The 226,493-nt window shown below is 64.0% G+C and carries 202 protein-coding genes, 5 tRNA genes and 1 pseudogene; 93 read left to right on the plus strand and 115 right to left on the minus strand.

All coding sequences use genetic code 11. From position 1 onward, the window contains the following. Window positions 1-291: 291 nt before the first annotated feature. The 6 genes from RTH46_RS09365 to RTH46_RS09390 form a co-directional block, all read right to left on the minus strand. Entirely contained in the window at window positions 292-549 is a 258-nt protein-coding gene (locus RTH46_RS09365) for a hypothetical protein (RefSeq protein ID WP_316905517.1), read from the minus strand. 676 nt (window positions 550-1,225) lie between these two features. Beyond that, window positions 1,226-3,325, minus strand: coding sequence for an AAA family ATPase (locus RTH46_RS09370; RefSeq protein ID WP_316905518.1), 2,100 nt, complete (start codon window positions 3,323-3,325; stop codon window positions 1,226-1,228). A 561-nt stretch (window positions 3,326-3,886) separates the two neighbouring features. Then, complete coding sequence (locus RTH46_RS09375; RefSeq protein WP_316905519.1) at window positions 3,887-4,144, minus strand: hypothetical protein; 258 nt, start codon at window positions 4,142-4,144, stop codon at window positions 3,887-3,889. Between the two features lie 367 nt (window positions 4,145-4,511). Continuing rightward, window positions 4,512-5,312 (minus strand): aminoglycoside phosphotransferase family protein, encoded by an 801-nt coding sequence (locus RTH46_RS09380; RefSeq protein WP_316905520.1) that lies wholly within the window; start codon window positions 5,310-5,312, stop codon window positions 4,512-4,514. Between the two features lie 64 nt (window positions 5,313-5,376). Further along, window positions 5,377-5,706 carry a DHCW motif cupin fold protein gene (locus RTH46_RS09385; protein WP_178125892.1) on the minus strand — a complete coding sequence of 110 codons (330 nt, stop codon included), beginning with the start codon at window positions 5,704-5,706 and terminating at the stop codon, window positions 5,377-5,379. A 106-nt stretch (window positions 5,707-5,812) separates the two neighbouring features. Beyond that, window positions 5,813-6,718, minus strand: coding sequence for a LysR substrate-binding domain-containing protein (locus RTH46_RS09390; RefSeq protein ID WP_316905521.1), 906 nt, complete (start codon window positions 6,716-6,718; stop codon window positions 5,813-5,815). A 436-nt stretch (window positions 6,719-7,154) separates the two neighbouring features. Between RTH46_RS09390 and RTH46_RS09395 the strand changes: the two genes are divergently transcribed. From RTH46_RS09395 to RTH46_RS09420, 6 genes are all read left to right on the plus strand, one after another. After that, window positions 7,155-8,435, plus strand: coding sequence for a dicarboxylate/amino acid:cation symporter (locus RTH46_RS09395; RefSeq protein ID WP_316905522.1), 1,281 nt, complete (start codon window positions 7,155-7,157; stop codon window positions 8,433-8,435). 39 nt (window positions 8,436-8,474) lie between these two features. Further along, a complete protein-coding gene (locus tag RTH46_RS09400; RefSeq protein ID WP_316905523.1) occupies window positions 8,475-9,932 on the plus strand; it encodes an aspartate/glutamate racemase family protein in 1,458 nt (485 codons plus the stop codon). A 214-nt stretch (window positions 9,933-10,146) separates the two neighbouring features. Further along, the gene (locus tag RTH46_RS09405) at window positions 10,147-10,794 is read left to right on the plus strand and encodes a hypothetical protein (RefSeq protein WP_316905524.1); all 648 of its coding nucleotides are present in this window, start codon (window positions 10,147-10,149) and stop codon (window positions 10,792-10,794) included. Then, complete coding sequence (locus RTH46_RS09410) at window positions 10,791-11,267, plus strand: surface-adhesin E family protein (RefSeq protein WP_316905525.1); 477 nt, start codon at window positions 10,791-10,793, stop codon at window positions 11,265-11,267. Before RTH46_RS09405 ends, RTH46_RS09410 begins: the two co-directional genes overlap by 4 nt. Window positions 11,268-11,424: 157 nt before the next feature. Beyond that, a complete protein-coding gene (locus RTH46_RS09415) occupies window positions 11,425-12,696 on the plus strand; it encodes a diguanylate cyclase domain-containing protein (RefSeq protein WP_316905526.1) in 1,272 nt (423 codons plus the stop codon). 70 nt (window positions 12,697-12,766) lie between these two features. Continuing rightward, the gene (locus tag RTH46_RS09420) at window positions 12,767-13,258 is read left to right on the plus strand and encodes a GNAT family N-acetyltransferase (RefSeq protein ID WP_316905527.1); all 492 of its coding nucleotides are present in this window, start codon (window positions 12,767-12,769) and stop codon (window positions 13,256-13,258) included. A gap of 51 nt (window positions 13,259-13,309) precedes the next feature. Here RTH46_RS09420 and RTH46_RS09425 read toward each other — a convergent pair whose 3' ends face one another. After that, window positions 13,310-13,468 (minus strand): DUF2986 domain-containing protein, encoded by a 159-nt coding sequence (locus RTH46_RS09425; RefSeq protein WP_153789164.1) that lies wholly within the window; start codon window positions 13,466-13,468, stop codon window positions 13,310-13,312. Between the two features lie 152 nt (window positions 13,469-13,620). On the opposite strand from RTH46_RS09425, the gene RTH46_RS09430 reads away from it, so the two are divergent. Both RTH46_RS09430 and RTH46_RS09435 read left to right on the plus strand, forming a co-directional pair. Further along, window positions 13,621-13,800 (plus strand): hypothetical protein, encoded by a 180-nt coding sequence (locus RTH46_RS09430; RefSeq protein ID WP_153789163.1) that lies wholly within the window; start codon window positions 13,621-13,623, stop codon window positions 13,798-13,800. 152 nt (window positions 13,801-13,952) lie between these two features. Then, window positions 13,953-14,660: a tellurite resistance TerB family protein gene (locus RTH46_RS09435; protein ID WP_153789162.1), complete on the plus strand. Its 708-nt coding sequence runs from the start codon at window positions 13,953-13,955 to the stop codon at window positions 14,658-14,660. A 24-nt stretch (window positions 14,661-14,684) separates the two neighbouring features. Here the strand turns inward: RTH46_RS09435 and RTH46_RS09440 are convergent, their stop codons facing one another. Then, window positions 14,685-15,614 (minus strand): malate dehydrogenase, encoded by a 930-nt coding sequence (locus RTH46_RS09440; protein ID WP_316905528.1) that lies wholly within the window; start codon window positions 15,612-15,614, stop codon window positions 14,685-14,687. A 272-nt stretch (window positions 15,615-15,886) separates the two neighbouring features. On the opposite strand from RTH46_RS09440, the gene RTH46_RS09445 reads away from it, so the two are divergent. Genes RTH46_RS09445 through RTH46_RS09460 form a run of 4 tightly spaced genes read left to right on the plus strand, consistent with a single transcriptional unit; the run spans window position 15,887 to window position 19,414 of the window. Beyond that, window positions 15,887-16,873, plus strand: coding sequence for a DUF1852 domain-containing protein (locus tag RTH46_RS09445; RefSeq protein WP_153789160.1), 987 nt, complete (start codon window positions 15,887-15,889; stop codon window positions 16,871-16,873). A gap of 27 nt (window positions 16,874-16,900) precedes the next feature. After that, complete coding sequence (locus tag RTH46_RS09450; RefSeq protein ID WP_316905529.1) at window positions 16,901-17,932, plus strand: methionine synthase; 1,032 nt, start codon at window positions 16,901-16,903, stop codon at window positions 17,930-17,932. 25 nt (window positions 17,933-17,957) lie between these two features. Then, window positions 17,958-18,467 (plus strand): flavin reductase family protein, encoded by a 510-nt coding sequence (locus RTH46_RS09455; protein WP_153789158.1) that lies wholly within the window; start codon window positions 17,958-17,960, stop codon window positions 18,465-18,467. A gap of 17 nt (window positions 18,468-18,484) precedes the next feature. Beyond that, window positions 18,485-19,414, plus strand: coding sequence for a LysR family transcriptional regulator (locus tag RTH46_RS09460; protein WP_153789157.1), 930 nt, complete (start codon window positions 18,485-18,487; stop codon window positions 19,412-19,414). Between the two features lie 3 nt (window positions 19,415-19,417). Here the strand turns inward: RTH46_RS09460 and RTH46_RS09465 are convergent, their stop codons facing one another. From RTH46_RS09465 to RTH46_RS09480, 4 genes are all read right to left on the minus strand, one after another. After that, window positions 19,418-20,059 (minus strand): LysE family translocator, encoded by a 642-nt coding sequence (locus RTH46_RS09465; protein ID WP_153789156.1) that lies wholly within the window; start codon window positions 20,057-20,059, stop codon window positions 19,418-19,420. A 149-nt stretch (window positions 20,060-20,208) separates the two neighbouring features. Continuing rightward, window positions 20,209-21,159 carry a helix-turn-helix domain-containing GNAT family N-acetyltransferase gene (locus RTH46_RS09470; RefSeq protein ID WP_316905530.1) on the minus strand — a complete coding sequence of 317 codons (951 nt, stop codon included), beginning with the start codon at window positions 21,157-21,159 and terminating at the stop codon, window positions 20,209-20,211. Between the two features lie 70 nt (window positions 21,160-21,229). Beyond that, the gene (locus RTH46_RS09475) at window positions 21,230-22,729 is read right to left on the minus strand and encodes a sensor domain-containing diguanylate cyclase (protein ID WP_316905531.1); all 1,500 of its coding nucleotides are present in this window, start codon (window positions 22,727-22,729) and stop codon (window positions 21,230-21,232) included. A 220-nt stretch (window positions 22,730-22,949) separates the two neighbouring features. After that, window positions 22,950-24,179 carry a DUF1835 domain-containing protein gene (locus RTH46_RS09480; protein WP_316905532.1) on the minus strand — a complete coding sequence of 410 codons (1,230 nt, stop codon included), beginning with the start codon at window positions 24,177-24,179 and terminating at the stop codon, window positions 22,950-22,952. Window positions 24,180-24,404: 225 nt separating this feature from the next. Here RTH46_RS09480 and glsB point away from each other — a divergent pair, with 225 nt between their 5' ends. Beyond that, a complete protein-coding gene (gene glsB / locus RTH46_RS09485) occupies window positions 24,405-25,325 on the plus strand; it encodes a glutaminase B (RefSeq protein ID WP_153789152.1) in 921 nt (306 codons plus the stop codon). On the opposite strand, the gene RTH46_RS09490 is transcribed toward glsB, so the two are convergent. Continuing rightward, complete coding sequence (locus RTH46_RS09490) at window positions 25,294-25,788, minus strand: NUDIX hydrolase (protein ID WP_316905533.1); 495 nt, start codon at window positions 25,786-25,788, stop codon at window positions 25,294-25,296. The two genes, glsB and RTH46_RS09490, sit on opposite strands and share 32 nt — an antisense overlap. Before the next feature lie 135 nt (window positions 25,789-25,923). Here RTH46_RS09490 and RTH46_RS09495 point away from each other — a divergent pair, with 135 nt between their 5' ends. The 10 genes from RTH46_RS09495 (at window position 25,924) to RTH46_RS09540 (ending at window position 36,236) form a co-directional block, all read left to right on the plus strand. Next, the gene (locus tag RTH46_RS09495; protein WP_316905534.1) at window positions 25,924-26,385 is read left to right on the plus strand and encodes a GNAT family N-acetyltransferase; all 462 of its coding nucleotides are present in this window, start codon (window positions 25,924-25,926) and stop codon (window positions 26,383-26,385) included. Between the two features lie 205 nt (window positions 26,386-26,590). Next, window positions 26,591-28,555: a PAS domain-containing sensor histidine kinase gene (locus RTH46_RS09500; RefSeq protein WP_316905535.1), complete on the plus strand. Its 1,965-nt coding sequence runs from the start codon at window positions 26,591-26,593 to the stop codon at window positions 28,553-28,555. Window positions 28,556-28,791: 236 nt separating this feature from the next. Further along, on the plus strand, window positions 28,792-29,247 hold the full coding sequence (locus RTH46_RS09505) for a (2Fe-2S)-binding protein (protein ID WP_110993707.1): 456 nt from the start codon (window positions 28,792-28,794) through the stop codon (window positions 29,245-29,247). Continuing rightward, window positions 29,247-31,493, plus strand: coding sequence for a xanthine dehydrogenase family protein molybdopterin-binding subunit (locus RTH46_RS09510; RefSeq protein WP_316905536.1), 2,247 nt, complete (start codon window positions 29,247-29,249; stop codon window positions 31,491-31,493). Before RTH46_RS09505 ends, RTH46_RS09510 begins: the two co-directional genes overlap by 1 nt. A 16-nt stretch (window positions 31,494-31,509) precedes the next feature. Further along, window positions 31,510-32,850, plus strand: coding sequence for a cytochrome c (locus RTH46_RS09515; RefSeq protein WP_316905537.1), 1,341 nt, complete (start codon window positions 31,510-31,512; stop codon window positions 32,848-32,850). Window positions 32,851-32,952: 102 nt separating this feature from the next. Beyond that, complete coding sequence (locus RTH46_RS09520) at window positions 32,953-33,969, plus strand: XdhC family protein (protein ID WP_316905538.1); 1,017 nt, start codon at window positions 32,953-32,955, stop codon at window positions 33,967-33,969. Between the two features lie 100 nt (window positions 33,970-34,069). Next, window positions 34,070-34,648, plus strand: coding sequence for a hypothetical protein (locus tag RTH46_RS09525; RefSeq protein ID WP_153789145.1), 579 nt, complete (start codon window positions 34,070-34,072; stop codon window positions 34,646-34,648). 70 nt (window positions 34,649-34,718) lie between these two features. Then, window positions 34,719-35,276 (plus strand): lipocalin family protein, encoded by a 558-nt coding sequence (locus RTH46_RS09530; RefSeq protein ID WP_316905539.1) that lies wholly within the window; start codon window positions 34,719-34,721, stop codon window positions 35,274-35,276. A gap of 69 nt (window positions 35,277-35,345) precedes the next feature. Next, the gene (locus RTH46_RS09535; protein ID WP_316905540.1) at window positions 35,346-35,651 is read left to right on the plus strand and encodes an NIPSNAP family protein; all 306 of its coding nucleotides are present in this window, start codon (window positions 35,346-35,348) and stop codon (window positions 35,649-35,651) included. 39 nt (window positions 35,652-35,690) lie between these two features. Further along, window positions 35,691-36,236 carry a hypothetical protein gene (locus RTH46_RS09540; protein WP_256671433.1) on the plus strand — a complete coding sequence of 182 codons (546 nt, stop codon included), beginning with the start codon at window positions 35,691-35,693 and terminating at the stop codon, window positions 36,234-36,236. 14 nt (window positions 36,237-36,250) lie between these two features. On the opposite strand, the gene RTH46_RS09545 is transcribed toward RTH46_RS09540, so the two are convergent. The 13 genes from RTH46_RS09545 to RTH46_RS09605 form a co-directional block, all read right to left on the minus strand. Continuing rightward, window positions 36,251-36,529 (minus strand): hypothetical protein, encoded by a 279-nt coding sequence (locus tag RTH46_RS09545; RefSeq protein WP_153789142.1) that lies wholly within the window; start codon window positions 36,527-36,529, stop codon window positions 36,251-36,253. A gap of 65 nt (window positions 36,530-36,594) precedes the next feature. Then, window positions 36,595-37,137 (minus strand): EndoU domain-containing protein, encoded by a 543-nt coding sequence (locus tag RTH46_RS09550; RefSeq protein WP_178125891.1) that lies wholly within the window; start codon window positions 37,135-37,137, stop codon window positions 36,595-36,597. Window positions 37,138-37,219: 82 nt separating this feature from the next. Then, window positions 37,220-38,002 carry a glycoside hydrolase family 19 protein gene (locus RTH46_RS09555; protein WP_316905541.1) on the minus strand — a complete coding sequence of 261 codons (783 nt, stop codon included), beginning with the start codon at window positions 38,000-38,002 and terminating at the stop codon, window positions 37,220-37,222. Window positions 38,003-38,087: 85 nt separating this feature from the next. Continuing rightward, window positions 38,088-38,477 (minus strand): hypothetical protein, encoded by a 390-nt coding sequence (locus tag RTH46_RS09560; protein ID WP_153789139.1) that lies wholly within the window; start codon window positions 38,475-38,477, stop codon window positions 38,088-38,090. Between the two features lie 34 nt (window positions 38,478-38,511). Beyond that, window positions 38,512-38,745, minus strand: coding sequence for a hypothetical protein (locus tag RTH46_RS09565; RefSeq protein ID WP_153789138.1), 234 nt, complete (start codon window positions 38,743-38,745; stop codon window positions 38,512-38,514). Then, the gene (locus tag RTH46_RS09570) at window positions 38,729-39,034 is read right to left on the minus strand and encodes a hypothetical protein (RefSeq protein WP_153789137.1); all 306 of its coding nucleotides are present in this window, start codon (window positions 39,032-39,034) and stop codon (window positions 38,729-38,731) included. The genes RTH46_RS09565 and RTH46_RS09570 overlap by 17 nt, the downstream gene beginning before the upstream one ends. Continuing rightward, the gene (locus tag RTH46_RS09575; protein ID WP_110993618.1) at window positions 39,034-39,306 is read right to left on the minus strand and encodes a hypothetical protein; all 273 of its coding nucleotides are present in this window, start codon (window positions 39,304-39,306) and stop codon (window positions 39,034-39,036) included. Before RTH46_RS09575 ends, RTH46_RS09570 begins: the two co-directional genes overlap by 1 nt. An 86-nt stretch (window positions 39,307-39,392) precedes the next feature. Beyond that, on the minus strand, window positions 39,393-40,007 hold the full coding sequence (locus RTH46_RS09580) for a DUF2589 domain-containing protein (protein ID WP_110993617.1): 615 nt from the start codon (window positions 40,005-40,007) through the stop codon (window positions 39,393-39,395). Between the two features lie 20 nt (window positions 40,008-40,027). Then, window positions 40,028-40,504 carry a DUF2589 domain-containing protein gene (locus tag RTH46_RS09585; RefSeq protein WP_316905542.1) on the minus strand — a complete coding sequence of 159 codons (477 nt, stop codon included), beginning with the start codon at window positions 40,502-40,504 and terminating at the stop codon, window positions 40,028-40,030. 217 nt (window positions 40,505-40,721) lie between these two features. Next, window positions 40,722-41,792, minus strand: a complete 1,071-nt coding sequence (locus tag RTH46_RS09590; RefSeq protein WP_316905543.1) for a helix-turn-helix domain-containing protein — start codon at window positions 41,790-41,792, stop codon at window positions 40,722-40,724. Window positions 41,793-41,936: 144 nt separating this feature from the next. Next, window positions 41,937-42,224, minus strand: a complete 288-nt coding sequence (locus RTH46_RS09595) for a HigA family addiction module antitoxin (protein WP_125463548.1) — start codon at window positions 42,222-42,224, stop codon at window positions 41,937-41,939. A gap of 14 nt (window positions 42,225-42,238) precedes the next feature. Further along, window positions 42,239-42,517, minus strand: coding sequence for a type II toxin-antitoxin system RelE/ParE family toxin (locus RTH46_RS09600; protein ID WP_316905544.1), 279 nt, complete (start codon window positions 42,515-42,517; stop codon window positions 42,239-42,241). A gap of 102 nt (window positions 42,518-42,619) precedes the next feature. Then, window positions 42,620-43,111: an Lrp/AsnC family transcriptional regulator gene (locus RTH46_RS09605; protein ID WP_316905545.1), complete on the minus strand. Its 492-nt coding sequence runs from the start codon at window positions 43,109-43,111 to the stop codon at window positions 42,620-42,622. 107 nt (window positions 43,112-43,218) lie between these two features. Here RTH46_RS09605 and RTH46_RS09610 point away from each other — a divergent pair, with 107 nt between their 5' ends. Then, entirely contained in the window at window positions 43,219-44,064 is an 846-nt protein-coding gene (locus RTH46_RS09610; protein ID WP_316905546.1) for an EamA family transporter, read from the plus strand. A 188-nt stretch (window positions 44,065-44,252) separates the two neighbouring features. Here the strand turns inward: RTH46_RS09610 and RTH46_RS09615 are convergent, their stop codons facing one another. The 4 genes from RTH46_RS09615 to gnd form a co-directional block, all read right to left on the minus strand. After that, window positions 44,253-44,708: a GNAT family N-acetyltransferase gene (locus RTH46_RS09615; RefSeq protein ID WP_316905547.1), complete on the minus strand. Its 456-nt coding sequence runs from the start codon at window positions 44,706-44,708 to the stop codon at window positions 44,253-44,255. A 376-nt stretch (window positions 44,709-45,084) separates the two neighbouring features. Further along, entirely contained in the window at window positions 45,085-46,896 is a 1,812-nt protein-coding gene (locus RTH46_RS09620; RefSeq protein ID WP_316905548.1) for a glycoside hydrolase family 15 protein, read from the minus strand. Between the two features lie 203 nt (window positions 46,897-47,099). Beyond that, window positions 47,100-48,608 (minus strand): glucose-6-phosphate dehydrogenase, encoded by a 1,509-nt coding sequence (gene zwf / locus RTH46_RS09625; protein ID WP_316905549.1) that lies wholly within the window; start codon window positions 48,606-48,608, stop codon window positions 47,100-47,102. Beyond that, window positions 48,605-49,588: a phosphogluconate dehydrogenase (NAD(+)-dependent, decarboxylating) gene (gnd, locus tag RTH46_RS09630; protein WP_153786523.1), complete on the minus strand. Its 984-nt coding sequence runs from the start codon at window positions 49,586-49,588 to the stop codon at window positions 48,605-48,607. Before gnd ends, zwf begins: the two co-directional genes overlap by 4 nt. Before the next feature lie 201 nt (window positions 49,589-49,789). On the opposite strand from gnd, the gene RTH46_RS09635 reads away from it, so the two are divergent. The 10 genes from RTH46_RS09635 to RTH46_RS09680 all read left to right on the plus strand — a co-directional run bounded on the left by RTH46_RS09635 (window position 49,790) and on the right by RTH46_RS09680 (window position 63,960). Then, entirely contained in the window at window positions 49,790-49,957 is a 168-nt protein-coding gene (locus RTH46_RS09635; protein WP_178125800.1) for a DUF6026 family protein, read from the plus strand. Between the two features lie 92 nt (window positions 49,958-50,049). Further along, on the plus strand, window positions 50,050-50,508 hold the full coding sequence (locus RTH46_RS09640) for a DUF4440 domain-containing protein (RefSeq protein WP_153786524.1): 459 nt from the start codon (window positions 50,050-50,052) through the stop codon (window positions 50,506-50,508). A gap of 421 nt (window positions 50,509-50,929) precedes the next feature. Continuing rightward, window positions 50,930-52,489: a glycogen synthase GlgA gene (glgA, locus tag RTH46_RS09645; RefSeq protein ID WP_316905550.1), complete on the plus strand. Its 1,560-nt coding sequence runs from the start codon at window positions 50,930-50,932 to the stop codon at window positions 52,487-52,489. A gap of 14 nt (window positions 52,490-52,503) precedes the next feature. Then, entirely contained in the window at window positions 52,504-54,246 is a 1,743-nt protein-coding gene (gene treZ / locus RTH46_RS09650) for a malto-oligosyltrehalose trehalohydrolase (protein ID WP_316905551.1), read from the plus strand. Continuing rightward, window positions 54,243-56,312: a 4-alpha-glucanotransferase gene (malQ, locus tag RTH46_RS09655; RefSeq protein WP_316905552.1), complete on the plus strand. Its 2,070-nt coding sequence runs from the start codon at window positions 54,243-54,245 to the stop codon at window positions 56,310-56,312. Before treZ ends, malQ begins: the two co-directional genes overlap by 4 nt. Further along, window positions 56,309-59,083 (plus strand): malto-oligosyltrehalose synthase, encoded by a 2,775-nt coding sequence (locus tag RTH46_RS09660; RefSeq protein WP_316905553.1) that lies wholly within the window; start codon window positions 56,309-56,311, stop codon window positions 59,081-59,083. The genes malQ and RTH46_RS09660 overlap by 4 nt, the downstream gene beginning before the upstream one ends. Before the next feature lie 17 nt (window positions 59,084-59,100). Beyond that, on the plus strand, window positions 59,101-59,346 hold the full coding sequence (locus RTH46_RS09665) for a DUF2934 domain-containing protein (protein ID WP_316905554.1): 246 nt from the start codon (window positions 59,101-59,103) through the stop codon (window positions 59,344-59,346). A gap of 126 nt (window positions 59,347-59,472) precedes the next feature. Further along, window positions 59,473-61,626, plus strand: a complete 2,154-nt coding sequence (gene glgX / locus RTH46_RS09670) for a glycogen debranching protein GlgX (RefSeq protein ID WP_316905555.1) — start codon at window positions 59,473-59,475, stop codon at window positions 61,624-61,626. A gap of 133 nt (window positions 61,627-61,759) precedes the next feature. Next, window positions 61,760-62,554 (plus strand): endonuclease/exonuclease/phosphatase family protein, encoded by a 795-nt coding sequence (locus tag RTH46_RS09675; protein ID WP_153786531.1) that lies wholly within the window; start codon window positions 61,760-61,762, stop codon window positions 62,552-62,554. Window positions 62,555-62,883: 329 nt separating this feature from the next. Then, window positions 62,884-63,960: an autotransporter outer membrane beta-barrel domain-containing protein gene (locus tag RTH46_RS09680; RefSeq protein WP_279846977.1), complete on the plus strand. Its 1,077-nt coding sequence runs from the start codon at window positions 62,884-62,886 to the stop codon at window positions 63,958-63,960. 122 nt (window positions 63,961-64,082) lie between these two features. On the opposite strand, the gene glgB is transcribed toward RTH46_RS09680, so the two are convergent. From glgB to RTH46_RS09695, 3 genes are all read right to left on the minus strand, one after another. After that, the gene (gene glgB / locus RTH46_RS09685; protein WP_316905556.1) at window positions 64,083-66,293 is read right to left on the minus strand and encodes a 1,4-alpha-glucan branching protein GlgB; all 2,211 of its coding nucleotides are present in this window, start codon (window positions 66,291-66,293) and stop codon (window positions 64,083-64,085) included. Window positions 66,294-66,434: 141 nt separating this feature from the next. Further along, on the minus strand, window positions 66,435-69,752 hold the full coding sequence (treS, locus tag RTH46_RS09690; RefSeq protein ID WP_316905557.1) for a maltose alpha-D-glucosyltransferase: 3,318 nt from the start codon (window positions 69,750-69,752) through the stop codon (window positions 66,435-66,437). Window positions 69,753-69,852: 100 nt separating this feature from the next. Continuing rightward, window positions 69,853-71,871 (minus strand): alpha-1,4-glucan--maltose-1-phosphate maltosyltransferase, encoded by a 2,019-nt coding sequence (locus RTH46_RS09695; protein ID WP_316905558.1) that lies wholly within the window; start codon window positions 71,869-71,871, stop codon window positions 69,853-69,855. A gap of 140 nt (window positions 71,872-72,011) precedes the next feature. Here RTH46_RS09695 and RTH46_RS09700 point away from each other — a divergent pair, with 140 nt between their 5' ends. The 4 genes from RTH46_RS09700 (at window position 72,012) to RTH46_RS09715 (ending at window position 82,045) form a co-directional block, all read left to right on the plus strand. Further along, entirely contained in the window at window positions 72,012-72,173 is a 162-nt protein-coding gene (locus RTH46_RS09700; protein ID WP_279846973.1) for a hypothetical protein, read from the plus strand. Window positions 72,174-72,285: 112 nt separating this feature from the next. Next, window positions 72,286-72,543, plus strand: coding sequence for a phosphopantetheine-binding protein (locus RTH46_RS09705; RefSeq protein ID WP_316905559.1), 258 nt, complete (start codon window positions 72,286-72,288; stop codon window positions 72,541-72,543). 122 nt (window positions 72,544-72,665) lie between these two features. Continuing rightward, a complete protein-coding gene (locus RTH46_RS09710; RefSeq protein ID WP_316905560.1) occupies window positions 72,666-81,725 on the plus strand; it encodes a neuraminidase-like domain-containing protein in 9,060 nt (3,019 codons plus the stop codon). 113 nt (window positions 81,726-81,838) lie between these two features. After that, the gene (locus RTH46_RS09715; protein ID WP_316905561.1) at window positions 81,839-82,045 is read left to right on the plus strand and encodes a hypothetical protein; all 207 of its coding nucleotides are present in this window, start codon (window positions 81,839-81,841) and stop codon (window positions 82,043-82,045) included. Window positions 82,046-82,103: 58 nt separating this feature from the next. On the opposite strand, the gene RTH46_RS09720 is transcribed toward RTH46_RS09715, so the two are convergent. Continuing rightward, the gene (locus tag RTH46_RS09720) at window positions 82,104-83,777 is read right to left on the minus strand and encodes an AMP-binding protein (RefSeq protein WP_316905562.1); all 1,674 of its coding nucleotides are present in this window, start codon (window positions 83,775-83,777) and stop codon (window positions 82,104-82,106) included. Between the two features lie 310 nt (window positions 83,778-84,087). On the opposite strand from RTH46_RS09720, the gene RTH46_RS09725 reads away from it, so the two are divergent. The 4 genes from RTH46_RS09725 to RTH46_RS09740 are packed head-to-tail and all read left to right on the plus strand — an operon-like array spanning window position 84,088 to window position 89,646. Next, the gene (locus RTH46_RS09725; RefSeq protein ID WP_316905563.1) at window positions 84,088-85,251 is read left to right on the plus strand and encodes an isovaleryl-CoA dehydrogenase; all 1,164 of its coding nucleotides are present in this window, start codon (window positions 84,088-84,090) and stop codon (window positions 85,249-85,251) included. 19 nt (window positions 85,252-85,270) lie between these two features. Next, a complete protein-coding gene (locus RTH46_RS09730; RefSeq protein WP_316905564.1) occupies window positions 85,271-86,878 on the plus strand; it encodes a carboxyl transferase domain-containing protein in 1,608 nt (535 codons plus the stop codon). A 3-nt stretch (window positions 86,879-86,881) separates the two neighbouring features. Next, window positions 86,882-87,697 (plus strand): gamma-carboxygeranoyl-CoA hydratase, encoded by an 816-nt coding sequence (locus RTH46_RS09735; protein WP_316905565.1) that lies wholly within the window; start codon window positions 86,882-86,884, stop codon window positions 87,695-87,697. Then, on the plus strand, window positions 87,694-89,646 hold the full coding sequence (locus RTH46_RS09740; protein WP_153786542.1) for an acetyl/propionyl/methylcrotonyl-CoA carboxylase subunit alpha: 1,953 nt from the start codon (window positions 87,694-87,696) through the stop codon (window positions 89,644-89,646). The genes RTH46_RS09735 and RTH46_RS09740 overlap by 4 nt, the downstream gene beginning before the upstream one ends. Before the next feature lie 140 nt (window positions 89,647-89,786). Here RTH46_RS09740 and RTH46_RS09745 read toward each other — a convergent pair whose 3' ends face one another. Continuing rightward, on the minus strand, window positions 89,787-90,443 hold the full coding sequence (locus tag RTH46_RS09745) for a LexA family protein (RefSeq protein WP_279847036.1): 657 nt from the start codon (window positions 90,441-90,443) through the stop codon (window positions 89,787-89,789). 130 nt (window positions 90,444-90,573) lie between these two features. Here RTH46_RS09745 and RTH46_RS09750 point away from each other — a divergent pair, with 130 nt between their 5' ends. The 3 genes from RTH46_RS09750 to RTH46_RS09760 all read left to right on the plus strand — a co-directional run bounded on the left by RTH46_RS09750 (window position 90,574) and on the right by RTH46_RS09760 (window position 93,115). Then, a complete protein-coding gene (locus tag RTH46_RS09750) occupies window positions 90,574-90,888 on the plus strand; it encodes a DUF6124 family protein (RefSeq protein ID WP_153786543.1) in 315 nt (104 codons plus the stop codon). A 431-nt stretch (window positions 90,889-91,319) separates the two neighbouring features. Continuing rightward, entirely contained in the window at window positions 91,320-91,835 is a 516-nt protein-coding gene (locus RTH46_RS09755) for a DUF4880 domain-containing protein (RefSeq protein ID WP_316905567.1), read from the plus strand. Between the two features lie 131 nt (window positions 91,836-91,966). Continuing rightward, window positions 91,967-93,115 (plus strand): M14-type cytosolic carboxypeptidase, encoded by a 1,149-nt coding sequence (locus tag RTH46_RS09760; RefSeq protein ID WP_153786545.1) that lies wholly within the window; start codon window positions 91,967-91,969, stop codon window positions 93,113-93,115. Between the two features lie 127 nt (window positions 93,116-93,242). Here RTH46_RS09760 and RTH46_RS09765 read toward each other — a convergent pair whose 3' ends face one another. From RTH46_RS09765 to RTH46_RS09795, 7 genes are all read right to left on the minus strand, one after another. Next, window positions 93,243-94,217: a spore coat U domain-containing protein gene (locus RTH46_RS09765; RefSeq protein ID WP_316905568.1), complete on the minus strand. Its 975-nt coding sequence runs from the start codon at window positions 94,215-94,217 to the stop codon at window positions 93,243-93,245. Then, window positions 94,214-96,541, minus strand: a complete 2,328-nt coding sequence (locus RTH46_RS09770; RefSeq protein WP_371923684.1) for a fimbria/pilus outer membrane usher protein — start codon at window positions 96,539-96,541, stop codon at window positions 94,214-94,216. Before RTH46_RS09770 ends, RTH46_RS09765 begins: the two co-directional genes overlap by 4 nt. Before the next feature lie 74 nt (window positions 96,542-96,615). Beyond that, window positions 96,616-97,389 (minus strand): molecular chaperone, encoded by a 774-nt coding sequence (locus RTH46_RS09775; protein ID WP_316905569.1) that lies wholly within the window; start codon window positions 97,387-97,389, stop codon window positions 96,616-96,618. Between the two features lie 40 nt (window positions 97,390-97,429). Then, window positions 97,430-97,933: a spore coat U domain-containing protein gene (locus RTH46_RS09780; protein WP_316905570.1), complete on the minus strand. Its 504-nt coding sequence runs from the start codon at window positions 97,931-97,933 to the stop codon at window positions 97,430-97,432. 3 nt (window positions 97,934-97,936) lie between these two features. After that, on the minus strand, window positions 97,937-98,470 hold the full coding sequence (locus tag RTH46_RS09785; RefSeq protein ID WP_316905571.1) for a spore coat U domain-containing protein: 534 nt from the start codon (window positions 98,468-98,470) through the stop codon (window positions 97,937-97,939). 17 nt (window positions 98,471-98,487) lie between these two features. Continuing rightward, window positions 98,488-99,021 carry a spore coat U domain-containing protein gene (locus tag RTH46_RS09790; protein WP_316905662.1) on the minus strand — a complete coding sequence of 178 codons (534 nt, stop codon included), beginning with the start codon at window positions 99,019-99,021 and terminating at the stop codon, window positions 98,488-98,490. A 29-nt stretch (window positions 99,022-99,050) separates the two neighbouring features. Continuing rightward, window positions 99,051-99,575, minus strand: a complete 525-nt coding sequence (locus RTH46_RS09795) for a spore coat U domain-containing protein (protein WP_410478557.1) — start codon at window positions 99,573-99,575, stop codon at window positions 99,051-99,053. A gap of 269 nt (window positions 99,576-99,844) precedes the next feature. Here RTH46_RS09795 and RTH46_RS09800 point away from each other — a divergent pair, with 269 nt between their 5' ends. The 3 genes from RTH46_RS09800 to RTH46_RS09810 are packed head-to-tail and all read left to right on the plus strand — an operon-like array spanning window position 99,845 to window position 104,968. Further along, window positions 99,845-102,085: an ATP-binding protein gene (locus RTH46_RS09800; RefSeq protein ID WP_316905664.1), complete on the plus strand. Its 2,241-nt coding sequence runs from the start codon at window positions 99,845-99,847 to the stop codon at window positions 102,083-102,085. A 14-nt stretch (window positions 102,086-102,099) separates the two neighbouring features. Beyond that, window positions 102,100-102,549: a response regulator gene (locus tag RTH46_RS09805; RefSeq protein ID WP_279846964.1), complete on the plus strand. Its 450-nt coding sequence runs from the start codon at window positions 102,100-102,102 to the stop codon at window positions 102,547-102,549. 10 nt (window positions 102,550-102,559) lie between these two features. Beyond that, on the plus strand, window positions 102,560-104,968 hold the full coding sequence (locus tag RTH46_RS09810) for a response regulator (protein ID WP_316905572.1): 2,409 nt from the start codon (window positions 102,560-102,562) through the stop codon (window positions 104,966-104,968). A 35-nt stretch (window positions 104,969-105,003) separates the two neighbouring features. Here RTH46_RS09810 and RTH46_RS09815 read toward each other — a convergent pair. Beyond that, window positions 105,004-105,078 (minus strand) — tRNA-Gln (locus tag RTH46_RS09815). A gap of 431 nt (window positions 105,079-105,509) precedes the next feature. Between RTH46_RS09815 and zapE the strand changes: the two genes are divergently transcribed. Next, the gene (zapE, locus tag RTH46_RS09820; RefSeq protein WP_316905573.1) at window positions 105,510-106,595 is read left to right on the plus strand and encodes a cell division protein ZapE; all 1,086 of its coding nucleotides are present in this window, start codon (window positions 105,510-105,512) and stop codon (window positions 106,593-106,595) included. Window positions 106,596-106,681: 86 nt separating this feature from the next. Here the strand turns inward: zapE and RTH46_RS09825 are convergent, their stop codons facing one another. From RTH46_RS09825 to RTH46_RS09835, 3 genes are all read right to left on the minus strand, one after another. After that, on the minus strand, window positions 106,682-108,571 hold the full coding sequence (locus tag RTH46_RS09825) for a propionyl-CoA synthetase (protein WP_316905574.1): 1,890 nt from the start codon (window positions 108,569-108,571) through the stop codon (window positions 106,682-106,684). Between the two features lie 137 nt (window positions 108,572-108,708). Further along, window positions 108,709-110,118: an amino acid permease gene (locus RTH46_RS09830; RefSeq protein ID WP_153785925.1), complete on the minus strand. Its 1,410-nt coding sequence runs from the start codon at window positions 110,116-110,118 to the stop codon at window positions 108,709-108,711. Between the two features lie 134 nt (window positions 110,119-110,252). After that, window positions 110,253-111,287: a histone deacetylase family protein gene (locus RTH46_RS09835; RefSeq protein WP_316905575.1), complete on the minus strand. Its 1,035-nt coding sequence runs from the start codon at window positions 111,285-111,287 to the stop codon at window positions 110,253-110,255. A gap of 121 nt (window positions 111,288-111,408) precedes the next feature. On the opposite strand from RTH46_RS09835, the gene RTH46_RS09840 reads away from it, so the two are divergent. Both RTH46_RS09840 and RTH46_RS09845 read left to right on the plus strand, forming a co-directional pair. After that, a complete protein-coding gene (locus RTH46_RS09840; RefSeq protein WP_153785923.1) occupies window positions 111,409-111,900 on the plus strand; it encodes an Lrp/AsnC family transcriptional regulator in 492 nt (163 codons plus the stop codon). Between the two features lie 72 nt (window positions 111,901-111,972). Next, window positions 111,973-112,839 carry a LysR family transcriptional regulator gene (locus RTH46_RS09845; RefSeq protein WP_316905576.1) on the plus strand — a complete coding sequence of 289 codons (867 nt, stop codon included), beginning with the start codon at window positions 111,973-111,975 and terminating at the stop codon, window positions 112,837-112,839. On the opposite strand, the gene RTH46_RS09850 is transcribed toward RTH46_RS09845, so the two are convergent. The 5 genes from RTH46_RS09850 to RTH46_RS09870 all read right to left on the minus strand — a co-directional run bounded on the left by RTH46_RS09850 (window position 112,813) and on the right by RTH46_RS09870 (window position 116,863). Beyond that, window positions 112,813-113,970, minus strand: a complete 1,158-nt coding sequence (locus tag RTH46_RS09850; RefSeq protein WP_316905577.1) for an HPP family protein — start codon at window positions 113,968-113,970, stop codon at window positions 112,813-112,815. The genes RTH46_RS09845 and RTH46_RS09850 overlap by 27 nt on opposite strands. A 285-nt stretch (window positions 113,971-114,255) precedes the next feature. Next, window positions 114,256-115,575 carry a sensor histidine kinase gene (locus RTH46_RS09855; protein ID WP_316905578.1) on the minus strand — a complete coding sequence of 440 codons (1,320 nt, stop codon included), beginning with the start codon at window positions 115,573-115,575 and terminating at the stop codon, window positions 114,256-114,258. After that, window positions 115,572-116,240 carry a response regulator transcription factor gene (locus RTH46_RS09860; RefSeq protein WP_316905579.1) on the minus strand — a complete coding sequence of 223 codons (669 nt, stop codon included), beginning with the start codon at window positions 116,238-116,240 and terminating at the stop codon, window positions 115,572-115,574. The genes RTH46_RS09855 and RTH46_RS09860 overlap by 4 nt, the downstream gene beginning before the upstream one ends. Further along, window positions 116,241-116,555: a PepSY domain-containing protein gene (locus tag RTH46_RS09865; protein WP_316905580.1), complete on the minus strand. Its 315-nt coding sequence runs from the start codon at window positions 116,553-116,555 to the stop codon at window positions 116,241-116,243. Next, entirely contained in the window at window positions 116,555-116,863 is a 309-nt protein-coding gene (locus RTH46_RS09870; RefSeq protein ID WP_110994219.1) for a PepSY domain-containing protein, read from the minus strand. The genes RTH46_RS09865 and RTH46_RS09870 overlap by 1 nt, the downstream gene beginning before the upstream one ends. Before the next feature lie 223 nt (window positions 116,864-117,086). Between RTH46_RS09870 and RTH46_RS09875 the strand changes: the two genes are divergently transcribed. Together RTH46_RS09875 and queD are read left to right on the plus strand one after the other, a co-directional pair. Beyond that, window positions 117,087-118,166 carry a patatin-like phospholipase family protein gene (locus RTH46_RS09875; protein ID WP_316905581.1) on the plus strand — a complete coding sequence of 360 codons (1,080 nt, stop codon included), beginning with the start codon at window positions 117,087-117,089 and terminating at the stop codon, window positions 118,164-118,166. Window positions 118,167-118,219: 53 nt separating this feature from the next. Then, complete coding sequence (queD, locus tag RTH46_RS09880; RefSeq protein WP_011533154.1) at window positions 118,220-118,576, plus strand: 6-carboxytetrahydropterin synthase QueD; 357 nt, start codon at window positions 118,220-118,222, stop codon at window positions 118,574-118,576. Between the two features lie 84 nt (window positions 118,577-118,660). On the opposite strand, the gene RTH46_RS09885 is transcribed toward queD, so the two are convergent. Further along, window positions 118,661-119,128, minus strand: a complete 468-nt coding sequence (locus RTH46_RS09885) for a DUF1289 domain-containing protein (protein WP_316905582.1) — start codon at window positions 119,126-119,128, stop codon at window positions 118,661-118,663. A 406-nt stretch (window positions 119,129-119,534) separates the two neighbouring features. Here RTH46_RS09885 and acnB point away from each other — a divergent pair, with 406 nt between their 5' ends. Beyond that, window positions 119,535-122,144 (plus strand): bifunctional aconitate hydratase 2/2-methylisocitrate dehydratase, encoded by a 2,610-nt coding sequence (gene acnB, locus RTH46_RS09890; RefSeq protein ID WP_316905665.1) that lies wholly within the window; start codon window positions 119,535-119,537, stop codon window positions 122,142-122,144. A 182-nt stretch (window positions 122,145-122,326) separates the two neighbouring features. Here acnB and prpD read toward each other — a convergent pair whose 3' ends face one another. The 6 genes from prpD to RTH46_RS09920 form a co-directional block, all read right to left on the minus strand. Then, a complete protein-coding gene (gene prpD, locus RTH46_RS09895) occupies window positions 122,327-123,811 on the minus strand; it encodes a 2-methylcitrate dehydratase (protein ID WP_316905583.1) in 1,485 nt (494 codons plus the stop codon). Between the two features lie 132 nt (window positions 123,812-123,943). Continuing rightward, window positions 123,944-125,134: a 2-methylaconitate cis-trans isomerase PrpF gene (gene prpF, locus RTH46_RS09900; RefSeq protein WP_316905584.1), complete on the minus strand. Its 1,191-nt coding sequence runs from the start codon at window positions 125,132-125,134 to the stop codon at window positions 123,944-123,946. A gap of 132 nt (window positions 125,135-125,266) precedes the next feature. Then, window positions 125,267-127,855 carry a Fe/S-dependent 2-methylisocitrate dehydratase AcnD gene (gene acnD / locus RTH46_RS09905; protein ID WP_316905585.1) on the minus strand — a complete coding sequence of 863 codons (2,589 nt, stop codon included), beginning with the start codon at window positions 127,853-127,855 and terminating at the stop codon, window positions 125,267-125,269. 164 nt (window positions 127,856-128,019) lie between these two features. After that, the gene (prpC, locus tag RTH46_RS09910; RefSeq protein ID WP_153785913.1) at window positions 128,020-129,147 is read right to left on the minus strand and encodes a 2-methylcitrate synthase; all 1,128 of its coding nucleotides are present in this window, start codon (window positions 129,145-129,147) and stop codon (window positions 128,020-128,022) included. A 166-nt stretch (window positions 129,148-129,313) separates the two neighbouring features. Then, complete coding sequence (gene prpB, locus RTH46_RS09915) at window positions 129,314-130,204, minus strand: methylisocitrate lyase (RefSeq protein ID WP_153785912.1); 891 nt, start codon at window positions 130,202-130,204, stop codon at window positions 129,314-129,316. Then, complete coding sequence (locus tag RTH46_RS09920) at window positions 130,201-130,917, minus strand: GntR family transcriptional regulator (protein WP_153785911.1); 717 nt, start codon at window positions 130,915-130,917, stop codon at window positions 130,201-130,203. Before RTH46_RS09920 ends, prpB begins: the two co-directional genes overlap by 4 nt. A 285-nt stretch (window positions 130,918-131,202) precedes the next feature. Here RTH46_RS09920 and RTH46_RS09925 point away from each other — a divergent pair, with 285 nt between their 5' ends. The 5 genes from RTH46_RS09925 (at window position 131,203) to RTH46_RS09945 (ending at window position 136,642) form a co-directional block, all read left to right on the plus strand. Then, the gene (locus RTH46_RS09925) at window positions 131,203-131,739 is read left to right on the plus strand and encodes an ATP-dependent zinc protease (RefSeq protein ID WP_316905586.1); all 537 of its coding nucleotides are present in this window, start codon (window positions 131,203-131,205) and stop codon (window positions 131,737-131,739) included. Between the two features lie 5 nt (window positions 131,740-131,744). Beyond that, window positions 131,745-133,280 carry an inactive transglutaminase family protein gene (locus tag RTH46_RS09930; protein ID WP_153785909.1) on the plus strand — a complete coding sequence of 512 codons (1,536 nt, stop codon included), beginning with the start codon at window positions 131,745-131,747 and terminating at the stop codon, window positions 133,278-133,280. Then, window positions 133,280-134,260: an alpha-L-glutamate ligase-like protein gene (locus RTH46_RS09935; RefSeq protein WP_153785908.1), complete on the plus strand. Its 981-nt coding sequence runs from the start codon at window positions 133,280-133,282 to the stop codon at window positions 134,258-134,260. The genes RTH46_RS09930 and RTH46_RS09935 overlap by 1 nt, the downstream gene beginning before the upstream one ends. A 184-nt stretch (window positions 134,261-134,444) precedes the next feature. Further along, complete coding sequence (pabB, locus tag RTH46_RS09940; protein WP_316905587.1) at window positions 134,445-135,788, plus strand: aminodeoxychorismate synthase component I; 1,344 nt, start codon at window positions 134,445-134,447, stop codon at window positions 135,786-135,788. Window positions 135,789-135,907: 119 nt separating this feature from the next. Continuing rightward, window positions 135,908-136,642, plus strand: a complete 735-nt coding sequence (locus tag RTH46_RS09945; RefSeq protein ID WP_125463486.1) for a phosphoadenylyl-sulfate reductase — start codon at window positions 135,908-135,910, stop codon at window positions 136,640-136,642. 51 nt (window positions 136,643-136,693) lie between these two features. Here RTH46_RS09945 and cysB read toward each other — a convergent pair whose 3' ends face one another. The 3 genes from cysB to RTH46_RS09960 form a co-directional block, all read right to left on the minus strand. Next, complete coding sequence (cysB, locus tag RTH46_RS09950) at window positions 136,694-137,668, minus strand: HTH-type transcriptional regulator CysB (protein ID WP_011533140.1); 975 nt, start codon at window positions 137,666-137,668, stop codon at window positions 136,694-136,696. Between the two features lie 114 nt (window positions 137,669-137,782). Continuing rightward, entirely contained in the window at window positions 137,783-138,292 is a 510-nt protein-coding gene (locus RTH46_RS09955) for a universal stress protein (RefSeq protein ID WP_153785906.1), read from the minus strand. Window positions 138,293-138,386: 94 nt separating this feature from the next. After that, window positions 138,387-139,334, minus strand: a complete 948-nt coding sequence (locus tag RTH46_RS09960; protein WP_153785905.1) for a putative 2-dehydropantoate 2-reductase — start codon at window positions 139,332-139,334, stop codon at window positions 138,387-138,389. A 111-nt stretch (window positions 139,335-139,445) separates the two neighbouring features. Between RTH46_RS09960 and RTH46_RS09965 the strand changes: the two genes are divergently transcribed. After that, window positions 139,446-139,877: a PilZ domain-containing protein gene (locus RTH46_RS09965; RefSeq protein ID WP_153785904.1), complete on the plus strand. Its 432-nt coding sequence runs from the start codon at window positions 139,446-139,448 to the stop codon at window positions 139,875-139,877. Between the two features lie 160 nt (window positions 139,878-140,037). Next, window positions 140,038-141,114, plus strand: coding sequence for a 3-deoxy-7-phosphoheptulonate synthase (locus RTH46_RS09970; protein WP_125463482.1), 1,077 nt, complete (start codon window positions 140,038-140,040; stop codon window positions 141,112-141,114). A 60-nt stretch (window positions 141,115-141,174) separates the two neighbouring features. Here RTH46_RS09970 and RTH46_RS09975 read toward each other — a convergent pair whose 3' ends face one another. After that, window positions 141,175-141,456 (minus strand): GNAT family N-acetyltransferase, encoded by a 282-nt coding sequence (locus tag RTH46_RS09975; protein WP_110994199.1) that lies wholly within the window; start codon window positions 141,454-141,456, stop codon window positions 141,175-141,177. Window positions 141,457-142,101: 645 nt separating this feature from the next. Between RTH46_RS09975 and oprI the strand changes: the two genes are divergently transcribed. Beyond that, complete coding sequence (oprI, locus tag RTH46_RS09980; protein WP_003259780.1) at window positions 142,102-142,353, plus strand: outer membrane lipoprotei OprI; 252 nt, start codon at window positions 142,102-142,104, stop codon at window positions 142,351-142,353. A 128-nt stretch (window positions 142,354-142,481) separates the two neighbouring features. Here oprI and RTH46_RS09985 read toward each other — a convergent pair whose 3' ends face one another. From RTH46_RS09985 to RTH46_RS09995, 3 genes are all read right to left on the minus strand, one after another. Then, the gene (locus RTH46_RS09985) at window positions 142,482-143,456 is read right to left on the minus strand and encodes a L,D-transpeptidase family protein (RefSeq protein WP_153785903.1); all 975 of its coding nucleotides are present in this window, start codon (window positions 143,454-143,456) and stop codon (window positions 142,482-142,484) included. 106 nt (window positions 143,457-143,562) lie between these two features. After that, window positions 143,563-143,844, minus strand: coding sequence for a hypothetical protein (locus tag RTH46_RS09990; RefSeq protein WP_125463480.1), 282 nt, complete (start codon window positions 143,842-143,844; stop codon window positions 143,563-143,565). Between the two features lie 58 nt (window positions 143,845-143,902). Beyond that, entirely contained in the window at window positions 143,903-144,508 is a 606-nt protein-coding gene (locus RTH46_RS09995) for an arylesterase (protein ID WP_153785902.1), read from the minus strand. Window positions 144,509-144,518: 10 nt separating this feature from the next. On the opposite strand from RTH46_RS09995, the gene RTH46_RS10000 reads away from it, so the two are divergent. Together RTH46_RS10000 and RTH46_RS10005 are read left to right on the plus strand one after the other, a co-directional pair. After that, entirely contained in the window at window positions 144,519-145,202 is a 684-nt protein-coding gene (locus RTH46_RS10000; protein ID WP_153785901.1) for an ABC transporter ATP-binding protein, read from the plus strand. After that, the gene (locus tag RTH46_RS10005) at window positions 145,202-147,709 is read left to right on the plus strand and encodes an ABC transporter permease (RefSeq protein WP_316905588.1); all 2,508 of its coding nucleotides are present in this window, start codon (window positions 145,202-145,204) and stop codon (window positions 147,707-147,709) included. The genes RTH46_RS10000 and RTH46_RS10005 overlap by 1 nt, the downstream gene beginning before the upstream one ends. 54 nt (window positions 147,710-147,763) lie before the next feature. Here RTH46_RS10005 and greB read toward each other — a convergent pair whose 3' ends face one another. The 4 genes from greB to RTH46_RS10025 all read right to left on the minus strand — a co-directional run bounded on the left by greB (window position 147,764) and on the right by RTH46_RS10025 (window position 150,823). After that, window positions 147,764-148,237, minus strand: a complete 474-nt coding sequence (gene greB, locus RTH46_RS10010) for a transcription elongation factor GreB (RefSeq protein ID WP_153785899.1) — start codon at window positions 148,235-148,237, stop codon at window positions 147,764-147,766. Between the two features lie 90 nt (window positions 148,238-148,327). Continuing rightward, window positions 148,328-148,636: a hypothetical protein gene (locus RTH46_RS10015; RefSeq protein WP_110994342.1), complete on the minus strand. Its 309-nt coding sequence runs from the start codon at window positions 148,634-148,636 to the stop codon at window positions 148,328-148,330. Between the two features lie 233 nt (window positions 148,637-148,869). Further along, window positions 148,870-149,304, minus strand: coding sequence for a DoxX family protein (locus RTH46_RS10020; RefSeq protein ID WP_153785898.1), 435 nt, complete (start codon window positions 149,302-149,304; stop codon window positions 148,870-148,872). Window positions 149,305-149,416: 112 nt separating this feature from the next. Further along, complete coding sequence (locus tag RTH46_RS10025; protein ID WP_153785897.1) at window positions 149,417-150,823, minus strand: transglycosylase SLT domain-containing protein; 1,407 nt, start codon at window positions 150,821-150,823, stop codon at window positions 149,417-149,419. 158 nt (window positions 150,824-150,981) lie between these two features. On the opposite strand from RTH46_RS10025, the gene RTH46_RS10030 reads away from it, so the two are divergent. From RTH46_RS10030 to RTH46_RS10040, 3 genes are all read left to right on the plus strand, one after another. Next, window positions 150,982-151,788 (plus strand): TatD family hydrolase, encoded by an 807-nt coding sequence (locus RTH46_RS10030; protein ID WP_316905589.1) that lies wholly within the window; start codon window positions 150,982-150,984, stop codon window positions 151,786-151,788. Between the two features lie 86 nt (window positions 151,789-151,874). Then, window positions 151,875-153,353 carry a methyl-accepting chemotaxis protein gene (locus tag RTH46_RS10035; protein ID WP_153785895.1) on the plus strand — a complete coding sequence of 493 codons (1,479 nt, stop codon included), beginning with the start codon at window positions 151,875-151,877 and terminating at the stop codon, window positions 153,351-153,353. 91 nt (window positions 153,354-153,444) lie between these two features. Next, window positions 153,445-153,813: an Mpo1-like protein gene (locus RTH46_RS10040; protein WP_316905590.1), complete on the plus strand. Its 369-nt coding sequence runs from the start codon at window positions 153,445-153,447 to the stop codon at window positions 153,811-153,813. Between the two features lie 26 nt (window positions 153,814-153,839). Here the strand turns inward: RTH46_RS10040 and RTH46_RS10045 are convergent, their stop codons facing one another. The 3 genes from RTH46_RS10045 to RTH46_RS10055 all read right to left on the minus strand — a co-directional run bounded on the left by RTH46_RS10045 (window position 153,840) and on the right by RTH46_RS10055 (window position 155,779). Next, window positions 153,840-154,637 (minus strand): acyl-CoA thioesterase, encoded by a 798-nt coding sequence (locus RTH46_RS10045; protein WP_316905591.1) that lies wholly within the window; start codon window positions 154,635-154,637, stop codon window positions 153,840-153,842. 81 nt (window positions 154,638-154,718) lie between these two features. Next, on the minus strand, window positions 154,719-155,486 hold the full coding sequence (locus RTH46_RS10050; protein WP_316905592.1) for a CHAD domain-containing protein: 768 nt from the start codon (window positions 155,484-155,486) through the stop codon (window positions 154,719-154,721). Between the two features lie 14 nt (window positions 155,487-155,500). Further along, complete coding sequence (locus RTH46_RS10055) at window positions 155,501-155,779, minus strand: hypothetical protein (RefSeq protein ID WP_125463469.1); 279 nt, start codon at window positions 155,777-155,779, stop codon at window positions 155,501-155,503. Between the two features lie 152 nt (window positions 155,780-155,931). Between RTH46_RS10055 and RTH46_RS10060 the strand changes: the two genes are divergently transcribed. Further along, window positions 155,932-156,972 carry a patatin-like phospholipase family protein gene (locus RTH46_RS10060; protein WP_279845891.1) on the plus strand — a complete coding sequence of 347 codons (1,041 nt, stop codon included), beginning with the start codon at window positions 155,932-155,934 and terminating at the stop codon, window positions 156,970-156,972. Window positions 156,973-157,035: 63 nt separating this feature from the next. Here RTH46_RS10060 and RTH46_RS10065 read toward each other — a convergent pair whose 3' ends face one another. The 11 genes from RTH46_RS10065 to RTH46_RS10115 form a co-directional block, all read right to left on the minus strand. Then, complete coding sequence (locus RTH46_RS10065; protein WP_153785890.1) at window positions 157,036-158,895, minus strand: SurA N-terminal domain-containing protein; 1,860 nt, start codon at window positions 158,893-158,895, stop codon at window positions 157,036-157,038. A 186-nt stretch (window positions 158,896-159,081) separates the two neighbouring features. Continuing rightward, a complete protein-coding gene (gene hupB / locus RTH46_RS10070) occupies window positions 159,082-159,354 on the minus strand; it encodes a nucleoid-associated protein HU-beta (RefSeq protein ID WP_054892387.1) in 273 nt (90 codons plus the stop codon). Window positions 159,355-159,507: 153 nt separating this feature from the next. Continuing rightward, on the minus strand, window positions 159,508-161,904 hold the full coding sequence (gene lon, locus RTH46_RS10075; protein ID WP_153785889.1) for an endopeptidase La: 2,397 nt from the start codon (window positions 161,902-161,904) through the stop codon (window positions 159,508-159,510). A gap of 153 nt (window positions 161,905-162,057) precedes the next feature. Next, window positions 162,058-163,341 (minus strand): ATP-dependent Clp protease ATP-binding subunit ClpX, encoded by a 1,284-nt coding sequence (gene clpX / locus RTH46_RS10080; RefSeq protein WP_153785888.1) that lies wholly within the window; start codon window positions 163,339-163,341, stop codon window positions 162,058-162,060. A 108-nt stretch (window positions 163,342-163,449) separates the two neighbouring features. Then, window positions 163,450-164,091, minus strand: a complete 642-nt coding sequence (clpP, locus tag RTH46_RS10085) for an ATP-dependent Clp endopeptidase proteolytic subunit ClpP (RefSeq protein WP_153785887.1) — start codon at window positions 164,089-164,091, stop codon at window positions 163,450-163,452. A gap of 91 nt (window positions 164,092-164,182) precedes the next feature. Then, a complete protein-coding gene (gene tig, locus RTH46_RS10090) occupies window positions 164,183-165,496 on the minus strand; it encodes a trigger factor (RefSeq protein ID WP_153785886.1) in 1,314 nt (437 codons plus the stop codon). A gap of 248 nt (window positions 165,497-165,744) precedes the next feature. After that, window positions 165,745-166,044, minus strand: coding sequence for a DUF6388 family protein (locus tag RTH46_RS10095; protein WP_153785885.1), 300 nt, complete (start codon window positions 166,042-166,044; stop codon window positions 165,745-165,747). A gap of 222 nt (window positions 166,045-166,266) precedes the next feature. Beyond that, window positions 166,267-166,342 (minus strand) — tRNA-His (locus tag RTH46_RS10100). A gap of 36 nt (window positions 166,343-166,378) precedes the next feature. After that, window positions 166,379-166,463: transfer RNA gene (locus RTH46_RS10105), tRNA-Leu, on the minus strand. Between the two features lie 57 nt (window positions 166,464-166,520). After that, window positions 166,521-166,596, minus strand: a tRNA-His gene (locus tag RTH46_RS10110). A 34-nt stretch (window positions 166,597-166,630) separates the two neighbouring features. Further along, window positions 166,631-166,707, minus strand: a tRNA-Arg gene (locus RTH46_RS10115). A 256-nt stretch (window positions 166,708-166,963) separates the two neighbouring features. On the opposite strand from RTH46_RS10115, the gene folD reads away from it, so the two are divergent. After that, complete coding sequence (folD, locus tag RTH46_RS10120; RefSeq protein WP_110994358.1) at window positions 166,964-167,818, plus strand: bifunctional methylenetetrahydrofolate dehydrogenase/methenyltetrahydrofolate cyclohydrolase FolD; 855 nt, start codon at window positions 166,964-166,966, stop codon at window positions 167,816-167,818. 160 nt (window positions 167,819-167,978) lie between these two features. Here the strand turns inward: folD and RTH46_RS10125 are convergent, their stop codons facing one another. Genes RTH46_RS10125 through RTH46_RS10150 form a run of 6 tightly spaced genes read right to left on the minus strand, consistent with a single transcriptional unit; the run spans window position 167,979 to window position 173,898 of the window. Next, the gene (locus RTH46_RS10125) at window positions 167,979-169,718 is read right to left on the minus strand and encodes an ABC transporter substrate-binding protein (protein WP_153789124.1); all 1,740 of its coding nucleotides are present in this window, start codon (window positions 169,716-169,718) and stop codon (window positions 167,979-167,981) included. A gap of 39 nt (window positions 169,719-169,757) precedes the next feature. Further along, window positions 169,758-170,030 (minus strand): DUF2160 domain-containing protein, encoded by a 273-nt coding sequence (locus RTH46_RS10130; RefSeq protein ID WP_279845966.1) that lies wholly within the window; start codon window positions 170,028-170,030, stop codon window positions 169,758-169,760. A gap of 12 nt (window positions 170,031-170,042) precedes the next feature. Beyond that, entirely contained in the window at window positions 170,043-170,843 is an 801-nt protein-coding gene (locus RTH46_RS10135; protein WP_153789123.1) for a carbohydrate ABC transporter permease, read from the minus strand. Window positions 170,844-170,846: 3 nt separating this feature from the next. Further along, window positions 170,847-171,710: a sugar ABC transporter permease gene (locus tag RTH46_RS10140; RefSeq protein ID WP_316905593.1), complete on the minus strand. Its 864-nt coding sequence runs from the start codon at window positions 171,708-171,710 to the stop codon at window positions 170,847-170,849. Further along, a complete protein-coding gene (locus RTH46_RS10145; RefSeq protein WP_316905594.1) occupies window positions 171,707-172,804 on the minus strand; it encodes an ABC transporter ATP-binding protein in 1,098 nt (365 codons plus the stop codon). The genes RTH46_RS10140 and RTH46_RS10145 overlap by 4 nt, the downstream gene beginning before the upstream one ends. Continuing rightward, a complete protein-coding gene (locus RTH46_RS10150; RefSeq protein ID WP_153789120.1) occupies window positions 172,804-173,898 on the minus strand; it encodes an ABC transporter ATP-binding protein in 1,095 nt (364 codons plus the stop codon). Before RTH46_RS10150 ends, RTH46_RS10145 begins: the two co-directional genes overlap by 1 nt. A gap of 224 nt (window positions 173,899-174,122) precedes the next feature. Between RTH46_RS10150 and RTH46_RS10155 the strand changes: the two genes are divergently transcribed. The 9 genes from RTH46_RS10155 to RTH46_RS10195 all read left to right on the plus strand — a co-directional run bounded on the left by RTH46_RS10155 (window position 174,123) and on the right by RTH46_RS10195 (window position 186,916). Next, window positions 174,123-175,880: a sigma-54-dependent Fis family transcriptional regulator gene (locus RTH46_RS10155; protein ID WP_316905595.1), complete on the plus strand. Its 1,758-nt coding sequence runs from the start codon at window positions 174,123-174,125 to the stop codon at window positions 175,878-175,880. A gap of 209 nt (window positions 175,881-176,089) precedes the next feature. After that, entirely contained in the window at window positions 176,090-177,007 is a 918-nt protein-coding gene (ctlX, locus tag RTH46_RS10160; RefSeq protein ID WP_316905596.1) for a citrulline utilization hydrolase CtlX, read from the plus strand. Between the two features lie 18 nt (window positions 177,008-177,025). Continuing rightward, the gene (locus RTH46_RS10165; protein WP_316905597.1) at window positions 177,026-178,072 is read left to right on the plus strand and encodes an ornithine cyclodeaminase; all 1,047 of its coding nucleotides are present in this window, start codon (window positions 177,026-177,028) and stop codon (window positions 178,070-178,072) included. 301 nt (window positions 178,073-178,373) lie between these two features. Beyond that, window positions 178,374-179,156, plus strand: coding sequence for an ABC transporter substrate-binding protein (locus tag RTH46_RS10170; RefSeq protein WP_153787328.1), 783 nt, complete (start codon window positions 178,374-178,376; stop codon window positions 179,154-179,156). 94 nt (window positions 179,157-179,250) lie between these two features. Continuing rightward, on the plus strand, window positions 179,251-179,958 hold the full coding sequence (locus RTH46_RS10175; protein WP_316905598.1) for an ABC transporter permease: 708 nt from the start codon (window positions 179,251-179,253) through the stop codon (window positions 179,956-179,958). Next, window positions 179,955-180,668 carry a histidine ABC transporter permease HisM gene (gene hisM / locus RTH46_RS10180; protein WP_153787330.1) on the plus strand — a complete coding sequence of 238 codons (714 nt, stop codon included), beginning with the start codon at window positions 179,955-179,957 and terminating at the stop codon, window positions 180,666-180,668. Before RTH46_RS10175 ends, hisM begins: the two co-directional genes overlap by 4 nt. A 4-nt stretch (window positions 180,669-180,672) precedes the next feature. Further along, window positions 180,673-181,485 (plus strand): ABC transporter ATP-binding protein, encoded by an 813-nt coding sequence (locus RTH46_RS10185; protein WP_256671371.1) that lies wholly within the window; start codon window positions 180,673-180,675, stop codon window positions 181,483-181,485. A 13-nt stretch (window positions 181,486-181,498) separates the two neighbouring features. Further along, window positions 181,499-181,993: an Lrp/AsnC family transcriptional regulator gene (locus RTH46_RS10190; RefSeq protein WP_316905599.1), complete on the plus strand. Its 495-nt coding sequence runs from the start codon at window positions 181,499-181,501 to the stop codon at window positions 181,991-181,993. A gap of 93 nt (window positions 181,994-182,086) precedes the next feature. Beyond that, window positions 182,087-186,916, plus strand: coding sequence for a dermonecrotic toxin domain-containing protein (locus tag RTH46_RS10195; protein WP_316905600.1), 4,830 nt, complete (start codon window positions 182,087-182,089; stop codon window positions 186,914-186,916). Window positions 186,917-186,960: 44 nt separating this feature from the next. Here RTH46_RS10195 and RTH46_RS10200 read toward each other — a convergent pair whose 3' ends face one another. The 3 genes and pseudogenes from RTH46_RS10200 to RTH46_RS26255 form a co-directional block, all read right to left on the minus strand. Next, complete coding sequence (locus RTH46_RS10200) at window positions 186,961-188,643, minus strand: putative bifunctional diguanylate cyclase/phosphodiesterase (RefSeq protein WP_316905601.1); 1,683 nt, start codon at window positions 188,641-188,643, stop codon at window positions 186,961-186,963. A 12-nt stretch (window positions 188,644-188,655) separates the two neighbouring features. Continuing rightward, on the minus strand, window positions 188,656-189,765 hold the full coding sequence (locus RTH46_RS10205; RefSeq protein WP_410478559.1) for a methyl-accepting chemotaxis protein: 1,110 nt from the start codon (window positions 189,763-189,765) through the stop codon (window positions 188,656-188,658). 174 nt (window positions 189,766-189,939) lie between these two features. Then, window positions 189,940-190,290 (minus strand): annotated as a pseudogene (locus RTH46_RS26255) (PAS domain-containing protein); the annotation flags it as partial. Window positions 190,291-190,496: 206 nt separating this feature from the next. Between RTH46_RS26255 and RTH46_RS10210 the strand changes: the two are divergent. The 5 genes from RTH46_RS10210 (at window position 190,497) to RTH46_RS10230 (ending at window position 194,965) form a co-directional block, all read left to right on the plus strand. Next, window positions 190,497-190,811, plus strand: a complete 315-nt coding sequence (locus tag RTH46_RS10210; RefSeq protein ID WP_316905603.1) for a helix-turn-helix transcriptional regulator — start codon at window positions 190,497-190,499, stop codon at window positions 190,809-190,811. Between the two features lie 210 nt (window positions 190,812-191,021). Then, window positions 191,022-192,332: a C4-dicarboxylate transporter DctA gene (locus RTH46_RS10215; RefSeq protein ID WP_110994375.1), complete on the plus strand. Its 1,311-nt coding sequence runs from the start codon at window positions 191,022-191,024 to the stop codon at window positions 192,330-192,332. A 70-nt stretch (window positions 192,333-192,402) separates the two neighbouring features. Further along, window positions 192,403-193,104 carry a FadR/GntR family transcriptional regulator gene (locus tag RTH46_RS10220; protein ID WP_316905604.1) on the plus strand — a complete coding sequence of 234 codons (702 nt, stop codon included), beginning with the start codon at window positions 192,403-192,405 and terminating at the stop codon, window positions 193,102-193,104. Window positions 193,105-193,119: 15 nt separating this feature from the next. Continuing rightward, the gene (locus tag RTH46_RS10225) at window positions 193,120-193,809 is read left to right on the plus strand and encodes a GntR family transcriptional regulator (protein ID WP_316905605.1); all 690 of its coding nucleotides are present in this window, start codon (window positions 193,120-193,122) and stop codon (window positions 193,807-193,809) included. A gap of 121 nt (window positions 193,810-193,930) precedes the next feature. After that, on the plus strand, window positions 193,931-194,965 hold the full coding sequence (locus RTH46_RS10230) for a hypothetical protein (protein ID WP_316905606.1): 1,035 nt from the start codon (window positions 193,931-193,933) through the stop codon (window positions 194,963-194,965). Window positions 194,966-195,011: 46 nt separating this feature from the next. Here the strand turns inward: RTH46_RS10230 and RTH46_RS10235 are convergent, their stop codons facing one another. Beyond that, a complete protein-coding gene (locus RTH46_RS10235; RefSeq protein ID WP_153787338.1) occupies window positions 195,012-195,446 on the minus strand; it encodes a PACE efflux transporter in 435 nt (144 codons plus the stop codon). Between the two features lie 102 nt (window positions 195,447-195,548). Here RTH46_RS10235 and RTH46_RS10240 point away from each other — a divergent pair, with 102 nt between their 5' ends. Beyond that, on the plus strand, window positions 195,549-196,427 hold the full coding sequence (locus tag RTH46_RS10240) for a LysR family transcriptional regulator (RefSeq protein ID WP_316905607.1): 879 nt from the start codon (window positions 195,549-195,551) through the stop codon (window positions 196,425-196,427). A 149-nt stretch (window positions 196,428-196,576) separates the two neighbouring features. Then, on the plus strand, window positions 196,577-198,463 hold the full coding sequence (gene mcpA / locus RTH46_RS10245) for a methyl-accepting chemotaxis protein McpA (RefSeq protein WP_110994381.1): 1,887 nt from the start codon (window positions 196,577-196,579) through the stop codon (window positions 198,461-198,463). A 209-nt stretch (window positions 198,464-198,672) separates the two neighbouring features. Here mcpA and RTH46_RS10250 read toward each other — a convergent pair whose 3' ends face one another. From RTH46_RS10250 to RTH46_RS10280, 7 genes are all read right to left on the minus strand, one after another. Then, window positions 198,673-198,930 (minus strand): hypothetical protein, encoded by a 258-nt coding sequence (locus tag RTH46_RS10250; protein ID WP_316905608.1) that lies wholly within the window; start codon window positions 198,928-198,930, stop codon window positions 198,673-198,675. 70 nt (window positions 198,931-199,000) lie between these two features. Continuing rightward, window positions 199,001-199,288, minus strand: coding sequence for a hypothetical protein (locus tag RTH46_RS10255; RefSeq protein ID WP_153787340.1), 288 nt, complete (start codon window positions 199,286-199,288; stop codon window positions 199,001-199,003). Continuing rightward, complete coding sequence (locus tag RTH46_RS10260) at window positions 199,285-200,001, minus strand: DUF4225 domain-containing protein (RefSeq protein ID WP_316905609.1); 717 nt, start codon at window positions 199,999-200,001, stop codon at window positions 199,285-199,287. Before RTH46_RS10260 ends, RTH46_RS10255 begins: the two co-directional genes overlap by 4 nt. Next, window positions 199,998-200,483, minus strand: a complete 486-nt coding sequence (locus RTH46_RS10265; protein ID WP_316905610.1) for an Hcp family type VI secretion system effector — start codon at window positions 200,481-200,483, stop codon at window positions 199,998-200,000. Before RTH46_RS10265 ends, RTH46_RS10260 begins: the two co-directional genes overlap by 4 nt. A gap of 302 nt (window positions 200,484-200,785) precedes the next feature. Then, the gene (locus RTH46_RS10270; protein ID WP_316905611.1) at window positions 200,786-201,850 is read right to left on the minus strand and encodes a hypothetical protein; all 1,065 of its coding nucleotides are present in this window, start codon (window positions 201,848-201,850) and stop codon (window positions 200,786-200,788) included. Window positions 201,851-201,905: 55 nt separating this feature from the next. After that, window positions 201,906-202,277 (minus strand): RidA family protein, encoded by a 372-nt coding sequence (locus RTH46_RS10275; RefSeq protein ID WP_316905612.1) that lies wholly within the window; start codon window positions 202,275-202,277, stop codon window positions 201,906-201,908. Next, window positions 202,267-203,427 carry an FAD-dependent oxidoreductase gene (locus RTH46_RS10280; RefSeq protein ID WP_316905613.1) on the minus strand — a complete coding sequence of 387 codons (1,161 nt, stop codon included), beginning with the start codon at window positions 203,425-203,427 and terminating at the stop codon, window positions 202,267-202,269. Before RTH46_RS10280 ends, RTH46_RS10275 begins: the two co-directional genes overlap by 11 nt. A 113-nt stretch (window positions 203,428-203,540) precedes the next feature. Between RTH46_RS10280 and RTH46_RS10285 the strand changes: the two genes are divergently transcribed. After that, complete coding sequence (locus RTH46_RS10285; RefSeq protein WP_153787101.1) at window positions 203,541-204,143, plus strand: helix-turn-helix domain-containing protein; 603 nt, start codon at window positions 203,541-203,543, stop codon at window positions 204,141-204,143. A gap of 430 nt (window positions 204,144-204,573) precedes the next feature. Further along, a complete protein-coding gene (locus RTH46_RS10290; RefSeq protein ID WP_316905614.1) occupies window positions 204,574-205,359 on the plus strand; it encodes a sulfite exporter TauE/SafE family protein in 786 nt (261 codons plus the stop codon). Between the two features lie 13 nt (window positions 205,360-205,372). Here RTH46_RS10290 and RTH46_RS10295 read toward each other — a convergent pair whose 3' ends face one another. Next, a complete protein-coding gene (locus tag RTH46_RS10295) occupies window positions 205,373-206,377 on the minus strand; it encodes a DUF1176 domain-containing protein (RefSeq protein WP_316905615.1) in 1,005 nt (334 codons plus the stop codon). Between the two features lie 202 nt (window positions 206,378-206,579). Here RTH46_RS10295 and RTH46_RS10300 point away from each other — a divergent pair, with 202 nt between their 5' ends. Further along, the gene (locus RTH46_RS10300) at window positions 206,580-207,170 is read left to right on the plus strand and encodes a biliverdin-producing heme oxygenase (RefSeq protein WP_316905616.1); all 591 of its coding nucleotides are present in this window, start codon (window positions 206,580-206,582) and stop codon (window positions 207,168-207,170) included. Between the two features lie 96 nt (window positions 207,171-207,266). After that, window positions 207,267-207,926 (plus strand): hypothetical protein, encoded by a 660-nt coding sequence (locus tag RTH46_RS10305; protein WP_153787097.1) that lies wholly within the window; start codon window positions 207,267-207,269, stop codon window positions 207,924-207,926. A 52-nt stretch (window positions 207,927-207,978) separates the two neighbouring features. On the opposite strand, the gene RTH46_RS10310 is transcribed toward RTH46_RS10305, so the two are convergent. Next, window positions 207,979-208,182, minus strand: a complete 204-nt coding sequence (locus RTH46_RS10310; protein ID WP_316905617.1) for a hypothetical protein — start codon at window positions 208,180-208,182, stop codon at window positions 207,979-207,981. Window positions 208,183-208,877: 695 nt separating this feature from the next. Here RTH46_RS10310 and RTH46_RS10315 point away from each other — a divergent pair. From RTH46_RS10315 to RTH46_RS10330, 4 genes are all read left to right on the plus strand, one after another. Further along, window positions 208,878-209,162, plus strand: a complete 285-nt coding sequence (locus RTH46_RS10315; protein ID WP_316905618.1) for a hypothetical protein — start codon at window positions 208,878-208,880, stop codon at window positions 209,160-209,162. Window positions 209,163-209,165: 3 nt separating this feature from the next. Then, window positions 209,166-209,612: a hypothetical protein gene (locus RTH46_RS10320; RefSeq protein ID WP_153787094.1), complete on the plus strand. Its 447-nt coding sequence runs from the start codon at window positions 209,166-209,168 to the stop codon at window positions 209,610-209,612. 163 nt (window positions 209,613-209,775) lie between these two features. Further along, window positions 209,776-211,716 carry a methyl-accepting chemotaxis protein gene (locus RTH46_RS10325; RefSeq protein WP_153787093.1) on the plus strand — a complete coding sequence of 647 codons (1,941 nt, stop codon included), beginning with the start codon at window positions 209,776-209,778 and terminating at the stop codon, window positions 211,714-211,716. Window positions 211,717-211,809: 93 nt separating this feature from the next. After that, window positions 211,810-212,982, plus strand: coding sequence for an MFS transporter (locus tag RTH46_RS10330; protein ID WP_316905619.1), 1,173 nt, complete (start codon window positions 211,810-211,812; stop codon window positions 212,980-212,982). A 234-nt stretch (window positions 212,983-213,216) separates the two neighbouring features. Here the strand turns inward: RTH46_RS10330 and RTH46_RS10335 are convergent, their stop codons facing one another. From RTH46_RS10335 to RTH46_RS10395, 13 genes are all read right to left on the minus strand, one after another. After that, window positions 213,217-215,034 (minus strand): ABC transporter ATP-binding protein/permease, encoded by a 1,818-nt coding sequence (locus RTH46_RS10335; protein ID WP_153787091.1) that lies wholly within the window; start codon window positions 215,032-215,034, stop codon window positions 213,217-213,219. A 175-nt stretch (window positions 215,035-215,209) separates the two neighbouring features. After that, on the minus strand, window positions 215,210-215,413 hold the full coding sequence (locus tag RTH46_RS10340; RefSeq protein ID WP_110996091.1) for a formate dehydrogenase subunit delta: 204 nt from the start codon (window positions 215,411-215,413) through the stop codon (window positions 215,210-215,212). Then, window positions 215,410-218,295, minus strand: a complete 2,886-nt coding sequence (gene fdhF / locus RTH46_RS10345) for a formate dehydrogenase subunit alpha (RefSeq protein ID WP_316905620.1) — start codon at window positions 218,293-218,295, stop codon at window positions 215,410-215,412. Before fdhF ends, RTH46_RS10340 begins: the two co-directional genes overlap by 4 nt. Beyond that, the gene (locus RTH46_RS10350) at window positions 218,292-219,836 is read right to left on the minus strand and encodes a formate dehydrogenase beta subunit (protein WP_316905621.1); all 1,545 of its coding nucleotides are present in this window, start codon (window positions 219,834-219,836) and stop codon (window positions 218,292-218,294) included. Before RTH46_RS10350 ends, fdhF begins: the two co-directional genes overlap by 4 nt. Then, entirely contained in the window at window positions 219,830-220,315 is a 486-nt protein-coding gene (locus tag RTH46_RS10355; RefSeq protein ID WP_316905622.1) for a formate dehydrogenase subunit gamma, read from the minus strand. Before RTH46_RS10355 ends, RTH46_RS10350 begins: the two co-directional genes overlap by 7 nt. Before the next feature lie 322 nt (window positions 220,316-220,637). Then, window positions 220,638-221,795: a glutathionylspermidine synthase family protein gene (locus tag RTH46_RS10360; protein WP_316905623.1), complete on the minus strand. Its 1,158-nt coding sequence runs from the start codon at window positions 221,793-221,795 to the stop codon at window positions 220,638-220,640. Window positions 221,796-221,797: 2 nt separating this feature from the next. Further along, complete coding sequence (locus RTH46_RS10365) at window positions 221,798-222,550, minus strand: DUF1190 domain-containing protein (RefSeq protein WP_153787086.1); 753 nt, start codon at window positions 222,548-222,550, stop codon at window positions 221,798-221,800. Between the two features lie 25 nt (window positions 222,551-222,575). Further along, window positions 222,576-223,001, minus strand: a complete 426-nt coding sequence (locus RTH46_RS10370; protein WP_153787085.1) for a DUF350 domain-containing protein — start codon at window positions 222,999-223,001, stop codon at window positions 222,576-222,578. A 12-nt stretch (window positions 223,002-223,013) separates the two neighbouring features. Continuing rightward, window positions 223,014-223,670 carry a DUF2491 family protein gene (locus RTH46_RS10375; protein ID WP_178125818.1) on the minus strand — a complete coding sequence of 219 codons (657 nt, stop codon included), beginning with the start codon at window positions 223,668-223,670 and terminating at the stop codon, window positions 223,014-223,016. Between the two features lie 218 nt (window positions 223,671-223,888). Next, entirely contained in the window at window positions 223,889-224,590 is a 702-nt protein-coding gene (locus RTH46_RS10380) for a PspA/IM30 family protein (RefSeq protein ID WP_153787084.1), read from the minus strand. A gap of 16 nt (window positions 224,591-224,606) precedes the next feature. Continuing rightward, window positions 224,607-225,221, minus strand: a complete 615-nt coding sequence (locus RTH46_RS10385; RefSeq protein WP_316905624.1) for a YjfI family protein — start codon at window positions 225,219-225,221, stop codon at window positions 224,607-224,609. A gap of 107 nt (window positions 225,222-225,328) precedes the next feature. After that, window positions 225,329-225,961 (minus strand): hypothetical protein, encoded by a 633-nt coding sequence (locus RTH46_RS10390; protein ID WP_153787082.1) that lies wholly within the window; start codon window positions 225,959-225,961, stop codon window positions 225,329-225,331. A gap of 11 nt (window positions 225,962-225,972) precedes the next feature. Further along, the gene (locus RTH46_RS10395; RefSeq protein WP_153787081.1) at window positions 225,973-226,263 is read right to left on the minus strand and encodes a hypothetical protein; all 291 of its coding nucleotides are present in this window, start codon (window positions 226,261-226,263) and stop codon (window positions 225,973-225,975) included. Window positions 226,264-226,493 lie beyond the last annotated feature (230 nt).

Raw genomic sequence — 226,493 nt, forward strand, 5'->3', positions numbered from 1 at the left:
TACCAAAATGCTGCGCTACCTTCCTGAAGCCATTGTTGCCTTCTAGGTAGGCGCTGATGGCTATGAGCTTGAAGCGCTCGGTGTACTTGCCCATAAATCCCCCAAGGGTTGGATTGGTGTCCAACTTCTTGGGGGCAGTCCATTCTGTGGGAGCGGGTTTACCCGCGAAGCAGGCGCCGCGGTGGATGGCACCGGCTGTGCCGGTGTTCGCGGCGGTTCGACGCCTCGATAAACCCGCTCCCACAAAGATTGCTTTTGGGCTCAAGGACAACGGATCTCAAAGCCTTGCGCCTAGTGCCGCGTGTCCACCTGTGCTCGCGCACTTATCTGCACCTGCGCCAACGCCGACTCCAGCAGTGTCCGAGTAGCATCGAGCTCGTGCACCACGGTCAGCAGCATCATCGTGGCGGGTGACTTGGGCAGTGTGCTGAAGGCATGGAGGGCGACGGCCAGGGCGCACATGAGGTACTCGGTGGCGTTGACCAGGGTGTCTTCGAGGGCGTGAGGGGAATCGGTGGTATGGGGTGGATCGGGGACGATCTTGAGCATGGTGAATCCTCTTTTGCATCGGATTTAAGCCACCACGCCACCCTCGCAGTGAATGGGGTGGCGGCTACGTACGGGTCTGCAAGACCGGTGCAAAAGAGAAAACCGGCAGACCCTGAGGCCTCCCGTACGCAGCCGCCATAACGCATCGTTCAGCACAGGCTGATCTATCGGCAGTGGTTCAAATTTGCTGACGGACTTGCAGGTCCGGCCGTTGATTTGGCAACGGCCCGGCGAGAGTAGTCGCCACTGCCATGGTGCAAAAGCAGGCTAAGGATGCTTCGGAAATGGACTACTCGAAATAGGGAAATTCAGATTCATTCATGTAGGACTCAGTAGCTCGCGGATCGCTGAACGCAAGCCCTACTCCCCTCTACCCAACGCCGAAGCCGAAGCCGAAGCCGAAGCCGCCAGGGTGAACCCGCTCCCACAGGTTTCGCGGCAGGCTTTGATATTGATGCTCCCAGTGACCGATATGGGTCGAAAGCCGTCGGTCGTGATTGACCTCTTTCGACCCATAGCGTCCGGAAAAGTCAAGCAGATATCTGCCCTAACGGAAAACTCCCCCAAAACAAATCGTGGGCTTATGTTAGCGGCGCACATTCCAAAAAACAGGCGCCCTTCCCCTCGCACCAAATACAGTAGAACGACCCGGGATTTTATGGTTTATCTTTGTGCGTCAGTCATTCACTATTCTATTTATTATTCGACTCATCCCTTCAGGCTTATGATTTTTCTCTACCATTTTAGCGACGATTAGATTCCTAAAAATCTCGTAGCTTATGGAAATGTTTTCTATATTTACATACTGCTTCAAAATATCCCGCCCCGGAATAGTTTGCAGCCAAGTCCCATTAATAAAGCTCTCGTCAATTTCTGCACGAGTGCAATCTTCTAAGGTTTTTAGCTCAGACTCAAGAAGCGATGTACTGGCTTGTTTTTTGATTCTATCCATTGAGCGGGTTATGGCCTTGTGTAGATCCTCGGCGACATTTTGTGTCTCTGGAGAAAAACCCAGGTCTATGGACTGTACAATCTTTGAGTTAGCGTGCGAACGCATTTTCCGTATTATCATTTGCGGCACTACTCTGCGAGCAGCTTGATTCAACTTGTCTCGCACGGAATCGTTGCTGCAGCGCCTCCCACCCAAGTTAAGATTATTTATGACTTCAGCAATAATCTCTGGGTGCAGCAAATAGTTTTCGATATGATAAACATCCCACTCAAAGCGATTTACCCCTGCGCTTGAATCTATACTTACCTCTGAGTCGCGATCCACTATTGCGTAATATTTAGTGGGCTGATGGCCGTGCTCGTATGCGCGAGCAAGAATTTCATGTAACGCCTTGACTCTATTTTTGTTGGTCCCTGAAATCAGGTTTATTCCTCTTAGCTCTTCGGGAAACAGAGAGGCGGCGATAGACTTGTCAAAATCAGAGTCGCCTCCGCCTTCAAAAATCAACCCCTTCCCGCCTGGCCTGTATGCTGCTAAGTCCCCCACTAAATCCGCAGTGGCCATCTCGAGATCTTTGCCGACGGTTAAGGCTTTAAGCTGAGATGTTCCGGAATGCTCAGAGCCACATGGACTCATGTGGAAAACATTAAAGCCCGGTTTCCCTACGGCTTCTCTAATCAAAGCATCTGAATGCGTTACCAGCCACAGTTGATTTTTAAGTGCCTCGCCTAGGTGCTTTCTATAAAATTCAGGCAACCCTCTAATGAGTCTGGGGTTTAGGTGTAGCTCAGGTTCATCTAGAAGGATAATCGAGTCGCGTGGCGCAGAGCTTCTAATGCGAAGATAGCCGTATAGGATTTCTTTTTCTCCGGAACTTAGCTCATCTAAGTCATGTACGGTTCCGTTGGGGGTGACTACCGGAAAAGAAAGGCTGCCTTCTGGCGTAGGCTGCGGCCCAAGAAACTTTTTGTCTGGAAAAAAGGACTCGAAAAGCTCTTGAAGTGTGGAAGTCAAGGACGAAGGCTTTTCATTTCCGGAGGGTGATGCCTTCTCAGCAAGAAGCTCCTTGATGTAATTTCCAGCCATTTCACCCTTTACATTGCTGTACTTATTATTATAGTTATAGAGCGTATGCTGACTGTATTGCTGATTGGTTTGTTCTAGGTTGAGATTGATTCCTTGAACTGTCTCTCGACCATAATGCCTCTGCGCACCATGAAAGTCTATAACACCAATATCCCTAGGCTTGTAATTGGTAAACACAACCGTAAGGAGGCGAGAATCCTCTACGAAAATATTACCTTGAGGATCAACTGTCACAGTCCCAAATGTACTATTTTTTGATAACGCCTCCATTAGCGGAGGTAGTTCCTGGGAGACTCTGCTATTGACTTCAGGCTGCCGCTCTCTGAATTGAGTGGAAAAAAGCGCTTTGTGGTGGCCGCCGTACTGAAAGGCCTCTGGCAATAATGTTTGCCATATCGTTTGTTCTAAAAGAGTGGCAGCATTATTGGATATGAACACCTTTTCATTATCCCTGAGAATAAATTCACACTTTATCTTTAAAGGCTTAGATGCATCATTAAACAACCCATTAAGATTTCCTGACCCTCCATGAAGCTGAATGGCAAACTCTCCAAAAAAATGCTGCCACTCATTCTGCTGATACCCCCCATAGCAGCTTTTTAGAAGTCTTATTGCATCAAATATACAAGATTTTCCTGATCCGTTTTGACCTGCGATAATTATGGTATCACCAAGATTATCAATATCAACCTTGCTTATCCCTCGAAAATTTTCGATTGACAAAGACTTAATTTTCATCCCCGCATCCCTGTAAGCTTGGTCAAAGTAAAGGTAGTTGGTGCGCTTTGGAAGTTCATGGGCGCCACTACAGGCTTCTAACCATATAAGCATTTCGAATCGCTTGGCAAGCTACCGGGGACGCCCCTCGGGAAGCACAGGTGCTTACCAGTCGTGACTATGCTCGCCAAGGCAGCAGTTGATGGATAAGTAACCTTTTGCGTGAAACTCCCAGTTTGCGCTGAGGTATTGTGATTGCCGGCTCTATTCAATCATTGTCTTCGATGAAGGACAGCTTTGGATCCGAAGCAGCCAATTACCACTGGCCGCTATCGACCTGGAACAGCCGTTAGCCGGCGACTGCGCCGTACAGGCAAGTGGCCGAACCAAGCATCCGGCCGAATCTTCCAAGGCCTTCGGGGGGTTCGTTGTCCATGTGGAATCCTCTAGAGGTGCTTCACTTCTGGTCGCCGACAAACCAGCAGCCAGAATCATCAGGCAATGTTCGAATTCGGCACGGGCCTCCGGGAGCGGATAGCCCCCTAAGGCTGCATTACTAATGCAGATCGCAAAGCCTAGCGCCTAGTACCGCGTGTCCGCCTGTGCTCGCGCCCTCATCTGCACCTGCGCCAACGCCGACTCCAGCAGTGTCCGGGTAGCATCGAGCTCGTGCACCACGGTCAACAGCATCATCGTGGCGGGTGATTTGGGCAGTGTGCTGAAGGCATGGAGGGCGACGGCCAGGGCGCACATCAGGTACTCAGTGGCGTTGACCAGGGTATCTTCGAGAGCGTGAGAGGAATCGGTGGTTTGGGGTGGATCGGGGACGATCTTGAGCATAAACACCTCGTAATGCGGAAGTCAGGCCGCCTGCCCTTCACTTGCAGGTAAAGGGTGGCAGCTACGTACGGGCCTGCAAGACCGGGGCATTACGAGGCGAAAACCCGGCTGACCAAAGGTCACCCGCACGTAGCCACCATAAAACGAGACCCACGGCGAAGCGCCGAAGCTCATGGTGAGCACCATCGTAATACCGCGCAGGCTTGCAGACCCGGTCGTTGAATTTGCAACGACCGGGCGAGCCTAGTCGCCAGTGCGATGGTGCAAAAGCGGGCTAAGGGTGCTTCGGAAATGGACTACCTGATATAGGGAAATTCAGATTCATTCATGTAGGACTCAGTAGCTCGCGGATCGCTGAACGCAAGCCCTACTCCCCTCTACCCAATGCCAAAGCCGCCAGTTTCGCCACCTCAAGCCTACTGCCCGGCTCAATACCATCTTCAAGCATCCAGATAGCCGACAACCCTGCCCACGCAAGCACCCATTGCAGGAGCCTGCGCCGCTCGATACCGGCAGCCTGTACAACGATCTCGACCCGACGCGCAAACCGCCCGGGCGCCAGGGCTCTGTCACCATCGGGGTTGCAGAACAGGTTCGCGTAATCGAAGCCACGCTCGCCATACAGCCCCTTGGGGTCGATGGCGAGCCAACCGAGCGAGCCGAAATCCAGCACGTTGCCATGGTGGAGATCGCCGTGCAGCACCCTGACATCGCGCGGCGCCGACAGCAGTTCCCGCGCGGTGCTTGCGCAGTGTTCAAAAATGCCACCTTGGCTGGCCGCCCCGCTCAACAACGCCTCGAACCATTGCGCCAGCGGTACCAGCGCCGGGCTCGGCCTGGCTCGGGGCGCATGCAGTCGGCCAGCCACCGCACAGAGGATGCGCGTGGCCTCGTCGTCCTGGCCGCCCACGACCATCTGCAGCAACGAGGCCGAGCCCTGCGCACGCACCATCAGCAAGGCTTCTCCATCATGGGCCAGCACTGGCGCCGCCCCTGCCCCGCCCCACCAGGCCATGAGCTGGCTGCCGGCCTGTTCCTCGGGCTCCTGCGAGATTTTCAACATGGCGGGAACACCGCGCTGGCGAACCGGCAGGAGCTGGCCATTCAGCGAGGCAAACGCCTCGCCATCGACGGTCAGATCCCAGTGCTGCAAATAGTGGTCGAACATGGTTTCCCTGAATCCGGCGCATTCCGGCGTCAATGATACTGGCGCACCAACAGTCAACAACCCTTCAATCCACGATGAACAACTTGGCCCCGAACAAGGTGGATGAGCGATGCGCCTCGGCATTGTCGCCGACCTGATAGCTCATGCCGGCCTTCAGCGTGAAGCGCCGGCCATCGTCCAGTTCGGTGTCCAGCTGGCCCTCCAGGCACAGCAGGATATGGCCCTTGCTGCACCAATGATCGGCGATGTAGCCGGCGCTGTACTCCACCACTCGCACACGGATGCTGCCGAACTGGCAGGTACGCCAGTACGCAGTGCCCACCTCGCCGGGATGCGCGACAGGCTCGATCTGCGACCAGTCGGTAGTGCCGAAGGGGATGGCGGTCAGTTGCATGTTCGACTCCTTTTGATGAGGGCCTCGAACTTACCGCTGCGCAGCACACATCGATAGATACAGACCGGCTGCATTTGTTTCATACAGCGCCCCATGCGCCGGGCCTTCAGCGCGTGTCCATCTCCAGCGACTTCCACAAGTCCAGCATCGTCTGGTTGGTATTGCCGATGGCGCGAAACGACCAGATCTCCAGCTGCGCAGACCACTCAGGCCCGCCTGCGCGCACCAGCCTGCCCGCGGCAAGCTCCTCTTCCACCGCCGATTCGGGGACCCAGGTGATGCCGTAGCCCTCGCGCGCCATGCGCAACAAGTGCATGGCCATGTCGGCTTCGTAAAAACGGTTGAGCCCGGGCTGGCGTTGTTCAGCCTGGATGATCACGTCGACCACACGCCCGAGGAACGACGTTGCGGTGTATGCAAGATAGGGAATGGGTTGCTCGGGATTACCTGGCAGCTCGAACAACGGCCGGCCTTGGGCGTCGGGGGCAGAGACCGGAAAGAACGCATCAAGGCCCAGGCGCAAGCCGATGAACTTGTCCGGATCGAGCACGATCGGCGCGCGCGGGTGGCTGTAGCCGATCATCAGGTCGCAGCCACCCTCCGCCAGGGCAATCACCGCTTCCTGCACGTTGGCCGCCAGCACCCGGGCATTGAAATAGCCATAGCGCCGCTGAAACCCGGCGAACCATTTCGGCACGAAGGTCATCGACAGCGTATGGCCGGCGATCACCTGGATCGAGCGCCCAGGCATGCGCTCGCCGCGGCGCAAGGAGGAGCGCAGGTCCATGAAGGCCGACAGGGCTTCGCGCCCTTCGCTGCAGAAGATCTGGCCGGCCTTGGTCAACTGCACCGGATAGGTACCGCGATCGACGAGGTCGACACCCACCCACTCCTCGAGCGATTTGATCCGCCGTGACAACGCTGACTGGGTGATGCAGCGGATCTCGGCGGCACGGGAGAAGTTCTTGGTTTCGGCGACCGCTAGCAGGTCATCTATCCACTTGGTTTGCATGGCAGGCTCGGGCAAATGTTCGACGTTGACTCGATCGGCAACAGCATTTCCCTGAAAGCTTTGCACTGTTCAGAGCACCACTCCAGGCCAGCTTTAAATAGCGAGCCAAAACCAACCCTGGAAATAAAGAATCTTGACTGCCTGATGCAATGTTTTAGACGACATTGACCGCATTTCAACAACTATGAAATTAACGCATCAAACTATCGCGCTTCCTCATCAACTCATCAAGGCACTGGGCGTAATCTGAATGCGTTGGCTGCAACCAAGCAGCCATGAACACCCTTCGCAGCCCTTTGGATTGTCGGTTTCAGTATCCGCTGTCCGCCGTCAAAGCCTGCCCGATAGCCAATCGCTGACTCACCCGACACCTGGCCCGGCGCCGTAGCTACAGCGCCGGACGAACTTCGACGCGCCCAATAACAATGAGGTCGAGATGAACAACAAGAAACTACCCAAATACATCGCCGTGGCAATCCTGCTGGGCATCGTCGTCGGTTGGGGTTGCAACAGATTTGCGGCCAGCCCGGATTCGGCCAAAGAGATCGCCGGCTACTTCAGCCTGGTCACCGACATCTTCCTGCGCATGATCAAGATGATCATCGCACCCTTGGTGTTCGCCACCCTGGTTGCCGGCATCAGCAGCCTGGGCAACTCCGGCTCGGTAGGCCGCATCGGCCTGCGTTCGATGATCTGGTTCGTCTGTGCCTCGCTGTTCTCGCTGGCCCTGGGCATGTTGCTGGTGAATGTTTTCCAGCCCGGAGCTGACCTCAACCTGAGTATCCCGCAGGCCCAGGCGGCCAGCGCGGTGACCGTCAACGCCGGTGATTTCAGCCTCAAGACCTTCATCAGCCATGTCTTCCCGCGCAGCATTGCCGAAGCCATGGCCAACAACGAGATCCTTCAGATCGTGGTGTTCTCGCTGTTCTTCGGCCTGGCACTGGCCTACGTGAAAAAACAGGGCAACGAGAAAATCGGCGATCTGGTCGACGACCTGGCCAAGGTGATGTTCCGCATCACCGACTACGTAATGATGTTTGCCCCTGTCGGTGTATTCGCCGCCCTCGCCGCCGCGGTCACCACCCAAGGCATTGGCCTGCTGTTCGATTACGGCAAGCTGATCGGCCAGTTCTACATCGGCATCCTGCTGCTCTGGCTTGCGCTGTTCGCGGTCGGCTACAGCTTCCTCGGCCGCCCGGTGTTCAAGCTCGGCAAGCTGATCCGTGAACCGGTATTGCTGGCGTTTTCCACGGCCAGCAGTGAGTCGGCCTACCCCAAGACCATCGATGCGCTGGAGAAATTCGGCGCACCCAAGCGCGTCTCAAGCTTCGTCCTGCCGCTGGGTTATTCCTTCAACCTGGACGGTTCGATGATGTATCAGGCCTTCGCGATCATGTTCATCGCCCAGGCCTACAACGTCGAGCTGTCGTTTACCCAGCAACTGCTCATCCTGCTGACCCTGATGATCACCAGCAAAGGCATGGCCGGCGTTGCCCGTGCTTCGGTCGTGGTGGTCGCGGCTACCCTGCCCATGTTCCACCTGCCGGAAGCTGGGCTGCTGTTGATCCTGGCGATCGATCAGTTCCTGGACATGGGCCGCACCGCCACCAACGTTGTGGGTAACAGCATTGCCACGGCAGTGATTGCCAACCTGGAGAGCAAGCACGGCGACACCCCTCAAGCACACACCGCCGACATCCGCCCACAGAACGCCTGATCCATCCCCGCTCCCATTCACTGCCTGGTTGAACTGAACATGAAACCTTCAAGAAAACATCAATCCGCTCGTACGCTTGGCATCATTGGCGGCCTGGGTTCGCTGGCGGGAGGGGACTTGTTTCTCAAGTTGCTCAAAAGTGCGCCTGTGCTTGCCGATCAGGGCCGCTATCACTTGCTGTTCGAACAACACCCCTTCAAGGACCTGTCGCTGCCCCTGTGCACTGACGCCAACATGACCTCGCGCAAGCTGTACGTGTTCCAGGCCTGTCAGGGCTTTACCGACAGCGAGGCGGATGCAGTACTGGTTCCGTGCTTCGCCAGCCAGACGTTCATGGATGAGCTGAAAGCGGAACTGGACATCCCGATCGTCGACCTGATGACTGCACTGAAGCAGCACGTGGCCCAGGTGGCTGAACCGGGCGCCCGCCTCGGTGTGCTGGCCTCGGACTACGTCCGCGCTGCGGGCTTGTTCGAGCAGCACTTCGGTGCTGACTTCGAGCTGGTGTATCCATCGCCGGCTAACCAGGCAGCGCTGATGGAGGCTGTATACGGCCCCGCCGGCATCAAGGCCGGTCACTTCGATGGGGTTGCGCTGGAGCGGCTTCACCAGGCCTGCCTGGACCTGAACAACCAAGGGGCACACCTGCTGCTGCCGGGCATGACTGAAATTTCCCTGGTGGTGGCTGACCTGCACCGGCGCGGCCTGCGCTGTATCGATGTAAACCAGGTGTATGCCGACTACGCGACGTCCAGCGAATCGGCACGCGCCACCCTGGCGTTCAAACTGGGCATTGTCGGCGGGGTCGGCCCGGCGGCGACCGTGGACTTCATGGCCAAGGTGGTCAAGAACACGAAGGCCAGCAGGGACCAGGAGCACATCAAGATGGTGGTCGAGCAGAACCCCCAGATACCCGACCGAACGGCCAACCTGCTGCATCAGGAAACGGACCCGACAGTGGCCATGTACGCGACCTGCAAGCGCCTGGAATGCGAAGGCGCCAAGGCCATCGCCATTCCCTGCAACACCGCGCATGCCTATGTCGAACGTATCCAGGGGCATCTGCAGATCCCGATCATCAACATGCTGACGGAAACCATCACGTTCATTCAGCAGGCGTACGGGACCTCCAGGCAAGTCGGCCTGCTGGCGACTTCCGGCACCCTGCAAAGCCGGGTGTACCACGCCGCGGCAGGGCGGGCCGGCCTGGACCTGATGGTGCCTGATGAGCCTGCGCAGGCGCTGGTGATGCGCTCGATCTACGGCACGCAGGGCGTCAAAGCCGGGTACACCAGCGGCCAGTGCAAGGACGATTTGCTCATGGCCGCGGCGCACCTTGTGCAGCGAGGTGCCAGGGTATTGATCCTCGGCTGCACAGAGTTGCCGCTGATGCTTGCGCAGGCCGATGACTACCTGATCGGTACCACCCGTGTGGCCTTGGTCGACCCTACCGATGTACTCGCACGGCGCTGTGTCGCACTGGCCCAGACTGACTAAGGCGCCCATGCAGGCTGGCCGAAGAGGTGCTGCCGCTGTTTCCGGCATTGGCGGGGCCAGAGCCGCATGCGTAAGGCTGGTAGCTTCGATAACCAAGGCTGATTGTGCGTAAACACCCTTTACCTCTGCCTCCTTTCCCACTCCTTCGAATTTGTAACAACGCCCTGACGCTATTAAAATCGCGTCCTTTAACCTCACCAGGAATCTCCCAGCAATGGACATGCGTCGCCTTCTATCCTTCTCCTGCAGCAAAGCGGTCCTGCCCCTTTTCCTCGCAGTGTGTTCTGCTAATGCACTGGCCAGCGGCCTCAGCGAAAGCCTGCTCTCGTGTGAGCCGTCATTCTTCAAACAGCTGTATTCCCAGCGTGCCGACCTGGGCAAGACCGTCAAGCTGACCCGAGACGATCAGCGCGGCGTGGCCTGGCTGCCGGTGTCGGACCGCCGCGACTTCGACACCGCGTTCCAGCACTTCACCCCTGCTGTCGACGACCAGGGCCTGCGCCTGACCAGCTACTACGACCGGGTCATGGACCTGGGCGAGCAAGGCACTTACTACTTCTGGGGTTTCGAAATCGATGCCAGCCGCGAGCAAGTCATGGCCAAGTTGCCGCAGGCCAACTGGCAGGAGGCTGGTGAGTACTTCATTTCCAGACCACGGATCAAGCTGAACGCCAATTCCGCCTGGCAGGACAATACCTCCGCTGCCGAGGGCATCGCTCCGGCGGCAGGCTCTGCAGAAAAGCTCCTGATGCTCAGCGTCGAGGACGGCAAGACCCGCCTGCTCTGTTCGTTGCAGGGCAGCGTCGATCAGCGCCTGTTGCAGCAGGAACGCCCGGATATGGCGCAAGGCACTGCACGATGAAGCGCCTGCCATGCCTGGCCGCCGTATTGCTGCTGGGCGGATGCTCCCACAGCACCGTGCCGCAGAAAGCCGTGACCGAAGCACCGGCCACGCCCCCGAAAGGCATGTTCAAACTGCTGGCGGACGCCGAACTGGCAACCTACTTCGACGCCGATTCCATCGCCCTGTACAAGGGCAATCGGAATTTGCGCCAGTTCTACCTGATCAACAACTACCTCGCACCTGCCCCCAGCGATAAACCTCCAGTAATCCGCAGTTCGCGGGCGACCCGGGTGATCAACTGCGAGCGGGACGAAATGGCGCAGTTCGGCCGGGTATATTTCTCCCAGCCCTTTGCCCAGGGGCATGAAGTGGCACGCAAGAACGATATTGCGCAATGGGAACCGTTGCAGCGGCAGTCATTGATCGGGAAGTTGCGCGATGCGATGTGCAGTATCGATGCAGCGCAACTTCCGACGGGCAATGCGGGGTAGCTGGATATTTGCAGAAGCGAGCACTCGGCTTGGCTCGCCTTCTGGAGCATCCGTGGCAAGCGGCGAAAACAGGGTTCATGACATTTGTTGGCGAACTGCCATCATCAGATGGGCATAATGCAGCTATTTTTTAGCCTCTTGGATCAGCCGCTGCCCGATGATTACCCTGTTCGTCATCCTGCTCGCCACCCTGCCCAGCCTGGCGCTGCTGTGGGTGCTGCACCGCCAGCGCCAGCAGCACCGCACCCTGCTGACGGAGTTGGACGTGGGCATGGTGCAGCTGGCCCGTGATGGCCGGGTGCGCTGGCACAACCCCGCCGCGGCCGAACTGCTTGGCTGTTCCAGCACGCCGCTACTGGGCCTGCGCCTGCAAGAACGTCTACCGCAATTGGCCACGCCAGCCGGCTCGGTGCAGGTCACGGGCGACGATGGCCAACAGCGCGCGCTTTACATCAGCCAGCAAGGCACGGCCAATGCCAGTCAATGGCTGCTGATCCGTCCGATCCTGGCCGAGGCCGAACGTTTCCAGCGCAGCCAGTATTTCGCCCGTATCGGTACCTGGGACTGGGACATCGACACCAACCGCCTGTACTGGTCCGATGCCATCTACGGCATGTTCGGCTATTCGGTCGACGAAGTGAAACCGAGCTACGAACTGTTCTGCAACGCGGTTCATCCGGACGATCGCGCCCATGTGCGCGCCGGCGAATTGCGCTGCATCGAAACCGGCGAGAACCACGACGAGGAGTATCGGGTGGTCTGGCCGGACGGTACGCTGCACTGGCTGCGCGAGACCGGCAACGTGATCAAGGACGAGCTTGGCACGCCCATCAAGATGATGGGCGTGGTGCGTGATATCACCGAGGAGAAGGCCTGGGCCAACCAATTGCACCGCCTGGCACACCATGACCCGCTGACCGGCCTGCCCAACCGCCTGGTGTTCGAGGAGCGCCTGGAGGGCGCCCTGGCCTTGGCCCGACGCACCCACAGCCGTGTTGCGCTGGTGTTCATCGACCTCAACGGTTTCAAGGCAATCAACGACAGCCTTGGCCACGCGGCAGGCGATCAGGTACTACAGGCCACCGCAGCTCGCCTGCACGAAGCGCTGCGCAACTCGGACAGCGTGGCGCGCCTGGGTGGCGACGAGTTCGTCACTGTGCTGGAAGGCCTGTCGGCCGAGCGCGCCCCCGAGGACGAGGCTCGAGTGATCGCACAGAGGTTGCTGTCGCCGCTGGACGCCCCTATCCGCCTGGGCGACAGCTTGCAGCGGGTCGGCGTCAGCCTGGGCATCGCCCTCTTCCCCGATCATGGGCAGACCCGCGACCAACTGATCCATGTTGCCGACCTGGCGATGTACGAAGCCAAACGCAGCGGCGACAACCAGTACCGTCTGGGCCAGGCGCAGGCGCTGCATACCCGTAATGGCTGAAAAAACAATGCAGCACCCTCCCGCTGCATTTTCTATCATGGCGGCCTCCAACTCTTTACCTGAGATCGCCATGCCCCTCCCCGCCTTCCGCACCGCCACCCCTGCCGACGTCGACCGTTGCTTCGAGATCGAAATCAGCGCCTATGAAGGCGACGAAGCCGCGACGCACGAGAAGATCGCCACGCGCATCGCCCAGTACCCGCAAGGCTTCCTGATCATGGAACTGGCAGGTGAAGTGATCGGTTTCATCAACTGTGGCTGCGCCCATGAAGTGGTGATGTCCGACGAGGCGTTCAAGGAACTGGTCGGCCATGACAGCGCGGCACCCAACGCCGTGATCATGTCGGTGGTGATCGACCCGGCGCACCAGGGCAAAGGCTACGCCAGCCTGATGATGCGCACCTTCGTCGAGCGCATGCAGGGGATGGGCAAGCGCACCATTCACCTGATGTGCAAGGAGCGCCATGTCGAGCTGTATGCGCGCATGGGCTACCGCTACGTCAAGCCTTCGGCTTCCGACCATGGCGGCATGGCCTGGCACGAGATGGTGATGGAGCTCTGAGGCGTGAGCGTGGGAGCGGGCTTGCCCCGCGATGGGGTGCGCTAAACCGAGTCAGCTTTCGACGCTGGCATCTGCCACGGCACCGGCTTCGGCAGCCAGCTTCGCCCGGTCGGCCTTGCAGATGTATTTGGGCTTGCGCGGCGCCAGCTTGGCACTGGCTTTTTTCGCGTGAGCTTTGAGGAGTTGCTTGATCTTTTTCTGGCGGTTCATTGGCGGGTCCGGGTGTTTCGGGCTGATTACGCAGACGCCATCATACCTGGCCCAGGGCACCGTCGGCGACGGCAGTGCTGCTTGTTTGTCGGCAACGCGCTACCCTCGCCCGCCACACAGAAGTCTTGAAGGCTTGATGCCAGGAGTATGGGATGCAAAAGCTGTTGTTACCGATCGCCATTTTCGTCAGCGTGATTGCCGTGGGCAAAGTGTGCGAACACTACGCCATGGACCCGACGCTGAAAATTGGCCTGCTGTGTGTGGTGGCGGCAGTGATACAGATCGCCTTTAGCCGCTATCAACGTTCACGTCAGCGCAACAGCAACACTTGACCCGCGCGCCAAGCGACTTGCCCGTTATCCTGATTGCCTGCACCACGCCCTTCATTGCCCCGGGTTTCCCATCGGTCAGGCGGTCATGGCAGATCGCCTTGAGAGGGCTATCGTTGCTTTCTGGGTAACGACTACCAACCGAGGCCGGCGCCATGAACACCAGTGATCTGCTCGAACAGTTACTCCGGGCCGGGCAAAGCTCGCAAGCGCAACAACGAAGCGGCGGCACTTCATCGCAAGACAGCCTGGGTGGCTTGGGTGGCTTGCTTGGCGGCCTGCTTGGCGGCGGTGGCAGTTCGGCCGGCGGCGGCCTTGGTGGTTTGCTGGGCGGTCTGTTGGGTGGCGGCGGCAGCGCTGGCCAGGGGCGCTCCGCAGGTGGCCCCAATTACGCGGCCCTGGCGTCGTTGGGCATGATGGCGTACCAGGCTTATCAAAGCTGGCAGCGCAGCCAGGCGGCAGCCCCGCAACAGGCGCTGCGTACCGTCGATCAATTGTCCGGCCCCGAGGTCGAGGATCACAGCCATGCCATCCTGCGCGCACTGATTGCCGCCGCCAAGGCTGACGGTCGCATAGACGAACAGGAAGAACAGTTGATCTACGCCGAAATCAAACGTCAGACCAGCGACCCGCAACTTCAGCAATGGCTGGATGAAGAAGTCAGCAGGCCGCTCGATGCCGTGCAGGTGGCTCAATCCGCTCGGGACCCGGCCATGGCTGCAGAGATGTACCTGGCCAGCGTGATGCTGGTGGATGACCAGCAGGACGCAGAGCGGGCCTACCTCGACGAGCTGGCCAGCGCACTGCAACTCGATCCGACCTTGCAGTTGCACCTGGAGCAGCAGGCCAAGGGAGGCGCCTGACCGGGCGGCGATGCGTTCACCTGCCTACATCGCTTTCATTTCTGCGATGTCACGCGCCACCTGGTCGGCAGAATGATCGAACATCGCCTGCTCCTGCGCATCCAGGGGCAGCTCGATTACGCGCTTGATCCCTGCTTCTGCCAGCACACAGGGCACACCCATCGCGATATCCTTTCGACCGTACTCGCCGTCGAGGATCGCCACCGTCGGCAAAATGCGGTTACGCCCATGGGCGATGGCATCGACCATCTGCGCGATGGCCACACCGGGTGCATCGCAGGCGCTGCCCAGCTTCTTCAAGCCCAGAATCTCGCCGCCGCCCTGGCGGGTGCGCTGCACGATCCGCTCGATCTGCTCGGCTGACAGGAACTGCGACAAAGGCACCGAACCGACCGCGCAGTAGCGCATCAACGGCACCATGCTATCGCCATGGCCGCCGAGCACCAGCGCCGTGATGTCGCGAGCACAAAACCCGGTTTCCTCGGCAATGAAACACTTCATGCGCGCGGTATCCAGCACTCCCGCCTGCCCGAACACCTTGTCGCGCCCCAGCCCACTGCGCGACCAGGCTCGATAGGTCAGCACATCGACCGGGTTCGACACCACCAGCAAGGTCGCCGCCGGTGCGTGGCGCCGGATATCCAGCAGGATACTGTCGAGAATGGGCAAATTGATGCTCAGCACATCCTGACGCGATTGGCCTGGCTTGCGCGGCACGCCCGCGGTAATCACCACCAGGTCGGAACCTTGCAGCATCTGGGCATCGGACCCGCCAAGCACTCGGGTATCGGACCCTGACTCGATGGCCGCCTGCCAGACATCCAGCGCCTTGCCCTGTGCCAGCTCGCCCTGCACATCGATCAACATCAACTCGCGGCACAATTCTGCCCGGGCAATGACCTGGGCCGCCGCCTCGCCCACCATGCCGGCACCTACAATCGATAACTTGTTCATCTACCACCTCCCGCAGTGCGCGGAACCCGCAGCGCGCACGTCTGTACAGAGAAGTATCGACCCCTGGCGCCAGAAGGCCACTCCAAGCTGCGTTATCGCCCCAAAGCCGCCTTTCATTCCATCGCCCCATGCTGCGGTCGCATTGAGCAGCACAGCGGTCATGAGCATGACTAAAGGGCTTGTGAAATCAATTCAGTTCCACTCGCTTAGTACCGCCACATAAAATACCTATCAATTGCAGTATTTATGAATATTTGAGTGGGACCCCGATCATGGTAACCGCGGACTTTGAATTTTCCATCAAGCGCATTCGCTTCGACGAAAATTATCAGCCCTCCGAAAACACCCGTATCACGACCAATTTCGCCAACTTGGCGAGAGGTGCGAGTCGTCAGCAGAACTTGCGCAACACCCTGCGGATGATTGACAACCGCTTCAACGCCTTGGCGCACTGGGACAATCCATATGGGGATCGTTACAGCGTCGAGCTTGAAATCATTTCCGTCGAAATGACCATCGATGCTGAAAGCGCCGAGAACGGCCTGCCGCTGATCGAACTGTTGAAAACACAGATAATCGACCGAAAGACCGGCGAGCGCATGGCCGGCATGGTCGGGAACAACTTCTCGTCTTACGTGCGCGACTACGATTTTAGCGTGCTGCTCTTGGGGCACAATAAAAACCAGCCGGCGTTCAGCACGCCAGAGCACTTTGGCGAACTGCACGGGAAGTTGTTCAAGCACTTCGTCAGCTCAACAACTTATAAAGAGCACTTTGCCAAGCAGCCGGTCATCTGCCTGAGCGTTTCCAGCAGCAAGACTTACCATCGCACTGAAAACCAGCACCCGGTACTGGGTTCTGAATATCAGCAAGATGAATACTCCTTGACCGATGAGTACTTCGCCAAAATGGGCATGAAGGTGCGTTACTTCATGCCGCCGAACAGTGTGGCGCCTTTGGCTTTCTACTTCTCAGGCGACTTGCTCGGTGACTACAGCAACCTTGAGCTGATCAGCACCATCAGCACGATGGATACCTTCCAGAAGATCTACCGCCCCGAAATCTACAATGCCAATTCTGCGGCAGGGAAATCCTACCAACCCAGCCTGAAGCATGAAGACTATTCGCTGACGCGCATTGTCTACGACCGCGAGGAACGTAGCCGGCTGGCTATCGAACAGGGACGCTTTGTCGAGGAACACTTCATCAAACCCTACCACTCGATACTCGAGCAGTGGTCCGCCAACTACGCTGCCTGACGCATTGGAAATACAAGGTCATCCTTCATGAAAAAGCTGTTACCCACCTCGACGGCAGGTAGTTTGCCCAAGCCCTCCTGGCTGGCACAACCCGAGACACTCTGGTCACCCTGGAAACTGCAAGATCAGGCATTGATCGAAGGCAAACAGGATGCCTTGCGCTTGTCATTGCAAGAGCAGCAGCACGCCGACATCGATATCGTCAGTGACGGCGAACAAACCCGCCAGCACTTTGTAACCACCTTCATCGAGCACCTGAGCGGCGTCGATTTCGAGAAGCGTGAAACCGTGCGCATCCGTGATCGCTATGACGCGAGCGTACCTACGGTGGTGGGTGCCGTTGCTCGGCAAAAGCCAGTGTTTGTCGAAGATGCCAGGTTCTTGCGCCAGCAAACCGGGCAGCCGATCAAATGGGCGCTGCCAGGGCCCATGACCATGATCGATACGCTGTACGACAACCACTATAAAAGCCGCGAAAAACTGGCCTGGGAATTCGCCAAGATTCTCAACCAGGAAGCCAGGGAGCTGGAAGCTGCCGGTGTCGACATCATCCAGTTCGATGAACCGGCATTCAATGTGTTCTTCGACGAAGTGAATGACTGGGGGGTCGCCACCCTGGAAAGGGCCATTGAAGGCCTTAAATGTGAAACCGCCGTGCACATCTGCTACGGCTATGGCATCAAGGCCAACACCGACTGGAAAAAGACCCTGGGGTCGGAGTGGCGGCAATATGAAGAGGCCTTCCCCAAACTGCAAAAATCCAGCATCGATATCGTCTCGCTGGAATGCCACAACTCGCATGTCCCCATGGACCTGATCGAGCTCATCCGCGGCAAGAAAGTGATGGTAGGCGCCATCGACGTGGCGAACCACGCCATCGAAACACCCGAGGAAGTGGCCGATACCCTGCGCAAGGCACTTCAGTTCGTCGATGCCGACAAGCTCTATCCGTGCACCAACTGTGGCATGGCCCCCCTGCCTCGCCAGGTCGCCCGCGGTAAGCTGAGTGCCTTGAGCGCAGGTGCAGAAATCGTCCGCAGAGAACTCCTGGCCAACTGAGGGCAGGTGAACGTCAGGTCATACCATGTCACTTTCCACCACAGCCATCGAGCCTTCGCGCTTTCGCGAAGCGCTCGGGCACTACGCCTCCGGTATCACGGTCATCACCTCACTCAGCGATGGCGAGCCGCTCGGCTTCACCTGCCAGTCGTTCTACAGCGTGTCGATGAGCCCGCCGCTGGTGTCATTCAGCGTGATGGCCAGTTCGGCCAGTTATCCCGGTATTCGCCAGGCGGGCCGCTTCGCGGTGAACATTCTGTCGGGTGAGCAGGTCGGGATTTCCAACCAGTTCGCCCGCAAAGGCACGGACAAGTGGCATGGCGTGCAATGGCAGGCTTCGCCTTTGGGCAACCCGGTCATCGCCGGCAGCCTGCACTGGCTCGATTGCCAGATTCACGCCGAACACCCGGCCGGGGATCACCTGATCGTCATCGGTGAAGTGAAAGCGTTGAAGCTGCATGAGGCCTCGGCTACGCAACCCCTGCTGTATTTCAAAGGAAACTATTGCAACCTCGCCGCGCCTGGCGCGGCTTGAGGCTTTGCCTTCTGCTCATGATCGACTTGAGACACCTTCGTACACTGCATGCCTTGCGCGAAACGGACAGCCTGCCCGACGCCGCCGAGCGCCTGCACCTCACGCAGTCGGCGCTGTCGCACCAGTTCCGCGAGCTGGAAAACCGCCTCGGCATGCCCGTGTTCGTGCGCAAGTCCAAGCCGGTGCGCTTTACCACCGCCGGCCTCAAGCTGCTGCAACTGGCCGACCAGGTACTGCCGCTGATCCGCACGACGGAACGCAACCTGGGCAAACTGGCCGGCGGCACGGCCGACCGGCTGCATATCGCGATCGAGTGCCACAGCTGCTACCAATGGCTGATGCCTTCGCTGGACGAATTCCGCAGCGCCTGGCCAGAAGTCGAACTGGACCTGGCATCGGGGTTGTCGTTCGCGCCACTGCCGGCACTGGAGCGGGGCGACCTCGACCTCGTGGTGACCTCCGACCCCCTACCCCTGCCAGGCATCACCTACGTGCCGCTGTTCGGCTACGAGGCCATGCTGGCCATCGACAAGCATCATGCCCTGCGTGAAAAGCCCTATGTGGAACCTGCCGACATCGCCAGCCAGACCTTGATCACCTACCCGATCGAGCGCAACCGCCTGGACATCTTCACCCGTTTCATCGAACCGGCCGAGGTGGAGCCGGCCCAGGTGCGCACCGCAGAAATGACCATCATGATGATGCAGCTGGTGGCCAGCGGCCGTGGGGTTTGCTGCCTGCCGAACTGGGCGGTGCACGAGTACACCTTGCGCGGTTACGTGATTGCCAAGCGCCTGGGCGAGCAAGGCCTGCACGCCACGCTGTACGCGGCGGTTCGCAGCGACATGCTCGAAGTGCCCTACATGAGTGATTTCCTGCTCACGGCAAAGGACATTTCCTTTGCCACGCTGGAGGGCGTCAATACAGCGCCGCAGCCCCCGGTCTGAGCCTCACACCCCCTGCCGGCGCATGGTCAAGATCGCCGCACCAAAACCAATGAAGGTCGTCCCCACCACCCGGCTCACCCAGCGCGACAGCGCCGGCCGGGTCAGCACGCCCTTGGCCCGGGTGGCGAGCGCGGCATACAGGCTCAGCGACGTCAGCGACAATGCCATGAAGATGCTGGTAAGGATCAGGAACTGCGGCAGCAGCGCGGCGCCCTGGTCGATGAACTGCGGGAACAGCGCAGTGAAGAACATGGTCGCCTTGGGGTTGGTCACCGCCGTGAGGAAGGCCGACTTGAACAGCTTGCGAGGCGTGGGGCTGGCCTTCTTCGCGCCCTCCTCGAGGCCGTCCACCAGCATCGGGCTTTTCTTCAGCAACTGCTTGGCGCCCAGGTAGAACAGGTAACCGGCACCGAGGATCTTCACCGCGTTGAACAGCCATTCGGAGCTGGCCAGCAATGCGCCGAGGCCCAGCATCGCCGCCGCCGACAGGCAGAACAGTCCGCTGGCGTTGCCCAGCGACGACCACACCGCGCTGCGTTGCCCGTGGGCCAGGCTGTTGTTGATCGCCATCAGCGTGGCGGGGCCTGGGCTGGCAATGGCGATCGCGGCAACCAGGGTGAAGGCAAGAATCGAGTGAGCATCCATTTTCAAGGACTCTGCGGGAGGGGAGCCAGCAGCTTACAGAAGCTTGCTGATAAACGCTCGCCCCCGTACTAGAGCGGGCCAGTGCATTGTGCGCATGGGCTTGAGCACTGGGATGGTCAGCGGCAAGTGAGCGCAATGGCAGGTAACCGCTACCCCACCCGCCGCACGAACTGCTGCTCGATGACCGTCGCCCCCCATTGATCGCCGGGTGCCTCGTGGGTGAGTTCGAAGCCGAACGACTCATACAGGCGCCGCGCCGCGTCCAGTCCCTTGAATGTCCAGAGCTCGATGGCCGAGAACCCCTGCTGGTCGCAGAACGTCATGGCCTCGTGGAGCAAGCGCCGGCCCACGCCAGCACCTCGGCAGCCGTCGTCCAGAATGAACCAGCGCAGGTGGGCGGTGTTGTCGCCATGGCCCTGCCCATCGATGGCCACCGAGCCGACGATGCGCTGGCCTTGGCTGGCCACCCAGATACCATTGCGCGGATCATCCAGACGCCCGATGAACTCGGCCGCGCCAGTGGCGACCTTGCGCTCGAAATACGACCCGAAGCCTGAGTGTCGGGCGTAGTACACCCCATGCATTTCGGCAATGCGACCGATCAGGCCGGGGCGATAACCGCAACTGATCTGGATCGCGCTGGCTGGCGTTGTCTCGGTGCCCAGGCGATGAGCCTGCAGCGCCTGGGCATAGGCTTGCAGCCCTTGCGCCACGCCCTGCTGTTGCGCTGTATCAAGCGCGGCAAGCGCGCTGCTGACCTGGGCCTGGCCAAAGGCATGGATCGCCTCGACCGTGCGCTGGCCCTTGGCGGTCAGGGTGAGGCGTTTGGTGCGGCCGTCTGCTTCGCCAGCGGCTTCTTCGACCTCGTCGGCATCGATCAACCTGGCGACCATGCGGCTGACGCTGGACTTCTCCAGGCCCAGCAGCTGCACCAACTGCGCCGCCGTCAACGCGCCACTGTTGCCCAGCTCCAGCAGCGCATGCACCGCCGAGGGCGAATGGGCAGTGCCCGCCAGGGTGTTGCCCATGAAGCCCAGCTCGCGAACCATGGTGCGTGAAGCGCTACGGATCTGCTCCACCAATGAAGGGTCGATATTCATCTGTCAGCCTCGCCAGTAATTAGTTGCAACATACAACCATATACCGAAAATGCTGTCCAGCTCGCCTGCGTCAGGCACAGGCCTGCTGGTTGCGCCCGGCGCCCTTGGCGCCATACAGCGCCTGGTCAGCCGCGTCGATCAAGGCCTGGCCGCTTTGCAGTTGCGCCCCCGGCACCGAGGCAATGCCGATGCTCACGGTAACTTGGCCAAAGGGACTGGTACGGTGCACGATGTTTCGCTGGCTCAACCGCTCGAGCACATGCCGGGCCACCGCCGCCGCCCCCTCGCGCTCGGTGTTGGCCAGGATGACGCCGATTTCCTCACCGCCATAGCGCGCCACCAGGTCACCAGCGCGCCGCACGCAGGCCTGCAGCACATGGCTGACCTCGCGCAGGCAGGCGTCGCCGGCAACATGCCCGTAGGTGTCGTTGTACAACTTGAAGTAATCGATATCGATCATCAGCAGCGCAAGGCTGGTGCCCTGGCGCTGGGCGCGCTGCACTTCCAGCGCGAGGGTTTCATCGAAACAGCGGCGGTTGGCAAGGCCGGTCAGGGCATCGTTCATCGCCAGGCGTTCGAGCTGCTGGTTGGAGTCCAGCAACTGTTGCTGGGTGACCCGCAGTTCGCCCTCCACGGCGGTCCTGCGGCGAATATCGCGGATCAGCATCCAGCCGATGGCGCCCGTCAGGCCCAGCAGGCCGGCTACCACCAGCAGCGACACCAGCGCCTCGAGCTTCCATGCCGCCAGCACTTCGTGCTTGCCCACCGCGACCGTGGTCACCAGCCCCAGCCGGTCATTCTTGCGAAAGGCATACAACCGCTCGACGCCATCGAGGCTTGAGGTGAACGATGCAGTGCCGACGGATTGCTCCACCAGGTACTTGGCATAGATCGGCGACTTGGCGAAGTTGCGCCCCATGTCCTGCTCACGGAAGGGATAGCGCACCAGCATCGAGCCGTCGGTATAGGACAGGCCGATTGCGCCCTCCTGCCCGACATCGATCTGGCCGAACAGGCGCAGGAAGTTCTGTACCCCGAGCGTCACGGCCACCACCCCGGCAAAGGCGCCATCGGCGTCATTGAAACGGCGGCTGATGGTAATCACCCACTCCTGGTTGGAGCGGCTGCGGATCGGCAGGCCGATGAAGGGCTCGCGCGAAGGATCATCGCGGTGATGGATGAAATAAGCCCGGTCACTGCTGTTGGCACCTGACGGGATCGGCCGGTTGGACGACATCAGCCAGCGGCCCTGCTTGTCGTAGATGGTGACACCGCTGAGCTGCGGCATCAGCGGCTGCTGACGGCTCACCAGGGTTCGCAGCCGCTCGACTTGCGCCGGGCCGCTGCCTTCGGTCTCCAGGCGCTCGACCAGGCCCAGCAACAGTAACGAGCTCTGGCGCACGATGCCTTCGGAATAGGTCGACAGGGCCTGGGTCAGGTTCAGCCCGTGGACGTTCACCTCCTCCAGCGCACGCTCGCGGGAAGCCATGACTTTCCACAGGGTCAGCGATGCCAGCGAACAACCAATTACCAGTAGCAAGAGCACAACGAGGTGGATGTCACGCTTCACGTCAGTACCTGATGGAGATTCCGGATTCTCAAGCTGGCGGCCATTGCCTGCAGGCAACGGCACAAGGCGCATTCCTGGCCGCCGGCAAGGATACAAGGAGTCGCGTAGCGGCGCAGTAACCACAATCGATGCAAGGGGAAAACGTTTGCTGCTCGCGACGCATTTTGCCGCGCGTCGACGCTTGCAAAGCGACGACGCGCGGCGCTGCGCACTCAAATGCTCATCGCTGCCACACCTGCCCCGCCTCGCTGACCACCCAGGGCGCGTGGTTGGCAGCGATCCGCACCCCGCCCACCCAGCGCTCGGCCGGCTGCTGGTCGAGCCAGTTGGCCTGCCTGCCCAGCACCTGCTCACCCAGCGCGGTAAGACGTAACGGACGTTGTTGCCAGCTGTCGCCCTCGCCTTCGAGCAATAACGGCCGTGGGCTGTCGATCAACGGGCGCAGCAGCACGCCGAACATCATGTCGCCCAGGTACGGCAGAGGTTCCTCGTGCGCCATAAGCTCGGCGAACACCCGCGCCGCCGGCTGCTCGCCCAGGCGCGCGAGGATGCGCAGGGTCAAGCGCTCGGTCAGGCTCAGGCCATCCTCGGCGCCGGGCAGTTCCTGCAGCTGGCGCGCCAACGCACCTTGCAGCAACGGCAGCGCCGTATGCGGGCGGCTGGCGAGCTGCGCCCAGGCGCGCGGGTCCGGTGCGGTGTAGGCGGCCCAGGCCTGCCGCGCCAGGGCCAGGGCTGGCTCGCCGAGGGCACGGCGTTGTGGCCACAGCCATGCCAGTACATCAGGGGCCAGTTGGCCGATACCGATGAAACGCTGCACGCCGGGAACCTGGCAGGTTTCGATCAGTTCCAGGCGGCGCGGCAGGCACGGCAGGCTGGCCAGTACGCGAATCAGGAACAACTGGTCGTAGGCGTCCGCTTCGCACCAGAGCACCATTTCGCTGTCGCCGTTCAACTGCGCCAATGCAGCGCGCTGCCTGGCCTGGCGCTGTTCGATGTCCTGCGCCGGGAGTTTGAACGCCTGCAGTACATACTCGGTACGTATCTGCCAGTACGCCGCTTCCGGCAACGTCGGCACCGGCCCCATGACCATGGGGTCGTCGAACATGTGGAAAGCACCAGTAAACCCGGCGATGCGCAGGCTGTGCTCGATATCGTTGCCGCAGCGCCAATGCTGCACCTGGGCCTCGCCATCGCTGGCAAAACCGGGGTGACGGGCGGCGAAATCGACTGCATCGGCATGGGCCTTGAGCTTTGGCCAGCTGGGGAAGCCGGCTTCGCGGGCGACCAGCCACTGGGTGTCGGCCAGGCGGTACTCGGGCCCGGGCAGGCCAAGGGCGCGCAGTTGGGCGCGGGTTTCGTCGTCGAGGGTTTTCAGCAGGCGCTTGGCGCGCTTGCGCAAGGCGGGCAGGTCGATCAGGCCGTGATGGCGGGATGCATGAATGGCGGGCATGCCAACTCCTTGTGGGGCTCGGTCCGCCGACAAGCCGGGAGCTGGAATGTAAAGAAAGCGTGCAGTGCCTGGGCAACCCCTTCGCGCGGACCGCAGGCGCAGCGAACGCCTGGGGCGAGACTCTAGCGACTGGCAGCGTTTGATGCAATCGATGTGCTCCGACGCCTCTGGCCTGCGTCTATCAGGACTTCCCGCAAGCGCTGCCCTTTCGCCCCAGGTGCCCCGATGCAAGCACTTCTGCAAGAGATCCTTGACCACGTCCGCCCCCTGCTCGAACAAGGCCAGGTGGCGCAATACATCCCCGCCCTCGCCCAGGTCGAACCGCGCCAGCTGGGCATCGCCGTGCAGGGCCTCGACGGCCAGCTGCACTGCGCGGGTGACGCGCACACGCCGTTCTCGATCCAGAGCATCTCCAAGGTGTTCAGCCTGGTCCAGGCGATCAACCACAGCGGCGAAGGCATCTGGTCGCGGCTGGGTTACGAGCCCTCGGGGCAGGCGTTCAATTCGCTGGTGCAGCTGGAGGTGGAAAAGGGCCGCCCGCGCAACCCGTTCATCAACGCCGGCGCCCTGGTGATCTGCGACATCAACCAGTCACGCTACGCCACCCCGACCCTGTCGATGCGCGACTTCGTCCGCCGCCTGGCCGCCAACCCGAAGATCGTCAGCGACAGCGTGGTGGCCGAGTCGGAATACCAGCACCGCGCGCGCAACGCGGCCATGGCCTACCTGATGCAGGCCTTCGGCAACTTCCACAACGATGTCGACGCGGTGCTGCGCAGTTACTTCCACCACTGCGCGCTGTCGATGAGCTGCGTCGACGTGGCACGCGGTTTCGCCTTCCTGGCCAACAACGGCCTTTGCCCCAACAGCGGCGAGCAGGTGCTGAGCGCACGCCAGGCGCAGCAGGTGAACGCGATCATGGCCACCAGCGGGCTGTATGACGAGGCCGGCAACTTTGCCTACCGGGTGGGTTTGCCTGGCAAGAGCGGCGTGGGCGGCGGCATCGTCGCGGTGGTGCCGGGGCGCTACAGCATCTGCGTATGGTCACCGGCGCTCAATGCCGCGGGCAACTCGCTGGCGGGGCTGCGGGCGCTGGAGCTGTTGAGCGAGCGGATTACCGGGTCGGTGTTTGCGGCGCTGGCATAAGTTCCGGCGCCGAAGCAAACACGCCCTCTTCCTCCAGTTTGCCAACCAGCCATTGCGGCCATACGGTGTCGGTGGTCGCCCGCAGTTCCTCGGCCGACCACCAGCGATGGTCAGCGATCACTTCGCACTCGTTTGCAGTCCACTCGGCGTTGGACAGCGCGCGTTGTGCCACCTGTACGATGAAATAGCGCTCCACCGACAGCACTTCTTCGCCGCTGGGCAACACCAGCGGGAAGCGACGCTCGGCGATGGATGCATCCACCGCCTCGATGACGATGCCGGTTTCTTCACGCAACTCGCGAATGGCCGCTGCCTCGAAGCTCTCGCCCGCCTCCAGCCCGCCGCCCGGTGTCGCCCAGTAATCGTCGCCGGCCAACGCGCCCTGGGTGTGCACGAACCTGAACAACAACACCCGTCGCGCTGGGTTGATGACCAGCAGTCGTGCCGATTTGCGCTCGCGCATGTACCTATCCTTGTTCGCGTGGGGTAACAGGCCTGGGATTGGCGCCCGGGCCAAAAAGTGCGCCATCATACGCGAGCGCCCCGGCGCCGCTACTCCTGGCCTGCAACAAGGCCTCACTTGATGAAAGGAATGCCCATGCTCCGCCTGGATTGGCTCGAAAACCACATGCAGCACAGCGACACCCTGGCGCTATGGCTGCACCAGCAGTTCCACTACGAATTCGCCGACCTGCCCCTGCTCGACTGGCAAAAGGCATTCAGCGAAGGCCAGCGCAATGGCCAGTGGCGCTGCCTGATCGCCCTCGACGGCGACCAGTTGCTGGGCAGCGCTGCGCTGGCCACTGACGACCTGCCCGAGCGCCCCGAACTCGGCCCTTGGCTGGCCTGCGTGTTCGTCACTGCGCAGGCGCGTGGCCAGGGCCTGGCCGAGCGCCTGATCGACGGCGTCTGTGAACAGGCGCGCAAAACCGGCATCTCGACCCTTTACCTGCATACCCACGATCAGCAGGCGTATTACCAAAAGCGCGGCTGGCGCCTGCTGGAGCGCTTCGAGGCCTGGGGCGAGGAACACGGGTTGATGTCACGCGAGCTGAGTTGAAACACCAAGGCACTGGCCCCGTGATGCCACAGGGAATTTTTTGCCGCAGCAGGAGATCGGATATCGCAGACACCTTTTGTTGCAGGCGTATGTGTTGCGCTGGGCGCGGCAAGGCCGGGGCGCAGCGACTAATCTGAACATTCGATCACCGGGCGCGCACACCTGAGGAGCCCGCCAGACGCACTCGACTTCAGGACGTTTAAAGATGCCCAACAGCCGACCAGAACCCCCGGCAGTCCCTACCTTGGGCCGCGCGCTGTTGGACAGCGAGTTGCGCTTGCGCTTGCTGGCGACCGCCAGCAGCACGGCGATCTATCGCATGAGCCCGGACTGGCAGGCCATGTATCAACTCAACGGCGAGGGGTTTCTGCAAGACGCCACACAACCCGACCCACAGTGGATCGAAACCTATATCCCCCCGCAAGACCGGCCCAAAGTGCTGGCAGCCATCGCCAAGGCGATAGCCGAGCGGGCCATCTTCGAACTGGAACACCGCGTATGGTTGCCAGACGGCGGCTTCGGCTGGACCCTGTCGCGGGCCGTGCCGATTTTCGACGACCACGGCGAGATCATCGAATGGTTCGGCGCTGCGGTGGACGTGACCCAGCAGCACGACATGATGGCCCGCTTGCGCGAGAGCGAAGCGGCGTTCAAGACCATCGCCGACACCGTGCCGCAGTTGGTCTGGGTGACCGACCAGAACGGGCGCTTCGAATTTTTCAACCAGCGCTGGCACGACTATTTCGGCGAAGCCGGCCAGCAAGAGGCCTTCCACTGGTATGCCGAAACCTGCGTGCACCCCGACGACATCGCCGCCGTCGAGCAAGCTTTTGCCCAGGCCCGCGCCAGCGGCCAGGTGCTCGAGAGCGAGCACCGCCTGCGCTACCACGATGGCAGCTACCGCTGGTTCATGGTGCGCGCCCAGCCCTACCGCGACCCTGAGAGCGGCGCCCTGCTGCGCTGGTACGGCACCGCGGTGGACGTGCACGACCGCCATGGCGCCGAGCAGCAACTGCGCAGCTTCAACGAAGCACTGGAAGTACAGGTGCAAACCGGCTCTCGCGACCTGCAGGCGGCCGAAGCGCAGATGCGCCAGATGCAGAAGCTCGAAGCCATCGGCCTGCTCACCGGCGGGGTGGCCCACGACTTCAACAACCTGCTGACGGTGATCCGCAACGCCGCTGAGCTGATGCGCCGCAAGCCACTGCCGGCAGAGCGCCAGCAGCGTTACCTGGACGCCATCCTCGACACCACCGACCGCGCCGCCAAGCTCACCAGTCAACTGCTGGCCTTCGCCCGCCGCCAGGCACTGCGCCCGGAAGTGTTCCCGGTGCTGCACCAGGTCGAACAGATCGCCGAAATGCTGCGCAGCATCGTCGGCGCGCACATGCAGGTCCTGGTGCAGGGCCCCGCCCAGCCCTGCTACATCGAGGCGGACCTGAACCAGTTCGAAACCGCCCTGGTCAACCTGGTGGTCAATGCCCGCGATGCCATGCAGGGGCAAGGCACCATTACCCTCACCATCGAAACCACCGATGAGCAGGTCACCATCGCCGTGGCCGACGACGGCCATGGCATCGCCGCCGCCGACCTGGAGCGGATCTTCGACCCCTTCTACACCACCAAGGAAGTCGGCAAGGGCACTGGGCTGGGGCTGTCCCAGGTGTACGGCTTCGTCCATCAGTCCGGCGGTGCGATCAGCGTGCAGAGTACCCCCGGCCAAGGCACGACCTTCACCGTATCGTTGCCGGCGGTGGCCGCCCCCGCCCCCGACCTGGCAGCGGCGCCCGAAGCTACCCTGGCCAAGCCCAAGGGCCGCATCCTGGTGGTCGAGGACAACCTGCAGGTGCGTGAATTCACCGCCACCCTGCTGGCCGACATGGGTTACGCCACCTGCCTGGCCCACGACAGCATCAGCGCCCTGGCGCTGCTGGAAGCCGGCCAGCCGCGCATCGACCTGGTGCTGTCGGATGTGGTCATGCCTGGGGTCAGCGGCATCGAACTGGCGCGCACCATCAAGCGCCGCTGGCCCGACATCCCGCTGGTACTGACCAGCGGCTACAGCCAGGTGCTGGCCGACGATGCGCAGCCTGGCGTGGAGCTGTTGAACAAGCCGTACTCGGCCGAGCAGTTGTTGCGCGCGTTCGAGGCCGCGATCAAGCCGTCCTGAACAGGTGCTGCATGCACCGGCCTCATCGCCCTGACGCACTAGCGCAATCCGCTGGAATGCTTGCCTGATCCTCTGAACCTGCAGGCCCATGGATGGGCAACCCGGCACCCCAGGACTAAAGTTCGCTGAGGTTCGACAACTGTTGCCAACAGAGGCGGCGCCTCGCTGCGCCACCCTGCCCATAACGATCCGCCATCAACCGATGATCAGCACGATGAGCCATGGAGCCCACCATCATGGAACTACGAATCAACCAGAAGACCTACCAGGTTGACGCCGAAGCCGACACCCCGTTGCTGTGGGTGATCCGTGACGATCTCGGCCTGACCGGCACCAAGTACGGCTGCGGCCTGGCCCAGTGCGGCGCCTGTTCGGTGCTGGTGGACGGCAACGTGGTGCGTGCCTGCGTCACCCCAGTGGCCGGGGTGGTGGGCCGCGAGGTGACCACCATCGAGGCGATCGAGGCCGACGCCATCGGCAAGCGAGTGGTCGCGGCCTGGGTCGAGCATCAGGTGGCACAGTGCGGTTACTGCCAGTCCGGCCAGGTGATGGCCGCCACCGCGCTGCTCAAGCACACCGCCAAGCCCAGCGATGCGCAGATCGACGCGGCGATGGTCAACCTGTGCCGCTGCGGCACCTACAACGCCATCCATGCTGCCGTGCATGCGCTGGCCCAAGGGGAGAACGCCTGATGAGCACGCACATCGACACCCCCGAGGACCTGCTCAAGCTGCCCGTGGGCGAAACCGTCAACCTGTCGCGCCGACGCTTCCTCGCCGGCACCGCCGTGGGCGCCCTGGTGCTCGGCTTTGGCCTGCCACTGGGCGCGCCACGGGTACAGGCTGCGGCGGCAACCGCCGAGCGCGGCACCCAGGTGCCGGCGTTCCTGGAAATTCGCCCGGACGGCACCATCCGCCTGCTCAGCCCGTTCATGGAAGGCGGCCAGGGCACCTTCACGGCCATGGCGCAGATCGTCGGCGAAGAGCTGGACGCCGACCCCGCCAGCTTCGTGGTCGACAGCGCCCCGCCCGGCGAGGCCTACGTGGTGATGGAAAACGGCATGCGCATTACTGGTGGCAGCATGTCGGTGCGCATGAGCTACCCGACCATGCGCCGCCTAGGGGCGCTGGCCCGGGCCATGCTGCTGCAAGCCGCCGCCGAGCAGTTGGGCGTGCCGGTGAGCGAACTGGGCACCGAGCCGGGCAAGGTGATCCACGCCGCCTCGGGCCGGTCGCTGGCCTACGGTGAACTGGCCAGCCGCGCCATGGACCTGCCGGTGCCTGACCCGGCCGGCATCACCCTGCGCGACCCCAGCCAGTTCCGCTGGATCGGCAAGCCGGTGCGGCGCCTGGATGCCTACGACAAGTCCACCGGCAAGGCCGTCTACAGCATCGACGTAAAACTCGACGGCATGCTCCACGCCGCCGTGCAACATGCGCCGCGCTTGGGGCTGACGGTGGGCAGCCTGCGCAACGAAGACCAGGTCAAGGCCATGAAGGGCGTGCACTCGGTGCATCAGCTGCCCGGTGCGGTGGCGGTGGTCGCCGAACGCTGGTGGCACGCCAAACGGGCGGTCGAAGCCCTGCAGGTGGACTGGAAGGCGCCCGGCGCCGACAGCAAGGTGCGGCCGATGCCGGCGGACTTTTCCAGCGCCGCCTGGCTTGAACACCTGGCCAGCCAGCCCGGCACGCCCCGCGACGACGAACATGAAGGCGATGTGGCCGCCGCCCTGGCCAGCGCCAAGAGCACGGTCGAGGCCAGTTACCACAACCAGTACCTCAACCACGCCCAGCTCGAGCCGCCGTCCGCCACCGCGCGGTTCAACCCCGACGGCACCCTGGAGGTGTGGCTGCCCAACCAGGCGCCGGACATGTTCCGCGACGATATCGCCAAACGTACCGGCCTGGACGCTGCGCAGATCACCCTGCACTCGCCGTTGCTGGGCGGTTTCTTCGGCCGCCACTTCCTCTACGACTCGGCCAACCCCTACCCCCAGGCCATTGCCCTGGCCAAGGCGGTCGGGCGCCCGGTGAAGCTGATCTGGACCCGTGAGGAAGAATTCCTGCGCGACGTGCTGCGCCCGGTGGCTGCGGTCAAGTTCCGCGCCGGGCTGGACGCCGAAGGCTTGCCGATTGCCATCGAGGCCGTCAGCGCCACCGAAGGCCCCACCGAAGCCCTGGCCGGCCAGCAGGGTGAGAAACTCGACCCCACCGCCCTCGAAGGGTTGTCTGGCAAGGCCTACGCCATCGCCAACAAGCGCATTGCCCAGGTGTATGTGAAAGGCCCGGCCATGCTCGGTTACTGGCGCTCGGTGGGCAATTCGCTGAACGACTTCTTCTATGAAGCCTTCCTCGACGAATTGGCCGACAAGGGCGGCCACGACCCGTTCGAGCTGCGCCTGCACCTGCTGCGCGACAACCCGCGCCTGACCCAGCTGCTGCAAGCGGTGGGCGAACTGTCCGGCGGCTGGAAACGTGGGCCGTTCACCGCCGAGGACGGCAGCAAGCGCGCCCGGGGCGTGGCCATGGCCTCGCCGTTCGGCTCGGAGGCGGCGGTGATCGCCGAGGTGTCGATCGAAGGGGGCCAGGTGAAGGTGCACGACATCTGGCAGGCCATCGACCCGGGCAGCATCGTCAACCCGGCGATCATCGAGGCCCAGGTCAATGGCGCGGTGGCCTTGGGGCTGTCCCAGGCGCTGGTGGAGGAAGCGGTATGGCTCGACGGCATGCCGAGGGCGCGCAATTACGACCTGTACCCGATCCTGCCGCCTTCGCGCATGGCCCGGGTGCATGTGCGCATTGTCGAGAGCGGCGCGAAGATGGGCGGCATAGGCGAACCCCCACTGCCGGCGGTGGCGCCTGCGGTGGCCAACGCGGTGGCGCGGTTGACCGGCCAGCGCATCCGCAGCCTGCCCCTTAGCCGCTACAGCTTCAGCTGACTCGACAGGACCGCCCATGAACAACCGTCGCTTCGCAACAACCGCGGGCTGGCTGGCCCTGCCGTGCCTGGTCGCGGCAGGCCTGCTGGCCTGGTACGTCACCCGCGAGCCTGCCTCGCCCTTCACCGCCGACACGCCAGTGAACGCCGCGCTGGTCAGCCGTGGCGAGTACGTCGCCCGCCTCAGCGACTGCGTGGCCTGCCACAGCCTGCCCGGCCAGGCGCCGTTCGCCGGCGGGCTGGAGATGGCCACGCCCTTGGGGGCGATCCATGCCACCAACATCACCCCTGATCGCGAGCACGGCATCGGCGCCTACAGCCTGGCCGACTTCGACCGCGCCGTGCGCCACGGCGTCGCCCCCGGCGGGCGTCGGCTGTACCCAGCCATGCCCTACCCGTCCTACGCCAAGCTCAGTGACGACGACGTGCGCGCGCTGTATGCCTTCTTCATGCAGGGCGTGCAGCCGGCCAACCAGGCCAACATCGCCAGCAGCATCCCCTGGCCGCTGAACCTGCGTTGGCCGATTGCCCTGTGGAACGGCCTGTTTGCGCCGAACACGCCTTACGCGCAGAAGCCCGGGCAGGATGCGCTGTGGAACCGTGGCGCTTATATCGTCCAGGGCCCCGGCCACTGCGGCAGTTGCCACACCCCGCGGGGCCTGGCGTTCAACGAGAAGGCGCTGGACGAGGCCGGTGTGCCCTTCCTCGCCGGCGCCCTGCTCGACGGTTGGTATGCGCCCAGCCTGCGCCAGGACCCCAACACCGGGCTGGGCCGTTGGAGCGAGGCGCAGATCGTGCAGTTCCTCAAGACCGGGCGCAACCAGCACGCCGTGGTGTACGGCTCGATGACCGAGGCATTCAATAACTCCACGCAGTTCATGGCCGACGATGACCTGGCCGCCATCGCCCGCTACCTGAAATCGTTGCCGGGCGACCCGCAGCGCGACGGCGCGCCCTGGCAGTACCAGGCCGTGTCCGCCACCGACCGCCTGGAGGCGCCCGGCGCGCATACCTACGTGACCCGCTGCGCCAGCTGCCATGGCCTGGATGGCCAGGGCCAGGCCGAGTGGATGCCGCCGCTGGCGGGCGCCACCTCGATGCTGGCCAGCGAAAACGCCTCGGCGATCAACATCACCCTCAACGGCTCGCAGCGCATCGTCGCCGCCGGGGTGCCGGATGCCTACCGCATGCCGGCGTTTCGTGAACAGCTCAATGACCGGGAGATTGCCGAGGTGCTGAGTTTTGCCCGCGCAACCTGGGGCAACCAGGGCGGCGCCGTGGACGCCAAGGCGGTCGGCAAATTGCGTGAACATACCGACCCGGCCAGCAGCAGCCCGATCATTTTGCATATGCGCTGAAACCGCCTTCGCGGGGCAAGCCCGCTCCCACGTTGTGTCATCGAGTGGGAGCGGGCTTGCCCCGCGAAGGCCCTGTCATGAGTTAGCGAGGCCACGAACACCATGGAAAGCATCGACCTGCTGGTCCTGCGCACCGCCCACGACTGGCTCAAGGCCAATCACCGCGTGCTGCTCGCCACTGTGGCCCGTACCTGGGGCTCGTCACCGCGCCCGGTGGGCTCGATGATGGCCCTGCGCGGTGATGGCCGGGTGGTTGGCAGCGTCTCCGGCGGCTGCATCGAAGACGACCTGATCCAGCGCTATACCAGCGCCCATGGTGGCCCCGGGCTGCCCGACAGCGCCCCCGAGGTGCTCCGCTACGGCATCAGCGCCGACGAGGCGCACCGCTTCGGCCTGCCATGCGGCGGCACGCTGGAACTGATCCTCGAATTCAACCCCGAACCCCAGCTGTTGCAGCATTTGCTCGATCAGCTCGACAGCGGCCAACTGGTCCGCCGCGACCTTGCCCTGCAAGACGGCAGCGTTACCCTCCAGGCCAGTGCCACCCCGGCACAGTTCAGCTTCGACGGCCAGCACATGCGCAACACCCTCGGCCCCGGCTACCGCATGCTGCTGATCGGCGCCGGCGCGCTGGCCGAATACCTGGCGACCATGGCCCTGTTCAACGGCTTTCGCGTGACGGTGTGCGACCCGCGCCCTGAGTACCTGGCCAGCTGGGCGGTGGCCGGTGTCGAGCACCTCGCGGGCATGCCGGACGACGTGGTGCGCGCCTTCCGGGCCGACCTGCGCACCTGCGTCATCGCCGTCAGCCACGACCCCAGGCTCGACGACCTGGCCCTGCTCGAAGCCCTGCACAGCCCGGCGTTCTACGTCGGCGCCATCGGTTCGCGGCGCAACAGCCAGTTGCGTCGCGAACGGCTGATCGAGCATTTCGGCGAGACCGAGCAATCACTTGAACGCCTGCACGGGCCGATCGGCGTCTACATCGGCAGCAAGACCCCGGCGGAGATCGCGGTCAGTGTGATGGCCGAGGTACTGGCGACGAAGAATGCGGTGCCGGTGCCGACCGTATCGCGGGGCAAGTCGCAGCAGCGAAGCGCCGCTCACACGCCGGCCTGAGGCCACAGCGACACCAGGTCGCTCACACACTGGCCAACCTGTGACTATGCTTGAACCTCGCATGCTACTCACCGGTATCGATCACAAGGAAGACAGGCCAATGAATCCAACCCGTTCCCTCGCCCGCGCCATTGCGCTCGCCTCGTTAGTGTCCGCCGCCAGCTTCACCGCCCACGCCGCCCAACTGCCCATCGCCAGCGAAGCGCTGGAAAGCCATGTCAGCACCCAGGTTACCGCCATCGACCAGGCCAACCGCCAGGTCACCGTCAAGGGCCCGCACGACAAGGACGTGACCTTCCAGCTCACGGAACAAGCCAAGGCCCTGCCCAACCTCAAGGTTGGCGACAATGTCGACATCTACGTGACCCGTGCCGTCGCCTACGTGCTCAACACCAACGTCGGCGGCGCACCGAAAGCCTCGGAAGAGGCCGGCACCATCCGCGCCACCAAGGACAACCCCAACCCCGGTGGCGAAGCCTTCCGCCAGGTGAAGGTCACCTCGCAGATCAAGAAGATCGACCTCAACACCCACGAAGTCAGCCTGCTGCCGCCGGAAGGCAAGCTGCAGGTGGTCAAGGTGGAAGACCCCGAGCTGCAAAAGCGCATGAAGAACCTCAAGGTCGACCAGACGGTGGACGCCATCTACACCGAAGTGCTGCGCATAGAAACTTCGCGTTGATCCGGTAAAACCTTTTGCCCGGCCTGCGCATCGAACATCAGGTGACCCTTCAGCTTGCCAGGAGGTACCCATGACGATGCGCACGGCTTTGCTGCTGTCCTGCCTGACCCTCGCGGTGGCCGGTTGCTCCAGCTCAACCGAGCAACACCTGCCGCCCCCCACCACCCAGCAAGTCGACCTGCAACGCTACCAGGGCACCTGGTACGAGCTGGCGCGGCTGCCGATGTTCTTCCAGCGCAACTGCGTGCAGTCCGAAGCGCGCTATGGGCTGCGCGCGGATGGCCGGATCGACGTCGACAACCGTTGCAAGGAACAGGACGGCCAGTGGAACAGCGCCCACGGTATCGCCCAGATGCAGGTGCCCGGGCGCACCGACAAGCTGTGGGTACGCTTCGACAACTGGTTCAGCCGCCTGGCGCCCGACCTGACCAAGGGCGAGTACTGGGTGCTGTACCACGACCCGGACTACCGTGTGGCATTGGTCGGCCACCCCAACCGCGAGTACCTGTGGCTGTTGTCGCGCAGCCCGACGGTCAGCAGCCAGACCCGCGAGCAACTGCTGCAACGGGCACGCGAGCAGGGCTACCCCACCGATCAGCTGATCTGGCGCCAGGCAGACGCCCCGTAACGCCCATCGACGCCTGCCGCCGCCCCCTGTAAGGTGAGCCTCCCCGGCTCACCCAAAGGATTGCGTGCAATGATCACCTGCCACCTCAAGTACATCATCGACCCGTACCAGATCCCGGCTTTCGAGGCTTACGGCAAGCTGTGGATTGGCCTGGTCAATCGCATGGGCGGCACTCACCACGGCTACTTCCTGCCCAGCGAAGGCGCCAACAACGTCGCTTACGCCCTGTTCAGCTTCCCTAGCCTGGCCACCTACGAGCAGTACCGCATCGCTTCAGAAACCGACCCCGAGTGCATCGCCGCCTTCGCCCTGGCCACCGAGCAGCGTTTCATCCAGAGCTACGAACGCAGCTTCCTGCGGCCCGTGCACGGCTAAGCCCATGGCAAATATCCCTCGCAAAGCAAGGAACGCAACGTGAAGAATCTCGCAAGAACATTGGGTATGGCTGGCCTGGGGCTGTTACTTGGCTGCACGCCGGGCCAACGCTTGCCGTTCGATGTGCCATACGGTCACTACGAGAACTTCCTGCGTGAATACGTGGGCGACCGCGGTCAACTGACCTGCCAGGTGAGCATCGAGCAAAACCACACCGGCGACAAATGGGTGCCTTCGGTGATTCTTGCCGCCGCCCAGGACGAGCGCGAAGACTACACCCTGTTCCTGTCCAGCTCACCGCAACGCAACGGCAGCGATCAGCGCACGTTCCACCTGCGCACCTTCGTCAACGCAACGGCCGTCATCAGCGATCACTTCCTCAACGCGCCCAATCGCAACGACCAGTACGGCCTGCGCCTGGCCTGGCATGCCGACGGCTCGATCAGCTACCAGGTCGACAACGGCGATGGCTGGACGCCCAAGGCAACGGTGCAGAGCCCTGGGTTCAAGGTGCGCCATGTGAGCGCCCACGCCAGCGGCGTCAAAGGGGTCGCGCACTGCGTGGTCAGTGACAGCGATGTGTGAAAGGGGCAGCCCGGTCAGGCGCCGGGCTGCTCCTTCCATGCCTGCAGTGCCTCGATGAAGGTAGCCAGCGGCAACCGCACGGCAGGCCAGTCTTTGACATAGTGGTGTTTGATCAGCACGTCGTCATCTTCGAACGCAACCTGATAGGCATTGCCGCTGTAGGCCTCTACCAACCGGTTGCTGCGCGCGGCCAGGGCCTTCTCGAGCAGGTGCGCAAGGGCCGCGGCAGTGACCTCTTCGTCGAGAAACTGTTGCAGGCCGGCATCGGTCGCAGGGGGCGTACGTGGGGACATGGCGGGTTCCTTCTGTCTTCGAAACGGAAAAAGGGCCGCCACGGCCCTTTTCCCTGGCCTTGATTTCAATACGCAGGATAGGCCGTTCTGACCACGCTGCCACCGACGCTATCCAGGAAGCCGACAATGTCGAATGACACCGCAGGCGTACCCGCGCCGCAGCTCGCCCCCGACGGGCCGGTGAAGCGGGTGCCGTTCAACGAAGTACGGTTGTTATAGGCGTTCTGGATAGCGGCAACCACATTGGCCTGGGTGCAGGCGTCCGGGAACATTGTGGAAATGGTCTTGGTGCGCGTCTGCCCTGCCTGGGTGATGGTGAAGTTGTTCAGCGCGTAGATCCCGGCAGGCATTGTCGGCGAAACGGTGACAGTGGTAGCCGGGGTGGTCGCGGCGCTGTTGGGCATCGTGCCGCCGGGGCGGCTATGCAGGCCTTTGGCGGCGCCACCGCTGACCTCGCCGCAGAATACATGCTGCTGGTCGACCGCAGGATTACCCGCCGAATTGGCCTGCGGGCAGGCCACCGAAGTTTGCGCGAAGGCCAGGCTGCCGATGACTGCCAGGCCGGCCAGCGCGGCGCGCGCATGTGGGAACACGAAAGTCTTTTTCATCATGAAGCTCCTTTCTTGCGGTTACAGGACGTTGTCGTCCTCGGGCTGCGCCACAGGCGGCGCAAAGGGGTGAACTGAAGGTTCAGCCGAGCAGCAGCCACTTGGCCCGGGCCAGGTAGGCGGCGCGGTCGTCGAGGCCGTTGAAGCCGCCGTTGATGCGCCGGGTGATCTCGCGCAAGTTGTCCTGGTCGGCCCAATCGTTGAGCTTGCGGGTCATCCAGAACCAGCCGGCGACATCCACCGCCAGGGCCGGGTCGGTACTCACCAGGGCGGGGTCGTCCTTGGCTTCGAAATCACGCTTGCAGTACTGGCCGTACTGGCGGTAGTTGGCGCGGCCGGTCAGCTGGATCAAGCCGCGCCCCTTGAAGCGCGGGCCATCGCCGGGCTGCAGGTTGCCCAGGTCCTTGCGCCCGTCGTAGGCGGTGCCCGAGGCGAGCTCTTCGGTGTAACGCAGGCAGCCGCTTTCATGGGCGATCTGCGCGAGGAAGTGGGCAATCCGCAGCGGCGTATCGATGGCGTAACGGCCGAATACGTCGAGCATCGGTTGCGTGAAGGCGTCGATGCGCGCACCGCTGGCGTTGATCATCACCGCCCACAGCTTGGGCGCCGCCAGGCCGGCAGGCAGGCCGGTGCGCAGGGCTGCCATGGTTGCATCGTCGGGTTTGACCGGTTGCCCGGGCGGGGTGCCGATGGCTTGCTGGAAGCTTGCCAGGGCAGTGCGCGAAGCCGCGCCCCACTGGCCATCGGTAGCGAGTTTGCAACTGAAGCCGCGCTGCCCGCTGTTGAGGTTGAGCAGCAGCTGCAGGCTGCGAACATCGGCGCTGGCGTTATTGCCACCGGGGCCAACACTTTGGGTGATGCACATGGTCTGCTCCTTTTCGCAGGCAAGCCGCTCCCCGTGAGGCCGCGGGAGGGCCCTGCCTTGTCAGCGAATCAAAGGGTTGGAGGGGTTACTTGGCGGGTGGCGCCAGCGTGAGGCTGTAGGCCAGCTTGTTGGCCTGGGTATACAGCTGGACCTGCAGGCCGTCGGTGCCACGCTGGGCCTGCAGATAGCCGAGCGTCAGCGAGACGCACCGGCCGGGGCCGCTGCCTGCGAGGCTATAGGTGCTGACCGGCCCGTCGGCACCGTTGAACTCAAGGCCAAAGCCACACTGCCATTCGCCTTTGAAGCGAACCTTGCCGGCGATGTCGCCAAGCCCTGCGCTGGAATTGATGTTCAGCAACACCGGTACAGGCCGGCCGTTGTCCTTGAGGGTTCCCTGGTACTGGTCGTCGGCCCAGGCCGAAGCCAGGGTGGCCAGGGCAACCGCGCCAGCCAGTGATGCAGCCAGATGTTTCATGATCACGCTCCTTGTCTATCAGTGATTGCCTGCTTCAGAACCCCAAAACCAGCCCGGCCCACTTGGCGACGGCGCGCGCCAGTTCAGGCGCTACCAGGCCCAGCGACACCAGCCCCGTCAGCAGCACCGCACCCAGGGCGCAGAGCAGCCGTTTGGGCACCGGCCGCGGCGCCGTCTGGTCGGGTTTGTCGCGCAGGATCGAACGCAGGGTCTGGGTCTCCTGCCGGGAAAGCAGCAGCCGCATCGAGCGGTCAGTTCGCTTGGGCATCGCCGTGGCTCCCGTAGTGTCCGACCAACTGGCCGTCGAGGTGCACGACGATCGCTTCGTTTTGGTTACCCGGCACCTCGATGCTCAGGGCGTGCAGTGCCTGCGCTTGCTGTGGTTCAGCACCGATGCGCAGTGCCAGCGTGTCGTGCGCATCGCCCGCTTCGACGGTGGCCGCAAGCTGCACCTGCATCGAGACGATCTGCACTCCCGGCCAGCGCAGGCCGGTGACCCGCTGCGCGCAGCGCATCGACTCGGCGAGGGTCTGAATGAAGTCTTGCAACTGTTTCATCACGAGGCCTCCTGGTCATCGGCCAACCAGAACGGCCGGCGACTGAAGCCCACGTGGTAGATCAGCGATTGCAGCACCACCTGGTGCTCGCCGATGTTGAGCAGGTTGAAGGTTTTCTCGATGCCGACGATGCGCCCTTTCGGCGGTTCGCTCAGGCAGCGATTGAGCAGCGCGGTCTGCGCCTGGATCACTTCGTGCGACGTCAGCTTTTCCGGATCGGTGCTGCCGACGACGATGCGTTTCACATATCCCACGTCCGTTAGATCGAACATCACGGAGCTCCCTTTCCGGAAAAGACTGACGGCCAACCCCTGTCAACGCTCAAGCAATCAGGCGGTTGGCAGTGTGCCGCCGCCCCTTACTGCTGGGTGATGGCTTTTGGCGCAACCGACTGGGCAATCATGTCGAGCACCCGCGCCAGGCCTTCGGGCATGCCGTCGTCGGCCGCGTGGACCTCGACGTGGTACTTGGCCGACTGGTCGGTCGAGCGGGTGTTCTCCTTGTGCGAGGACACCGAGCCCGAAATGTTGACCTTGGCGCTGAACGGCCCCCAGCCGACACTGGCCTCGGCCGACATCGCCGCTTGCGCGTCGGTGGCCTCGCGTGACTGCTCGGAGTTCTTCACTTCCATGTCGAAGGTGATATCCACCTTGTTGATCGACAGGTTCGGCACCTTGACCACCGCCAGCAGCGGTACTTCAAGCTCTACCCGCTCCATCGGGATGGTGCCGTCGTCGGGCTTGCTGGTGGAGGGGCGGTCGAAACGGAAGCTGACCGTGCGCACGTCGCCCACTGCGTTGGGGTCGGTGTTGTTGGGGTCAGGTGGCGGTGGCAGGAAGCCGATCACCTTGATGAAGTCGGCGGTGGCATTGGCCAGGCGTACCTGTGCATCGCAGGCGGCGGTCAACGGGCCGCCGATCAGGTCGCCCATGGGCAGGCCGCGGAACTGGTCACCCATCGAGAAGTTAGCCATGTTTGTTTCTCCTTCCTGGATCAGATCAATTTATCGAGGTGTTGCAACAGCCGAGCCATCCCCTCCGAAGGGGGCTGAGTTTCGACTTTGAGGGTGACGCGCGCCAGCGGCCCGCCTTCACCATTGCGGCGAACGCCCATATCGACGTTCAGAGGCGTGTGGGACTCGCTCGGCCAACCCGAGCCGTCATCGCCTGGGGCGGCAGCGACGGTTCCGTCGTCGGCGTTCAGGCCAACTTCGAACGAGATCTCCATGTCTTTAACCGACATCAGCCGAGCTCCCACGAGGGACAGCAGCGGCACGCGCACCACACGCTCTTCGCCGTCCTTCGCCTCAGGCGAATGCGAGGGCAGGCGCACATCGATGCTGATCGGCCGATTGTCTTCGTCGAAGTACTGGCGCACGGTGGACACCTGGAAGCGCTGGATCTTGTCCTGCGCCTCGGCGACCGCGCCGGCGATGCTCTGGATGAGATGGTGAAGGGATTGGTTCGCCACGTCAGACGCTCCTTGTCACGTTGGGTACCGATGCCATCCTGGCGACTTCGCTGAGCCTGCACACTGGGGCTTTCACGCACCAGGGACGGCACCGGCTGGAGGAAGGGTTGGGTTACCGGGTGAGCTCAGGTTACGAGCAGGCCCGCGGGGTGTCCTGAGGCGCACGTCCCGAAAACCTGGCTGTACGTCCCAAAACAGGTAGCGCTGGCACGTTGTCTCAATGGCAGGCCAGCTCGCTGATCCACTGCGCAAGCACGGGCCCTTCACCGATCGGCGCCATAAGCCGGGCATGGGTTGGCAACTCGCCGCGCTGAAGCGCCGTGCGCGCCGAAGTCGGGGACAGGCCGAACGCTTTGCGGAACACCCGGCTGAAGTGGGCCTCATCAGCAAAACCGTTGGCGTAGGCCACGTCGCCAATGCGCCGGTCCCCATTGCCGGCTTCGCCGAAGGCCAGCAGGCAACGCCGCAAGCGGCGTTGCAGCACGTAATGGCGCACCCCGCCGAAACGCTCGAACGCCCGGTAAAGCTGGCTGCGCGAGGTGGCCAAGGCCTTGGCCAGCACGGCGGGGCTGAGGTCGTCGCGGTGCAGGTTGTGCTCGATGTACAAACGTGCCCGGCGGCCCAAGGTAGTCGGTCCAGGCTGTGCAGTGGCAGGTCGGCTGCCGGCCTCCTTGGCCAGGCATGCAGCCACCACCGCCAGTATCGGCAGGCTCAGGCGCACGCCATCATCCTGGCCAAGGCCCGGCGCCGCCACGGCCAACGCCTTGAGTACGCCGGCCAGCAAGCGGCCGTTCGCGCTGCCTCGGCGCAGGACCAGGCCGTGCAACTGGTTTGCCTCGAACGCCAACAGCGCCGTACGCGGAACCAACAGGCTTATGCCCTCGCCTGCCGCGGTGCGCAAGTCCGCCGGCTGCGTCAGGTCGAGCACTGCCACATCGCCCGGCCGTACCCGCAGCCTGTTACCCGCCACCAGCCCTCGCTGCAGCGGTATGTGCAACAGGTAATGGTCGAGGTCGCAGCATCGCAGGCGCAGGTGGTCGCGCCGATAGCGGGCGCCGTCCAAATGGCCGCTGCACAGCAGAAAGCGATTGAAGTGAAAGACCTGCAACGATGCGTCGAAAGCGCCCTCGCCTGCTGCGCTGGCGCTGAACAGCGCATCGGCGGTCAGGCGCCAGGTGGCGAAGCGCTCGTCCAGCGGCAGGCCGTGGGTTGTGGTGTGGACAGCAGGTAGGGGCGTGTCGCGCAGAGCGTCGTTACGGGTAGTTTCTTGTGAAGCGGTGCATTCCATAGTGCCGACTCATCTTCCATAGGTGAGTCGGAAAAGTGGTTCACTTCTGAAAAGTCATGCAGCTAAAGACCAGCAAGAGAGCCAGTCAATTCGTTACATCGTGTAGGAAGAAAGCCCGAGGCGTTCGTCCCGGGCTTGGCGTTTTCAGGCAGCCTGATGAAGCCGCGTGATCACCGGTTGCTGGCGCTGCCGCGCCTGCCAGATGTCGTAGTCGACCTGAATGGTCAGCCACAGCCGCGCGGTGCTGATGCCGGCCATCTCCAGGCGCACGGCGAGGTCGGGAGAGACCGCCGCCCGGCCATGCAGTACACGGGACAGCGCTTCGCGGGAAAACCCCAGGTGCGCAGCGAAGGCCTTTACCGTCAGGCCCAATGCGGGCAGCACATCCTCGCGCAGGGTTTCACCGGGGTGAGGCGGGTTGAACATAGCCATGGAAAGCCTCCTGATCAGTGATAGTCGAGGTAATCGACCAATTCGACATCAAAACCCGAAAACCGAAACACCACCCGCCAGTTGCCTGACACGCTGACCGACCAGAAGCCGGCCAGCTCGCCCTTGAGCGGGTGCAACTGCCAGCCCGGCACACTCATGTCGTCAGCGACGAGAGCGCTGTCGAGAAACTGCAGTTGGCGCCTCAAGCGCTGGGCGTGGGCAGCCTGGATGCCGCGGGTGTTGCCCGTTTCGTGGAAAAGCCGCAGTCCTTTGTGGCGAAAGCTGATGATCATGGGGCGCGCCGTATCCGTTCAGTGCGAGAGGCGCGAGTGTGACCCCACGAGTCACAGACAGCAAAGTATCATGTGTGACTCAATGCGTCACATACATTGTTGCTACCCGGCATCAGCCTGGAACGCCACCTCCAACCCTACCTTGACCTTGTCCAGCACGATCAGCGTGCGGTAGGTCTGGATATCGTCGTTGTCGGCAAAATGCTGCCGGACCAGCTTTTCGAAATGCGCGACGTTGCGCGCCAGCATGACGATGATGAATGACACCCCGCCGCTGACGAAGTAGCACTGCTGCACCTCGGGCACGCTGGCGAAGTAGCGCTTGGCGCGGTCCATCACCAGCGAGCGGTCGTCGCACAGGCGCGACTCGACGATGGCGGTGAGCTCTTGGCCCAGCGCCTCCGGGGCGATGACGGCAGTATTGGCAAGAATCACCCCACTGGCTTCGAGCTGGGTGATGCGCCGCTGCACGGCGGGGGTCGACAGGCCGATGGCCTCGGCGATCACCCGCTGCGAGGTCTTGTTGTCCTGTTGCAGCATGCGCAGGATCGCCTGGTCGAAGCTGTCGAGCGGGCGCTTGGGCAAATCATTCATGTTCAGGGTCCGAAAAAAGCAATTCACTCATCCTGCGGCGCGTTATACAGCCAATGCTTCGGGGCCGGCGCAGTAGAATCCTGCCACGAATCTGCGTGGAGGTCGTTGTGCGCCAAGCCAACCCGGGGGCATTCACCCCCATCCTTGCTGCCCTGCTGGGGCTGGTGTCAGTGCAATCGGGCGCCGCCGTCGGCAAGGCCATCTTCCCACTGGTGGGGCCGGAAGGCGTGGCTGCGCTGCGCCTGGGCCTCTCGGCGCTGATTCTACTGATAGTGCTGCGCCCGTGGCGCATCTGGCGCCAGGCCAACCTGCGCGACCTGGTCGGCTACGGGCTGATGATGGGTTTGATGAACCTGCTGATCTACCGGGCTTTTTTGTACATCCCGGTGGGCATCGCGGTGTCGATCGAAGTGATCGGCCCACTGGGCGTCGCATTGTTGAACTCGCGGCGGCGCATCGACTTGCTGTGGATCGCCCTGTCGGTATTCGGCCTGGTGCTGCTGCCCTGGGGTGCCGGTGCAGACGGGTTGGACCTGCGCGGCGTGGCCTATGCCCTGGCCGCCGCACTGGCCTGGGGCCTGTATGTGACCTTGGGTACTCGGGTGGCAATGCATGGCCGCCAGGCGGTGGCCAGCGGCATGCTGGTGGCGGCGTTGCTCGGGGTGCCGCTGGGCACCCTGCAGGCCGGCAGCCAGCTGCTGCAGCCCACGGTACTGGCCGTGGGGCTGGCGGTGGCCTTGCTGTCCAGCACCCTGCCCTTCCTGCTGGACATGTTCGCCATGCGCCACCTGCCGCCGAGCGTGTTCGGCGTGCTGCTCAGCGCCTCGCCGGCCGCTGGGGCGATTGCCGGCTGGCTGGTGCTGGGGGAGACATTGAGCCTGCTGCAATGTGTGGGGATCGCAGCGATTGCGGCGGCCTGTGCGGGGGCCGCTTTGGTGGGGAGGGCAAGGTAGCGGGGGCGTTCCTCTGCAGGCCTGCGCCCACTAAACGGGCTTGCACATCCACTGTAGGAGCGGCCTTGTGCCGCGAAAGGGCCGCAAAGCGGCCCCAGCGATTTCTGCTTTCACGCTGAAATTCTGGGGCCGCGCTGCGGCCCTTTCGCGGCACAAGGCCGCTCCTACAAGTGAAACGCTGGCCGTGGTTACAGCAATGATTTACGCATGAACACCCGCTCAAAGCCGTCCTGCGCGGCCCGATGCGTCTCGTGATAGCCCAGCCGGGCATAGATCGCGATGTTTTCGGTCATCCGCTCATGGGTATAGAGCCGGATGGCCTCACACCCTGCGGCGCGGGCGTGAGCCTCGCAGAGGTCCATCAACGTCCGCCCGATGCCCTGCCCTTTGCACGCGGGCAACACAGCGACGTTCACCAACAGCAGCTCGCGCCCCTTGCGGCGCATGACCAGTAGCCCGACGATGCGCGAGGCCAGCGTGGCAACGAACACATCGTCCTCGCGCACGACCTGCTGGTAATCGTCGAGCATCGGTGCCGGTTCGCGACCAATTCTGGCGATGTAAGGGCCGTAGGCTTCGCTGACCAACGTCGCGATGGCGTCGGCATCCTCGACGACGGCCTGTCGTAGGGTGATTTTGCTCATATTGGGTGAGGGCCACCAAGTGTTCGCCGATGTTTTTGCAGCGCCTATCAGATCGAGCGCCGCCCGCGCGGCGCTTCGCGGGTAAACCCGCTCCCACAGTTTATTTCGGGCCAATTATTCCTGTGAAAGTACCGGCGCCTGCCTTGGTGCATGCCTTGAGTCATGTGGAGCGGCGGCAACGCCCACACTGAAACCGCGTCGAACCAACAAGGCGGGCCAGGTGATGGCACAGGAAAGACTGGCCCGAAATAAACTGTGGGAGCGGGTTTACCCGCGAAGCGCCGCGCGGGCGGCGCTCGATCTGATAGGCGCTGCAAAAACACCGGCGAACACCTGGTGGCCTTCACCCTCTCCCCCGCCATGCCCCTGGCAGCCCTCACCCACCCTCCCGACCAGCCCCTTGCGCCCTATCCCGCACCGGACACCGCGCCCGGTGCAGGTTCAACGCCGTATTGATAATCCCGATATGGCTGAACGCCTGCGGGAAATTCCCCAGCATCCGCCTACCCGCCGGGTCGTACTGCTCGGCCAGCAACCCAACGTCGTTGCACAACCCGGTCAGCCGCTCATACAGCGTTTGCGCATCCTGCTGACGCCCGAGCAGCACATACACATCCGCCAGCCAGAACGAACACACCAGGAACGTGCCCTCCCCCGGCGTCAGGCCATCGCTGCAGCTGTCGCTGTCGTAGCGCAATAGCAGGCCGTTGCGCAGCAGGCGCTGTTCGACCTGCTCCAGGGTGCGCAAAAAGCGGGGATCATCCGCCGGCAAAAAACCGGTCAGGGCAATCTGCAGCAGGCTGGCGTCCAGCTCGGCCGAGCCATAGGCCTGCACGAAGTGCTGCCCGGAAGGGTCCAGGCCACGCGCGCAGACCTCCGCGCGGATCTGCTCGGCAACATGCCGATAATGCCTGCCTCGCTCGCGGTCCTCCTCGGTGGTCTCGGCCAGGCTGGCGGCGCGGTCGAAGGCGACCCAGGCCATGACCTTGGAATGCACGAAATGCTGGCGGCCGCCGCGCACCTCCCACAGCCCTTCGTCGGGCTCGCGCCAGATGCTTTCCACGTAGGGCAAGATCAGTCGGGCGATGGCAGAGCTGCGCGGATGACGCGGCAGGCCGCCCTTGATGGCCTGGGTCATGGCGTCGGCGAGTTCACCGTAGATATCGAGCTGCCGCTGCTCGGAAGCGGCATTGCCGACGCGCACCGGCTGGGAGTGCTCGTAGCCCGCCAGCCAGGGCAAGCTGAACTCGGGCAGGTCACGCTCCCCCGCCAGGCCGTACATGATCTGCATCTGCTCGGGGTTGCCGGCCACCGAACGCAACAACCATTCGCGCCAGGCCTGGGCCTCGTCGAAGTAGCCGAGGTTCATCAGGGCCAGCAAGGTCATGGTGGCGTCACGCAGCCAGCAGTAGCGGTAGTCCCAATTGCGTTCGCCACCCACGCGCTCGGGCAGCGAGGTAGTGACGGCGGCGACCATACCGCCGGTGGGCGCGTAGGTCATGGCCTTGAGCGTCAGCAGCGAGCGGCGCACCAGATGGGTGTAGGGGCCGACGTCCGGGCAGCGGGCAGCGAAGGCCTGCCATTGGGCGATGGTCTGTTGCAGATCATGATCGACATCGCATCCGGGCTGCACGGGCAGGTGCGAGGGCTGGTGGCAAAGGCTGAACACCTGGCGCTCGCCGGCACGCACATGAAAACGCGCAACGCTGTGATGGTCCTGGCCATGGGCTTCGACACTGCTGCGCAGTATCAGCCGGTCGGGGCCGGCCACCGCGCTGAGGGTCAGCGGGTCGATTTTTTCCACCCAAGGCACGCTGCGGCCGTAATCGAAACGCAGCACCAGGTCCATCTCGAACGCGGTTGCGCCCGCCAGGCCCTCGACGATACGCACGATGGCGTTGCTGTCCCCCAGGGGCATGCAGTCGAGCACCCGGGCACGCCCGCTGGCGGTGGTCCAAAGGGTTTCCAGCACCAGGGTGTCGTCGAGGTAGCGACGTGTGCAGTGTTCCACCGGGTCACTGGGGGCGATGCGCCAGCGGCCGTTTTCTTCGTTGCCCAGCAATGCCGCGAACACGGCCGGGGCGTCGAAACGTGGCAGGCACAGCCAGTCGATGGCGCCGTCGCGGCTGACCAGGGCGGCGCTGCGGCAGTTGCCGATGAGTGCGTAGTCTTCGATGGGGGCAGGCATCCGGGCTCCTTTGGCGGGTGGGCCTGAGGTTGGATACCTGGTTGAGGGTGGTCGTTCCGCTGGATTGAGAGCGCTATCGCGGGGCAAGCCCGCTCCCACGAAAGTGGGCTGCCCCCAAGAAATTGGACACCAATCCAAGCCTTGGGGTTAGTCCAAAGCGTGGGAGCGGGCTTGCCCCGCGATGAGGCCGGTGCAGACAACCATCAACCCAAGTTGTGCCACTCACGCTTGTCGCGGGTCAGCAGCTCGTTGCCAGCCTCCGGGCCATCCTCCCCGGCCGCATACCCATGCACCTCACCCGCCTCATTGGCCCACGCATCGAGAAACGGCTGCACCGCGCGCCAGCCGTTCTCGATGTTGTCGGCACGCTGGAACAGGGTCTGGTCACCCGTCAGACAGTCGTAGATCAAGGTCTCGTAACCGGTCGCCGGGGTCATCTTGAAGAAGTCCTTGTAGGCAAACCCCAGCTCGACGTTTTCCATCACCAACTCCGGCCCAGGCCGCTTGGCCTGCAGGTCGAACCACATGCCCTCGTTGGGCTGGATCTGGATCTTCAGGTAGTTGGGCTTGGGCCGCTCCAGCTCGCTTTCACGGAACTGCGCATAAGGCGCGGGCTTGAAGCAGATGGCGATCTCGGTGTCGCGCACACTCATGCGCTTGCCGGTGCGCAGGTAGAACGGCACGCCGGCCCAGCGCCAGTTGTCGATCATCACTTTAAGGGCGACATAGGTCTCGGTCTGGCTGCCTTTGTCGACATTAGGCTCGTCGCGGTAACCGGCCAGCGGCTTGCGCCCCTGTTTGCCGCTGGTGTACTGACCCCGCACCGAGTTCTTCAGCGCCATCTTCGCCGTCCACGGGCGGATGGCGCCGATCACCTTGGCCTTCTCGCCACGCACCGCATCGGCGCCAAAGGCGGCCGGCGGCTCCATCGCAACCATCGCCAGCAGCTGGAACAGGTGGTTGGGCACCATGTCGCGCAGGGCGCCAGTGCTGTCATAGAAGGCGCCGCGGGTCTCGACGCCGACGGTCTCGGCCGCAGTGATCTGCACGTGGTCGATGTAATGGTTGTTCCAGAACGACTCGAACAGGCCGTTGGAAAAACGGCTGACCAGGATGTTCTGCACCGTTTCCTTGCCCAGGTAATGGTCGATGCGGTAGATCTGCCGCTCGTTCATCACCTTCAGCAGGCGGGCGTTCAGCGCTTCGGCGCTGGCCAGGTCGGTGCCGAAGGGTTTCTCCACCACCACCCGCCGGAAGCCCCCGGCGGACTCGTCAAGCAGGCCGGCATCACCCAGGCGCTGGGCCACTTCCGGGAAGAAGCGCGGCGAGGTGGCCAGGTAGAAGATGGCATTGCCGTGGCTGGTCTTGTCGATGCGTTTGGCCAGGGCCTGGTAAGTCGCGGGGTCGAGGAAGTCGCCGGTCTGGTAGTCCAGGCGCTTGGCCAGTCGCGTCCAGAGCTTGTCGTCCAGGCAGCGCTCGCTGCCTTCGCGGCCCTGGTCACGCTCCAGCATGAAGGCATGCAAGCGCTCGGCGAACGCTTCGGCGGTAGCCGCATTGTGATCGACCCCGACGATGCGCAGGTTGCGGTCCAGCAGGCCATCACGGCTGAGGTTGTACAGCGCCGGCATCAGCAGGCGCTTGACCAGGTCGCCGTTGGCGCCGAACAGGAACAGGGTACAGGGCGGAGCGGCAGGGATGTTTTGTTTGGTCATTCGCCTTTCTTCTCGACGTGGCCACCGAAGCCCAGGCGCATGGCCGAGAGGACCTTGTCACCGTAAGTGCCCTGCTGCTGGCGCGAGCGAAAGCGGGCGAACAGCGCGCTGGACAGCACCGGCACCGGCACTGCCTGCTCCACGGCGGCATCGATGGTCCAGCGCCCTTCGCCGCTGTCGGACACCGAACCGCTGAACGCGGACAGCTGTGGGTCGGCGACCAGGGCGTCGGCGGTCAGGTCCAGCAGCCAGGAGGTGACCACGCTGCCACGGCGCCACACCTCGGCGATCTCGGTCAGGTTGAGGTCGAAGCGCTGGTCTTCGGGCAGTGCGTCGCCGCCCTTGCTGCGCAGCAGGTCGAAGCCTTCGGCATAGGCCTGCATCAGGCCGTACTCGATGCCGTTGTGCACCATCTTCACGTAGTGGCCGGCGCCGGGTGGGCCGGCGTGGATGTAGCCGTGCTCGGCGCGCTCGTGCTCACCGCTGCGCCCGTGGGTGCGGGGGATGTCGCCGACGCCGGGGGCCAGGGCCTTGAACAGCGGTTCCAGGCGCTCGAACACGTCCTTCTCGCCACCGATCATCATGCAGTAGCCGCGGTCCAGGCCCCATACGCCGCCGGAGGTGCCCACGTCCAGGTAATGCAGGCCACGCTTGGCCAGGTCGGTAGCACGGCGCATGTCGTCCTTGTAGAAGGTGTTGCCGCCGTCGATGATCGCATCGCCCGGCTCCAGCAGTTCGGCCAGTTGGGCGATGGTCTGCTCGGTGGGCTCGCCCGCCGGCAGCATGACCCACACCGCGCGCGGAGCCTTGAGCTTCTGCACCAGTGCACCGAGGTCGTGGGCCCCTTGCGCACCCTCGCCTTCCAGCCCAGTGATCGCTTCACGGTTGCGGTCATGCACCACGGTGCGGTGGCCGGCGCGCATCAGCCGCCTTGCGATATTGCCGCCCATGCGGCCCAGCCCGACGATTCCAAGTTGCATGTGGTGACGCTCCCGTTAGAAATGGATTACAGCCGTTAAGGATTTCAGATTAGTCCAGCGGACCCGCCGAGGGTTCACCGACGAACGGCGAGACCACGATAAACAAAAAAGTTCCCATGGCCAGGGAAAGAATTCAGAATGCGCGCCGCGTGAAGCGACTACGCTTTGATTTGTCACCAGCCAGCCCTGCGAGGTGTGCTCATGGGTACCCTGATGCCTGCCACTCCCACCCAGACCCTCTACGTGTCCGTACGCCGCGATGAACTGCGCCAGCTGAAGGACGAGCGTGACCAGTTGCGCCAGCAAGTGGCCTACTTGAACAGCCTGCTCGAGCAAACCGGCAAAGGCGAAAAAACCGTCAGCCGCTGAGGAAATTTCTGATACGTCAGGGGCGGCGCCGTTCCTAGAGTGACCCGCGCCGCAGGCCCATCCCGGTGCCTGCCTGGATCACAAGGCCCCTGATGAAACGCCTCACTGCCTGCTTCACCCTCTCCCTGCTTACCCTTTGTGCAGCCAACGCCCAGGCGCAGTCCGTGCAATGCCACGCCGCCAGCGAAAGCGAAATCCTCGAGCAGTTCAATCACTGGAACGCCCGCCTGCAAACCAGCGACGCCAAGCAGGTCGCCGACCTGTACAGCGACACCGCCGTGCTGCTGCCCACGCTTTCCGCAACCCCACGCCTGAGCCGGGAAAGCCGCATCGACTATTTCGCGCATTTCCTCAGCGAACGCCCGCGCGGCACGCTCGACAGCCATCAGGTGCAACTGGGCTGCAATGAAGCGACCCTGGCCGGGCTGTATACCTTCGACTTTGCCGCAACCGGCAAGCGCGTGGCGGCGCGGTATACCTTCACCTATCGCTGGGACGGCCAGCGCTGGCTGATCACCCAGCACCACTCCTCGCTGCTGCCGCAAGGCTGACCCCTGCATCGCGGGCCAGCCCGCGATGCCCTTTGCACAAGTTGTTACAACCGCCAACGTTTGCGGGGACGAACGGTCATCAGAAAAATGACCAGCAAGTCACAAGAATGTCCTTTCGTCCCCTACACTCCAGGTTCGGCCCGCGTTTTGCTCGGAAAAAGTGACGTAAAAAAGTCGAACTTTCCGAAATGCGGGCAGGTCAGGAGCTAAGTAGGCCAACGCAAAGGGACTTCCTCACGCCAGGCCCACCCACCCCCACCCGTCCACACGCTTTTCGGCCGGATTGCCGAGCGTGCCGTGCCTGCGCGCACCGATATCGGGCAAGGACCGCACTACGAAGATGCAACAACGATCAGAGAGAACCAGCACGAAATAACGCAACGGGTGCCCACACCCGCAAAAACAAGGGACGGAGAGAAGTATGATCAGTGCCGCTGTCGAACCTCACGTAGATGCATTCAATTCGGATAGCCGCGAGCCGCTGCCACCCAGCCTCGCCCCGACAGTCAAGGCACCCGGCGCCCAGCGCCAGCACAACCCCAACAAGCGCAAGGTCCTGTTCGTCACCTCGGAAATCGCCGACCTGGTCAAGACCGGCGGCCTGGGCGACGTGTCCGCCGCCCTGCCACGGGCGTTGGCGCACCTGCACGATGTGCGGGTGCTGATCCCCGGCTACCCCCAGGTGATGGAGAGCGACAACCCCATCCACATCGTCGGCGAACTGGGCGGCCACGCGGCATTGCCACCGTGCAAGATAGGCCGCATGGACCTGGCCGACGGCCTGGTGATCTATGTACTGATCTGCCCCGAGCTGTATCAGCGCGAAGGCACCCCCTACGGCGCCAACAACGGCCGCGACTGGCCCGACAACCATATCCGCTTCGCCCGCCTGGGCCTGGCCGCCGCAGAAATTGCCGCCGGTGAAGGCATGGCCCACTGGCGCCCCGACCTGGTGCACGCCCACGACTGGCCGGCCGGCCTGGCCCCGGCCTACATGCACTGGCGCGGCCTGAGCACCCCGACCCTGTTCACCATCCACAACCTGGCCTACCAGGGCGTGTACAGCCGCGGCTGCAGCCCGGAGCTGGCGATCCCCGACCACGCCATGCAACAGGAAGGCATGGAGTTCTACGGCAAGCTGTCGTTCCTCAAGGCGGGCCTTGCCTACTCCAGCCACATCACCACGGTGAGCGCCACCTACGCCCGGGAAATCACCACCCCCGAGTTCGGCTGCGGCCTGGACGGTTTCCTCGCCAGCAAGGCCCAGCAAGGCTTGCTCGGCGGTATTCCCAACGGCATCGACGAAAGCTGGGATTCGGCCACCGACGGGCACCTGGTGCACAACTTCAGCCTCAACGACTGGGACGGCAAGGCGCGCAACACCCAGCAGGTGCGCGAATTGTTTGGCCTGGACGCGTCCAAGGGGCCGCTGTTCGCCGTGGTCTCGCGGCTGGTCTACCAGAAAGGCCTGGACCTGACCCTGGGCGTGGCCGACTACATCGTCGAGCAAGGCGGCCAGATTGCCATCATCGGCCGTGGCGAGCCCGAGGAAGAACAGGCCATGCGCGAGCTGGCCCTGCGTCACCCGGGCCGCATTGGCGTGCGCATCGGCTTCAACGAAACCGACGCCAGGCGCATGTTCGCCGGCAGCGATTTCTTGCTGATGCCATCGCGCTATGAGCCGTGCGGGCTGAGCCAGATGTACGCGCAACGCTTCGGCTCGCTGCCGGTGGCGCGCAATACCGGCGGGCTGGCCGACACCATCGAGAACGGCGTCACCGGGTTCCTGTTCGACGACTCGACCCTGGACAGCTACCGCGAAGCGCTGGGCCGCGCCTTCTATGTGTACGGCAAGAAGCACCTGCTCAACGCCATGCGCTGCCTGTCGATGACCCAGCCCTTCAACTGGTGCCAGGCGGTGGAACCCTACGCGCGGCTGTACGAGGACCTGGTCAAACAGACCCAGATCGCCCACTACTGAGCGGGGAGCGGACGATGCACAGGCATGGCGCGCAGGTAATGGACGCCACGTCGGCGCGCTTTGCCCTCTGGGCGCCGGATGCGCGCAGCGTGAGCGTGGAAGTCGAGCGGCAGCGCCCCGTCGAGCTGTTGCCTGTCGATGACGGTTGGTACGTCGGCGTTGCCCCGTGCCACGCGGGTGAGCGGTATCAGCTGCGTATCGACGGGCAGCTCAAGGTCGCCGACCCGGCTTCGCGCTATCAGCCCGAGGGCGTGCAGGGGCCGAGTGAGCTGGTGGACCTTGCCGCCTACCCGTGGCAACACAGCTGGCTGGGCCGCCCGTGGCACGAAGCGGTGATCCAGGAGCTGCACGTGGGTCTGTTCGGCGGCTACAGCGGCGTGGCCGAGGCGCTGCCACGCCTGGCCGCGCTGGGCATCAGCGCCATCGAGCTGATGCCGCTGGGCCAGTTCCCCGGTGAGCGCAACTGGGGCTATGACGGCGTGCTGCCGTTCGCCCCACAGCACAGCTACGGCACCCCGCAGGCGCTGTGCGCACTGATCGACCAGGCCCACGGCCACAGCCTGATGGTGCTGGTGGACGTGGTCTACAACCACTTCGGCCCGGACGGCAATTACCTGCACCAGTACGCCAGCCCGTTCTTTCGCCAGGACCGGCAGACGCCCTGGGGCGCGGCCATCGATTTTCGCCGACCAGAGGTGCGCGAGTACTTCATCCAGAACGCGCTGATGTGGCTGTGCGACTACCGCTGCGACGGCCTGCGCCTGGATGCAGTGCACGCCATCGACCAGCCGGACTTCCTCGTCGAACTGGCGCAGCGGGTGCGCGCAGCGATAGCGCCGGGCCGGCAGATCTGGCTGGTGCTGGAAAACGAACACAACCAGGCCGCGCTGTTGCAGCAGGGCTTCGACGCCCAGTGGAACGACGACGGCCACAACGCCTTGCACGTGCTGCTGACTGGCGAAACCGAAGGCTACTACGCCGACTTCAAACAGCGGCCCGTCGACCAACTGGCGCGTTGCCTGGCCGAAGGCTTCGTGTTCCAGGGCCAGGCCAACCGCCATGGCACGCCACGCGGCGAGCCATCGGCACATCTGCCACCGACAGCGTTCGTGCTGTTCCTGCAGAACCACGACCAGGTCGGCAACCGCGCCCTGGGCGAGCGCCTTACCCGCCTGTGCCCGCCGCAGGCCTTGCGGGCGGCCACCGCGCTGTTGCTGCTGGCGCCGATGATCCCGCTGCTGTTCATGGGCGACGACGACGGCAGCCGCAAGCCGTTCCTGTTTTTCACCGACTTCCACGACGATCTGGCCGATGCCGTGCGCGAGGGTCGGCGCGGCGAGTTCGCCCACTTCGACGCCTTCGCCGACCCCGCCAGGCGCGAACAGATCCCCGACCCCAACGCCGAAACCACCTTCGAAAACTCCCGGCCACAGCCAAAGGACGTGCTGGCCGGCTGGCATGGCCTCTACCAGCAGCTGCTCGACCTGCGCAAACGCCACCTCATTCCGCACCTGCCCGGCACCCGCGCACTCGGCACCGAGGTCCTGGGCGACAAGGCGCTCACCGCGCGTTGGCGCCTGGGCAACGGCCAGCAGCTGCGTATCGACCTCAACCTCGATGCCCAACCCCAGGCCGCGCAACTGCCGGCCCAGGCGCTGCGCCTGTACGACAGCAGCGACAACGCCCACCCCGACTCGACGCTGGCCGCGCACAGCTGCGTGGTCAGCCTGCTGCCCCCAGAACCGGAGACGCCATGAGCGAACAGCCCCTGCACCGCCTGGCCGCCCGCGTCGGCCTGGCCCGCGACTGGATCGACGCCAACAACCGCCCGCAGCAGGTCAGCGACGAGGTGCTGCGCAATGTATTGCAGGCCCTTGGCCACCCCGCTGGCGACGATCAGGCCATCGCCGGCAGCCTGCGCCTGGTCGAGCAGGCCGAAGACAGCGAACACCTGCCACCGCTGCTGACCGTCGATGTCGACCAGCCGCTTGCCCTGCAACGCTGGTTCAGCGCCGGCAGCCAGGCGCACTGCACCCTGGAGGACGCCAGCCAACGCACGCTGGTGCTGGATGCCCAGGCAAACCTCCCAGGCGGGTTGCCGATCGGCTACCACCAGTTGGCCATCGACGGCCGCACCTTCACCGTGGCCGTGGCGCCGTCGCGCTGCCACGCGCTCGAAGATGCCATTGCCGAACCGCCACCGCGCTGCTGGGGCCTGGCGGTGCAGCTGTACAGCCTGCGCCGCCCCGACGATGGCGGCTATGGCGATTGCCTGGCGCTGGAACAGCTGGCGCGCAGTGCCGCCGAGCGCGGCGCCGATGCCCTGGCGATCAGCCCGATGCACGCGCTGTCGGCCTTCGACCAACAGCACTTCAGCCCCTATTCACCGTCCAGCCGGCTGTTGCTCAACGCGCTGTACGCCAGCCCCGCAGCCCTGCTGGGCGAACGCGCCGTGCGCATGGCCATCGAGGCCTGCGGGCTTGCGCAGACACTGGAAGACCTTCAGCAACAGCCGCTGGTGGACTGGCCACGCGCCGCCAAGGCCCAACACCGTTTGCTCGAAGCGCTGTACCAGGACTTCAGCCAGGGCGACCACCCGCTGCGCGCAGACTTCGCCAGTTTCCGCGAGGCCGGCGGCGAACGGCTCGAACACCATTGCCGCTTCGAGGTGCTGCAAGGCGAGGCGGTGGATCAGGGCCTGGGCGCCGACTGGCGCCACTGGCCAAAGGCCTGGCACGACCCCTATCACCCCGAAGTCGAAGCCTTCGCCGCCGCCTACCCGGCTCGTGTCGAGTTCCATGCGTTCTGCCAGTGGCTCAGCGAACGCAGCCTGCAACGCGCCCAGGACGCGGCGCGCAGCAATGGCATGGCAATCGGCCTGATCGCCGACCTGGCGGTGGGCGCCGACGGCGCCGGCAGCCAGGCCTGGAGCCGCCAGGACGAGCTGCTGGCCGACCTCAAGGTCGGCGCACCGCCCGACATCCTCAACCGCGCGGGGCAGGACTGGGGCATCTGCGCCTTCTCCCCCGAAGGCCTCAAGCGCAACGGCTACCGCGCCTTCATCGAGATGCTGCGGGCCAACCTGGCCCATGCCGGTGGCCTGCGCATCGACCATGTGATGGGCCTGCGCCGGCTGTGGCTGATCCCCCGTGGAGCCACTGCCCGCGAGGGCGCCTACCTCAACTACCCGCTCGACGACCTGCTGCGCCTGCTGGCCCTTGAATCGGCCCGGCACCAGGCGATCATCCTCGGCGAGGACCTGGGCACCGTGCCCGAAGGCCTGCGCGAGCGCCTGGCGGCCAAGGCCGTGCTGGGCATGCGCGTGCTGCCCTTCGAGCAGGATTCGCCCGGCCACTTCAAGCCGATCCTCGACTGGCCGGACAACGCCCTGGCCACCACCGGCACCCATGACCTGGCGCCACTGGCCGGCTGGCTGCAAGCCCGTGACATCGACTGGCACAACCGCCTGCAACTGATCGACGCCAGCACCGAAGGGCACTGGCGCGACACCCGGGCGCTGGAGCGCGACGGCCTGCGCCGCACCCTCGAGCACAACTACGGCCCGTTGGCGGACGACAGGGCGCTGGTTGACGCGGCGATCCGTTACGTCGGCCATACCCGCGCCCCCTTGGTGCTGGTGCCGCTGGAGGACCTGCTGGGCTGCGACGAGCAACCCAACCTGCCCGGCACCACCGCTGGCCACCCTAACTGGCGGCGGCGCTTCAAGGCCACGGCCCTCGAGCTGCTCGACGACGAGGACGCGGCGCGGCGCCTGGAGGTGCTGGCCCAGGCCCGCGAACAAGCCTGGGAGCGTGATCGATGAAGCCGCTGACCGCCACCCTGCGCCTGCAGTTGCACAGCGACTTCACCTTGGATGACGCGACGCCATTGGTGCCCTACTTCGCCCTGCTCGGCGTCAGCCATGTGTATGCCTCGCCGATCCTCACTGCCCGTGCCGGCTCGCGCCACGGCTACGACGTGGTCGACCCGACCCGGGTCAACCCCGAGCTGGGCGGCGAGGCCGCGCTGGAACGCCTGGTGGCTGCCTTGCGCCAACACGGCATGGGCCTGATCCTCGACACCGTGTCCAACCACATGGCCGTGGGCGGCGCCGACAACCCATGGTGGCAGAGCCTGCTGGCCTGGGGCCGGCGCAGCCCCTATGCCGAGTTCTTCGATATCCAGTGGCACTCCAGCGACCCGTTACTGGCCGGGCAACTGCTGCTGCCGTTCCTCGGCAGCGACTATGGCGTGGCCCTGCTCAACGGTGAAATCCCCCTGACCTTCGACGCCGAGCATGGCCGGTTCGAGGTCGCCCATTATGAGCATCGTTTCCCGATCTGCCCGCTGGACTACGGGCGCATCCTCGGCCATGCCGAAGACCCACGGCTGCAAGCCCTGGCCCAACACTTCAGTGCCCTGCACGAGGCCGCCGAACCGCTGGCCGACGCCGTGGCGCTGCACCGCGACCTGGCCCTGGTGGTCGACGCCGGGGCCAGCCTCGAAGGCGCTCTGGCCGCCTTCGACAGCGGCAGCGAAGCCGGCTTCAAGCGCCTGCACCTGTTGCTGGAACGCCAGACCTATCGCCTGGCCAGCTGGCGCACCGCTGCCGACGACATCAACTGGCGGCGCTTTTTCGACATCAATGAGCTGGGCGGCCTGCGGGTGGAGCGTGCAGTGGTGTTCGAGGCCACCCACGCCAAGCTGTTCGAACTGATCGAACGCGGGCTGGTGGATGGCTTGCGCATCGACCATATCGACGGCCTGGCCGACCCGCGGCGCTACTGCCGTAACCTGCGCCGGCGGGTCGACGGGTTGCTGGCGCGCCGGCCACTGCAGGCGGCCGTGGAGCACTTCCCGATCTACGTGGAAAAGATCCTCGGCGCCGATGAACACCTGCACCGCGACTGGCTCACCGACGGCACCACCGGCTACGAGTTCATGAACCAGGTTTCGCTGCTGCAACACGACCCGGCGGGCGAAACGCCGCTGACCGAGCTGTGGAGCACCGTCAGTGAACGGCCAGCGTTTGCCGAGGAAGTGCGCCAGACGCGCCACCTGGTGCTCAATGCCAGCCTGGCCGGCGACTGCGAGTCGGTGGCCCTGGCCTTGCTGCAGGTGGCCCGCGACGACCTGATGAGCCGTGACCTCACCCTCGGTGCCATACGCCGCGCGCTGCAGGCGCTGGCCGAGCACTACCCGGTGTACCGCACCTATATCAACGCCTGTGGCCGCCCGGCCGAGGACGAGGGGTTCTTCCAGCAAGCACTCGGTGACGCCCGTCAGTCACTGGGCGAAGCCGACTGGCCGCTGCTCGAGTACCTGGCGCAATGGCTCGGCGGCCAGCCCTGGCGACGCCTGCCCCCGGGCCGACCGCGCAAGCACCTGCGTCACGCTTGCGTGCGCTTCCAGCAATTGACCGCGCCCACCGCCGCCAAGGCCGTGGAAGACACCGCGTTCTACCGCAGCGCCCGGCTGTTGTCGCGCAACGATGTGGGCTTCGAGGCCGAGCGCTTCAGTGCCGACCCTGATTGGTTTCACACCCAGGCCCAGCGCCGCCTGCGCGACTTCCCCGACAACCTGCTGACCACCGCCACCCACGATCACAAGCGTGGCGAAGACTGCCGGGCACGCCTGGCGGTGCTCAGTGAGCGCGGGCCCTGGCTGGCCAGCCGGGTGGAACACTGGCGCGAGCTGGCGGCGCCGCTGCGCGAGGCGTTGGACGATGGCGCCGCGCCCAGCCCGGGCGATGAGCTGCTGCTGTGGCAGACCCTGCTCGGCAGCTGGCCGCTGGCGCTCGACCTGCATGACGGCAACGCCCTGCGCCACTACGCCGAGCGCATCGGCCGTTGGCAACAAAAGGCCCTGCGCGAGGCCAAGCTGCGCAGCAGTTGGGCGGCGCCGAACGAGGCTTATGAACAGGCCTGCGCCGCCTATGTGAACGGCCTGCTGCTGGACGAGCAGAACCAGCAGCTGCGCCAGTCACTGCACGAGGCGGCGCGGCAGATCGCCGGCCCCGGCGCGCTGAACAGCCTGGTGCAATGCCTGCTGCGCATGACCACGCCGGGCGTGCCCGACCTGTACCAGGGCAACGAGTACTGGGACTTGAGCCTGGTCGACCCGGACAACCGGCGCCCGGTGGACTACGCTGCAAGGCGTGCCAGCCTGGACGCCAGCACGCCCCTGGCCGAACTGCTCGGCCACTGGCAGGACGGGCGCATCAAGCAGGCACTGATCGCCCGGCTGCTGGACTGTCGCATGAGCCACCCCGAACTGTTCCGGCGTGGCGCCTACCTGCCGCTCGACGTGCAGGGGCGCCACGCCGACAAGGTGCTGGCCTTCGCCCGACTGGGCGAGGCGCAGCGCGCCATCGTTGTCGCACCACGGCTTGCCGGCAGCTTGCTGGGTAACGCCACAACCCCATTGATCCCGGCACAGAACTGGGACGATACGCGGCTGATCCTGCCGTTTGCCTTGTCGCCTGCCAACTGCTCGGGACTTTTCGGTGGCGGTGCTGTCAGCCCTTCAAAGGAGCTGAAATTGAGCACCGTACTGGCGGAGTTTCCGGTCAATGTGTTGATTGATCATGCCTAACTGCATTCAGGAGCGTCGTGATGAGTGTCGAAGAGAAACGTGTTCGCGAATTCGCCTATCAAATCTGGGAATCGGAGGGCAAGCCGGCGGGCCAGGAAATCCGCCACTGGGAGATGGCCCGCAAGCTGGCCGAGGCTGAAGCGCTAGCGCCCAAGGCCGCGCCGCGCAAGAAGGCGGCGGCCAAGCCGAAGGCGGCGGCGCCTGCTGAAAAGACGGTGGCGGCGAAGAAGCCGAAGGCAGTGAAGAAACCGGCTGCGAGCTGAGTCTCAGGTAAGCCGTACCGGCCTCATCGCGGGGCAAGCCCGCTCCCACGTTCTGATCGCGTCACATTCCATTGTGGGAGCGGGCTTGCCCCGCGACACCCCTCCCCACGGACCACGAGGACCGCCATGAGCCCCCGCACCCCGAAGAAAACCCGCTCCGTCGCCCCGTCGCGCATCCGCGAAGGCATGCCCTTCCCGCTGGGTGCCACCTGGGACGGCCTGGGGGTCAACTTCGCCCTGTTCTCGGCTAACGCCAGCAAAGTCGAACTGTGCCTGTTCGATTCAACCGGCGAACAGGAGCTCGAGCGCATCGAGCTGCCCGAGTACACCGACGAGATCTACCACGGTTACCTGCCCGACGCCCACCCTGGCCTGGTCTACGGCTACCGCGTGTACGGCCCGTATGAGCCGCAGAACGGCCACCGCTTCAACCCCAACAAACTGCTGATCGACCCCTATGCCAAGCAACTGGTGGGCACTTTGAAATGGTCCGAGGCGCTGTTTGGCTACACCATCGGCCACCCCGACGGCGACCTGTCGTTCGACGAGCGCGACAGCGCGCCCTTCGTGCCCAAATGCAAGGTCATCGACCCGGCGTTCACCTGGGGCCGTGACCAGCGTGTGCAGATCCCCTGGGAGCGCACCATCATCTACGAGGCCCACGCCCGCGGCATCAGCATGCGCCACCCGGCAGTGCCCGAGGCGCTGCGCGGCACCTTCGCGGGCCTGGCCAACGACGAACTGCTCGGGCACATCAAGGCGCTTGGGGTATCGAGCATCGAACTGCTGCCAATCCATGCCTTCGTCAACGACCAGCACCTGCTCGACAAGGGCCTGAACAACTACTGGGGCTACAACAGCATCGCCTTCTTCGCCCCGCACCCGCGCTACCTGGCCAGCGGCAAGATCGCCGAATTCAAGGAGATGGTCGCGCACCTGCACGACGCCGGGCTGGAAGTGATTCTGGACGTGGTCTACAACCACACCGCCGAAGGCAACGAGCGCGGCCCGACCCTGTCGATGCGTGGCATCGACAACGCCTCGTACTACCGCCTCAAGCCCGACGACAAACGCTTCTACATCAACGATTCCGGCACCGGCAACACCCTCGACCTGAGCCACCCGTGCGTGCTGCAACTGGTCACCGACTCACTGCGTTACTGGGCTGGCGAGATGCACGTGGACGGCTTCCGCTTTGATCTTGCGACCATCCTCGGCCGTTACCACGACGGCTACAGCGAGCGCCACGGCTTCCTCGTGGCCTGCCGCCAGGACCCGATGCTCAGCCAGGTCAAGCTGATCGCCGAACCCTGGGACTGCGGCCCCGGCGGCTATCAGGTGGGCAACTTCGCCCCCGGCTGGGCGGAGTGGAACGACCGTTTCCGCGACACCGTGCGCAGTTTCTGGAAAGGCGACGAGGGCATGCTCGCCGACTTCGCCGCGCGCATTACCGCCTCGGGCGACCTGTTCAACAACCGTGGCCGGCGGCCCTACGCCTCGGTCAACTTCGTCACCGCCCACGACGGTTTCACCCTGCGCGACCTGGTGTCGTACAACGACAAGCACAACGAGGACAACGACGAGAACAACCAGGACGGCACCAACAACAACCTGTCGTGGAACTGCGGCGTCGAAGGCCCGACCGACGACCCGGCGATCAATGCCCTGCGCATGCGCCAGATGCGCAACTACTTCGCCACTCTACTGCTGGCCCAGGGCACGCCGATGATCGTCGCCGGCGACGAGTTCAGCCGCACCCAGCACGGCAACAACAACGCGTATTGCCAGGACAGCGAGATCGGCTGGGTCAACTGGGAGCTGGACGAGGACGGCAAGGCCTTGCTGGCCTTCGTCAAGCGCCTGACCCGGCTGCGCCTGGCCTACCCGATTTTGCGCCGCTCGCGCTTTCTGGTGGGCGACTACAACGAGGCGATCGGGGTCAAGGACGTCACTTGGTTGGCCCCGGACGGCAGCGAGATGACCGTGGAGCAGTGGGAAGACCCGCATGGGCGTTGCCTGGGCATGCTGATGGACGGCCGCGCCCAGGAAAGCGGCATTGCCCGGCCCGGGGCCGAGGCGACCCTGCTGCTGATCGTCAACGCCTACCACGACGTGGTGCCGTTCAAATTGCCGGCGGTGCCCCAGGGCGAATACTGGAGCTGCCTGGTCGACACCGACCGGCCGGAGCTGCGCAAGCCGCAGCATCTGCCGTTCGACACGGTGTTCGAGGTGCAAGGGCGGTCGTTGCTGTTGATGGTGTTGCAGCGCGAGGAGGACTGAACCTGAACCTGGTGAATCGGTCCTAGATTGTAGCGTGGGAGCGGGCTTGCCCCGCGATGGATGGCACCGGCCGTGCCGGTATCGCGGGGCAAGCCCGCTCCCACGGGATTCCCATCGTCCCAAAGGAGCCCCCGTGAACCCCGAAGCCGGCAGCCCAGGTTTCGCCAGCGTCAGCCAGGCCCCGGCCGTGCACCGGGTCAAGGTGCTGACGGTCAATACCCACAAGGGTTTCACCGCCTTCAACCGGCGCTTCATCCTGCCGGAGCTGCGCGAGGCGGTGCGCAGCACCCAGGCCGATATCGTGTTCCTGCAGGAAGTGCTCGGCAGCCACGACCGCCACGCCTCCCGCTACCCCGGCTGGCCGCAGACCTCGCAGTACGAGTTCCTCGCCGACAGCATGTGGAGCGACTTCGCCTACGGGCGCAACGCGGTGTACCCGGACGGCCACCACGGCAACGCGCTGCTGTCCAAGTACCCGATCATCGAACACCGCAACCTCGACGTGTCGATCACCGGCCCCGAACGACGCGGCCTGCTGCACTGCGTGCTCGACGTGCCCGGGCAACCACCGCTGCATGCCATTTGCGTGCACCTGTCGCTGCTGGAAAGCCATCGGCAAAAACAACTGCAACTGTTGGGCAGGCTGCTCGACGCACTGCCCGCCGATGCCCCGGTGATCATCGCCGGTGACTTCAACGACTGGCAGTTGCACGGCAATCGCACCCTGGGCCGGCAACGGGGCCTGCACGAAGCCTTCGAACGCCATCACGGCCTGCTCGCTCGCACTTATCCCGCGCGCCTGCCACTGCTGCGCCTGGACCGTATCTACCTGCGCAACGCCGACAGCCATGGGCCGAAGATCCTTGGCAACAAGCCCTGGACACACCTGTCCGATCATCTACCGCTGGCGGTGGAAGTGCGCCTGTAGCAACGATTCGGCATAGCCGCGCAGCGAGAAATCGCCTTTGTCGATATGGCATCGCCAATTCTGCACAAATTCAATGGCTTGAATTACTCAACGAACCATTACCAAAGCCTTCACACATTCTTGACGCAAGCCCTGTCCTCTCCTTAGCTGAACAGAACCAACAGACGTAAAGATTCGTGCCGGGCCTCTAGCTCGCGCCTTTGTGCGCGCTCAAAGAGGCTGGCGCGCTGGTTTGGGTCGCCCCTGTTTTGTCGTACAGCCCGTGACATCAGGCCAGATTGCTCGGCTGTTCAACGTGCTGTCCAACACCCAAAAACAGGAGATCCGCCATGAAAAGCACCTCGAACCCCCTGCGTTTCGAAGCTCTTTTCTGCGCGGTTTCCACGTCGCTGCTCTTGGCAACCCCGGTGGAAACCTTCGCCTTCGAACTGCAGGAGGGCGAAACCTTCGCCCGGTTCCTGGAACAGCCCGAGGTCCCCCAACTCTCTCTCGACCCGCTGAGCGTCAATGGCCTCAACCAGGGGATGCTCTCGGCATTCTCCACGCAGATGAGCGAGCGCCACGGCCCGCTGGCCAGCGACATGATCGCCAGCCAGTGGGCGCAGTTCTTCCCCGGCGCACCACGGCCTACGGCGCAGGCGCCGGCGCAGCTGGAGGCGCCCAGCCAGCAATTGATGATCGGCCCCGACCTGTTCGTGCGCGAAACCAGCGCAGGCAACGTGCACCGCGCCGGGATCTTCGTTGGCCACAACAACCTGCAGAGCAGCTTCAACGGCATGCGCCCCTTGCTCGGTGACAAACAACGCAATGCGGTGAACCTCAGCGGCGAGAGCCTGGGCGTGTACTGGAGCATGACCCATGAGCAGGGCTGGCACGTGGACGCCGTGGCCATGGGCACGCGCATCGACGTCAATGGCCGCTCCCAGGCCGGCCAGCGGGTGGATGACAGCGGCCATGCGATGACCTTCTCGGTGGAGGGTGGCTTCCCCATCGGCCTGGGTGGCGGCTGGGTGATCGAGCCCCAGGCGCAGTTGATCAACCAGCAGTTCTTCCCTGGCAGCCAGGTGCAGGAGGAAACCTTGCAGGCGTTCGACAGTCAGCCAAGCTGGAGCGGCCGGGTCGGTGCCAAGCTGTCGGCGCGCTATGAAGTGCGTGGCATGCCGATCGAACCCTATGTGCGCACCAACGTCTGGTACGACTTCAGCAACAGCGACTCGGTGAAGCTGGACCAGGTCGACAAGATCTCCAGCTCGCGCAGCTCGACCTCGGTGGACCTGGGGTTGGGGCTGGTGGCGCGGGTCACGCCGAACGTGGCGCTGTTCGTCAGTGCCGATTACAGCAGCGATGTGGATGACAATGATCTGAATGGGCTGATTGGCAGCCTGGGCGTGCGGATGCGCTGGTAGGCAGGTTCGTCCCATCGCGGGGCAAGCCCGCTCCCACGTTTTGGACTGTCCCCTAGAAGTTGGACACAACTTTTTTGGGGCAGCCCAGACCGTGGGAGCGGGCTTGCCCCGCGATGGCCCTGTCAGGCTGGCTTCATCACCAACACCCCCAACGGCGGCAGATTCAGCGCCAGCGACAAGGGCTGCCCATGGCTGGCGATGTCATCGCTGGCCACCGCTCCCAGGTTGCCCACGTTCGAGCCTGCATACAGCCCGGCATCGCTGTTAAGCAACTCTTGCCAACGTTCACCGAACGGCACGCCGATCCGGTACCCCTCGCGCGGCACCGGGGTGAAGTTGGCTACCACCAGCAGAGGTTCGCCCTGGCTGCTCCAGCGCAGCCAGGCGTACACGCTGTTGTGCGCATCGTCGCCGATCAGCCACTGGAAGCCCTGGGGCTGGCAGTCCTGTTCGTGCAGCGCCGGCTCCTCACGGTACAGCCGGTTGAGATCGCCGACCAGGCGCTGCACCCCTTGGTGCTCGGGGTATTGCAGCAGGTACCAGTCCAGTTCGCTGTCGTGGTTCCACTCGCGCCACTGGCCGAACTCGCAGCCCATGAACAGTAGCTTCTTGCCCGGGTGGGCCCACATGAACGCGAGGTAGGCGCGCAGGTTGGCGAACTTCTGCCAGCGATCGCCGGGCATCTTGTCGATCAGCGAGTGCTTGCCGTGCACTACCTCGTCGTGGGAGATGGGCAGGATGAAATGCTCGGAGTAGGCATAGATCAGCCCGAAGCTCATCTCGTTGTGGTGGTAGGTGCGGTGGATCGGGTCGTTCTGCATGTAGTGCAGGGTGTCGTGCATCCAGCCCATGTTCCACTTGTAGGCAAAGCCCAGCCCGCCCTGCTGGGTCGGCTGGCTGACGCCCGGCCAGGCGGTGGATTCCTCGGCGATGATCAGCGCGCCCGGTGCTTCGTGAGCGGCGACGCCGTTGAGGTGGCGGATGAAGTCGATGGCTTCGAGGTTCTCGCGCCCGCCATGGCGGTTGGGCACCCATTCGCCGGCCTTGCGCGAGTAGTCGCGGTAGAGCATCGACGCCACGGCATCGACGCGCAGGCCGTCGATGTGGAAATGCTTGAGCCAGTGCAGCGCCGAGGCCAGCATGAAGCCGCGCACTTCGTTACGGCCAAGGTTGTAGATCAGCGTGTTCCAGTCCTGGTGGAAGCCTTCCAGCGGATTGTCGTACTCGTACAACGCGGTGCCGTCGAATCGCGCCAGGCCGTGTTCGTCGGTGGGGAAATGCGCCGGTACCCAGTCGAGGATCACGCCGATGCCGCCCTGGTGGCAGGCGTCGATGAAGAAGGCGAAATCTTCCGCCGTGCCGTAGCGCGAGGTCGGGGCGAACAGCGACAGCGGCTGGTAGCCCCAGGAGCCGCCGAACGGGTGCTCCATGATCGGCATCAGCTCGATATGGGTGAAGCCCAGTTCCTGCACGTAGGGCACCAGGCGTTCGGCCAGTTCGCGCCAGTTGTAGAAGCGCGCGACCTCGCCGGTATCGTCCAGCTCGCAGCGCCAGGAGCCGGCGTGCAGCTCGTAGATCGACAACGGTGCGTTGTAGGCGTGGCGCTGGGCGCGCTGTGCCATCCATTGCTCATCGTGCCAGTCATGAGCCAGGGCGCCGGCCACCTTCGAGGCGGTACTCGGCGGCAGCTCGGTGGCGCGGGCCAGCGGGTCGGCCTTGAGCGGCAACACACCGTCGGCGCCGAGCACTTCGAACTTGTAGGTCTCGCCGACACCCAGGCGCGGCACGAACAATTCCCACACCCCGGCGCTGTGGCGCAGGCGCATGGGGTGGCGGCGACCGTCCCAGTTGTTGAAATCGCCCACCACCGAAACCCGCCTGGCGTTGGGCGCCCACACCGAGAAGCACACGCCGTCGATGCCGTCGGCCTGGGTCGGTTGCGCACCGAAGCGGCCGGACAGGTCGCGGTGATTGCCCTCGGAGAACAGGTACATGTCCATGTCGCCCAGTTGCGGGCCGAAGCTGTAGGGGTCTTCGGTGACCTGCTCGCCCCCGGCCCAGCCGATCTGCAGCAGGTAGGGCTGTGCATCGTTGATGTGCGCGGTGAACAACCCTGGCAGGCGCTGTTGCTCCATGTCAGCGAGCACACGTCCGCCATCGCGCGCCAGCACGCGCACATTCAGGGCGTTGGGCAAAAAGGCCCGGATAAACTGACCGCCTGCACCATCGGGGTGCGGGCCGAGCACGGCGAACGGGTCGGCGTGCGTGGCGCTGGCAAGGGCGTCCAGGTCCCGTTGCCGAAGGCTGCCGTTGTCACGCGTGGTTGCATTCATCTCACTGCCCCTTTCCATGTGTTTACACGATTGCTTGACGACCTTTTGACAGCGGCGTGGGAGCGGGCTTGACCCGCGATTGGGCCTCTACCCTCATCGCGAGGCAAGCTCGCTCCCACGCCGCCACAATCAGAAAAACGTTCATGACTCCCCCCAGGTACTGATCAACCCATGCAGGCCATGCAAAGGCACGGCCAGCCAGCTCGGCCGGTTCTCGGCTTCGTAGCTGATTTCGTAGGCGGCTTTTTCCAGGCAGAACAGTTCCAGTGCGGCGCGCTCGCCCTCGGCCTGCTGCCAGGCATGGGGCATGGCGGCGGTGACCAGGCCATAGGCTTCGACGAAGGCGTGACGCGACTGGTGCAGGTACTGCCGGGCAACCCGCTGACGGGCCTGGCGCGCCGCGTCGGAGAGGTCTACCGCCGAGGCGCTGCGCAGGATCATGGCAGCAGCATAGTCGAAGGAGCGCAATACGCCGCTGACATCCTTGTAAGGGCTGTGCTTGGCCCGGCGCTCGTCGAGCGGCCGCGCCGGTTCGCCCTCGAAATCGATCAGGTAGGCATCGCCCTGCACCACCAGCACCTGGCCCAGGTGCAGGTCGCCGTGCACACGCATCAACAAGCCGCCCTGGGCCTGGCGGGCCAGGTTGTCGATGTGCTGGCGCAAGCCTTGGCGTTGTTGCTGCAGGTCGTCGACCAGGGCCTGGCTGTCGTTGTCCAGGCTGTTGCGGTGCTGGGCCAGCAGGTCCAGGGCATGCTCGAGTTCGGTGCTGATCTGCCGGCTCCAGCGCTCGCTGTCCCGGGCATCGCTGGGCCGAGGTTGGAACGCTTGATCAGTGGTGGGCGCCGCCAGCAGCTGGTGCATCTCGCCCAGGCGCTGGCCCAGCAAGGCGGCGAAGCCGGTGAGTTCGGCCAAGGCGTCGGTGTGCGCCTCCTGCTCGCTGCGGGTCGGTTCCATCTCGTCGCGGATCGCCCGCTCCAGGGTGTTCTGGGTCCAGTCCCAGGCATCGCCCTGGTTGCTCAAATAGCCTTGGGCGATCATCAGCAGGTGCGGCTGCTCGCGTTCATCGACGCGGCTTACCCAGGCCAGCAAGGGGGAAATATTGGCGAAGCCCGCCGCGGTCAGGTAGGCGCTCATCTCCAGCTCCGGGTGGGTGCCGGGGTTGACCCGGCGGATCAGCTTGAGCACCAGGCTGCCGCCCACCACCACCGAGCTGTTGGACTGCTCCGCGCCCAGGTAGCGCACTTCGCTCTGTTCATCGAGTGCCAGCGCGGCGAGCTGCTCGGTGCACTGGAAACGCAGTTCGCCCAGGCCGTCGCCGCAGGGCAGGCGCAGGCCGTCCTGGCAGCCGCACAGCACCGCGCGGATGAAAGGCTCGAGGACGAAGGCATCGGTGATAAGCCCTACCTGACGACCACGGCGCACCCGCGACAGCGCCAGTTGCTGGGGCAGCGCGGCGTTGATCTGCTCCTCGGGCAACAGCCCGAACGGCAGCTGGTAGTGGCTCACCACCCCTTTGCTGTGCACCTCCAGCTCGCCGAGCAATGCCGGCAACGTCGCGGTGGCGACGCGTACGCCGTAACGCAGGCGCACCTGGTCGATCGGCCCTTCCTTGCCGGCGAACCAGCGGCGCTTGGGCAGGTACTGGGGCAGGATCGCGCTTTCCAGGGTGTCCCGGGACGGCGCTTCAAGCAGCTCTTCCATGCGCTTGCGCAGCACCAGGGTGGTCAGCTCGGGCAGGCCTTCGGTGGGCTGCACATGCCAGCTGGGCATGCGATCGTGGGCGGCCAGCAGGAACCAGTAGAAGCCGTATGGCGCCAGGGTAAGCAGAAACGGCAACTGGCCGATGGGCGGGAACGCGCTGCCACCGAGCATCTCCACCGGCACCCGTTCGGCGTACTGCGAAAGCTCCAGCTCCGCGGCCTGGGCAGCGCGTGAAACGTTGGCCACGCACAACACCACTTCACTGCTGCCCTCGGCATCGGTGTATTCGCGGATATAGGCGAGGATGCGTCGGTTGCTCGGGGTGAGCATTTTCAAGGTGCCACGGCCAAAGGCCTTCTGCTGGTTGCGCACCGACAGCAGGCGGCGGTTCCAGTTGAGCAGCGAGTGCGGGTCGTGGGCCTGGGCTTCGACATTAATGGTCTGGTAGCCGTACAGCGGGTCCATGATCGGTGGCAGCACCAGGCGCTGCGGGTCGGCCTTGGAGAAACCGCCGTTGCGGTCCGGCGACCACTGCATGGGGGTGCGCACGCCGTCGCGGTCGCCCAGGTAGATGTTGTCGCCCATGCCCAGTTCGTCGCCGTAGTACAGCGTGGGCGTGCCAGGCATCGACAGCAGCAGGCTGGTCAGCAGCTCGATGCGCCGCCGGTCGCGCTGCAGCAAGGGCGCCAGGCGTCGGCGAATCCCCAGGTTGATGCGCGCGCGACGGTCTTCGGCATAGTAGTTCCACAGGTAGTCGCGCTCGCGGTCGGTGACCATCTCCAGGGTCAGCTCATCGTGGTTGCGCAGGAAGATCGCCCACTGGCAGTTGGCGGGGATCTCCGGGGTCTGGCGCAGGATATCGGTGATCGGAAAACGGTCTTCCATGGCCAGGGCCATGTACATGCGCGGCATCAGCGGGAAGTGGAAGGCCATGTGGCATTCGTCGCCCTCGCCTTCGCCGAAGTACGGCCGGGTGTCCTCCGGCCACTGGTTGGCCTCGGCCAGCAGCATGCGGTCGGGGTAGTTGGCGTCGATCTCGGCGCGGATCGCCTTGAGCACCACGTGGGTCTCGGGCAGGTTTTCGTTGTTGGTGCCGTCGCGTTCGATCAGGTAGGGGATGGCGTCCAGGCGCAGGCCGTCGACACCGATGTCGAGCCAGAAGCGCATCACCCCGATCACGGCCTTGAGCACCTGCGGGTTGTCGAAGTTCAGGTCCGGCTGGTGGGAGTAGAAGCGGTGCCAGAAATACTGGCCGGCCACCGGGTCCCAGGTCCAGTTGGACTTTTCGGTGTCGAGGAAGATGATCCGGGTGCCGTCGTATTTCTGGTCGTCGTCCGACCACACGTAGAAGTCCCGGGCCTTGCTGCCGCGCTTGGCGTGGCGGGCGCGCTGGAACCAGGGGTGCTGGTCGGAGGTGTGGTTGATGACCAGTTCGGTGATTACCCGCAGGCCGCGCTTGTGGGCTTCGGCGATGAAGCGTTTGGCGTCGGCCATGCTGCCGTAGTCCGGATGCACGGCTTTGTATTCGCCGATGTCGTAACCGTCGTCGCGCCGTGGCGAGGGGTAGAACGGCAACAGCCAGAGGGTGTTGACGCCAAGTTCGGCGATGTAGTCGAGCTTGCTGATCAAGCCGGCGAAATCGCCGATGCCGTCGTTGTTCGCGTCGAAGAACGATTTTACGTGCAGCTGGTAGATCACCGCGTCCTTGTACCAGAGGGGATCGTCGATGAAGGCTGCCGGGCGGGAACGCTTGGCCATGTGCGACTCCTTTCTGTTCGGTTTTGTGCACGAGGTTGATCGCGGGGCAAGCCCGCTCCCACGTGGTAGATCGTGGGAGCGGGCTTGCCCCGCGATTGGCCTAGCGCATTTTCTCTATCCGCCAGATCCCAAACGGCTGGTGCCAGGGCTCGATGCGCATCCACTGGGTCTTGCCGTGCCAGGTCCAGCGCTGGCCGTTCATCAGGTCTTCGCCCTGGGTGTCGGCGTTGTCGTCCAGGCCCAGTTCCCACAATGGCAGCTCGAAGTTGGCCTCCTGGGCGTTGTGCGGGTCGAGGCTGATGGCGACGAGGATGTAGTTGTCGCGCTCGGCGGTGCGCTTGGCGAAGTACAGGATCTGGTCGTTCCAGCAGTTGAGCAAGACCACGCCCAGGTGGGTCTGCAGGGCGCGGTTCTGCCGGCGGATGCGGTTGAGCTGGGCGATTTCGGCGACGATGTTGCCGGGCTGGTTGAAGTCGCGCGGGCGGATCTCGTACTTCTCCGAGTCCAGGTATTCCTCCTTGCCGGGCAGCGGCGTGCCTTCGCACAGCTCGAAGCCCGAATACATGCCCCATAGCCCTGAGCCCATGGTCGCCAGCGCGGCGCGGATCAGAAAGCCCGCACGGCCGGAGGTGTGCAGGAAGAACGGGTTGATATCCGGCGTGTTGACGAAGAAGTTGGGCCGATAACACAGGCTCCACGGCGGCTGGTTGAGCTCTTCGAAGTACTCGCGCAGCTCCTGCTTGCTGTTGCGCCAGGTGAAGTAGGTGTAGCTCTGCGCGTAACCCACCTTGCCCAGCCGCGCCATCATCGCCGGGCGGGTGAAGGCTTCGGCGAGGAAGATCACCTCGGGATGCTGGCTGCGCACATTGGCGATCAGCCATTGCCAGAACGGCAGCGGCTTGGTGTGCGGGTTGTCGACGCGGAAGGTCTTGACCCCCTCCTCGACCCAGCCGACCACCACGTCGCGCAGCGCCAGCCACAGGCTGGGCACCGCCTCGGGGGCGTAGAAATCGACGTTGACGATGTCCTGGTACTTTTTCGGCGGGTTCTCGGCATAGCGGATGGTGCCGTCGGGGCGCCAGCTGAACCAGCCGGGGTGCTCCTTCAGCCAGGGGTGGTCCTGGGAGCACTGGATGGCGAAGTCCAGGGCGATCTCGAGGCCGTGTTCGGCGGCAGCCGCCACCAGCCGGCGGAAGTCTTCGCGGCTGCCCAGCTGAGGGTGGATGGCGTCGTGGCCGCCCTCGGCACTGCCGATGGCGTAAGGGCTGCCGGGGTCGCCGGGCTCGGCCTGCAACGCGTTGTTGCGGCCCTTGCGGTGCTGCATGCCGATGGGGTGAATGGGCGGGAAGTACAGCACGTCGAAGCCCATGTCGCGGATCATCGGCAGGCGCTGGTGCACGTCGTCGAAGGTGCCGTGGCGCTCGGGGTTGTCGGTTACCGAGCGTGGGAACAGCTCGTACCAGCTGGCGAACAACGCGGCTTCGCGGTCCACGTCCACGGGGAACTCGGGGCTGCGGGTGAGGTAGCTGCGGTGCTCGGCCTCGCTCATCAAGCGGGTGACATCGGGGTGCAGCAGCTGCGCCACCTGCTCGTCCAACGGCAGGCCCGGCAGGCGCTGCCGCAGGTGCTGCAGTTGCTCGCGCAACAGGCCGTCGCTGCGTTCGATGCCCTTGCCCAGCAGCAAGCGCCCTTCTTCGAGTTCGAGTTTCACGTCCTGGCCTGCCGCGTATTTCTTTTCCAGGTCGTGGGAATAGGTGGCGAACGGGTCGATCCAGGCCTCGATGCTATACAGGTGCAGGCCCAGTTCGCCTGGGGTGAACGCGGCCAGCCACAGGTCGTTGCCCGGCGAGTGCATGGGCACGGCGTGCCAGCGGGCGTCGTGGGCCTGGCGCCAGAACAGGGTCACTGCCAGGCGGTCATGGCCGTCGGCGTACACCTTGGCACTGACCTCGACCTTGTGCCCGCGCACCGCCTTGGCGGCAAAGGTGCCGCCGTCGAGCACCGGGCTTGCATCCTCGATGACGATGCGCGGCGCCAGCAAGGCCTGGGACAGGCTGACGGCCTGCTCCGGGTGGTCGTTGGCCATGGGCACGCTTTCGAAGGGCTCGTTACCTGACATCGCACTCACTCCATTGGGCTTGTGGCGGTAAGGGTTCTGAGCCGTGATCGGGCGCGGGGGTTCAAAAAAACTGAGCGAATGGCGCGAGGCGTGAGTCCAAGCCTGCAACACCGCTTCATTCACCACGCGAGGTCAGGCCCATGAGTATTCCCATTCCACCGGAGACACCCGACCCGAACATCGACGACCCGACATTGCCGCCGCCAGTGCCCGAGCAAGAGCCGGACGAAGCGCCGATCAAGCCGAGCGTGCCGCCGACTGTGGGCGACCCGCCGAGCGAGGAGCCGCCGGTGAAAGCTTGAGGATAGACAAGGCTGGGGGCGAGGCTGGCGGGGCACCTGATATTTTTGCCAGTAGCGCAGGCGGGTGAAGCTGGTTAAACAAAGCACTCATTCCCTGACGCAAGCTGCCCTCATGCCCACTGAAGACCGTGTCACCTCGATCCTGCTGTGGATCATCGACGATTTTCTCGAGCTCAATGGCCGACACAAGCAGCTCAAGGCTGATCATGAGCTCGGCGAGCTGGGTGCAGATAGCTTCGACATGGTCGAGCTGCAAGCGCGGATCGAAGAGGCGTTGCAGATCCTGATCGAAGAGCAGCTTCGCGTCGACATCACCTTCAGTCAGTTGCTCACATTGGTGCGCAAGGCGCGGGCCAATGCGCACCACTGACACGCCCCTTTCCCTTCATCGCCACCTGGCATTTTTGCCAGGTGTTCAACCTGAGCACTGAGCGTAGCGTCGACTCACCTGCCTGATCAAATAGGGTCAACGCTCAGCCAAGGACTTGCGTGATGAACGACAATTCAAGCCAAAGCGACTACCAAGCACACGCCACCCGCACAGACTCGGCCACCTACATGAGCCTGTTCGCGGACGATCAAACCCGCTGTGCACCTGGCGCGTTGATGGCCAACAACAACCGCTTGGCCTACCTCGTTCACCTGAAGGAATTGATCCAGGCTTTCGAGGTGCGAGCAGATGTCGCCGCGCCGATCACGTTGCAGAAGCGGCGCCCCGACTTGCTCGCACTCAAACTGGAAGAAAAGAACACGAGGAAGTCGCTGCCCAAGGTGAAACTGGTGCTCAACTTGCTGGAAAGCAGGGCACAGGAGGCACTGTCGACGCAACAGACACTGCAGCAGGCGGTTTGCGAGGGAATCTATCAGGGCAACGTGCCGTTCCATCATGCCTGGGAGTCAATCAAAGCCACGTTGACCGCCAGGAATCTTGACCTTGGGGAGATGCTGCGCCGCAGTAACCTTGGCTACCCCGCCTTCGCGTTCGATAACCTCGCCAATGCCGAACAGCGCTTGGCGACGCGTTTGGACTGTGGCTTTTCGCCTCAGTTGCAGGCGCTGCTGCTGGAAGGCGAAAGCACGGATGCAGTCTTCTACAAGCTGCATTTCCAGTCCGAAGCCAGCAAGCCGCTGGACTTGCTCAACACCAGCCGCGCGCTGACCAAGGCGCTGGGGTTGACCCGTCGGGAGCTGCGCAAATTGCTGGCCGTCAACGCCATTGGCAAGGACGGGACCTCTGTACGGCGCAGCGTCAACGCCACCGCCAAGTCACTGGCCGCCCCATCGAGCCAGGTGCATGGCGCTGCGTTCATCAACAACGCGGGCAAACCCTTGTACCTCACCGAGCTGAACGCCACGGGAAACGACAAGAAGACGGTGGAAATCACCGGGCTCGCCCGCCCTCACCTGGACCGACTGCAACGCATCCTGCGCCTGCAACGCGCCCTGGCGTTGAGCGCTGACGAGACCGATGCTCTGGTCATGGCCGCACTGCGTGCCGAGGGCCAGTCCAGCAACTATCGCCTGACCAGTAATACATTGCGCGCCTTGGGGTTGTTCCGGCACCTGCAACAGAAGTTCGGGGTTACGCCATGGCAGTACGCCGCGTTCCTCGATCAGGTTTCTCCCTATGCCACCGACCAGAAGGAATCGTTCTACGACAAGTTGTTCATCCCCTCTAACCGTGACGAAGAAGCGCCCAGGGCACCGGCGCTGTTACTGGACGACGGCGAGTTCGACCCCAACGCCTCCAGTGGTGACGATGCGCTGACCATCGAACAGCTCTGCCAGGCACTGAAGGTGGACGTCATCCTGTTGCGTGTCACGCTTGAGTGGGTCACCACGGCCCAGGGACTGCGCAAGCCCAAACGATCGCTTGAGGTGATCTCGGCCTGCTACCGGATCATCACGCTCTCTCGCCTGTTCGGCACGTCACCCCTGCAAGGCCTGACCCTGCTCGGGTTGTTGATGGATGAGCAGCCAGCGTACCGCCAGCAACTGGCTGGCAAGCCAAGCTTGTTGGGAGAAACCAACCAGCCCGATCTCGTCGATGTGCTCATTGGAATGATGGACGCCATGGCATGGCTGCAGAAACAGGGGCTGGACGCCGTGCAGCTGGCCATGACCTTGCGTCAACGAGTGCCATTGACCTCCACCCTCTGGGAGCGTGCGTTCACAACAGACACACCCACGGCGGACAACCCGGAAACGCTTCATCTCGCGCTGAGCAGAGCATTAGGGCTTGAGGACAGCAACCTCATTGAGCCCTTGCTGAAATGGGCCGTGATTGACTCCAAAAGCTTCTCCACGCGCCTCGATACCATTCGGCGAGAGTGCACGTCGGGCAAGACGGCACTCAGCCAGTTCACAGATGACGACAAGCAGACGTGGTCGATACTGCAGCGTCACAGCAACATGGTGAATCTCTTCAAGCTCAGTGCCGATGCGCTCAAACAGATCACCGTCAACCCTGGCTGGTTAGACCTCGAAGGCGCGGATAAAAACCACCATCGCGCGCTCGACCTCACCACGGTGTATCAGCTGGGCCGTTACAAGGCTGTGCTCGCCAGGTTGGGAGCAGGCAAGCTGGAACAGGATTTGCTGAAGTATTTCGCCGACGTCAACAGCAACATTAATGCCCCGTTGAAAGAGGATTCAAAAACGACCTGGGCGGCGCTAGAACTGCTGCTGGGCCAGCCCAACGGCGGCTTGGCTGACTTGGCCGCCATCACCCCCCCTACAACACTGCGCGGTCTCGACCAACTGCAGCGCCTGCTGGAGATCGCAGGCGGGCAGCAACTGTCGGTGAACTCCCTGCTCGAATTGAGCAAGTTGCGGCAAGCCACGGACTACACCACTTTCCAGCAAGCGGCCGTCGTTCTGCGCCGGGCCTGCACTAGCAAGCAACGCAAAGCGCTCGATGCGCAACTAAGCCTCGCCTGGCGCGACGCACTGATGCACTGGATGCTGGCGTACTGGGCGTCCAAGGATGCGGCGCGTAGTTGGGTGAACAGCCCGCAGACACTGGCCGATTACCTGCTGATCGACCTTCAGGTCTCCCACGAGCCACTGACGACTCGCGTGTTGTCGGCCATCGCCAGCCTGCAGCGCTACCTGCATCAGATCCATTCATGCCTGGAGAACGGTTACCGCAATACCGCTATCAGCGAGGCCGAGCGCGACGAGTGGGAGAACTTCTCCAGCAGCTACGAGCGCTGGAAATTGCGCAAGGATGCGCAGAACGAGCCACAGAACTACATCGACCCCACCCGCCGCCAACGCAAGACCACGGCGTTTAAGGACCTTGAGATGCTGCTGGCCCAGGGCAAGTGCCAGCCCGAGGACGTTCAGACCGCCATGCTCGCCTACCTGAGCACCTTCGAGAAGCTCAGCAATATCCAACCCATTTCGGCCTATGCCGATGGCACGTCGCCGTTGACCGACACCTATCACTTCATCGGCAAGACCAACGTCGAGCCGGTGGAGTACTACTGGCGCACGTTGGACATGTCCCAGCGCGATCAGGACAACGCGCCGAGCATGCTGGCGTGGGGGGAATGGGAGAAGATCAGCTTGTCGGTCGGCGGGCAGGTGGCGTTGACGCCGTTGCCCAAGACAGCGCCCCAGTCGGCCGAAGCAGGCCCGGCGCCGGCTACAGCAGCATCGGTAGAAAAAGCCAAGATGGCGCAACAGGTGGGCCCGAGCAAACCTCAGGAACAGCGTACACACGTCGAGTTGATCAGGCCGGTAGTCATCGTCGGCCGCCGCTATGTCCTTTGGGTCGAGCGCGAAACAACCGCGCTCGCCATGGGGCCGGACAACAAACCGAGTGAATTCTTCCCGCTTCGGGTGTGTTTTGCCTTCCAGCAGACCGATGGTGCCTGGAGCCCGCCCAACGAACTGATGCGACTGGATGGGCATGATGCGAATGGCCTGTTCCAGGCTTCACAGAATGCACCAGAAGCGGTCAGAGGCACTGCAAAAGGAAACCCGTTTCTCAAGACCAAGGACTACATGCCAGGGCTGATGGTCATGGTCAACATCAAAGGCGATCGCCTGCATGATCCATGGCTGACTGTTTTATTGTTCGACGCAAATCTTCAACCTGCAGAAGCATCAAGCCCTCAGCGCAATGTTGATTACTTCATCAGCATGAGGGACTTGCTACTGATCGAGAACAAAGAGCTGGATGTCGAAGACAAGACCACACGGCCAATCGAGGGACAATTGGTCAATAACTGGCTCGCTTTTTTCAAGGACCCCCGAGTGGTGCAGCATCCCTATACAGGTGCCGTGATCGAGCTGGAAGAAAAAACCAGCGATGCCGTGGAGTTCACATGGGACGACGCCGTTATCAGTGAGCGTCTAGCCAACGCCTACGATACAACAAGCAAAGGCCAAGTCTACCTGGATGCCAGTCTAGCGGACGGACTAGGAGATATTGAAATCAGTGTCGATATGGACGCACTCTGGAAGGCGCGCGACACGGGTTGGGTTATGAAAGACTATTCGGTCTCGGATCCCAGAGTCGGTGACATCGCCCTTGTCAGGTTTGAAGCAACTGAAATCCAAGAAGCTGATCTTGACTATCTGTCGGGCAAACTCCTCCAGAAAGACACCATTCGCAAATACCGTGAAATCGACACCAGTTCCCAATACGGAACCGAGGGAACATATGATATAAATAAAGTCATGAGCACTTTCGACAAATCCATCAACTCCATTGACATCCCAGACGGAGAAAACCAAAAACAATTTATATGCAACAATTTCCTGCGCAGCACACTAACAATTATTGAAAAACCAAAGCACACAATACAATACAACCTTAGAATCTCAACAGCCAACAAAGACGACACCAACGCCAGCACCAATGAGACTGGAGAGACCACTATCTCCACCACCACCGCATACATTTTAACCAAAATTTCTACTCACCATTTAAAGTGTCTCATTCATGACTTTACAACCAGGGAATCCGACCCGCCCGAGAACACAACAGCAAACAAAATAGAGCTACCACACTTTAAAAATGGCACCCCTAAAAAATTAGAATTCACCCTCCAAAACTACTATCCAGAGAAAATCGAGTTTTCATGGGAACCGGAAATTTTACAAAGCCAAGTCACTGACTCCCTCTACATACCCTACCGTATCACCGCATCGTTCTCAGCGACCCGTAATGCCACTTGGACACTTCCTATTGCTGAACGCAGCAGGCTTGAAACACCCCCTTTAAAACAACTTGAAACACTGCTAAAAGAAAAGCCTTCCGCCTTTAAAAAACTTAAACAAACGCTATTGAAAGTACGCTATATCACAAGAGAAACGTTCAATCAGAAAATGAACGTAACCGGTTCACCAAGCGACGCATCTTGCCTCTCGATCACCGCCGCTATCTCCAACGCAAACCAACAAGGAAAGGCGGATGTCGTCAGTGCACTCATCAACGATGAGAAAGCAGCGCTGAAGCGTTATTTCGCAGCGGACGAACAACTCCCGGATGACCTACTGGACGCAGTTCTACGCCTTTACCACTTCACTCCCGACATTTGCCGACGCATTCTTTTATACATCGACCCACAGCACCTAATGACTTTCGAGGACGTGATTCAACCCAACGGCAAGAGCCAGGCAAAGTTCCTCTGCCCTCTCAACCGAGATGTCACTCAAATCACCTTGAAACTGACACTGCTCAACCCCTTGAACGACACCGAGGTCATCGGCACGGCAACCCGTGCCTATACCCTGCGCGATCTGGGCGACGACGCCGTCCCAAGCGTTACGCTCAGGCGCAACGATGAGCAAGTGATCTACCTGGACCTGAAAGAAGCCAACGACAAGCTCGCGACGAACCTGCCACGCATGCCCGACAGCCTGCGGATCAATACCTTGTTCGGCAAACAACTGGTCGCCTTGGCCACACAGTCGGTTCAGAAGACCCTGTCCTGGGAGGCCCAGCATCTGCGTGAGCCACATCTTGAACCGGGCAGCAAGCCCAGCACGGTCGACTTTCGCGGTGCCAACGGCCTGTATTTCTGGGAACTGTTCTTCCACGTCCCCTTCCTGGTGGCCTGGCTGCAACGCCAGAATCGCGAGTACAGCCAGGCCTGGCGTTGGTGCACACGCCATTTGTTCGACCCTTATCGCAATTGGACACCCGAGGGTAACCACCCGCCGCTGTTCTGGCTCACCCGACCGTTGCTGGGACGCGCCGCCTTCGCGGCCCCCGGCGAGGCGAACGACCCTGACTTGCTGGCCTACGCCGAGCCCGAGCGCTATCGCAAGGCGTTGCACCTGTTCGTGGTGGAGAGCTGGCAACGCCAAGGTGATGACCGGTACCGCCTGCTCACCCTGGATTCACTGATCGATGCCGCTCTGTGCTACGACAAAGCCCTGCGCCTGATCGGTGTGCTACCCGAGAACCTCTCCACCGCTCCGCTGCAAGCACCGTCGCTGGACGACGCAAGGACCGACAGCTTCACCCCGCCCCTCAACAACAAACTGGTCGAGCTACGTAATCTGTTGCGCAACCGCCAGTTCAACCTGAGACACGGCTTGAGCCTGGACGGCAAACCTGCGTCGATCATGATTGCCCCCGAGTTCCTTGATCAAGTTGCGATGGGGTATGGCGGCAGCAGTCAGGACTCAGCCTCCCCTGCCTACGGTTCCAGAAAAATCCCACCTTGCCGTTATGACAAAGTGCGGCAATGCGCTGGGGAAGCCGTACAACAGTTGATTGCCATGGGCCAGACACTCAGGGGGTTATACGATACCGAGGCTTCGCAACAATTGGCCTTGCTTGGGAAACGCAATTTTATCGAATTGCTGGACTTTCCGAAGCAACTGCAGGAGCAGGCTCTGGAGCTAGCCAGACGCGAACGAGACACCGTTTTGGAAAGTCAGAAGTTGATCCGACAACGCCTGAGTTACTATCAGGAACTGCTGGACGTCGGCGTGAAACCCCTGGAGGAAACTGCCCAGAAACTCGCAGGCCAGTCTGTAACCCTTCGCGCTGTCGCAGTACCTTACTACTTCGCCACCAGCGTTGCGGCCCTCGCGCCTACAATCTTCGGCACATCCTGGGGTGGTTTCTCCGCGGAGGAAATGCCGGAAGCATTGGCCAACGCATATGAATCGATAGCAGAAACACTCGAAACCAAAAGCAACCAGTTCGATAAGCAAGCCGAATACCAATTGCGTGCCAAGCAATGGCAATACGAAGTCGAACAATCCACCTATGAGCTCAAAGTGCTCGACAAGCAACTACTCGAACGGGACGTGCATATTCGCGCGGCCCGCATCGCGGTACAAGAAGCCCGGGGCACCCAGGCCGCCCACCGTGCCGAACTGGAACTCATGACATCGGTTTTCGCCAGCCACCACACTTACCTCTGGCTAATCGGCCGGATGTCGGAGCTTTACAGCGCCGCCTACGATGCCACATTGTCGCTATGCCTGATGGCCGAGGCATGCCTGCAATACGAACTGGGCAATTTCAACGACACTTGGATCAAGACCAACGGCTGGCTCGACAACTGGCGCGGCATGCTCGCCGGCGAGGCACTGCAGCGCGACCTGATACAGATGGATGTGGCGGCTCTGCGCGATAGCGTTCGGCCCCTGGATATCCGTAAAGACCTGAAGCTGACGAAACTCAAGGGTTGGACCAAGCAGCAGTTGCTCGACGCGCTGGTGAAGAATGAGATCTTCTTCGAACTGGCCCCCTGGCACTTCGACGAAGACTTTCCCGGCCATTACCTGCGCCGAATCGAACGCATCATGGTAACTTTCGATATCACCGGGGTCCCTCCCTCCACCGCCATACCGGCCATGCTTTACCAAACCTCGAACCAAGTATTGCTGTCGGACGACCTCGACGGCGCCAAACACATGTATTTGGCCACACAGGGCAACCCTGCGGCCGTACTTCGTGATGTGCGGCCAAACCAGCACGTCGCGATCTGGTCCGCGAAAGAAGTCACCCGCAGCTTCGAATTGCAGCCATCGATCTCGGACAAGACCCGTTACCAACCCTTTGAAGGCACAGGTGTGATCTCCAGCTGGAAACTCCAGTTCCCAGGGGGAGCGATCAACAACCCTGCGCTCTACCAGGCGCCTGCCTGGATGCTCAATGACATCAATATACAAATCACCTATTCCGCAGTCGAAGGCTCGCCGAGCTTCCGCGCTGACATCAAGAACCTGTTCGACAACCGGCAATCTAGCAAGCAGGACAACTCCGAGGCAGTAGAGGCCGACAAATTGGGCAACACCGACAATGCCCTCGTTACAGCCAAGGAAGCCGAACAAGCAGCCATTGCTGCCTTTGCAAAGGCACAGGCAGCGGTCAATGAGCCAGTGCTGCAAATCCCCGAGGCTGCCGCGCAGGCCCTCAAGGCGAACGAGGCAAAAGATACGGCGGACAAGGCCGCCAAGGCTGCGACCGCCGCTCGGCTCGCCACCGAAACGGCGGCCAAGGCTGGCAAGGTGGACGTGGCCAATACCGAAGCACAGAAGGCCCTGGAGGCAGCCGAGAATGCGATCGCTGCCGCGAAAGCCGCCGACGATGCGCTCGTTGCTGCCAAGGGCGCCGCGAACAAACGCAAGGCAGAGGCAGCCGCCACTGCAGCCCGCACGGCCGAACAGCAAGCCGTCAAGGCCCTCGATGCCGCCATCGCCGATGCCGATGCTCCGGTACTGAAAGCCCCTTGGGCCAAGGATTGGGCCAGCAAGGCCAGCGATGCCGTCACCAATGCGCGAACAGCAGTCGCCGAGGCGAATACTGCGGCGCAAAACGCACAAGCCGCAGCCTTGTCCGCCGATGCTGATAGCGCAGCCATTGAAAGCGACAAAGCCGTAGAGGCTGCCGAAAGGGCCAAGACGGCGGCAAAAATAGCCGCCGACGCCCGGACACAAGCCGAAACCCAGGCCCGCCAGTCCGTGACGTTCTTCGGCTTGCTGCAGACGATCAGTGCGAGTCGGACCTATGCCGAAGTAACGACCCTGCTCGCCACGATTGCCTCGAAAAAAGCGGCCGCCAGGGACGAGAAGGTAATAAACGCCCTGCGAAACGCCCAGGTCTACGCATTGGTCTGGGGCGTTTACCTGGCAGACAAGGCTGACGCGGATACGGCGGCCATTGCTGTGAAAACCGATGCCGCGGCGGCCGACGCTAAAACCGCTGTTACTGATGCAAGAGCGGCGGAAGATGCGTATTACGAGGCAAAACTCACGAACGCTGACATTCAGTGGGTTGCCGAAGCGATCAAAGTGTATGAGAGCACCAAAGTAAAACAAGAACGCTTGGCCGCGACCGTGAAAGTATATATTAACAAAGCGCTATGCCTCTCTCGTGTAAGCCTTGGCGAAAACTACACCCACACCGGCACAATCAAAAACTTCAATGAGCAGGAAAGAACGTTTGAACTCGAGGATACAGTTGAAAACTTCACGTATCTAATCGACTTTTCTAAACTGACAAGCGTCAATGCTCCTCCGGCTCGACTGAATGTGCTTTCGCTTGACTGGGAGGATATTTATTTATGGCATTGACACGCCCACATCAAACGCCAGCGCCGAATAGTACCTGACATTTTTTGTCAGTAGCCTAAGCGGCCAACCGCCGTCACAGTGACTCACCCAGATCAACCAAGAGGGAAATTAAAATGACAAAGAAAGATGAACTCAAGTCACTCCTCGCCGCCAAATACGATATGCAAGTCGAGGACATCCTAGACACCACAATGATCATCGATATCATCGGCGGCAAAAGAGACCTCGCGGCCAACTTGAAGGAAAAATTCGATGTCGAGCTTTCCGTCAGCGACCTGGAAAACGCCAGTGACGTCAGCGACTTGGCAGAGCTGTTGTAGCTCAGACTGAAACACGCTTCCTTGTTCAGCCCTGTCGGCTGAGCAAGGAAGCTTTGACTCATCGTTGCGCAAGCTCCTCGACACTGATCTCACGCATCCTGAACTTCTGCACCTTCCCGGTCACCGTCATCGGGAACTCGTCGACAAAGCGGAAATGCCGAGGCGCCTTGAAATGCGCCAGGCGTGCCTTGCACCACTGCTGCAATTCATCGGCCGTGGCGCTGTGCCCAGGGTGCAGGCGAATCCACGCCACCACTTCCTCGCCGTACTTGCTGCACGGGATCCCTACCACCTGCGCCTCGGCCACCGCTGGGTGGGTGTGGAAGAACTCCTCCAGCTCACGCGGATAGATGTTCTCGCCGCCGCGAATGATCATGTCCTTGTTGCGCCCGACGATGCGCACGTAACCCTGATCGTCCATCACGGCCAGGTCACCGGTGCGCATCCAGCGGGCCGGATCGATGGCGTCATGGGTGGCCTGCAGGTTGTCCCAGTAGCCGAGCATCACGCTGTAGCCCCGCGTGCACAGTTCGCCGATCTGGCCACGCGGGACGATGCAGCCGTCGGCGTCCACCAGCTTGGTTTCCAGCTGCGGCTGGGTGCGACCGACCGTGGTCACGCGCAGTTCCAGTTCATCATCCGGGCCGGTCTGCAGCGACACCGGGCTGGTCTCGGTCATGCCGTAGGCGATCTGCACCTCGGCCATGTGCATCTGCTCGATGACCTTGCGCATCACCTCGATCGGGCAGGTGGCGCCGGCCATGATGCCGCTGCGCAGGGTCGAGAGGTCCAGCTGCGGGCGCGACGGGTGGTCGAGCATGGCGATGAACATGGTCGGCACGCCGTAGAGGATGCTGGCACGCTCTTCGGCCACGGCGCGCAGGGTAAGCTCGGCGTCGAAGGCGTCGTTGGGGTAGACCATGGTGCTGCCGTGGGTGATGCAACCGAGATTGGCCATGACCATGCCGAAGCAGTGGTACAGCGGCACCGGGATCACCATGCGGTCGTGCTCGGTGAGGCCAAGGCTTGCGCCGACCATGTAGCCGTTGTTGAGGATGTTGTAGTGACTCAGGGTCGCGCCTTTAGGCGCGCCGGTGGTGCCGGAGGTGTACTGGATGTTCACTGGCTGGTCGAACTGCAGGGTGTTCTGGCGCTGCTCGAAGGTGGCGGGATCGATCTCCCCTGCCCGCCCGGCCAGCGCGGCCCAGGGCAGGAAGCCTGCGGGCGGCTCGGCGGCCAGGCTGATCACCCCGCGCAGCTCGGGCAGGCGATCGCTGTTCAATTGGCCAATCGCGTGGCTCGCCAGCTCCGGCACCAGCTCTTGCACCATGGCGTGGTAGTCGGAGGTCTTGAACGCATCGGCGCACACCAGCCAGCGGCAGCCGGACTGGCGCAGCACATACTCAAGCTCCCCCACCCGATAGGCCGGGTTGATGTTGACCAGGATCGCGCCGACCTTGGCCGTGGCCAGCTGCAGGATGCACCACTGGGCGCAGTTGGGTGCCCAGATGCCGACCCGCTCGCCGCCGGCCACGCCCAGCGCCATCAACGCCCGGGCGTGCAGTTCGACCTGTACGGCCAGTTCGCGCCAGCTGTAGCGCAGGCCTTGATGCTTTACTACCAACGCCTCGCGCTCGGCATGCCGGGCAACGGTGGCATCGAAGGCCTGGCCGATGGTCAGGGTCAGTAACGGATGGTCCTGGCGGCCGCGGGTATAGCTTGGTTGACTCATGGGTGTCCCTTCTTGTGGTTGTTCTGGGCACGACTGAAGCAAGCGGCAATTACTCTGGCGTAGATTTACGTTTACGTAAAGGTGATGAATCGATTGACAGTGCCAGAAGCCAGGTTTACGTTAACGTCAACCACGCATCACGGCGGCGAAGAGGAACGAGGTTGTGGGAGCGGGCTTGCCCCGCGATGAGGCCGGACCAGGCAACACAGCTGGCCGTTCTGACGGGCATCGCGGGGCAAGCCCGCTCCCACAACCCCGTTTCCACAAGGTCGCCGTGGTACCCGAATATCAAGAACAAGAAGGTGCCCACATGCATTACCCGACCCTGAACTTCGCCCTGGGCGAAACCATCGACATGCTCCGCGACCAGGTGCGCACCTTCGTCGCCGCCGAGCTGGCCCCGCGCGCCGCGCAAATCGACCACGACAACCTGTTCCCCGCCGACATGTGGCGCAAATTTGGCGACATGGGCCTGCTGGGCATCACCGTTTCGGAGGAGTACGGCGGCGCCGGCCTGGGCTACCTGGCCCACGTGGTGGCGATGGAAGAGATCAGCCGCGGGTCGGCATCGGTGGCCCTGTCCTACGGCGCCCACTCCAACCTGTGCGTCAACCAGATCAACCGCAACGGCACCCACGAGCAGAAACTCAAGTACCTGCCCAAGCTGATCAGCGGCGAGCACATCGGCGCCCTGGCCATGAGCGAACCCAACGCCGGCTCCGACGTGGTGTCGATGAAGCTGCGCGCCGAAAAACGCGGCGACAGCTATGTGCTCAACGGCAGCAAGACCTGGATCACCAACGGCCCCGACGCCAACACCTATGTGATCTACGCCAAGACCGACCTGGACAAGGGCCCCCACGGCATCACCGCGTTCATCGTCGAGCGCGACTGGAAGGGCTTCAGCCGCAGCAACAAGTTCGACAAGCTGGGCATGCGCGGCTCCAACACCTGCGAGCTGTTCTTCGATGACGTCGAAGTGCCAGAAGAGAACATCCTCGGCCAGCTCAACGGCGGCGTGCGGGTACTGATGAGCGGCCTGGACTACGAGCGCGTGGTGCTCTCGGGCGGTCCGACCGGCATCATGCAGAGCTGCATGGACCTGGTCGTCCCCTACATTCACGACCGCAAGCAGTTCGGCCAGAGCATCGGCGAATTCCAGCTGATCCAGGGCAAGATCGCCGACATGTACACCCAGCTCAACGCCAGCCGCGCCTACCTGTACGCCGTGGCCCAGGCCTGCGACCGTGCCGAGACCACCCGCAAGGACGCCGCCGGGGTGATCCTGTACACCGCCGAGCGCGCCACGCAGATGGCCCTGGAGGCGATCCAGATCCTCGGTGGCAACGGCTACATCAATGAGTTCCCGGCCGGGCGCCTGCTGCGCGATGCCAAGCTGTACGAGATCGGCGCCGGAACCAGCGAAATCCGCCGGATGCTGATCGGGCGCGAACTGTTCAACGAAACCCGCTGAGCATAAGGAACGGGCGCACATGGCTACCTTGCATACCCAGATCAACCCGCGCTCGGCGGAGTTCGCCGGCAACAGCGCGGCCATGCTCGAGCAGGTCACGAAACTGCGCGGCCTGCTCGCCCACATCGCGCAGGGCGGCGGGCCCAAGGCCCAGCAGCGGCACACCTCACGGGGCAAGCTGTTGCCGCGCGAGCGGATCGACCGCCTGCTCGACCCGGGCTCGGCGTTCCTCGAGATCGGCCAGCTGGCCGCCCATGAGGTGTACGGCGAAGACGTACCCGCCGCTGGCGTGATCGCCGGTATCGGCCGGGTCGAGGGCGTGGAGTGCATGATCGTGGCCAACGACGCCACGGTCAAAGGCGGCTCCTACTACCCGCTGACGGTGAAGAAGCACCTGCGCGCCCAGACCATCGCCCTGCAGAACCGCCTGCCGTGCATCTACCTGGTGGACTCCGGCGGCGCCAACCTGCCACGCCAGGACGAGGTGTTCCCCGACCGCGAGCACTTCGGGCGGATCTTCTTCAACCAGGCCAACATGAGTGCGCTGGGCATCCCGCAGATCGCCGTGGTGATGGGCTCGTGCACCGCCGGTGGCGCCTATGTGCCGGCCATGGCCGACGAGGCGATCATGGTGCGCCAGCAGGCGACCATCTTCCTGGCCGGCCCGCCCTTGGTAAAAGCGGCGACCGGTGAAGTGGTCAGCGCCGAGGACCTCGGCGGCGCCGACGTGCACTGCCGCACCAGCGGCGTGGCCGACCACTATGCCGATAACGATGAACACGCCCTGGCCATCGCCCGACGCAGCGTAGCCAACCTCAACTGGCACAAGCTCGGCAAACTGCAATGCCAGGCACCGATCGCACCACTGTATGGCGCCGAAGAGTTGTATGGCGTGGTGCCGGCCGATGCCAAGCAGCCATTCGATGTGCGCGAGGTGATTGCGCGCCTGGTCGACGGCTCGGTGTTCGATGAGTTCAAGGCGCTGTTCGGCACTACTTTGGTATGTGGCTTCGCCCACCTGCACGGCTACCCGGTGGCGATCCTGGCCAACAACGGCATCCTGTTCGCCGAAGCTGCGCAAAAAGGCGCGCACTTCATCGAGCTGGCCTGCCAGCGCGGCATCCCGTTGCTGTTCCTGCAGAACATCACCGGTTTCATGGTCGGTAAAAAGTACGAAGAAGGCGGTATCGCCAAGCACGGCGCCAAACTGGTGACCGCGGTAGCCTGCGCCCAGGTGCCGAAGTTCACGGTGATCATCGGCGGCAGCTTCGGTGCCGGCAACTATGGCATGTGCGGTCGCGCCTACGACCCGCGCTTCTTGTGGATGTGGCCCAATGCGCGCATCGGCGTGATGGGTGCCGAACAGGCGGCCGGCGTGCTGGCCCAGGTCAAGCGCGAACAGAGCGAGCGCAGCGGCGAAGTGTTCAGCCTGGAAGACGAGAAGAAGCTCAAGCAACCGATCCTCGACCAGTACGAGCACCAGGGGCACCCCTACTACTCCAGCGCCCGGCTGTGGGACGACGGCGTCATCGACCCGGCGCAGACCCGCGACGTGCTCGGCCTGGCGCTGTCCGCCGCGCTGAACGCCCCGATCGAACAGAGCCGCTTCGGCATTTTCCGGATGTGACCCATGACCGATTTCGCCACCATCGAGCTGGAACACGACCCCCGCGGCTTCACCACCCTGTGGCTGAGCCGGGAAGACAAGAACAACGCCTTCAACGCCCAGATGATCCGCGAGCTGATCGTCGCGCTGGACAAGCTGGCCGAAGACAGCAGCCTGCGCTTTTTGCTGCTGCGTGGCCGTGGCCGGCATTTCAGCGCCGGCGCCGACCTGGCCTGGATGCAGCAGTCGGCGCAACTGGACTTCAATACCAACCTCGACGACGCCCATGAACTGGGCGAGCTGATGTATGCCCTGCACCGCCTCAAGGCCCCGACCCTGGCCGTGGTGCAAGGCGCGGCCTTTGGTGGCGCGCTGGGCTTGATCAGTTGCTGCGACATGGCCATCGGCGCCGAAGACGCGCAGCTGTGCCTGTCGGAAGTGCGTATCGGCCTGGCCCCGGCGGTGATCAGCCCGTTCGTGGTCAAGGCCATCGGCGAGCGCGCCGCCCGCCGCTATGCCCTTACCGCCGAACGCTTCAGCGGTGTACGTGCCCGTGAACTGGGCCTGCTGGCCGAGGTGTACCCGGCCGGCGAACTGGACGCTCAGGTCGAAGCCTGGGTGGACAACCTGTTGCACAACAGCCCCCAGGCCCTGCGCGCCACCAAGGACCTGCTGCGCGAAGTGGACGATGGCGAGCTGAGCCCGGCCCTGCGTCGCTATTGCGAAAACACCATCGCCCGCATCCGCGTCAGCGCCGAAGGCCAGGAGGGCCTGCGCGCCTTCCTGGAAAAACGCCGCCCCGCCTGGCAAACCGAACAGAAGAAGGAACCGCGCCCATGAGCCGTCCCACGTTGACCACCCTGCTGGTCGCCAACCGCGGCGAGATCGCCTGCCGGGTGATGCGCACCGCCAAGGCCCTGGGCCTGACCACCGTGGCCGTGCACAGCGCCACCGACCGCGACGCCCGCCACAGCCGCGAAGCCGATATCCGCGTCGACCTGGGCGGCAGCAAGGCCGCCGACAGCTACCTGGTGATCGACAAGCTGATCGCCGCGGCCAAGGCCAGCGGCGCCCAGGCCATCCACCCGGGCTACGGTTTCTTGTCGGAGAACGCCGGCTTCGCTCGCGCCATCGAACAGGCCGGGCTGATCTTCCTCGGCCCACCGGCCAGCGCCATCGACGCCATGGGCAGCAAGTCGGCGGCCAAGGCGCTGATGGAGGCTGCCGGCGTGCCGCTGGTACCGGGTTACCACGGTGAAGCGCAGGATATCGACACCTTCCGCGCCGCCGCCGAACGCATCGGCTACCCGGTGCTGCTCAAGGCCAGCGCCGGCGGTGGCGGCAAGGGCATGAAGGTGGTCGAGGAGGAAAGCCAGCTGGCCGACGCCCTGGCCTCGGCCCAGCGCGAAGCGCAGTCGTCGTTCGGCGATGCCCGCATGCTGGTGGAAAAGTACGTGCTCAAGCCGCGCCATGTTGAGATCCAGGTGTTCGCCGACCAGCACGGCAATTGCCTTTACCTGAACGAGCGCGACTGCTCGATCCAGCGCCGCCACCAGAAAGTCGTGGAGGAAGCGCCAGCCCCGGGCCTGTCCCCGCAACTGCGCCAGGCCATGGGCCAGGCGGCGGTGCGCGCGGCCCAGGCCATCGGCTACGTGGGTGCTGGTACCGTGGAGTTCCTGCTCGACGCCCGTGGCGAGTTCTTCTTCATGGAGATGAACACCCGCCTGCAGGTGGAGCACCCGGTCACCGAGGCCATCACCGGCCTGGATCTGGTGGCCTGGCAGATTCGCGTCGCCTGCGGCGAAGCGCTGCCGATCACCCAGGAGCAGGTACCGCTGATCGGCCATGCCATCGAAGTGCGCCTGTACGCTGAGGATCCGGCCAACGAATTCCTGCCGGCCACCGGCACCCTGGCGCTGTACCGCGAGTCGGCGCCGGGTGAAGGGCGGCGGGTGGACAGCGGGGTCAGCGAGGGCGATGTGGTGTCGCCGTTCTACGACCCGATGCTGGGCAAGCTGATTGCCTGGGGCCAGGACCGCGAGCAGGCGCGCCTGCGGCTGCTGGCGATGCTCGATGAGTTCGCCATCGGTGGCTTGAAGACCAACATTGCCTTCCTGCGCCGTATCCTTGCCCACCCGGCGTTTGCTGCGGCGGAGCTGGACACAGGGTTCATTCCACGTCATCAGGAGGTTCTGCTGCCGGCGGTTGAAGCCTTGCCCGCGCCGTTCTGGGAAGCTGCCGCCGAAGCCTGGCTGCAAAGCGCGCCGGCCCTGCAACGCCAGGACGACCCGGCCTCGCCGTGGGCTGCCCGCGAGGGGCTGCGCCTGGGGCTGCCAGCGCGTAGCAGCCTGCATTTGCAGTGTGAGGGGCATGAGCAGGCGGTCGCCCTGGAGCGCACTGCGCCGTCTAACTACCAGCTTGTTGGGGAACAGCTGTGCCACGACCAGGGCGGCATCCGTCGTCGCCATCTGGCCGTGCGCCGGGGCGGTACCCTGTACCTGCAGTGGCAGGGTGAGTTGCATGCCGTCAGCGTGCATGACCCGATTGCTGCCGCTGAGGCCAGCCACAGCCATCAGGGCGGGCTCGGTGCGCCGATGAACGGCAGTATCGTGCGGGTGCTGGTGGAGCCGGGGCAGGTGGTGGAGGCAGGCACCGCGTTGGTGGTGCTGGAGGCGATGAAGATGGAGCACAGCATTCGGGCGCCACATGGCGGGACGGTGAAGGCGCTGTTCTGTCAGGAGGGGGATATGGTCAGCGAGGGGACAGTGCTGGTCGAACTAGAGGAATAGGTCGCCAGGACCTTATCGCGGGGCAAGTCGCATCGGCGCACCGCCGCTCCCACGCTCTGAAGTGCCCGCAAGAACTGGCGCAGCGTGGGAGCGGCGGTGCGCCGATGCGACTTGCCCCGCGATGAGGCCCGCCCAAGCCACTACAGCACCCCGTGCATCCGCACCACAACCCCCAGAAACTCGCACCCCTCCTCGCACAGCACGGTGGGATACAAGGTATTGAGCGGCCTGAGCATCCGCTGCCCACCCTCCTCGATCAACTCCCTCAGCACCGCTGGCTTGCCCGGTTGCCGGGCCACCACCAGCCGGCCTGGCGCAACCTCGATCCCGGCATCCACCAACACCAGCACGCCCTGCGGCAGGCTTCTGCCACTGGCGGCGTTCATCGAGTCGTTCTCCACCGGTAACCAGAACGCATTGCCGGCAGGCATATAGCCAGTCAGTTCCTGGGTTTCACTGGACTCGGGCAGCGCGCCCTGCAAGTCGGCCCAGCTCAACACCGGGAAGCGGAAACTGGCATGGCGCATGGCATTGACCGAAAGCGGACGGCCCACCGCGTAAACACCCCGGTCCTCGCGCGCCATGACATCGCGCTCGACCACCATCACCCGCGCCTCCAGGTACACCAGCCCAAGCTGCTCCAGTTTTTCGTTGACGGTCTCCAGGGTGGGCCGGCGCGTGCCACGCAACCAATGGCCGAGACCGCCCTGGGTCATCCCTAAGCGTTCGGCCAGTTGGTATTGCTTGAGGTTGTGCTCGTGCTTGTAGCGCGAGAGAAATTCGATCCAGTTTTCCATGGCTGTGAACGATACGGACTGGATGAATGGCTTCAATACACATCCTGAATTATCTTAGCAGATGCCAATAATACAGAATGACCTAACATCATTCGCTCATTGTCCTGGAACGGATTTCATAGGTGCAGTCATGAGCAATTCGAAAAAAGAAGAAACAGATCTCGACGAAGAGGCCGCCCGCCGCGCCCTCGACTTCTACCTCAACCCCACCCCCAACCCGTCAGAGCTGCAGCGCCCACTGTGGACCCTGCGCGAAGGCGTCACTGGGGCTCAGGCGAACGAACACGCCCTGGCCCTGTTGCGCTGCGCAGCATCCACCGCTCAGGAAACAGGCGCCCATCTGCAGGGCACGACACGGGATGTGATATTTGCCCTGATGCACATGGTCAACATGGCGCGGGCCCTGCTGGAGCAGCGCCAAACCACGGAACAAGGGACGGTATAGAAGGGAGAACGTGATAGCCGACGAACGGCAAAAACCCCGTCTGCCGGGGACGAGGAGCGCGTCAGGAAGATTATTTTACCGATAACCGGAAAAATCATTTGACTGGCAAATGATAACCATTATTATTGCGCTTAGCAGGTCGCGAGACCGGCTGGATAACCTGCAACGTCCTCAGGTCGGACGCTCAGATTATCTCCTCATCAGGCTAATCACGGTTTTTGACCCGGCTTTTTGCCGGGTCATTTTTTTTGGCTCTTCAGGCTAATGAAGATCGTTAATGCCGGCGATGATAGCAAAACTGTGTCAGGACGTGAACGCTCATTACAAATCTTTGCTGAATCAGCACTTGAGAATCAATCTCGTTAAGCTTAAGCTGATCTCGCGTCAAGGAAGATGCCCCCACTCCTCCCCTAATGAGCAAGGAGCTGTTCATGACCCGCTTGCTACTGCCCCTTGAGCATGAACCCCAAATCGCCGAGCAGCATGCTCAGGACAACCTGATGCATGCGCTCAAACGCCTGCCGCGCCGGGTGCAGCAAGTCTTTTTGCTCAACCGCCTCGACCAGCTGGGCTTCGCCGCCATCGCCGAACGCCTCGACCTGCCCTTGATCAGCATCGAACGCCACATGAACCAGGCCCTGCAGACCACCCGCGCGCAAGGCGACGCCGTGGCCAGCATTGCCGGGCAATGGTATGTGCGCCTGCAAAGCCCTGAAGTGACCGCCAGCGAACGCATCGACTTCCGCCGCTGGCTGGATGCGGCCCCCGAACATCTGCGTGCCTTCCAGCAAACCGAATTGCGCTGGCGCAGCCTGCTTGCGCCGGCACGCCAACTGGGTGACGACGGCTGGTATCGACAAGGGCGCGCGGCGTTGTCCCTGGGTGGCTGTTCGATTGCGCTCGGGCTGGGTGTCGCCGCACTGCTGGCGTTGGGTTTGTGGGCCTGAAGGCTTCGCGATCCCTGTGTAGGAGCGCGTCAGCCCTTGAGAGCTGATGGCCAAGCCGACATTCCCTGCACAACGCCGCCACCATGCGGTGTACAGTACCGTCACAACAACGCCAAGACAGGAGACTGGCAATGACCGTGACGCTGTCCCCGCTGCACATCGACTGCGACTTCGATTCCGGCAACATCCTGGTGCTGGACGCCAGCAACCCCGCGCAGGTTCACCTGAACATCCGCCCGGACACCAACAGTGGCCACTTCCAGTGGTTCCACTTCAAGGTCAGTGGCCTCACCCCTGGCCAGGTCCATCGCTTCAGCCTGGATAACGCTGCCGAGTCTTCCTACAAGAATGCCTGGACCGGTTACCACGCCGTGGCCTCCTACGACCAGCAGACATGGTTCCGCGTGCCCAGCCAGTTCGACGGCAAGGCGCTGAGCTTCGAATTGAAAGCTGAGCAAGGTCAGGTGTGGTTCGCCTACTTCGAACCCTACCCCCGCGCCCGCCACAACCAGCTGATCGAACGTGCCCGACAGATCCCCGGCGTAACGCTGCTGGCCAATGGGCGTAGCGTGCAGGGCCGTGACATCCCGCTGCTGCGTGCAGGCGACGGCGCCGCCGGCAAGCGCAAGCTGTGGATCATCGCTCAGCAGCACCCGGGCGAGCACATGGCCGAATGGTTCATCGAGGGCGTGATCGATCGCCTGCAGGCCAACGATAAAGTCATCCAGCAACTGCTGGCCAAGGCCGACCTGTACCTGATCCCCAACATGAACCCGGACGGCGCCTTCCTCGGCCACCTGCGCACCAACTTCAAGGGCAAAGACCTCAATCGCGCCTGGCAGGACGCCAGTGTCGAGCTGAGCCCCGAGGTGTTCTTCGCCCAGAGCCAGATGAAACTGCATGGCGTGGACGCCTTCGTCGATGCCCATGGCGACGAGGAAATCCCCCACGTGTTCACCGCTGCCTGCGAGGGCAACCCGGGTTACACACCGCGCATCGCCAAGCTCGAAGAACAATTCCGCAGCACGCTGTGCAGCCTGACCAAAGACTTCCAGACCACGTATGGCTACACCCGCGACGAACCCGGCCAGGCCAACATGACCTTGGCCTGCAACGCCGTGGGCCAGGCCCATGACTGCCTGTCGCTGACCCTGGAGATGCCGTTCAAGGACCATGACGATGCGCCGAATCCGCGTACCGGCTGGTCCGGCGAGCGCTCGAAGGCGCTGGCGGGGGCGGTGCTGGAGACGCTGCTGAAGATGGTCGACGACCTGCGCTGATACCGTGGGAGCGGCGGTGCGCCGCTGCGACTTGCCCCGCGATTGGCGTCGGAATGCCTGGCATCGTTGCCTGATCTGACGCCAATCGCGGGGCAAGCCCGCTCCCACAACCAAGATCACACCCGGCTCAGAACTGCACATCCAGGATCACATTGTCGAGATAGCTTCCCGCTGGCGGCGTGGCCTGGTCGGTGTACACCTTGGCGTTGTAGTTGAACGTCTGGCTCCCCGTGCCGGTGCCATTGCCGGGGTTCACATCGGCATCGCTGCTTGAGCGCCGCGCCGACGACAGTACCCCCCAGCGCACGCTGCCCCCACTCTTGAAGATGTCGTAGGCCAGGTAGTTGCCGGCGCTGGATTTCATTCGCCGTCGCCCACCCGCCACGTTCTGCCCGTCATCCAGCCCCACCGTGTAGCTGCTGCCCTTGGTGCACGACAGGCTGATGTTCTGGTTCACCGTGCCGAACCCGGCCACCACCGGCGCGCTGGCGAAGTTGATGTTGGGGCTGGTGATCTGGCAGTCGTTGCTGACCGTGAGGCTGACGGTGAGGGTCTGGTTGCCGCTGCCGATATCCCGCCCCAGCACACAGACGCCCAAGGCGCCGACACCCGCGCAGTAGTTCCAACTCCAGGCGATGTTCAGCGTTTCCTGATACAAGCCTGCCGCCACGTTGGCGCCAATCACGGTCTTGAGGTACAGCGGCACGCTCTTGGGCACGGTGCCGTTGAGTAGCCCCAAGGCGTCGATGATGCCGTTGCGGGCGAAATCGAACTGCACGCCACGACTGATCGGGTAGCTGGTGGTGGCGTTGGCGTACAGCGTGTAGGGGATCACGTCACCCGTCGGCCCCACCAGCCCGCTGGTGCTGGAGGTGATGGTGGCATAGAAGTGATCGTTGGCGGCCAGCAGCGACAGCAACGAGCCCGTGCACTGCAGCCCCGCATTGGTGCTCGAGGCGCTCTGCACCGTGGTGCGCACCAGGGTCGAATTGATCGTGCCGAACGCCGCCGGCGCCGTCGCCACCGAGGAGCACAGCGCCCAGGCCGCGCCCGGCAGTATCCAGCCGGCCAGCAACCATCCGCAACGCGCCGCCGCCCTCACTGGCACACCAGTGGGCCGATCAGCGGGATCGGCCCCTCCCCGTCGGGCAGTTCGAACGCGACCTGGCATTGCCCGCCATCGGCCTTGTCCACCTGCAGATGATTGTTTGGCGACAGGTTCTCCAGGTACACCAGGCCATCCCAGCCCACCACCGCTTCGGCGCCACTTTCCCGGTGCAACACCCGGCTGCCCAGCTTGAGCTCCTGCTGGTTGCCGTCGACCAGCACCAGGCTCGCCGCCAGCACGCGCTTGAGCGGGAACTCCAGCAGATAGCCGCTGCCGCGGCGTACCGCCACGCGCTGCTCCACCTCCGGCGCCAGCACATCGGCCGGCAGCTCCATCGGGTCGATCTCGTATTTGCCGCGGTAGTAGCCGCTGCTGTAAGGCACCAGCAGGTGGCCGTTGCGGTCGGTTCGGCCGATCTGCTGGTTTTCGTAGCGCACCGGCACATCGGCATAACCGTTGGTGCTGACCACCACGAACGCGTCGTCGATGCGGTTGGCGGCGAACAACCCGGCGTCCATCAGCACCACCGAGCCGCTGGCGTCCGCCCAACGGGTCATCTGCTCGGGGTTGCCATACAGCCCGGCCTGCAGCTGCACCGACTGCAGCCGCCAGGTCAGGTCGGCCTGGCGATAGTCACCGCTGGTGCCGCCCGTGGCATAGCCGAGGTTGTAGCCGACGCCGCCGCCCACCGGCACCGCGTGGCTGTAGTTGACCCGTTGCAGGTCCTGGCCGTCCTTGCTGCGTTCGGCGCTGAAGGCCAGGGTGCCGTGCAGGTCGAAGGGGATCACCAGTTGCGCCTGCACTGCCCACTGGCTGTCGCCGACATCGCGGTTGGCCGACAGGTACAGGCTGCTGTTGCCCCACAACGGCTTGCTCCAGCTCAGGTTGATCAGCCGGGTGCGCGTGCCATCGCCGGCCCGTACGTCGAAATAGCCGGCGCCCAGGCTGCCGTAGCTGTCCAGGTTGAGGCTCACGGTGGCCTGTTCGCTGCGCCGGCTCAGCCGGGTGTAGGGATTGTCCACCAGCGACAGGTCGGCATAGTCGCCATGGCGCTCGATGCGCTGGTAGTTGAAGCCCAGCCGGCGGCTGTTGTACTGGTAGCCCAGCGCCACCTGCTGGCCGGTGTCGCCGTCGAAACGGCTCTGGGCCACGGCGGCGTTGAGCACCCCGAAGGTGCCCAGTTGCAGGTTGCCGCCCAGGCCGCCCAGCACCATCGACTCGGCAGTTTCGGCATGGGTCTCGACGGTGAAGTAGTCGGTCAGGCCATGGCGCAGGCTCGCCGAGGCGACGCCCGGCCCATAGGCAAAATCGCGCACGGCGTAATCGCGGCGCAGGCTGCCGGCAGCCACCGAGTAATCGGTCAGGCCTTTGGCCAACAGGCTGCTGGTGACATAGAACGGCAAGGTGGTCGACACCTGCCGGCCCAGGGCATCGGTGGTCACCACCACCGCTTCGCCGGCACCGTTGATGAACGGCACATTGGTCAGGGTGTAAGGGCCCGGCTGCAGCTCGGTGGTACTGCTCTTGTAGCCATTGATGAACAGGTCCAGCGAGGTGGGCACCGCCGCCTCACCGGCGAAGGCCGGCAGCGGGTAGGTGACCAGGTCGGGACGCGCCCCGAAGTCGCGGGACAGCTGCAAGCCACCGATACGCACCGAGGTGCTCCAGGGCAAGGCGCCGGTGACCAGGTCGCCGGCTTCATAGGTCAGCAGGCGCTGCTCGTCGGTGTAGCGGAAGGTGGTGTCGTAGCGCAAGAAACCCTGCCGGGTATCGCTTTGCGCACCGTTGAACGCCTGGCGCCACTGTCCGGTGGTGGAAAACGTGCCCCAATCGTCGAACAGCCGCAGCTCGTTCCAGGCGGCCAGGTAAGTACCACCGTCATCGGTGTCGTTAAGGTAGGCGTCGTAGTTGAACAAGGCACCGAAGCTGGTGCGGGTATCGCTGGCCGGGTACAGACTGCGCCCGCCCACCTGCTGGTCGGGCAGCCAGGTCGCCGGCACCTGCAGCAGCAGGCGCTGGTTCTGGCTGTCGTAGTCGGTGTGCAGGCCGGCAATGGCGTCCAGCGCCACCTCGCCCTGGGGCTCGCCGGGCAGTTTGATGCCGGCCGCGCGCAACACGTCGCTGTCCAGGTACAGGCGCCCGGCGCGCTGCTGCACCGGCACCAGCTCAGCCTTGCCCACCTGGTTCACCAACAGGTCGAGGTACAGCGTGGCATCGGTGATGGCGGCCTGCTCGGTAGGTGGCGGCGGCAATTCGTCGGCCACGCCCGCACCGGGCACCAGTACCGCCAGGCCCAGCCACACACGGTGCGCTGCCACCCGCACCCAATTCACGCACGATGTCCAACCATTGGCGGGTCCTCCCTGGCCCCTGTCGTTCGTTCAATGCCGCGTCACTGCCCTTGCCGGATGGCTTGCGCAACTTCCTGACCGTTGACCCGCCCCTTGAGCACACTGGCCGCACCGGGTGCGGTCGGCACCGGCCAGCGCATGCTCGCGCCCGGCAGCACATATCCCAGCAGCCCCTCGACCAGGGGTTTGTCCTGCCCGCCTTGCTGCAACACCACATCGGTGAGCCGGGCGTGTACCGGGCCGGTATTGCGCAGTTCGACATAGGGCTTGCCCTGCACCGTCACCGCGCGCCAGCTCAATTGTGGCTTGCCCACGCCCTCGGCACTGCGTTTGCCGTCCGGGTCGGGCTTGCCCCACAACCCTTCGCCATAGACGAACAACGGCACCGAATAGCGCATCTGCAGGCGGATTGCCGCCTTCGGCCCGTCACTGGCGGTGTCGGCCGGCAGCGGCGACGGGATTTCGTCGATGATGATGCGGTAGGCCTGCTCCTGGCCGGCCGGCGAGCTGCCGGTGCGGGTCAGGCGAATCAGTTGCTTCTGCCCCGGCGCGATGTTGGCCACCGGCGGGCTGCCGATGATTTCGCGCTGGGCCTGGAACTGCTCCTGGTACTCACCCTGGCGCCAGGCGAACACCCGCACCTGCAGGCTGGCCGGCGCCGAACCACGGTTTTCCAGCCACAGCGCGCCGGCCTTCTGTTCAGCCTCCAGCACCGGGTCGATCGGCCAGATCAGCACCGACGTCGCCGCCATGGCCTGGGTACCGACCAGCAGCATCCCGAATAGCGTTTGCGCCAGTTTCGCGCTTGCCCCCATGCCCCTCTCCTTCTGCATCCATTGGTTCACGGCGCCGGCGTCACCAGCTCACCGTCACTTGCACCACATCGGTATAGGTCCCCGCCGGCAGGGTGCCGGGCAAGGTCGTACGGCCGTAGACCGGCAACTTGATCGCCGTCGGGTCGCTGTAGCTCAGGGTGACGCTGCTGCCGATGGCCAGGCTCTGGCTGAAGGCGGCGTCGCGGTACAGCTGGTAGGCCAGCAGCTGGCTGCCGCCGCTGCGCTTGAGGTTGCGGGTGCCGCTGGCGCTGTTCTGGCCGCCGTCCAGGCTCATGCTCATGGCCACCCCGGGGGTGCACTGGAAGGTCACCGTGGTGCCGCCGAGCGAAGTGCTCAAGGTGGCCGTGGACAATGCCGAACTGGTGCCGAAGTCCAGCACGCCATAGGTGGTCACCCCGCCGACCACCAGGCAGCCGGCAACGATCTGCGCGCTCACCTGGAAGGTACTGCCGGTCGCGGCCAACGCGCCTTGCGCCAACAACAGGCCCAGCCCTGCACCCGCCAGCCGCCATGCGCTCGGCATGACTCAGAAGCTCAGCTCGACCGCCACCGTGTCGGTGTACACCCCGGCCGGCAGGCCCGCCTTGCCGCGCGCCTGGCCATACAGGTTGACGGTCTGCGCCACGCCGGTGCTGGTCGGCAGGGTGATGGTGCCGTCGATCGCCAGCGGGGTCGTGTGCCCCGCGTCGGTATAGAAGTCATAGGGCACGAAGTTGCCGGAGCCATCGGCCAGCGCGCGGGTACCGCCGGTTGACTGTCCGTCGTGGGATCCGGCCCGCACCTTGATCACCGGTATCGTGCCCGCAGAGCAGAGGATGCTCATGGCACCGCCGCCGCCACCGAGCACTTGCCCGTTGGCCGTGGTGAACAGTGAATCCTGGGTGCCGAAATTGAGGTTGCCGAAGTTCAGCCCCGAAGTGCCGCCAGCGCCGTTGACCTGGCAGGCGGCGGTCAGCGTCAGGGTCGAGCTGATGGTGCCGGTGACGGTGGCCGCCTGGGCCTGGGCAGCCAGCGCCAGGCCAAGGCCGACGAGGATGCAGCGAGTCATGTGCATGGGCATGAGGGTCTCCTTGCGTGTTACCAGTCCAGTGTCACCCTGAGGGTGTCGCGGTACAGCCCGGCAGGCAGCGCGCGCGGTTGCGCGACCACCACGCCGTAGATAGGCACGGGCACCTGCTGCGTGCCGCTGATGGTGAAGGTACGGGCCTGGCCGACCACATAGCGACCATTGCCGCTGGGATCGACTGCCAGTTGATAGGGGATCAGTTCACGGCCATTGCTCAGCCGGCGCACGCCGTCGCTGCCATTGAGCCCGCCATTGATCCGCACGCTGAACGCACGCACCTGCGGCGAGCAACTGATCTGCAGGCTGCCCTCGCCGCCTGCCTCGTCCACCCGGCTGGTCAGCGGCTGGTCCCAGGTCGGCCCGCGGGCGCCGAAGTCGATCAGCCCGGGGTTGCCCAGCGACGCCGGCTGCTGGCCGCTGTCGATCTGGCAAGCAGCACTGATCACCAGGCGGGCCTGGATGAAGCCGGTGCTGGTGCCATGGGCGGCACCATTGGGCAACAACAGCGGGCCGAGGGTGAGCAGCAGTAGCGAAGTGCGTTGCAGCGCGTCCTTGTGCATGGTGGCGTGGCTCCTCACCAGGTGACCGTGACTTTGAGCAGGTCGGCGTACAGGCCTGCGCGCGGCACCCAGGCCAGGCTGTCGATCCGCGCGAACAGGGGCAGTTCCACCGAGCCGCTGCCCGGCACCCGCGCCGACTGCGCCACTTCCACCTCGAGCGGCTCGCGCCAGGCGGCGTCGCGGTACAGGCGGTACGGGATCGGCTTGGCCTGGCGGTCGTCACTGACCAGGTAACGCAGCGCACCGGTGCCGCCATGCTGGCCGCCATCGACGCGCACTTGATAGGGGGTATCGGGGTTGCACTCCAGGCGCGGCGGGCGCTGGCTGAACAATGCGCCACTCAAGGGCGAGTCCGGTCCGTCCAGCCGGGCTGCGCTGCCCAGGTCGATCACCCCGAGGGCCTGGGCACCTGCCTCGCGCTGCTGGCCGACCAGCATGCAGCCGCGCTGCACGCGTACCTGCACGTCAACGAGAAACTCTGCAGCCACGGCACTGCCGCTCAACCACAGGCCCAACAGCGCGGCCATCAAGCGTTGCATCAGCGGTCGATCCTTGTCTGGAAGGGTTGAGCTTGAGCGTAGCAGCGCGATCGGATCCGAACAGCCGCGGGATCCCCCTCTTTGGCATTAATGAAAAGGGCTGGCAAGGCGTGGGAAACAGGCGTCAATCTCTGAGAAATTTCACCCTGCCCCCGGGCGTGCATCAGTACGTCCCACAAGCCAAACACCTTGTTCCGACAAAAACATCCAGCCTTCTGTTACCTTCATGTTTCGTGCATGGACGGAACCTGCAGGAGATACCTTTGAGCATCACCCCTGACCCGCTCGACCAAGCCATCGAGCGTTGCGCCCAGGAACCGATTCAGGTGCCTGGCAGCATCCAGCCCCAAGGCTTCCTGCTGGTACTGGACGAGCATGACCTGCGCATCCTGCAGGCCAGCGAAAACATCAAGCAATGGTTGGGCAGGTCAGCCAGCGAGCTGCTTGGCCAGGCCCTGCCCACACTACTCGACAGTACCTTCGACCTGCGTCGCCAGCTGGGCCGCCTGCCCGTTGACGAAGTCTTCCCCTTTCATATCGGTGATGTGCGCCTGCACGAGCAAGCGCCCTGCCAGGCCACGCTGCGGGTGCTGGCCCACCGCCACGACCAGGTGCTCATCCTCGAATTCGAAACCTGTCGCGAAACGGACGCCCAGCAAGGCGACTACTACCCGCTGGTACGTGCGTTCATCAGCACCTTGCACCAGGCCACCAGCATCGAAGAACTGCTGCAGCGAGCGGTGCGGCAGATCAAGCGCATCACCGGCTTCGGCCGGGTCAAGGCCTACAGTTTCGATGCCCAGGGCACCGGCACGGTGCTCGCCGAGGACGCCGACCCCGGCTACCCGCGCTACCTGGGCCAGTGCTTCCCGGCCTCGGACATCCCACGCCAGGCCCGTGAGCTTTACCGCATCAACCGCATCCGGGTGATCGAGGACGCCGACTACCAGCCCTCCCCGCTGCTGCCTGCCACCAACCCGCGCACCGGCAAGGCCCTGGACATGAGCTTCGCGACGTTGCGCAGCGTCTCGCCGGTGCACCTGCAGTACATGCGCAACATGGGCACCCAGGCCTCGATGTCGCTGTCGATCGTGGTCGATGACCAGCTCTGGGGGCTGATCTCCTGCCACCACGACCAACCCCGCGCGGCTGGCGTGCAGACCCGCACCGCCTGCGAACTGCTGGCCAATGTGCTGTCGCTGCAGATCGAAGCCCACGAACAGCACGCCAGCACGCGCCGGCTACTCGACCTGCGCCAGCACATCGTGCGCATGGTCACGTCGATGGCCGACCACGACAGCGTCAGCGCAGGCTTGCTGGCCCTGCCCGAGGTGATGCTGCAGTTTGCCGGGGCTTCGGGCGCGGCGATCATCAGCGCCGAGCGCTGCGACCTGATTGGCAAAACGCCACCGGCGGCGCAGGTCAATGCCCTGGTGCGTTGGCTGGGCGAGCGTGGCGACGAGACGCTGTTCCACACCGACAATGCACGCCGCGACGTCGAAGCGCTACCAGAGCTGGCCGAGCATGCCGCCGGCGTGCTGGCGGTGGCCATCTCGCAGCTGCAATCGCACTACCTGCTGTGGTTCCGTCCCGAACAGGCACACACGGTGAACTGGGCCGGGCGCCCGGAAAAACAGGCAGGCCCGTTGGGCAACCTCAATCCCCGGCACAGTTTCGACTGCTGGCAGCAGGAAGTCCGTGATTTCAGTGCCGCCTGGGACCCGCTGATTATCGAAGCCGCGACCAAACTGCGCGGCGCGGTGCTGGGCATTGTCCTGCGCAAGGCCGAGGAACTGGCGCAGCTGGCGGGCGAGCTGAAGCGTTCGAACCAGGAACTTGAGGCGTTCTCCTACAGCGTGTCCCATGATTTGCGCGCACCGCTGCGGCACATCGCCGGCTACAGCGAGTTGTTGGGCGAGGTCGAAGGCGCGCAGTTGACCGAGCGTGGCAAGCGCTTCCTCGGCCATATCGAGGAGGCCGCGCAGTTTGCCGGCACCCTGGTCGACAACCTGCTCAACTTCTCGCAGATGGGCCGTTCGGCGCTGCGCCCCTGCGATGTCGACTTGAATGCGCTGGTCGAGGTGATCCGCACGGAGTTGGCACCGGACTACGCCGGGCGGACGATCAGCTGGGCGGTGGCGCCACTGCCCAAGGTGATCGCCGATCCGGCGTTCATCAACATGGTCCTGCACAACCTGATCGCCAACGCCATCAAGTACAGCCGTGGCCGCGAATCCGCCCATATCGAGATCGGCGCCGTGCGCCACCGCCACGAAACCGAGGTGTACGTGCGCGACAACGGGGTGGGCTTCGACATGGCCTACGTCGACAAGTTGTTCGGCGTGTTCCAGCGCCTGCACCGCATGGAGGAGTTCGAAGGCACCGGCATCGGCCTGGCCAGCGTGCGGCGGATCATCGAGCGCCACGATGGCCGGGTGTGGGCCACCGGCCAGCTCGGCCAGGGCGCCAGCTTCCACTTCACCCTCCCTCACCAACCGACGACTGCCTGAGGCCGCTGACGATCATGCTCAAGCCCATCCTGCTGGTCGAAGACAATCCCAGGGACCTGGAGCTGACCCAGCTGGCACTGGAGCGCAGCCAGCTGGCCAACGAAGTGATCGTCCTGCGCGACGGTGCCGATGCCCTGGACTACCTGTTGCGGCGCAACACTTACGCCGGGCGTGCCGAGGGTAACCCGGCCGTGATGCTGCTCGACCTCAAACTGCCCAAGGTCGATGGCCTGGAGGTGCTGGCGCAGGTGCGCGCCCACCCGCTGTTGCGCAGTATTGCGATCGTCATGCTGACCTCGTCCCAGGAACAGCCCGATCTGCAGCGCGCCCATGAACTGGGCGTCAGCGCTTATCTGGTCAAACCCGTGGAGTTCAAGGACTTCGTCAGCGCCATCGCCGGCCTCAAGGTGTTCTGGGCACTGCTCGACGAACCCGCGCCCGGCGCGAAGCACCTGAACCACTGAGGCCGGCACGATGCAGCAAACACCGTTGAAACTGCTGATGGTCGAAGACAGCAGCATGGATGCCGAACTGATCCTGTTACGCCTGGAGCGCAGCGGGCTGCAGGTGCAGCCACAGCGGGTGTTCGAGCATGTCGGTGCCGAGCAGGCCCTGCGCGAAGGCCGCTTCGACCTGATCCTCTGCGACTGCGTGCTGCCGAGTTCGTCCGGCGCCGACGTCTTGGCCACGGCCCAGCGCCTGGCACCGGACGTACCGTTCATCTTCCTCTCCGGTATCTACGGCGAAGAACACGCAGTAGAGATGATCCGCCTGGGTGCCACCGACTATGTGCTGAAGAAGAACCTGCCACTGCTGCCCAAGGCCGTGCGTCGGGCCTTGGGCGAAGTGCAGGAGCGTCAACGCCGGCGCCACGCCGAACAAGCCCTGGCGGATGTGCAGGCACGCGCGCGCTTCGCCATCGACGCCGCTGGCATGGGCACCTGGGACTATCAGCCGCAGGATGGCCTGATGCGTTGGGATGAACGCTGCAAGATGCTGTTCGGCGTGCCGCTCGACACCACAATGAACCTCGACCTGTTCTATGCCGGCGTTTACCCCGATGACCTGCCGCGGGTGCGCGAGGCGGTCGATCAAGCCATGCAGCCGGACAGTGATGGCAGTTACCGGGTTGAGTTCCGCATCGCCCAGCCCGGCGGCCTGGAGCCACGCTGGCTGCTGTCCAGCGGCCAGACCCAGTTCAGCGAAGGCCGCTGCGTACGGTTTTCCGGGGTGCTGCAGGACATCCACAACCAGCGCCAGGCCACCCGTGCCCTGGAGCAACTCAATGAAATGCTCGGTGAGCGCGTCGAGCGCCGCACCCGCGAGCGCGACCGCGCCTGGGAGTTGTCCCAGGACTTGCTGGCAGTACTGAACAAGGACCTCACCCCCGTGGCGCTGAACCCGGCCTGGGAGGCCTGCCTGGGCTTCAGCCGTGAACGCCTGGGGCAGATCTCGCTGCTGCAGTTGCTGCCTGAGGATGATCAGGATGCTTTGCTCGCACAGCTCGCCACCTTGTCGCTCGGCCACAGCAGTGCACGCTTCATCGGTCGCATCCTGCACGCCAGCGGCCAACAGCGCTGGCTGTCCTGGGTGGTGGTGGCGGACGACACGCTGTTGCACGTAGTAGCCCGCGACATCAGCAGCGAGCGCGAAGCCGCCCTGGAGCTGGCCGAGGCCAACGAACGCCTGCGCGAGCAGATTGCCGAACGTGAGCGCGTCGAGGCCGCGCTGCAGCAGATGCAACGGCTGGAAGCGGTCGGCCAGCTCACCGCCGGGGTGGCCCACGATTTCAACAACCTGCTGACGGTCATTCTCACCGGCGCCAGTTTCCTGCAGAACGAGCTGGATAACGGCCGGCTGGACAACGCCGGCAAGCGTCTGCAGAACATTCGCGAGGCCGGCGAGCGCGGCGCCAAGTTGACCGCGCAACTGTTGGCATTCTCGCGCAAGCAGCGCCTGGAGCCTGTGGCGTTGGACCTCAACCGGACCCTGTCCGGGCTGGAGGAGTTGCTGCGACGTACCCTGGGTGGCAGCATCTCGGTACGCCTGGAGCTCGACACCCAGCTGTGGCAAGCGCTCACCGACCCGACCCAGACCGAGATGACCATCCTCAACCTGGCGATCAACGCTCGCGATGCCATGCCCGGCGGCGGCCAACTGACCCTGGCCACCCGCAACACCCGTATCAGCGCCCCGCCGCGCAACCCGCAAGACCCGGAGCCCGGTGAGTACGTGATATTGAGCATTCGCGACAGCGGTTGCGGCATGAGCGAAGAGGTCGCGGCCAAGGTGTTCGAGCCGTTCTTTACCACCAAGGGCGTCGGCAAGGGCTCGGGGCTGGGCCTGGCCCAGGTATTCGGCTTCGCCAAGCAATCCGGTGGCGGCGTGAGCCTGCAGAGCACACCAGGGCGCGGCACCCAGGTCAGCGTGTACCTGCCCGCCGTCCGGGTACAGGCCAGCGCCGCGCAGCCGGACCCGTCCAGGGCCTGCAGCCTGCTGGCCGATGGCGCCAACCGCCACATCCTGCTGGTGGATGACGACCATCTGGTACGTGAATTGATTGGCGATCTGTTGCGCCGCCTGGGCTACCAGGTACGCGAGGCGCACAGCGGCGAACAAGCCCTGGCCCAGATCGACGAACGCACCGACCTGCTGCTCACCGACTTCGCCATGCCAGAGTTCAATGGCGCGCAACTGGCCCTGGCGGCCCGCGAACGTTTTCCGAAACTGCCGGTAGTGTTCCTCACCGGCTACGCCGAGCTGGACAACATGGAGCTGCCGAACAGCCTGTTGATCCAGAAACCGGTGCACGAACACGTGCTGGCCCTGGCACTGGCCGAGCTGCTGAAAAACCGGGGAACAGAAACGAAAAAATCGCCATGAGGCGATAGCGTGATACTGCGTAGAGATAGAGGAAATGGCAGGGGCGGCTGGATTCGAACCAACGCATGGCAGGATCAAAACCTGCTGCCTTACCGCTTGGCGACGCCCCTGTATCGGATATGACGAGTGACTGATGCACTGTCGATCTGATCTTTCACCGTTCAGCTGGTTGCTGCTCGGGAATGACCGGCACTTTACCAGCGTTGTTTGCAGGTGGGAAGCTTTTTTTCAAAAAAAACGCAGAAAAACAGGAGGTTAGTAAAAATCGCCAGTTTTGCCTGGCCCATCCACCGCCCGTTGTGAAAGCACTGCCCTCTTGTAGGAGCGGCCTTGTGTCACGATAGGGCCGCAGCGCGGCCCCCGGATTTGTGCGTGAAAGCAGAAATCGCCGGGGCTGCTCTGCAGCCCTATCGCGACACAAGGCCGCTCCTACAGTAGACGTGCAAGCCCGTTTAATGGGCTTGCCGGGCCCGTTCCCGATTGGTCAGAATCCCCGTCGCGCACACTGCGCCCTGCCCTTTCCCTGCCTAGGAGCATGCCGTTGTCCACCTGGATTCCAGCCCCCCTGCGCCAACTCAACCAACGCCTGCGCGGCCCTGCCCCACAGGCCGGCGCGTTGATGGCGCATTTCCAGGACAAGGCCGCCGAACGCGGCTACACCCTGAGCGACGGCCAGTGTCGGGTGATCGAAGCCATGGCCGCGCAGTTGGCGGCCCTCGACGGCGGACAGCCACGCAGCCTGTACCTGCACGGCTCGGTTGGCCGCGGCAAGAGCTGGCTGCTCGACAACTTCTTCGAGGCTGTGCCGGTGGCGCAGAAACGTCGCCTGCACTTTCATGACTTCTTCGCCCGCCTGCACCAGGGCATGCACCGCCACCGGGCACTGGACGATGCCATGGCGGCGACCCTCGACGAATTGTTGGGTGACGTGCAGCTGCTGTGCTTCGATGAGTTCCACGTGCACGACATCGGCGACGCCATGCTGCTGACCCGGCTGTTCAATGCCCTGTTCGAACGCGGCATCTTCCTGCTGGTGACCTCCAACTACGCACCCGAAGGGCTGCTGCCCAACCCGCTGTACCACGAACGCTTCCTGCCGGTGATCCGCCTGATCAATGGCCGCATGCAGGTGCTGGAAGTAGGCGGCGATACCGATTTTCGCAGCCTGCCGGCCAACCGCGAGCACCAGTGCTTCACCCAGGGGCGTTACGTCTGGCCAGGGGATACGGCGCAGCGCCAGGACCTTGACCTGCCCACCCGGCAGCCGACCACGCTGCAGGTCAACAACCGGCCATTGCGTGCCCTGGCGGTGGATGGCCGGCGGGTGATGTTCAGCTTCAACGGGTTGTGCGAACAGCCCACCGCAGTGATCGACTACCTGGCGCTGGCCGAGCAATACGATCAATGGATCATCGACGGGCTGGACGACCTGGCCGAATGTTCGCTGGCGGCGCAGCAACGCTTCGTCAACCTGGTGGATGTGCTGTATGACCAGGACCGCCAGCTGACGGTGATCGGCCAGCGGGCCCTGCAGGAAAGCCTGGGCGGGGCAATTGCCGACCTGATGCGCACCCGCAGCCGGCTGGGGCAGTTGCATCAGGTGGGGCCGCAAGACAGCGCATCCTGAAAGGCCGTCATCGCTGGCAAGCCAGCTCCCACAACAATCAGGCAATTGCACGCCGCAGGGTGGGAGCCGGCTTGCCGGCGATGGCGTCACCCCGCCCTTGGCAAATCCGCCAACACTCCCTCGATCTCCCCCAGCACCGCTGGATCATCCAGGGTCGAGGGCGGCACATAGTCCTGCCCGTCGGCAATCTTGCGCAGCACCGCACGCAGGATCTTGCCCGAGCGGGTCTTGGGCAGGCGCTTGACCAGGCGTACCCGGTTGAAACAGGCCAGCGCGCCGATATGCTCGCGCACACTGGCCACCAGCTCGCCCTGCAACTGCAACTCGCAGATGCCCTGCCCGTCCTTGAGCACCACCAGCGCCAGCGGCACCTGGCCCTTGATCTCGTCGTGCACACCGATCACGGCGCATTCGGCCACCGCCGGGTGGCGTGCCACCAGGTCCTCCATCTCGCCGGTCGACAGGCGATGGCCCGAGACGTTAATCACATCGTCGGTGCGGCCCATGATGTAGACGAAACCGTCGTCGTCCAGGTAGCCACCGTCACCGGTGTGGTAATACCCCGGGTAGTTGTGCAGATAGGCCTGCAGATAGCGCTCGTGATCGCCCCACAGCGTCTGACTGCAGCCAGGCGGCAATGGCAAGGCGATGACGATGGCGCCCTGCTGGTTCGGCCCCAGCGGCTTGCCGTCGTCGTCCAGCACCTGCACGTGGTAACCCGGCACCGCGCGGTTGCTCGAGCCTGGCCGGGCCGCACTGCCCTCGAGGCCCACGCAGGGGGCAGTGACCGGCCAACCGGTCTCGGTCTGCCACCAGTGGTCGTGCACCGGCTTGCCACTGACCCGCTCCAGCCATTCATGGGTGCTGGAGTCGAGCTTTTCGCCGGCAAGGAACAGCTGGCGCAACGAACCCAGGTCGTGGCGGCGAATCAGCTCGCCCTCTGGGTCTTCCTTGCGGATCGCACGCATGGCAGTGGGCGCACAGAACAGCGCGTTGACCTTGTATTGCTCGACGATCCGCCAGTAGGCCGAGGCATCCGGCGTGCGGATCGGCTTGCCCTCGTAGAACACCGTGGTGCAGCCGCTCATCAACGGCCCGTAGACGATCAGCGAATGGCCGACCACCCAGCCCACGTCGGAAATGCCCCACCACACATCGCCCGCCTGCATGCCATAGATGTGGCGCATGGCGTAGCACAGGGCCACCGCGTTACCGCCGTTTTCACGGACGATGCCCTTGGGTTTACCGGTGGTGCCGGAGGTATACATGATGTACAGCGGATCGCCAGCATCCAGCTCGACCGGGGCCACCGGCTCGGCACCGGCCAGCGCTTGCTGCCAGTCCAGGTCGCGCCCCGGCTGCAGTTCGGCACGCGCCTGCGGGCGCTGCAGCACCAGCACCTGCCTGGGCTGGTGGCGAGCCAGTTGCAGCGCACGGTCGACCAGCGGTTTGTATTCGATCACCCGGTCGAACTCCAGCCCGCAGGAAGCGGTGAGCAGCAACACCGGCCGGGCATCATCGATACGCAGGGCCAGTTCGTTGGCGGCAAAGCCGCCGAACACCACCGAATGCACCGCGCCAATGCGTGCGCAGGCGAGCATGGCCATGGCCGCCTGCGGCACCATCGGCATGTAGATGATCACTCCGTCGCCCTTGCCCACCCCAAGTGTGCGCAAGAGGCCGGCCAAGCGCGCCACTTCGTCGCGCAGCTGCAGGTAGGTGTAGGTTTGCTGCACGCCGGTCACCGGCGAGTCGTAGATCAGCGCCAACTGCTCGCCCCGGCCCAGCTCGATCTGATGGTCGAGGGCCAGATGACAGCTGTTCAGGCGGCCGTCGGCGAACCAGCGGTGGGTGCCGTCGGGGTTCTGCTGCAGGGTCAACGTCGGCTTGCGCTGCCAGGCCAGCTGGTCGGCCTGGGCCTGCCAAAAGGCCGCAGGATCGGCGATGGAATGGGCGTAACTGTGCTGATAGGTCATTGGTTCGCAACCCGGTACTTGTTGTTATTGAAGGGCGAACCATGAGTATGGACCGGCGCCACGTGCCCGCCACCGGACTAAAGTCGCAACCCTTATGCAGATTTGCAGCAGGCTGCGCCGGCACGTGGCGCCAGGGTTCAGGGGGTTGGCTGGGTGGCTAACAGGCCTTGCCCGCGCCTTGCCAGGCGCCGGTAGGCGATGGCCAGGCCGGCGAACCACAGCGGCATCGCGTACAGCGCCATGCGCGTGTCCGGCTGCAGTGCCAGCAGCACCAGCACGAACAGCAGGAACGCCAGGCTCAGCCAGGCCATCGGCACTCCGCCGGGCAGGCGGAAGCTGGCGCGGGCGTGGCGCTCGGGGTGGCGCCGACGGTAGCCCAGGTAGGCCACCAGGATGGTCGACCATGTGTAGATCACCAGCACCGCCGACAGGCTCGACACCAGGGTGAACACCGTCATCACCTCGGGGAAGATGAACAGCAGCAACACCCCCAGCAGCATCAACAGGCACGAGAAACCCAGGCTGGCCAGCGGCACGCTGTTGCCCGACAGGCGCCGGAACACACCGGGCGCCTGGCTGCGTTCGGCCAGGCCGAACAGCATGCGGCTGGTGGAGAACACGCCGCTGTTGGCCGACGAGGCGGCCGAGGTCAGCACAACGAAGTTGACGATGCCCGCCGCCGCCGGGAAGCCGGCCAGCAGGAACAGCTCGACGAACGGGCTGCGGTTGGGCGCGACCTTGGCCCACGAGGTCACGGCGATGATGCAGGCCAGGGCCACCACATAGAACAGGATGATACGCACTGGGATCGCGTTGATCGCCTTGGGCAGGCTGCGTTGCGGGTCGCGAGTTTCGGCGGCGGTGGTGCCGATCAGCTCGGTGCCGGCGAACGAGAAGATGGCGATCTGGAAGCCCGCGAAGAAGCCACTGAGCCCATGGGGAAACGCCGCTTCCGGCTGAACCAGGTGCGACAACGAAGCGGTCACCCCGGTGGGCGACACGAACGCCGTGGCAATCAGCACCAGGCTCACTGCGATCAGTGCCAGCACGGCGATGATCTTGATGATCGCGAACCAGAACTCGACCTCGCCGAAGGCTTTCACCGTCAGCACATTGAGGGTGAACAGGGTGACCAGCATCGCCAGCGCCGGTGCCCAGGCCGGCGCTCCGGGGAACCAGTACTGGAAGAAGCCGCCGACCACCACCGCATCGCCGACCACCGCCACGCTCCAGCTCAGCCAGTACGACCAGCCGAGGAAAAACGCCGCGCGCGGACCGATGTAGGCACCGGCGAAGTCGGCGAACGACTTGAAGTTGAGGTCCGACAGCAGCAGCTCGCCCATGGCGCGCATGACGAAGAACAGGAAGAAGCCGATGATCATGTAGACCAGCAGGATCGAGGTGCCGGACAAGGCGATGACCTTGCCCGAGCCCATGAACAGGCCGGTGCCGATGGCGCCACCGAGGGCGATCAGCTGGATATGGCGGTTGCTCAGGGTGCGTTGCAGGTGGCGGCCGCTTGGGGCTGCGGGGGAATCAGGCTGCATGGGGGAACCTCTGGGATTGTTGTTGGTGTTGTCGAGGCAGGATTTGTTGTGTCTTCAATGGCCTCATCGCGGGGCAAGCCCGCTCCCACGTTCAAAGCGTGGGAGCGGGCTTGCCCCGCGATGGGGCCTTTGGATCAGCCGCGGGCTTCTTCGAACCCGGTCAGCACGTTCACCGCATTGATGCCGATCTCATCGACCATGTAGCCGCCCTCCATGACGAACAGGGTCGGCACGCCCACGCCGGCAATCATCCGGCCCATGGCCAGGTAGTCCGGGCTGTCGAGCTGGAAATGGCTGATCGGGTCGTCCTTGAAGGTGTCCACGCCCAGCGACACCACCAGCACCTCGGGCGCATGCCGGCGCAGGCGCGCACAGGCCTGCTCCAGGGCCTGCTGGTAAGCCGCCCAGCGCGTGCCCTTGGGTAGCGGCAGGTTGAGGTTAAAACCCTCGCCTGCGCCTGCGCCCACCTCGTGGGCGTAGCCGCTGAAGTAGGGGTAGGAGTCCGCCGGCTCGCCGTGCAGCGAGACGAACAGTACGTCCGGGCGGTCGTAGAAGATGGTCTGGGTGCCGTTGCCGTGGTGAAAATCGACGTCCAGTACCGCCACCTTGGCCGCTCCGCGGGTCAAGGCATGCTCGGCGGCGATGGCGGCGTTGTTCAGGTAGCAGTAACCGCCCATGTACTCGCGGGCGGCGTGATGCCCCGGCGGGCGGCACAAGGCGAAGGCGGCCTGCTGGCCCTGATCGAGCAGTTCGAGGCCGGTCAGCGCCAGGTCGGCGCTGGTCTTCACCGCCTGCCAAGTGGTGGCGGTGATCGGCGCGCCGGCATCCATGGCGAAGAAACCGAGCTGGCCGTCGATGTGCCGGGGGACCCGCTCGCCGGCCAGGTCGCGTACCGGCCACACCAAGGGCAACGCGTCGTGGCTGCGGCCCAGGGCGGTCCACTGCTGCCAGGCCGTTTCCAGGAAGTGCACGTAACGCTCGCTGTGGGCCTTGACGTAGCAGGCGCGGTCGAACGCCTGCGGCGAGACGATATCGCCCAGGCCGACCGTGCGCACCCGGTCATGCACGGTGTCGGCGCGGCTGGGTTGTTCGAACGATGGCTTGAGCACGCCATCCTTGAGTTCGGTGCCATGGTGCAGGCGGTGGTTGGCGCTGAAGACGGTCAACATGGTGGCGAAGCCTGTGTGGTGGTTGATTGACCACTAGGCTATTGCGTCAACGCTGGGCGTTCTTTGCTTTATCGACTCGCAATGTTAGCTTTTCGAGTCTGTTATTTCAGGACTGGCAGCCATGGCGAAAAAAATATCCAAACAGGTCACCCTCGACGATACCGACCGTGCTCTGCTCGCCCTGTTGCAGGCCGATGCCAGCCTGTCCAACGCCGAGCTGAGCGAGCGCCTGTCGCTCAGCGTCACGCCCTGCTGGCGCAGGCGCAGGCGCCTGGAAGAAGAAGGCGTGATCCGCGACTACCAGGCCAACCTCGACCGCCGCCTGCTGGGCCTGGAGATCCTGGCCTTCGTCCAGGTGCGTTTCGCCAGCCACGGCGACAAGGCGCCGGACGACTTCGAGGCGGTGGTGCGCGCGCTGCCCGAGGTGGTCGCCTGCCACAAGATCACCGGTGATGCCGATTACCTGCTGCAAGTGCTGGCCGAAGACCTGGACAGCTACAGTGAATTCATCGAACAGGTGCTGCGCCGGCAGCTGGGGATCGCCTCGATCCAGTCGAGCCTGGCGCTGCGCGAGGTGAAGGCCAGCACGCGGGTGGCGATTCCCGAAGGCTGATGTTGCCAGGCCCTGCCCTATTTCGGTGCAAAGCCTCTAGACTAGGCGCCCTTTCCGCCACAGAGCAGCGTCATGGACATCGATCAGGCCCGAACCTTCCTGGAAATCGTGCGTTGCGGCAGCCTGGTCGCCGCTGCCGAGCGCCTGTTCGTGTCGCAGACGGCCATCACCGCGCGGGTGCAACGGCTGGAACGGCAACTGGGCTGCCAGTTGTTCGTGCGCAGCCGCAGCGGCGCCAGCCTGACCAGTGATGGCGAGGCCTTCGTCAGCTATGCCAACCAGCTGGTGCAGACCTGGGAAGCCGCGCGCCGCGACCTGCCGCTGCCCCAAGGCTGCCAACAGGTGCTGCATGTGGGCGGCGAGGTGAGCCTGGGCAACCCGATGATGCTCGACTGGGTCAGCGCGCTGCACCGCGAACTGCAAGGCCACGCGATCCGCAGCGAAGTCAGCGACGGTGAGTCGCTGTTGCGCAAGGTGGAGATGGGCCTGCTGGACGCCGCGCTGGTGTACCAGCCGACCTACGGCCCGGGCCTGCAGGTGGAGCAGTTGATGGAGGAGAAACTGATCCGCGTACGCCGGGTGGACCGGCCCGAGCCGTACATCTACATCGACTGGGGCGAGGCCTTCCGCCGCCAGCACGACGCCGCCCTGCCCGACCTGTCACGCCCGGCGCTGAGCTTCAACCTTGGGCCGCTGGCCCTGCAGTTCATCCTCGACCAGGGCGGCAGCGGCTACTTCCGTACCCGGGTGGTGCAGGCCTACCTGCAAAGCGGCGTGTTCGAGCGGGTGCCCGAAGCGCCGGAGTTCACCTACCCGACCTTCCTGGTGTACGCCCGCGAACGCGACAGCCAGGCCCTGCAGCAGTCCTTCGCGGTGTTGCGCCGGCTGGTGGCCGCCGGCGAAAGCGACTGGTCACAGCGCTGGGACCCGGTGATCTGAGCCCTGGGCGGCCGCCGTCAGCAAGTGCCGCTTGAGGCCGGCGATCAGGTCAGTCTGGGTGATCACCCCCACCAGGTTGTCGCCGTCGAGCACCGGCAGGCAGTGCAGGCCCTGCTCGCTGAGCAGCGGCAACAGGCGCTCCAGCGGGTGCTGACTGCTCACGCTGACAACGCGCCGACTCATTACCTCCTCCAGGCGCACCGTGTTGCGGCGCAGCACACCCCGCCAACTGAAACGCCCGCGCGCCATGGCCGGGCCGACCAGGTCACTGAGGCTGACGATGCCCACCAGACGGCCGTTGTCCAGCACAGGCAAGGTTTTCAGGTGATGGCTGGCGAGCATCTTCCAGGCCTCCTCCAGGCTGGTGCGTGGCGTGGCCGACTGCACATCGCGGGACATCACCGAGCCTGCGGTGATACCGCCAAGGCTGCGTTGCAACGCATGCTGCTCGGTGGCCAGGATGATCCGCTCCAGCTCGTCGCGGGTCACGTCGACGAACTCGCCGATGTCTTCCAGGGCCTGGTCCAGGTCGTCGGCGTTGATGCCCACGCGCTCGCCGGGCAGCGGGTCATGGGTGTGGTGCAGGTCTTTGCGCGGCGCGGCGCCCTTGGGGTAACGCACGCCGGTGAGGCGGTTGTAGAGCACCGCGACAGCGACCAGGATCAGGGCGTTTAGCAGCACCGGTTCGAGCAGGTGGTCGCCCATCGCCACCAGCCCCGGATCGGCCAGCACTGCACTGACCGCCACGCCGCCACCCGGCGGGTGCAGGCAGCGCAGCAGGCACATCACCAGGGTGGCGACCGCCAGCGCGGCTGCCGCCACCCACAGGCCGTCGCCGAAGCCGTGGCGCATGGCCAGGCCCACGACGCCGGCCAGCGCGTAGCTGCCCAGCACCGGCCACGGCTGGGCCAGCGGCCCGGAATGCACGGCGAACACCAGCACCGCCGAGGCCGCCAACGGGCCGAGCAGGTGCAAGGCAATCGATGGGCCGTAGGCCAGGCTGCACAGGTAGCCGGCGAGGAACAGGCCGAGCAGCGCGCCAAGGCCTGCACGCAGCCATTCTTTGGGGGGGATATTCAGGGGCGCCGGGAACAGGCGCTGCAGACGGGTAGCGGGGCGAGAGGCAGGCATCGAAGTTAAGGCGTCGTGTTTTTTTGATTTGAAAAGAAAGCCCAGCGCAAACGCACCTGGGCCCGGTATTGCCAAGGCAATAACGCAAGGGGCTCCGTCCGTGGAGAGATGGAAACCGGAGGGTTTCGTGGGAGAGATTGTGCCGGGAGGGCGTGTGGGCCTGCCAATTCAAAAAACTGCGGCTGTACTGCAATTTTTTTGCAGGGTTGATCTGGTCCTCATCGCGGGGCAAGCCCGCTCCCACGATGGCGGTCCCGTGGGAGCGGGCTTGCCCCGCGATTGCGATCAACGCCCTTTGCGCGGCAACTCGATACTCACCCGCAACCCGCCCTGTGGGCTTTGCAGCAAGGCGATGCGCCCGCCCCAGGCGTCGACGATATCGCGCACGATACCCAGCCCCAGGCCGTGCCCATCGACCTGCTCGTCCAGCCGCGAGCCGCGCTCGAGCACTTGCAGGCGCTGCGATTCGGGAATGCCGGGGCCATCGTCGTCGACCCACAGCCGGTAACACTCCGGGGTCGCCGCCATGCCCACGCGCACTTCGCTGTCTGCCCATTTGCAGGCGTTGTCCAGCAAGTTGCCAAGCAGCTCCAGCAGGTCTTCGCGATCCCACGGCAACAACAGCCCGGGCGGTACGTCGCGTTCCAGCAACAGCCCTTCGCCATGGATCATCCCCAAGGTTGCCAGCAACCCCGGCAGCTCGGCATCGCAGTCGAACTGCGCGCCGGGCAGCGCATCCCCGGCCAGCCGTGCACGGTTGAGCTCCCGGGTCAGGCGCTGCTGGATCTGTTGCAGTTGCTCGCGCATCTGCCCACGCACCTCGGGCAGCGCCTGCAGGCGCTCGCTGGCGGCCAGGCTGAGCAGCACCGCCAGCGGCGTCTTCAGCGCATGCCCCAGGTTGCCCAGGGCATTGCGCGAACGGCGCAGGCTGTCTTCGGTGTGATTGAGCAGGTGGTTGATCTGATCCACCAATGGCTGCAATTCGCTGGGCACCTGGGCATCCAGCTGCGAGCGCTGGCCCTGCTGCAACTGGGCGATCTGCTGGCGGGCGCGCTCCAGCGGGCGCAGCGAGCGGGTCACGGTGATGCGCTGCAGCACCAGCACCAGCAACAACGCCACCAGGCCCATGCCCAGGCCGATCTGCTGCATGCGACGGAAACCCTCGCGCACTGGCGAATAGTCCTGGGCCACGCTGATCGAGATGTCCTGGCCCAGGCGCCGGTAGTCGCCGCGATAGGCCAGCAGTTGCTGGCCCTCGGGGCCCAGCTCATGGCCGTCGTCCAGCCCGGGCTTGGCCGGTTTGGGCATGTCCAGGTCCCAGAGCGAGCGCGAGCGCCAGGTGCCCTGGTCGAAATCGATACGGAAGTAGTAGCCCGAGAAGGGGCGCTGGTAGGCCGCCGATATGCGCCGCTCGTCCAGTTGCAGGCCGGACGGCCCACGCACCAGCGCCACCAGCAGGTTCTCGCTTTCCTTGCGCAGGCCGGCTTCCAGGTAACGCTGCAGGCCGGCCTCGAACAGCCACAGCGTGAGTTGCGCAAACGCCAGGCCGACCACCACCAGCACTGCCACCAGCCCCAGGCTCAAGCGCGCCTGGATCGACTTCACACGCCGCTCCCGGCGTACACGTAGCCCTGGCCACGGCGGGTCTCGATCACGCTGCGCCCGAGCTTGCGGCGCAAGTGGTTGACGTGCACTTCAAGGACGTTGGAATCACGCTCGGTCTCGCCATCGTAGAGGTGCTCGGCCAGGTGGCTCTTGGACAGCACCTGGCCTGGGTGCAGCATGAAATACCGCAGCAGGCGGAACTCGGCGGCGGTCAGCTGGACGTCGACACCTTCACGGCTGACGCACTGGCGCGATTCATCCAGGTGCAGGCCGGCGGCTTCGAGCTTCGGCTGGTTGGCCAAGCCCTTGGCGCGGCGCAGCAGGGCCTGGATGCGCAGTTGCAGCTCTTCGGGATGGAAGGGTTTGCTCAGGTAGTCGTCGGCGCCGGCCTTGAGCCCCTCGATGCGCTCGGCCCAGGAGCCGCGCGCGGTGAGGATCAACACCGGGGTGGCGAGGTTGGCCCCGCGCCATTGCGCCAGCACCTCAAGCCCGGGCAACCCCGGCAAGCCGAGGTCGAGGATGATCAGGTCGTAGGGTTCGCTCTGGCCCTGGTACACCGCGTCGCGGCCATCGGCCAGCCAGTCCACCGCATAACCCTGGCGCTGCAGGGCAGCAATCAGTTCATCGGCCAGGGGCACATTGTCTTCGACCAGCAACAGGCGCATTCAGTCATCTTCCTCGTCTTTGAGCAGCTCGCCGGAGCGGGCGTCGAGCTTGATCTCGCGCACCACGCCCTGCGGGGTCAGCAACTCGACTTCGTATTCGTAGCGGCCGTGCTTCTCTTCCAGCTCCGCCTCCAGCAGGCGCGCCCCGGGGTAACGCCCCAGGGCGGTCTCGAGCAATCGCTCGAAAGGCAGAATGATGCCCTGCTGGCGTAGCGCCAGGGCCTCGTCCTGGTCCAGGTCGCGGGCGGCGGCCAGCGTGCACATGCCGAGCAAGGCCAGGGCCAGGCAGCACGCCGCCTGCGGTAATGGGTTCATCAATTGTCCCGCGCGTCCTTCAGCACTTCACCGGTCTTGGCGTCCAGGTCGACGTCCCATTCGACGTTCTGCGCATCGCGCAGTTCGACCTTGTAGATGTAGCGGCCGTATTCGTCTTCGAGCTCGGAGTCGGTGACGGTGGCGCCGGGGTGCTTGGCCACGGCGGCGGCCTTGAGTTCGTCCAGCGACTTGATGGTCTTGGCATTCACCAGCTTGACCACTTCATCGGGCTGCACGTCCTTGGCGAAGGCGGCGTTGGCACCCAATGCAAGGGCAGCGGCGGTGAACAGGGCAGTCAGGGTTTTCATGGGGGTCTCTCCTTGGGGATGAGCAAGTTGTCTACGCAAACAAGACTAACCGGGGGTCCTTAATCCAACCTGAAAACAGCTGGCCGCATGATAGCGCAGATGGGAAGTCAGCCTGTACCGACCCTATCGCGGGGCAAGCCCGCTCCCACGCTTGGTACCGTGGGAGCGGGCTTGCCCCGCGATTGGGCCTATAATGCGCGCCTGCCCCGGCTAGAGAACCTCGATGAGCGCCATCCACATCAAGTACCCCGCCCTGACCTTCAAGGCCGGCCAACGCGCCCTGCGCCAGATCCGCGAGCGCGGCCTGCAGGCGGCCGATGTCGGTGTGCTGCCTGGCGCTGCTGGCGGCCCCAAGCCTTTGGGTATCCAGGGCCTGGACCTGGCGCTGTTCGGTGAATGGCTGCCCAGCGCCCCACGCCAGCGCGCACTGATCGGCGCCTCGATCGGTTCCTGGCGCTTCGCCAGCGCCTGCCTCGACGACCCGGTGGCCGGCATCCGCCGCCTGGGCGAGCTGTACACCGAGCAGGACTTCGCCAAAGGCGTCACCCCCAGGCAGATCAGCCAGAGCAGCCAGCGCATGCTCGACGACCTGCTGCAGGGCCGCGACAGGCAGATTCTCGACAACCCGCACTACCGCCTGAACATCCTGGTGGTGAAAAGCCACGGCCAGCTCGCCCACGACCACCGTGGCCGCCTGGGCCTGGGGTTGTCTTCGGTGATCGCCAGCAACCTGCTGGGGCGCGCACGCCTGGGCCGGCACTTCGAACGGGTGATTCTGCATGACCAGCGCGCCGCGCCACCGCTGGGCGAGCTCACCGACTTCCCTTCGCGCTGCCTGCCGCTGGACCTGGCCAACCTGCGCCAGGCCCTGCTTGCCTCGGGCTCGATCCCCATGGTCATGGAGGGCGTGCGCGACATCCCCGGCGCCGGCGCCGGCACCTATCGCGACGGCGGCCTGCTCGACTATCACCTGGACCTGCCCTACCAGGGCGACGACCTGGTGCTCTACCCGCACTTCACCGACAAGGTGGTGCCCGGATGGTTCGACAAGGCCCTGCCATGGCGCAAGGGCGACGCCACGCGCCTGCAGAACGTGCTGCTGATGACCCCGTCGCCGCAGTACCTGGCCGCCCTGCCCTACGGCAAGCTACCCGACCGCAATGACTTCAAACGCTTCATGGGGGATGCGCCGAGCCGCAAGCGTTACTGGTACACAGCCATCGCCGAAAGCCGGCGCCTGGGCGACGAATTGCTCGAGCTGATCGCCACCGGGCGGTTGCAGGATCGGTTGCAAGCCTTGTAGCGGTCATGCTGGTAGACTGCGCGCATTATCGATACACACAGAGTCCTGACAGCGTGGAAATTTTCAAAGAGTTCACATTCGAATCGGCCCACCGCCTGCCCAACGTTCCCGCCGGGCACAAGTGCGGTCGCCTGCACGGCCACTCGTTCAAGGTCGCCCTGCACCTGACCGGCCCGCTTGATCCGCACACTGGCTGGATCCGCGACTTCTCCGAGATCAAGGCGATCTTCAAGCCGATCTACGAGCAGCTGGACCACAACTACCTGAACGATATCCCCGGCCTGGAAAACCCCACCAGCGAAGTGATCGCCAAGTGGATCTGGGAGCAGGTCAAGCCGCTGCTGCCGGAGTTGTCGAAAGTGCGTATTCATGAGACCTGCACCAGCGGGTGCGAGTACACCGGCGACTGATCGCAGGGCCTCATCGCGGGGCAAGCCCGCTCCCACGCCGATTTAGCGTGGGAGCGGGCTTGCCCCGCGATGAGGCCGGCAGCCTTACTGCATGGCGTCGCGCAAGAAGCTCGGGGCGATGTAGCGCTGGTAATGCGCCTCGGACAGCAAAAAGAACTCGCGATCGATGGCATCGCGCAGTTGCGGCAAGCCCCAATCGCGAAACTCCGGCAACAACACCATTCCATAAGCCTCGAGATCGCGGATCATCCGTGCCCCCCGGGCGATCAGCTGGTACGCCCAGCAATACTCCGACTGTTGCACGACAAAGCGGATCGAGCGCTGCTCCAGTTGCTGGCGCAGCAGGCCTTTGTCGAACACTTCCAGCTTGGCCATCATCACCTGCACCAGCAGTTGCTCCAGGCGCAGCCACACGGCGCGTTTCTGCTCGTCGTCGTAGCCGTTCCAGTGGATCACTTCATGGTGAAAACGCTTGCAGCCACGGCACACCAGATCTCCATACACCGTGGAGCAGAGGCCGACGCAAGGGGTCTTGATGGACTGATTGGTCATTGGAAAACAACAGCTTGACGGCGGAACACCGGCTCATGTTAGCCCTTTGTCTAACCAGGGTCACTGGTTAAAGTCATCTTTGCCGCCTTACCTTCGGGCTTTTTTTGCCGTAGAATCACTCCGCCTTTTCAAGGCAACAATGTCCGTTGGAAGCTGTTTTCAAAGCGTCACGAGCACAGTTGATCCGGTAGAACGGCGTTGGCCCGGGCCATGCACCCCTCGCATGCCCGTGCCAGCCCTCATCAGCCTCCCGTTCTACAGGCGTAAAACTTTGAAAGCAGCTTCTGTAAGGATTCTTTGCGACCCTGGCGGTGCGACTCAAAAAGTCGTCATTGCGCATGGGTGCTTTGAATGCTGGATGAGCGTCCCGGACTCCCTTTAGGGACCACTGATGAGGGTAATAACTGTGCTTGAAGCCTACCGCAAACACATCGAAGAGCGTGCCGCTCTGGGTATCGTGCCCCAGCCGCTGAACGCCGAACAAACCGCAGGCCTGGTCGAGCTGCTGAAAAACCCGCCGGCCGGCGAAGAAGCCTTCCTCGTAGACCTGATCACCAACCGCGTTCCGCCAGGGGTGGACGAAGCCGCCTACGTCAAGGCTGCTTTCCTCTCCGCCATCGCCAAGGGCGAAGCCAAGTCGCCACTGCTCGACCGCAAGCGCGCTGCCGAGCTGCTGGGCACCATGCAGGGCGGTTACAACATCGAGACGCTGGTAGCGCTGCTGGATGACGCCGAACTGGGCGCCGTCGCGGCCGAACAGCTCAAGCACACCCTGCTGATGTTCGACGCCTTCCACGACGTGGCCGAAAAAGCCAAGGCGGGCAATGTCCACGCCAAGGCCGTGCTGGAATCCTGGGCTGCCGGCGAGTGGTTCACCTCGCGTCCGGCCATCGCCGACAAGTACACCCTGACCGTGTTCAAGGTGCCTGGCGAAACCAACACCGACGACCTGTCCCCTGCCCCGGACGCCTGGTCGCGCCCTGACATCCCGCTGCACGCCCTGGCCATGCTGAAGATGGCCCGCGACGGCATCGAGCCCAAGCAGCCTGGTTCGGTCGGCCCGCTGGCCCAGATCGAAGCGGTCAAGGCCAAAGGCCACCCGGTTGCCTACGTCGGTGACGTGGTCGGTACCGGTTCCTCGCGTAAATCCGCCACCAACTCGGTGCTGTGGTTCTTCGGCGACGACATCCCGTACGTTCCGAACAAGCGCGCTGGCGGCTTCTGCTTCGGCACCAAGATCGCCCCGATCTTCTACAACACCATGGAAGACGCCGGCGCCCTGCCGATCGAATTCGACTGCACCAACCTGGCCATGGGCGACGTCATCGACGTTTACCCGTTCAAGGGCGAAGTGCGCCGCAACGGCAGCAACGAGCTGGTCACCAGCTTCGAGCTGAAAACCGAAGTGCTGCTGGATGAAGTCCGCGCTGGCGGCCGAATCCCGCTGATCGTCGGCCGTGGCCTGACCGAAAAAGCCCGCGCCGAACTGGGCCTGGGTGCTTCCGACCTGTTCAAGAAGCCAGAGCAACCTGCCGCTTCGACCAAGGGCTTCACCCTGGCGCAGAAGATGGTCGGCCGTGCCTGCGGTCTGCCGGAAGGCCAGGGCGTGCGCCCAGGTGCCTACTGCGAGCCGAAGATGACCACCGTCGGCTCCCAGGACACCACTGGCCCGATGACCCGCGACGAGCTGAAAGACCTGGCGTGCCTGGGCTTCTCCGCCGACCTGGTCATGCAGTCGTTCTGCCACACCGCCGCGTATCCGAAGCCGATCGACGTCAACACCCACCACACCCTGCCAGACTTCATCCGCACCCGTGGCGGCGTGTCGCTGCGCCCAGGCGACGGCATCATCCACAGCTGGCTGAACCGCATGCTGATGCCTGACACCGTCGGCACCGGTGGCGACTCGCACACCCGCTTCCCGATCGGCATCTCGTTCCCGGCCGGTTCCGGCCTGGTGGCCTTCGCCGCCGCCACCGGCGTCATGCCGCTGGACATGCCAGAGTCGATCCTGGTGCGCTTCAAGGGCAAGCTGCAGCCTGGCATCACCCTGCGTGACCTGGTCCATGCCATCCCTTACTACGCCATCCAGAAAGGCCTGCTGACCGTCGAGAAGAAGGGCAAGAAAAACGCCTTCTCCGGCCGCATCCTGGAAATCGAAGGCCTGGACGAACTGACCGTCGAGCAAGCGTTCGAACTGTCCGACGCCTCGGCCGAACGTTCCGCTGCAGGCTGCACCATCAAGCTGCCAGAGAAGGCCGTTGCCGAGTACCTGCAGTCCAACATCACCCTGCTGCGCTGGATGATCGGCGAAGGCTACGGCGATGCCCGCACCCTGGAGCGTCGTGCCCAGGCCATGGAAGCCTGGCTGGCCAAGCCTGAGCTGCTGTCGGCCGACAAAGACGCCGAGTACGCCGAGATCATCGAGATCGACCTGGCCGACGTCAAAGAGCCTGTGCTCTGCGCGCCGAACGACCCGGACGATGCCCGCCTGCTGTCTTCGGTACAGGGCGAGAAGATCGACGAAGTATTCATCGGTTCGTGCATGACCAACATCGGCCACTTCCGCGCTGCCGGCAAGCTGCTGGACAAGGTCAAGGGCGGCATCCCTACCCGTCTGTGGCTGGCTCCGCCAACCAAGATGGACGCCCACCAGCTGACCGAAGAAGGCTACTACGGCATCTACGGCAAGGCCGGTGCACGCATGGAAATGCCAGGCTGCTCGCTGTGCATGGGTAACCAGGCACGTGTGCAGACCGGTTCGACCGTGGTCTCCACCTCGACCCGTAACTTCCCGAACCGTCTGGGCGACGCCACCAACGTGTACCTGGCCTCGGCCGAGCTGGCTGCGGTGGCTTCGATCATCGGCAAGCTGCCGACCGTCGAAGAGTACATGCAGTACGCCAAGGACATCGACAGCATGGCTGCCGACGTCTACCGCTACCTGAGCTTCGACCAGATCGCCGAGTTCCGCGAAGCGGCCGCCAACGCCAAGATCCCGGTGATTCAGGCGTAAGTCGAGTTGTAGGCTGTAACAGAAAGCCCCGGTAGCGATACCGGGGCTTTTTTGTGCTGTTTGTGTTGGCTTTGCTGGCCTCTTCGCGGCTAAAGCCGCTCCCACAGGATCGCGCAGTGCTTAAGGTCTGCGCCGGACCTGTGGGAGCGGGTTTACCCGCGAAGAGGCCAGTACAGGCAACATCAAATCACGAACAGATCGACAAACCTGTGCACGGGCATGGCCTCCAGCCTCGCCTGGTCCTTGCACAACGCCACGATCTCCTCACAGCGCTGACGCACGAACCGCGTCGCCAGGTTGGCCCTGAACTTGGCCTCCAGCAACGGCAGCCCCTCCTCCCGCCGGCGCCGATGGCCGATCGGGTACTCCACCACCACCTGCTCGGTGTGGGTACCATCCTTGAAGAACACCTGCACGGCATTGGCGATCGAGCGCTTGTCAGCCTCCAGGTACTCGCGGCTGAAACGCGGCTCCTCGACCACCTCCATCTTTTCGCGCAAGCGGTCGATGCTCGGGTGGGCGGCGTGGAAGCTGTCTTCATAGTGCTCGGCCACCAGGTCGCCGAAGATCAGCGGCACTGCGGTCATGTATTGCAGGCAATGGTCACGGTCGGCGGCGTTGGCCAGCGGGCCTTCCTTGGAAATGATGCGGATCGCCGACTCGTTGGTGGCGATGACGATGCGGTCGACTTCGTGCAGGCGGTTGCGCACCTGCCGATGCAGCATCAACGCCGCCTCGCAGGCGGTCTGGGCATGGAACTCGGCGGGGAAACTGACCTTGAACAGGATGTTTTCCATGACATAACTGCCGAAGGGCTGCGGCAGGCGCAATTCGCGCTGGGCCTCCTGCTTGAGGGCCAGGTCCTTGTTGCTGTGGCTGAACGAAACATCATAAAAGCCCCACTGCGCAGCAGTGAGCACACCGGGGATGCCCATTTCACCGCGCAGGGCGATATCAGCCAGGCGCACACCCCGGCTGGAGGCATCCCCCGCCGCCCATGACTTGCGCGAGCCGGCGTTCGGCGCATGGCGGTAGGTGCGCAGGGCCTGGCCATCGACGAAGGCATGGGACAAAGCCGAGAGCAGCTGATCGCGGTTGGCGCCCATCAGCTTGGCGCACACCGCCGTCGAGGCAACCTTGACCAGCACCACATGGTCCAGGCCGACCCGGTTGAAGGCATTCTCCAGCGCCAACACACCCTGGATCTCGTGGGCCATGACCATGGCCTCGAGTACGTCGCGCATGGTCAACGGTGCTTCGCCACCGGCCACGCGCTTCTGCGACAGGTGGTCGGTGACCGCGAGAATGCCGCCCAGGTTGTCCGAGGGATGGGCCCATTCGGCGGCCAGCCAGGTGTCGTTGTAGTCCAGCCAGCGGACAATGCAGCCAATGTCCCAGGCGGCCTTGACCGGATCAAGGCGGTAGGCGGTGCCGGGCACGCGGGCGCCATTGGGGACCACCGTGCCCTCGACCAGCGGACCGAGCAGCTTGGTGCACTCAGGGAAACGCAGCGCCAGCAGGCCGCAGCCGAGGGTATCCATCAGGCAGTGGCGGGCGGTATCCAGGGCTTCGGGGGATTCGACGCGGTAACCGAGCACATAGTCGGCGAGGGTCTGCAGGACCTGGTCGTAGTCGGGGCGAGTGTTCAGATCAGCGTTGGCGCTCATTCGTGGCTCCTTGAAAAAGAGCTGCTTTGCAGCCCATCGCGGGGCAAGCCCGCTCCCACGCAGACTGTACCTTTGGCGTGGGAGCGGGCTTGCCCCGCGATGGGCCAGTAAAACCGAGCGCTGATAGTGCGTTTAGAAGCTATCGCCAGGCACGCGCACCCAGCCCTCCATCAACACCCGAGCACTGCGGCTCATGATTGCTTTGGTCACGGTCCACTGCCCGTCCACCTGGCGGGCTTGCGCACCCACGCGCAACGTCCCGGACGGATGGCCGAAGCGCACCGCGCTTCGTTCGCCACCGCCTGCGGCAAGGTTGACCAGGGTCCCGGGAATCGCCGCTGCCGTGCCAATGGCCACCGCCGCGGTGCCCATCATGGCGTGGTGCAACTTACCCATGGACAGGGCGCGCACCAGCAGATCGACATCGCCCGCATCGACCACTTTGCCGCTGGAAGCAGTGTAGGTGGTCGGCGGCGCGACGAAAGCGACCTTGGGCGTGTGCTGACGCCCGGCAGCCTGGTCGATATGTTCGATCAGCCCCATGCGCACCGCTCCGTGGGCGCGAATGGTCTCGAACCGCGCCAGTGCAGCGGCGTCGCCATTGATCGCGTCCTGAAGTTCGGTACCGGTGTAGTCGAGGTCGGCGGCGTTGATGAAGATGGTCGGGATGCCGGCGTTGATCAGGGTTGCCTTGAAGGTCCCGACACCCGGTACCTCAAGGTCGTCGACCAGATTGCCGGTGGGGAACATTGCCCCGCCGTCACCGTCCTCGTCGGCGGCCGGGTCGAGGAACTCCAGCTGCACCTCGGCGGCCGGGAAGGTCACGCCGTCGAGTTCGAAATCACCGGTCTCCTGCACCTCACCCTCGGTGACCGGCACATGGGCGATGATGGTCTTGCCGATGTTGGCCTGCCAGATGCGCACGGTGGCAACGCCGTTGCGTGGCACCCGCGCGGGGTCGACCAGGCCGCCACTGATGGCGAACGAACCGACCGCGGCCGAGAGGTTGCCGCAGTTGCCGCTCCAGTCGACGAAGGCCTTGTCGATCGACACCTGGCCGAACAGATAGTCGACATCATGCTCGGGCTTGATGCTTTTCGACAAGATCACGGTCTTGCTGGTGCTGGACGTCGCGCCGCCCATGCCGTCGATCTGCTTGCCGTACGGGTCGGGGCTGCCGATCACCCGCAGCAGCAGGGCATCGCGGGCGGGGCCAGGGATCTGCGCCTGTTCGGGCAGGTCCTGCAGGCGGAAGAACACGCCTTTGCTGGTGCCGCCGCGGATGTAGGTGGCGGGGATTCTGATTTGCGGTACATGTGTCATGGTCAATTCCTGTCTTGCACGACACCCTGTGGGAGCGGGTTTACCCGCGAAGGCGTTTGATCAAGCAATGATGTTGATCCTGCCGACGCATTCGCGGGTAAACCCGCTCCCACAGGGGCCATGCTGCTCCTGTTAGGCCATGCCTTCCAGGAAGTCCTGGGCAAAGCGCTGCAGCACCCCGCCCGCTTCGTAGATCGACACTTCTTCGGCGGTATCCAGGCGGCAGGTCACCGGCACCTCGACACGCTCACCATTGCGCCGCGTGACCACCAAAGTCAGCGTGGCGCGCGGTTTGCGCTCACCGAGCACGTCATACACCTCGCTGCCGTCGAGCCCCAGGGTCTTGCGGTCGGTCCCCGGTTTGAACTCCAGCGGCAGCACACCCATGCCCACCAGGTTGGTGCGATGGATACGCTCGAAGCCTTCGGCGACGATCGCCTCGACCCCCGCCAGGCGCACGCCCTTGGCCGCCCAGTCACGTGACGAACCCTGGCCGTAGTCGGCACCGGCAACGATGATCAACGGCTGCTTGCGCTGCATGTAGGTTTCGATGGCTTCCCACATGCGGGTCACCTTGCCTTCCGGCTCGATGCGCGCCAGCGAACCCTGCTTCACGCTGCCGTCGTCCTTGCGCACCATCTCGTTGAACAGCTTGGGGTTGGCGAAGGTGGCGCGCTGGGCGGTCAGGTGGTCGCCACGGTGGGTGGCATAGGAGTTGAAGTCCTCTTCCGGCAGGCCCATCTTCGCCAGGTATTCACCCGCGGCGCTGTCGAGCATGATGGCGTTGGACGGCGACAAGTGGTCGGTGGTGATGTTGTCCGGCAGCACCGCCAGCGGGCGCATGCCGCGCAGGGTACGCTCACCGGCCAGGGCGCCTTCCCAGTAAGGCGGGCGGCGGATGTAGGTGCTCATCGGGCGCCAGTCGTACAGCGGCGCAACCTTCGGCCCCTTGTCCTCCTCGATGGTGAACATCGGGATGTACACCTGGCGGAACTGCTCCGGCTTGACCGACGCACGCACCACGGCGTCGATTTCCTCGTCGCTCGGCCAGATGTCCTTCAGGCGGATTTCCTTGCCATCCACCAAACCCAGCACATCCTTCTCGATATCGAAGCGGATGGTACCGGCGATGGCGTAAGCCACCACCAGCGGCGGCGAGGCGAGGAAAGCCTGCTTGGCGTACGGGTGGATACGCCCGTCGAAGTTGCGGTTGCCCGACAGCACGGCGGTGGCGTACAGGTCGCGGTCGATGATCTCTTGCTGGATCACCGGGTCCAGTGCACCGGACATGCCGTTGCAGGTGGTGCAGGCGAAGGCGACGACACCGAAGCCCAGTTGCTCCAGTTCCTGCTCGAGCCCAGCCTCCTTGAGGTACAGCTGCACGGTCTTGGAGCCCGGCGCCAGCGACGACTTGACCCACGGTTTGCGGGCCAGGCCGAGCTTGTTGGCATTGCGCGCCAGCAGGCCAGCGGCGATCACGTTGCGCGGGTTGCTGGTGTTGGTGCAACTGGTGATGGCGGCGATGATCACCGCGCCGTCCGGCATCTGCCCCGGCACTTCCTGCCACTGCCCGGCAATGCCCTTGGCCGCCAGGTCGCTGGTGGCTACCCGGGCGTGCGGGTTGGACGGGCCGGCCATGTTGCGCACCACGCTCGACAGGTCGAAGCTCAGGGTGCGCTCGTACTCGGCCTTGGCCAGGCTGTCGGCCCACAGGCCGGCGGCCTTGGCGTAGGTCTCGACCAACTGCACCTGCTGCTCATCGCGGCCGGTAAGCTTGAGGTAGTCGATGGTCTGCTGGTCGATGGCGAACATCGCCGCGGTGGCGCCGTATTCCGGGGCCATGTTGGAGATGGTGGCACGGTCGCCCAGGGTCAGCGCGCTGGCGCCCACACCGTGGAACTCGAGGTAGGCACCCACCACCTTCTGCTTGCGCAGGAACTCGGTCAGCGCCAGCACCAGGTCGGTGGCGGTGATGTTCGGCGCCAGGCGGCCGGTCAGCTCGACGCCGACGATTTCTGGCAGGCGCATCCACGAGGCGCGGCCGAGCATCACGTTCTCGGCCTCCAGGCCACCGACGCCGATGGCGATCACGCCCAGGGCATCGACATGCGGGGTGTGGCTGTCGGTGCCGACGCAGGTGTCCGGGTAGGCCACGCCGCGCTCGCTGTGGATCACCGGCGACATCTTCTCCAGGTTGATCTGGTGCATGATGCCGTTGCCCGGCTGGATCACGTCGACGTTCTTGAACGCCTTCTTGGTCCAGTTGATGAAGTGGAAGCGGTCTTCGTTGCGACGGTCTTCGATGGCGCGGTTCTTCTCGAAGGCCTGCGGGTCGAAGCCGCCGCACTCCACCGCCAGCGAATGGTCGACGATCAGCTGTACCGGCACCACCGGGTTGACTGCGGAGGGGTCGCCGCCCTTGTCGGCGATGGCGTCGCGCAGGCCGGCCAGGTCCACCAGCGCGGTCTGGCCGAGGATGTCGTGGCACACCACGCGGGCCGGGAACCAGGGGAAGTCGAGGTCGCGCTTGCGTTCGATCAGCTGTTCGAGCGACGCGTTTAGGGTGGCCGGATCGCAGCGGCGCACGAGGTTTTCGGCCAGTACGCGGGAGGTGTATGGCAGGCCGTCGTAGGCGCCGGGCTTGATTGCCTCGACCGCGGCGCGGGCGTCGTAGTAGTCCAGGGCGGTGCCTGGCAGGGACTTGCGGAATGCGCTGTTCATATCGTTATCTGGCTCGGTCACGGTTTACCTGGGCAGGCATCGGCAGACTCGTGGGAGCGGGCTTGCCCCGCGATTGCGCCGCATGCGCCAGCGAGGTTGAACCTGCTGGCGCAATCGCGGGGCAAGCCCGCTCCCACAACTGACCTACAGCCTGTCTCTTCTGATCAACGCTGTTCGATCGGCACGAACCGGCGCTGCTCGACGCCGGTGTATTCGGCGCTCGGGCGGATGATGCGGTTGTTGGCGCGCTGCTCGAACACGTGGGCGGCCCAGCCGGTCAGGCGCGAGCAGACGAAGATCGGGGTGAACAGCTTGGTCGGGATGCCCATGAAGTGGTACGCCGAGGCATGGTAGAAGTCGGCGTTGGGGAACAGGCGCTTCTGCTCCCACATGGTCTTGTCGATCGCTTCGGAGACCGGGTACAGCACCTTGTCGCCCACTTCGTCGGCCAACTGCTTCGACCAGCCCTTGATCACCTCGTTGCGCGGGTCGGACTCTTTGTAGATGGCGTGGCCGAAGCCCATGATCTTGTCCTTGCGCTCGAGCATGCGCAGCAGCTCGGCGGTCGCTTCCTGCGGGCTCTGGAAGCGCTCGATCAGCTCCATTGCCGCCTCGTTGGCGCCGCCGTGCAGTGGGCCACGCAGCGAGCCGATGGCGGCAGTGATGCAGGAATACAGGTCCGACAGGGTCGAGGCACATACCCGGGCGGTGAAGGTCGAGGCGTTGAATTCGTGCTCGGCGTACAGGATCAGCGAGACGTTCATCACCTTGACGTGCAGCGCGCTTGGCTTCTTGCCGTGCAGCAGGTGCAGGAAGTGGCCGCCAATGGTGTCTTCGTCGCTGCTGCAGTCGATGCGCACACCGTGGTGGGTGAAGCGGTACCAATAGCACATCACTGCCGGGAACAGCGCCAGCAGGCGGTCGGTCTTGTCGTGCTGGGCGTCGAAGGTCAGCTCCGGCTCCAGGGTACCGAGCACCGAGCAGCCGGTGCGCATCACGTCCATCGGGTGGGCGTCGCGCGGGATGCGTTCGAGCACCTCCTTGAGCGCCTGCGGCAGGTCGCGCAGGCCCTTGAGCTTGCGCTTGTAGTCGGCCAGCTCGGCTTTGCTCGGCAGCTCGCCGTACAGCAGCAGGTAGGCGACTTCCTCGAACTCGGCGCCGGCGGCCAGATCGCGCACGTCATAGCCGCGGTAGGTCAGGCCGGCGCCGGCCTGGCCGACGGTCGACAGGGCGGTCTGCCCGGCCACCTGGCCACGCAGGCCTGCGCCACTGAGTACTTTTGCTTCGGCCATGGTGTTTCTCCTTTCTTGAATTTGTTATCGAAGTCTTTCTGGCTAATCAGGGTGGCTGTACCTGCGCTTTCGCGGGGCAAGCCCGCTCCTACAGGTACAGCGCCATGTCTGAAACTCGAGCCTCAGCGTGGGAGCGGGCTTGCCCCGCGAAGAGGCCCGCACAGGTTCAAGCCTTTTTCTGGGCGAACAACGCATCCAAGCTCTGCTCGAAGGCGTGATAGCCGATGGCATCGTAGAGCTCCATGCGGGTCTGCATGGTGTCGATCACGTTCTTCTGCGTGCCGTCGCGGCGCAGGGCGGTGTAGACGTTCTCGGCAGCCTTGTTCATGGCACGGAAGGCCGACAGCGGGTACAGCACCAGCGACACGTCCACCGAGGCCAGCTCTTCGGTGGTGTACAACGGCGTCGCGCCAAATTCGGTGATGTTGGCCAGGATCGGGGCTTTGACCCGGTCGGCGAAGGTCTTGTACATCGACAGTTCGGTGATGGCTTCCGGGAAGATCATGTCGGCGCCGGCCTCGATGCAGGCCGCGGCACGGTCCAGGGCTGCGTTCAGGCCTTCCACCGCCAGGGCGTCGGTACGCGCCATGATCACGAAGCTGTCATCGGTGCGAGCATCCACCGCGGCCTTGATGCGGTCGACCATCTCCTGCTGGGAAACGATCTCCTTGTTCGGGCGGTGGCCGCAGCGCTTGGCGCCGACCTGGTCTTCGATATGGATGGCGGCGGCGCCGAACTTGCTCATCGACTTGACGGTGCGGGCAACGTTGAAGGCCGAGGCACCGAAACCGGTGTCGACATCCACCAGCAGCGGCAGGTCGCACACGTCGGTGATGCGGCGCACATCGGTGAGCACGTCGTCCAGGTTGCTGATGCCCAGGTCCGGCAGGCCCAGGGAGCCGGCGGCGACGCCGCCACCGGACAGGTAGATGGCCTTGAAGCCGGCGCGCTTGGCCAGCAGGGCGTGGTTGGCGTTGATGGCCCCGACCACCTGCAGCGGATGTTCGGCGGCAACCGCGTCACGGAAACGCTGGCCGGGCGTGCTCTTCACTGTCATGACTCACCTCGTGGGCTATTGTTGTCGGCGCCTTGGTAGTGACGCTCGATATTGCGTTTGGACGCGCCGATGTGGCGACGCATCAGGAGTTCTGCCAGTTCGCCGTCGCGGGCTTCGATGGCGTCGAGAATGCGGTGGTGCTCGGCAAAGGCCTGGCGTGGCCGGTTGGGCGTGGTCGAGAACTGGATGCGGTACATGCGCACCAGTTGATAGAGCTCGCCGCAGAGCATCTTGTAGAGGGTCTGGTTGCCGCTGCCCTGGATGATCCTGTAATGGAAGTCGTGGTCGCCTTCCTGCTGGTAGTAGCCCTGCCCGGCCTGGAACGCGGCATCGCGCTCATGGGTGTCGAGCACATGGCGCAGTTCGTCGATGGCGGCCTGGCTCATGCGCTCGGCGGCCAGCCGGCAGGCCATGCCTTCGAGCGACTCGCGGATTTCGTAGAGTTCGATCAGCTCGGCATGGCCAAGCGACACTACCCGTGCACCGACGTGCGGCACCCGCACCAGCAGGCGCTGGCCCTCCAGCCGGTGAATCGCCTCGCGCAGCGGGCCGCGGCTGATGCCATAGGTACGTGCCAGTTCCGGCTCGGAGATCTTGCTGCCGGGGGCGATTTCGCCTTTGACGATGGCCGCCTGGATGCGCCGGAAGACGTTTTCCGAGAGGGTCTCGGACTCGTCCTGCAGGATTGGAGTGGCTTGGGCTGTGTCCAGCATGATTGTCGACACCTTCGCATTCAATGACGGCAAAACTAGCTAAACCGCCCAGAAGAGTCAAAGACAAAAAGAACATTGTCGACAATTGTCTAATAACGAACTTACCGCACCACCATGCGGTCTGATCGCGGGTGCGCTGGCGTCAACACATCGGCGTGATAGAATGCCGCGCTCCTTCGGGAGCATGGATACGCTGCCTGTCATCATTTCATGCTGATGGCAGGCCAATAGGGACGCTTGGCCAGTCGCCTTGCCCTGAACCCCGCACAGCACCGCGCCAGGATTATGAGACCCATACCCGCTTTATTGCTGCTCTGCCTGACTCTGCTGCCGGCCCTTGCGCCTGCGGCACAGAAGACCGTCTATGGCCTGAACGAATACGCGCGCCTGGGCGAGCTCGACCTGGAAGTGGCGGCCAAGCTCGACACCGGCGCCAAGACCGCCTCGCTCAGCGCCCGCGACATCAAGCGTTTCAAGCGCGACGGCGAGAGCTGGGTGCGCTTTTACCTGGCGATCGACGCCGCCCACAAGCACCCCATCGAACGCCCCCTGGCCCGCGTCAGCAAGATCAAGCGCCGCGCCGGGGACTATGACGCCGAGTCCGGCAAGGCCTACACGGCCCGCCCGGTCATCGAGCTCGATATCTGCATGGGCCAGACCCGCCGCACCATCGAGGTCAACCTCACCGACCGCAGCGCCTTCCAGTTCCCGCTGCTGATCGGTTCCGAGGCCCTCAAGCACTTGGATGCGCTGGTCGACCCAAGCCTTAAATACGCGGCCGGCAAACCTGCCTGTGCCACCGAAGTTTCCAAAGCAGAGTAACTCCGATGCGCTCTCTTACCCTTCACCTGAAAGTCCTGATCACCGTCCTGGTGTTGCTGGGCGTCGCGGTCACGGCCTACCAGATCTTCTTCCTCGGCATTCCGGTGACCGAGGACGAGACCGATGACCTGTGGAACATCGACGCCAAGGTCGAGTTCGTCGCCAGCACCAAGGACCCGGTCAAGGTGCAGATGTTCGTGCCCCCGCTCAACCGTGACTATGTCAGCCTCAACGAGAGCTTCATCTCCAACAACTACGGGGTGAGCGTCAATCGGGTCGATGGCAACCGCAAGGTGACCTGGTCGGCGCGCCGCGCCAGCGGCAACCAGACCCTGTACTACCGCCTGGTGCTGACCAAGCGCTACAGCGCCGAAAAGACCAAGATCAAGGGCCCGACCTTCCGTGACAGCCTGGCCATCGAAGGCCCCGAGAAGCTGGCCGCCGAAGCGCTGATGGCACCGATCCGCCAGCACTCGGCCGACGTCGAGACCTTCGTCGGCGAGACCATCAAACGTGTCAACAATCTCAACGACGACAACGTCAAGCTGCTGCTGGCCGGCGACACCTCGACGATGAAGAAGGCGCAGATCATCGACCTGCTGCTGTCCATCGCCCATGTGCCGCTGGAGAAAGTGCACACCATCCGCCTGGTGGCCGATACCCCGCAAACCCCTGAACTGTGGCTGCGCAGCTTCAACGGCAACGACTGGCTGTACTTCAACCCGGACACCGGCGAACAAGGCCTGCCCAGCGATCGCCTGCTGTGGTGGACCGGTGACGACAACCTGATTACCGTCGATGGCGGCAAGAAGGCCAACGTCACCTTCAGCATGAACAACAGCGAGATGAACGCCATCCGCCTGGCCAAGCTGACCGACGAGAACACCGACGCCGACTTCCTCGAGTACTCGCTGTACGGCCTGCCGCTGCAGACCCAGCAGACCTTCATGATCATGGTGATGATCCCGATCGGTGTGCTGGTGATCCTGGTGCTGCGCAACCTGATCGGCCTGCAGACCCTGGGCACCTTCACCCCGGTGCTGATCGCCCTGGCCTTCCGCGAGACGCAGCTGGGCTTCGGCATCATGCTGTTCACGGTGATCACCGCGCTGGGCCTGTCGCTACGCTCCTACCTTGAACACCTGAAGCTGCAGATGCTGCCGCGCCTGTCGGTGGTGCTGACCTTCGTCGTGGTGCTGATCGCCGCCATCAGCCTGTTCAGCCACAAGCTGGGCCTGGAGCGCGGCCTGTCGGTGGCGCTGTTCCCGATGGTGATCCTGACCATGACCATCGAACGCCTGTCGATCACCTGGGAAGAGCGTGGCGGCGGCCATGCCATGAAAGTGGCCATCGGCACCCTGTTCGCCGCATCGGTCGCACACCTGCTGATGACCGTGCCGGAGCTGACCTACTTCGTCTTCACCTTCCCGGCGGTACTGCTGATCCTGGTGGGCTTCATGCTGGCGATGGGCCGCTACCGCGGCTACCGCCTGACCGAGCTCGTGCGCTTCAAGGCATTCCTGAAGAAGGCTGACGCCTGATGTTCGGCCTGATCAAGACATGGAAAGCCCTGGAGGCCCGGGGCATCATGGGTATCAACCGGCGTAACGCGGACTACGTACTCAAGTACAACAAGCGCAGCCTGTACCCGATCGTCGACGACAAGATCATCACCAAGGAGCGCGCGCTGGCGGCCGGCATCCATGTGCCGGAGATGTACGGCATCATCGAGACCGAAAAACAGATCGAGAAGCTCCACGAGATCATCGGCGAGCGCACCGACTTCGTCATCAAGCCGGCACAGGGTGCCGGCGGCGACGGCATCCTGGTGATCGCCGACCGCTTCGAGGAACGCTACCGCACGGTCTCCGGCAAGATCATCAGCCACGAAGAGATCGAGCACCAGATCTCCAGCATCCTCACCGGCCTGTACTCGCTGGGCGGGCACCGTGACCGCGCGCTGATCGAGTACCGGGTCACCCCGGACCAGATCTTCAAGAGCATCAGCTACGAGGGCGTGCCGGACATCCGCATCATCGTGCTGATGGGCTACCCGGTGATGGCCATGCTGCGCCTGCCGACCCGCCAGTCCGGCGGCAAGGCCAACCTGCACCAGGGCGCCATCGGCGTGGGCGTCGACCTGAGCACGGGGATGACCCTGCGCGGCACCTGGCTGAACAAGATCATCAGCAAGCACCCGGACACCACCAACGCGGTGGACGGTGTGCAGTTGCCGAACTGGGACGGTTTCATGAAGCTTGCCGCCAGCTGCTACGAGCTGTGCGGCCTGGGCTACATCGGCGTGGACATGGTGCTGGACCAGGACAAGGGCCCGCTGATCCTCGAGCTCAACGCCCGCCCCGGCCTGAACATCCAGATCGCCAACGACTGCGGCCTGACCCAACGCACCCACGCCATCGAGGCACACATCGAGGCGTTGGCCAAAGAAGGCCGCACCGAGAGCGCTGAAGAACGGGTAAAAGTGGCGCAAGGCCTGTTCGGGCACGTGCACACAGGTTGAACCGTGGGAGCGGGCTTGCCCCGCGATAGCGTAGCCAGGCCAAGCCCCAATCGCGGGGCAAGCCCGCTCCCACGATGTGCTGGAACGCCTCTGCACAACATGTGAATGTCGCCACCAGTGCTAGGCGCATTTCCTACACGGGTCTACAATCGCCCTCCTCGCTTTTTCATCGCCGTCCATTCTGATGCCGACCTGTACGCTCCACCCCCTGCCCTACCAGCCCGACCCCGCGCACTACTTCGCACGCCTGCGCATAGCGCCCGGTGCGATCCTGCTCGACAGCGCGCGCCCCAACGCCGAACGTGGCCGCTTCGACCTGCTCAGCGCCTGGCCGCTGCAGCACCTGCAAGCGCAAACGGCAGAGTCGGGCCAGGCGTACCTGCAGCGACTACGCCGGGCACTGGCAGAGCTGGGGACGGCACAGCTGCCCGACGGCGTGGAGCTGCCCTTTGCCGGCGGCCTGATCGGCTACCTGAGCTACGACTTCGGCCGCCGCCTGGAGCAACTGCCCACACAGGCGGCCGATGACCTGGGGCTGCCGGACGCGCAGCTCGGCCTGTATGCCTGGGCACTGGTCAGCGACCACCATGCGCGCACCAGCCAACTGGTGTTTCACCCCAGCCTCCAAGCCACTGAACGGCAGCGCCTGGTGCAGCTGTTCGAAGCGCCAGCCCAGGCCGACAGCGGCGAATTCGCGCTGCTGGCACCCATGGCGGGCGACCTGTCCGCGGCGCAATACCGTGCAGCGTTCGACAAGGTCCAGCAGTACATCCAGGCGGGCGACTGCTACCAGATCAACCTGACCCAACGCTTTAGTGCGCCCTGCCAGGGCGACCCGTGGCACGCCTACCAGGCCCTGCGCGCCGCATGCCCGACGCCGTTTTCCGGCTATCAGCAGCTGGACGCCGGCACGGCGCTGCTGAGCTTCTCCCCGGAGCGCTTCGTGCGCGTCAGCCAGGGCGAAGTCGAAACCCGCCCGATCAAGGGCACCCGGCCGCGCGGCGCCGACCCGCTGGCAGATGCGCGCAACGCTGCCGAATTGCTGGCCAGCCCCAAGGATCGCTCAGAGAACCTGATGATCGTCGACCTGCTGCGCAACGACATCGGCCGTACCTGCCAGATCGGCTCGGTGAAGGTGCCGGAGCTGTTCAGCCTGGAGAGCTACCCCAATGTCCATCACCTGGTCAGCAGCATCACCGGGCGCCTGGCACCCGGCAAGGACGCGCTCGACCTGATCGGCGGCAGCTTCCCGGGCGGCTCGATCACCGGCGCGCCGAAGATCCGGGCGATGCAGATCATCGATGAGCTGGAGCCCACCCGCCGGGCGCTGTATTGCGGCTCGCTGCTGTACATCGACGTGCGCGGCGAGATGGACAGCTCCATCGCCATCCGCAGCCTGCTGGTCAAGGACGGCCAGGTCAGTTGCTGGGGCGGCGGCGCGGTGGTGGCCGACTCCGACTGGCAGGCCGAGTATGAAGAATCGATCGCCAAGGTGCGGGTGCTGATGGAGACCTTGCAGGGCCTGTAAAGCATCGCGGCGCCCCGACTTGCCCCGCGATTACGGCGCGACAGGTCTACCCCGCCATTTTTTGTTACCATCAGCTCACTACGAGCGCACAGCGCCACTCACCCGATGGAAACCGCCTGATGAGCCAACCCTTCGACGTCGCCGCCCTGGCCGCGACCTATGCCAGCAAGTCCCCGCAGGAGATCCTCAAGCTCGCCTTCGAACACTTCGGCGACGACCTGTGGATCTCGTTCAGCGGCGCCGAGGACGTGGTGCTGGTGGACATGGCCTGGAAACTGAACAAGCAGGTCAAGGTATTCAGCCTCGACACCGGGCGCCTGCACCCGGAAACCTACCGTTTCATCGACCAGGTGCGCGAGCACTACAACCTGCCGATCGAAATTCTCAGCCCGGACCGCGACAAGCTCGACCCCTTCGTCCAGCAAAAGGGCCTGTTCAGCTTCTACAAGGACGGCCACGGCGAATGCTGCGGCATCCGCAAGATCGAGCCGCTGCGCCGCAAGCTGGCCACGGTCAGCGCCTGGGCCACCGGCCAGCGCCGCGACCAGAGCCCGGGCACCCGTAGCCAGGTGGCGGCCCTGGAGATCGACGGCGCCTTCTCCACCCCGGAACGCACGCTGTACAAGTTCAACCCGCTGGCGCAGATGAGCAGCGAGGAAGTCTGGGGCTATATCCGCATGCTCGAGCTGCCGTACAACAGCCTGCATGAGCGCGGCTTCATCAGCATCGGCTGCGAGCCGTGCACCCGCCCGGTACTGCCCAACCAGCACGAGCGCGAGGGGCGCTGGTGGTGGGAGGAATCGACGCAGAAAGAATGTGGGCTGCACGCGGGCAACCTGATCAGTAAAGCCTGACGCACAGGCACAAAAAACCGGCCATCAGGCCGGTTTTTTGTGCCTGTGCACTCAGTGCACTGGAAGTTCGACGCCTTCGAACAGCTCTTCGAGCTCCTGCTTGTTGTGGCACTGGATGGCCTTGGCCATGACTTCGCGGGTCAGGTGCGGGGCGAACTTCTCGATGAAATCGCACATGAAGCCGCGCAGGAAGGTGCCGCGACGGAAGCCGATCTTGGTAATGCTGGCCTCGAACAGCTCGCTGGCATCCAGGCACACCAGGTCGCTGTCGAGCTTGGGGTCGACTGCCATCTTGGCCACGATGCCTACGCCCAGGCCCAGACGCACGTAAGTCTTGATCACATCGGCGTCGGCTGCGGTGAACACCACTTTTGGCGTGAGGCCGCGGTGGTTGAAGGCTTCGTCGAGCTTGGAGCGGCCAGTGAAACCGAATACATAGGTAACGATCGGATACTCGGCCACCGCTTCCAGAGTGAGCTTCGGCAACTTGGTCAGCGGGTGCCCCTGGGGCACCACCACACAGCGGTTCCACTTGTAGCACGGCATCATGATCAGGTCGCCGAACAGCTCGAGCGCCTCGGTGGCGATGGCGAAGTCGACGGTGCCGTCGGCGGCCATCTCGGCGATCTGCATCGGCGAGCCCTGGTGCATGTGCAGGGCCACTTCAGGGTACTGCTTGATGAAATTGCTGATCACCGGCGGCAGCGCGTAACGCGCTTGCGTGTGGGTAGTGGCGATCGACAGGGTGCCCTTCTTCTCGTTGGAGAATTCCTGGGCGATCTGCTTGATGCTCTCGACCTTGCGCAGGATCTCGCCGGCGGTATTGATGATGCGCTCACCGGCTGGCGTGACGCGGGTCAGGTGCTTGCCGCTGCGGGCGAAGACTTCGACACCCAGTTCGTCCTCGAGCAGGCGGATCTGCTTGCTGATACCGGGCTGGGAGGTGTACAGGCTTTGCGCCGTCGCGGAAACGTTGAGGTCATGGTGCGCCACTTCCCAGATGTAGCGCAGTTGTTGAAGCTTCATAGATATCCCTCAAAGACGGTAGGCCACCGGCGCACTGGCAGCGACGAGTTATAACTATATTAGTGGCTTGGGAAATAAATCTAGAACTATTTTGTTACTTTTGCCCGAAACTACTTACTCCCTACTTTCCGTTTTCCTACGGCCAAGGTGCTGTGCCAGCGGCACCATGTACACCGGCACCGATGACAGCTGCAGCAGGCGCACCGCCGTGCGGCCAATAGGTACCCCGGCGCCCGCCCCGGCGCTGTGGCTGCCGAAGATCAGCAGGTCGACACTCAGGCGATGCGCCTGCTCGAGGATGACCTGTGCCGGGTCGCCCTGGCGTACTCGCACCGCCTTTATCAGGGCCAGGTCGGCCTCCTCACCCAATTCGTCGCGAAAATTCTCAAGTACCCGCTGCTCGATAGTGGCCATCACCGTGTTGACCCCTTCGCTGTGCAGCGCGTCCAGGGTTTGCTCATCGAGGTAACTCTGCAGCAGGGATTCGGCAAACTGGCCCATGGGCTCGACTGCGTGGATCACGTAAAGCTCTGCGTTGAAGGTGCGCGCCAGGGCCAGGGCGTGCTGCATGACGAAAGGTGCGTACACACCGAGGTCGGTGGCGTACAGCATGGTGCGGATCATTCGGCCTCCTCGACTGCCGCTACGGCAGAGCAAGGTTGAGCTTAGCAGCGCCACCGGGCGCCGCTGTGCCGTCCGGCGCGGGCTGCAGGGGTGCTCAAACTTGCCGGTTACGTCGGTCGATGAAGGCCAGCGCCTGGTGCAAAGCCTCGATCCGCGGCAGTCGGCAACCGGCCGCATGGGCCCTTGCCAGCGGCTCGGCATAGATGGCCTGCAACTCCAGCGGCCGCTGTGCGGCGTGGTCGTGATACATGCTCGGCCAGTAGTCCGGCATCTGCTCGGTCACCCGGAACAGATGCTCGGCGTACCCGTCAGGCAACACCTGCCCGCAAGCACGGGCACCTTCGACCACTTCAGCCATCAAGGCCTGGATCAGCACCCGGCTGTCAGGATCGCTCATCAGAGGCGTAGTGCTGGCGTTGAGCAGCACCGCAAGACCGTTGTACGGCACGTTCCACACCAGTTTCTGCCAGCGCGCCTGGTTGAGGTCGAGCATGGCCTGCGAGTCGACGCCGGCGGCTCGGAACAGCTCGGCGCCCTCTTTCACCACCGCCAGCCCGGCATCTTGCGCCGGCCCGCTGTGGTAGCCGAGGTTGACCGCACCCAGCGCCTGATGGCGGACTACCCCGGGGCGTTCGCGGTTAACGCAGATGAAGCACAGGCCACCGAGCAAGTGCATGTCCGGGCGCAGTGCCGGGCGCAGCTGCTCTTCCACCCCCAGGCCGTTCTGCAGCAATACCACCTTGGCGCCGGGCGCCGCCGCCTGCACGATCGACGGCGCCAGCTCAGCATTGCTGGTGGCCTTGGCGCCCACCAGCAGCCAATCGCACGGCGGCATGTCGGCAGCACTGGCGTAAGCCTGGACCTGCTGATGCAACTGGCCGTGCAGCGCGCTGTCGAGTGTCAGCCCGTGCTCGCGCACCGTGGCGTACTCGCTGCGCAGCAAAAAATGCACATCGAAGCCGGCGCGGGCCAGCATCAGGCCATAAAAGCCACCAATGGCCCCACTGCCAATGATGCCGATGCGAGTAGTGCGAACCTGCATGCCTTCTCTCCTTCGTGTGTGTTCGTCGGTTTTTAGCACGTAAATCAGCCGGTTTTCGATCCCCCACTATACTGGGGCAAAGAAGGTCAAATAATCGACACGGAGTCGAGCATGTGCGGATACCTGCCTCATCCGGATGACATCCCGGTCGAACTCACCCTTCGCCCCACATCCAGCCTGTTTCGTCGCCACCTCTACACCCAGGGCCTCGGCGGCATCGCCTGCAACCAACCACGCGCCTACCGTCGCGGCACTGCCGTCGAGGTGCTGATCCCTTCATTGGGGCTGGACGCACATTACCCCGGCTACGTCGCCTGGTGCCAACGGCTTGACCAGGGCTATCGAGTGGGTGTGGCGTTCACCGACAGCCAGGCGCTGTTCGGTGCACGCATGGGCGAGCAGGCCTGCCAGATCCAGCACTATTGCCAGGAGCACGCCCAGGCTGACCTTGACAGCAGCGCGGCGCAACAGTTGGCCGCGCAGTGGATCAGCCTGCACGCGGAGGCCTTTTCCGAGGCCAGCCTGGGCACCCCCACCCCCTGAATCACCGCTCCACCCGCAAAAACCCAGTATCGACGGGCCCCAGCCCATTGTCCCGCCCCCGCTAACGCGTTAAGGTTCGGCCTCCCCGCTGCGAACAATCTGCTGCTGGGCCGCACGGGGATTGCTGGCGGCCGGCACCCGTGACCTGACGAGTAACACGATGGCTGATTTACCGATCGATGACTTGAACGTTGCCTCCAACGAGACCTTGATCACCCCTGATCAGCTCAAGAAGGAAATCCCTCTCAGCGCCAAAGCCCTGCAGACCGTGACTGCCGGCCGCGAAGTGGTGCGCAATATCCTCGACGGCAAGGACCACCGCCTGTTCGTAGTGGTCGGCCCGTGCTCCATCCATGACATCAAGGCTGCCCACGAATATGCCGAACGCCTGAAAGTACTGGCCGAGGAAGTCTCGGACACCCTGTACCTGGTGATGCGCGTGTACTTCGAGAAGCCACGCACCACCGTAGGCTGGAAAGGCCTGATCAACGACCCCTACCTGGACGACTCGTTCAAGATCCAGGACGGCCTGCACATTGGTCGCAAGCTGCTGCTCGATCTCGCGGAAATGGGCCTGCCCACCGCCACCGAAGCACTGGACCCGATCTCCCCGCAGTACCTGCAGGACCTGATCAGCTGGTCGGCCATCGGCGCACGCACCACCGAATCGCAGACTCACCGCGAAATGGCTTCGGGCCTGTCTTCGGCGGTCGGCTTCAAGAACGGCACCGACGGCGGCCTGACCGTGGCGATCAACGCCTTGCAGTCGGTCTCCAAGCCGCACCGCTTCCTGGGGATCAACCAGGAAGGCGGCGTGTCGATCGTCACCACCAAAGGCAACGCCTATGGCCACGTGGTACTGCGCGGCGGCAACGGCAAGCCCAACTATGATTCGGTCAGCGTCGCCCTGTGCGAGCAGGACCTGGCCAAGGCGAAGATCAAGGCCAACATCATGGTCGACTGCAGCCACGCCAACTCCAACAAGGACCCGGCCCTGCAGCCGCTGGTCATGGAAAACGTGGCCAACCAGATCCTCGAAGGCAACCAGTCGATCATCGGCCTGATGGTCGAGAGCCACCTGAACTGGGGCTGCCAGGCCATTCCGAAGAACCTGGACGAGCTGCAGTATGGCGTTTCCGTGACCGACGCCTGCATTGACTGGGCGGCCACCGAAAAAACCCTGCGCAGCATGCACGCCAAGCTCAAGGATGTGCTGCCGCAGCGCCAGCGCGGCTAAACCTTGCGCACATGAAAACGCCGGGCAATGCCCGGCGTTTTCATGTATAGGGTAAAGTTTTCAGGCCTTGCTCGAGTGACGCTGCTGACGCTCCATGTAGCGCTCGACGTACGAACAGGACGGGATGACGGTGTAACCCATCTGCTCGGCGTACTCCAGTGCCTTTTCGGTCAAGGCGGCGGCGATGCCGCGCCCGCGCAGGGCGTTGGGCACGAAGGTGCGGTAGATGTCCAGCGTCTGCTTGCCCAGGTCCATGTACGTGAGGTACGCCCGGTGACCGTCCACATTGGTCTCGAATTGATGACCCGCCTGGTCATGGTGGATGGTCAGCGTCTCGCTCATCACTACTCCTCGCAGGTCTTGTCGGCAGACCCATACCTTACCGATGTGTTTATGTCCGGCGGGGAACCTCTGCGCCACCTCTAGGTTTTGTACGAAAAGTGCCTGCGCGACGATCATGCTGCGTTGAAAACAGGCTCGGAATGCTCATTTGCAGCCAGCAAACTCCGCTTCCTCGCCTGTTTTCGCCTTGCCTGATCGCCGCTCGGCGACTTTTCGTACCAAACCTAGCCCCTTGGACAGCTGCACGACCTTGATCGTTCTGCCCTTGGGCACCTACAAATAGTAGGCGGCACAAGCGGGGTTGCTCAAGCGGCCGGACTGAAAATCCAACAGCGCGGTTTTGCCACACTGGCCTGGCAGCATGATACGCGCCGAATGCTCTTTGGGCTAAGACGCCCACAGACAGTTGAAGTCACCCTTAGTTCAACAAAAAAGTTCCCACCCTACAATCGCTTGCGTGCGTCTCACACAATTTTCACAGATGGCCTGCACAGCCCGTCACTGCTGTCCGCTCGCGACATTTTTTTTGCAGTTCTTGCGCTCTGTCAGTTTACTTACTACAAGTAATGGGTACTATGTACGCCGGCCAGTTTCTCTTTTCCGAGAGATGGCTATTTAAATAGAAAGTCCTTGAAGGGGAACACGATGAACAACGTTCTGAAATTCTCTGCTCTGGCCCTGGCCGCAGTTCTGGCTACCGGTTGCAGCAGCGTCTCCAAAGAAACCGAAGCTCGCCTGACCGCTACCGAAGACGCAGCAGCTCGCGCCCAGGCTCGTGCAGACGAAGCCTACCGCAAAGCTGACGACGCTCTGGCAGCTGCTCAGAAGGCTCAGCAAACTGCTGACGAAGCCAACGAGCGCGCTCTGCGTATGCTGGACAAAGCCAGCCGCAAGTAATAATCCTCACGGATTGTTAAGAAGCCGACCCACTTGTGGGTCGGCTTTTTTATTGCCTGGTGAAAGGCTGTGCGCACAAACGAAAAAGGCCTGCACTAAGGCAGGCCTCTTTACGAGTCGCAAATGGCTTACTGCAGTTCGGCTGGGATGCTCGAGACCACCGGCGCGGTACCACCATTGACCGGGACGGCGATTTCAACCGGCATGCCATCTTCGGCAGCGACCACATCACGCACCATGTCCCAGTTCATGCGCAAGTTGTTGGCCAGGTCCTCACGCTTGAGCAGCGCGTTGATGACTGCGGTGTGCTTGTCGACCACCGACGGGTTGCCTTGGTCATCCAGCGGCGTGTGCGCCTCGAGATAGACTTTGCCGCCACTGACGCCGAACTTGTAAGGCTCGTTGATGATGCGAACCGAGGTGTTTACCGGGACCATCTTCGACAGGGTCAACACGTTGTTATTGAGCATGCGGAAGCAACCGTGACTGGTGCGCATGCCAATACCGAACTTCTTGTTCGAACCGTGGATCAGGTAGCCCGGCACGCCCAAGGTGAACTTGAACGGCCCCAGCGGGTTGTCCGGACCGGCCGGTACCACCGCGGGCAGGATGTCGCCATCGGCAGCGTGCTCCTTGCGAATGGAGGCAGGTGGCGTCCAGGTCGGGTTCGGGGTCTTGGCGGTGATGCGGGTATTGGCAATTGGCGAGCCCCAACCTTCGCGACCGATGCCCAGCGGGAACGTATGCACCACGTTCTGCCCTTTCGGGTAGTAGTAGAGGCGGTACTCGGCGAGGTTGATGACGATGCCTTCACGCGGCCCGGGCGGCAGGACGTAGCGCGTGGGCAGGATGATCTCGGTACCGGCGCCCGGCAACCAGGGGTCGACACCCGGGTTGGCGGCGATCATTTCGAGGTAGCCCAGGTCGTTGGCGGTACCGATGTCGGCGAAGGTGTCTTCGTACTTGGCCTTGATCACCCGAACCTGGCCGACGACGTCTTCACCAGGAGGGGGCAACGGCAGCTCCAGCGCAACGGCGGGACCGGCTACCAGCAGGGCGGCCAGGGACAGGTTACGGGTGACGGCGGGAAAGCGCGGCAACATCCGGTAAATCCTTCGAAAGGTCAGTCAAGGGAGTCGATTGTACACCTGTGCACCAGCGAGCGGGAGGCGTTGGCGGCGGGCAAGCGTTTCAGATGATGAAAGGTGCTCAGAGCTCCGGCCAGACCGGGCGCATGCCGTGGCGCTGGGCATCGAGGATGGCCTTGCACAGCGCGCACAGGCGCTCGTCGCGGTAGATGGCGCGCTCCACCACCGACCAGCGCGGTTGCGCCGGCAGCAGGCCGCCGCACAGGGTACGGTCGGCCGGCACACCCAGCTCCAGCTGGCGGGCTGCCAGGTGTACGCGGATCTCCTGGCAGGCGAACAGGTCGAGCTGCTCGTCGGGCTCGATCAGTTGATAGGCGTACAGGGACCAGGCGGGGCGGGGCATCGGGGGCACTCGAATCGGGGGGCGCAACATTAGCCGAAAGCGGCCCCCGATAAAAGCGTCACAGCAAGGGTTTTATCGCCGGCCAGGCATTTTCCAGCAAACGCTGCTGGGCACCCTGGGCGGGATGAATACCATCGGCCTGCATCATCTCCGGCACCCCGCCGATGCCCTCGAGGAAGAACGGCACCAACGCCACGTTTTTCTCGCCGGCCAGTTGCTCGTAGACCCGGGCGAACGCCGTCGTGTAGCGCACGCCATAATTGGGCGGCAGGCGCATGCCCAGCAACACCACCTTTGCCCCCGCCTCACGGGCATCGTCGATCATCGAGGCAAGATTTTGTTGCAATTGCTGGGGAGGCTGCCCGCGCAGGCCATCATTACCCCCCAGCTCCAGCACCACCAGGCCCGGCTTGTGCGCTGCAAGCAGCGCCGGCAGCCGCGCCTGGCCACCGGCACTGGTGTCGCCGCTGATCGAAGCATTGACCACCTGATCGTCAAAACCCTCGCGCTGCAGGCGTTGCTGCAGGAGTGCGACCCACCCCTGGCGGGTATCCAGGCCAAAACCGGCGCTGATACTATCGCCGACGACCAGCACCGTTCCTGCCACCGCGCCCTGGGCCAGGCAACACAGGGCCAGACCGGCACTCAACCACCACATTCGCATCGGATTCTCCATGGGCCCCAGCATTCTCGTTGCGCAGAACCTTAGCAAAGTGGTCCCCAGCGCGGAAGGCGACCTGACCATCCTCCACGCACTCTCCCTCGACCTTGCCCAAGGCGACAGCCTGGCCATCGTCGGCGCCTCCGGCTCAGGCAAGTCCACCCTGCTCGGCCTGCTCGCCGGGCTTGATCGCCCCAGCGCCGGCAGCGTCATCCTGGCCGGCCAAGACCTCGGCCCGCTCGATGAAGACCAGCGCGCCCGGGTACGCGCCGAACACGTCGGTTTCGTGTTTCAGTCATTCCAGTTGCTCGACAGCCTCAATGCCCTGGAAAACGTGATGCTGCCGCTGGAACTCGACGGCCGCCGCGATGCCCGCGAGCAGGCCCGCAACCTGCTCGAGCGAGTCGGCCTGGGCAAACGCTTGAGCCACACCCCACGCCAGCTTTCCGGCGGCGAACAGCAACGGGTGGCGATCGCCCGCGCGTTCGCCGCGCAACCTGCGGTGCTGTTTGCCGATGAACCCACCGGCAACCTCGACAGCCACACCGGCGAGCGCATCAGCGACCTCTTGTTCGAACTGAACCAGGAGCGTGGCACCACGCTGGTACTGGTCACCCACGACGAGCGGCTGGCCAGCCGCTGCCGCCGCCTGATCCGCCTGGATGCCGGCCGCCTGGTCGCGCCCCTGGAGCCCTGATGACCCGTCCGCCCTTCCTGCGCCTGTGCGCGCTCTCGCTGCGCCAGCTGCTGCGCGATGCCCGCGCCAGCGAAGTGCGCGTGTTGTTCTTCGCCCTGCTGGTGGCAGTGGCGGCGAGCACCGCCATCGGCTACTTCGGCAGCCGCCTCAATGGCGCGATGCAGTTGCGCGCCAGTGAATTCCTCGGCGCCGACCTGGTGCTGCAAGGCAGCGCGCCGGCAACCGTGCAGCAGATAGCCGATGGCACCGTGCTGGGCCTGCGCCACGCCCAGGTGGTGGAGTTCACCAGCGTGGTCGGCGGCGACAACGGCATCCAGCTGTCGAGCATCAAGGCTGCCGACGCCGCCTACCCCTTGCGCGGCCAGTTGCGTAGCGCCGCCGCGCCCTATGCCGCAGAGACGCCCGGTGGTGGCCCGGCACCCGGCGAGGCCTGGGTCGAGCCACGCCTGCTGGCGGCGCTCGGGCTGTCGGTGGGCGACAGCATCGATGTGGGCATGAAGACCCTGCGCATGAGCCGCGTGCTGACCTACGAGCCAGACCGCGCCAACAACTTCTACAGCCTCACCCCGCGTGTGCTGATGAACCTTGCCGACCTTGAGGCCACCGGGGTGATCCAGCCTGGCAGCCGGGTCAGCTACCGGGAGCTGTGGCGCGGCGACATCGACGCCCTGGCCCAGTACCGCACAACCGCCGAAGCCAGCCTGGCAGCCAATCAGCGCCTGCTCGACACCCGCGATGGCAACCGTCAGATCGGCGGGGCGCTGGGCAAGGCCGAGCGCTACCTGAACATGGCCAGCCTGGTGGCTGTGCTGCTGGCCGGGGTCGCCGTGGCCCTGTCGGCCAGCCGTTACGCCGCCCGACGCCTGGACGCCAGCGCATTGCTGCGCTGCCTCGGCCTGTCGCGGCACCAGGCGCTGGGGCTGTACTGCCTGCAGCTGGCCATGCTCGGCGCGGTCGCAGCCCTCGGCGGCGCTCTGCTCGGCTGGCTCGCCCAATTGGGCCTGTTCCGCCTGCTCGAAGGCCTGCTGCCCAGCCAACTGCCCCCCGGCGGCCTCGCGCCCGCGCTTGCCGGGATCGGCACCGGGCTGGTGGCGCTGGCCGGTTTCGCCCTGCCGCCACTGGCCGCCCTTGGCCGCGTGCCGCCCTTGCGGGTGCTGCGCCGCGACCTGCTGCCCACGCCAACCAGCAGCTGGCTGGTGTATGGCGCTGCCCTGCTCGCCCTGGGCCTGATCATGTGGCGCCTGAGCCTCGATCTGCTGCTTACCTTCGCCCTGCTGGGGGGCGGCTTGATCGCCGCGCTGCTGCTCGGCGGCCTGCTGCTGCTCGGCTTGCGCAGCCTGCGCCAGCTGCTGGCCGGTGCGCCGCTGGCCTGGCGCCTGGGGCTGGGCCAGCTGTTACGTCATCCACTGGCAGCTGCCGGCCAAGCCTTGGCCTTCGGCCTGATCCTGCTGGCCATGGGCCTGGTAGCACTGCTGCGCGCGGAGCTGCTCGACAACTGGCAGGCGCAGCTGCCCAAGGATGCCCCCAACCATTTCGCCCTGAACATCCTGCCTGATGAACGCCAACCGTTCACTGAGCGCCTGGCGCAGATCAACGCGACCTCCGCGCCGCTGTATCCGGTAATCCCCGGACGCCTGACCCACATCAACGAGCAGCCGGTACGCCAGTTGGTGAGCAAGGAGTCCACCGGCGAGCGGGCGATTCAGCGCGACCTCAGCCTGACCTGGGCTGCCGAGCTGCCCCAGGGCAACGCGCTGAGCGCCGGCAACTGGTGGCAACAGGCGCCGCAAGACGCTGCCATACCTGGCGTTTCGGTCGAGGCAGAGCTGGCTCAGAGCCTCAACCTGCAACTGGGCGACCTGCTGACCTTCGACATCGGTGGCCAGCAGCGACAGGCCAGGGTCAGTAGCCTGCGCACGGTGCACTGGGACAGTTTCCAGCCCAACTTCTACATGATCTTCCAGCCTGGGACATTACAGGGCTTGCCCGCCACTTATCTGACCAGCTTCTACCTTGCCCCTGGCCATGATCAGGAAGTCGTCGCGCTGTCACGGGCATTCCCGGCGGCGACCATCCTCCAGGTCGACGCCCTGCTCGGCCAGCTGCGCAGCATCCTCGCCCAGGTGACGCTGGCGGTGGAGTACGTGCTGTTGTTCGTGCTGGCTGCGGGGCTGGCGGTGCTGTTCGCCGGCCTGCAGGCAACCCTCGACGAACGCATCCGCCAGGGCGCCCTGCTGCGCGCCCTGGGGGCCGCAAGGCCGCTGCTGGTCAAGGCCCGGCGTATCGAATTCGGCTTGCTGGGTGCCGTCAGCGGCCTGCTCGCCGCACTGGGTTGCGAGCTGATCACCTGGGCACTGTACCGCTATGCCTTCGATCTGCACTGGGCGCCGCATCCATGGTTGCTGATGCTGCCACTGGCAGGCGCGGTGCTGGTGGGGGGCGCCGGGGTGATCGGCACGCGACGGGCGCTCAACGCCAGCCCGCTGGCGGTACTGCGCGAAGGCTGAACGCTCTGAGGGGCCAGGGGCCTGCCACGCAGCCCCCGGTTACCGATGAGCCGGCTACGGTTTGTAGCTGATGCGGTTGATGTACCAGGTCGCCTCGCCGGTAGGCGTCTGCACCAGCACCTCGTCACCCTCCTGCTTCTTGAGCAGGGCGCGGGCCATGGGCGAGTCGATGGAAATGTAGTCATTGCGCCCATGGATCTCGTCATAGCCGACGACACGGAAGGTCAACTGCTCGCTGTCGTCGTTCTCGATCTCCACCCAGGCACCGAAGAACACCTTGCCTTCCTGCTCGGGTGAATAGGCCACGACCTTGACGTCTTCCAGGCGCTTGCGCAGGTAGCGCACGCGGCGATCGATCTCGCGCAGCAGCTTCTTGTTGTACTGGTAGTCGGCGTTCTCGCTGCGGTCGCCCAGCGACGCCGCCCAGGCGACCTTCTGGGTAATCTCGGGGCGATAGACCCGCCACAGATGATCAAGCTCCTGCTTCAGGGCTGCATGACCTTCGGTGGTGATGATGTTGGTACTCAAGCGGCTGTCTCCTCAGTGCATCTCAAGCGGGCGCCAGGCGCCCACCGAGTGACCGAGCTTAGCGAAAAACCTGCGGGTTTGACACGCCGATCAGGCGCGCGTGATCAGCCCCTGGCGGGCGATGCGCGTGAGCTGGCCGATAACCTCGGCGGCATCCTCGGCGGCCGGCGCCTGGATCACGGCCAGGTCGAAACGGTCGTTGGCGTACTCGCCAAGCTGGGTGCAGGTTTCGAAGAACTGGATAAGGAACGCCCGGGCCTGGCCCTTGCGACGGGAAAAGCCGTCAAGGTTGCGCAGGAGCGTAGGCTGATGCTGGCCACCGAGCAGAATGCGCGGGGTGCGGGAGGCCTGGTCTTTGGCCAGGGGGGTCAAACAGACACTGGTACGTGGACAACTCATGGAGTTTTTCTCCGCCTCGCTGATCCCGCTGGGCAGCGGTGGGAGGCGTCACCGAACCAGCGCTTTAGCGGTATTTCGGATAACCCGGGGGGTTGCCCTGCGCCCCGCAAGTAGCTGTTTAAATCGGCGCAGTCGGTATGCTAGAGGCATCAGCTCCAAGATACAAGCCGCTCGGTGCAAGTTGATCGTATTCATCAACTTGCACCGAGCGGCTGGGAGCGTGCAGTTTGAGTTCAACGTGCGATCAGACGGTCCAGCGAGAAGCGACCCGCACCTTCGATCAGCACCGCCACACTGCCTGCCAGCAGCGCCAGGGCGAACTCATAGCCGTTATTGGACATGAACAGGCCGTTGTTGATGTGCACCGAGAAGATCGCCACCACCAGGGTGACACTCAGCGCCAGTGCCGCCGGGCGGGCCAGCAGGCCGACCACCAGGGCCAGGCCGCCGAAGAATTCGGCGCTGCCCGACAGCAGGGCCATCAGGTAGCCAGGCGCCAGGCCGATGCTCTCCATCCACTGGCCGGTGCCTTCGAGGCCGTAGCCACCGAACAGGCCGAAGAGTTTCTGTGCGCCGTGGGCCATGAAGATGACGCCGACCAGGACGCGTACGACGCTCAGGCCGAAACCGGCACGGGTAACGAACAGGGCTTTGAGGGAGTTGTTCATGTTGTTGCTTCCTTGTTTAAGCGGGTAGGTGTTGGATGAGCGCCATCTTAATCGATTGATTGAATAAGAAAATCGCAATAATCGTGTAATAACTATCGATTAATTTGATTTGTTAGCGCCTGACCAACCGCTCCAGGGAAGCGCGTTCACGGTTGAACGCCAGGTAGTACTTGTTGACACTGTTGACGAAGTTCACCGGCCCCATCCCCACTTGCTCCATGGCGATGCGCTCGGTCTGGAAAAACCACTGGTTGCCGTTGAGCCCGCGCCGCCGCGCTTCGGCACGCATGGCCTGAACCCGCTCAGGGCCGAGGTTGTAGGCCGCCAGGATAAACGCCATGCGCTCGCGCTCGTTGAGTTGCGGGCTGGCGAAGAACTTGCGGCGGATCAACGCCAGGTAGCGGGCACTGGCCTGGACATTGCCATCGACCGTGGCGGTGTTGCTCACCCCCACCCGCTGCGCCGCCGACGGGGTGATCTGCATCAGCCCATGGGCCCCGCCCGTGCCACGCGCCTTGGGGTCGAGGGTGGACTCCTTGAATGCCAGGGCCGCCAGGTTCAGCCAGTCGAACTGCTGGTCGCCCGCATGCTTCTGCAGGACCGGGCGCAGCGACTCCAGACGTTGCCGGTCCTGGCGCGCCAGCGGGTTGTGGACACGGTACTGGCGCCGGTAGATGCGTTCGAATGCGGCATCCTGGTTGTCCGGGGCGCGGTAAGTGGCGAGGAAGCGGTCCACCGCCGCCCGCAGCATCGGCGCATCAGGTCGCACATACCAGCGCAATGCTTGCGGCTGGGCCAGTTGCAGCTTGCTGTCCAGGCGCAGGCGCGGCATCACCCGCGCCCAGCGTTGGGCGATGGGCCGCTCCACCACGGTCAGCGGATAGATACCGGCCTGGACCATCTCCAGCACATCCTCCACCGCCAGGGTTGGATCAACCCACTCCACCTTGATCGGGGCTTGCTTGCGTAGCGCCAGGCGCTGGTTGATCGTCTCGATCGCGGCCCCGGCAGCGCTGGCACTGGTCAGGGCAACGGTACGCCCGGACAACTGCTCGACCCGGCTGTAGCTGCGCTCGCCCTTGCGCCCGACCAGCAGCAGAGGCACCTGGTCAAGCACCGGTGCACTGGCCTCGACGCCACGCACCCCGGCAGGATCAAGCAGTTCGCCTGGCGCGGCCAGGTCGCCTTCACCCCGCTGCAGGGCCCCGAGCAATTGCTCCTTGGCCCGCGGGATGATTTTCAAGGTGATTTCCTGATTGTCGGCGACCCGCGCATTGAGCGCGTGCTCCAGGGCGCGCAGCCGGTAGTACTCGACGCCCACCGGTTCGCCCTTGACCTCGCCGGAGCTGTTGCGGCTCTGGTTGACCAGCACCCGCAGCACCTGGCTGGAGCGGATCTGCGCCAGGTCGCGGGCCTGGCTGGCGGGCACATGCTGCTGGGGCCCCGGCTCGCGCGCAGTGGCCGGCCCGGCGGCCAGCAGCCCACACATCATCAAGGTCGTCAGCAGGGTTCGCAGCATGGAGGAAGAGGTCCGAGGGCGGTTGGCGGGCACCATGTGCAATGATCGATCCGTGATGACTGACGGCAAAAGACCACGGCAAACGTTTGAAGTTCTTGGTTTTTTCGTGATTTCCCGGTTTTTGCTATGCTGGCCGCCCCGCGGGACGAGGTAGCACCATGCAATTGATCGATATCGGCGTCAACCTGACCAACAGCAGTTTCCATGACCAGCAGGCGGCTGTGGTCGAGCGCGCCGTGCAAGCCGGCGTGGCGCAGATGGTGCTGACCGGCACCAGCCTGAGCGTCAGTGAAGAAGCCATTGAACTGTGCCAGCGCCTGGATGAACAAGGCCAGCGCCTGTTCAGCACCGCCGGTGTACACCCGCACGATGCCAAGAGCTGGACCAGCGACAGTGAGCGCCAGTTGCGCCATTTGCTCGAACAACCCCGGGTGCGCGCCGTCGGCGAGTGCGGGCTGGACTTCAACCGCGACTTCTCCCCTCGCCCGGATCAGGAAAAGGCCCTGGAAGCCCAACTGGCCCTGGCCGTCGAGCTGCGCCTGCCAGTGTTCCTCCACGAACGTGACGCCAGCGAGCGGCTGCTGGCAATCATCAAGGGCTACCGCGACCAACTGAGCGCCGCCGTGGTGCACTGCTTTACCGGCGAGCGCGAAGCGTTGTTCGCCTACCTCGACCTCGACCTGCATATCGGCATCACTGGCTGGATCTGCGACGAGCGCCGCGGTACTCATCTGCATCCGCTGGTCGGCAATATCCCGACAGGCCGCCTGATGCTGGAGAGCGACGCGCCCTACCTGCTGCCGCGCAGCTTGCGGCCAAAACCGAAAAATGGCCGCAACGAGCCGGCGTACCTGCCCGAAGTACTGCGCGAGGTGGCGCTGCATCGCGGCGAAACCGTCGAATCCACCGCCGCCCACACCACCGCCTGCGCACGGGCGTTCTTCGGGCTACCTGTGGTTTCTTGACGCATATCAAGGAGGGCCCTGGCCCTGGCGGGCACAATGATGGCACCTTGCCAACAATGTTTCCGCCAACTCAGAGAAGACCTACCATGGGTGCCTGGCTTAGCAATATTTCCCTGAAGTACAAGTTCTGGGCCGTCAACGCAGTGGCCTTCGTCACCACCCTGCTGCTGGTGCTGTACGCAGTGTCCCTGGAGCAGCAGGCGCGCGCTTCGGGCGCGCAGGCCCTGGCCCAGCGCCAGGGCGAACTGCTGGCCGCCTGGCCCCCCGAGAAAACCCTGCCGGCCCAACCCGGGCTGATTACCTGGGGCAGCGGACAGACGCCCGAATTTGCAGGCGAACCCCTCGAAGCCTTGCGTGATGCCCAAGGCTGGGTCGAGTTGCCCGGTGCCTGGATCGCAGGTGACAACCCTGTGCTAGGGGCCCAGGTGTTCCGCCAGGGTGATCGGCACCTGGCCGTGCTGGCCCAGGTGCCCAGCCTGCGCCAGGTGTTCTTCGACCGTTTCGGCAACTATGCGGTGTGCGTGCTGGTGCTGATGCTGGCCATGCTCTGCGCTTCGCAGTTGTTGATCCGCTTCCTGCTCAGCCAGCTCAATACGCTGAAGGACGTGATGCTGCACGTGGAAAAAACCGGCGACCTCTCGGCCCGGGTACCGCTGGCTTGTGGCGACGAAGTCGGGCAGATGGCCGGCGCGTTCAACGCCATGCAGGCCACCTACCACCGCGTGGTCAGCACTGTCGCGCGCACCGCCGCGCAGCTCGACTCGGGCGCTGCGCGCCTGGCCGGGAGCATGGACGAAGTGCGCCACGGCATGATCGGCCAGCAGAGCGAGACCGACCAGGCCGCCACTGCGATCAACGAGATGACCGCCACCGTGCACCACATCGCCGAGCATGCTGGTGCCACCCGTGACTTGTCACAGAGCGCCGACGGCCTCGCCGGCAGCGGCCAGGCCGTGGTCAGCCGGGTCCAGGACTCGATTGCCGGCCTGTCCAGCGGCGTGCAGCAGACCGCCGAGATGATCCGCCAACTGGCCGATGACAGCCAGAAGATCAACGGGGTGGTCGGGGTGATCCACAGCATCGCCGAACAGACCAATCTGCTGGCCCTCAATGCCGCCATCGAGGCCGCCCGTGCCGGCGACCTGGGCCGCGGCTTCGCGGTGGTCGCCGACGAGGTGCGCAACCTGGCCAAGCGCGTGCAAACCTCCACCGACGAAATCACCACCATGGTCGCCGACCTGCAGGCCGGCACCCGCGATGCGGTGGACTTCATGCAGGAGAGCTCGTACAAGGCCGATGACTGCGTCAAACAGGCCCAGGAAGCTGGCGAGGCCCTCGCCGAGATCACCCGCGCCGTGGCACAGATGCGCGAGAACAACACCCAGATCGCGGTGGCCGCCGAGCAACAAAGCCAAGTGGCCGAAGAGATGAACCGCGCGGTAGTGAGCATCCGCGACGTCACCGAACAAACCGTGCAGCAGACCGTGGGCTCAGCCACCACCAGCAGCGAACTGGCGACCCTTGCCGGGGAGTTGAGCAAAGCCATCGGCCAGCTCAAGCTCTAGTTCATTGGCGCTATTGCCAGCATAGCCAGCCTCGATTGGCCCCCTCCCGGGGGCCGCACTAGACTTTGGGCATCTCCATGAGGAACTGCCCATGAGCAAGCGATTGCCCAACCTCCCCGCCTGGCAATGGCGTGGCTACCACCACAACCACCGCCACCCTGCCAACCTGGTGTTGCACCTGATTGCCGTGCCGCTGTTCATCCTGGGTGCGCTGTTGGTGCTCTCGGGGCTGTTCGCCCTGGACCTGTCGCAGATCGCCGTCGGCATCATTGCCCTGATCGCCGGCCTTGGCCTGCAACGCCAGGGGCACCGACTGGAGGCCGAACAACCGGAGCCTTTCGCCAGCCGCAAGGACGCCATGCAACGCCTGCTCACCGAGCAATTCATCACCTTCCCGCGGTTCGTGCTGAGCGGCGCCTGGTGGCGGGCCTGGCGTGAACGGCACAAGCATCGGCATTGAGCGCACACCTCACGCAACCAGCCGTCTCAAGCGAACACGGTCACCGTCTGCCGACTCAATGCCAACAGCTCGCCGTCAGCCGTCCACAGGCGGGCTGCGGCATGCCCATAACCATCTTTCGCGTACTCGGTCTCCACGCAATAGCCGCACCAGTCCTGCGTCGAAAGCCGTGGCGTGGGCTGAACGAATTCGATGGTCCAGGTCAAGGTGCTGCCTGCGGCTGGCTGCTTCAGGTACGGCATCAGGCTGGGCGGCCAGGCATCGACCAGCGCCAGCAGATGCGCCACCTCCAGGGGCGCATCTGGCACGTCACGCAGGCGCACCCAGCCGCCCATGTGGCGCGAATCGTTGCCGCTGAACGGCAGCCCACCAATAGCCCAGCGCAGTGCCACGTGGCGCATGAACTCCGGGGTCACCCCTTTGATGTAGGGCAACTCTGGCGCTGCCTGCTGCAACGGCTTGATCGCCGTCGGCGGTTGCGCCTCGACCGCGACCGCCGAAGGCCTGCCAGCGCCGAAACTGCCCTGCACCAGCGTCACCACCTGGCCGCCCTGCACGGCACGACCGAGCAGCGTACACACGGCCTTGCCCTCGCGAAGCACCTCCACTTCCAGACTGATCGGTACATCCGGCGCCGCCGGGCCGACAAAAGTGATGGCCAGCGAACGCACCGGGCGCTCGTCAGCCAGTTTCTGCCGCATCGCCTCATGCACCATCGCGGCCATAAGGCCGCCGAACACCGCCCGCCCTTGCGCCCAGCTGGGCGGCACACAGACCGCTTCAGGGTGCAGGCGTGCTGCCGCCAACAATTCGGTGAAGTTCATCTGCCCTGGCTCCTGCGCAAAAGTCCCGATCTTAACCAGCGCCCGCAGGTGCGGCAGCCCGCATATCGGTCATTTGCCGGGCTATCGGCGCGCCACGGCCTTGCGCAACACCTCGAGGGTGCTATCTGAGGTGCGTTCGGCGGCATGCAGTTCGTGCTCCCAGGCCACCTTGCAGCCTGCCAGGTCGCTGTGCTCACGCACCTGCAGCAACCATTGAAAACGGTCATGCCAGTCGCCCAGGTCGCCCTGGGCTTTCTTCAACAGCCTTTGCATCTGCTTGCCGGCATGGTCGAGCTGCGGGTAAGCCTCGTCACCGTAGCGCACGCGCTTTATCAACAAGCGCAAGCGATGCCGGTCGTGGGCCGGGTCTTCCAGCGCCTGCGCCAAGGTACGCCACTGCTTGACCAGGCGCCTGTCGACACGCCGCTCCAGCCGCTGCACCAGCCCTTCACGGTCGGCCGCACGCAGGAACAACGGGAACACGTCGAGAATCGCCAGTACGCGCGCAAGCTGGGGGCTTCGCGCCACGCTGGCGAACGTACGCGCCCTGCCCTCCAGGCGGCGCTGCCCGGCCTGCAAATGCCCGCGCTGGATGAGCTGCGCCGCCAGCACCTCGCGGTCACGCAGCGGCGTGGTCAAGGTACCCAGCGACTGCGCCGCATCGCCCAGCTGCTCCACCCCCGGCAAGCCACGCAGCGGGCGCATGAGGCTGCGCAGGCGCCGCAGGGCGATGCGCAGGTCATGCAAAGCCTCGCTATCGGTATCGGCGTCCAGCCGCTCACGGCAGGCCAGCAGCCTTACCTGCAGCGTCAGTACCTGGATAACCACATGGTCGAGCATGGCGGACATGGCGCGCTCCTCGGTCAACGCCCGGCGCGGGACTCACGAATATAGAAACGCGCCTTCTCGGCTTTGCGGGTACAACCTTCGAACGCTTCGAACTGCTGCTGGGTCTTGGCCCCGGTCAGCAGTGACAGTGCCTTGGAATAGCTGACAGTACCGGCGAAGCCTTCGGCCTTGGCCAGGTCCAGTTCCTTCCACGCAGCATCGAGCTGGGTCCCGCAACTGTCGCGATAGGCCGTCTTGCCCGCGCAACCGGCCAAGGCCAGGACAATCAGAGGAAGGGTGATCCAGGCTTTCATCGGTGTTACCTCAAAGGTGAAAAAGTGGTCGTTCGACGGCACAGCGAGCAGAAAGTTGCCTGCTCAGCGTAGCCCAGTGCGGGCTACATTGAAGCACAGGCAACAATGGGTGCATTGTTGGGCCGTGGTGCACAATACGCAGGGGGAAGACCATGAGCAAACGCGTGGCATTGGTGCTCGGCTCGGGCGGTGCCCGGGGGTACGCGCACATCGGCGTGATCGAAGAAATCGAGCGACGCGGCTATGAAATCGCCTGTATTGCAGGGTGCTCCATGGGGGCGGTGATCGGGGGCATCTACGCGGCCGGCAAGCTCGACGAATACCGCAGCTGGATCGAAAGCCTGGACTACCTGGACGTGCTGCGGCTGGTGGATGTCAGCTTTCGCCTGGGGGCAATCCGTGGCGACAAGGTGTTCGGGCAGATACGCAAGATCGTTGGCGAAATCAACATCGAGCAACTGCGCATCCCCTACACGGCGGTGGCCACCGACCTTACCAACCAGCAAGAGATCTGGTTCCAGGAAGGCTGCCTGCATCAAGCGATGCGCGCCTCGGCGGCAATCCCCAGCCTGTTCACCCCTGTCGTCCAGGGCAATCGCATGCTGGTCGATGGCGGCATCCTCAACCCGCTGCCGATCGTCCCGGTGGTGTCCAGCCACTGCGACCTGATCATTGCCGTCAACCTCAACGCCACCAACCAGAAGCAGTACCAGTTGCCGGTAATCGAACGCCCGGCAGCCTTCAAGATGCGCTTCGACTCACTGATCAGCTCGCTCGGCTCGCACCTGCCGTTTCGCCGCAAACCCGCTGAGGAGCTGATGCGCATCGAACAGGAAATCACCGCTGACGGCCTGACCCCGGCCAACCCCTGGCTGGGCGAAAGCGCCGGGCCACAGGGCCAGCAGCCTGCCGCGGCGCCCGAGACCGAAGGCGCGCCAAAGTCCGCGACCGGCTCGGTCATCATCGATAACGTCGGCCCCGCTTCGCTGCTCGACCTGATCAACCAGAGCTTCGAGGTGATGCAGACGTCACTGGCGCAATACAAGATCGCCGGTTATCCGCCGGATGTGCTGATCAACGTACCCAAACGGGTATGCCGGTTCTTCGAGTTCTACAAGGCGCCTGAACTGATCGCACTGGGGCGCGAGGTTGCCCGGGATACGCTGGACAGCCACGAGGGGGTGCGCCGTTAGAGGCCCCTGCAGCAGAAACGAAACAGGCCGCATACGCGGCCTGTTTCGTGATTGCTGCATCACTTAGTAGCGAGTGATGTCGGCACTGCTTTCCAGCCATTTGCGGTAGGCCGCGAAGTCTTGCGAACCGGCACGCGAAGCGAGGTAGCGACGGATCTGCGCCTTCTCCTCGTCGGTGGCGGCAGCGCCTTCGTTGACACCCTTGAGCTGCAACACCACCAGGCTGCCGTCGCCCAGCACCACACTGCCGTACACCGGCTGGTCCTTGGACGCCGGCTTGCCCAGGCGGAATACCGCCTGCAGCTCGGCAGGGTCGATGCCGTCCTGGCCGCGGGTAGCAGCTTCCTGGACTTTCCAGCTCTGGCTTGCGGCCTTGATCGAACCGTCACGCAGGCCGGCAATCAGCTTGTCAGCCTTGCCCTTGAGTTCGGCAGTCGCCTTCTCCTTGGCCAGATGCTCGCTGATGTTCTTGGCCACGGCCTCCAGCGGCATTTGCTCAGGCTTGCGATGTTCCTTGACGCGCAGTACGACCACGGTCTCCGGGTCCAGTTCGACGCCATTGCTGTTGGCACCTTCCTCCAGCACTTCTTCACTGAAGGCGGCCTGGATCACCGCACGATTGGCGGTAATGCCCTCGCCACCTTCACGGCCGAATGGCGCGGAGGTATGCACTTTCAGGCCGAGGTCCTGAGCCGGCTGAGCCAGGTCGGAGGCTTCGAACGCGGCATCCTCAAGCTGCTTGGTGGCTTCGACGAAGCGCTGTTCCACTTGCTGGGTTTTCAGCTCGCGGGTCAGCTTGTCCTTCAGGCTGGCGAAGCTGGGGACATCCGGTGCTTCGACGCCCAGCAGCTTGATCAGGTGGTAGCCAAACTCGGTACGTACCGGGTCGGAAACCTGATCCTTGTTCAGCTTGTACAGCGCTTGCTCGAAGGCCGGGTCGTACACGCCAGGGCCTGCAAAGCCAAGGTCACCGCCGGTGCTGGCAGAGCCTGGGTCCTGAGAGAACTCCTTGGCCAGCTTGGCGAAATCCTCACCCTTGTTCAGGCGCTGCTGGATTTCTTCGATGCGGGCCTTGGCCTGGGCATCGTTGGCCTTGTCGTTGACTTCGATAAGGATGTGCGCGGCATGGCGCTGCTCGCCCAGGTTGGCGATTTCCTTGTCGTACAACGCCTTGAGTTCGTCGTCGTTGACCTTGACCTGGTCGAAGAAGGCCGACTTCTTCAGCTCGATGTAATCAATGACCACCTGGTCGGGGGTCATGAATTCCTTGGCGTGCTGGTCGTAGTGAGCCTTCACCTCGTCGTCGCTGACCTTGACCGCAGCCGGGTCGGCCTTGAAGGTCAGGGCGGCGAAATCGCGGGTCTGCTTCTCCAGGCGGGCGAACGCCTCAACCTGCTTGTCGGTGACGAAGCTGCTGCCGGCAAGGCCGGTGCGCAGCTGGCCGATGAGCATTTCCTGGGCGAGCATCTCGCGGAACTGCATGCGGCCGTAGCCCATCTGGCGGATGACCGAGTCGAAACGCTCGGCACTGAACTTGCCATCGACCTGGAACTCAGGCGTCTGCAGGATCAGTTGGTCCAGTGCAGCTTCGGAGAAAGCGAACTTGGCATCCTCGGCGCCCTGCAACAGCAGTTTGCGATCGATCAGCCCCTTGAGCGCCGCCTCGCGCAGCATCTTTTCGTCCAGCAGCGCAGGGTCGAAGTCCTTGCCCAGCTGTTGCATCAGCTGGCGGCGCTGCATGTCCACGGCCTGGCTCAGCTCGTTCTGGCTGATGGTCTGGCCGTTTACCTTGGCGGCGTCCTGGCTGTGGGTAGCAGCCTGGAAGATGGCCTCGAAACCGGTCAATGCCATCAGCACGACGATGAGGCCGATAATGGTCTTGGCAATCCAACCTTGTGAATTGTCCCTGATATTCTGCAGCATGCGTCCCCCAGAAACGGCTGTACCACTGCGTCGACAACCGCGGAGCGTGGGTAGAATCCTGATAGAAAAAAGGCGCATCCAGTGGATGCGCCCTTTTCGAAGCTTGCGTACCAGCGGGAACGTTTGCGAACCCGCCCGTCACGCGGTCGACCCTGGCCGAAACCTGGGCCGGCTGAAAGAGACGACTTAGTTGACGGCGTCTTTCAGGCCTTTACCAGCCTTGAAGCCTGGAACCTTGGCGGCAGCGATCTTGATCGCCTTGCCGGTTTGCGGGTTACGGCCGGTGCGCTCGGCGCGCTCTTTGACCGAGAAGGTACCGAAGCCAACCAGAACGACGTCGTCGCCTGCTTTCAGGGCACCGGTCACGGAGTCAATTACTGCGTCCAGCGCGCGGCCGGCAACAGCTTTCGGGATGTCAGCGGATGCGGCGATAGCGTCAATCAGTTCCGACTTGTTCACTCTAAGTCCCCTTATTTCTCTATTGAGTTTGTTTCTAAGTATGTAATGAAAAGCGTGTGTAACGAGCGCTGGGTGGCCTGTTGACAATGGCGTGCCGCTTTATAGCAAGGGCCCGAAAAAGCTGTCAACCAAAGCCCCCCAGCGAAATACTTACTAATGCGTGCTGATTCTTTCCTTAGCATCGCTGTCGCGCTTGTCATCTTTGGCGACAATCTCCGGAGCCACATCTGGCAAGGGCTCCGGGGCGTATTGCAGCGCAATTTGGAGGACTTCGTCAATCCATTTGACCGGTTTGATCTGAAGATCCTGTTTGATATTTTCCGGAATTTCCTTCAAGTCGCGAACATTCTCCTCGGGAATGATCACCGTCTTGATCCCGCCACGGTGTGCCGCCAGCAGTTTTTCCTTGAGGCCACCAATGGCCAGGACCTGGCCACGCAGGGTGATCTCGCCGGTCATCGCGACATCTGCGCGCACCGGGATCTGGGTCAATGCCGAGACCAATGCGGTGCACATGCCGATGCCTGCGCTCGGACCATCCTTGGGTGTGGCACCTTCGGGCATATGGATGTGAACGTCGCGCTTTTCATGGAAGTCTGCAGCGATCCCCAGGCTTGCGGCACGGCTTCGCACCACGGTCTGCGCAGCGGTGATCGACTCGACCATGACGTCGCCCAGCGAACCGGTCTTGATCAGCTGGCCCTTGCCGGGGATGACCACGGCTTCGATGGTCAGCAACTCACCGCCCACCTGGGTCCATGCAAGGCCGGTGACCTGGCCGATCTGGTCCTGCTGCTCGGCGAGGCCATAGCGGAATTTCTTCACGCCCAGCAGTTGCTCGAGCTGCTCGCCGGTAACCTTGACCTTGACCTGCTTCTGACCGGTGTGCTCCTTGACCACCTTGCGGCACACCTTGGCGATCTGCCGCTCCAGGCCCCGCACGCCGGCTTCGCGGGTGTAGTAGCGAATGATGTCGCGGATCGCCGAAACATCGACCTCCAGCTCATCCTTCTTCAATCCATTGGCCTTGACCTGCTTGGGCACCAGGTACTTGACCGCGATGTTGATCTTCTCGTCCTCGGTGTAACCCGGCAGACGGATGACTTCCATGCGGTCCAGCAGCGCCGGCGGGATGTTCATCGAGTTCGAGGTGCACAGGAACATCACGTCCGACAGGTCGTAGTCGACCTCCAGGTAGTGATCGTTGAAGTTGTGGTTCTGCTCCGGGTCGAGCACTTCCAGCAGTGCCGACGCCGGGTCGCCACGCATGTCGCTGCCCATCTTGTCGATTTCGTCGAGCAGGAACAGCGGGTTGCGCACGCCCACCTTGGTCATTTTCTGGATCAAGCGGCCCGGCATCGAACCAATGTAGGTACGACGGTGACCGCGGATTTCTGCTTCGTCACGCACGCCACCGAGGGCCATGCGCACGAACTTGCGATTGGTGGCGGCGGCGATCGACTCGGCCAGCGAGGTCTTGCCCACGCCAGGCGGGCCGACCAGGCACAGCACCGGACCGCGAATCTTCTTCACCCGCTTCTGCACGGCGAGATACTCGAGAATGCGTTCCTTGACCTCTTCCAGGCCATAGTGGTCGGCATCGAGGATCTCTTCGGCCTTGGCCAGGTCCAGGCGCACCTTGCTCTGGGCCTTCCACGGCACCTGCACCAGCCAGTCCAGGTACGAACGCACCACGGTGGCTTCAGCAGACATCGGCGACATCTGCTTGAGCTTGTTGAGCTCGGCCTGGGCCTTGGTCAGGGCGTCTTTCGGCAGGCCGGCGGCCTCGATGCGCTTTTTCAGCTCTTCGACTTCGTTGTGACCTTCGTCGCCATCGCCGAGCTCCTTCTGAATGGCCTTCATCTGCTCATTCAGGTAGTACTCGCGCTGGCTGCGCTCCATCTGTTTCTTGACCCGGCCACGGATGCGCTTCTCGACCTGCAACAGGTCGATCTCGGCATCCAGCAGCGCCAGCACGTGTTCGACACGGGCCTGCAGCTCGACAATCTCGAGGATTTCCTGCTTCTGCTCGATCTTCAAGGCCATGTGCGCAGCCATGGTGTCGACCAGGCGGCCCGGCTCTTCGATGCTGTTGAGTGAAGACAGCACTTCGGCCGGGACCTTCTTGCCCAGCTGGACGTACTGTTCGAACTGCGACAGCAAGGTGCGCACGAAGACTTCGGACTCGCGCTCGGCGGCCTCCACTTCGTCGATCAGGCTGACTTCGGCACGGATGTGACCGTCGACTTCATTGAAGCGCTCGACCGAACCGCGCTGCTCGCCCTCGACCAGCACCTTGACGGTGCCATCGGGCAGCTTGAGCAGTTGCAGCACGGTGGCGACGGTACCGACGCGGTACAGGGCATCCTCACCCGGATCATCGTCGGCAGGGTTTTTCTGGGCCAGCAGGAGGATCTGCTTTTCGCCCGTCATCGCTGCCTCGAGGGCTTCGATGGACTTCTCACGCCCCACGAACAGTGGGATGACCATGTGCGGATAGACGACAACGTCGCGCAATGGCAAAAGAGGCAAGTCGAGGGTGGTCTTCATGATTTCGCCTCTACAGCGGCCTTGTGGCCGGAAACCGTTGGAAATGGTGCTTGGAGCTAATGTGGGGGCAGCCCTTTGAAATTACAAGCGCCGATACCAGGAAATGCAAAAAGGGGCCCGAAGGCCCCTTTCTGCACGCTGCCCCTTGCCCGATCAGGCGTCGGGGGCGGCCTTGGCTTGCGGCTCGCTGTTTTCGTAGATCAGCAGCGGCTTCGAACTACCCTCGATGACGCTTTCGTCGATCACCACCTTGCTGACTTCCTTCTGCGAAGGAATCTCGTACATGGTGTCGAGCAGCACGCCTTCCAGGATCGAACGCAGGCCGCGGGCACCGGTCTTGCGTTCCAGCGCCTTGCGGGCAACGGCCTTGAGTGCATCGCTGCGGAACTCGAGGTCGACGCTTTCCATTTCGAACAGCTTGGCGTATTGCTTGGTCAGCGCGTTCTTAGGCTCGGTCAGGATCTGCATCAGTGCAGCTTCGTCCAGCTCGTCCAGCGTCGCCAGCACCGGCAGACGACCGACGAACTCGGGGATCAGACCAAACTTGACCAGATCGTCCGGCTCGACCTCTCGCAGAGACTCGCCGACTTTCTTGCCTTCTTCCTTGCTGCGTACTTCTGCACTGAAACCGATACCACCTTTGGTGGAGCGGTTCTGGATGACCTTTTCCAGGCCAGAGAAAGCACCACCGCAGATGAACAGGATATTGCGGGTATCAACCTGCAGGAATTCCTGTTGCGGATGCTTGCGACCACCTTGCGGCGGCACGGAAGCGACAGTGCCTTCGATCAGTTTCAGCAGTGCCTGCTGCACGCCCTCACCCGAGACATCGCGGGTAATGGACGGGTTGTCCGACTTGCGCGAGATCTTGTCGATCTCGTCGATGTAGACGATGCCCATCTGGGCCTTTTCCACGTCGTAGTCGCACTTTTGCAGCAGTTTCTGAATGATGTTCTCGACGTCCTCACCCACATAACCGGCTTCGGTCAGGGTGGTGGCGTCAGCAATGGTGAACGGCACGTTGAGCAGGCGCGCGAGGGTTTCGGCCAGCAGCGTCTTGCCCGAGCCGGTTGGCCCGATCAGCAGGATGTTGCTTTTGCCGAGTTCGACTTCGTCGCCCTTCTTGTCACGCTGGTTCAGGCGCTTGTAGTGGTTGTACACCGCTACGGCAAGCACCTTCTTGGCGCGCTCCTGACCAATGACGTATTGGTCCAGGATGCCGCTGATTTCTTTCGGCGAGGGTAACTTGTGCGCGTTGCTCTCGGCCTGGGCTTCCTGCACCTCCTCACGGATGATGTCGTTGCACAGGTCGACGCACTCGTCGCAGATAAATACCGAGGGGCCGGCAATCAACTTGCGCACTTCGTGCTGGCTTTTGCCGCAGAAGGAGCAATAGAGCAATTTGCCGTTGTCCTCGCCGTTACGGGTGTCAGTCATTCGATCGATCCAATCCGGTAGGCTTGAAACACAAGATGAAGGCAATCGCAGGCTTTTTCAAGTCCGCGGTCGGGCACACTTCGTACCCGACCGCTCTGGCGCATTGCTTCAGGATGCCAGTTGCCGCTTGTCGTAGACCGAGTCGATCAGGCCATACTCGGCCGCGCGCGCAGCGCTCATGAAGTTGTCACGCTCGGTATCGCGCTTGATGGTCTCGAGCGACTGGCCGGTGTGATGGGCCAGCAGATCGTTCAGGCGCGCCTTGATGTTGAGGATTTCCTGGGCGTGGATCTCGATATCGGTCGCCTGGCCCTGGAAGCCGCCGAGCGGCTGGTGAATCATCACGCGCGAGTTCGGCAGGCAGTGGCGCTTGCCAGCGGCACCGGCCGCCAGCAGGAAGGCGCCCATGCTGCAGGCCTGGCCGATGCAGATGGTCGAAACGTCCGGCTTGATGAACTGCATGGTGTCGTAGATCGACATGCCGGCAGTCACCGAACCACCCGGCGAGTTGATGTACAGATGGATATCCTTGTCCGGGTTTTCCGCTTCCAGGAACAGCAGCTGCGCCACCACCAGGTTGGCCATGTAGTCTTCTACGGGGCCGACCAGGAAGATCACCCGCTCCTTCAAGAGGCGCGAGTAGATGTCATAGGCGCGTTCGCCACGGGCGGACTGCTCGATAACCATCGGGACCAGGCCGCCTGCGGCCTGGATGTCAGAGCTCTGCTGAATATAAGAATTGCGGGACATGTCCTGCACTCACTCCCAAATAGTCATGGCTTGAATACGCACAAGCCAGCGCGAAGGCTGGCTTGTGGGGGTTTCCTACGAGAGTAGCCTGTTACTCAGCGTCGGCTTGAGCCTGTACTGGCTTAACAGCTTCTTCGTACGAGACCGACTTGTCGGTCACAGTCGCTTTCTGCAGGACAGTATCTACAACTTGTTCTTCCAGTACAACCGAACGCACTTCGTTCAGTTGCTGGTCGTTCTTGTAGTACCAGGCGATAACCTGCTCTGGTTCCTGGTAGGCCGAAGCCATTTCTTCGATCATTTCACGCACTTTGGCGTCGTCTGGCTTCAGGTCGAACTGCTTGACCACTTCGGCGACGATCAGGCCCAGCACCACGCGGCGCTTGGCTTGCTCTTCGAACAGCTCGGCCGGCAGTTGGTCTGGCTTGATGTTGCCACCGAACTGCTGGACAGCCTGCACGCGAAGACGGTTGACTTCGTTTTCCAGCAGGGCTTTTGGCACTTCGATCGGGTTGGCGGCCAGCAGACCGTCCATGACCTGGTTCTTGACCTTGGTCTTGGTGGCCTGACGCAGTTCACGCTCCATGTTCTTGCGAACTTCGGTGCGGAAGCCTTCCAGGGTCGACTCTTTGATACCGAATTGAGCGAAGAACTCTTCGTTCAGCTCTGGCAGTTGTGGTGCCGAAACGCTGTTGACGGTGATGGTGAACTCGGCGGCTTTGCCAGCCAGGTCGAGGTTCTGGTAGTCCTCTGGGAAGGTCACGTTGACAACGCGCTCTTCACCGGCCTTGGCGCCGACCAGGCCTTCTTCGAAGCCTGGGATCATGCGGCCGGAACCCAGCACCAGCTGAGTGCCCTTGGCCGAACCACCGGCGAAGGCTTCACCGTCGATCTTGCCAACGAAGTCGATGTTGACTTGATCGTCGTTCTGCGCAGCGCGCTCGACGGCCTCGAAACGGGTGTTCTGCTTGCGCAGCACGTCCAGCATCTTGTCCAGGTCGGTATCGGCCACTTCGGCGCTCAGGCGCTCGACGCTGATCGATTCCAGGCCCGAAACGGTGAACTCAGGGAAGACTTCGAAGATGGCGACGAACTCGAGATCCTTGCCCTTTTCGAACGACTTCGGCTCAACGGCAGGAGCGCCGGCCGGGTTCAGCTTCTGCTCGACGATGGCTTCGTAGAAGGAGGCCTGGACCAGGTCACCGAAAGCTTCCTGACGGGCATCGGCTTCGAAACGCTGGCGAATGACGCTCATCGGCACCTTGCCAGGACGGAAGCCTGCAACCTTGGCGCGACGGGCAGTCTGCTGCAGACGCTTGTTGACTTCGTTCTCGACGCGCTCGGCCGGAACGGCGATGGTCATGCGGCGCTCGAGAGCGGAAGTGTTTTCAACAGAAACTTGCATGGATATTCCTCGTTGCACAGACGTTAGCCGGCGATAGCCCGACTCCAGAATCAAGGGCAAGCATTCTAGTGACTCACGCACCAGAAGTCACCCCACCCGGATTGTCGGCAGACCACGCCGGTCGTTTTCCTTGAAAGGCCCGAGCGCCATGGCGTCGACCCTGTTTAAGCGTTGCCCGCGCAGGCCGTCTCAGGCCGCGCGATTGTAAAACCTTGTCAAACAAACCCCGCCCAACTCGAACGCACCTTTTATTGCGGCTCGATCTCGTTGAACTGGCAGTATTCTTCCCACTCCATCCCCAGCGCCTCAGCCACCTCGCGGTGGGTTTCCAGGCGCATCGCCTGCAGCTGCTCCGGCGTTTCAGCGATCAATTGCAGGGCCAACTCCCAGGGCTGGATACCCTGCTCATCGGCGGCATCCTCGAACGCCCATTCGATCTGTTGCGCCTGCTCGCGCGCATCCAGCTCGCGGATCTCCTCGAGCAGTTGCGGATTGGCTTCGGCGAAACGTTGCAGCGCCAGGGCCTGGCGCGCTTCTTTTGCGATCATTTGCGGTATTCCTCTGCCAGCATCTTGGCCGGACGGTCAACCGGCTGAAATCTAACAGCTTTTATTGGGGCATCAATAGAGGATTGCAAGGGGGAATCGAGCAATGATTGCAAAGCCCTCAGCCTGGGCCTTGCAGGCGCTGCGAACTCGAGCGTCACAAACCATGCAATGCAGAAACAACAAAGGCGCCCGATCTCACGATCAAGGCGCCTTCATAAAATATGGGGTGGACGATGGGAATCGAACCCACGACAACCGGAATCACAATCCGGCGCTCTACCAACTGAGCTACGCCCACCATAATGCAGTGTTGCGGTACAGCTTTACAGAAACATGGTGCGGACGAAGAGACTCGAACTCTTACAGCTTGCGCCGCTGGAACCTAAATCCAGTGTGTCTACCAATTTCACCACGTCCGCATGAAACGCTTAAAACAAAGGCGCCTGATCATTCAATCCTGGCGCCTCTGCCGAATCTGGGGTGGACGATGGGAATCGAACCCACGACAACCGGAATCACAATCCGGCGCTCTACCAACTGAGCTACGCCCACCATATTGCGCTACTGCTTACTTGCCCAGGCCTAATGGCGCACCCGGCAGGACTCGAACCTGCGACCATCCGCTTAGAAGGCGGATGCTCTATCCAGCTGAGCTACGGGCGCTTAAGCTTTCAGTCCGACTTAACAAGCCAACAAACCGCTTATTCCGTCCGACTTTGCCAACCCGTGCCAGGCAGTGCCCGACAAGTGCGGCGAATCTTATAGCCGACCCTCAAAGTCGTCAACATGTTTCTGAAAAAAATTTAAATTATTGAAGGGGTTAGGGGATTTGCCCGACCACCCGCCTTTGCCCTTGCGCCGTGTCGTGCGAGAATGCGCGCTTCTTCATGTTTCCTTCTCGATGGTTAATCACGCGTCTATGACTGCACACCTTATCGATGGCAAGGCGATCGCCGCCAACCTGCGCAAGCAGATCGCGCAACGTGTCGCGGAGCGCCGCCAGCAGGGCCTGCGCACGCCAGGCCTGGCAGTGATCCTGGTCGGTACCGACCCGGCCTCCCAAGTCTATGTCTCGCACAAGCGCAAGGACTGCGAAGAAGTCGGCTTCATCTCGCAGGCCTTCGACCTGCCCAGCGAGACCACCCAACAGGCCCTGACCGAGCTGATCGACCGCCTCAACGACGACCCGGCCGTCGATGGCATCCTGCTGCAACTGCCGCTGCCCGCGCACCTGGACGCCTCGCTGCTGCTCGAGCGTATTCGCCCGGACAAGGACGTCGACGGTTTCCACCCGTACAACATCGGCCGCCTCGCGCAACGCATCCCGCTGCTGCGCCCGTGCACCCCGAAGGGCATCATCACCCTGCTGGAAAGCACCGGCCAGGACCTGTACGGCATGAACGCGGTCATCGTCGGCGCTTCCAACATCGTCGGCCGCCCGATGGCCATGGAACTGCTGCTGGCCGGCTGCACCGTCACCGTCTGCCACCGCTTCACCAAGGACCTGGCCGGCCACGTCGGCCGTGCCGACCTGCTGGTGGTCGCCGCCGGCAAGCCGGGCCTGGTCAAGGGTGAGTGGGTCAAGGAAGGCGCGATCGTCATCGATGTCGGCATCAACCGCCAGGAAGACGGCAAGCTGGTCGGCGACGTGGTCTATGAGACCGCCCTGCCCCGCGCTGGCTGGATCACCCCGGTACCCGGCGGCGTCGGCCCGATGACCCGCGCATGCCTGCTGGAAAACACGCTGTATGCCGCTGAAGAGCTGCACAAGTAAGTTAGCGTAAAGCGAAAACGGCACCTCTGGCAGGTGCCGTTTTTTTTGCCTGGCGTTTTTGCAGGAACCCCATCGCGGGGCAAGCCCGCTCCCACGCGATGCAGTCCGATGTCGCGTGGGAGCGGGCTTGCCCCGCGATGAGGCCCGTGAAGCTAACCGATCACTTGCGCGCCGCCTCCCACGACTTGAGCAGTTCGTTGTAGCTGACCGTTTCGCCCTTGGGCTTCTCGTTGGCCAGCTTCGGCTTCGGCGCCCCCGGCTGGTCGAACCAGTACTGGGCATCCTTCTCGGGGTTGAGCTTCGGCGCACAGGTGGCCTGGGCGTTGGAGCGCTGCAGCCGCTCCATCATGCGGTCCTGATCCCGCGCCAGGCCGTCCAGCGCCTCTTGAGGCGTCTTCTCGCCGCTGGCCACCTCGGCGATATGGCTCCACCACAGCTGCGCCAGGCGCGGATAGTCCGGCACGTTGGTGCCGGTCGGCGTCCACTGCACCCGCGCCGGGCTCCGGTAGAACTCCACCAGCCCGCCCAGCTTGGGCGCCAGGTCGGTCATGGCCTGGGAGTTGATGTCCGACTCGCGGATCGGCGTCAGGCCGACCACGGTCTTCTTCAACGACACGGTCTTGGAGGTGACGAACTGGGCATACAGCCAGGCCGCCAGCCGCTGTTTCTCAGGGGTGGATTTGAAGAAGGTCCAGGAGCCGGTGTCCTGGTAACCGAGCTTCATCCCCTCCTCCCAGTACGGTCCCTTGGGCGAGGGTGCCATGCGCCACTTCGGCGTGCCGTCGGCGTTGACCACCGGCAATCCAGGCTTGGTCATGTCGGCGGTGAAGGCGGTGTACCAGAAAATCTGCTGGGCGATGTTGCCCTGGGCCGGCACCGGCCCCGCCTCGGAGAAGGTCATGCCCTGGGCTTCCTTGGGCGCGTAGGCGCGCATCCAGTCCACGTACTTCTGCGTGGCGAACACCGCCGCCGGGCCATTGGTGTCACCGCCGCGGGTCACACTGGAGCCCACCGGGTGGCAGTCCTCCACGCGAATGCCCCACTCGTCCACCGGCAGGCCATTGGGCAGCCCCTTGTCGCCACCGCCGGCCATGGAGAACCAGGCGTCGGTGAAACGCCAACCCAGCGAAGGGTCCTTCTTGCCATAGTCCATGTGGCCATAGACCCGCTTGCCGTCGATCTCCTTGACGTCCTCGCTGAAGAACTTGGCAATGTCCTCGTAGGCCGACCAGTTCACCGGCACACCCAGCTCGTAGCCGTACTTCTCCTTGAACTTGGCTTTCAGGTCCGGGCGCTCGAACCAGTCGGCGCGGAACCAGTAGAGGTTGGCGAATTGCTGGTCAGGCAACTGGTAGATCTTGCCGTCTGGCGCGGTGGTGAAGGAGATCCCGATAAAGTCCTTCAGGTCCAAAGTCGGCGAGGTGTAGTTCTTGCCCTCATTGGCCATCAGGTCGGTGATGGATTCCACCTTGCCATAGCGAAAGTGCGTACCGATCAAATCGGAATCGTTGACCCAGCCGTCATAGATGTTCTTGTCCGACTGCATCTGCGTCTGCAGCTTTTCCACCACATCGCCTTCCTGCAGCAGGTCGTGGGTCAACTGGATACCGGTGATCTCGGTAAAGGCCTTGGCCAGCACCTTGGACTCATATTCGTGGGTGGTGATGGTTTCCGACACCACGTTGATCTTCATCCCACGGAACGGCTCGGCGGCCTTGATGAACCACTTGAGCTCTTCCAGTTGCTGCTCCGGCGTAAGGGTCGAAGGCTTGAACTCGCTGCCAATCCATTTTTTCGCCGCGTCTTCGTACTGGTCGGCCCAGGCCGTGCCGTGCAGGCCGCCCAGCACCAGCAGCGCGGCCAGGGTCAAATGTCGCCGTTTGTTGTCGTTATCGAACATTGTGATCTCCAGATTGCAGAAGGATCCATCGCCCCAGGCTCAACCCCAGCGCAGCACCACCACCAGCCACGCCAGCGACAGCAGCGAGGCCACCCACAACGGCCAGTCGCTCACCCCGACCACCAGCAGATGCAGGTAGGCGCTGGTCAGCAAGCCGATGAACAGCCGATCGCCACGGGTCGTGGCAATCGGCAGAAAACCGCGACGCTCCAGGCACGGGCGACGCAGTTCGAACAGGGTCATGCACATCAACACCAGGCCGATCGCCGAGAAGAACAGCGCGGTCGGCAGGGTCCAGGCCATCCACTCCATCATCCGCCCTCCTCACACCCGACCCAGGGCAAAGCCCTTGGCCACATGGTTGCGCACGAACCAGATCACCAGCATGCCCGGCAGGATGGTCAGCACCCCGGCGGCAGCCAGCACACCCCAGTCGATACCTGAGGCGGACACCGTGCGGGTCATCACCGCCGCGATCGGCTTGGCGTTCACCGAAGTGAGGGTGCGCGCCAGCAGCAGCTCGACCCACGAGAACATGAAGCAGAAGAACGCCGTTACGCCGATCCCCGAACCAATCAGCGGGATGAAGATCTTCACGAAGAACCGCGGGAAGCTGTACCCATCGATGTAGGCGGTTTCATCGATTTCCTTCGGCACCCCGCTCATGAAACCCTCCAGAATCCACACCGCCAGTGGCACGTTGAACAGGCAGTGGGCCAGTGCCACGGCAATGTGCGTATCGAACAGGCCAATCGAGGAATACAGCTGAAAGAACGGCAGCAGGAACACCGCCGGAGGCGCCATGCGGTTGGTCAGCAGCCAGAAGAACAGGTGCCGGTCGCCCAGAAAGCGGTAGCGCGAAAAGGCATAGGCCGCCGGCAAGGCCACCGTCAGCGAGATGAGCGTGTTCAGGCACACGTAGTACAGCGAGTTGATATAGCCGCTGTACCAGCTGGCATCGGTGAAGATCACCCGGTAGTTGTCGAAGGTGAACACCTGCGGCCACAAGGTCAGCCCACCGAGGATCTCGCTGTTGCTCTTGAACGACATGTTCAGCAGCCAATAGATCGGCACCAGCAGGAAGAAGAAGTACAACAGCAGGACCAGGGTCTTGCGCTTGCTCATGGCCTACTCCTTGTCGGCGTGGGTCATGGCTGTGTAGAACAGCCACGACACCAGCAGGATGATCAGGAAGTACACCAGCGAGAACGCCGCCGCCGGCCCCAGGTCGAACTGCCCCACCGCCATGCGCGTGAGGGTCTGGCTGAGGAAGGTGGTGGCGTTGCCCGGCCCGCCGCCGGTGAGCACGAACGGCTCGGTGTAGATCATGAAGCTGTCCATGAAGCGCAGCATCACCGCGATCAGCAGCACATTCTTGAGCTTGGGCAGCTGGATATGGCGAAACACCGCCCAGCCCGATGCCCGGTCGATACGCGCGGCCTGGTAGTACACGTCGGGGATGGCGCGCAAACCCGAATAGCACAGCAGCGCCACCAGCGAAGTCCAGTGCCAGACGTCCATCACCAGCACCGTGACCCAGGCGTCGAACGGGTCGCCGGCATAGTTGTAGTTGACCCCAAGCTTGGCCAGCGTCGCGCCAAGCAGGCCGATGTCGGCGCGGCCGAAGATCTGCCAGATGGTGCCCACCACGTTCCACGGGATCAGCAACGGGATGGCCATGAGGATCAGGCACACCGACGCCATGCGCCCACGGGTCGGCATGGTCAGGGCGATGGCGATGCCCAGCGGGATTTCGATGGCCAGCACGCACCCGGAATAGATGAACTGGCGCAGCAGCGCATCATGCAGCGCCGGGTCGCGCAGCACCTGGCGGTACCAGTCGGCGCCGACGAAGTAACGGTTGGAGGCGTCGAAGATGTCCTGCACCGAGTAGTTGACCACGGTCATCATCGGGATCACGGCGCTGAACGCCGCCAGCAAAAATACCGGCAGCACCAGCCACCAGGCCTTGTTGTTCGGCACCTTGTTCATGCCTCGGCCTCCACCAGCAGATCGTCCAGGTAGAGCATCAGCCATTGCGGCGGCAGGCTGACCCAAGCCCGGCCATGGGGCACCACCCGGTCCTCGCCCAGGCGCGCCTTGAGGGTGACCCCCGCCAGCACCAGCGTGAGGATGCGATAGGTGCCCAGGTCCTCCACGTCCACCACGCGCGTTTCGAACGCGTTGTCGAAGGGGTGCTCCCACACCTGCACGAACTCCGGTCGGATGCCCACCTGCAAACGCCCGCCTTCGGACGTCGCCAGGCGCTCACGCACCCCCTCGTGCAATACCAGATGCACATCGCCAAAGCTCACGCCGTCGGCCTCGGCGCGCACATCGATCAGGTTCATCCCCGGGCTGCCGATGAAATAGCCGACGAAGGTATGCCGGGGCCGTTCGAACAGCTCGCGCGGGGTGCCGAACTGGACGATGCGCCCGGCGTGCATCACCGCGATCTTGTCGGCGAAGGTCGAGGCCTCCAGCTGATCGTGGGTGACGTAGATCATGGTGATGTTGAACTGTTCGTGGATCTGCTTGAGCTTGCGTCGCAGCTTCCATTTCAGGTGCGGGTCGATCACCGTCAGCGGCTCGTCGAAGAGGATCGCCGACACGTCGTCGCGCACCAGCCCGCGGCCCATGGAGACCTTCTGTTTTTCGTCGGCGCTGAGGTTGCGTGCGCGCTTGTGCAGCACCGCGGTCAGCTCCAGCACCTCGGCGATTTCCTCGACCCGCGCACGTACCCGCGCCTCGTCCAACCCCTGGTTGCGCAGGGGGAAAGCCAGGTTGTCGAACACCGACATGGTGTCGTACACCACCGGGAACTGGAACACCTGGGCGATGTTGCGCTGCTGCGGGGTCAAGGCGTTGACCACCTTGCCGTCGAACAGCACCTCGCCATGGGAGGGCGCGAGCAGGCCGGAGATGATGTTGAGCAAGGTCGACTTACCGCAGCCGGACGGCCCGAGCAAGGCATAGGCACCGCCCTGGGCCCACACATGCTCCAGCTCATGCAAGGCGTAGTCGTCGGCACTTGCGGGCGAACGACTGTAGCTGTGGGCCAGCTGATGCAGGCGGATCTCGGCCATCAGGCGCTCCTCGCGTCGCGCAGGCGCGGCGCCTGCACCAGGGCGTCGGCGCTGTCGAAGATGAACAGCTTGTGGGTGGGGATGAACACGCGGATCGGCGTGTCCACCTGATACTCGTGCACGCCCGGCAGGTGCAGGGTCATGCGCCAGTGCTCGTTGCGCACATGCAGGAAGGTTTCCGAGCCGCTGATCTCGGCCAGCTCCACCAGCACCGCCAGCTCCAGGTCATCGTCGCGCGACGGCACCAGGGCCAGGTGGCCGGGGCGGATGCCGAAACGATATTCGCCGTCCGCCAGGTCGCGCAGGTCGGCCGTGCGGGCAAAGTGCACGGCACCGGCCAGGCTCACCTCGTTGCCGACGATGCGCCCGGGCACCAGGTTGATCGGCGGCTCGCAGAACAGCTCGGCGGCCAGCACGCTGGCGGGTCGCTGGTACACCTCGGTGGTACGGCCGCTCTGGATCACCCGGCCCTCGTGCAGCAGCGTGGTAGTGCCCCCCAAGGCCAGCGCCTCGTTGGGCTCGGTGGTGGCATACACGGCGATGCACTTGCGCTCGGCGAACAGGCTGCGCAGCTCTTGGCGCAGGCCCTCGCGCAGCTTGTAGTCGAGGTTGACCAATGGCTCGTCGAACAGGATCAGCGAAGCGTCCTTGACCAATGCCCGAGCCATGGCGGTGCGCTGCTGCTGGCCACCCGACAGTTCCAGCGGCAGGCGCCCGAGAAAGGGCGCGATACGCAACATCTCGGCCGTTTCGCGTACACGCCGCTGTATGTCCGGTTCGGCCATGCGCGCCTGACGCAACGGCGACGCGATGTTCTCGAACACCGTGAGCGTGGGGTAGTTGATGAACTGTTGATAGACCATCGATACGTTGCGCTGACGCACCGGGCGTCCCGTGACGTCCTCGCCGTCCATCAGCACGCGGCCGCTGTCCGGGCGGTCGAGGCCGGCCATCAGGCGCATCAGGCTGGTCTTGCCGGCCAGGGTGCGGCCCAGCAGCACGTTGAACGAGCCGGGCTCGAAACGCAGGCTGGCGTCGTCGATCCACAACTGGTTGTCGACACTGCGGCGTACCTGCTCCAGCACCAGGGACATGGCGTGGCCTTCTTGTAATGATTGTCCAGCCACTCCAGCCAGTTCCGTGCCAGCCCGGCACAACCGCTCTATACCGGTATCTTGACCCCTGGCACGGCGCGCAGCTTGTACAGAAGTGAACAGTTTCGCTGAACAACTGAACACCCTCGGGTTTGACAATGAACAGCGCTGAACGACACTCAATCGCGGTCGCCAATAAAAACAACAGCCCACAGGACAGGCCCATGGCCCACTCCGTTTCGACCCACGCGCAACTGATCCAGGCCTCCTGGGCGCGCTGCCGCGAGCACGGCCTGCAGCCCCAGCACGCGCCCGACTTCGATTGCCTGACCGGTGCCGAGCTCGATGCCCTGCTCGAGCGCAACCAAGTCCTCTTGCGCCTCACCCATGACGACGTACTGCCGCAATACGCCCACCTGCTGGGCAACGCCAGCCACCTGGTGATGCTCGGCGACGCCAGCGGCTGCCTGCTCGGCGCCTGGGGCACCCGGCGCTTCGTCGACCCGCGTCAGCAGCACGCCTTCAACCCTGGCGCACGCTGGCGCGAACAAGGTGTCGGCACCAACGCGCTGGGCACGGCACTGGTGTGCGGCGAGGCCATCCATGTCGGCCAGGACGAGCACTATCTAAGGCAGAACCGCTACATGGCCAGCGCCGCCGCACCGCTGTTCGACGCCGAACGGCGCCTGGTCGGCGTACTCGACGTGGCCTGTGACGGCTACCTGCCTGCCACCCAGACCCTGGGCCTGGTGCGCATGCTCAGCCAGAGCCTGGAGAACCGGCTGATCCTCGCCGGGCCCGGCGAGCAGCATTGGCAGCTGTTGTTCAACACCGGCGCCGATAACCTCGACAGCCCCTGGGCCGGCCTGCTGTTGTTCGACGAGCGCGGCGAGGTGCGTGCGGCCAACCACCGCGCAGACAGCCTGTTGGGCGCCGACCCGCGCCACCTGAACCTGGCGCAGCTGTTCCAGGTGCCGTTGCGGCAGGTCCTCGAACACGCCGAAGGTCGCCCCTTCGCCCTGCTCGCCCATGGCCGCCAACGCCTGCATTGCCAATGGCAGGGGCCACGCCGGCCACCCACGCGCCGTGTGCCCAGCGCCACGGATGCGCGTGTGAGCAAGGCGCTGGCCCAGGCCGGCCTGCTGCTGGAGAAGGACATCCCGCTGCTGGTCCAGGGCGAGACCGGGGTAGGCAAGGAGGTGTTCGTCAACGCCCTGCACCAGGCCAGCAGCCGGGCGCGCCAGCCGCTGATCGCGGTCAACTGCGCGGCGATCCCGGCCGAGCTGGTGGAGTCGGAGCTGTTCGGCTACGAAAAAGGCGCCTTCACCGGCGCCCACCACAAAGGCAACCCCGGGCTGATCCGCAAGGCCGACGGCGGCGTGCTGTTCCTCGACGAAATCGGCGACATGCCGCTGGCCACCCAGGCCCGCCTGCTGCGAGTACTGCAGGCCCGCAGCATCCAGCCGCTGGGCAGTGGCGAGCCGGTGGCACTGGATATACGCGTGGTGTCGGCGAGCAACCGCGACCTCGCCGCCGAGGTGCGCGCCGGGCGTTTTCGCCAGGACCTTTATTACCGCATCGCCGGCTTGACGCTGGTGCTGCCGGCGCTGCGCGAACGCAGTGACCGCCGTGCACTGATTGAAGAGGTGCATGGGCGCTATCGCGAGCCCGGCCAGCCCGAGCGGTTGGCGGATGATGTGCTGGTGTTGCTGGAGCGCCATCCCTGGCCGGGCAATCTGCGCGAACTGGTCAGCGTGATGCAGGTGGCGCTGGCATTGGCTGGCGAGCAGCCGGTCGGGGTGGAGCATCTGCCGAACAGCTTTCTGGCCGAGGCCGGAGAAAGCGCAGCGCATGAACACGCACCGAACGACCTGGGTGAACTGCTGCGCCGGGCCGATGGCAACCTCTCTTCCGTAGCCCGCACGCTGGGGGTCAGCCGTACGACGTTGTACAAGCGGCTGCGCGCTCGAGGGCTGGCATAGCCTGGTGAATGACACGCAAGCTCGCGGGGCAAGCCCGCTCCCACAGACCGTGGGAGCGGGCTTGCCCCGCGATAGAGCCAGCACAACAGATTCCGCTGCCAAACCCGCCATTTCAGCTGAACCCGCCGCCCACCCCGCGCGCTTCAGCCGGGATTTCGCCCTGATCCGCCCGACAATGGTCACACAGCCCACCCGTGGATGCGTGCCCAATGCAAACAACAAATACCGTCCTCATGATTCGCCCGGCGCGGTTCGCCTTCAACCCGGACACCGCCGTCAACAACCGCTTCCAGCAGGCCCCACTGGACCCTGACACCGCCAGCGCCAAGGCCCTGGAAGAGTTCGACGGCTACGTCGCCAGCCTGCGCCAGCACGGCGTCGAGGTGCTGGTGGTGCAGGACACCCCCGAGCCGCACACGCCCGACTCGATCTTCCCCAACAACTGGTGGAGCAGCCACGCCGACGGCAGCCTGGTGCTCTACCCGATGGAAGGCCAGAACCGCCGTCTGGAGCGCAGCAAGGGCGTGCTGCGGGCACTGGACGAACGTTTCACCATCAAACAGACCGTCGATCTGAGCCCGCTGGAACAGCAGAATCTGTTCCTCGAAGGCACCGGCAGCATGGTCCTGGATCGCGAACACCGCATCAGCTATGCCTGCCACTCCGGCCGCACCCACGAACAGGCCCTGCGCCAGTTCGCCGAACAGCTCGACTACCGCCTGTGCCTGTTCCACGCCGTCGACCGCCACCACGCGCCGATCTACCACAGCAACGTGATGATGAACGTCGGCCGCCAGCTCGCCGTGGTGTGCCTCGACGCCCTGCCCCACGCCGGCGAGCGCCAGGCCCTGGAACACTCGCTGCGCGACACCGGCAAGCAGGTGCTGGCGCTCAACCACGACCAGCTGGAGAACTTCGCCGGCAACATGCTCGAAGTGCATGACCGCGACGGTCGCTCGCTGCTGGTGATGTCGCGCAGTGCCTGGCGCTCGCTGGACGCCGGCCAGCGCAGCCAGGTCGAGCGCCACAGCCACCCGCTGGTAGTGAACATCGACCATATCGAACGCATCGGGGGCGGCAGCGCGCGCTGCATGCTCGCCGAAGTCCACCTGCCCTCGCGCCACTGACCTCAAAGGAGATTCACCATGACCCGCTATATCGACGTGCAAGACCTCGCCCGCCTGGTCAACCGCAAGGGCCTGCCCACCTGCCTGGAAGAAATGGCCGAGTACATCCGCCAGGACTACCTGCGCTGGCACGACTTCGAAAAATGCCCACGCCTGGCCAACCACTCGCCGGACGGGGTGATCGAGCTGATGCCGGTGTCCGACGCCAGCCTGTACGCCTTCAAGTACGTCAACGGTCACCCCAAGAACACCCACGACGGCCTGCTCACGGTGATGGCCTTCGGCGCCCTGGGTGACGTCGATACCGGCGCGCCGGTGCTGCTCAGCGAGATGACCCTGACCACCGCGATCCGCACCGCCGCCACCTCCGCCCTGGCCGCCCGCTATCTGGCGCGCAAGGACAGCAAGCGCATGGCGCTGATCGGCAACGGCTCGCAAAGCGAGTTCCAGGCCATCGCCTTCCACACCCTGCTGGGCATCGAGGAGATTCGCCTGTTCGACATCGACCGCGCGGCCTCGGAAAAACTCGCGGCCAACCTGGCCGGCTACCCACAGCTGAAACTGACCATCGCCGCCAGCGTGGCCGATGCGGTGCGCGGCAGCGACATCGTCACCACGGTCACCGCCGACAAGGCCTACGCCACCATCCTCACCCCCGAAATGATCGAGCCTGGCATGCACCTGAACGCCGTGGGCGGTGACTGCCCGGGCAAGACCGAGCTGCACCGCGAGATCGTCGAGCGGGCCCGGGTGATCGTCGAGTACGAACCGCAGAGCCGCATCGAAGGCGAAATCCAGCAGATGCCGGCCGATTCGCCGACCACCGAGTTCTGGCAGGTGGTCGAAGGGATCGCGGCCGGGCGCGAGAGCGCCGAGCAGGTGACCCTGTTCGACTCGGTCGGTTTTGCCATCGAGGACTACTCGGCGCTGCGTTACGTGCTGGATGTGGCCAAGGCGCTGGACATTGGCCATGACATCAATCTGGTGCCGGAGCTGGCCAATCCTAAGGATCTGTTTGCCCTGCTGCAGCCGGCGGCGGTTGAACGCAAGGCCAGCGCTGCCTGATCGGACCATCGCGGGGCAAGCCCGCTCCCACGCTGGATGGTTGATGCGTGGGAGCGGGCTTGCCCCGCGATGACAGAAACCGCTGTCGCACTTCCATAAATCCTTGTCGCAACAGCCGATTCGGCTGCAACAAGCCACTCAACAGCCGAATCCGGCCCCGTGCGCGCAGGCAAACGACACAAAAAACCGCTCTACCTCGCGCATTCTGACCGCGACCAACGAGTCACCCACAAGAACAGTTACAGAGCTTCACGCTTGCACTGCCCCTACTTCCAATAACAACACCCAGGGACCTACACCTATGCTCACCCTACGAAAACGCCTCGGCGTGCTGCTGTTCTCGTTGTGCGCCACCACCGTTACCCAGGCCAAGGAGTGGACCGAGATCCGCTTTGGCGTCTACCCCGAGTACCCGCCCTTCGAATCCGTCGCCGCCGATGGCAGCCTGCAAGGCTTCGACATCGAGCTTGGCAACGCCATCTGCGAAAAGCTCCAGGTCAAGTGCACCTGGGTACACAACGAATTCGACGGCATGATCCCCGCCCTGCGGGCGCGCAAGTTCGACGCCATCATGTCGTCGATGGCCGTCACCCCGGCACGCCAGAAACAGATCGATTTCACCAACCGCCTGTTCCTCAGCCCCACCTCGGTGATCGTGCGCAAGTCGGCAGGCTTCGGCGACACCGTCGAATCGCTCAAGGGCAAGCAGGTCGGCGTGCTGCAAGGCTCGTTGCAGGAAGCCTATGCCCGCGCCGTGCTGGCACCGCTGGGCGCCCAGGTCAAGGCCTACCAGGCCCAGGACCAGAACTACGCCGACCTGATGAATGGCCGTCTCGACGCCACTGTCACCGACAAGCTCGAAGCCCAGCTCAACTTCCTCTCCAAGCCCGAAGGCGCCGACTTCAAGAGCGGCCCGGCGATCAAGGACCCGTCCTTGCCGCTGGACATCGCCATGGGCCTGCGCAAGACCGACCCGGAGCTCAAGGCCCTGCTCGATAAAGGCATCGCCATGATCCACGCCGATGGCACCTATGCCGCGATCCAGAAGAAGTACGTCGGCGAGCTGGACATCTACAACGAGTGACCTACAGCGCTGATCGCGGGGCAAGCCCGCTCCCACGAGCTCACCACGTGGGAGCGGGCTTGCCCCGCGATGGCCTCCCCGCGAGATCCCTGTCATGAACGACTTCCTCTCCCAAGGCCTGCAGGGCTTCGGCCCGTTGCTGGCCCAGGGCACCTGGATGACCCTCAAGCTGGCCCTGCTGTCGCTGGCCGTCAGCCTGCTGCTGGGCCTGGTCGGTGCCAGCGCCAAGCTGTCACGCTCTAGACTGCTGCGCATCCCGGCCACCCTCTATACCACGCTGATCCGCAGCGTCCCCGACCTGGTGCTGATCCTGCTGCTCTTCTACAGCATGCAGATCTGGCTCAACGACCTGACCGAGGCGCTGGGCTGGGACTACGTGGAAATCGACCCGTTCGGCGCCGGGGTGATCACCCTTGGCTTCATCTACGGCGCGTACTTCACCGAGAACTTCCGCGGCGCCATCCTCAGCGTGCCGGCCGGCCAGCTGGAAGCCGCCACCGCCTATGGCCTGAGCCGCGCGCAGCGGTTTTGGCTGGTGCTGTTCCCGCAACTGATGCGCTTCGCCCTGCCGGGGCTGGGCAACAACTGGCTGGTGCTGCTCAAGTCCACCGCGCTGGTGTCGATCATTGGCCTGGCCGATCTGGTCAAGGCCGCGCAGAACGCCGGCAAGACCACCAATGACGTGCTGTTCTTCCTGTGCATCGCCGGGCTGGTCTACCTGGTCATCACCACCTTGTCCAACCAGCTGCTCAAACGCCTGGAGCGGCGCTACAACATCGGCATCAAGGAGCTGGCGCGATGATCGAACTCCTTCAGCAATACGGCCCGGCCTACCTGTACAACGATGGCAGCGGGATTTCCGGGCTGACCATGACCCTGTGGCTGTTCGTGGTCAGCATGCTGCTGGGCCTGCTGCTCTCGCTGCCGCTGGCCCTGGCGCGCACCTCGCACCATGCCTGGCTGCGCCTGCCGGTGCAGCTGTACACCTTCGTGTTCCGCGGCACGCCGCTCTATATCCAGCTGCTGATCTGCTACACCGGCCTCTACAGCCTGCAGGTGGTGCGCGAGCACATGCTGCTCGACCAGTTCTTCCGCAACGCGCTCAACTGCACGCTACTGGCCTTCGTGCTCAACACCTGCGCCTACACCGTGGAGATCTTCGCCGGGGCCATCCGCAACCTGCCCGCCGGCGAGCTGGAGGCGGCACAGGCCTATGGCCTGCGTGGCTGGAAGCTCAACCTGTTCCTGGTGCTACCGGCAGCCCTGCGCCGTTCGCTGCCGGCCTACAGCAACGAGCTGATCCTGATGCTGCACGCCACCTCCCTGGCCTTCACCGCCACCGTCGCCGACATCCTCAAGGTGGCCCGCGACGCCAACGCCGCGACCTTCCTGACCTTCCAGGCCTTCGGCGTGGCCGCCTTGCTGTACATGCTGCTGTCCTTCGCCCTGGTCGGCCTGTTCCGACTGGCTGAACGCCGCTGGATGCGCTTCCTTGACCCTGCCCGAGGCTGACCCGATGACCGCTACCGCACTGCCACTCACCCACTTCGCCCAGGCCCCAGGCAGCCATGCCCAGGCCGGCGCCATCAAGCTCAGCGTCGACGGCCTGCACAAGCACTACGGCGAGCACCAGGTGCTCAAGGGCGTATCGCTGCAGGCCCGAAAGGGCGACGTGATCAGCCTGATCGGCGCCAGCGGCTCGGGCAAGAGCACCTTCCTGCGCTGCATCAACTTCCTCGAACAGCCCAACGCCGGCAGCATCACCCTCGACGGCCAGACCCTCGACCTGAGCAAGGGCACCCCGCCAGCGGCCCAGCTGCAGAACCTGCGCACACGCCTGGCCATGGTGTTCCAGCACTTCAACCTGTGGAGCCACCTGACGGTGCTGGAGAACATCTGCCTGGCGCCGCGCAAGGTGCTGGGCATCAGCGCCAGCGAAGCCGAAGCACGGGCGCGCAAGTACCTGGACAAGGTCGGCCTGCCGGCACGCGCCGCCGAGCAGTACCCGGCGTTTCTGTCAGGCGGCCAGCAGCAGCGCGTGGCCATCGCCCGCGCCTTGGCCATGGAGCCGGAAATCATCCTGTTCGACGAGCCCACCTCGGCGCTCGACCCCGAGCTGGTCGGCGAAGTGCTCAAGGTGATACAGACGCTCGCCGAGGAAGGACGTACCATGCTCATGGTCACCCACGAAATGGGCTTCGCCCGCCAGGTCTCGAGCCAGGTGCTGTTCCTGCACCAGGGCCTGGTCGAAGAGCACGGCAGCGCCGAAATCCTCGACCAGCCACAGAGCGAGCGCCTGCGGCAGTTCCTCTCCAATCGCCTCAAGTGAAGTCACGCCGTATATGGATACCAAGGCCACCACCACCCCCGCCGCCGCACCGCTGGACCGCATCGATGAGGCCATCATCGACGTGCTGCGCCACCATGGACGGATCACCTACGAGAAACTTTCCACCCTCGTGCACCTGACCCCCAGGCCCTGCCTGGAACGGGTGCGCAAGCTGGAGCGGCGCGGGGTGATCCGCGGCTATGGGGCGATCATCGATCTGCAGCAGGTCTCCCCGGGCCTGTCGCTGCTGGTGCTGGTGGCCTTGTCCAACCAGAGTGGGCGCTCGGCCCAGCGCGCCTTCGAAGCCACCGTGCGGGCCTGCCCGCAGGTGTACGAATGCCAGCTGATCAGCGGCCACTTCGACTACAGCCTGCGCATGCGCTGCCGCGACATGGAGCACTACCGGGTGCTGACCGAGACCTGGATGAACAACGACGAGCTGCACATCGACAAGTTGGTGGCTCATCCGGAGCTCGCTTCGGTCAAGAGCACCGCCCCACAGGTCTAGACCGATTCACCGTCGGCCGGGTACCAGATATGTAACCCGGCCGCCCGGCCTTTGATGATTAATCTCGCGGCTCCCTTTCACGGAGCCGCATCAATGACCCAATCCCCGCTTTCCCCTCACCTCGCCTTCATTCACCAACGCCTGCCCACATGGGCCTCGGCAGCAAGCGCCGACGACCTTCGCAGCCTCAAGCGACGAATCCAGGCCAGCCATACGGCGATGCGCCGCCTCAAGCGCGCGCTGGAGCCGATACAGGATATCGAAGCATTCTGCCGCCCCCTGCTGGAGCAAGCATTGCCGCGCTGGTTCGCGAGCCAGGCGCTGCCTGGACTGGATGAAGGCCGCGTGTGGGTCGACGGCAACGAGCACACCTGGCTGGAAGCGGCCTTGCAGAACTTCGACGAGGGCGCAAGGATCAGCCTGTTCGACACTGCCAGCGGTCTGGACAAACGCCCCGCCGAGCAGGCTGCGACGTTCGTCAGCGGTGTACGCAATCTTGATCTTGGCCAACGCTATCGCTATCACCTGGCCGACCACATCGATACCGACAGCTTCCGTGAACTGCTGCGCCAGCAGGCGCTCGCCGCGTTTGCCGCACACGCCCTGCAGGCCAGGCTGCAGGGTCACCTGGATGCACACGGCAGCCAGCTGGCCGAACGGCTGCTTGCCGAGCAGGCAGGCGCCGCCCTGCCTCTGAGTTGCGGCTACCTGAGCCTGTTCGGCCTGCCCTTGAGCGGGCCACTACTGATCCGCCTGGAAAACAAAGTCGGCGCGTACGACAACCAGATGTGCGTGCTGTACCTGCCAGGCCATCCTCACCAGCCCCTGCGCCAGTATTCCTCGGTGCAAGCCATGACCCAGGCGCTGAGTCGGATGCTCTGGCAGCAGGAGGAACGGGAGTTCTTCAGTCGCTATATCAGCCCGGCGGAGCGACCGCAGTTCGCCGCCCGGTTACGCGCGGTCCTGTATCCCCGCTATCCCTATGCCGAACTGCACCCGACGCCACCGGTACTGGAAAAGGGCGATCGCTTCAGCTGGCTCAAACGTGCCTTCCCGGCGCCCGCCGACCTCTGGCAGGAAACCCTCGACAAGAACGCCCGACTGGAGCTGGTATTCACGCCCTGGGCAAAAGACGCCTTCACCGAGCATGCGCGGGTCGAGGTCGAACGACGCCTGCAGGACGCCGCCACCCTGGCGGTACCTGTCGCCCAACGTGATGCCGCAGCATTGCTGGCTCACCTGCAGAGCTGGCTGGCCGCCGGACTGAACTTGCTCAATGTGGCCGCCTCCTTCGTGCCTGGGTTGGGTGAAGTAATGCTGGTGATCGGTGGCGCGCAGCTGGTCGACGAATTCATCGAGGGCGTACACGCCGCCAATGAAGATGATGCCGATGCCGCCATCGGTCACTTGTTCAACGTGATCACCAACCTCGCACAAGTCGCGGTGTTGGGCGCGGCCTCTCGGTTCATTGAGCCCCAAGGCATCCTGCATGCCTGGCAGCAGGTCGGCGCCGATGGCGCGCAGAAGCTCTGGCACGGCGAGCTGGCCGCCTTTTCCCGTCCCCGCCCCTGGCCCCCGGGAGGAGCCGCAAACGCCCAGGGCCTGCACGTCTGGCAGGGAAAACAGTGGCTGGAGCGCGACGGCCTGGCGCTGCCCCTGACTCAGGACGAAGACGGTACCCTGCGCCTGGCCCCCGCCGAAGGCCACAACCATCGACCAGCGCTGCTGGGCAATGGCCAGGGCACCTGGCTGCTGGAGCACGACCGCCCCCTGGCCTGGGATGCCGACAGCCTGCTCAGGCACGTGGGGCCGCAAACCGATGGGCTGGCCACCGCCACGTTGGCCAAGGCCTTGCGCTGCAGCGGCTACGATGCCGCGGCCATGCGCCGGATCCTCGTCGACCACCGGCCCGTGCCGGCCCTGATGCGCGACAGCCTGGAAGCACTCGGCGCAACGCCCATGGCAGCAACACCCGCGCAACCGCTGGAAGCCGCCCTTGCTCGCGACTTCCCCGCGCTCAGCGCTGGATGCCGCGAAGAGATCCTCGCCCAGGCCAGCCCGGCTGACCTCACCCGGTTGCAGCAGACGGGTCGGCTACCGTTGAGGATGGCTGAAACGGCACGCCTGTATCTGCGCGAGAGCCGTATTACCAAGGCCCTGGCGCGCTTCCATCAACACACCGGCAATGCCACGGACAGGGACGCACTGGCACTCGCCGCGCTCGAGCGACTGCCAGGCTGGTCCGACACGGTGCGTGTCGAGTTGCATGCCCCCCATGCCAAAGGTGACTTGTTGAGCGCCGCTGGCAAGCCGGGCAACCCCACCAAGGTCCTGGTGCGCACGAACGAGGGCTACAAGCCCTACGACGAGAAGGGCCTGGAGCTGGGCGGGTACGACGACCTGTACCGGTCCCTGTTGCGTGCCTTGCCCGACCAGGCGCGTGACGCCATCGGCCTGGACATCCACGATGGTGCGCAGTTGCGCGACAGGCTCTTCGAACTGGCGGCCAGCGACCGTCGCCGTGCCGCAAGGGACCTGGGCATGGCCCCGGTTCGCCCGATGTACCGCCTGCCAACCCGACTGCCCGGCGAGCGACGCATCGGCTATGTGCTCAGTGGCCGCGGCCAGGGCGCGTTGAACGACGACGAACTGTTCGACCAACTTTACCCAGCCACGCCGGAGGGTGACCGTGAAATGCTGCGCCAGCGCCTGCGCCACCAGGCCGGGCCACTGCCGGGCGCGTTCGCGCGCCTGCTGCAGACCCTGCAGGCAGAGTACCGCCAGCTCGATGCGGCGTTGCAGCGCTGGGTGCATGCACCGGAAGGCTTGCTGATCGGCGCCATCGAGCAGCAACGCGCGCTGCGCGAAACGGCCGCCCAACGCATTCGAAGCGCCTGGCGGCGAGAAAGCGCCCAGGGCCCTCATGACAACCTCGACGACATCAACCTGGTGATCGAAGGGGCCGGGTTGGACAGCCTGCCTACCCTCCCGGTGCGCCTGCCCCACGTCCGCCTGCTGAGCATCAATGGACTCGACGCCATCGACATGAGCGGCCTGAATTCCTTCCTCGGCGCGTTTCCTCGTCTGCGACTGCTGGACCTGGCGGAAAACAACCTCGGGCACTTGCCCCAAGCCCTCGCCGAGATGGGCGAACTGCAAAGGCTGGATGTGTCGGAAAACAACTTCGATCTGAACGATGAAGCCAACCTGGGGCTGCTCGCCGGCATGACGCACCTGCAACGCCTCAACCTCACCGACGGTATTCGCGGCCTGTCGGTAGCCACGCTCGAACGCCTGTCGACGTTGCCGTCATTGGCCTGGTTCCAGGCCGACCTCAACGAACTGGTGATGACCGCCGAACACTTCCAGGCCCTGCATCGCTGGCCAGCCTTGCGCGGGCTGAGCCTGGGGCAGAACGCGATCGTGCTCGACGAGGCAGCACGTACTGCACTTGCCGGTCTCGATCGCCTGCAGATGCTGGTGCTCTATGAAAACCCCCTGGGCTTGGCCCCCGACCTTACTGGCTGGACGCATCTGCAGCAGTTGGACCTGGAATTGACCACTATCAGCCAATGGCCAATGGGGCTCGAGGCCCTGATGAACCAGGAGCCGCTGGCGCTGCGCCACCTGGACCTGAGCACCAACGAACTGATTGATGCACCCGACCTGCTGCACACGGCCTACGCTCGCGCAGTACGCGAACGCCACCCGGGCATCGCCTACGCCTTCAATGGCAACCCCTTCAGCGACACAGCCCTTGGCAACCTCAGCGACGCAGGCTTCACGGTCACCGCCCCGATCGGCCAAGGCCACCTGTGGGCGGCCGACTGGCCCGAAGAACTTCAGTTGCATATCAACAGCACTGCCCAAGACCCGCAGTGGCGGCCACTCTACGACCTGCTGCGGCGGCTGCCCGACACCCTGGACTTCCAGAGCGCGCCCACCACCATGACCCAGCGCATGCAGCGCGTGTTGCAACTGCTGGCGATGGACGAAGCCGGCGCCGTCGAGGGCGGCTGGGGACGGGCGCAGGTCCAGCAGCAGATCATCGACCTGCTAAACGATGCTACCGAGGAGTGCGTGGACCAGGCCATCCTGCTGTTCCAGGAAGTCGAGACCGAAGTGACGTTGTGGCAGATGGTCAACCTTGCCGCAGCGGATGGCGCCGACGAACAGGTCGCGGTGCAAAGCATCCTGGGCCTGCTGCGCCAACGCGTGCTGGACGAGCGCATCGGTGCCCTTTACCAGGCCCGCAGGGCCAGGCGTACCGCACTCCGGGCCGACGGTCATGATCCAGCCAGTGACATGGCCCCGGCCCTTCACCCTGACGATGACATCAGCGACCAGGAACTGACCAGCGACCACCCCGACGAGCTGGAAATGGCGCTGCTTGCGCGCATCCGACTCAGGGAACGACTGGGCTTGCCGGCACAGCCGCAGCTCATGCGTTTCCCGATGCTGGCGCACCTGAACGAAGCGACCCTGCAACGCCTGGGCGATGCCGTGCTGGCGGGCACCGACGCCTCGTCCCTGATCGACTGGGCCGTCCACCAGCGCTTCTGGCAGAGCTGGGTGCGCCGCTTGCGCCCACTAGCCTGGGAAACGCTGCAGGATCGCTGGGAAGGCGCTTCCCACTACTTCGACTCGCTCAGCGAAGCCTCGGATACCGCTGGCGTCTATACCGGCCCCACGGTGCCGCCGGCCTACATCGACGCCCTGGAGGGAGAACTGGGCGCTGTGCCCGGCCTGCACTGGCGCATCGACGGCGCTGTCCAACGCGTCGACCTGGTGTCCGCGCGCTACCCGAACGAAGGTGCGCTCTACCAGCGCGCCGCCGAGCTGTTGCTCAGCGCCCGCCAAGTCGATGAGAGTGCCTTGCTGAGCGAGTTGACCGAGGTCATGGTCAACGTCTACCACCCATGACCTGACGGGCGTGGCACCTGCGCGTGCCACGCCCGTGGCGAGGATTACCTCCACTGCTCTGGGTGCAGGTAACCCGCCACCCATTGCACCACCCCGTGCGCAGGCATCGGCCGGGCGATGCAGTAGCCCTGCCCCAGCTCGCAACCCAGCCCCATCAGCACCTGCCCATGCTCCACGCTCTCCACCCCTTCGGCGATCACGGTGCGGTCAAATGCCCTTGCCAGGCCGATCACCGCAGTGGTCAGCGCCAGGTCGTCATGATCATGAAGGATGTCGCGCACGAAGGACTTGTCGATCTTGATGGTCTGCGCCGGCAGGCGCTTGAGGTAGCTCAGCGAAGAAAAGCCGGTACCGAAGTCATCCAGCGAAAAGCTGACCCCGAGCGCGCGGCAGGCGTCGAGGCAGCGGCCCACGCGGGCCAGGTTATCGATCGCCACCGACTCGACGATTTCCAGGTCGAGCCGCGCAGGCGGTACTCCAGGATGACGCGCCAGCAACTGGGCCAGGCGCTCGGCAAAGTCACCGCGCTGCAACTGCCGGGCGGCGATATTGACGCTGACGGACCAGTCATATCCGCCCAAGCGCCACTGCTGCAATTGGCTCAGGGCCTGGTCGATGACCCATTCGCCCAACTCGACGATCAGGTCGGTCTGCTCCACCAGCGGCAGGAAATCCCCGGGGGGCACCGGCCCTTTCGAGGGATGCAGCCAGCGCAGCAGCGCCTCGAAACCCATCACCTGGCCACTGCGCATGTTCACCTTGGGCTGGTAGTACAAGCACAACTCACCTTCACGCAAGGCCCGACGCACCCGCGCCACGGTCTGGTGGGTGGCCTTGAGCTCCTGCTCCTGGGACACATCGAACAGGTGATAGCGGTTGCGCCCGCGCTGCTTGGCCACATACATGGCCTGGTCGGCGTGGCGCACCAGGGTGTCGGTGTCTTCGTCGTCCTGGGGGTACAGGGTCACGCCGATGCTGGCGCTGAGGGTCAATGAATGCTCACGGACCGAATAGGGCGCGGCCAGCGCCTGCAGCACCCGCTGCAACGCCGCCTGCAACTGCTGCGGCCCCTGGACGTAACGCAGGATCAGCACGAACTCGTCACCGGAAAGGCGCGCCACTGCATCGCCGCCACGCAGAATGCCCTGCAGCCGCTTGGCGACTTGCACCAACAGCAGGTCGCCGACGGCATGGCCGTAACCATCGTTGACCGCCTTGAAGCCGTCCAGATCAAGCATGCACACCGCCAGCGGCACATCCTCGCGCCGGGAAAATGCCAACGCCTGGTTGAGCAGGTCGGACAGGTAGGCGCGGTTCGGCAGGCCGGTCAGCACGTCATGACCGACCCGCCACTGCAGTGTGTGCAGCAGCTGGCGCTTCTCGGTGACGTCGAAACGGATCGACACGTACTTGCGTACCCTGCCGGTGTGCGGGTCGATCAGCGGCACCATGGTGCTGTCGACCCAGTACAGCGATCCGTCCTTGGCCCGGTTGCATATCTCGCCCTTCCACACCCGGCCGGCCGCCAGGGCGCGCCACATGTCGAGGAAGAAGCTCGGCTCATGCAGGCCGGAATTGAGGATGCGGTGGTTGGCCCCCAGCAGCTCCTCGCGGCTGTAGCCGGAAATGCTGCAGAACTGCTGGTTGACGTAAGTGATCCGGCCACGCAGGTCGGTCTCGGAAAAGATCGCAGCCGCATCCACGGCTGCGCGATAGTTGTCATCCATAACCTTGGCAACCTAGCGGTTGAAGCGCTCCACCAGGGCGCGCAATCCGGCGCACACCTGTTCCAGTTCGGCACCTCGCGAAGCGGCGGCGTTGGCGTGACGAGCACTTTGCACCACCGTGCCGGCCACCCCGTTGATCTGCCGCGAGACATCCTCGGCCACTGCCGACTGTTCCTGTGAAGCCGCCGCCATCTGCTGGCTCATGTCACTGATGCGCGACACGGCCTGGCGGATGCCCTGCAAGGCCTGTTGGGCCTGGGCTACCTGGGTCACGCCCTGGCCTGCGCCGTCGATGCCCTGGCTGGCGATGCTCACCGCCTGCTCGGCACCGCTGCGCAGGGTGTCGATGATCGCCTGGATATGCAGGGTGGACTGGCGGGTCTTGTCGGCCAGCGCGCGCACCTCGTCGGCCACCACCGCAAAGCCACGCCCCTGTTCGCCGGCGCGGGCCGCCTCGATGGCGGCATTGAGCGCCAGCAGGTTGGTCTGCTCGGCGATGGCACGGATCATCCCGGCGGCTTCGGCGATGGCACCGGTCTGACCGGCCAGGTCGTTGACCGCCTGGTTGATCTGCCCAACCGTGTCGGCCAACCCGCGAATGGCCGCGCCCGTCGCATCGGCGACCTGGCTGCCCTGCTCGGCCAGCAGGTGCGCGGTGTGCGCCTCTTGTGCCGTCAATTGCACATGGCCGGCCACTTCGCCAATGGAGGCGGCCATCTCGGTCATGGCCGTGGCAGTGAGGTCGGTTTCGGCGCGCTGTTCGAGCAGCGCCGACTCGGTACCGCGCGACAAGCGCCCGGCATCCTGCGCGGCATCGGCCATCTGTGCGGCAAGGTCGCTGAGGCGGGTCAGCGCGGTTTTCAGGCGTGCCTCTTCGCTGATCAGGATCAGCTCCAGCTGCCCGGCGGCACCGGCCTGGTCGCTGTAGGTCAACGCCACCAGCGGGTCGCTGAAGGTGTTGCCGGCGCCCTTGGCGATTCCCTGCAGATACCGACGCATGCGGCTCTGGGCCCAGATGCCGACACCGGCGAACAACGCCAGGGTCAGCCCCTGGGCCGGCAGGCCCGGCCACAGCTGGTTGGCACCGATGGCCAGCGCGCCAGCGAGCAATGGCACGGCCATGGCACGCTGCAGCAACACCAGGCGCCGGGCGGGCGACAAGGCAGCCTTGCCCGCCCGCAACCGGGCATACAGCGCCTCGGCCCGGGCTACCTGCTCACGGCTGGGGCGCACGCGCACCGATTCGTAGCCGACCACCCGGCCGTTCTCCAGAATCGGCGTGACGTAGGCACTGACCCAGTAGAAATTGCCGTTCTTGCAGCGGTTCTTGACGATACCCATCCAGCTCTGGCCGGCCTTGAGGTATTGCCACATCAGCTCGAACACCGCTTCGGGCATGTCGGGGTGGCGCACCAGGTTGTGCGGGCTGCCGATCAGCTCGGCCTGGCTGTAGCCGCTGACGGCGGCAAACTCGGCGTTGCAGTAGGTGATCAGGCTGGCCGTGTCGGTGGCCGAAATCAGCCGCTGGTGTTCGGGGAAGCTTTGCTCGACCGGGTTGACCGGGAGGTTCAGACGCACGATGCAACTCCATTCGCGAACGGCCCGACGAGCGACCAGACAGGATGTCGGGGCATCGGAACGGTTCATCCTGGATCAGCTCAAAGTAACCAACAGCAGCGTGTCGCGGTCCGAAAGGGCCCGTTTCCCCCTGGATGGATACTTGAATGACTGATCAGTCAAAGCTGGCGATTCTACGAATTCCATCACACTTTGCAAATAAAGGTGATGAATCATGGCGTTGCACTAAGCGGATAGATATCGTTAAGTGCTTGATTCTAAATGGGAATTGAGCGATGACGAGTTCTGGCCTCGGTCCTGCCCTGCGCCGCTACCGCAAACTGGCGGGCTTCACGCAAGCGCAACTGGGCGAACTGACCGGTTTCGACCCCAAGACCATAAGCCGCTTCGAAATCGGCACTTACACCCCCAGCATCGAGGCCTTGACCGGTTTTGCCGATGTACTGGGGGTGAGACTGAAAACCTTTTTCGCCGAGCCGGACGACGAAGAAGAGCAGCGTGCCTACCTCTTCCGTGCCATCCACAAAGCGCCCCCCAAGGACCTGGCCAAGCTGATCGTCGCCATCGATCAGGTCCTCGCAAAGGCCTGAAATTCCCCCGCGCCCCACACCAGAGCAGAGTTGACCGCATTGCACCGCAACTGGTCAGACCGGTATGGCCAAAAAATCTTGCAATCAGGCAAATTTAGGCGTTACATGACCCTCGCAGTGAACAAACCGGTAAGACCACAATAATTAAGTCCTGCACTCTTTCGCTCCGTGTGGCTGGGGGGGCAAGGACACCGACCCGAGATCCCTCCCATGCTCAAATGGTGTTCGCGTTCGATCTTCCTCCAGGTTGTGCTCGGCCTCGCCCTAGGCGTTGCCTGTGGCCTGAGCTTCCCCGACCTGTCCCTGCAACTCAAACCCCTGGGTGACGGCTTCATCAAGCTGATCAAGATGCTCATCGGCCTGATCGTGTTCTGCGTGGTGGTCAGCGGTATTTCCGGCGCCGGCGACCTGAAGAAGGTCGGGCGCATCGGCCTCAAATCGGTCATCTACTTCGAAGTGCTGACCACCCTGGCCCTGGTGATCGGCCTGGTATTCGCCTTTACCAGCGGCATCGGCAGCGGCGCCAACATCCACCTCGACCAGCTCTCCAGTGCCGACGCCGGCGCCCTGGCCGACCGCGGCGCGCATATCCACAGCACCACTACCTTCCTGATGGACCTGATTCCCACCTCGGTGGTGGGCGCCTTCGCCGACAACAACATCCTCCAGGTGCTGTTGTTCTCGGTGCTGTTCGGCAGCGCCCTGAACCTGGTGGGTGAGTCGGCCTCGGGCATCTCGCGGCTGATCAACGAGCTGAGCCACGTGATCTTCCGCATCATGGGCATGATCGTGCGCCTGGCACCGATCGGTGTGTTCGGTGCCATCGCCTTCACCACCAGCAAATATGGCCTGAGCTCGCTGCAGCACCTGGGCGGTCTGGTAGCGCTGTTCTACCTGACCTGCGCCGGCTTCGTGCTGATCGTGCTGGGTACCGTGATGCGCCTGTCGGGCCTGCGCCTGCTGCCCTTCATCAAATACCTGCGTGAAGAACTGAGCATCGTGCTCGGCACCGCCTCCTCCGATGCGGTGCTGCCACAGGTGATGCGCAAGCTCGAGCACTTGGGTATAGGCAGCTCCACCGTCGGCCTGGTGATCCCCACCGGCTACTCGTTCAACCTCGACGGCTTCTCCATCTACCTGACCCTGGCCATCGTGTTCATCGCCAACGCCACCGGCACGCCGCTGGCCATGAGCGACCTGCTGACCATCCTGTTGGTGTCGCTGGTGACTTCCAAGGGGGCCCACGGCATCCCAGGCTCGGCGTTGGTGATTCTCGCCGCCACCCTTACAGCAGTGCCGGCGATCCCAGTGGTGGGCCTGGTACTGGTGCTGGCGGTGGACTGGTTCATGGGCATCGGCCGGGCGCTGACCAACCTCATCGGCAACTGCGTCGCCACCGTGGCCATCGCCCGCTGGGAGAAGGACATCGACCTTGACCGCGCCCACAACGTGCTGGCCAACAAGCCTGGCTTCGCTCACGCCCCCCGCAAGCAGGGCCAACCCCATCAACAGGAATTCTAAGCCTGAACCGGCCGGCGCCCAGCGCCGGCCGGGCAAACGCAAGAATGCAGCGCCTCTCAAGGAGCGAACCGTGATCAGCTCTTCAACCGTAGTCACCTCCGTGGTGGAGAAACTCCGCCAGGCCCTGGCCCGAGGCCAGTGGCGCAGCGGCGACATGCTGCCCGGCCAGCGCGAGCTGGCCGAGCAGCTGGGGATCAGCCGCCCCAGCCTGCGCGAAGCCGTCATCGTGCTGGAAACCCTGGGCCTGGTGCGCTCGATGCCCGGCAAGGGCGTACTGGTGCTGGACGCCGACGCCGCACAAGCGCAAAGCCCGGAGGCCGTTGCCGCCGCCAGCCTGGCCGACGTGCTGGAACTGCGCTACACCCTCGAACCCTTCATCGCCGGGCTGGTGGCACAATCGGCCGGCAGCCAGGACATCGGCCAGCTGCGCCTGAACCTCATGGACATGCGCGAAGCCCTCGACGCCGGCGACAGCGAAGCGGGCGTCAATGCCTACATCGCCTTCCACGAGGCGCTGTTCGCCCTGACCACCAACCCGATCTTCCAGAGCGTGGTGCAGCAGACCGGCAATGCCCTCAAGGAGAGCGCCGAGATGCTGCGCAAATCGCCCGAACACCTGGCCGCGCGCCTGAGCGAAAACGAAGCGGTGGTACGTGCCATCCGCGACCGCAACAGCGCCCAGGCCAGCCTGCAGATGCGCCGGCACATCCTCGCCGAGGGCGAGCGCATGGGCATCGCCCTGAACATCCCGGACGAACACCCAGGCACCTGAAACAGGAGAGCGACCATGACCACCTGCGCCCAAGCCGCCCCGTACCTGCCTGCCCTGCTGGGTGCCGGCGAAACCCGCCTGTCGGCGGAGCAGATCTACCCCCGACTGTTCGACGCCATTCTCGAACAGCGCCTGCCACCGGGCAGCGCCTTGCCCGAGCAGGCCCTGGGCAACGCCTTCGGGGTCAGCCGCACGGTGATCCGCCGGGTGCTCGGGCGCCTGTCCGACCAGCAGGTGATCGTGCAGCGCCCCAGCCACACCGCGCACCTGGCCGCCCCCGACCCCGAGCAGGCGCGCCAGGTGCTCAGCGCCCGGCGCCTGGCCGAGACCACGCTGATCGGCCTGGCCACCCAGCGCGCGCGCCCGGCGCAGATCCGCCAGCTGCGCCAGCTGGTCGAACGCGAACGCCAGCACCATGAGCAAGGCGAACGCTGCACGGCGATCCGCCTGGGTGGCGAATTCCACATGAAGCTGGCGCAGATGGCCGCCAACGCACCGCTGGCGCGGTTTCTCAACGGTCTGGTGCCGATGACCTCGCTGATCATCGCCCGCTATGAGTCACCCTGCTGCGAGCACTGCGCCTGGCAGGAGCACGCGGCGATCATCGATGCGGTGGAGAGCGGTGACAGCGGCGCGGCGCTGGCGTTGATGCATGAGCATCTGGACCACCTGGAAGCCAAGCTCGACCTGGGTCAGTTGGGTTGAAGGCAGCGCCCTCATCACGGGGCAAGCCCGCTCCCACGGGAGATTGCATGCTCCGCGATACAGCCGACACACCTATACTCGGATAACCATCCCCGGCTTCTTTTGCACAGAGGCAACCGGCGTGAAATCACTTCCCCTGATTTTCCCGCTCTGCCTCCTGCTGGCCCTCACCGGCTGCGCCGGCAAACACCCCCCTGCCCCGCCGCCACCGCAAAACCTGCCACCCGCTGTCTGGCAACGCATCGACCAGGACATCATCGAAGCCTCCGCCGCCGCCGCAGGTTCGGCCAACGACTACGCCCGACGCTCGATGCGGGTGTGGAAGGAACAGGTGCAGCAACGCACCGAAAACGACTTCATCCCCTGGTTCACCGGCTACTGGACCCAGCAATGGCTCACCCTCAAGGTGGCCTGGTACAAGATGAACAACGGCAATGGCAACGAGCCGCCCGAAAAGCGCCTGGGCCTGTACCTGCAGGAGCAGTACCACCAGCGGGTGGTCGACCCGGTGGCCGAACAGATCAACCCCGAAGGTATCCGCGACCGCGCCAGCGAGTTGTATCTGCAGCTGCTGGGCCAGCAGCTGCCGGCGATCATCCAGCGCTACAACGCCCCACCCGAGCAGTTCAGCCAGCGCCTTAACCGTATCCCGGCCATCGCCCTCGGCCCGCCAGATGCGCGCAACGCCACGCTCTATCAGTTGCTTCGAGCCAAGTCGCTGGAGCAGCAGCCGGCCTGGCAGTCGCTGCGCCAGCAGCTGCATCAACAGGCCTCCAAGGCACCGGGGCAGACCGATGCAGGGCTGTCGTCGGTGGCCACCCAGGCCAGCGAGAAACTCGGGGCCAGCCTCGCCCCGCGCGGGGCGGCCAGCGCCATCGCCGCCGCGGTGGGCAAGGCGGCGGGGGCCATGATCTCGGTGGTGGTGACCGGCTACGGCATGCTCTCCCACGACCGCGAGCAGCCGCAGATGATCGAGCAGTTGCGGGTGATCCTCAACGTGGCGCTGAACGAGGAATGGCAGGAATTGATGGAGAACCGCCAGAGCGGGGCCATGGCGGGGGTTTACTACCTGTCCGGGCAGGTGGAAGACAGCCTGCTCGCCAACCGGGTGCCACTGCAGGAGCAGGCGCCGCTTTTGATTCGCTTGCCGCCTTGAGTGGGTCGGTTGTGAGTAGCGGCCTCATCGCCGGCAAGCCGGATCTTCAGGCCGGCGCTGGCGCCATGGCCGAAGTCGGCAAGCCGAAGATCCGATCGAACGCCCAGTTGTAGGCGAAGGTGTAGCACGGCACCAGGATGATGAACGCCAGATCCACCACCAGCGCTTCCAGCAAGGTCATGTCCAGCCACCAGGCGATCAGCGGAATCAGGTACACCACCAGAGTCAGCTGGAAGCCGATGGCATGCGCCACCCGCCGGGCCAAGCTGCGCCCGCGGGTCGCCTGGCGGCTCTCCCACCACTCGAACAGGCTGTTATAGATCAGGTTCCAGGCCATGGCGATGGTGGTGATCATCACCGCCAACGGGCCGGTATGCGAAGCCTGGGTGTCGGACAGGTAGGCCAGGCCCAGGGTCGACATGCAAAGGCCGATCAATTCATAGAAGGTCACGTAGACCAGTTTGCGTTTGAGTCCTTGCACGGGGGTTACCTTTACCGCGAGTTGTCGAAGGCGGGCAAGGATGCTTCAACGAGCTTGACAGAAAAAGTCAGCACCTTTCAGATTTGCTGAAAGGAGACTGCCATGAACTTTTCCAGCGATACCATCCTGCTGTTCCTCGCCGTGCTCGATCACGGTTCGTTTTCTGCCGCGGCCCGCGCGCTGGGGCGCGTTCCATCGGCTGTGAGCATGGCCATCGGCAACCTTGAAGCCGAACTGGGCTACAACCTGTTCGAGCGTGGCTCGCGAGAGGCGCGCCCCACCGCCCAGGCCCAGGCCCTGGAGCCCCATGCGCGGCTGATCGCCGAGCAACTGGGGCTTCTGAGCGTGCACGCCCTGGAGTTGTCGCGCGGGCTGGAAAGCAGCCTGGCCATCGCGGTGGTCCCGGACATCGACCAGCGCCCGCTGCTCGCGGCCATCGCCCGCCTGGGCGAGCGCTATCCACTGCTGGATATCGAGCTGCTGGCCGCGCCGCAGGAAGACGCCCTGCAACTGCTCGACAGCGCCAGGGTCAGCCTGTGCCTGGCCTTTGCCGGGCTGCAGGTCGACCCACGGCGCAGCTTCCAGCACATCGCCATGGAATCGCTGGTGGCTACCCTGTCACCGCAACACCCTGCCTATGTCGAGGGCCGCATTCGTGACCTCGAAGACCTGGTGCACCTGCGCCAGATCCTGGTGCGCAGCCGCGACCTGCCGCTGGCCGACCCACGTTCGCTGATCGGCACCTCGCACTGGCGCACCGACAGCCTCGACCTGGCCGTGCAGATGGTCGAAGCGGGCCTGGGCTGGGGCGACCTGCCGTTGTCGCGGGTCGCCCCGCTGATCAAGGCCGGGCGCCTGGTACGCCTAGACTTTCGCAATACCCGCAACGCCCTGGAACTGCCGGTGCACGCGTTCTGGCTCAAGCAGCAGCCCATGGGTCAGGCAGCCAGGGCGCTGGTGGCGCTGCTGGCCGCGAAATGATTTGTGACCACTTGAGGGCATAGCAGCCAACCTCTGCGACATTTAGTCTTTCAACATTTTGCGCAAACGGCCGATACCTCGGGAACAGGCCCGCCCCTCGTGCCACAAGCATGCGGCGCCCTCCCTTCCCAGAATCAAGGTCTCGAAACATGAACCTGAAATTCCGCCACAAGATCCTGCTCAGTGCCTGCGGCGTCGTCGTCCTGGCATTCGCGTTGTTCACCCTCTACAACGACTACCTGCAGCGCAATACCATCCGCCAGAACATCGAGTCATCGGTACGCCAAGCCGGTCTGCAGACCGCCAGCAGCGTGCAGAACTGGATGAGCGGGCGCATCCTGGTGCTGGAAAACCTGGCCCAGGACATCGCCCAGCAAGGCGCCGGCAGCAACGTACCTGGGCTGGTCGACCAGCCGTCGTACACCAGCAACTTCCAGTTCACCTACTTCGGCCAGAACACCGGGCTGTTCACCCAGCGCCCTGACGCGAAGATGCCCGACGGCTACGACCCGCGTCAGCGCCCGTGGTACACCCAGGCGGTCAGCGCCAACCAGACCCTGCTGACGCCGCCCTACCAGGCGTCGGTCGGCGGCCTGGTGGTGACCATCGCCATCCCGGTCAAGGCAAAATCCAACGGCGAACTGCTGGGCGTGGTCGGCGGCGACCTGAGCCTGAACACCCTGGTCGAGATCATCAACGCCGTGGACTTCGGCGGCATCGGCCATGCGTTCCTGGTCGACCGCGATGGCCAGGTCATCGTCAGCCCGGACAAAGACCGGGTGATGAAGAACCTCAAGGACATCTACCCCGGCAGCCCGCTGCGCGTCGAACCCGGCATGCAGGACGTGAGCCTCGACGGCAAGGATCGCATCATCTCCTTCGCCCCGGTTCAAGGCTTGCCGTCGGCGCAGTGGTACATCGGCCTGTCGATCGACAAGGACAAGGCCTACGCCCCGCTGAGCCAGTTCCGCACCTCGGCAATCATCGCCATGCTCATCGCCGTCGCCGCAATCGCCGGCCTGCTCGGCCTGCTGATCCCGGTACTGATGCGCCCCCTGACCACCATGGGCCGTGCCATGCAGGACATCGCCGAAGGCGAAGGCGACCTGACCCGCCGCCTGGCCGTGGAGAACAAGGACGAGTTCGGCGAACTGGCCACCGCCTTCAACCGTTTCGTCGAGCGGATCCATGCCTCGATCAGCGAAGTGTCCTCGGCCACCCGCCTGGTGCATGACCTGTCGGAAAAAGTCGTGGGCGCCTCCAACGCCTCGCTGAGCGGCTCGGAAGAGCAGAGCATGCGCACCAACAGCGTCGCCGCAGCGATCAACGAGCTGGGCGCCGCCACCCAGGAGATCGCCCGCAATGCCGCCGACGCCTCGCAACACGCCAGCGGCGCCAGCGAACAGGCCCACGGCGGCCGTGCGGTGGTGGAAGAAGCGATCAGCGCGATGACCGCCCTGTCGCTGCGCATCAGCGAATCCTGCGAGCAGATCGAAACGCTCAATGCCAGCACCGACGAGATCGGCAAGATCCTCGACGTGATCAAGGGCATCTCCCAGCAAACCAACCTGCTGGCGCTCAATGCCGCCATCGAGGCCGCCCGTGCCGGTGAGGCCGGCCGTGGCTTTGCCGTGGTCGCCGACGAAGTGCGCAACCTGGCGCACCGCACCCAGGAATCGGCTGAAGAGATCCACCGCATGATCACCAGCCTGCAGGTGGGCTCGCGTGAAGCGGTGCACACCATGAACACCAGCCAGGTCTCCAGCGAAGAGACCGTGCAGGTGGCCAACCAAGCCGGCGAGCGCCTGGCCAGCGTGACCCAGCGCATCGGCGAGATCGACGGCATGAACCAGTCGGTGGCCACCGCCACCGAAGAGCAGACCGCCGTGGTCGAGAGCCTCAACCTGGACATCACCCAGATCAACGCCCTGAACCAGCAAGGGGTGGAGAACCTCAACGAAACCCTGCGCCACTGCGACGCCCTGAGCCAGCAGGCCGGGCGCCTGAAGCAACTGGTGGGCAGTTTCCGCATCTGATGTGATGCCTATCGCGGGTCAAGCCCGCTCCCACGTGTTTGTGGGGGCGGGCTTGACCTGCGATAGCACCTGCCCAGTGCTGGTTGCAGATTGTCACAACTCTGCTTGACCCGGCCTCAACGCTCGGGCGCCTTGCCCTACCTCTTTCATTGAGATGAGCTTATTCGTGAATTAGCCTGGGCCAATTTTTAGAGCCAACCTGAAACAGGCTATATAAACCAAGCGTGAAACAAAATCATAGCAACACTTATAGTCGTCACGATATTTAGCTCCTGCCCAAACCCTTCACCATAGCCAAACGAATATTCAATCAAGCCCGAACCGCCAATCAGCTTCAAATAAACAACCATCATAACTATGCTGAATAGCGTCATTATTGTTGCCAACACCCTCCCTCGGAGGATGAGCCTGGCAAAGCAAAGGGTAAACAAGACATCCAGCACAATGAAAAACAGCAAACCTGTCATAGCCACTTACTTTACCCCTTACACATCACAATTGCGGCGAGCGCATTAGCTGCAGTCTCAGCCCACAACACTATCTATAGCGTGAAGAAACAGACCAACCATGAAACATTACCATGACAAAAACCCCAACACTGACAAAAATCAAGTCACGAAAGAAATTATCTCCATGTTCGATTTTCACAAAAAACACGTCATCACTCTTTAAAAGCGTGATGTAGAAACCTCCCACCAGAACCGCATGAATATAGGCCAGCACCACAAGGAACACTCCACTTTTCACGGAGCAAAAATAGCGCCTGATCAGCAACGTAGTCGGCACATCTACGACGATGATCAGGAAAAACTCAAACACACTCATTTTTTGTATTCTTTATTAAACTGATATGCCGTAGCACCGGTTGTGGCTGTTTCTACAACACCCGCTGCCGTGCTCATCTGTCGTATCGCAGCCTCTTTACCAACGGAGTAATACTTGTAGAGCCTCCATGCATCCGCTTTAAGAACTGGCCGAAACAGAGCGCCCACCGACAGAGCCGCATCGCTGGCCAAGTAAGCTAACGTACCCTCCCGCTCGGTATACCCCAAAATCTTAGAGACTTCACGATAGCCTTTCTTAACCGGCCCCTCTATATCGTCACGACCTTCATACAACCCCCTGGCACTCTCATATATGTTATTCCCTCCATGCGCAATCATTGGAGCCCCCAAGGTTGCGCACAGCAACCCAAGCGACCCATAACAAATACCGGCACCGGTAATGACCTGACCTGCTCCGCCAACAACTCCAATCGCTTGCATAGCGATGCGTTCGGACTGAGCTTTCAGCCTATCTCTCTCATTCCTCAACTCAATGAGCGCATCCTCGGCACTGGATTTTCGATGGTACAGATCGTCCAAAACCCGCCGCGCGTAATAAGCCAACTCCCGATTGAACTGCATCCGCAACCGCCGATCACGCAGGTGTTTAGCACTAATCCCACAGCCATAGCTGATCAACCGAGACGCCGCCGCATTCACCTCCCAATACGCCTCATCCAGCCGCTCACCATATTCTTCGTCACGCTGGCTCATGGCTGCTCACCCCAGCTGGCGTACCCGGTGGTTCCGGCGGCGTGATGAATCCAGCTGATGGCCCGATAGCTGATGAGCAGCCGCTCCTCGGCGTCCTGGTCGGTCAAGAGCACCGCGTGGGGCACATCCAGCTCCTGGCCGACGATCACCGCGCCCTCCAGCCTTACGGAGAAGTACTTCTCCCGATGGCCTGCCGGATGAATGCGGTACAGCTGGATATCGCAGTCGAGCACTTCCCGGCTGTCCACGGCCTGGGCCAGCAAGGGCGTGGACTTGTCGATGAGCTTGGTGACCACAACGGGGTGGTGGGTGGCGCGCTGGGTGTTGTCCGGGTTGGCAATACCGTGGCTGAACGACATCACCATGATCTCGTCCTGGTGCGCGACCTGGCACCTGTTGCCGATGGACGCCTGGGTATTGCAGCCTGACGAAATCAAACCTTGCCGCTTGCCGTTAATACTCATGTATCCGTTGAAAGCCATGGGCTGCACTCCTTGTCGAGAAAGGATCGCAGCCTACGAAAACGCTCAGGGCGTGTATGCCGGGCGCTTCTGAAATATCCGGCCTTCGCGGAACGCTTTGTTTATTGAGCCTGAGTGCTGCAGATGATTGGCCATGGTCGAACAAGTCCTGGATCATCCAAGACATAGGGAAAACGCCTGCACAAAGGGATGTACGTCTCCGATATCACCAGCACCATCTTTGCGCATCTGATGCGATGCCTATCGCGGGTCAAGCCCACTCCCCAAAAAGCGTAGGAGCGGGCTTGACCCGCGATGGCCCTTCACGCCACCGCCGCACTCCTGCTCTTGCCGCGCTTCACCCACCCCACCAGCACCGCCGCCATCAGCACCAAACCCAGGTAGCCAAACAGCGGATACACCTGCCCCACCAGGCTGATGAAGCCCACCAGGCTGCACACGAACCCCACCACACCCGCCACCACCGCCCCGCCGCGGAACTTCGCCGTACCCGCTGGCAGCAGCCGCGAAAGGAACGAGAACAGCGTGCCCACCGCCGTGTTGACGATCATCCCGAAGATGATCAGGCACATCACCAGCCCCAGCAGCGGTGACAGCTCGTTGGCGATCGACAGCATCGGCATGGGCAGTTCGGCGACGCTGTCCAGGCGCGACAGCATGCCGGCACTCATCACCAGCATCAGCCCGCCCAGGGCTGCGCCGCCGAGCAAGCCACCGACCACCGCGCTGCGGCGGCTGCTCGCCGAACCACCGAGGATCGCCAGGATGGGCGCGCCGGCCACGATGTTGTAGGACACATACAGGAACGCCCCCAGCAGCCAATGGCTGGCACCGGGTTGCTGCTGGCTGGCCAGCTGGTCGAGGGCGGCGAAGCTCTGGTCGCGGGTAAACACCGCGTACAGCGCGATGGCCGAGGCCACCAGGATCAGCAAGGGGGTGATCGCGCCAATGGCGACCATCACCTTCTGCACGTCCAGGCAGACGATGGCCACCACCAGCACCGTGACCAGCACGCTGCCCGCCAGGGCCGGCACGCCGAACTGCTGCTCCAGCAACGCCCCGCCCCCCGCGAGCATGACCACCATTACGCCGAACATGAAGAAGGTGATCATCCAGTCGACCAGCAGGCCCAGGTGCCGGCCGCAAATGGCCTGGATCACCTGCTTGTGCGACGTCGCCTGCAGGCGGTTGCCCAGCCCTGCCAGGGCCATGCCGAGGAAGGTGAACAGCGCGGCGCTGACCACTGCGCCGAGCATGCCCCAGATGCCGAAATCGACGAAGAACAGCATCAGTTCCCGCCCGGACGCAAAGCCCGCCCCCACGATCACGCCGACGAATGCGCCAGCGATTTTCAGCTGTTCTTGCATGTGCACCTCTGGTTCTTATTGTTGTGTGTTGGTGAGGCCGCGAATCGGCGTGGCCCTACCCGACGTACGCCTGCACTTCGATTTCCACATCCACCCCCAGCGCCAACGCCGAAGCCACGGTGGACCGCACCGGCAGCGCCGCACCGAAGAACTCCTTGTACACCTCGTTGAAACCGGCGAAATGGCTCATGTCAGACAGCCATACGGTGGCCTTCACCACTTGGTCGAGCCGTGCACCGCAGGCCTCCAGGCTTTCCTGGATACGCTCACAGGCGGCGCGGGTCTGGGCCTGGATATCGCCCTTCACCACCTCGCCAGCGGGGCTCATGGGGATCTGCCCGGAAAGGAACAGGAAACCACCCGCTTTTACCGCGCGGGAAAACGGAAACGGCAGGCTGCTGGGAAAACGCTGAATGTCATTGCTCATGGCAATCTCCTTGGATGGTTGGGTTGAAACGTGCCGGGGACAGGCGCGCAGGCTCGACCCCTTGCCGGGTGAGGCTTGAGCACAAGGGCAGGCCTTGCAGCAGGTCCGCCGCCAGCCGCGAGGCCCCGGCGGCGGACTGGATACCGTAGCCGCCCTGGGCGGCCAGCCAGAAGAACGCCGGCTGCTGCGGATCGAAACCGATCACCAGGTCGCCGTCGGCTACGAACGAACGCAAGCCTGCCCAGCTGTGGCTGGGCCGACGGATTTCGAGGGTGGTGATGGCTTCGATGTTGAAGATGCCCAGGGCCAGGTCGAGTTCTTCGGGGGCGGCATCCTGGGGCTCGACCGGGTCGGCGTTGGCCGGTGACCCCAGCAGTTGGCCGGCATCGGGCTTGAAATAGAAGCTTTCGTCGACACCGATGACTGCAGGCCAGCGGGCGAAATCGTGCTGTGCCGGGCCAGGGAAGGTGAACGCGCTGCGCCTGCAGGGCTGCAGGCCGATGGTATCGACCCCGCACTGCGCGGCCACGCGGTCGGCCCAGGCGCCGGCGGCATTGACCAGTTGGCGTGCCTGCAGCTGACTGCCATCGGCCAGTTCGACCTGCCAGAGGCCGCTCACATACTGCGCCCGAACCAGTTCGGCGTTGCAGCGCAACTCACCACCGGCCTGGCGGAACCCGCGCAGGAAGCCCTGGTGCAGGGCGTGCACGTCGAGGTCCATGGCACCGGTTTCATGCACCGCTCCGGCCAGCAGCTCGCCACGCAAGCTGGGCACCAGTGCCACCGCCGCGTCGGCATCGAGCAAGCAGACGGTGGTGCCGTTGGCCTGGTTCTGGGCGTAGGTGGCGTCGAGCAGGTCACGCTGTTGGTGGCTGGCGACATACAGACAGCCGCGCGGCTCCAGCAATTCATGCTCGCAGAAACCAGCCGGTGGCTGCTCGTAGAACGCCCGGCTGGCGCGGGTCAGGGCCTGGATCTGCGGGGTACCGTAGGCCTCCATGAACATGGCCGCCGAACGCCCGGTGGCGTGGTAGCCCGGCTGCGCCTCGCGCTCGAGCATCAGTACCCGCTGCTGCCCGGCCAGGCGGTAGCCCAGTGAGGCACCGGCAATGCCGGCACCGATGATCAGGGTGTCATGGATCTGTGTCATCTACGCTCTCGCCGCATAAATTATCATTTGTGAGAATTCTAATATATGAGAATTTCGGATTGCGCAAGCGTCCAAGGTAAGATGCGCAGCCCACCGCCCGTTCGAGAGCCCTGATGTCCGACACCCCTGCCGCCCGCCCCCAGCTTGACCGCGACGAAGTCGGCGCACGCCTGCGCCAGGTGCGCAAGGCACGGCAGATGACGCTCAAGCAGCTGTCCGAGCTTAGCGGGGTGCCGGTGTCGACACTGTCGAAGATGGAGTTGGCGCAGGTCTCGGTGAGCTACGAGAAACTGGCCGCCGCCGCCCGCGCCCTGAACCTCGACATCGCCCAGCTGTTTCGCGCCAGCGGCCCGGCGAGCGCACCACAGCCCGCCACCGTGGTGGTTGATTCACTGGCCGAGGTGGCCGGTTACTCCACCGGCACCTACGACTACTACCCGATTGCCGGTGCCTTCCCGGAACGACGCATGACCCCGGCCTATGCCCGCATCATTGCCCGAGAACGCGGGCAGTTCGACGATTTTATCCGCCATCCGGGGCAGGAGTTCGCCATGGTGCTCAGCGGGCGCGTGCGCATCGAGTTCGAGACCGGCGAGGCGGTGAGCATCGGCCCGCAGCAAACCGCCTACTTCGACAGCCAGGTGGGGCATATCTACCTGTCGGAAAGCGAGGATGGCGGGGATGCGCAGGTGATGGTGGTGATGACGGATCGTTAACCGGTACTCAATTGAAGATCCTGTGGGAGCGGGTTTACCCGCGAAGCAGCCAACGCATTGCATGGCACCGGCTGCGCCGGTGTTCGCGGGCAAGCCCGCTCCCACAGGGATCGCGCATGACTTGAGGCCGATGCGGTCGAGGTGGGTGCTTGATGGTGGAAATGACGGATCCTTTAGCTTGTGGGAGCGGGTTTACCCGCGAAGCAGCCAACGCGTTGCATGGCACCGGCTACGCCGGTGTTCGCGGGCAAGCCCGCTCCCACAGGGATCGCGCATGGCTTGAGGCCGATGTGGGGCCAGTGCAGGCGATACAGGACTGTTGCCTGGCAACCGCGGTTATAACCTAATAACGAACAAGTCTATTTGGCTATAAAAAAATCTATATGCTGGCTTCCATCCGATCACGGGCAAGCTGGGCGTCGAGTAGCGTATGGATGTAGGTTCTTTCGGTTTCACCATTGCGGGACTGGTTGTGGGCTTCATCGTCGGCATGACCGGCGTTGGCGGCGGCTCGTTGATGACCCCGATCCTGCTGTGGTTCGGCATCAACCCGGCCACCGCCGTGGGCACCGACCTGTTGTATGCCGCCATCACCAAGGCCAGCGGCGTCTGGGTGCACGGACGCAACAAGAACATCGACTGGAAGATCACCGGCTGGCTGAGCCTGGGCAGCGTGCCTGCCGCAGCGCTTACCCTGTGGTTCCTCAGCACCCTGCACACCGATACCTCGGCACTCAATGCCGTGATCAAGCAAGGCCTGGCCGTGGTGCTGATCCTCACCGCCCTGGCGATCCTGTTCAAGTCGCGCCTGCAGGCCTTTGCCAGCAAGCATGCCGGTGACCACTACCACCTCAGCGACCGCACCCTCAACATCCTCACCGTCGTTACCGGCGTGATCCTCGGCGTGATGGTCACCCTGACCTCGATCGGCGCCGGCGCGCTGGGTACCGTGGCCCTGTTCCTGCTGTACCCGTTCCTGGTCACCCGCCGCCTGGTGGGCACCGAAATCGCCCACGCCGTGCCGCTGACCCTGGTCGCCGGCCTGGGCCATGCCAGCATGGGCAACATGGACTGGTCGCTGCTGGGCTACCTGCTGCTGGGCTCGTTGCCAGGCATCTACTTGGGCAGCCACCTCACCGGGCGCATCTCGGATCGCGTGCTGCGCCCTTGCCTGGCGGCCATGCTGCTGCTGATCGGCTACAAACTGGCGTTCTGATCCCGTTTGCGGGTCAGTCCTGGTCCTGGGTGCGCCATAGCACCGGCCAATGATCGGCATACACATCGACACAGCGGTCCATTCTAGCCAGGCTGGTCAGACGCATGCGCTGACCGTCGTACCGCCAGTGTTCCTGCACACCACAGGCGCCGGGGTAATCGTCCTTGGCGTAGCTGTACAGATCGCCCTTCTGCGCCCAGAAACTGATGTGGTCGCGCATCTGCGTGTTGAGCACCGGGCTTGCCGGGGTCTCGAAGGGCAACGGGCCCAGTGTGTAAGGCGCGCTGCGCGACACGCGGTACAACGCATACAGGCAATGGAAGTCGTTGCAGTTGTAGCTCAGCAGAGCCAGCGCATGCTGGTCGTCCAGGGCATGGAGCTCAAGTTGCGGCGCAACATCGAACTCATTCTTCAACTGATCTTCGGCAGCGGCCTTGGCCATTACCACTGCAGACATGCCGGCCTGTTCGGCTTCGGTCAATGGCGACGGCGCCACGAAAACCGGCGCCTTTTGCTGGGCCGGCACCGGCAACTGGTCATCGGCCAGGGTATTGTCCGGCCGAACCAGTGCACTGGGGTGGCCGACTCGCCCTTGCACCGAATCGATCAACAGCAAGGCGGCGCTCAGGCCATTCAACGAGCTCTGCCGCTCTTGGTGCGGGGTGTCGTCCACCAGCGTCTGGCCGTTGCGCATCTGCCGCAGCACCGCGTAGGCATCGCTGCCATCGACCTGCAGTGTCGTCTCGGCCCCACGCGTAATGCGCCACGGCGCCACCAGCACCTGGCCATCGAGCAAGGGTTCGCCTGCCCAGTTGGTGCTGCCGATCAGGGTCAGGTGCAACGCACCCTCGGCCCCCGCCTCGCGCTGCACCAAGATCGAGATACGCATGCCGTCAACAGGGTCGGCCAGTGTCGCCGTGCAGTATCGGGTATTGTCGCAGCCCACCACCCAGTCCTTGATTTCGCGGTACAGCGGTACCGCTTCGGGGGCCGCGGTAGCAAAGCCTGGGGTTGCCATTAAAAGGCCCAGGGCCCATCCGTTGCGTGTTGTCGCGCGCATCATGCCGCCTTCCTGTCATGCCATTGAGATCCCCGCTCTGGGGGCGCGCCATGATTGCAGAAGCAGCGCACAGTTCAAGCGCCCTGCACATGGATCCAATAGTGGTTTTTCCGAGGACGGGCTGGCACTATCGTGCGCTGCCGATTGCCAGAGCGCCCCCATGTCCGACCCTGCAAGCCCTTTGCTGAATGCCCTGCGCGAGGGCACCCGAGCCTGCCACAAGGGGCTTGAACGGCGTCTTCCGTTTTTCAGCGACGGCTTCGACTTGCCGGCCTATCAGCGCCTGATCGAGGCCTACTACGGCTTCCATGCCCCGCTGGAAGCCGCTCTCGCCGGCTACCAGGGCGTCGAGCGCAACAAGGCCCCGGCCCTTGCCCGTGATCTGTTGGCGCTAGGCCTCGACGCAGCTCAGGTCGATGCCCTGCCACAGTGCGGCGCCCTGCCGCTGATCGACAGCGAGGCCAGTGCCTTGGGGGTGATGTACGTGCTTGAAGGATCGACACTCGGCGGGCAGGTGCTCAAACGCGCCATGGCCGAGCGCCTGGGCGTTGGTGCCGACAGCGGCGCTGCGTTTTTCGACGTGTACGGGCCGTTGACCGGGACGCACTGGCGCTGCTTCCTCGCCCGCCTGGCAGAGGCCTCGTTGCCACCGGCCGCCCTGACCTGTTCGGTACAGGCCGCGGTTGCCACGTTCGAGCGTTTCGAGCAGTGGCTCGAGGCACGACGGGTATTGCTCCGCCTGTCGAACTGAGGCTCCCGGAAACAGCCGCATACAATTGCATTGCCGATGGCCATGCCCGATCATGGCCACTTGCCTTCAACGCCGACTGAAAGGAGTCTCCTGGCAATGCTGCTCATGCTCATCCTTCTCTCTGTGCTCAACCTTGCCATCAGCTGGTGGAACTGCCGCACCGTCGGCCTGATCTGGGATGAGGCCCGCTACGTCGGCGGCACCATGCGCATGCTCGCCTGGGCCGGGGCCATCGAGGCCACCCTTGGCTTCAGCTCGGTGCTGTTGTTGCTGGTGACCTTGTATTTCTATTCCACCGGCCAGCTGCCCCAGGAATACCTCGATGCCGTCGAGAGCCTGTGGTACCTGCTGATCATCATTCCGGCCATCGGCAGCGCCGTGGTCATCAGCGTGCACTCGCTGGAAAACGCCTGGCGCCAGCGCAACTTCAGCGACATCGCCGTTGCCGCGTGGAACGTCTACGCCACCGCCCAGCGCCTGGAGCGCGCCACCCATGCGATGCCTGCGGCGTTCGAACGGGTCAGCAAGCTGTTCCAGGGCAAGGATGACCGCAAGGCCGCGCTGGTGGTGATGATCGTGCTGATTGCCGTGACCGGCGGCGCGCTGATTACGTGGAAGCTGATCCGCCACTACGCCCAACAGGCCAGCGGGCCAAAGCTGCCTGAGCAGGTAGCGCCGCAGGTGGTCACACAGGCCGTGACCGAGCCGATGCCTCAGCCGTTGCCGGCCACGGGCGCCGCACGCAGTTCGATCTGAGCCGCCAGCGCACTGCCACGAAGGCCGCACCTGCGGCCTTCCCGAAAAAGCATCAGCCGCGTTCTATTCCCTCCAGCACGGCCGAAGACAGCGCCAATCCTTTTTCCAGTGAGTTCTCCGTTGCCACCAGCAGGCTGCGCAACGGTTCGTTGGCCTTTTCCAGCGCCAGGGCGTTGGTTTCATAGGCCGCCTGCAAGGCCGCCACGGCGCAGACCAGCACGTCCTCGCCGTCGATGCCGGCGTGAACCGAGAACATCGGGGGGTGGGCTTCGTGGCAGGTACCAAAGCGGGCGTGGGCCGTGGTTGGGCGCGGGGGAAGGGGCCGGGAGGTTCCGGCTTGGGCATCGTTCATCGGTGAACCTCCCGGAGCCAGGTGCGGGGTGGATCGGGCACGATTTTCAGCATGGTTAAGCACTCCTACATAGCCATGAAAAGCTGCCTGAATCCGTTTGCACCCGGAAAGTTGGAGGCAGCTGCGCGCAGGTGTGCAAGACCGAGATGTAGGAACCCGGCAGGTCCGAAAACCTCCCACGCGCAGCCACCATCTAGTGGCTTGCGGGCGAATTCGCCTGGAACGAACAGCGGCGTATTCGCACTACATCTGCGGGCTTGCACACCCGGTCGCTGAAGTGACAACGACCCGGCGAGACTAATGAGCCCGGCTGACGAGAACAACCGCCGAAAGGCCGCAAAATCATGCTTGGGAAATGCCCTACATGAAATAAGGAAAGTCCTAAGAATTCTCCGTAAATCCAATTACTTACGTAATCATCACGATTTCATTCAATGGAACATGCACTTACAGCTTGCTGCTTGCTCCAGCCTGGATATCGCCCTAGCGTGCAGTCTCTTCCCCTCACAGCGCTGCGTGCTCCCATGTGCCAGAATCCATCGCTACAGCCTGTCTGCCTCCCACTCTTGGCCCCGAGGCATCCAACAAGAGCAACCATCATGATTGAGTTCGATCACGCCATCGGCATTGCCGCCGAAAACCTGCGCAAGCTCGTCGTCAGCGCTACGCACCTGCAACTCGAGGAAGCGTTGCTCTCCCCCGACGAGAGCACTTACCACATCACCTACAGCTACCAGCTCGACCCGCCCCCCCTCAACGTCGACGCCGACAGCACATCACCCTTGCGCCAACTGGCGAAGATCATGGGCACCCGCCGCGAGCACAAGGTGTTTCTAATCGACGCAGCCACCGGCAAGTTCAAGGGATTCAGGAACAAGGAGTGATGAATGGCCAGGAAGCTGATCATCGACACCAACCTGCTCCTGCTGCTGGTAATCGGCAGCCTGGAAGGGGGCAGGTTCATCCGGGTGTCAAAACGCCTGAAGAAGTTCGCTGACGCGGACTACCGCAAGGTCCTGGCGATCATCGCCGAGCACGACGAAGTGCACATCACCCCCTACATAGCCACCGAAATCTCCAACCTGATCGACCTCACCGGCCCCGCCTACCATTCGGCCCTCGCCGCCGCCGGCCAGCTGTTCGCGATATTCCGCCAGGTCGAGTCGGACATCCATACCGACAGCTGTGGCGAGCTTTTCCTGCGCTTCGGTATCACCGACAACTCACTCATCCAGTTGGCGTCCGACTATTTCATCCTGACCGATGATCACAGGATGCTCGGCCCGCTGTTCGCCAGCCAACCCGCCAACATCATTCCCTACACCCTCGCCTGACCCCGCCCTGACTCAAAAATCAAAACAATTACTTGATTTTTTGTACACGAATATTTCGTCAAAGGTTTATATTCCGACCCACCTGAACAGCAAAGATAGCAAGTGGCCATCAGCCAGATAAAACGGCCATGTGCACCTTCACTCTCACGGATGGGCGTCACGCATGAAGATAAAGAACAAGCTGGTCCTGGCCTTCGTACTGGTGGCTTTTATCCCGGTGGCGCTGGTCGGAGGCATTTCGGTGCTGAACATCCGCAGTGAAGCGGTGGAGCAGTTCCTCGATGGCAGCACCCGGGAAATCCGCCAGATCGACGGCAACATGCGGCAATTTTTCGACGGCACCCTGCAGAATGTCGATCAAATGGCCAAAGATCCTGTATACACCTCTGTCACCTCCCTGAAGAACTACACAACCGCCGATGCGGCCAGCCAGCCCATGCCGCCGGCCGCGCAGCAGGTCATCGACGCCTTCGCCCGCTACGGCACCACCCACCCGGCGGCGGCGATCCTGTCCATCGGCCTGGAAGACGGCAGCTACGCCAAGTGGCCGGACGACCCGCAACTGGCCAAGTACGACCCACGCACCCGCCCCTGGTACAAGGCCGCCATGGCCAGCCCGGACAAGACCGTACGCACCGCCGCCTACTACTACGACAAGGACGATGTGGCCCTGGTCGGCACCGCCCGGGCACTGCTCGACGACGCCGGCAAGGCCAAGGGCGTGTTCGTGGTCAGCGTCTCACTTAAAAACCTCACCGAGCTGGTCAAGAGCATCAAGCTCGGCGACAGCGGCTACGTGATGCTGATCGAGGACGGCACGGTGCTGGTCGACCCGCGCGATGCCACGCACAGCTTCAAACAGCTCAAGGACCTCGGCGCGCCCTACGCACAGCTGGCCGCCACCGCCCAAGGCTCCACCGAGGTGGTGATCGATGGCGTGCGTTACATGGCCAACGTATGGACCTCCCCGGGCCTTGGCTGGCGCTTCATCGGCTTGATCGAATACGACGAAGTGATGGCCGCGGCCACGCGCATGACCTACGTCACCGCCGTCATCGTGGTGCTGCTGGCGCTGGTGTTCGCCCTGGTGGCGGCGGCCTTCTCGCGGGTGATCGTCAAGCCCATCGGCCAGGTCAGCCTGGGCCTGCAGTCGATCGCCGAAGGCGAAGGCGACCTGCGCCGCGACTTGCAGATCCAGGGCAAGGACGAAACCGCCGAACTGGCCGGTTGGTTCAACAAGTTCCTGGCCGCCATCCGCCAGCTGATCCAGCGCATCGGCGCCGCCTCGAACAACCTGCAGCAGGCCTCGAAGGCCAACAGCACCATGGCCGACGACATGAACGAAGCCGCTGGGCGTCAGCGCGAGGCGGTGGAGCTGGTGTCCACTGCGTTCAACGAGATGGTCGCCACCGCCAACGAAGTGGCGCGCTCCTGCAGCAGTGCCGCCGATGCCGCCGAACAGGGCCATCGGCGCGTGGCCGAGGGCAAGCAGCAGATCGAGCAGACCACCGACAACGTCAACCGCCTGGGCCGCCGCCTGAGCGAATCGTCCCAGGCCATGGTCGAACTGGAGGCCGGCAGCCGCAGCATCAACCAGATCCTCGGCACCATCCGTGCCATCGCCGAGCAGACCAACCTGCTGGCCCTGAACGCCGCCATCGAAGCGGCACGGGCCGGTGACCAGGGCCGCGGTTTCGCCGTGGTCGCCGATGAAGTACGAGCACTGGCCAAGCGCACCGCCGACTCCACCGGCGAGATCGACCAGTTGCTCAATACCCTCGGCGACAAGACCCAGGAAGTCTCGCAGAAGATGGAAAGCTGCCTGGACCTGTCGCGCGCCAGCGTGTCGTCGATCGAGCATGCGCGGGACAGCTTCGAAGGCATCCAGGTGTCGGTGAACGAGATCCGCGATCAGAACCTGCAAATTTCCGCCGCCGCCGAGGAGCAGCACAGCGTGGCCGAAGAGATCAACCGGCACATTCAGCAGATCTACGACGAAGCACGGCTGGTGGAAGGGCTGGCCAGCTCGGCGCAGTCGGACTCCGGGCGGCTGGCGCAGCTGTCGGATGAACTGAACGGTCTGGTCGGGCGGTTCAAGTCTTAAGGCATCGTGGGAGCGGCGGTGAGCCGATGCGACTTGCCCCGCGAAAGGGCCGGCATTGTCTACAGTGATCTCGAAGCCCTGCGCGAGATCACCATGCCCCACCCACCCCTCCCCCGCAGCGTCTGGGCCTTGGGCTTCGTCTCGCTGTTCATGGACATCTCTTCGGAGATGATCCACGCCCTGTTGCCGCTGTACATGGTTGGCGTACTCGGCACGTCGGTGCTGGCGGTTGGGCTGATCGAAGGTATCGCCGAAGCCACGGCATCGATCACCAAGGTATTTTCCGGCGCCCTCAGCGACCGATTGGGCAAACGCAAGCTGCTCACCGTGCTCGGCTATGGCCTGGCGGCCATGACCAAGCCCGTGTTCCCCCTGGCCTCGGGCCTTGAGTGGTTGACTGCAGCGCGCTTTGTCGACCGCATCGGCAAAGGCATACGTGGCGCCCCGCGTGATGCCTTGATTGCCGACGTTACCCCTGCCGAATTGCGCGGGGCGGCATTCGGCCTGCGCCAGGCACTGGATACGGTCGGCGCGTTCATCGGGCCGCTGCTGGCCATCCTGTTGATGTGGCTGACTGCGAGCCATTTCCAGACGGTGTTCTGGGTCGCCGTGATACCGGCCGCGCTGGCCGTCTGCATTTTGGTGGCCTTCGTCCACGAGCCCGAAGGCCCAGTCGCGCCCAGGCCCGTGCGCTGGCCCTTGGCAGTGCCCGAACTCGCACGCCTGGGGCGTGGCTACTGGCGGCTGATCCTGCTTGCCACATGTTTTGCCCTGGCCCGTTTCAGTGAAGCTTTTCTGCTGCTGCGTGGCCAGGCGCTGGGGCTGCCGGCGTTGTGGGCGCCAGCGGTGCTGGTGGCCATGGCGCTGGCGTTCTCGCTGTCGGCCTACCCCGCCGGGGTGTTGTCGGATCGGCTCGGGCGACGCGGCGTGCTAATGGTCGGGCTGGGCTTGCTGGTGTTGGCCGACCTCTCGCTGGCGCTGCTGCCGAGCTGGACCGGATTGGCGTTAGGCGTGAGTTTGTGGGGGCTGCACATGGGCTTCAGCCAAGGGGTGTTCGGCGCGTTGATCGCCGACAGCGCGCCAACCGACCTGCGCGGCACAGCGTTCGGGCTGTTCAACCTGCTGACCGGGGTGGCGCTGCTGGTGGCCAGCGTGCTGGCCGGAGGGTTGTGGGATTGGCTGGGGTATCAGGCGACGTTTCTGGTGGGTGGGGCTTTTGCGTTGGCCACCTTGGCGGGGGTGTGGAGATGCCGGAGTCAGTTTTGAAGGCCTCGCGGCCAATCGCCAGCAAGCCCACTAAACAGGCTTGCACGTCCACTGTGGGAGCGGCCTTGCCGGGGCGCCGGACCGGCCGGAAAGGGCTGCAGAGCAGCCCCGGCGTTTTTTGTTGCTTGGCTGAAAAACCGGGGCCGCTTCGCAGCCCTTTCCGGCCGGTCCGGCGCCCCGGCAAGGCCGCTCCTACAGTGGTCGTGCAGCCTGCCGGCGTTGCGGGCCGCGGATCTAAGCCGGCTCCTCGACCACCGGCTGTTGCTCGAACAGCGACCACCCGCCCTGCCCGTCCACTTCCAGCCGGTGGGTATGGAACGCCGCCAGGGTACTGCGGTGCCCGACGCTGACCAGCAACGTCTCTGGCATCTCGCTGCGCAGCAACGCATACAGCCCATGCTCCAGCCCCTCGTCCATCGCCGAAGTCGACTCGTCGAGGAACACCACCTGGGGCTGGTTGAACAGTACCCGGGCGAACGCCAGGCGTTGCTGCTCGCCCACCGATAGAATCCGTGACCAGTCGCACTGCACGTCGAGGCGTTCGGCCAGGTGGGACAGGTTGACCTGGCGCAACGCCTGCTGCATGCGCGCATCGTCCTCGGGCCTGCCGCCTGCCGGATAAGCGATGGCCGTGCGCAGATCGCCCAAGGGCAGGTACGGTCGCTGGGAAAGAAACAGCGCCTGGTGCCCCAGTGGCCGCCTGACCTCGCCTTCGGCATAGGGCCACAGCCCGGCCAGGGCGCGCAGCAACGTGGTCTTGCCACTGCCCGAAGGCCCTTTGATCAGCAGCGCCTGGCCGGCCTGCAGGTGCAGCTCGAGGTTGGCGATCAGGGCATGGCCGTCCGGGCGCAGCACCTGCAGCCCGCTGATGGCCAATGCTTTGGACAAGCCGTCGGTGTCGACTTTGGGCAACTCACTGGCCTGCTGGTTGGCATCAAGGAAGCCAGTCAAACGGTCAAGGGTGGCGCGGTAGCTGGCGAAGGTGTCGTAGGACTCTCGGAAGAACGACAGCGAATCCTGCACCTGGCCAAAGGCCTGGGCAGTCTGCATCACGTCGCCCAGCTTGATCGCGCCGCTGAAGAAACGCGGCGCCTGGAGGATGAACGGGAAGACCACTGCGACCTGGCTGATGCCCAGGTTGAAACCGCTGAATTTCAGGTTTCGGAACACCAGCGCCCATGCATTGCCGATCAGGGCGAAGAAGCGGCCAAGCAGCGTGCCGCGCTCAACCTGCGCGCCCTGGTAGAAGGCGATGTTCTCGGCGTTTTCACGCAGGCGCATCAGCGCGTAACGGAAGTTGGCGGTGAGCTTTTCATTGAGGAAGTTCAGGCGGATCAGCGGCTGCCCGAGGCGGAAGGCGATCCAGGTGGCGATCAGCACATACACGTACACGGCGAACACCATCGCCCGCGGCACTTCGACCCCTGCCACCGCCAGCGGTGCCGACAGTCCCCAGAGAATCCCGGTGAAGGCCACCAGCGACACCACTGCGCTGACCGCGCCCAGCGCCAACGACACGGAGCCTGTGACGAAGGCGTTCACATCCAGCTCGATACGCTGGTCGGGGTTGTCCACCGGTTCGGCGAGGAATTGCCCGCGGTAATAAGCATCACCGTGCATCCAGTCGGCGCTCAGGCGCTCGGTCAGCCAGACCCGCCAATGGATGTTGAACGCCTGGGTAACGTAGAAGGCGAACAGCGAACGCAGCACATGGATGGCGGCAAGCACCGCGAACACCCCCAGCATGTACCAGAACGCCGTCTGATCCAGGGCCTGCAGCGCGCTGTAGAAGCCGTTGTACCAGAACGAGAACAGCACGTTCAGGCGTACCGAGAACAGGGTCAGCACCAGCAGCAGGGCAAATGCCAGCAACGGCCGCCAGCTGCGTTGAATGCTGAAGTAGGGCCCGGCGAGCTGCCAGAACTGGCGGCCCCATCGAGTGCCGCGCACGGCCAGCGTGGCGGCGCCGATGAAGCAGACGAAGGTGATGCCAGTGGCGATTGCCAGCCAGCTCAGGCTCTCTTGCAGGGCCTGGTGCCAGTTCATGTCCATGGTGGGATTCCGTGACAGTGTTTTCGCGAGCGTAGCATTGGCTTGCGAATAGCCTCACGTATATGACGGACATTTCATTTTTTGCCTGTCACGGCCTCATCGCGGGGCAAGCCCGCTCCCACGCGTAACTGTGTGGGAGCGGGCTTGCCCCGCGATGCGGCCACACCATCAGTCGCTAGGCCAGTGCCTCCCGCACTTTCGGATCAAGCCCTTCCCCCGCATGGGCCTCGATCCACTCCCCCAACTGCTTGCGCATCGCCGGTGTCCAGAAGCTCTGCAGGTGCTGCCTTACCCCCTGCACTGCCTTATCCCGGTCCGGCTCGCTGTCGAAGTAGTGGGCGATCTGGTTGGCCATCTTCACCAGGTTGTCGCTGCTCATCGGCGCACCTCTGCCTTTTCCTTGCCTTGCGCCTGACGTCGCTCGTCGAGCAGGCGCCGCTGTTCGTCACTGAAGCTCTGGTAGCGCTTCTGCCATTCCGATGGCTGGAACACCTTGACCACCTCCACTGCGGTGACTTTGTACTCGGGGCAGTTGGTGGCCCAGTCGGAGTTGTCGGTGGTAATCACGTTGGCGCCGGACTCGGGGAAGTGGAAGGTGGTGTACACCACCCCCGCTGCCACCCGCCCGCTGACCCTGGCACGCAGCACGCTCTGCCCCGCACGGCTGCCTACGCCGACCCAGTCGCCGTCGTTGATGCCGCGGCTCTCGGCGTCGCTGGGGTGGATCTCCAGGCGGTCCTCGGCGTGCCAGGCGACGTTATCGGTACGCCGGGTCTGCGCGCCGACGTTGTACTGGCTGAGGATGCGCCCGGTGGTCAAGAGCAGCGGGTAGCGGTTGTTGACCTTCTCGTCGGTGGGCACATAACCGGTGAGCATGAAGCGGCCCTTGCCGCGCACGAACTGGTCGATGTGCATGGTCGGGGTGCCATCGGGCGCGGCGTCGTTGCACGGCCACTGCAGGCTGCCGTGGCGGTCGATCTCGCTGTAGCTGACGCGGTGGAAAGTCGGCGTCAGGCGGGCAATTTCGTCCATGATCTCGGACGGGTGGCGGTACTGCATCGGGTAACCCAGGGCGTTGGCCAGGGCCATGGTGGCTTCCCAGTCTGCCTTGCCGGCCAGCGGCTCCATCACCTTGCGTACCCGCGAGATGCGCCGTTCGGCGTTGGTGAAGGTCCCGTCCTTTTCCAGGAACGAACTGCCCGGCAGGAACACATGGGCAAACTTGGCCGTTTCGTTGAGGAAGATGTCCTGCACCACCACGCATTCCATCGCCAGCAAGGCCGCGGTGACGTGCTGGGTGTTGGGGTCGCTCTGGGCGATGTCCTCACCCTGGCAGTACAGCGCCTTGAAGCTGCCATCGAGCGCGGCCTCGAACATGTTGGGGATGCGCAGCCCAGGGTCGGGTTGCAGCGTCACGCCCCAGGCCTGTTCGAACTCGCTGCGCACACTGGCGTTGGAGATATGCCGGTAGCCGGGCAGCTCGTGGGGGAACGAGCCCATGTCGCAGGAACCCTGCACGTTGTTCTGCCCGCGCAGCGGGTTCACCCCTACCCCTTCACGGCCGATGTTGCCGGTGGCCATGGCCAGGTTGGCGATGCCCATCACCGCGGTGCTGCCCTGGCTGTGCTCGGTCACGCCCAGGCCGTAGTAGATCGCCGCATTGCCACCGGTGGCGTACAGCCGGGCGGCGGCGCGGATCTGTTCGGCGGGCACGCCGCACACCGGGCCAAGCAGCTCCGGGGCGTTGTCGGGCTGGGCAACGAAATCGCGCCAGCGGGCAAAGTCCTCGGTCTCGCAGCGAGCATCGATGAAGCGCTGGTCAAGCAGGCCTTCGCTGACGATCACATGGGCCAGGGCGTTGAGCATGGCCACGTTGGTGCCCGGGCGCAGTTGCAGGTGCAGTTCGGCACGGGCGTGGGGCGAGTCGACCAGGTCGATGCGCCGCGGGTCGATGACGATCAGCCGCGCGCCCTGACGCAAGCGGCGCTTGAGCTGCGAGCCGAACACCGGGTGGGCGTCGGTGGGGTTGGCACCGATTACCAGCACCACGTCGGCCTGCATCACCGAGTCGAAACTCTGGGTGCCGGCGGACTCGCCGAGGGTCTGCTTGAGGCCATAACCGGTCGGTGAGTGGCAAACCCGCGCGCAGGTGTCGACGTTGTTGTTGCCGAATGCGGTGCGCACCAGCTTCTGCACCAGGTACGCCTCTTCGTTGGTGCAGCGGCTGGAGGTAATGCCGCCGATGGAATCGCGCCCGTACTTGAGCTGGATGCGGCGCAACTCGCTGGCGGCATAGGTCACCGCCTCGTCCCAGCTGACCTCCTGCCACGGGTCTTGCAGGCGCTTGCGGATCATCGGTTTGGTGATGCGGTCGGGGTGAGTGGCGTAGCCCCAGGCGAAGCGGCCCTTGACGCAGGCGTGGCCGTGGTTGGCGCCGCCCTGCTTGTCCGGGACCATGCGCACCAACTGGTCGCCCTTCAGTTCGGCACGGAACGAGCAGCCCACACCGCAATAGGCACAGGTTGTTATCACCGCGCGTTCGGGCTGGCCGAGCTGGACAAGGCTCTTTTCGCTGAGGGTCGCGGTCGGGCAGGCCTGCACACAGGCGCCGCAGGAGACGCATTCGGAGCTGAGAAAATCGGCGCCACCGGCGGCTGCCACCCGCGAGTCGAAACCACGCCCGGTGATGGTCAAGGCGAAGGTGCCCTGGATGTCTTCGCAGGCGCGTACGCAGCGGCTGCAGACGATGCACTTGCTGGGCTCGTAGTCGAAGTACGGGTTGGACACGTCCTTCTGTTCACTCAGGTGGTTGTCGCCGTCATAGCCGTAGCGCACCTCGCGCAGGCCGACCTGGCCGGCGACGGTCTGCAGCTCGCAATTGCCGTTGGCCGAGCAGGTCAGGCAGTCCAGCGGGTGGTCGGAAATGTACAGCTCCATCACATTGCGCCGCAGGTCGGCCAGGCGCGGGGTTTGCGTGCGCACCACCATGCCCTCGTTGACCGGCGTGGTGCACGACGCCGGGTAGCCGCGCATGCCGTCGATCTCGACCATGCACATGCGGCACGAGCCGAAGGCTTCGAGGCTGTCGGTGGCACACAGCTTGGGGATGGTGGTGCCGAGCAACGCGGCGGCGCGCATCACCGAGGTGCCGGCGGGCACGCTGATCGAACGGCCATCGATGACCAGGCTGACCTGCACGTCGCTGACGCGCTCGGGGGTACCCAGGTCGATATCGCTGCTGGGGTCGAAGTAGTTGATCATTGCGCGGCCTCCAGGCCGAAATCGGCGGGGAAGTGCTTGAGGGCGCTGGCCACGGGATACGGGGTCATCCCGCCCATGGCGCACAGCGAACCGTACTGCATGGTGTCACAAAGGTCGCGCAGCAGGCCGGCCTGGCGTTCGCGCAAGGCCGGGTCGGTGCTGGCGATCAGCCGGTCGATCACCTCGACGCCGCGGGTCGAACCGATCCGGCACGGCGTGCACTTGCCGCACGACTCTTCGGCGCAGAACTGCAGGGCGAAGCGCGCCATGCCAGCCATGTTCAGGGTGTCATCGGCCAGCACCACGCCGCCGTGGCCGAGCATCGCGCCGATGGCGACAAAGGCTTCGTAGTCCAGCGGCGTATCGAACTGCGCTGGCGGCACCCAGGCCCCCAGCGGGCCACCGACCTGCGCGGCCTTGATCGGCCGGCCGCTGGCGGTACCGCCGCCGTAACCTTCCACCAGCTCGCGCAGCGTAAGGCCGAACGCCCGCTCCACCAGGCCACCGTGGCGAACATTGCCGGCCAGCTGGAACGGCAGGGTGCCCAGCGAGCGGCCCATGCCGAAGTCGCGGTAGTACGCCGCGCCCTTGGCCAGGATGATCGGGATCGAGGCCAGGGTGAGCACGTTGTGCACCAGTGTCGGCAGGCCGAACAGCCCCTCCAGCGCTGGCAGCGGTGGCTTGGCGCGGACGATGCCGCGCTTGCCTTCAAGGGACTCGAGCAGCGCGGTTTCCTCGCCGCAGATATAGGCGCCCGCACCGACCCGCACCTGCAGGTCGAAGGCCACGCTTTTGCCGGCGACGTCAAGGTAACCGGCTTCGCGGGCCAGCAGGATCGCCTCGTTCAGGGTACGGATGGCATCCGGGTACTCCGAGCGCACATAGATGTAGCCTTTGCTCGCCCCCACGGCGAGCCCGGCGATGATCATGCCCTCGATCAGCAGGAAGGGGTCGCCCTCCATCAGCATGCGATCGGCGAAGGTGCCGGAGTCACCCTCGTCGGCATTGCACACCACGTATTTCTGCGCGGCCTGGGCCTCGCGCACGGTGCGCCACTTGATGCCCGCCGGGAACGCCGCGCCACCTCGGCCACGCAGGCCGGACTCAAGCACGGCGGCGACCACCTCGTCGCCCTCCATCAGCGTTGCCCGGCGCAGGCCTTCGAAGCCGCCGTTGGCGTGGTAGTCGTCCAGCGACAGCGGCCGGGTGATGCCCGCGCGGGCAAACAGCAGGCGTTGCTGGGTTTTCAGGTAAGGAATCTGCTCGACCAGGCCCAGTGCCAGGGCATGGCCTGGCTCGCCTGTGGCCAGCGCGTCGAGCAAGCCCGGCACGTCTTCGACCGAGACCGGCCCGAAACCCAGGCGGCCGGCGTCGCTTTCCAGCTCGAGCAACGGCTCCAGCCAGTACAGGCCACGCGAACTGGTGCGCTGGATGCGCAGCGGCAGCTGGCGGCGCTCAGCCTCGCGGGCCAGCGCCTCGGCCACCTCATCGGCACCGACGGCGCGGGCCACCGAATCACACGGAATGCACAGGTTCAACATGTCTTCACCTCCTCCCGGCAGCCATCCACCAGCGCCCGCAAGCGCTCGGGGGTGAGCCGTGCGTGCAACTGGCCATCGAGCTCGAGCGCCGGTGAACAGGCACAAGCGCCCAGGCAGTAGACCGGGCGCAGGCTCAACGCGCCATCCGCGCTGGTGCCGTGGTCGTCCAGGCCAAGCTGTTCACGCAACTGTGCGGCCAGCGCCTCGGCACCGCGGCTCTGGCAGGACTCGGCGCGGCACAGGCGCAGCGTGTGCCGTGCAGGCGGTGTGGTGCGAAAGTCGTGGTAGAAGCTGATGACCCCGCGCACCTCGGCCAGGCTGAGGTTGAGGGCATGGGCGATTTCATTGATGGCGATGTCGGGGATATGGCCGACGCCGGCCTGGATGGCGTGAAGGATCGGCAGCAAGGCGCCGGGAGTGTCCTTCTCACGGGCCAGGACGCGCTGGATCAGGGGCAGGTGGTTCAACTCATCAGGCATACAGCAAACCTCGGCAACCCGGGCCACCCCGAAACGCGAGCAGTAACCGGCGGTGTTCAGCTGCGGTGCGCGGCCACGTCACGGTGGCAGTGTGCCGGGCACCCTCCTTGCCGGCGGCCGGGCGTCTAGGTGCGCGCGGTCCGAAGGCATCCTCTGAGCATGGCAGGTCTGGGGCCTTGGGGTTGTGCGCGGGCGACCCGGCGCGTCCTGAAACCGACCACTGGAGGGCCCATCATCGGCGGGGCAATCGTAACGTTGTGATCAGCCCGCTCCCCCGTTGACGAGGCTTGCTACGTAGTTCTCTACGCGACAGCGCAGCCGGTCAGTCCACGACCACATGCGGCAGGAACCGCGAGCTGTCCTTGGTGATCAGGGTGTCGTCTTCACGGATGCCGATCCCCGAGGCCAGATCACCGACCACCCACGAACCGATCAAGGTGTAGCTGTCGCCGAACTTCGGCAAAGGCGCGAAACCTTGCAGGATATACGGTGCATCGTCGTAGGGCCCGTCCTCGAACACCCGCTGGTCATCGGTGGTGCGAATGTCCACATTGGCCCCCTCGCGGGAGAAATACGGCTTGCGCACCCAGCCCTTGGGCACCGCCCGCCGGGGGTCTTCGTCGAGGAAGGCTGGCAACAGGTTCGGATGGCCCTCGTGCCATTCCCACAACAACGGCAGGATGCCCTTGTTGGAAATCAGCGACTTCCACGCTGGCTCGACGAACTGGGTATCACATCCGGCGATGGCCTGGCCGAAGTCCTCGTGGAAGATATGCTCCCAGGCGTGCAGCTTGAACAGGCGCGGGATGGGTCGGCCTTCGAGGTCGACAAAACGCCCCTCGCCGTTCAGACCGATATCCTCCAGGTCGATATGTCGGGTGCTGATACCCACGTGCCCGGCCATCTTGCGCAGGAAATCCGTGGTGCCGCGGTCCTCGATCGAGCCGCCGATGGCCGAGAAGTAGAACGGGCTCTCACATTCGAAGGCCGCAAACGCCCGCACCAGGTCTTCAGCCAGGGTGTTGAACTGGCTGGCATGGGCCGGCAGCACACCGCGCTCAATCTGCTGCTCAAGCCAGATCAGCTGGAACGCCGCCGCCTCGTACAGCGAGGTCGGCGTGTCGTAGTTGGCCTCGATCAGTTTGGCCGGGCCCGTGCCGTCGTAGCTGAAGTCGAAACGCCCGTAGAGGTGCGGATGCCCCTCCTTCCACGAACGACGCACCAGGTCGAAAAACGCCGGCGCAATCGCCAGGCGGGTCATCAGCGCTTCGCTGTCGACAATGCGCGCCACCGCGTCCAGGCACATCGCGTGCAGCTCCTGGGTGGGCGCCTCCAGGTCACGGCTGACCTGGGCCTCACTGAACTGGTAGTAACCGCGCTCATCCCAGTAGCGCTCGCCGTCGATGGTGTGAAAGGCGAAGCCTTCGCGCTCGGCGGTGGTGCGCCAGTCCGGGCGTTCGTCGCAGTGGACCTTGCGCATGCTCAACCGCCGAAACTGAAGCCGCCGCTGCTCTTGCCGCCCCAGCCGCTGCGCGCAGTGGCCTGGCTGCCGAAGCCGCCACGGGAGATCGACGAGGACACGCTGGAGCGGGTCGAGTTTCTGGACTTGTAGCTGCTAGCGCTGGAGCTGCCGGAGTAGTAGCTGCTGTAGCTGCCGCCGCTCTGCTGGGCCTGGTCGGAGCGCTCGAAGCGTTTGCCTTGGTCGATCTGCTGGCCGAGGGTGGTGGTGCGGTAGTCGCCGCGGCTGTCGCGATACTGGTAGACCGGCTGCGAGTAGTACTGGCGATTACCGCCGCTGAGCACCTGGCCGAGCAGCAGGCCGGCGAGCAGGCCATTGAAGTTGCTGCCACCGCTGACAGCCTGGCCACTGCTCTCGACCTGGGTGCGGGCCGCGTCGACCTGCGACTGGCTCACCTCGCCCGACACCGCCAGCTCGAAACCGCCAAGACGCGGCATGTAGCGGTTGTCGCTGGTGACCTGGCAGTAGTCCGGCACGAAATCGGCCTCGCACGCCGCCTTGTCGCCATAGGTCGGCGCGACCCGACGGTGATCGGCCAACGCCTCCATATAAGCATCGGAACACACGTCCACCGGCACCTTGTCATCGACACAGGCCTGGACGGTGGTGTAGTTGCTGCGCTTGCTGACCGTGTAGGTCTCCTCGGGCGCGCTGCACGCGGTGAGCGCCAGCGGCAGGGAACTGGCCAGCACCAGCTTGACGGAACTGCGTCTCATGTATGGCTCCTTGCGCGCAAACGACTCAGACCGACGGGGTCATGCAGGCCGAATTGAGAAAGCCCACGCTGATCGCCACGGCGGCGGCGTAGATCGCGGCGGCCATCTCGCCCTTGGCGATGCGGCTGGCCAACCCCTTGAGCACCAGGCTGGTGATGGCGAAGGCCAGCAGTTGCACCACGGCAGCGATCACCACCCAGACCACGAAGTCGAGCAGGCCGACGCTGTAGGCGATGATGTTGCTGGCCGGCAGCGAGAAGCCGATCAGCGCGCCGCCCAGGGCGACAGCGGCGGCGCTGTTATTGTCGCGGATCAGGGCGAATTCGCGGTGCGGGGTGAGGTGCGTGTAGATGAACTGGAACAGCCAGAACAGCACCAGCGCCACGCTGATGTAGAGAATGAAGCCGATCACTGCCTGGGCGTTGAGCGACATGCGAAGTGCGTCGAGCATGGTGAATCCTTGTCAGATGACGTTGAAGTCCGTTGATTGCAGGGTGACACCCACCGAAGTGGTCAGGCTGACATTGCCGTCCTCGTCTTCCTCCACCGACAGCAGGAGGAATTCGCGGCGATCGGTCAGGCCGGTTTCGCGGGCATACAGCATCGACAGGTGCTGGATGCGGTAGCTGGTCTCGGGGCTGGTGACCCACTCGCTGATCGGCGTGAGCTCGGTCTGCCCCTCTTCGCTGCCCCACTGGCGAACGAACTCGTAGCCTTCGTGCTCGTAGTACGGCAGGCCGATGTTCGACTCGGGGCCGACCAGGCGCTTGAGCTCCGCGTCGCTGGTGACCGGCACCACGCTGTAGTAACCGAACAGGATGATGTCACGGACATCGTCAGCGGACGCGCCGTTCATCACCACCTGCAGCCAGTAGTCCTCGTTTTCCATATAGAAGCGCGCCAGGCGCACAGACTGGCCGAGGTCAACCTCACCAATCGCCCAGACCACTTCCTGCTCGGGAACCTCCAGTTCGCAATGCCCGTCGAGCAGTAGTTTGAGTGAGCGATCGAGCTTGAGCATGCGCCCACTGCCCAGGCCGAATGGCAGGTTGCCTTGGGCCTGACTGCTGGCGGCAGGTTTGGGGGCTTCGAAGCCCATGAAGCGTTTCAACCAACCCACGGGGCATCTCCTGGGTGAGAGGGTGACGGATCAGGAGCCAGTACTGGAGCTGTAGCAAACAGGCTGGGCCTGTCGGCAGAAGGCGACATTGAAAATCCCTTGGGTCGCGGCAGTCCTTTGGCGGGGGCGACACGATACTGCTTTTCGTATGCCCCGCCAACGGGTCTGCAGCAGGGTTTTTGCACCAGCCCCACGATGAGGCCGGCCCACTCAGCGAATCACTGCGCCGGCTTGGCCGCCTTGGCCTTCAAACGTGCCAGCACATCGTCGGCACCACTGTTGCTGGCGCCGATCCCAGCCGACTTCAGGCGTGCTTCCAGATCGCTGCCGTCAGCCTTGCCCGCCAGCTCCGCCGCCGCTTCCAGCTCGGCGGCACGCTCGGCCTGGCGCTTCTTGATACGATCCAGCGACCCGACCGCCGTTTCCAGGCTGCCATTGGCGCCGCCGGTGGCCGACGCCGCGCTGACCTGGGCACGCTGCACGCTTTCGCGAGCCTTGACCAGATCAACCTGTTGCTTGAGGCCCTTGATCTGCGCCTCGGTCTTGTTCACGGTGGCGGTCAGGGTCGTCACCGACGCACCGAACTGGTCGGCCAGCGCCTGCTCGCTGTCACGCTGGTTGGTCAGGTCGGCGATGCGCGCCGCGCATTCGTGGGCCAGGCCCTCCTCGCCCTTGTCCAGCGCGGCAATGGCCTTCTGCTCCCAGTCGCCGATGGTCTTGTCGAACTCGGTGATGCGCTGCTGCGCGGTCTTGTGCTTGGCCATGATCTTGACCAACTGGTTGCGCGCATCGATCAGGTTGTTGTCCGCGTCGCGGATCTCCTGGTCGAGGATGCGCAGGGCCTGGGAGTCGACGATCGCCTCACCGACTTCCGAAGCACCGCCACGCAGGGCGGTGACGATCTTTCTCAACAAACTCATGATGCAATCTCCGGAATCAGTGGGTGAAGTAGTCTTCGAAATCTTCGGCGGCGGTGATGACGTTGTCGGCCAGGGTGTGGATCTCCTGGACGATGTTGTCCAGCGACGAGGCCGCGCTCAGGGCGCCGAACATGGTGTACACCGACTCGCCCGAGGGCAGCGTGTGCAGGCCGATGGACGACAGCGGGAACACGTCGCGGGTACGCAGCACCGCATCGTTGAATGCAGCGCGGTCTTTCACCTGGCTGGCTTGCACCAGCAGCGTGTCGACCAGGATCTGCTCACCGGCCACGGCGATGTACAGCGGCAGGCCGTCCAGTTCGTTCATCACCAGCTTGAGGCTGGGCTCGGCGCCCTGTTGCAGGGACAGGCCGATCGACCCGCCGCGCACCTCGTCCAGGCCTTGCAGGGCGCCGTGCAGCGTTTCGATCGTCCAGTGGGTGTGCTCGGTCATGAAATCCTCCGTTCTGACCTGTTTGCCCGCGTGGGGCTGACGTAAAGCCTTCTCGATACCGCGCAGGGCGGCGGCGTGCTCGGGCAGGATCCACAGCTCACGCTTGACCAGGCCCGCGGCCTTGAGCCGGGCGCGCATGTCACGCATGTAGTCGGTGGAGCTTTTCTTGCCTGTCATCGAAGGGGGTGTCCTTGTCTCACATGTGAGGCAAGTTACGCCTGGACCATGAGCTACGCAAGCCTCACATGTGAGATATCAGGCTCGCCCGGTGCGCCCGACCCGACCTAACCCGCCAGCCGCGTCAGTCGCTGCAACGCCTCGATCACCTGCGGGTCACGCGCCTCGAGCACATCCACCTGGATTCTTGCGATCACCGCCTTCAGCAGCTCGGTCTGACTCATCCGGGTTTGCCCCAGCAGCGTCAGGAAGTCCTCGGCCATGTGCACGTTGACCTTCATCGACAACCGCCGCGTGGCGCCGGACGCCGGCAACCCCCTCTGACGCCGCTGCGCGTCGAGTGCCTGGACGAAGGCCTCGTGGCCGGGTTGCAGACCCGCCCCCTGGCGGGCCTGCACCAGCCAATGGAAATAATGGGCGAGGAACAGCTTGCGCAAGTGTGCCCCCGCCTCGCTGCTGACCGCTTGCATTGCCGCGTCGAGCACATCGAGATACACCGCCGGCAGCCGCGCCTCGATCGACTTGAGCTGCTGCTTGCGCGCCTCGCGGATTGCCGGGGTGGACTGAGGCGGGATGGCCACCACCGTATCGCAGCCATCGCACACGCCCACCAGGATGTCTCGCGCCAAACCCTGCCCATCGCTGAACGGCACGTCTCGGCGCAGATAACGCGTGGTTACCACTGCCTGGCAATGCTCGCAGAGCGCCTTGCCGATATCGCCTTCGAAAAGAATCTTCATTGCCTGGGTACTCACTGATGAACGCTGATGAACCAGGTGTCTGGCTCGAGAAAATAGAACTTGATGTACCAACCGTGCCACCTGATCAGGTGAACTTCGACCGATGCCACGGTGTGATGGGGGCTGCTGCGGTAATGGGTGCCGTTGCAGGCGCGGATGACGTCGATGACCTGCGCCGCAGTAACCGCTCCAGTCGCCAACAGGTTCTTCACCTCGATATCGCCGCGTGACGCATGCAGGTACTCACCTGCTTCGAGGGCTGCGATCACCGCGCGCCTCACTGTTTTAAAGCCTTTTTGCATGGTACATCCCTGTCAATACGAAAATCATCGTACACACCTGAAGCGATTGCCAGTCTTCCATTGCCTCAGGCGACCAGTGGCGCTCCGGCAGGTTCTGCCAGAGCACATCACGTTGCATCGACTATGGCTCTGCGGAGCAGCCGCTGAAGCGCGGCTGTGTAACCAGCGCTTTCACAATGTTTCCCGATGTGCCGAGGCAGGTTTTCGGCAGGTCACTGGAGGCCGCCCGG

Origin of the sequence: Pseudomonas sp. zfem004 (assembly GCF_032621715.1) — a bacterium.
Taxonomy (GTDB): Bacteria; Pseudomonadota; Gammaproteobacteria; order Pseudomonadales; family Pseudomonadaceae; genus Aquipseudomonas; species Aquipseudomonas sichuanensis.

What these genes read in the sequence shown, in the direction of transcription:
- RTH46_RS09365 (WP_316905517.1), bottom strand. Translation starts at nt 549, where the DNA reads ATGCTCAAGATCGTCCCCGATCCACCCCATACCACCGATTCCCCTCAC.
- RTH46_RS09370 (WP_316905518.1), bottom strand. Translation starts at nt 3,325, where the DNA reads ATGAAAATTAAGTCTTTGTCAATCGAAAATTTTCGAGGGATAAGCAAG.
- RTH46_RS09375 (WP_316905519.1), bottom strand. Translation starts at nt 4,144, where the DNA reads ATGCTCAAGATCGTCCCCGATCCACCCCAAACCACCGATTCCTCTCAC.
- RTH46_RS09380 (WP_316905520.1), bottom strand. Translation starts at nt 5,312, where the DNA reads ATGTTCGACCACTATTTGCAGCACTGGGATCTGACCGTCGATGGCGAG.
- RTH46_RS09385 (WP_178125892.1), bottom strand. Translation starts at nt 5,706, where the DNA reads ATGCAACTGACCGCCATCCCCTTCGGCACTACCGACTGGTCGCAGATC.
- RTH46_RS09390 (WP_316905521.1), bottom strand. Translation starts at nt 6,718, where the DNA reads ATGCAAACCAAGTGGATAGATGACCTGCTAGCGGTCGCCGAAACCAAG.
- RTH46_RS09395 (WP_316905522.1), top strand. Translation starts at nt 7,155, where the DNA reads ATGAACAACAAGAAACTACCCAAATACATCGCCGTGGCAATCCTGCTG.
- RTH46_RS09400 (WP_316905523.1), top strand. Translation starts at nt 8,475, where the DNA reads ATGAAACCTTCAAGAAAACATCAATCCGCTCGTACGCTTGGCATCATT.
- RTH46_RS09405 (WP_316905524.1), top strand. Translation starts at nt 10,147, where the DNA reads ATGGACATGCGTCGCCTTCTATCCTTCTCCTGCAGCAAAGCGGTCCTG.
- RTH46_RS09410 (WP_316905525.1), top strand. Translation starts at nt 10,791, where the DNA reads ATGAAGCGCCTGCCATGCCTGGCCGCCGTATTGCTGCTGGGCGGATGC.
- RTH46_RS09415 (WP_316905526.1), top strand. Translation starts at nt 11,425, where the DNA reads ATGATTACCCTGTTCGTCATCCTGCTCGCCACCCTGCCCAGCCTGGCG.
- RTH46_RS09420 (WP_316905527.1), top strand. Translation starts at nt 12,767, where the DNA reads ATGCCCCTCCCCGCCTTCCGCACCGCCACCCCTGCCGACGTCGACCGT.
- RTH46_RS09425 (WP_153789164.1), bottom strand. Translation starts at nt 13,468, where the DNA reads ATGAACCGCCAGAAAAAGATCAAGCAACTCCTCAAAGCTCACGCGAAA.
- RTH46_RS09430 (WP_153789163.1), top strand. Translation starts at nt 13,621, where the DNA reads ATGCAAAAGCTGTTGTTACCGATCGCCATTTTCGTCAGCGTGATTGCC.
- RTH46_RS09435 (WP_153789162.1), top strand. Translation starts at nt 13,953, where the DNA reads ATGAACACCAGTGATCTGCTCGAACAGTTACTCCGGGCCGGGCAAAGC.
- RTH46_RS09440 (WP_316905528.1), bottom strand. Translation starts at nt 15,614, where the DNA reads ATGAACAAGTTATCGATTGTAGGTGCCGGCATGGTGGGCGAGGCGGCG.
- RTH46_RS09445 (WP_153789160.1), top strand. Translation starts at nt 15,887, where the DNA reads ATGGTAACCGCGGACTTTGAATTTTCCATCAAGCGCATTCGCTTCGAC.
- RTH46_RS09450 (WP_316905529.1), top strand. Translation starts at nt 16,901, where the DNA reads ATGAAAAAGCTGTTACCCACCTCGACGGCAGGTAGTTTGCCCAAGCCC.
- RTH46_RS09455 (WP_153789158.1), top strand. Translation starts at nt 17,958, where the DNA reads ATGTCACTTTCCACCACAGCCATCGAGCCTTCGCGCTTTCGCGAAGCG.
- RTH46_RS09460 (WP_153789157.1), top strand. Translation starts at nt 18,485, where the DNA reads ATGATCGACTTGAGACACCTTCGTACACTGCATGCCTTGCGCGAAACG.
- RTH46_RS09465 (WP_153789156.1), bottom strand. Translation starts at nt 20,059, where the DNA reads ATGGATGCTCACTCGATTCTTGCCTTCACCCTGGTTGCCGCGATCGCC.
- RTH46_RS09470 (WP_316905530.1), bottom strand. Translation starts at nt 21,159, where the DNA reads ATGAATATCGACCCTTCATTGGTGGAGCAGATCCGTAGCGCTTCACGC.
- RTH46_RS09480 (WP_316905532.1), bottom strand. Translation starts at nt 24,179, where the DNA reads ATGCCCGCCATTCATGCATCCCGCCATCACGGCCTGATCGACCTGCCC.
- glsB (WP_153789152.1), top strand. Translation starts at nt 24,405, where the DNA reads ATGCAAGCACTTCTGCAAGAGATCCTTGACCACGTCCGCCCCCTGCTC.
- RTH46_RS09490 (WP_316905533.1), bottom strand. Translation starts at nt 25,788, where the DNA reads ATGCGCGAGCGCAAATCGGCACGACTGCTGGTCATCAACCCAGCGCGA.
- RTH46_RS09495 (WP_316905534.1), top strand. Translation starts at nt 25,924, where the DNA reads ATGCTCCGCCTGGATTGGCTCGAAAACCACATGCAGCACAGCGACACC.
- RTH46_RS09500 (WP_316905535.1), top strand. Translation starts at nt 26,591, where the DNA reads ATGCCCAACAGCCGACCAGAACCCCCGGCAGTCCCTACCTTGGGCCGC.
- RTH46_RS09505 (WP_110993707.1), top strand. Translation starts at nt 28,792, where the DNA reads ATGGAACTACGAATCAACCAGAAGACCTACCAGGTTGACGCCGAAGCC.
- RTH46_RS09510 (WP_316905536.1), top strand. Translation starts at nt 29,247, where the DNA reads ATGAGCACGCACATCGACACCCCCGAGGACCTGCTCAAGCTGCCCGTG.
- RTH46_RS09515 (WP_316905537.1), top strand. Translation starts at nt 31,510, where the DNA reads ATGAACAACCGTCGCTTCGCAACAACCGCGGGCTGGCTGGCCCTGCCG.
- RTH46_RS09520 (WP_316905538.1), top strand. Translation starts at nt 32,953, where the DNA reads ATGGAAAGCATCGACCTGCTGGTCCTGCGCACCGCCCACGACTGGCTC.
- RTH46_RS09525 (WP_153789145.1), top strand. Translation starts at nt 34,070, where the DNA reads ATGAATCCAACCCGTTCCCTCGCCCGCGCCATTGCGCTCGCCTCGTTA.
- RTH46_RS09530 (WP_316905539.1), top strand. Translation starts at nt 34,719, where the DNA reads ATGACGATGCGCACGGCTTTGCTGCTGTCCTGCCTGACCCTCGCGGTG.
- RTH46_RS09535 (WP_316905540.1), top strand. Translation starts at nt 35,346, where the DNA reads ATGATCACCTGCCACCTCAAGTACATCATCGACCCGTACCAGATCCCG.
- RTH46_RS09545 (WP_153789142.1), bottom strand. Translation starts at nt 36,529, where the DNA reads ATGTCCCCACGTACGCCCCCTGCGACCGATGCCGGCCTGCAACAGTTT.
- RTH46_RS09550 (WP_178125891.1), bottom strand. Translation starts at nt 37,137, where the DNA reads ATGAAAAAGACTTTCGTGTTCCCACATGCGCGCGCCGCGCTGGCCGGC.
- RTH46_RS09555 (WP_316905541.1), bottom strand. Translation starts at nt 38,002, where the DNA reads ATGTGCATCACCCAAAGTGTTGGCCCCGGTGGCAATAACGCCAGCGCC.
- RTH46_RS09560 (WP_153789139.1), bottom strand. Translation starts at nt 38,477, where the DNA reads ATGAAACATCTGGCTGCATCACTGGCTGGCGCGGTTGCCCTGGCCACC.
- RTH46_RS09565 (WP_153789138.1), bottom strand. Translation starts at nt 38,745, where the DNA reads ATGCCCAAGCGAACTGACCGCTCGATGCGGCTGCTGCTTTCCCGGCAG.
- RTH46_RS09570 (WP_153789137.1), bottom strand. Translation starts at nt 39,034, where the DNA reads ATGAAACAGTTGCAAGACTTCATTCAGACCCTCGCCGAGTCGATGCGC.
- RTH46_RS09575 (WP_110993618.1), bottom strand. Translation starts at nt 39,306, where the DNA reads ATGTTCGATCTAACGGACGTGGGATATGTGAAACGCATCGTCGTCGGC.
- RTH46_RS09580 (WP_110993617.1), bottom strand. Translation starts at nt 40,007, where the DNA reads ATGGCTAACTTCTCGATGGGTGACCAGTTCCGCGGCCTGCCCATGGGC.
- RTH46_RS09590 (WP_316905543.1), bottom strand. Translation starts at nt 41,792, where the DNA reads ATGGAATGCACCGCTTCACAAGAAACTACCCGTAACGACGCTCTGCGC.
- RTH46_RS09595 (WP_125463548.1), bottom strand. Translation starts at nt 42,224, where the DNA reads ATGGCTATGTTCAACCCGCCTCACCCCGGTGAAACCCTGCGCGAGGAT.
- RTH46_RS09600 (WP_316905544.1), bottom strand. Translation starts at nt 42,517, where the DNA reads ATGATCATCAGCTTTCGCCACAAAGGACTGCGGCTTTTCCACGAAACG.
- RTH46_RS09605 (WP_316905545.1), bottom strand. Translation starts at nt 43,111, where the DNA reads ATGAATGATTTGCCCAAGCGCCCGCTCGACAGCTTCGACCAGGCGATC.
- RTH46_RS09615 (WP_316905547.1), bottom strand. Translation starts at nt 44,708, where the DNA reads ATGAGCAAAATCACCCTACGACAGGCCGTCGTCGAGGATGCCGACGCC.
- RTH46_RS09620 (WP_316905548.1), bottom strand. Translation starts at nt 46,896, where the DNA reads ATGCCTGCCCCCATCGAAGACTACGCACTCATCGGCAACTGCCGCAGC.
- zwf (WP_316905549.1), bottom strand. Translation starts at nt 48,608, where the DNA reads ATGACCAAACAAAACATCCCTGCCGCTCCGCCCTGTACCCTGTTCCTG.
- gnd (WP_153786523.1), bottom strand. Translation starts at nt 49,588, where the DNA reads ATGCAACTTGGAATCGTCGGGCTGGGCCGCATGGGCGGCAATATCGCA.
- RTH46_RS09635 (WP_178125800.1), top strand. Translation starts at nt 49,790, where the DNA reads ATGGGTACCCTGATGCCTGCCACTCCCACCCAGACCCTCTACGTGTCC.
- RTH46_RS09640 (WP_153786524.1), top strand. Translation starts at nt 50,050, where the DNA reads ATGAAACGCCTCACTGCCTGCTTCACCCTCTCCCTGCTTACCCTTTGT.
- glgA (WP_316905550.1), top strand. Translation starts at nt 50,930, where the DNA reads ATGATCAGTGCCGCTGTCGAACCTCACGTAGATGCATTCAATTCGGAT.
- treZ (WP_316905551.1), top strand. Translation starts at nt 52,504, where the DNA reads ATGCACAGGCATGGCGCGCAGGTAATGGACGCCACGTCGGCGCGCTTT.
- malQ (WP_316905552.1), top strand. Translation starts at nt 54,243, where the DNA reads ATGAGCGAACAGCCCCTGCACCGCCTGGCCGCCCGCGTCGGCCTGGCC.
- RTH46_RS09660 (WP_316905553.1), top strand. Translation starts at nt 56,309, where the DNA reads ATGAAGCCGCTGACCGCCACCCTGCGCCTGCAGTTGCACAGCGACTTC.
- glgX (WP_316905555.1), top strand. Translation starts at nt 59,473, where the DNA reads ATGAGCCCCCGCACCCCGAAGAAAACCCGCTCCGTCGCCCCGTCGCGC.
- RTH46_RS09680 (WP_279846977.1), top strand. Translation starts at nt 62,884, where the DNA reads ATGAAAAGCACCTCGAACCCCCTGCGTTTCGAAGCTCTTTTCTGCGCG.
- glgB (WP_316905556.1), bottom strand. Translation starts at nt 66,293, where the DNA reads ATGAATGCAACCACGCGTGACAACGGCAGCCTTCGGCAACGGGACCTG.
- treS (WP_316905557.1), bottom strand. Translation starts at nt 69,752, where the DNA reads ATGGCCAAGCGTTCCCGCCCGGCAGCCTTCATCGACGATCCCCTCTGG.
- RTH46_RS09695 (WP_316905558.1), bottom strand. Translation starts at nt 71,871, where the DNA reads ATGTCAGGTAACGAGCCCTTCGAAAGCGTGCCCATGGCCAACGACCAC.
- RTH46_RS09700 (WP_279846973.1), top strand. Translation starts at nt 72,012, where the DNA reads ATGAGTATTCCCATTCCACCGGAGACACCCGACCCGAACATCGACGAC.
- RTH46_RS09705 (WP_316905559.1), top strand. Translation starts at nt 72,286, where the DNA reads ATGCCCACTGAAGACCGTGTCACCTCGATCCTGCTGTGGATCATCGAC.
- RTH46_RS09710 (WP_316905560.1), top strand. Translation starts at nt 72,666, where the DNA reads ATGAACGACAATTCAAGCCAAAGCGACTACCAAGCACACGCCACCCGC.
- RTH46_RS09715 (WP_316905561.1), top strand. Translation starts at nt 81,839, where the DNA reads ATGACAAAGAAAGATGAACTCAAGTCACTCCTCGCCGCCAAATACGAT.
- RTH46_RS09720 (WP_316905562.1), bottom strand. Translation starts at nt 83,777, where the DNA reads ATGAGTCAACCAAGCTATACCCGCGGCCGCCAGGACCATCCGTTACTG.
- RTH46_RS09725 (WP_316905563.1), top strand. Translation starts at nt 84,088, where the DNA reads ATGCATTACCCGACCCTGAACTTCGCCCTGGGCGAAACCATCGACATG.
- RTH46_RS09730 (WP_316905564.1), top strand. Translation starts at nt 85,271, where the DNA reads ATGGCTACCTTGCATACCCAGATCAACCCGCGCTCGGCGGAGTTCGCC.
- RTH46_RS09735 (WP_316905565.1), top strand. Translation starts at nt 86,882, where the DNA reads ATGACCGATTTCGCCACCATCGAGCTGGAACACGACCCCCGCGGCTTC.
- RTH46_RS09740 (WP_153786542.1), top strand. Translation starts at nt 87,694, where the DNA reads ATGAGCCGTCCCACGTTGACCACCCTGCTGGTCGCCAACCGCGGCGAG.
- RTH46_RS09745 (WP_279847036.1), bottom strand. Translation starts at nt 90,443, where the DNA reads ATGGAAAACTGGATCGAATTTCTCTCGCGCTACAAGCACGAGCACAAC.
- RTH46_RS09750 (WP_153786543.1), top strand. Translation starts at nt 90,574, where the DNA reads ATGAGCAATTCGAAAAAAGAAGAAACAGATCTCGACGAAGAGGCCGCC.
- RTH46_RS09755 (WP_316905567.1), top strand. Translation starts at nt 91,320, where the DNA reads ATGACCCGCTTGCTACTGCCCCTTGAGCATGAACCCCAAATCGCCGAG.
- RTH46_RS09760 (WP_153786545.1), top strand. Translation starts at nt 91,967, where the DNA reads ATGACCGTGACGCTGTCCCCGCTGCACATCGACTGCGACTTCGATTCC.
- RTH46_RS09775 (WP_316905569.1), bottom strand. Translation starts at nt 97,389, where the DNA reads ATGGGGGCAAGCGCGAAACTGGCGCAAACGCTATTCGGGATGCTGCTG.
- RTH46_RS09780 (WP_316905570.1), bottom strand. Translation starts at nt 97,933, where the DNA reads ATGCCGAGCGCATGGCGGCTGGCGGGTGCAGGGCTGGGCCTGTTGTTG.
- RTH46_RS09785 (WP_316905571.1), bottom strand. Translation starts at nt 98,470, where the DNA reads ATGCCCATGCACATGACTCGCTGCATCCTCGTCGGCCTTGGCCTGGCG.
- RTH46_RS09795 (WP_410478557.1), bottom strand. Translation starts at nt 99,575, where the DNA reads ATGCAACGCTTGATGGCCGCGCTGTTGGGCCTGTGGTTGAGCGGCAGT.
- RTH46_RS09805 (WP_279846964.1), top strand. Translation starts at nt 102,100, where the DNA reads ATGCTCAAGCCCATCCTGCTGGTCGAAGACAATCCCAGGGACCTGGAG.
- RTH46_RS09810 (WP_316905572.1), top strand. Translation starts at nt 102,560, where the DNA reads ATGCAGCAAACACCGTTGAAACTGCTGATGGTCGAAGACAGCAGCATG.
- RTH46_RS09825 (WP_316905574.1), bottom strand. Translation starts at nt 108,571, where the DNA reads ATGACCTATCAGCACAGTTACGCCCATTCCATCGCCGATCCTGCGGCC.
- RTH46_RS09830 (WP_153785925.1), bottom strand. Translation starts at nt 110,118, where the DNA reads ATGCAGCCTGATTCCCCCGCAGCCCCAAGCGGCCGCCACCTGCAACGC.
- RTH46_RS09835 (WP_316905575.1), bottom strand. Translation starts at nt 111,287, where the DNA reads ATGTTGACCGTCTTCAGCGCCAACCACCGCCTGCACCATGGCACCGAA.
- RTH46_RS09840 (WP_153785923.1), top strand. Translation starts at nt 111,409, where the DNA reads ATGGCGAAAAAAATATCCAAACAGGTCACCCTCGACGATACCGACCGT.
- RTH46_RS09845 (WP_316905576.1), top strand. Translation starts at nt 111,973, where the DNA reads ATGGACATCGATCAGGCCCGAACCTTCCTGGAAATCGTGCGTTGCGGC.
- RTH46_RS09850 (WP_316905577.1), bottom strand. Translation starts at nt 113,970, where the DNA reads ATGCCTGCCTCTCGCCCCGCTACCCGTCTGCAGCGCCTGTTCCCGGCG.
- RTH46_RS09860 (WP_316905579.1), bottom strand. Translation starts at nt 116,240, where the DNA reads ATGCGCCTGTTGCTGGTCGAAGACAATGTGCCCCTGGCCGATGAACTG.
- RTH46_RS09865 (WP_316905580.1), bottom strand. Translation starts at nt 116,555, where the DNA reads ATGAACCCATTACCGCAGGCGGCGTGCTGCCTGGCCCTGGCCTTGCTC.
- RTH46_RS09870 (WP_110994219.1), bottom strand. Translation starts at nt 116,863, where the DNA reads ATGAAAACCCTGACTGCCCTGTTCACCGCCGCTGCCCTTGCATTGGGT.
- RTH46_RS09875 (WP_316905581.1), top strand. Translation starts at nt 117,087, where the DNA reads ATGAGCGCCATCCACATCAAGTACCCCGCCCTGACCTTCAAGGCCGGC.
- RTH46_RS09885 (WP_316905582.1), bottom strand. Translation starts at nt 119,128, where the DNA reads ATGACCAATCAGTCCATCAAGACCCCTTGCGTCGGCCTCTGCTCCACG.
- prpD (WP_316905583.1), bottom strand. Translation starts at nt 123,811, where the DNA reads ATGAGCGCCAACGCTGATCTGAACACTCGCCCCGACTACGACCAGGTC.
- prpF (WP_316905584.1), bottom strand. Translation starts at nt 125,134, where the DNA reads ATGACACATGTACCGCAAATCAGAATCCCCGCCACCTACATCCGCGGC.
- acnD (WP_316905585.1), bottom strand. Translation starts at nt 127,855, where the DNA reads ATGAACAGCGCATTCCGCAAGTCCCTGCCAGGCACCGCCCTGGACTAC.
- prpC (WP_153785913.1), bottom strand. Translation starts at nt 129,147, where the DNA reads ATGGCCGAAGCAAAAGTACTCAGTGGCGCAGGCCTGCGTGGCCAGGTG.
- prpB (WP_153785912.1), bottom strand. Translation starts at nt 130,204, where the DNA reads ATGACAGTGAAGAGCACGCCCGGCCAGCGTTTCCGTGACGCGGTTGCC.
- RTH46_RS09920 (WP_153785911.1), bottom strand. Translation starts at nt 130,917, where the DNA reads ATGCTGGACACAGCCCAAGCCACTCCAATCCTGCAGGACGAGTCCGAG.
- RTH46_RS09925 (WP_316905586.1), top strand. Translation starts at nt 131,203, where the DNA reads ATGAGACCCATACCCGCTTTATTGCTGCTCTGCCTGACTCTGCTGCCG.
- RTH46_RS09930 (WP_153785909.1), top strand. Translation starts at nt 131,745, where the DNA reads ATGCGCTCTCTTACCCTTCACCTGAAAGTCCTGATCACCGTCCTGGTG.
- RTH46_RS09935 (WP_153785908.1), top strand. Translation starts at nt 133,280, where the DNA reads ATGTTCGGCCTGATCAAGACATGGAAAGCCCTGGAGGCCCGGGGCATC.
- pabB (WP_316905587.1), top strand. Translation starts at nt 134,445, where the DNA reads ATGCCGACCTGTACGCTCCACCCCCTGCCCTACCAGCCCGACCCCGCG.
- RTH46_RS09945 (WP_125463486.1), top strand. Translation starts at nt 135,908, where the DNA reads ATGAGCCAACCCTTCGACGTCGCCGCCCTGGCCGCGACCTATGCCAGC.
- cysB (WP_011533140.1), bottom strand. Translation starts at nt 137,668, where the DNA reads ATGAAGCTTCAACAACTGCGCTACATCTGGGAAGTGGCGCACCATGAC.
- RTH46_RS09955 (WP_153785906.1), bottom strand. Translation starts at nt 138,292, where the DNA reads ATGATCCGCACCATGCTGTACGCCACCGACCTCGGTGTGTACGCACCT.
- RTH46_RS09960 (WP_153785905.1), bottom strand. Translation starts at nt 139,334, where the DNA reads ATGCAGGTTCGCACTACTCGCATCGGCATCATTGGCAGTGGGGCCATT.
- RTH46_RS09965 (WP_153785904.1), top strand. Translation starts at nt 139,446, where the DNA reads ATGTGCGGATACCTGCCTCATCCGGATGACATCCCGGTCGAACTCACC.
- RTH46_RS09970 (WP_125463482.1), top strand. Translation starts at nt 140,038, where the DNA reads ATGGCTGATTTACCGATCGATGACTTGAACGTTGCCTCCAACGAGACC.
- RTH46_RS09975 (WP_110994199.1), bottom strand. Translation starts at nt 141,456, where the DNA reads ATGAGCGAGACGCTGACCATCCACCATGACCAGGCGGGTCATCAATTC.
- oprI (WP_003259780.1), top strand. Translation starts at nt 142,102, where the DNA reads ATGAACAACGTTCTGAAATTCTCTGCTCTGGCCCTGGCCGCAGTTCTG.
- RTH46_RS09985 (WP_153785903.1), bottom strand. Translation starts at nt 143,456, where the DNA reads ATGTTGCCGCGCTTTCCCGCCGTCACCCGTAACCTGTCCCTGGCCGCC.
- RTH46_RS09990 (WP_125463480.1), bottom strand. Translation starts at nt 143,844, where the DNA reads ATGCCCCGCCCCGCCTGGTCCCTGTACGCCTATCAACTGATCGAGCCC.
- RTH46_RS09995 (WP_153785902.1), bottom strand. Translation starts at nt 144,508, where the DNA reads ATGCGAATGTGGTGGTTGAGTGCCGGTCTGGCCCTGTGTTGCCTGGCC.
- RTH46_RS10000 (WP_153785901.1), top strand. Translation starts at nt 144,519, where the DNA reads ATGGGCCCCAGCATTCTCGTTGCGCAGAACCTTAGCAAAGTGGTCCCC.
- RTH46_RS10005 (WP_316905588.1), top strand. Translation starts at nt 145,202, where the DNA reads ATGACCCGTCCGCCCTTCCTGCGCCTGTGCGCGCTCTCGCTGCGCCAG.
- RTH46_RS10015 (WP_110994342.1), bottom strand. Translation starts at nt 148,636, where the DNA reads ATGAGTTGTCCACGTACCAGTGTCTGTTTGACCCCCCTGGCCAAAGAC.
- RTH46_RS10020 (WP_153785898.1), bottom strand. Translation starts at nt 149,304, where the DNA reads ATGAACAACTCCCTCAAAGCCCTGTTCGTTACCCGTGCCGGTTTCGGC.
- RTH46_RS10025 (WP_153785897.1), bottom strand. Translation starts at nt 150,823, where the DNA reads ATGCTGCGAACCCTGCTGACGACCTTGATGATGTGTGGGCTGCTGGCC.
- RTH46_RS10030 (WP_316905589.1), top strand. Translation starts at nt 150,982, where the DNA reads ATGCAATTGATCGATATCGGCGTCAACCTGACCAACAGCAGTTTCCAT.
- RTH46_RS10035 (WP_153785895.1), top strand. Translation starts at nt 151,875, where the DNA reads ATGGGTGCCTGGCTTAGCAATATTTCCCTGAAGTACAAGTTCTGGGCC.
- RTH46_RS10040 (WP_316905590.1), top strand. Translation starts at nt 153,445, where the DNA reads ATGAGCAAGCGATTGCCCAACCTCCCCGCCTGGCAATGGCGTGGCTAC.
- RTH46_RS10045 (WP_316905591.1), bottom strand. Translation starts at nt 154,637, where the DNA reads ATGAACTTCACCGAATTGTTGGCGGCAGCACGCCTGCACCCTGAAGCG.
- RTH46_RS10050 (WP_316905592.1), bottom strand. Translation starts at nt 155,486, where the DNA reads ATGTCCGCCATGCTCGACCATGTGGTTATCCAGGTACTGACGCTGCAG.
- RTH46_RS10055 (WP_125463469.1), bottom strand. Translation starts at nt 155,779, where the DNA reads ATGAAAGCCTGGATCACCCTTCCTCTGATTGTCCTGGCCTTGGCCGGT.
- RTH46_RS10060 (WP_279845891.1), top strand. Translation starts at nt 155,932, where the DNA reads ATGAGCAAACGCGTGGCATTGGTGCTCGGCTCGGGCGGTGCCCGGGGG.
- RTH46_RS10065 (WP_153785890.1), bottom strand. Translation starts at nt 158,895, where the DNA reads ATGCTGCAGAATATCAGGGACAATTCACAAGGTTGGATTGCCAAGACC.
- lon (WP_153785889.1), bottom strand. Translation starts at nt 161,904, where the DNA reads ATGAAGACCACCCTCGACTTGCCTCTTTTGCCATTGCGCGACGTTGTC.
- clpX (WP_153785888.1), bottom strand. Translation starts at nt 163,341, where the DNA reads ATGACTGACACCCGTAACGGCGAGGACAACGGCAAATTGCTCTATTGC.
- clpP (WP_153785887.1), bottom strand. Translation starts at nt 164,091, where the DNA reads ATGTCCCGCAATTCTTATATTCAGCAGAGCTCTGACATCCAGGCCGCA.
- tig (WP_153785886.1), bottom strand. Translation starts at nt 165,496, where the DNA reads ATGCAAGTTTCTGTTGAAAACACTTCCGCTCTCGAGCGCCGCATGACC.
- RTH46_RS10095 (WP_153785885.1), bottom strand. Translation starts at nt 166,044, where the DNA reads ATGATCGCAAAAGAAGCGCGCCAGGCCCTGGCGCTGCAACGTTTCGCC.
- folD (WP_110994358.1), top strand. Translation starts at nt 166,964, where the DNA reads ATGACTGCACACCTTATCGATGGCAAGGCGATCGCCGCCAACCTGCGC.
- RTH46_RS10125 (WP_153789124.1), bottom strand. Translation starts at nt 169,718, where the DNA reads ATGTTCGATAACGACAACAAACGGCGACATTTGACCCTGGCCGCGCTG.
- RTH46_RS10130 (WP_279845966.1), bottom strand. Translation starts at nt 170,030, where the DNA reads ATGGAGTGGATGGCCTGGACCCTGCCGACCGCGCTGTTCTTCTCGGCG.
- RTH46_RS10135 (WP_153789123.1), bottom strand. Translation starts at nt 170,843, where the DNA reads ATGAGCAAGCGCAAGACCCTGGTCCTGCTGTTGTACTTCTTCTTCCTG.
- RTH46_RS10140 (WP_316905593.1), bottom strand. Translation starts at nt 171,710, where the DNA reads ATGAACAAGGTGCCGAACAACAAGGCCTGGTGGCTGGTGCTGCCGGTA.
- RTH46_RS10145 (WP_316905594.1), bottom strand. Translation starts at nt 172,804, where the DNA reads ATGGCCGAGATCCGCCTGCATCAGCTGGCCCACAGCTACAGTCGTTCG.
- RTH46_RS10150 (WP_153789120.1), bottom strand. Translation starts at nt 173,898, where the DNA reads ATGTCCCTGGTGCTGGAGCAGGTACGCCGCAGTGTCGACAACCAGTTG.
- RTH46_RS10155 (WP_316905595.1), top strand. Translation starts at nt 174,123, where the DNA reads ATGGCCCACTCCGTTTCGACCCACGCGCAACTGATCCAGGCCTCCTGG.
- ctlX (WP_316905596.1), top strand. Translation starts at nt 176,090, where the DNA reads ATGCAAACAACAAATACCGTCCTCATGATTCGCCCGGCGCGGTTCGCC.
- RTH46_RS10165 (WP_316905597.1), top strand. Translation starts at nt 177,026, where the DNA reads ATGACCCGCTATATCGACGTGCAAGACCTCGCCCGCCTGGTCAACCGC.
- RTH46_RS10170 (WP_153787328.1), top strand. Translation starts at nt 178,374, where the DNA reads ATGCTCACCCTACGAAAACGCCTCGGCGTGCTGCTGTTCTCGTTGTGC.
- RTH46_RS10175 (WP_316905598.1), top strand. Translation starts at nt 179,251, where the DNA reads ATGAACGACTTCCTCTCCCAAGGCCTGCAGGGCTTCGGCCCGTTGCTG.
- hisM (WP_153787330.1), top strand. Translation starts at nt 179,955, where the DNA reads ATGATCGAACTCCTTCAGCAATACGGCCCGGCCTACCTGTACAACGAT.
- RTH46_RS10185 (WP_256671371.1), top strand. Translation starts at nt 180,673, where the DNA reads ATGACCGCTACCGCACTGCCACTCACCCACTTCGCCCAGGCCCCAGGC.
- RTH46_RS10190 (WP_316905599.1), top strand. Translation starts at nt 181,499, where the DNA reads ATGGATACCAAGGCCACCACCACCCCCGCCGCCGCACCGCTGGACCGC.
- RTH46_RS10195 (WP_316905600.1), top strand. Translation starts at nt 182,087, where the DNA reads ATGACCCAATCCCCGCTTTCCCCTCACCTCGCCTTCATTCACCAACGC.
- RTH46_RS10200 (WP_316905601.1), bottom strand. Translation starts at nt 188,643, where the DNA reads ATGGATGACAACTATCGCGCAGCCGTGGATGCGGCTGCGATCTTTTCC.
- RTH46_RS10205 (WP_410478559.1), bottom strand. Translation starts at nt 189,765, where the DNA reads ATGGCCGTGCCATTGCTCGCTGGCGCGCTGGCCATCGGTGCCAACCAG.
- RTH46_RS10210 (WP_316905603.1), top strand. Translation starts at nt 190,497, where the DNA reads ATGACGAGTTCTGGCCTCGGTCCTGCCCTGCGCCGCTACCGCAAACTG.
- RTH46_RS10215 (WP_110994375.1), top strand. Translation starts at nt 191,022, where the DNA reads ATGCTCAAATGGTGTTCGCGTTCGATCTTCCTCCAGGTTGTGCTCGGC.
- RTH46_RS10225 (WP_316905605.1), top strand. Translation starts at nt 193,120, where the DNA reads ATGACCACCTGCGCCCAAGCCGCCCCGTACCTGCCTGCCCTGCTGGGT.
- RTH46_RS10240 (WP_316905607.1), top strand. Translation starts at nt 195,549, where the DNA reads ATGAACTTTTCCAGCGATACCATCCTGCTGTTCCTCGCCGTGCTCGAT.
- mcpA (WP_110994381.1), top strand. Translation starts at nt 196,577, where the DNA reads ATGAACCTGAAATTCCGCCACAAGATCCTGCTCAGTGCCTGCGGCGTC.
- RTH46_RS10250 (WP_316905608.1), bottom strand. Translation starts at nt 198,930, where the DNA reads ATGACAGGTTTGCTGTTTTTCATTGTGCTGGATGTCTTGTTTACCCTT.
- RTH46_RS10255 (WP_153787340.1), bottom strand. Translation starts at nt 199,288, where the DNA reads ATGAGTGTGTTTGAGTTTTTCCTGATCATCGTCGTAGATGTGCCGACT.
- RTH46_RS10260 (WP_316905609.1), bottom strand. Translation starts at nt 200,001, where the DNA reads ATGAGCCAGCGTGACGAAGAATATGGTGAGCGGCTGGATGAGGCGTAT.
- RTH46_RS10265 (WP_316905610.1), bottom strand. Translation starts at nt 200,483, where the DNA reads ATGGCTTTCAACGGATACATGAGTATTAACGGCAAGCGGCAAGGTTTG.
- RTH46_RS10270 (WP_316905611.1), bottom strand. Translation starts at nt 201,850, where the DNA reads ATGCAAGAACAGCTGAAAATCGCTGGCGCATTCGTCGGCGTGATCGTG.
- RTH46_RS10275 (WP_316905612.1), bottom strand. Translation starts at nt 202,277, where the DNA reads ATGAGCAATGACATTCAGCGTTTTCCCAGCAGCCTGCCGTTTCCGTTT.
- RTH46_RS10280 (WP_316905613.1), bottom strand. Translation starts at nt 203,427, where the DNA reads ATGACACAGATCCATGACACCCTGATCATCGGTGCCGGCATTGCCGGT.
- RTH46_RS10285 (WP_153787101.1), top strand. Translation starts at nt 203,541, where the DNA reads ATGTCCGACACCCCTGCCGCCCGCCCCCAGCTTGACCGCGACGAAGTC.
- RTH46_RS10290 (WP_316905614.1), top strand. Translation starts at nt 204,574, where the DNA reads ATGGATGTAGGTTCTTTCGGTTTCACCATTGCGGGACTGGTTGTGGGC.
- RTH46_RS10295 (WP_316905615.1), bottom strand. Translation starts at nt 206,377, where the DNA reads ATGGCAACCCCAGGCTTTGCTACCGCGGCCCCCGAAGCGGTACCGCTG.
- RTH46_RS10300 (WP_316905616.1), top strand. Translation starts at nt 206,580, where the DNA reads ATGTCCGACCCTGCAAGCCCTTTGCTGAATGCCCTGCGCGAGGGCACC.
- RTH46_RS10305 (WP_153787097.1), top strand. Translation starts at nt 207,267, where the DNA reads ATGCTGCTCATGCTCATCCTTCTCTCTGTGCTCAACCTTGCCATCAGC.
- RTH46_RS10310 (WP_316905617.1), bottom strand. Translation starts at nt 208,182, where the DNA reads ATGTTCTCGGTTCACGCCGGCATCGACGGCGAGGACGTGCTGGTCTGC.
- RTH46_RS10315 (WP_316905618.1), top strand. Translation starts at nt 208,878, where the DNA reads ATGATTGAGTTCGATCACGCCATCGGCATTGCCGCCGAAAACCTGCGC.
- RTH46_RS10320 (WP_153787094.1), top strand. Translation starts at nt 209,166, where the DNA reads ATGGCCAGGAAGCTGATCATCGACACCAACCTGCTCCTGCTGCTGGTA.
- RTH46_RS10325 (WP_153787093.1), top strand. Translation starts at nt 209,776, where the DNA reads ATGAAGATAAAGAACAAGCTGGTCCTGGCCTTCGTACTGGTGGCTTTT.
- RTH46_RS10330 (WP_316905619.1), top strand. Translation starts at nt 211,810, where the DNA reads ATGCCCCACCCACCCCTCCCCCGCAGCGTCTGGGCCTTGGGCTTCGTC.
- RTH46_RS10335 (WP_153787091.1), bottom strand. Translation starts at nt 215,034, where the DNA reads ATGGACATGAACTGGCACCAGGCCCTGCAAGAGAGCCTGAGCTGGCTG.
- RTH46_RS10340 (WP_110996091.1), bottom strand. Translation starts at nt 215,413, where the DNA reads ATGAGCAGCGACAACCTGGTGAAGATGGCCAACCAGATCGCCCACTAC.
- fdhF (WP_316905620.1), bottom strand. Translation starts at nt 218,295, where the DNA reads ATGATCAACTACTTCGACCCCAGCAGCGATATCGACCTGGGTACCCCC.
- RTH46_RS10350 (WP_316905621.1), bottom strand. Translation starts at nt 219,836, where the DNA reads ATGTTGAACCTGTGCATTCCGTGTGATTCGGTGGCCCGCGCCGTCGGT.
- RTH46_RS10355 (WP_316905622.1), bottom strand. Translation starts at nt 220,315, where the DNA reads ATGCCTGATGAGTTGAACCACCTGCCCCTGATCCAGCGCGTCCTGGCC.
- RTH46_RS10360 (WP_316905623.1), bottom strand. Translation starts at nt 221,795, where the DNA reads ATGCGCAAGGTCCACTGCGACGAACGCCCGGACTGGCGCACCACCGCC.
- RTH46_RS10365 (WP_153787086.1), bottom strand. Translation starts at nt 222,550, where the DNA reads ATGAGACGCAGTTCCGTCAAGCTGGTGCTGGCCAGTTCCCTGCCGCTG.
- RTH46_RS10370 (WP_153787085.1), bottom strand. Translation starts at nt 223,001, where the DNA reads ATGCTCGACGCACTTCGCATGTCGCTCAACGCCCAGGCAGTGATCGGC.
- RTH46_RS10380 (WP_153787084.1), bottom strand. Translation starts at nt 224,590, where the DNA reads ATGAGTTTGTTGAGAAAGATCGTCACCGCCCTGCGTGGCGGTGCTTCG.
- RTH46_RS10385 (WP_316905624.1), bottom strand. Translation starts at nt 225,221, where the DNA reads ATGACAGGCAAGAAAAGCTCCACCGACTACATGCGTGACATGCGCGCC.
- RTH46_RS10390 (WP_153787082.1), bottom strand. Translation starts at nt 225,961, where the DNA reads ATGAAGATTCTTTTCGAAGGCGATATCGGCAAGGCGCTCTGCGAGCAT.
- RTH46_RS10395 (WP_153787081.1), bottom strand. Translation starts at nt 226,263, where the DNA reads ATGCAAAAAGGCTTTAAAACAGTGAGGCGCGCGGTGATCGCAGCCCTC.